The organism is Tsukamurella hominis (assembly GCF_965137015.1).
GTDB classification, from domain to species: Bacteria; Actinomycetota; Actinomycetes; order Mycobacteriales; family Mycobacteriaceae; genus Tsukamurella; species Tsukamurella hominis.
Genome location: NZ_CBCRZG010000002.1, coordinates 167,520 through 393,487 on the forward strand (window position 1 = coordinate 167,520; position 225,968 = coordinate 393,487).

Here is a 225,968-nt window from a genome sequence, read left to right on the forward strand (position 1 = left end):
TCGCCATCGCCGAGGAATGCCCAGACGTGCTGGTCGGAGGTGTCCTTGATGCCGCGGTCGTGCAGGTAGTGGTTGAACCGCGCCTGCTGGATGGCGTTCATCGGGCCCAGGCCCATCGACACCGTCGGGAACTCCCAGAAGTTCGACAGCAGCCGCGGGTGGGGGTAGGAGGGCAGGCCCTTGCCCTTGTCCTCGTGCGACTTCTCCTGGCGGAAGCCGTCCAAGCGCTCGGCGGGAATGCGGCCCTCGAGGAAGGCGCGGGCGTAGATGCCGGGAGAGGCGTGGCCCTGGATGAAGACCTGGTCACCGCCGCCGGGATGCTCCTTGCCACGGAAGAAGTGGTTGAAGCCCACCTCGTACAGCGACGCCGCGCCGGCGTAGGTGGAGATGTGGCCGCCGACGCCGACGCCGGGCCGCTGCGCGCGGTGCACCATGATCGCCGCGTTCCAGCGGATGTAGGCGCGGTAGCGGCGCTCGATCTCCTCGTCGCCCGGGAACCAGGGCTCGAGATCGGTGGGGATGGTGTTGACGTAGTCCGTCGACGTCAGCGACGGAATGGAGACGCGCTGTTCGCTGGCGCGCTCGAGCAGGCGCAGCATCAGGTAGCGGGCACGGGCGGGGCCGTGGGTCGCGATCAGGTCGTCGAAGGACTCGATCCACTCGCCGGTCTCGTCCGGGTCGATGTCCGGGAGATAGGACGCCACCCCCTCGCGGATCACGCGAACGCGGTCCGGGCGACCGTCGTTCGACGGTGCGGGTCCCTGTCCTGGGGCGGCTGCCGGGGTGGTGGCGATCGAGTCTGTCACTGGTGCTCCTCACGGGTCGCGAAGGCGGTGCGTAGGTCTGCGGTGTGTCGCAGATCCCATCCTGCCGCATTGGAAAGTTACTCGACAGTCGTATTCCGCGTCGTGGAATTCGGCAGGTCCGCCGCGCGAGTTCCGCGTACCCCGCTTGCGCGCAGGCGCAGGTGCCGTAAGTTGACACCGAACAGCTGTATGCGGGTGGCAACGGGCCGCCCGCGCTGACGCGAGGAGGCTCCCACCGGTGTCCACGAATGGGTCATTCGCCCAGAAGATGGGCCTGCAGCCCGGCAACATCGTGCAGGAGATCGGTTGGGACGAGGATACCGACGACGACCTGCGTCTCGCCATCGAGGAACTCACCGGCGCGGAGATGCTCGACGAGGACACCGATGAGGTGATCGACGTGGTCGTGCTGTGGTGGCGTGACGACGACGGGGACCTCGTCGACACCCTCATGGACGTCATCACCCCGCTCTCCGACGACGGCTACGTCTGGGTCCTCAGCCCCAAGACCGGCCAGCCGGGGCACGTGCAGCCCAGCGAGATCGCCGAGGCCGCACCGACCGCCGGGCTCACCCAGACCTCGTCGACCAACCTGGGCTCGTGGATCGGCTCGCGCCTCGTGCAGCCGAAGTCCGGCCGCGTGGCCAAGAGGTGACATCGCCCCAGCTCGACGGTCCGCTGCCGGTCGGGGCCGAGGCCCCGCCCTTCACGCTGCGCGATCAGAACAACCGCCCCGTCTCCCTGGAGTCGTACCGCGGCCGCAAGAACGTGCTGCTCGTGTTCTTCCCGCTGGCCTTCACCGGCACCTGCGAGAGCGAGTTGGGCGGGATCCGCGACTCCCTCCCGTCGTTCGAGAACGACGATGCCGCCGTGCTCGCCGTCTCCGTGGGCCCGCCGCCCACGCACAAGGTGTGGTCGGGCTCGCAGGGCTACCTGTTCCCGGTCCTCTCGGACTTCTGGCCGCACGGCGAGGTGGCGAACGCGTACGGCGTGCTCAACGGCAAGAACGGCTACCCGAACCGCGGGACCTTCGTCATCGACCGCGAGGGCGTGATCCGGTTCTCCGAGATGAACGAGCCCGGCGTGCCCCGCGATCAGTCGCTTTGGGAAGACGCCCTCGCTGCGCTATCTTCGACCGGCAAGCGCACATAGCTCAGTTGGTTAGAGTCCCGGTCTTACACACCGGTTGTCGGGGGTTCGAGTCCCTCTGTGCGCACCACCACCCGCTGTGAATCCCAGTGCGCCGATGGCGCTTGCCCGGTCGAACGCCCTCGTCAGCGCTATCGTCGCATCGTGACTGCGAAGAACGATCCGTCCCTGTTCGCGGACAACGCTCCCGGCTACGTGGCCGTCCGTCCTACCGACGTCGCGGCACAAGAGGTCTTCCCAGGGATTCACATCCAGGTCCTCTGGCGAGGCGACAACGGGGCGACGGCCGCCGTAGTTCGGATCGCCCCCGGCGCGAAGTGGGGCAAGGACGACGTGCACAGCCCGGGCCCCGAAGAGGTGTACGTCGTGTCGGGAGTCTTCAACGACGGTCAACGCGACTATCCGGAGGGAACCTTCATGCACGCCCCGGCCCGGTCCTGGCATGTTCCTCAATCGGAACAGGGGTGCACGTTGTTCGTCTTCTACCCGGAGGGCTAGATCCGGGATACCCCCTTCACCGGTCCCGGTAGGCCTCCAGGAGGCGCAGCCACACCTCGCTGATCGTGGGGTATGCGGGCACCGCGTGCCACAGTCGCGCGATCGGCACCTCTCCCACCACGGCGATCGTCGCCGCGTGCAGCAGTTCCGCGACCGCGGGCCCCACCAGCGTCATGCCGATCACCACGCCGCGGCCCTCGTCGACCACCATCCGCGCCCTGCCTTGGTAGCCGTCGGCGTACAGGGTCGCGCCGGCCACCCAACCGAGGTCGTAGTCGACCACCGCCACGTCGATTCCGGCCTTCCGCGCCTGCGCCTCCGTGACGCCGATGGCCGCGACCTCCGGCTCGGTGAAGATCACGTGCGGCACCGCGGTGTGGTCCGCCGTCGCGACGTGCGCGCCCCAAGGCGCGTCGTCCACCGCCGCTCCGCGCGCCCGGGCGGCGATCGCGTCGCCGACCGCCCGCGCCTGGTACTTGCCCTGGTGCGTGAGCAGGGCCCGATGGTTCACATCGCCCGCCGCGTACAGCCAGTCGAAGCCCTCGACCCGCAGCGTGTCGTCCACGGCGAGCCACGCCCCGGGCTCCAGTCCGACGGTCTCCAACCCCAGGTCGACGGTGCGCGGTGCGCGCCCGGTGGCCGCCAGCACCTCGTCGGCCACGACGGTCCGCCCGGCCGAGGTCTCGATCGTCACCTCGCCGTCCGCGCGGGTGACCCGGGTCGGGGATTCGCCGGTCACCACCTCCACGCCGAGCGCCCGCAGCCCGTCGCCCACCGCCTCGCCCGCGAAGGGCTCCAGCCCGGTGAGCAGCCCGCTGCGCGCGAGCAACGTCACCTGCGAGCCGAGAGACGCATAGGCCGTGGCCATTTCGACGGCGACCACGCCGCCGCCGATCACCGCGAGCCGGCGCGGAGCGGCCTTCGCGCTGGTGGCCTCGCGGCTGGTCCACGGGCGCGCGGCCCGCAGGCCGGGGATGTCCGGGACGGCCGCGTCGGTGCCGGGCGCGAGGACGACGGCGTGCTTCGCGGACAGGGTGGTCTCGGCGCCGTCGGGCCCGACGACGATGACGCTGCGCGGACCGGCGAGTCGCCCCTGGCCGCGGATCGTGGTGATGCCCGCGCCCTGTGCCCATCGCACCTGGCCCGCGTCGTCCCAGTTGCTGACCACGGCGTCCCGTCGGGCGAAGACTTCGGACGGATCGAGCGCCGCCTCGCCGGCGAGCGCTCCGCGGACGTGCTGCGCCTCGCGCAGCGCCTGCCCGGGGCGGAGCAGAGCCTTGGACGGCATGCACGCCCAGTACGAGCACTCGCCGCCGAACCTCTCGCTCTCCACCAGCGCGGCGGTGAGCCCGCCCCGCACCGCGCGGTCGGCCACGTTCTCGCCCACCGGCCCGCCGCCGATCACGACCACGTCGAATTCGTCCATGGCGCACCTCCTTCGATCACCGTACGTCCGCCGGTGGCGGGCCCGTGAAAAGGGGATGCGGACGGTCGAGGCCGGGGGATACGCTGGGGGTAACCGTGACAGGACCTGAGGAGGTGAGACCCGTGAACGTTTCACGCATGTGGGTGCTCCCTCCGTTCTCACGGTCGACCTAGGTGTCGCCACCAGGAGCGCCGCACGCAGGCATTCCTGGAAGGCATCACCATGAACGATTCTCCTCTCACTCTCGTGCGCGCCGAGGACGGCGACTGGCTCGCGATCGACGCCGAGGACCGCGTCATCGGCCGTGCCGGACCGTCACGACGGGCCGGATTCATCAGCGTCGACGCCTGGACCGCGGCGGCTTTCGACCTGCTCGCCGCAGCGCTCCTCGCCGAGCTGCCGCCACCGCTGTTCACCCTCGTGGCGGACGGCGACGATGAGTTGCTCGCCGCCTGGCGCCGGCACGGCTTCGCCCCGCGCCGGCGGGAGACGCTGTACCGGATCCCGCTCGACCCGCCGCCCGCCGTCACTCCGCCCGGGGTGTGGCGGGTCCGCTCCGCGCCCGGGGTCGCGCCCTTCCTGGCGGCGCAGGCCGATCCCGCCGACGGTGCCGCCGTCGCCGTGATCGAGCAGGCCGGCGGCATCGCGGTCGAGACCACCGTCGAGCTGGTGCGGGCATGACGAAGACCTCGCGCGGCATCGAGGCCGCCGGCACCGTCATCGAAGGGCTCCGCGCCGCCACCTTCCGGGTGGAGCTCGACAACGGTCACGTCGTCCTCGCGCACCTCAGCGGGAAGATCCGGAAGAACTACATCAAGATCGTCCCGCTCGACCGCGTGCTCGTGGAGATCAGTCCCTACGACCTCACCCGCGGCCGGATCGTCTTCCGGTACCGGAACTGACGGGCGGGGCCGGATCGGTCAGGAATCGAGAAGCATCCCGAAAGCGCAGCTCATAGCGTTGTCGGCATGACAACCTCGCTCACCACCCCGGTCCGGTCCCTCACCCTGGCGGCGGCCGACCCGGCCGCCGCCCAGGCCTTCTACGACGCCGCGTTCGGCCCCGACCCGCGGCTCCGATCCGCGCCCGCCGACGGCCCGTCCGACGGCTTCCGCGGCTTCGTGGTCTCCCTCGTCGTGGCGGAACCCGCTGTCGTCGACTCCTTCGTCGCGCCCGCCCTCGCGGCGGGCGCGACGGAGATCAAGCCCGCCCGGAAGTCCTTCTGGGGCTACGGCGTCGTCTTCCGTGCGCCCGACGGCACCGTCCGGAAGATCGCGTCTTCGTCGAAGAAGAACACCGGAGCGCCGCTGCGCACCATCGACGACATCGTGCTGCTCCTCGGCGTCGACGACGTCGCCGCCACCAAGGCCTTCTACACCGAGCGCGGGCTCACGGTCGCGAAGAGCTTCGGCCGCAAGTACGTCGAGTTCGACGCCGCGCCCGGCGCGGTGAAACTCGCGCTCTACGGGCGGAAGTCGGCGGCCAAGGACGCCGGGGTGCCGGCGGAGGGGAGCGGCTCGCACCGCCTTCGCATCGACGGTGCGCTCGGATCCCTCACCGACCCCGACGGCTTCGTCTGGCAGTGAATTCACCCGGGGACGACGGTGCCCTGGTGGAACCGGAGGAGTGGCCGCGGGGCGACAACCTCTCACAGCGACGAGTGCCGACTCGATCGGGCGTCGAGCCTCAGCCGGTACGTGACGAGGACGAGCGTCTCGCTCAGGTCGACGAACCGCCACTCGTCGGCAACGGGCGGTTCTGATCGCTCAGGGGATGCGGCGATCGACGCAGCGATGTCGTCGGCGGTCCACAGCCGTCCCGAGCGACCGATCTCGACGAAGTCGTCGTGGAGGTGCGAACGCACGAGGGCTGCGTCCCTGCGGACGTCCGGCAGGTGCAACTCGACCTCCAGCGACTGAATCAGGGCGTGCCGGTCCATGACCCGAGCGTATGGCGCGATCGTGCCTCGCACGACTCGACCGGTAGCGTCGAGCCCCGTGAACCGTTCCACCGAGCTCGCACTCGGCGTCCTCGCCGACGAGGTCTTCGGCGACCCGCGCCGGTACCACCCGGTCGCGGGCTTCGGCACCGTCGCGCAGGCGCTGGAGGCACGGATGTACGCGCCGTCGAAGCTGAGGGGCGCCGCCTACACCGCGATCCTCGTGGGCGGGGCCGCGGCGCTCGGATACACGCTGCGGAACGTGCCCGGCGCCACCGCCGTCGGTACCTGGGCGGTGGTCGGGGGAGCGGGCCTGCGGAAGGTCGGGTCCACCCTGGGCTCAGACCTGGAGCGCGGTGACCTCGACGGCGCGCGCACCCTGCTGCCCAGCCTGTGCGGGCGCGATCCGTCGGTGCTCGACACCGCGGGACTCGCCCGCGCGGCCACGGAGTCGGTCGCCGAGAACACCTCCGACGCGGCGGTCGCGCCGCTGTTCTGGGGCGCCGTCGCGGGCCTGCCCGGCCTGCTCGCGTACCGCGCGGCCAACACCCTCGATGCGATGGTCGGCTACCGCAACGACCGCTACGCCGACTTCGGCTGGGCGTCCGCGCGCCTCGACGACGCCCTGAACTACGTCCCCGCCCGGCTCGCGGGCGCGGTCACCGTCGCCCTCGCGCCGGCCGTGGGCGGGACACCGTCGGACGCGGCGCGGGCGTGGCGACGGGACGCGGCGAAGCACCCCAGCCCCAACGCCGGGGTGGCGGAAGCGACCGCCGCGGGCGCGCTGGGCCTGCAGCTGGGCGGGCGCACGCAGTACGCGCACGGCGTGGAACTGCGGCCCACCCTGGGCGACGGGCGGGCACCGGAGCCGCGCGACCTGGCACGGGCGGCGCGGCTGTCGCTGGCGGTCGAGCTGGGCGCCCTCGCCGCTACTGCCCTTTGCGTCCGTACCGGTCGGCGAGCCGCGCGGCGCGGGCGGCCTCGGGCGTGACCTCCGGCGTCGCCTCGTCCTCGGGTGCGTCCGCGGAGTCCGCGGTACCGGCGTCGAAGACGGCCTTGTCCTCGCGGCGCCGGCGCACCTCGGACCACACGAAGTAGCCGATCGCGAGCGGCGCCATGATGCCGAAGGCGAGCCACTGCAGGCCGTACGAGAGGTAGGGACCGGCGTCGAGCATCGGCAGCGGGATCGGGTCGAGGCCGCCCGGCTGGCCCTCGTCGAGGTTCAGGTAGCCGGGGGCGAACGTGACGCCCTGGGCCGGTCCGATCGCCGCGGGGTCGATGGCGAAGACCTGCAGGTAGCCGCCCTCCGTGCGGGGGCCGCGGGCGGGATCGGTCTTCTCCGGGGCGCGGACGCGGGCCTGGACCGTCACCGTGCCCGACGGTGGCGGCGCGAACTCCGGCACGACGCCGCCGGTGGGCGTCTGGACGAAGCCGCGATCGACGAGGTAGGTCGCGCCGTCGTTCGCGGCGAAGGGCACCAGCACCTCGTAGGCGGGCTTGCCGTCCTGATTCCGCAGGCGCGCGAGGGACTGCTTGTCGGCGAGGTACTGCCCGGTGAGCACCACCCGCCGCCACTCGGCGTCCTTGGGCACGTCGGCGCGGCCGCCGAGGACCTGCGCCGCGGGCACCGGGTCGGCGTTCACGGAATCGGCGATCTGCTGGTTGCGGTGGCTGGTCGACGAGTTCTTGCCCAGCTGCCACGGCGCGAGCACCGACCAGCACAGCGCCGTGAAGGCGATCGCCGCGATGGCGAGCGCGATCCACCGCGGTTGGAAGACGACCTTGATCCAGCTAGGCAAGGTTCGCTCGCGTCCACTCGATCAGGCCCGGCATCGCGTCCTCGACCTGCGACAGCGTCACCCGGAAGTCCTCGTGATCGCCGTAGTACGGATCCGGCACGCTCTCGTGTGCGGCGTCCGGGTCGAAACTGCGGAGCAGCCGGATCCGGTCGGCGGGGACGCCGCGCCGCCGCAGCGGCGCGACGTGGGAGCGATGCAGCGCGACGACCAGGTCGGCCGCGAGGTGGTCGTCCGTGAGCTCGGCGGCGGTGTGCTGCGTGGGGTACCCCGCTTCGGCGAGCACGTCCCGCGCGCGGCGGTCCGCGGCACCGCCCTCGTGCCAGCCGTCGGTGCCGGCGCTGGTGACCCGCACCGCCTCGGCCAGTCCGGCGTCGGCGACCGACTGCTCGTAGACGATCTTGGCGATCGGCGAACGGCAGATGTTGCCGGTGCACACGAAGGTGACATGCAGCGGAGTACTCACCCCTCCATCTTGCCCGAAACGGTGTGGACCAGGCCGCCGCACCCGATCGACGGTGACGGAGCGCATGCCGTTCGCGCCCGGCTATGAAATCGTGTCACTGGCGGTCACGATTTCATAGCGGGTGAGCGGGCGGCCTCGGCTCCAGATGGTCCCGGCGGATCTACGCTGACAGCCATGAAGCTGGCAGAGGTCATCGAGGTGCTCGATCAGGCGTATCCGCCCAGGCTCGCGGAGGGGTGGGACAGCGTCGGGCTCGTGTGCGGCGACCCGGAATCCGAGGTCACGCACGTCCTGGTCTGCGTGGACGTGACCGCGGACGTGGTGGACGCCGCGCTCGCCCGCGGCGCGCAGCTGGTGATCGCCCACCATCCGCTGCTGCTGCGCGGCGTGGACACCGTCGCGGCGAGCACGCCGAAGGGCGCGCTGATCCACCGCCTCATCCGCGGCGGCTGCGCGCTGTTCACCGCGCACACCAACGCCGACCGCGCCCGGGGCGGCGTCAACGACGCCCTCGCCGCGGCCCTCGGGCTGGAGGTGACCGACCCCGTCGAACACCTCGACGCGCCGCTCGCGCTCGACCGGTGGGGTGTCATGGTGCCGCCCGCCCACGCCGACGAGGTGCTCTCCGCGATGTTCGAGGCCGGGGCCGGAGAGGTCGGGGAGTACTCCGAGTGTGCCTGGCGGGTCGACGGTGTCGGCCAGTTCCGGCCCGGCGACAACGCGAATCCCGCGATCGGTGCCAACGGCGAGCTGACGACGGTCACCGAGACCCGGGCCGAGCTCGTGGCCGCCCGCGCCCGTCGCGCCGACGTCCTCGCGGCGCTGCGCACCGCACACCCGTACGAGGAGCCCGCCCACGACATCGTCGAGCTCGTCGGCGGCGAGCGGGAATGGGGTCTCGGCCGCGTCGGCGTGCTGCCCGAGCCGATGACCCTGGAGGCGTTCACCGCCCACGTCGCCTCGGCGCTCGGCGCGCCGGCGCGGGCGGCGGGCGATCCCGCCGCCGTGGTCCGCACCGTCGCCGTCTGCGGGGGAGCGGGGGACTCGCTGCTCGGCGCCGTCGCGCGCCTCGGCGTGGACGCCTACGTGACCGGGGACCTGCGGCACCACCCCGTCGACGAGCACCTGCGCGCCGGCGGGCCCGCCGTCGTGGACGCCGGGCACTGGGGCACCGAGTTCCCCTGGTGCGCCGCCGTCGCCGAGCTGCTGTGGCCCTACCTCGACGTCGCCGTGCACGACGCCCCCACGGATCCGTTCACGGTGCGGGCCGCGCCCGCACCGGATGCGTAGAGTGGCGCAGATGAACGCTGATCCGGCCGCCCAACGCATCCTGCTGGACCTCGCCGAGGTCGACGCGGAGATCTCCCGCCTGGCCCACCGCGCCACCCACTTGCCCGAGGACGCCGAGATCGCCGAGCTCGAAAAGCGCGCGACCACCGAGCGCGACGAATCGGTGCGGGTCTCGATCCTGGTCGAGGACCTGGACCGCGACATCAGCAAGCTGGAGAAGGAGGTCGAGCAGACCCGCCTCCGCGAGCAGAAGGACCGCGAACTGCTCGCGGCCGGGGCCGTTCCCGCCAAGCAGCTCACCGAGATCGAGCACGAGCTCCGCGGCCTCGAGCGGCGCCAGTCCGTCCTGGAGGACGAGGAACTCGAGCTCATGGAGAAGCGCGAGGCGGTCGAGCTCGATCAGCAGCGCGCCGAGGCCGTGGTGAATGCGACGAGCGACGAGATCGCCGCGGTGCGGCGGCGCCGCGAAGAGACCGTCAAGGACATCGAGGTCGCGAAGGCCCGTACGGCGACCACCCGCGAGGAGACCGTCGGAAAGCTCCCGGAGGACCTCTACGCCGAGTACGAGCGGTGCCGCAAGAACTCCGGTGCCGGCGCGGGGCTCCTGCAGGCCCGACGGTGCGGCGCCTGCCGCCTGGAGCTCGACCGGGGCTTCCTCGACGGCGTGAACCGCAAGCCCGCCGATCTCGTGGTGCACTGCGACGAGTGCGGCGCGATCCTGGTGCGGACCAACGAGTCCGGGCTGCCCCAGCCCAAGCCCGAGGAGTGACGGGAGCGCAGCGCGGGGGCTGGACCGCCTCCGCGCACGAACCCACCCGCGTGATCCTGTTGCGGCACGGGCAGACTCCGGCATCGGTGCGGCGGCTGTACTCCGGCCGCGGGAACCCGCCGCTCACCGACCTCGGCCGGGAGCAGGCCGCCGAGGCCGCGGAACTGCTGCGGCTCACGCCGATCGACGCCGTCCTCTCCTCGCCGCTCGACCGCGCGCGACAGACCGCCGACGCCGTGGCCGTCGGCCGGGGGCTCACCGTCGAGATCGAGGACGCCCTGATCGAGACGGACTTCGGTGCGTGGGAGGGGCTCTCGTTCGGCGAGGCCCGGGACCGTGACCCGGAGCTGCACGCCCGCTGGCTCGGCGACACCGCGGTGGCGGCGCCCGGCGGCGAGAGCTTCGACGAGGTGCACGGCCGCGTCGCGGCGCTGCTGGAGCGGGTCACCGCTGAGCACGCCGGCCGGACCGTGCTGCTGGTCTCGCACGTCACGCCGATCAAGACGGCGCTGCGGATCGCCCTCGACGTCGGCCCGCAGCTGCTCTACCGGTTGCACCTCGACCTCGCTTCGATCTCGATCGCCGACTTCTACCCCGACGGCGGCGCCTCCGTGCGGCAGGTCAACCGGACGGCGGGGCTCTGAGGCTCGGGTACTCTGTACCGCGCGGACGAGCTGACCGGGCGGCCGCGGTGTCGGGAACGGCTGGGTGACCAGTACGCCCGCGCCGAGGAAAGTCCGGACTCCACAGGGCAGGGTGGTTGCTAACGGCAACCCGGGGTGACCCGCGGGACAGTGCCACAGAGAACAGACCGCCCGGGCTCCGGCCCGGGTAAGGGTGAAACGGTGCGGTAAGAGCGCACCAGCGCGGCGGGTGACCGTCGCGGCTCGGTAAACCCCACCCGGAGCAAGGTCGAAGGCGCCACCTCACGGTGGCGCTGCGCGCGTGATCGAGGGCTGCTCGCCCGAGCGCGCGGGTGGACCGCTCGAGGCACCCGGTGACGGTGTGTCCAGATGGATGGTCGCCACCCCGGCGCAGCGATGCGGCGGGGGACAGGATCCGGCTTACACGTCAGCTCGTCCGCCCCGACGTTCCGCCGCACCGAGGCTTAACCTGGTCCGATGGACCTCTCCGTGCTGTCCTGCGGTCTCCGCGGCCACGTCACCTACGACCCCGACGAGGCGGATCTCCGCGCCCGGGTCCGGACGGACACCCCCGAGGGCGAGGCGTGGCGCTGCTTGCGCTGCGACGACTACGTGGTCGGCCCGCCGCACGGTTCCGGACCGGCCGCGCACGCACCGTCGGTTCCCCGGGGCCGGGCGCTGCGCGACGAGCTGATCATGCGCTTCCTCGCGGTCGAGAGGTTGCTGCGCGGGATCGTCTTCGCGGCCGCCGGCGTCGTCGTGTGGCAGTTCCGCGGCACCCACGAACACCTGCGCGAGGTGTTCCAATCCAAGCTGCCGGTGCTGAGTCAACTCGGCTTCAACGTGGCCGACTCGAGGATCGTGCAGACCGTGGACACGGCGCTGGGCCTGTCGAGTACGACGCTCGCCTGGATCGCCGTCGGCCTCGTGGCCTACGCCGCGATCGAGGTCGTCGAGGCGGTGGGGCTCTGGCTCGGCAAGCGCTGGGGCGAGTACTTCGCGGTGATCGCGACCTCCGCGTTCCTCCCGCTGGAGATCTACGAGATCACCGAGAAGGTGACCGCACTGCGCGCCGGCGCGCTGCTGGTCAACGTCGCCGCCGTCGCGTGGCTCGTGTGGAGCAAGCGCCTGTTCGGGGTCAACGGCGGCGCGGCGGCGTACCGCGCCGAGCGGGAGTCCGACAGTGTCCTGACGGTCCGCCGGGCCGGCGAGTAGCGTGCAGAGGTGACCGATTCGAGCGCCCGCGACGCCGTCATCGCCCTCCTGCAGAGCCTCCCCGAATCCACCGTCGACACCATCGCACCCGGCGCGATCGCCGCCGACGGGAAGACGCCCGTCCCCGAGATCGCCTGGGGCGACACCTTCGTCTACTCCACGCCGGACGGCGAGCCCGGCGTCATGCCGTACCTCACGGTCGTCACCAAGAACTACCCCGACGACGATCAGTCCGACCTGGACCGGCCCGGCGCCTTCCGGCTCAACGCCAACGTCGGGCGCGAGGCGTTCACCGAGCTGATCGGTTACCCGCCCGCGGAGCACGCCGCCCGCGCGGGCGAGTGGGACTACGCCGCCGACGGTGCCGTGATCCCGCACCCGCTGTACGCCAAGCTGGGGTGGGTCTCGGTGGTGAATCCGGCCACGGGCCCGGAGGTCGTCGCGCTCCTCGAACGGGCGCGCGCCCACGTACAAAAGCGATAGAAACTTGTCGGTGGTCCCCACTACCGTGTGATCCATGACACGCGGTGACAGCGGTGACTGGGCGATCGAAGCCATCGGCCTGGTGAAACGGTTCGGTGATTTCACGGCGGTGGACGGGGTGAGTTTCCAGGTCCCTCGGGGCTCCGTACTCGGCCTGCTGGGTCCCAACGGCGCGGGCAAGACCACCACGGTCCGCATGATGACCACGCTGTCGCCACCCACCGAGGGCACGGCCCGCATCGCGGGGTACGACGTGCGGGAGAACCCCATCGAGGTGCGCCGCAACATGGGCCTCACCGGCCAGGCCGCCACGGTGGACGAGATCCTCACCGGCCGCGAGAACCTCGCGATGATCGGCGGCCTCTACGGCATCCCGCGCGCCGCCCTCAAGCGCCGCGGTGCGGATCTGCTCGAACAGTTCTCGCTCACCGCGGCGGCCGACAAGCAGGTCAAGGCCTACTCGGGCGGCATGCGCCGCCGGCTCGACCTGGCCGTCAGCCTGCTCACGGCGCCGCCCGTGCTGTTCCTCGACGAGCCGACCACCGGTCTCGACCCGCGCGCTCGCTCCGAGTTGTGGGACGTGCTGCGCACGCTGGTGGCGAACGGCACCACACTGCTGCTCACCACGCAGTACCTCGAGGAGGCCGATCAACTGGCCGACGAGATCATCGTCATCGACAAGGGGCGGATCATCGCGCAGGGCACCCCGCTGCAGCTCAAGGAGCGCGCCGGTGCCGCCAGCCTGGTGCTGACGGTGTCCGACGCGGCCGACCTGCCTCGCGCCCGCGACATCCTGGCGCAGCTCGGCAGTGAGGTCTTCGTCGATGAGGGCGCGCGCCAGGTGAGCAGCCCCGCCAACGGGCTTGATGATCTGAACCGGGCCGGCGCGCTGCTGGGGGAGAGCGGCATCAAGGTCGATGATCTCGGCCTCTCCCGCCCCAGCCTCGACGACGTCTTCCTCTCCCTGACCGGGCACCGCACCGAAGCCGACGACAGCGCCGCCGAGGAGGCCTCCGCATGACCGCCACCACCGAGGCCGCCGGGGTGGGCGGCGTCGAGACGCATCAGACCACCCTCTGGCAGCAGTCCTGGATCATGGTTCGTCGCAGCATGATCCACACCAAGCGGATGCCCGAGATGCTCTCCGACGTGACGATCCAGCCGATCATGTTCACGGTGCTGTTCGCGTTCGTGTTCGGCTCCGCGATCCCCACCGAAGGCGTCTCCTACCGCGAGTACCTCCTGCCCGGCATCCTGGGGCAGACGATGGTCTTCACCTGTTTCGTGGTCGCCGGTGGGCTCACCACCGACCTCGAGAAGGGCGTCATCGACCGCTTCCGGTCGCTGCCGATCAGCCGCGCCTCCGTGCTCATCGGACGCAGCATCGCGAGCCTGCTGCACTCGTCGATCGGCATCGTCGTCATGTGCCTGACGGGCCTCGCGATCGGTTGGCGCATCCGGACGAACCCGGTGGACGCGGTGCTCGGCTTCGTCGTTCTCCTGGTGTTCGGCTTCGCCATGATCTGGTTCGGTATCCTCGTGGGCTGCATGATGCAGTCGATCGAGGCCGTGAACGGCTTCATGTTCGCCACCATGTTCCCGATCACCTTCCTCTCCAACGCCTTCGTCCCCACGGCGGGGATGGCGCCGTGGCTGCGGGCGATCGCGGAGTGGAATCCCGTCTCGTCGCTGGTCCAGGCCATGCGCGAGCTGTGGGGCAACGATCTGCCGCTGCGTGACGGGGCGCCGTGGTCGCTGCAGCACCCCGTGCTCGCCACCGTGATCTGGTCGATCGCGCTCACGGCCGTGTTCGCGCCCCTGGCCGTGCGCGCCTTCAACAAGCGCACCGTCGACTAGGCTCGGGCGGGTGATCGGAGATCCCCTGCCCCCGCGCATCACCGAGCCCGAGCGTCGTCGCGAGCTGCTGGACAGCGGCGCCATCTACACGGCGCAGCGTTCCGTGCGGGGCGACGCCGTCAGCCCCGATCGCCGCCTCAAGTTCGACGGGGTGGCCCGGTACCTGCAGGACACGGGGCAGGACCACCTGCGCCACGTCGACTACGAGGACATCCACCCGTACTGGGTGGTGCGGCGCACCGTCATCGAGATCATCGAGGGCGGCGAGCAGCCCGACATCCTCACCGTCGAGCGCTGGGGATCCAAGATGGGCTCGCGCTGGTGCAACGTGCGCATCGGCATCGACGGGCAGAAGGGCACCCGGATCGAGACCGAGGCCTTCTGGATCAACTTCAACATCGACACCCTCACCCCGTCGGCGCTGAGCGAGACGTTCCTCAGCACCTTCGGCGCCGCCGCCGAGCCGGGCGTGCTGCGCTGGAAGCAGTGGCTGGATCCGAAGCCGCATCCCGACGCCGTCGAGGTGCCCTTCCTGCTGCGCGCCGCCGACCTCGACATCATCCAGCACGTCAACAACGCCGTGTACTGGACGGCGCTCGAGGAGGTGCTCGCCACCTACCCGGACCTGCGGGAACGCCTGCCGCTGCGCGGCATCGTCGAGCACAACTCGGCGCTGCAGCTCGAGGACGAGCCGCGGCTGCTGGCGCACCGCGAGGGCGACGTCGTGCACGCCTGGCTGGTCGCCGGGGACCGCACCGCCGCGGCCATGAGCGTCGAGGCGTTGGCGGAGTAGGCGTGACCGGGATCCCGATGCGCGGCCCCGTCCCGTCCAGCGCGGTCGACTTCGGTTCCGTCCGCGCCGAGTTCGAACTCGTCGAGGACTTCCCGGCCGAGGTGCTGGCCGAGGCGCGGGCGAGCGCCGACCGGTTCGCCGAGGGCCGCGAGGACCGCCGCGACATCGAGTTCGTGACGATCGACCCGCCCGGGGCCAAGGACCTCGACCAGGCGGTGCACATCGCCGCCGAGGGCGACGGCTACCTGGTGCACTACGCGATCGCCGACGTCGGTGCACTCGTCGCGCCCGGTGGCCCGCTCGAGGCCGAGACCCGCCGGCGCGGCCAGACGATGTACCTCCCCGACGGTTCCGTGCCGCTGCATCCCCGGCCGCTGTCCGAGGGCGCCGGATCGCTCCTGCCGGAGCAGGACCGAGCGGCCGCGCTGTGGGAGATCCACCTGGACGCCGCGGGCGAGGTTACATCGGCGACCGTGCGCCGCGCCCTGGTCCGCTCCCGCGCGCAGCTCGACTACGCGGGCGTCCAGGCAGACTTCGACGCCGGCCGCGTCCATCCGAGCATCGCGCTGCTGCCGGAGGTCGGGAAGCTGCGCGCCGCGTGGGGCCGCGCGCACGGCGCCATCGACCTGCGGCTCCCGGCACAGGAGGCCGTCGAGGGGGGCGACGGCTGGACCGTCCGGATCGAGCCGCGCACCGACTTCGACGCCCACAACGCGCAGATCTCCCTGCTCACCGGCGTGTGCGCCGCCGACATCATGCTCCGCGCCGGGGTGGGCCTGCTCCGCACCCTCCCGGCCGCCCCCGAGGACGCCGTCGCCGACCTGCGGCGCACCGCCGCGGCGCTCGGGCAGGACTGGCCGCGGGACGTCCCCGTCGGCGACTTCCTCGCAGGCCTCGACGTGGCCACCCCGCCGGGCCTCGCCGTGATGACCGACGCCGCGCGGCTGCTGCGCGGCTCGGGTTACGCCGCCTTCGGCACCGCGGCGGCGCCGGAACCGCCCGCCGACCGCGGCCACGCCGGGGTCGGCGCGCCGTACGCCCACGTCACCGCGCCGCTGCGGCGCCTGGCCGACCGCTACGCCACCGAGGTGTGCATGGCCGCGTGCGCGGGCAGCCCGATCCCGGACTGGGCCCGCGGCGCGCTCGACGACGTCGCCGAGACGATGATCCGCACCAACACCCTGGCGAACAAGGTGGACCGGGCGTGCATCGACCTCACCGAGGCCGTGATCCTCGCGGGCCGAGTGGGGGAGGAGTTCTCCGCCGTCACGATGCGCGCCGACCAGGTGCTCCTCGACGAGCCCGCGGTCATCGCGCCGTGCACGGGCGGGCCGCCCGAGGGCCGCCGCGTCACGGTGCGGCTCGAGACCGCCGACGTTGCGTCCCGAAAGGTGTCCTTCGCGTACGAGAAGGCGCTAGCGTGAGGTCATGAGCCGTCGCCTCGTCCTCATCCCCGCGCTGGCAGCCCTGCTCGCGCCCCTGATCCCCGCTCTCGCGGCGCCGGCCACGGCGGCCCCGGAATGCGCCGACTACACCTTCATCGGCGCCGCGGGCTCCGGCGAGGGACACTCCGCCGGCGGACTCGGGGCCACCGTGAACTCCGCCGCACAGGCCTTCGCCGGCCGGGCCCGCGCCGCGGGCAAGACGGTGGCGATCCGGCCCATCTACTACCCGGCGGCGGCGGTGCCGACCCGAGTGGACCAGTTCGGCGGCTTCCTCGCCAGCATGAACACCGGCGCGGCGAACACCCAGGGCGACGTCGAGATCGTGCTCAAGGCCTGCCCGTCGACGAAGATCGTGCTGGCCGGGTACTCGCAGGGCGCGTCCGCGGTGCACCGGGCGCTGCAGCGGCTCGGCGACCGGAGGCAGATCACCGCGGCGGCCCTCATCGCGGACCCGGACCGGATCCCGAACGACACCACCCGCTACCTCGGCTCCGCGCCGCGCTCGCAGGGGATGGCGCAGGCCTCGGCGATGATCAGCGGCGCGAACCCCGCCCCGCTCGCTCCGCGCATCGGTGGCCGCACCCTGAGCATCTGTACGTCGGGCGACCCGGTGTGCCACTGGACCGGCGACCTCGCGAAGACGGTCCCCAACTCGCACGACTCGTACTCGGGAGCCGACATCGGCGGCCGGCTCGCGGGCATCGCCGGGCTCTGACGGCCGGCGAGGCCACCGGGGTCAGCGCAGGCCGCGCAGCATCCCTGGCAGGCTCGCGCGGGCCTGCGCCGCGCGCAGTTCCTCGACCGCGTCCAGTCGGCCCAGGCGGAAGGCGATCGCGGGATCGGTCGTCTCGGCGGCGAGGTCGGCCACGGCATCCCGCGCGATCGTCGCATCCTGGAACTCGCCGAGCCGCGTCTGCACCTTCGACAGCGCCTTCACCTCGGAGCGCAGATCGCCCCGCACCACGGGATCGACCACGGCGGAGGCGTAGCGCAGCCGCTTCGCGTGCTTGCGGATGGCGTGCACGTCGTGATCGGTGCACGCCGGATCGGCGAGCAGCACCATCGACTGCCGGGCGAAGGAGCGGATCCGCTTGTCCAGCAGCGGCGCCAGGCTCTTCAACGCCGGCTGATCCGCCCGCTCCCGCAGCGGCGGGTCGGCGATGAACGCGTCGATCGCGTCGAGCAACACGAAGTAGCGGTCCGAGTTCAGCGCGATGTCGACGCGGGTCCAGCCGCGCGCCTCGGCGGCGTGCTGCCGCTGCGCCAGGGCCGCGGCGGCCCCGCCCACCTCGCCGTCCGCATCGAACTCCGCGAAGCGCTGCGCCAGCACCTCGGCATCGCGCACGGCCCCCAGGATCGAGGCGAGCAGCTTGAGCTCCGAGCTCAGGGCGGCGCGGGCGGGCCCCTCGAAGAAGCCGGAGAACTCGGTGAGCACGCTCCGCAATTGCCGGGTGGCGACTCGCATCTGGTGCACGGAGTCGTCGCCGCGGGACCGCACCCGCGGGTCCTCGCGGAGCAGCTTGTCGCGGTACGCGGCGAGCGCCGCGGTCAGCAGGTGCCCGGCCGTGGCGTGCGCGATCTTCTTCGGCAGGTCGACGTGCCCGCGCGCCACCTCGGCGTCGATCGCGCGCGCCAGCTTCGACGCCGCGTCCGGCTCGGCGCCGCCCGCAGCCCGCAACGCCTTGTCGACGGTGATCGCGGTCTTCCGACCCAGCGAGGTGTCCGGCACCTCGAACTCCCACTCGCGCCACTGCTTCTCGGGCCCGTCGGGCAGGAGGGACACCGAGTGCACGTGGTCGTCGACGAATTCGCCGAGGAGCTCGCCGTCGACCGCGTGGCAGTAGGTGGTGTGCCGCTCGTTCTCGACGATGGCGATGGGGGCGAGGGCGCGCCCGCGCACGACGGCGCGGACGCGCTCCACCAGTTCCTCGGGCACGTCGGCGGACGCGCCCTCCGGCGCGTCCTCCTCGTCGCCCAGCGGCACCGTCACCTCGCGGCGGTCGGCACCGTCGGGCAGCTTGAGGTGCCATCCGTCGTCCTTGCCACCCGTACGGCGGCGCAGCGTGATCCGGTTCGCGGCGAGGTCCAGGGCGTCGGTGTCGTAGTACACCGCCACCAGGTGGAAGACCTCGTCGGTCGAGACGTGGTCGACGCCGGGTACGGCGGCCAGCGAGGGCGCCGCCGTCTCGGGGCCGACCTCGTACTTCGTCTCGATCTCACGCTGCTCGGCCATGCTTAGCCCTTCGCGAAGCGGTCGGTGGCCTCGATGAGCGCCGATCGGATGCCCGGCTCGAAGGCCGAGTGGCCGGCGTCGGGCACCATCACCAGGTCGGCGGTGGGCCAGGCGCGGTGCAGGTCCCACGCGCTGCGGGCGGGGCACACCACGTCGTAACGGCCCTGCACGATGGCGCCGGGGATGCCGGCGAGGCGGCCGATGTCCCGCAGCAGCTGCCCCTCGTCGAGGAAGCCGCCGTTGACGAAGTAGTGGTTCTCGATCTGCGCGAAGGGGATCGCGAACCGCGGGTCGTCCGCATCGGCCGAGCTCTCCGGCGTGTTGATGAGGTGGCTGGTGCTCCGTTCCCACTTCGACCACGCCTTGGCGGCGGCCAGCGCGACCTCCTGGTCGTCCGCGTGCAGGAGCCGGTGGTAGGCCGCGATCTTGTCGGCCGACGGTGCCCGGTCCGCCTCGTCCAGCGGGGCCAGGTAGTCCTCCCAGTTGTCCGGATAGATGTGGGAGGCGCCCTCGTTGTAGTACCAGTCCAGCTCGCTGCGACGCAGCAGGAAGATGCCGCGCAGCACCAGCTCCGTCACCCGCTCCGGGTGGTTCTGCGCGTACGCCAGGCCCAAGGTGGAGCCCCACGAGCCGCCGAAGACCTGCCAGCGGTCGATGCCGAGGTGCTCCCGGATCCGCTCGATGTCGGCGATGAGGTGCGCGGTGGTGTTCACCGCGAGCCGGTCGACGAGCGAATCACCCTCGCCCGACGGGGGATCGGCGATGTGCGGCCTGGACTGCCCACACCCGCGCTGGTCGAAGACGACGATGCGGTACGCCGTCGGGTCGAAGAACCGCCGGCAGTCGGGCGAGGTGCCGCCGCCGGGGCCGCCGTGGATGAACACCACGGGCTTGCCCTCGGGGTTGCCGCTCTGCTCGACGTACAGCAGCTGTCCGTCGCCGACGTCCAGCAGCTCGGTGCTGTAGGCCTCGATCTCGGGATAGAACTCTCGCATCAGAATCCGTGCTCCGGTCCGGGGAACTCGCCGGAGGCGACCTCCGCCACGTACTCCTGGGCGCCGCGCAGCAGCTCGTCGCCGATGTTCGCGTACTTCTTGACGAATCGCGCCGTGCGGCCGCGGTTGAGGCCGGAGAAGTCCTGCCACACCAGCACCTGACCGTCGCACTGGTTGCCTGCGCCGATCCCGATCGTCGGGATCGAGATCTCCTTCGTGACCTGCGCGGCCACGTCGGAGGGCACCATCTCCAGCACGACCGAGAAGGCACCGGCGGCGTCGACGGCCTTCGCGTCGAGGCGGATCTTGTGGGCCGCGTCGTCGCCCCGGCCCTGAACCCGGTTGCCGCCCAGCGAGTTCACCGACTGCGGGGTGAAGCCGATGTGCGCCATCACCGGGATGCCGCGGCGCTGCAGGAACTCGATGGTGGGCGCCATGTGCTCGCCGCCCTCGAGCTTGACCGCCTCGGCGCCGGCCTTCATCAGCGTCGCGGCGCTGCGGTAGGCCTGCTCGGGGGACTCCTCGTAGCTGGCGAACGGCATGTCCGCCACCACGAGCGCGTACTTCGTGCCGCGGCGCACCGCCGCGACCATCGCCGCCATCACGTCCAGCTCCATCGGCAGCGTGGAGTCGAACCCGTACACGGTGTTCGCTGCGCTGTCGCCGATCAGCAGGGCGGTGACGCCGGCCTCATCGAAGATCGATGCGGTCATGAAGTCGTAGCTGGTGAGCATCGCCCACTTCTCGCCGCGCTCCTTGAGCTCGGCCAGGTGGTGGATGCGCACCTTCTTGCGCGGGGGTTTCGCGGCGGTCGCACCGTCCGCGGCGGATCCGTTTCCGTACAACGGGGTCTCGCTCATCTCGTCACTCCATCTCAACAGTCCCAGCCGGAATCTCCGGTCCGGGCAGTCTCTAGGCCGGGTCGTGCCAGCGGTTCGTGATCGGCATCCGGCGGTCGCGGCCGAAGGCCTTGGTCGTGATCTTCGGGCCCAGCGGGTATTGGCGGCGCTTGTACTCGGCGCGGTCGACGAGGCGCGCGACCTTGCGGATGAGGTCCGGGTCGTAGCCGGCGCCGTTGTTCCCCTCCGCCGCGATCTCGGCGACGCCCTGGTCCTGCTCGACGTAGCGGCGCAGGATGTCGTCGAGGATCTCGTAGTCGGGCAGCGAGTCGCTGTCCTTCTGGCCGGGGCGCAGTTCCGCCGACGGCTCCTTCGTGATCGAGTTCTCGGGGATCGGCGGGGTCTCGCCGCGCTCGACGGCGACCTTGTTGCGCCACCGCGCCAGCTCCCAGACGAGCGACTTCTCCACGTCGCGGATGGGGGCGTAGGCGCCCACCGCGTCGCCGTAGATCGTCGAATAACCCACGGCCAGTTCGCTCTTGTTGCCCGTGGCGAGCACGAGGTGGCCGTCGAGGTTCGACAGCGACATCAGCGTCATCCCGCGGCAGCGGGCCTGGATGTTCTCCTCGGCCAGGCCGGACAGGTGCAACTGGCCGACGAAGGCCTCCACCATGTGCTCGATCGGCTCGAACCGGAAGTGGATCCCCATGCGCTGCGCCTGATCCGCGGCGTCGTCCTTCGAGTGGTCCGAGCTGTACTTCGAGGGCATGCCCACGCCGTACACGTTGTCGGCGCCCACCGCGTCGGCGGCGATCACCGCGACCAGCGCCGAGTCGATGCCGCCGGACATGCCCAGGCCGACGGTGCGCCCGCCCACCTTGTGGACGTAGTCCCGCGTGCCGGTGACCAGGGCCGCCCAGATCTGCGCGAGCTCGTCGAGCTCGGCCCAGGAGGTCGTGGGATCGGCCAGGACGGTGGGACGGGCCGGCAGGGACACCTCGGTCACGCTCCACCCGTCGACGGACGTCGCCCGCTCGCGGCCGAGCGGTGCGACGTCTGTGAACTGAGTGTGCTCCACGAACTGCGGACCGGCCGCGGGGGCGCCATCGGCGCCCAGGACGAACGAGTCACCGTCGAAGACGAGCTCGTCCTGCCCGCCGACCAGGTTGACGTAGATCACCGGGGCGCCGCCCTCGGCGACGCGTGCAGCGACGACGTCGCGGCGCTGCGCGGGCTTGCCGGCCTCGAACGGGCTGGCGTTGAGGCACAGCACCGCGTCGACGCCCAGCTCCGCGAGCCCGGCCACGGGACCGTCGGGCCACCAGACGTCCTCGCAGATCGCGAGGCCGAGCCGCACCCCGTCGACGTCAAGGACCACCAGCCGGTCGCCGGGGGTGAACCACCGCTTCTCGTCGAAGACGCCGTAGTTCGGCAGGAAGTGCTTGTCGTACCGCGCGACGAGCTCGCCGCCGTGCAGCACGCCCGCCGCGTTGCGGGCGCCGCCGGTGGGGTTGGTACTCGTCTCCGGCGCGTCCGGGTCGCGGTCGAGGAAACCGACCACCACGATGAGATCCCCGCAGCCGGCCGCGTCCAGGGACCGGGCCAGCTCGTGCACGGCCTCGCGGGAGTCGACGGCGAAGGACCGGCGCAGCAGCAGGTCCTCCACCGGGTAGCCCGTGAGGGCCATCTCGCCGAAGACGGCGACCTGCGCGCCGCGCTGCGCGGCGTCCCGGGCAGCGGCGGTGATCCGAGCGACATTCGCGTCCAGGTCACCCACGACGGGGTTGATCTGGCACGCCGCGACACGAAGGGGCGTCATGGCTCAACCCTAGCGTCCCCGGAACCGGGAGCGCCGCGTGGCAGGATCGGAAGGATGAAGGCAGGCAAGCCCCTCCTGACCGCGACCGCGGTCCTCGCCGCGGCGGTACTCGCGGGATGCTCGGTCCAGATCGGGGGGACCGCGGAACCGGCGGGCGGATCGTCCGCGCCGGGCAGCGCCACACCCACCCGGACGTCGGTCGCGGGCGTGCCCGCGAGCCTCGGGAAGTACTACGGCCAGAAGGTCGAGTGGGGCTCCTGCGCCGCGATCGCCAAGGCCGACGACATCACCGAGTACGACAAGACGAAACTCGAGTGCGGCCGGGTGACGGTGCCGATCGACTACGACGATCCGTCGGCGGGGGAGACGAAGCTCGCCGTCGCCCGGGTCAAGGCAACCGGGCAGCGGCGGGGTTCGCTGCTGATGAACCCCGGCGGCCCCGGCGGCTCCGGCGTGCAGCAGGTGGCCGGCAAGTCGATGGAGGCCGACAAGTTCGCGATCGCGCAGAGCTTCGACCTGGTCGGCTGGGACCCGCGCGGCGTCGGTGCCAGCTCGCCCGCGGTGAAGTGCTTCAGCGACCGGCAGCGCGACGAGAACCGCCTCTCCACCCTCGCCTTCGACAACTCCCCGGCGGGCATCACGAAGCAGGAGGCGTTCAACAAGTCCCAGGCGGACCTGTGCGCCGAGAAGATGGGGCAGACCTTCCTCGCCAACGTCGGCACCGCGCAGACCGTGCGCGACCTGGACGTGCTGCGCGCGGTCCTCGGCGACGAGAAGCTCACCTACCTCGGCTACAGCTACGGCACGTTCATCGGCGCCATCTACGCGGAGACCTTCCCCGAGCGGGTCCGGGCCATGGTGCTCGACGGTGCCGTCGACCCCGCGCTGGACCAGATCACCGCGAACGTGCAGCAGATGGCCGGCTTCCAGACGGTGTTCGACGACTGGGCGAAGGACTGCGCCAAGTACCCGACGTGCCCGGTCGGGACCGACCCGGCGCAGGCGACGGCGCGGTACCAGCAGTTGGTGCGCCCGCTCATCGACAAGACGGTGCGCGGCCAGGGCGGCCGGCAGCTCAGCTACAGCGACGCCACCACCGCCACCATCCAGGCCATGTACGCGAAGCAGCTGTGGGAGCCCCTGCGGCGGGCGCTCACCGGCCTGCAGCGCGGCGACGGCTCGCTGCTGCAGCGGATCGCCGACCTGTACCTCAACCGCGACGAGCTCGGCCGCTATTCGCCGATGATGGACGCCAACACCGCGATCAACTGCGTCGACGGCCCCGCCGTCACAGCGCCCGCGGACCTGGCCCGGCTCGACACCGAGATCCGCAAGGCCGCGCCCTTCCTCGACGACGGCCGCGGCACCGGCCGCGGCGCCAAGGGCACCTGCGCGTTCTGGGCGGCGGCTCCGACCCTCAAGCCGCACGAGGTGAACGCCGTCGGCGCGCCGAAGCTGGTCGTGGTCTCGACCACCCACGACCCGGCGACCCCGTACGAGAACGGGGTGAACCTGGCCGAGCAGCTTGGGGCCTCTTTGATCAGCTTCGAAGGCAGCCAGCACACCGTCTCGCTCGAGGGCAACGCCTGCGTCGACGACGCCGTGACCGCCTACCTGCGCGACCTCAAGACCCCGGCGGCGGGTCTCCGCTGTACGGCCTGATCAGTTCGCGGCGAGCACGCGGATCGCGAAGATCAGGGTGTCGCCCGGCTCGACGCCGGCCTTCGGCTCGCCCTTGGGGTAGCCGTCCGCCGCCGTGACCGCCGTGACCACCGTCGTGCCTGAACGCTGCCCGACGAGGGCCGCCCGGAAGCCGGGAACCACGTCGGGGAGGGCGATCTCGGCCGAGGTCGCGCGGCCGAAGGCGTCGTCGAAGACCGCCCCCGTGCGGCCGTTCACGCCCTGGTAGCAGACGGTGACTACCGATCGTTCAGTCAGCTCCGCGCCCGACCCGGGCTCCGCGACGACGGTCTGTGACCGGTCGACCCGGTACGGGGCGTCGACGGTGACCCGCGGTGCGGCGTGCTCCGTCGGTGGGACGACGACGGCCCGGCCGGTGACGCCGGTCAGGGTGACCGTCTTCGCGTCCGCGGCCGGCGCCGCGGCGGGGCAGGTGTCGATCGTGCCGGTCGCCCGGGACGGGGCGGGCGCCTCGGTCGACGCGCCGCACCCCGCGAGGGGGACGGCGCAGGCCGCCGCGGCGGCGACGGTGAGGCGCGCGAACGGTGCATCCACGCCCGGGACGCTACTCGGTATCCCCTTCGCAGGTGCGAATCGGCCGGAACCGAGGGGAGGCGTTCGGTGGCCTGCGGCCTTCTCGGGTTGTAACACGCAGTTAACACCTCCTCGCTTAGGGTCGAGCCATGGACCGGCAGCAGGAGTTCGTGCTTCGCACCATCGAGGAACGGGACATCCGCTTCGTGCGGCTGTGGTTCACCGACGTCCTCGGTTTCCTCAAGTCCGTGGCGATCGCGCCCGCGGAGCTCGAGGGCGCGTTCACGGAGGGGATCGGCTTCGACGGCAGCTCGATCGAGGGTTTCTCCCGGGTCTCGGAGGCGGACACCGTCGCCAAGCCCGACCCGTCGACCTTCCAGGTGCTGCCCTGGACCAGTGGAGACGGGGAGATGCACTCCGTCCGCATGTTCTGCGACATCGCGATGCCCGACGGGACGCCGTCCTGGGGCGACAGCCGGCACGTGCTGCGGCGCCAGCTCAACCGCGCCGCCGACCTCGGCTTCTCCTGCTACGTGCACCCGGAGATCGAGTTCTACCTCCTGAAGAAGGAGTCGGGCCCGCACGGCATGCCGATCCCCGCCGACAACGGCGGCTACTTCGACCAGGCCGTGCACGAGTCGGCGCCGAACTTCCGGCGCAAGGCGATCGAGGCCCTCGAGGCGATGGGCATCTCGGTCGAGTTCAGCCACCACGAGGCCGGCCCCGGCCAGCAGGAGATCGACCTGCGGTACGCGGACGCGCTCTCCATGGCCGACAACGTGATGACCTTCCGCTACCTGGTCAAGGAAGTCGCGATGACCGAGGGCGTGAAGGCCTCCTTCATGCCGAAGCCCTTCTCGGCCCACCCGGGCTCGGGCATGCACACCCACATGAGCCTCTTCGAGGGCGACTCCAACGCCTTCCACGATCCCGACGACGAGCTGCAGCTCTCCGCCACCGGCAAGGCGTTCATCGCGGGCATCCTGCACCACGCGCCGGAGATCTCCGCCGTCACCAATCAGTGGGTCAACTCCTACAAGCGCCTGGTGACGGGCGACGAGGCGCCGACCGCGGCCACCTGGGGCGCCGCCAACCGCTCCGCGATGGTCCGGGTGCCCCTGTACACGCCGAACAAGGCGAGCAGCCGCCGTATCGAGGTGCGCTCGCCCGATTCGGCCTGCAACCCGTACCTGGCCTTCGCGGTCCTGTGCGCGGCCGGGCTCGAGGGCATCAAGGGCGGCTACGAACTGCCCGAGGCCGCCGAGGACGACGTGCGGCAGATGACCGCGCGCGAGCGCCGCTCCATGGGCTTCAAGGACCTGCCCGCCAGCCTCGACGACGCCCTCGTGCTCATGGAGAAGAGCGAGCTGGTCGCGGAGACGCTGGGCGAGCACGTCTTCGAGTACTTCCTGCGCAACAAGTGGTCCGAGTGGAACGACTACCGCGCGGTGGTCACCCCGTTCGAGCTCGACCGCTTCCTCTCGCTGTAGGTAGGCCGACGGTGCCGCCGACGAACCGCGAGGTCCGCCGTCCCAGCGCGGGGCGCTTGGGGCTGCTCGACTCCACTGCGGAGGCGAACCTCGAATCCCTGGGATGGGCGAACGCCGAGAGCACCGACGTGCTGTGGGCGCTGTCCCGTTCCGCCGACCCGGACTGGACGCTGCGCGCGGTGGTGCGGCTGCGCGAGTCCGCGGGTGACGACTGGGCGGAGATCGACGGCCTGATCCGCGGCGACACCACGTTCCGCGGGCGGCTCTTCGGGCTGTTCGGCGCCTCCGACGCGCTGGGCGACCACCTCATCAGCCACCCGGCCTCGTGGCGGCTGCTGCGCGATACGGCGCCGCTGCGCTCGCGCGACGACCTGATCGCGGCGATGCTCGGCACCGTCGACGCGGTGAAGGTGCCGGGTCGCCGCGACGACGACCTGCTCTACCGCGCCGCCGTCACCGGCGGCGCCGCCATCGCCGCGCTGCGGGACGGCTACCGCGACCTGGTGATGGTGCTGGCCGCACGGGATCTCGCCGAGCTGGTGGAGAACGAGCCCACGCTGCCCTTCTCGCTGGTCGGCGCGCACCTCGCCGACCTCGCCGACGCCGCACTCACCGCGGCCCTCTCCGTCGCCGTGGCGACCGTGTACCCGGAGAGCGACCCGGAGGGCCGCCTCGCCGTGGTGGCGATGGGCAAATGCGGTGCGCGGGAATTGAACTACGTCTCCGACGTGGACGTGATCTTCGTGGCCGAGCCGGCCGACGGCGCCTCGGCCCGCCTCGCCGGCGAGATGATGCGGATCGGCTCCGCCGCCTTCTTCGACGTGGACGCCGCGCTCCGACCGGAGGGCAAGGCGGGCAGTCTCACGCGCACGCTGGACTCGCATGTGGCGTACTACAAGCGGTGGGCCAAGACCTGGGAGTTCCAGGCGCTCCTCAAGGCCAGGCCGCAGACCGGCGACCTGGCCCTGGGGCACGAATACCTGAGCGCGGTGAGCCCCATGGTGTGGGAGGCCGCCGAGCGCGAGGACTTCGTGCAGGACGTGCAGGAGATGCGCCGCCGCGTCGAGGAGAACATCGCCCCCGACCTCCGCGAGCGCGAGCTCAAGCTGGGGCGCGGCGGGCTGCGCGACGTCGAGTTCGCCGTCCAGCTCCTGCAACTGGTGCACGGCCGAACCGACGAGACGCTGCGCGAGCGGAGCACCGTCGACGCCCTCGAGGCGCTCACCGTGGGCGGCTACGTGGGCCGCGATGACGGCGCGAACTTCACCGCGTCGTACGAGTTCCTGCGCACGCTGGAGCACCGGCTGCAGCTGCGTCGCATGGAGCGCACGCATCTGCTCCCGCCGCCCGACCACGAGGAGGCGTGGCGCTGGCTCGCCCGCGCCGCCCATATCCGGCCCGACGGTGACCGGGACGCCGCCGGCGTCCTGCGGGCGGAGCTCAAGCGGCAGTCGGCGCGCGTGCGCAGACTGCACACCAAGCTCTTCTACCGGCCGCTGCTGGACTCGATCGCGAACCTCGACGCGGACGCGGTGAGTCTGAGCGACGACGCGATCGTCGCGCGACTGGCCGCGCTCGGCTTCCTCCAGCCACAGCACGCCCTGGCGCACCTCAAGGCGATGGCCGACTCCTCGCGGCGCGGCCGGATCCAGACCATCCTGCTGCCGACCCTGCTCGAATGGCTCAGCGAGACCCCGAATCCCGACGCCGGCTTGCTGAACTACCGCAAGCTCTCCGAGGAACTGCGCGACGTGGAGTGGTACTTGCGGGTGCTGCGCGACGAATCGGTGGTGGCGCAGCGGCTCATGACGGTGCTGGGATCGTCGACCTTCGTCGCGGAGCTGCTGGCCCGCTCGCCCGAGGTGATCCGGCTCTTCGCCGACGGCGCGGCGGGCCCGAAGCTCACGGAGCCCTCGCCCAAGTCGGTCTACGACGGGATGCTCGCGGCGGTGAGCCGGGCGCACCACCGCGACCGGGCGATCGCGGTGGCACGGGCCATGCGGCGCAGCGAGATCGCCCGCGTCGCCTCCGCGGACATCCTCGGCATGATGACGGTGCCCGAGGTGTGCGCCGCGCTGTCCTCGGTCTGGGGCGCGGCCCTCGACGCGGCGCTGGTCTCCGAGGTGGCGACGTCCGTGGTCGAGCGCGAGTCCAGCCGCAGCGCGTACCCGCCCGGCGCGCCTGCGCGGATCGCGGTCATCGGCATGGGCCGGCTCGGCGGGCACGAGATCGGTTACGGCTCCGACGCCGATGTGCTGTTCGTCTGCGTCCCCAACGAGGGCTACGAGGACTCGGACGCGGTCCGCTGGGCGAACCTGGTCGCCGATGCCGTGCGCACCCGGCTCGGCGCACCGTCGGTGGACCCCGGCCTGGAGGTCGATACCGGGCTGCGCCCCGAGGGACGCAACGGACCCGTCGTGCGGACCCTGGCCGCCTACCGGGCGTACTACCAGCAGTGGGCGCAGCCCTGGGAGGTGCAGGCGCTCCTGCGCGCCACCCACGTGGCCGGCGACGAGGACATCGCCCGCGAGTTCCTGCACATGGTGGACGAGACCCGCTACCCCGAGGGCGGCGTCTCGCCCGCGACGGTCAACGAGCTGCGGCGCATCAAGGCCCGCGTCGACTCCGAGCGACTGCCCCGCGGCGCGGACCCGGCGACGCACACCAAGCTGGGGCGCGGCGGCCTCTCCGACGTCGAGTGGACGGTGCAGCTGGAGCAGCTGCGGCACGCGAGCGCCGTTCCCGCGCTGCGCAACACCTCGACGCTCGAGTCGCTCGACGCGATCGAGGCGAACGAGCTGCTCCCCGCGAGCGACGTCGAGCTGCTGCGGGAGGCGTGGCTCACCGCCACCCGCGCCCGCAACGCCCTGTTCCTGGTGCGCGGCAAGCCCGTCGACCAGCTGCCGGGGCCCGGCGCGGTACTCTCCAACGTCGCGTACGTGGCCGGGTGGCGGGGCAGCTCGCTGGACTACCTCGACGACTATCTGCGCACCACCCGGCGCGGGCGCGCCGTCGTCGACCGGGTCTTCTGGGGCGAATAGCGCCGCAGCGGGCAGGATGGCCGCATGAGGATCTTCTTCCGGATGGCGGCGAGCATCGTCGGGACCGCGGCGCTGCTGGGTGCGGTCCTGGCGCTCGTGCTGCACTTCTGGCCCGGCACCGACAAGGTCACAGTGGCCGCCGCCGCGGTCTCGCCGGTGCTCTGGCTGGCATGCGTGGCGATCGCGGCGGTGTGCCTGCTGTACGTTCGCGCGCTGCTGCGCCTCGTGCTGGTGGCGGCCGTGGCTGCGGCGGGGGTCTGGGTGCAGGCGCCGCTGTGGCGGGGCGAGCCGGCGCCCGCCGGCCCGACGCTCACCGTGCTCAGCGCGAACATCCAGGTGGGTGCGGGCGACGCGGACGCGCTCGCGAAGCTGGTGCGGGAGAACCGCGTCGACGTGCTCGCCGTCCTCGAGGTGACGGACGACGCCGCCCGGCGGATCGCCGCGTCGAGCATCGCCGCCGACCTGCCGCACTCGATCGTCCGGCCGGCGGCGCTCGCCGACGGCACCGCGCTCTACAGCCGCCACCCGCTCAAGAGCACCGGCACCGTCCCCGGCTTCGTCATGAACGCGCTGACCGCCGTCGCCACCGTCCCCGGCCGCGGCGACGTGCAGTTGTTCGCGCTCCACCCGATGCCGCCCCTGGACCCCGAGACCTGGGACTCCGAGCTGCGCCGTATCGGCGCTCTGCTGCAGGGCGTCCCTGAGGGCCGTCCCGTCGTCGCCCTCGGCGACTACAACGCCACCTACGACCACGTGCGCTTCCGCAGCCTGCTGACGGGCGGCTACCGCGACGCGGGACAGCTCGCGGGCGCCGGGTGGCTGCCGACGTATCCGACGGACAAGACCTATCCGCCCGTGGTGGGGATCGACCACGTCCTCCTGCGGGGGCTCGGCGCCGCGGAGGTCAGCGGCCACGAGGTGCCCGGGGCGGATCACCGGGCGCTGCTCGCCCGGGTGGGCTGAGTTGCCGCCGGCCGGCGATCAGGCCACGGTCAGTTCCAGGCAGCTCTCCACACCGAACAGCCGCAGGGTGCGGCGTGCGCCCGCAGGGATCTCGTCGATGACGTCGGTCGTCGCGACGACGCGGGGCTCGGTCGCGCTGAGCGTCGCGCCGTGCCGCAGGAGGTCGACGGTGCCCGCCGCGCGGATGTTGCGCACCCAGTCGGTGTCCGGCCCGTAGGGCAGCGCGATGACGAGCGTGCCGCGGTCCGTCGCGAACGCGTCGACCGGCGTCTCGTAGGCCGTGCCGCTGCGCCGCCCGACGTGCCGCACCACGGTGCGGGTCGAGTCGGGTGATTCGGCGTCGTGGACGGCGCGCGGGTTCGTGAAGTCCCGGTTGAACCGACGCACGACGTCGAGGACCGGCCGGATCCGGAACCGGATGCCGGCGAGGATGACGGCGACGGCCGCGAGCGGGAGGAGCACGACGGCTCCGACGACGACTGACAGCACGCGCATGACGCCTCCTGGGATCGGGTGAACCCAGTCTGGCGGTGCGAGCGCCGCCGCACATCAGGGCGATCCCTGAATCCGCGGCTCGCGGGAGCCGCGTCCGCGCGGGCTACGAGGCGGAGAGGATCTTGATCGCGAAGATGATCGTGTCGCCAGCCTGGATCTGCCCGTCCGGCGTGCCCGACGGGTAGCCATCGGCCGAGGTGACGGCGACGCCCACGGCGGTGCCGACCTTCTGGCCCGCGATGGCCTTCTTGAAGCCGGGGATCACGCCGTCCAGCGAGAACGAGGCGGGCTTACCGCGGTCGTAGGTGCTGTCGAAGCGCTCCCCGGTGCGACCGTTCACACCGAGGTAGCAGACCGAGACCGTCGCGGTGTCGCCGACCACGGCACCGTCGCCGGGCGGGTTGAAGGCCTGGACGTGCGTCTGCTCGACGGAGAAGGGCTTCTCGACGGTGATCTGCGGGGACGCGGTGTCCGACGGTCCGGTGACCACGATGGAGCCGGTCTGCCCCTGGTAGGTCCAGTCGGGGGAGTTGGCGGTGCTCGGGGCGCCCGTGGGGCAGGCCGCGGAGGCCTCCGGCGTGCTGCAGGCGGTGAGGGACGCCGCCGCGAGGACGGCGGAGGCGACGACGAGGGTCGGGCGGGTGGCACGCATGGGATCGAACCTACCGTCTCGCCGGAGGTTCACAGCAAGGTCCCAGGCTCGGCTGAGCGGACAGGGGATGCACGTTGGGTAGCGTGTGGCAGTGGGAACGCGTGGGACGGTGGCGGAACTGACACGGATCGCCCGTCTCGACGGTGCCGCGCGCCGCGCCGTCGGTGCCGCGGAGCGGATGCTCGGCGGGCTCGGGCGCGGCGAGATCGTCTACCTCATCGGCGTCGCCGGGCATCCCAACCTGGGCGACGAACTGGTGCTGCGGATCTGGCTGCGGCGCCTCGCGCGGGTCCGGCCCACTGCCACCGTCGTGGTGGACGTCGCGCACGTCGGCGAGGCCGCGCTGTTGTTCGCCGGCGACCATCCCCGCGCGGTCTTCGTGGACACGCTGTGGCGGCTCGCCCGCGCCGCCGACGAGAACCCCGATCTGCAGTCGGGGACGGCCGCGCAGGACTGGGTCGCGGGTGCCGCGACCGATATGCGGATCGCGCCGGGGCTGGCGGAGGGCGTCGATCACCTGCTGCGCGCCTCCAGCATCCACGTCATCGGCGGCGGCTACGTGAACCGGCAGTGGCCCCAGTGGTTCCCGGTGATCTCGGCGGTCGCCGCCGTCACGGAGCGCACCGGGGCGGCCGCGTACGCCACCGGGCTCGGACTGCTCCCGCTGCCCGACGGTGCCGACCTCGACCGGTTCCTCGCGGACGCTGCGGCGTTCGCGGTGTTCGATGTGCGGGACCGCCCCTCCTACGCCGCGCTGCGCGGGGTGTCCGGCGCGTCGCTGACCGGTGACGACGTCTGGCTCGGGCTGGGCGCCGTCGCCGGACGGCCCGGCGCCGCACCGGGATTCGGCCGGGCGCCGACCGTTCCGGCGCGGCCCGGCGAGGTGGTGCTGTGCATGCAGGAGGACCTGTCCGAGGGCTTCGTCCGGGACGGCCTCTCCGGCGCCCCGGCCCTGGCCGCGCTCGCCCGCGACATGCTCGACGCCTGGGGCGTGCCCGGCGATCGCGTCACCGTGGTCGAGGGCATCCCCGGGCACGACTACACCGTCCCGAAGTTGTTGGGGGACAGGATCGACGGCGCGCGGATCATCCCGTTCCTCGACGTCTGGCGCGCGGGGCTGCCGGTCGGCGAGGGCCGCACCTGGATCAGCTCCCGGTTCCACCCGCACCTGCTCGCCGCCGCGGCGGGGGACAGTGGCGTCGCGGTGGTGCCCAAGCGGGAGTACTACGACATCAAGCACGGCTCGCTGGTGGACGCCGGGTCGCGGTGGACGGTTGTCGACGACGCCTCGCCGATCCCCGCCCGGCCCGACGCCGGAGGGTTCCCGGAGGCGGACCGTCGCGCCAATGTCGCGCGGAAGACCGCGCTGGCGGCGAGGTTGTATCCGCGGGTGCGGTGAGCGCTACGCCGGATCCGGCCGGGCGGAGCTGCGGCCGAGGTCCTTGGCGTCGTGCTGCCGGCTCATGTCCGCGGTGGGGATGACGAGCACCTCACCGTCCGGGAGCGTCGTGCTCACGCGCGGGCGGGCCGGGCCGGAACCGGCGCCGGAACGGTCCACCACGTCGTTCCCCTTGAGCTTGGTCTCGAACATCATCGCCTCCTGTTCTCCACCGACGTTACGCTCGGCGGCGTGCATTCGCCTCGACTGATTCTGATCAACGGCGCTCCCGGCTCGGGCAAGTCGTCGATCGCCGCTGCTCTTGCCGACGAGGACCCGGCGATGGTCGTGCTCGACGTCGACCGGCTGAAGCACGCCATGCCCGACTGGGACAAGGCCCCGATCGAGTCGGGGATCCGCGCCCGGGAGCAGGCCCTCGACGCCGCTGAGGTGCACCTGCGAGCGGGCCTCGACGTGGTGCTGGGGCAGTACCTCGCGCGGACGCCGTTCATCGAGGCACTGGAACGACTCGCGGGCCGATGCGGTGCACGCTTCGCGGAGATCGTCCTCGACCTGGACGCCGAGGAACTCGCGGCCAGACTGGAGGCGCGGGCGGCAGCCCCCGACCGCCCCGAGCACGCGGTCAACAATCGTCTGGTCGGCGCCGCGGACGCCGATGCGTTGGTGGCGTCGTTGGAACCGCTGCGCGCGTCGCGGCCGAACGCTGTCCGGATCGATGCATCGGGTTCGCTGCCCGTCACGGTCGCGCGCGTGCGCGACGCCCTGCCCGACGGGGGAGCACACCGTCGGGCCAGGAGGACGTGAAACGGCCCCGCACCCAGGAAGCAGGTGCGGGGCCGAATCAGATCGCGGCGCTACGGATCACACGTCGTAGTAGAGCTCGAACTCGTACGGGTGCGGGCGGAGGTTCACCGGGGCGATCTCCTTCTCGCGCTTGTAGGAGATCCACTCCTCGATGAGGTCCTCGGTGAAGACGGCGCCGGCGGTGAGGTACTCGTGGTCCTCCTCGAGGCGGTCGATCACGTCGGAGAGCTGCGTCGGGGCCTGCGGGATGCCCTTGGCCTCCTCGGGCGGCAGCTCGTAGAGGTCCTTGTCGACGGGGGCGTGCGGCTCGATCTTGTTCTTCACGCCGTCCAGGCCGGCCATCATCATGGCGGCGAAGGCCAGGTACGGGTTGCCCGAGGAGTCGGGGCAGCGGAACTCGATGCGCTTGGCCTTCGGGTTGTTGCCCGTGATCGGGATGCGCACGCACGCCGAGCGGTTGCGCTGGCTGTACACCAGGTTGATCGGGGCCTCGTAGCCCGGCACCAGGCGCTTGTACGAGTTGATCGTCGGGTTGGTGAAGGCGAGCAGCGACGGGGCGTGGTGCAGGATGCCGCCGATGTACCAGCGCGCGATGTCCGACAGACCGCCGTAGCCGGCCTCGTCGTAGAACAGCGGCTTGCCGTCCTTCCACAGCGACTGGTGGGCGTGCATACCCGAGCCGTTGTCACCGAAGAGCGGCTTCGGCATGAACGTGACGGTCTTGCCCTCCTGCCACGCGGTGTTCTTGACGATGTACTTGAACAGCTGGACGTCGTCGGCCGCGTGCAGCAGCGTGTCGAACTTGTAGTTGATCTCGGCCTGGCCGCCGGTGCCGACCTCGTGGTGGCCGCGCTCGAGCGTGAAGCCGGCGTTCTGGAGGTTGGTGGAGATCTTGTCACGCAGGTCCACGTAGTGGTCGTACGGCGCGACGGGGAAGTAGCCGCCCTTGTTGCGAACCTTGTAGCCGCGGTTCGGCGTGCCGTCCTCCTCGATGGCGCGACCGGTGTTCCAGGAGCCGGAGACCGAATCGACCTCGTAGAAGGAGCCGTTGATGCTCGAGTCGTAGGAGACCGAGTCGAAGATGTAGAACTCGGCCTCGGCGCCGAAGAAGCAGGTGTCGGCGATGCCGGTGCTGAGCAGGTACTCCTCGGCCTTGCGCGCGATGTTGCGCGGGTCGCGGGTGTACGCCTCACGGGTGAACGGGTCGTGGACGAAGAACGAGACGTTCATGGTCTTCGCCGCACGGAAGGGGTCGATGCGCGCCGTGGTGACGTCGGGCAGCAGCATCATGTCGGACTCGTCGATCGACTGGAAGCCGCGGATCGACGAGCCGTCGAACGCCAGGCCGTCCTCGAAGACGCTCTCGTCGAACGCCTCGGCGGGGATGCTGAAGTGCTGCATCGTGCCGGGAAGATCGCAGAAGCGGATGTCGACGTACTCGACGTTCTCCTTCTTCAGGTAGTCGAGAAGTTCCTCTTTGGTAGTGAACACCTGTTACTGGCTCCTTCGTCGTCCGGCGGTGACGGTCGCGGTCGTACCGTTTGCACCACCACCGAGGTTACGAGAATGAACGGTATGGACGAGGTGTTGCCCGAGAACTAACGCAATGTTTCATCGGTGTTACACATCGAGGAGCCGTCCGGGAGGCCGTCGAATCGGACCCCCACGTACCCTGGGTGCATGCGTCGAGAAACGGGATCATGGCTGTCCGGAGCGTCCGCGGCCCTGCCGGAGGGCGCCCACGGCGAGTACCGCGGGCAGGCCCTGGGCCTGCCGCGCGACGGTGCCGGGTCCGCCGCCGGATCGGGCCGTCGCGTCCTGGGGCTGTTCCTCGACTGGGTACCGTCCGCGCTGATCGCGGTGGCGATCGTCGGACCGAGCCGCGTCTTCGCGGGGGAGCCCACGGCCTTCGACACGCTCGCACTGGGCATCTGGTTCGCGGTGGGTGTGCTGTCGGTCACCCTGTTCGGGTTCACGCCCGGCCAGTACTTCGCAGGCCTGCGCGTCGCGCGGATCGAGAACCCGCAGATGCGGGTGGGCTTCGTCCGCGCGCTCGCACGCAACCTGCTCATCGTCTTCATCGTGCCGCCGCTCATCCAGGACGTCGACGGTCGCGGCATGCACGATCGTGCCACCGGCACGATCCTCGTCAAGGCTCGCTGAGGGCACGGGCCCGCTGCGGATACGGGCCCGCTGACGACTCAGGGCCCGCCGTAGCGGGCCCCGAGGGCGGAATCAGTTCGATCCGGTCTTGCGCCGGACGGTGCGCTGCACGCTGCGCATCTTCGCGCCCTGCGGCAGCGGCCCGCGCGGCATCTGCGCGCCGCCGGTGCGGGTGGAGAGCGCGGAGAGGCGGCCCTCCAGCTCGTCGATCTTCTTGCCGTTGATGTTCGACGGGAGCTTGTTCAGGGAGCGCTGCAGCTTGCGCAGCGGGACCTGCCCCTCCTCGTTGCCCACGGTGAACTCGTAGATCGGGGTCTGGCCCACGACGCGCGCCGTCTTCTTCTTCTCCTGCGCGAGCAGGCCCTTGATGCGGCCCTCGTTGCCCTCGGCCACGAGGATCACGCCGGGCTTGCCGATCACGCGGTGCACCGCGTCGGCGTGGGTGGTGCGCGCGACGGCCTGCGTCACGCGCCACGAACCGCGCATGTTGTCGAGCGCCCAGCCGGCCGCGCCGACCTGGCCCTCGTTCTTCGTGTACACGCTGCGCTCCAGGCGGCGGGTGAAGACGATGAACGCGCCGAGCGCGCCGACCAGCACGCCGAGGATGAGGAACATCCACCACGGCTGTTCGATGAGGACGCCGAGACCGATCGACAGCGCGATCGCGCCGACGAAGACGCCGACCATGATGGGAACCAGCGCCTTGTCTTCCTTGCGCTGCATCTGGAACGCCTGCCACATCTGCTTGCGGCGTTCCTTCGAAGCGGCCCGTCGTGCCCGCTTCGCCTCGGCCTTCTGCGCTTTGAGCTTGTCGGCCGCTGCCTTGTCCTGTGCCATGTCTCCCAGCTTAATGTTCTACTTCGCGGCGGCGGCCATGCGGCTCAGCACCGACGTCGCCTCCTGCGCCGCGTCACCCTCGGCGGTCAGGTGCGCCATGTTCTCCGGAATCGGGCGGCCGTGGTGCGCCATCGCCTTCGCGTAGAGCTTGCCCGCGCGGTACGACGAGCGCACCAGCGGTCCGGCCATGACGCCGGCGAAGCCCATCTCCTCGGCGGCCTGCGTGTGCTCGACGAACTCCTCGGGCTTGACCCACCGCTCCACGGGATGGTGCCGCGGCGACGGGCGCAGGTACTGGGTGATGGTGATGATGTCGCAGCCCGCGTCGTGCAGGTCGCGCATCGCCTCCGTGACCTCCTCGGGGGTCTCGCCCATGCCGAGGATCAGGTTCGACTTGGTGACCAGGCCGAAGTCGCGGGCCTGGCGGATCACGTCGAGCGACCGGTCGTAGCGGAACGCGGGACGGATCCGCTTGAAGATGCGCGGCACCGTTTCGAGGTTGTGGGCCAGCACCTCGGGGCGCGACTCGAAGACCTCGGCCAGCAGATCCGGCTTGGCGTGGAAGTCGGGGATGAGGTTCTCGACGCCCGTGTTGGGGTTGAGCTTGTGGATCTGGCGCACCGTCTCGGCGTACAGCCAGACGCCCTCGTCGGGCAGGTCGTCGCGGGCGACGCCGGTGATGGTGGAGTAGCGCAGGCCCATCGCCTGCACGGACTCGGCCACGCGCCGCGGCTCGTCGCGGTCCAGCTCCGCGGGTTTGCCCGTGTCGATCTGGCAGAAGTCGCAGCGCCGGGTGCATTGCTCGCCGCCGATGAGGAAGGTGGCCTCGCGATCCTCCCAGCACTCGTAGATGTTGGGGCAGCCCGCCTCCTCGCACACCGTGTGGAGGCCCTCACGCTTGACGAGGCCCTTGAGCTCGGTGAATTCAGGGCCCATCTTCGCGCGCGTGCGGATCCAGTTCGGCTTGCGCTCGATCGGGGTCTGTGCGTTACGGACCTCGAGGCGGAGTAGCTTGCGGGGGTTCTCCGGGGTACTCACTCGGTCCATGCTACGCCCGGTCCCGCGGCCCGACGGTGGCGCGGGTCACGCCTCGTCGCCCCTGATTGTTCGATCATCTAATCTGGCTCCGGCAGGAGGTGTGCAGATGGTGCAGGGGAGGACCCCGTGGGGCACGTTCGGCGTGCTCTACCTGGTGTTCTTCCTCATGGGCGCCGAGATGAACCTCGTCGCTCCGTTGCTGCCGGACATCGCGCGGGCCTTCTGCGCATCGACCGGCGCGGCGGGCAACGTCGTCACCGCCTACGTCCTCTGCTACGCCGTCACCGGGCCCCTCTTCGGCCGGCTCTCGGACCGGCTCGCGCGGCGGCACGCGATCGCCGCCGGGATGGCGGTCTTCGCCGTGGCGGACGTCCTCAGCTACCTCGCGCCGTCGCTGGAGCTGCTCGTCGCGGCCCGTGCGCTCTCCGGCCTCGGCGCGGCGCTGGGCGCACCGTCGATCTGGGCGTACCTCGCCGAGTACGCCGCGCCCGCGCAGCGCGGCCGGGCGATCTCGCTGGGCGCGGCCGCCTACGCGGGCGGCCAGGTCCTCGGCGTCCCGCTCGGGGCGCTCCTCGCGCACGGCCTCGGATGGCGCGCGCCGTACCTGTTGATCGGCGTGCCGATGCTGGCGGTGGCCGCGGTGACCGCCCTGCGCCTGCCGTCCGCGGGCCCGACCGCTGCCGGCCCCGATCGGGGCGGCCTGTTCGCGCCCTGGCGCGACCGCCGGATCGCGCTGGCCTTCTCCTCGTCCCTGCTGCTCCAGGCGGGACGGCTCGGTGCGTACACCTACGTGGGCGTGCTTCTCTCGCAGCGGTTCGGCTACGGCCTCACCGCGTTGGGCCTGATCGGCCTCGTGGTCGGGATCGGCTCGATGACGGGGTCCGTGGCGACGGGCGCGCTCGTCGACCGGCTGGCCCGGCGCGGCGTGCACCCCGCGTGGGTGCCCGCAGGCGCGGCGCTCGTCGTCGCGGCGGGGGTCGCCGTCGCCACGACCGCGACGGTCCCCGCGGTCGTGATCACGGCGATCGCGGTGTGGTGTGCGGGCGGCGGCGCCTTCTTCTCGGCGCAGCAGACCTACCTGTCGTCCGTGGACCCCGACAACCGCGCCGCCGTGCTCGGCTGGAACAACGCGTGCACCAACGCCGGGATCGCGGCGGGCACGTCGGTGCTGGGCGCCGTGGCGGTGGGCGGCCCGTGGTTCGCCGCCGCGGCCACGGGGTTCGCCCTGGCTGCCGCGCTCCTGTGCTTCGCCTCGGTCCGGCTCGGCGGCGCGGCGCCTCGAGCGACCCGCGACGCCCGCGACGCGCCCGTCACGGCTTCGACGGCCACCACACCCGGTCGCCGAGCGCGGTGATCGCCGCGGGAACGAACACGGTGCGGACCACCACGATGTCGATCAGCAGCCCGATTCCGATGGTCGAGCCGATCTGCAGCAGGTTGATCACGCTGCCGCTCATGAGCGCGAACATGGTGATCGCGAAGACCAGGCCGGCGGTGGTGATCACGCTGCCCGTGGTCCCGAACGCGCGGAGGACGCCGCGCACCGTCGAATCCCCGGCGGCCTCCTCGCGGATGCGGTCCGCGAACAGCATGCTGTAGTCCGCGCCCACCGCGACCAGGGCCATGAAGGCGATCGGCAGCACGGACCAGTCGACGGGGATCCCCAGCCCGTGCTGCCAGAGCAGGACCGACGCGCCCGCGGCGGCGGCGAACGACAGGACCACCGTGGCGACCATGAGCGCCGCCGCGATCACCGCGCGGAGCAGCACCAGCAGCACCAGGAAGACGCCGATCACCGCGACCAGCCCGAAGAGCAGGAAGTCGCGAAGCACCTGCTCGCGCATCTGCGCTGAGATCGAGGCCAGGCCGAAGCCGTCCATCGTCGCGGACTCGAGAACGGTGCCGTGCGCCGCCGCCCGCGCGGCGTCGGGGATCGACGCGGCGGTGTTCAGCGCCTCGTCGGAGTACGGGTTGATGCCCCACACCACCAGCATGCGGGCGGACCGGCCGTCGGGCGACAGGAGCACCCGCGAGCCGTCGACGAAGCGGTCCGACTGCAGCCCCTGCGCGGGCAGGTAGAAGCCGCGGCCCGGGCCGTCCGTGGTGCCGGCGCTGAGCCCGGTGAGGTAATCGGTGGCAGTGCCGAGGCCCTCCTGGAGGCGGCCCGTCATCTCCACCACCTGGTCTGTGCCGGTCTTGACCTGGCCCAGGCCCGTGCTGAGCTGGGACAGCCCGGTGGAGAGCTGGGTGACGCCCGCGGTGAGCTCCGCGAGCTGCCCCTTGACCTGCTCCGGGCTGAGCCCGCCGAGGCCCTGGAGGAGGCCCTGCAAGCGGGCGAGGGCGTCGTCGGCCTGGGCGAGGGCGGTCGCCGCGCGGTCCGTCGTCCCGGCGGGCAGGACGACGGTGGCCGCGCGCACCGCCGTCGAGGCCCGTCCCGACGTGGCGCGGTCGAGCTCCGCGAAGGCCCGGCGCGCCGCGGTGCAGTTCGCGTCGGCGGCGCAGGCGGGGGAGACGGGGCCGACCAGCGGGCCGAACACCTCGCCGATCCCGGCGTTCTGTCGCTGCGCGGTCCGCACCGCATCGGCGGCGGTGGTCAGGGTGGCCACGGCGCTGCGCAGGAGAGCGGTCGCGGCGTTCACGTCGACGGAGCCGCCGCTCGCGGTCGCCAGCGCCTGCTGGGCGGACGTCAGCGCGTCGAGCACGCCCGACGCCAGCCCGGTCACCCGCTGGGTGCCCGCGACGAGCTCGGGGACCCGACGGGATGCCTCACTCGCGCCCGCGTTGAGCTGGTCGACGCCGGAGGCCAGGGCCTTGAGCTGTGGCGAGGCCTCCTTGAGCTGGCGGTTCGCATCGCCGAGGCCGTTCGCCACCTGCTGCGTCTGATAGCCGACGGCCGACTCGGGGATCGGCTTCCCGTCCGGCCGGGTGATCGACCGGACATAGGCCACCTGCGGCAGGTTCGACACCCCGATCGCGATGGATTCGAGCGCGGCGAGGTCGTGCGTGTTGCGCATGTCGTGGTCGGCGCGGATGAGCAGGAACTCCGGCACCGCCTCGTTGACGCCCCAGTGCTTCACGACCGTCTCGTAGCCGTTGCGGGAGTCGGTGGCCCGCAGCTGCATCCGGTTCTCGTCGAAACCGATCACCATGCTCGGCAGCACCGCCGCGGCGGCGACCAGCACCACGAGCGCGGCGGCGGACAGCGGCACCGCGCGGCGCATCACCTTCGCGCCCGTGCGGCGCCAGCGCTTCTCCGTGCCGGGCCGCGGCTCGACCCAGCCGCGCGCGCCCAGGAAGCGCAGCAACGCGGGCGGCAGGGTGAGCGCGATGAGGCAGGTGACGATGATGGAGATCGTCGTGGGCAGGCCCGCGGTCACGAAGATGCCCACCTTGCAGAAGATCATGGCGCCGCTCGCCACGGCGATCGTGAGGGCGGACGCGACGATGATGCGTCCGACGCGGGTGGACGCGGCGACCGCGGCCTCGTCGGAGGGGGCTCCGGCGCGCCGCGCCTCGTGGTACCCGGCGACGGCGAAGATCGCGTAGTCGGTGGCCGCGCCCAGCACCATGGCCGTCATGATCGCGATGGAGAAGTTGGACACGGGGATCACCTCGTGCTCGCCCACCAGCGAGACGATGGGCCGCGCGACGGCGAGGGAGAGACCGATGGTCAGCAGCGGCACCATCGCCGCGCCGATCGACCGGTAGGTGACGAGCAGCAGCGCCATGATGAGCACCACCGAGACCGCGGTGATCACCAGCAGCGAGGCGTCGATCGCGGTGAACAGGTCCGACAGGGTCGGCGCGGTGCCCGTGAACTCCACGGTCGTGCCCGCCGGCGCAGGGATCGAGCGGATCGTCTCCCGGATCGCCTCGGTACTCGACTGCGCCCGGGTGGAACCGATGTCGCCCACCTCGGCGACGAGCAGGTTGATCGCCTTCCCATCGGGGCTCAGGCCCACTTCGCGCGCGGCAGGCTTGCCGAAGGTGTCGATCACGTAGGCGACGTGCTCCTTGTCGGCCTCGAGGGCCGTGGTGAGCGCGCGGTAGTACTGCTCCTGCTCGGGACCGATCTTCCCCTCGGCGGCGACGATGACGTTGCCCTGCGCCGTCGACGACGGGGTGCCGAACTCCTCGGCCATGGCGCGCAGGCCGTCGACACCGGGCAGGTCGCCCGGGATGAACGGCGCCGAGTGCTTGTGGACGGTGACCTCGAGCTGCGGCACCGCGACGTTGAGGACGCCGGCCAGTGCGACCCAGAACAGCAGGATCCAGGCGGCGTAGCGCACGCAGAGCCGGCCGAGCCGCGCGAAGAAGGGCTGCTTCGCTGCGGAATTACTATGGGCGTCGATCACGGTCACCTTCCGGTCCGCCGGAGGAGATCCGGCCGTGGTCCAAAAATCGAACTGGACTGATAGGTGTGAACCGTATCTCTATCGATGAGGCTCGCCTAGGGCCTGTCGGTGTGGGTTCCGCCGCAGAGCGGCAGGGGGAGTGACGTGGGTCACGACGACGGTGAGGTCGACCGCCCGCTACCCGGGCGGCCGGTCCGCGGTTCGGACACCGGGCGGCCGATGATGGCGGCGCTGGACCTGTTCGGCCGACGGTGGGCGCTGCGGATCGTGTGGGAGCTGCGCTTCGGGAGGTCGCGGTTCTCCGATCTGCGCAACGAGATCGAGGGCATCTCGTCGAGCACGCTCTCGCAGCGGCTCTCGGAACTCACGGCGGCACACATCGTGACGCAGACGTCCGACGGTGCCTACCGCCTCAGCTATCAGGGCAAGGCGCTGCTCATCGCCCTGGGACCCCTCGAACTGTGGGCCAAGACGTGGGCGAAGGGCGTCCGGGACGGCGTGGAGGAGGACCCGGCCGATCAGGCGTGATCGGCGGCGTGCAGGGTCTCGTCGGTGACGGGGAGGTCGCCGTCGAGCGCGCGCTGGACGGCGTCGACCACGGCGTCGCGCACCTCGCCGACGGTGACGTCGCGGCCCAGCTCGGAGCTCAGCGTGGTCACGCCCGCGTCGGGGATGCCGCAGGGGATGATCGCGTCGAAGCCGCCGAGCGTGTTGTCGCAGTTGAGGGCGAAGCCGTGCAGGGTCACGCCGCGCGCCACGCGGATGCCGATCGCGGCCACCTTGCGCTCGGGGCGCGCACCGTCGGCGGGGAACCAGACGCCCGAGCGGCCCTCGACCCGGCCGACCGCGAGGCCCAGCCCTCGGCAGACCTCGATGAGGGCCTGTTCGATCCGGCGGACGTAGTCGACGACGTCCATCGCGGAGCCCAGCTTGATGATCGGGTAGCCGACGAGCTGCCCGGGGCCGTGCCAGGTGATCTTGCCGCCGCGGTCCACGTCGATGACGGTGCTGCCGTCGGTCGGCAGGTCCTGCGGCTCGGTGCGCTTGCCCGCGGTGAACGTGGGCGGGTGCTCGAGGAGGAGCAGCCGGTCGCCGATGGCGCCGTCGGCGCGCTGGTTCGCGAGGTCGTGCTGGAGGTCGAAGGCCTCCTGGTAGCCGATGGTGCCGAGGTCCTCGACCAGGATCGGGGCGGAATCGGCGCGGGCGGAGCGTGCGGGCATGCCCTCGACGCTACGCCTCGTCCACCATCGCCGCGGCGAGTGCGGCGGGAAGTGTGGTGTGCGCGAACCGGAATCCACTCTCGTGGAGCACGCGCGGGACGGCGCGTTGGGACGTGAGCAGGCCCTCGTCGGCGATCTCGCCGACGGCGGTGCGCAACGCGATCCGGGGCACCACCCAGCGCGCGGGGCGGTGCACCTCGCGGCCCAGGGCCTCGCTGAAGGCCTGCTGCCGTACGGGCGCCGGCGCGACGACGTTGACGGGACCCGTGATCGTGCCGGCGAGCGCACCGTCGAGCACGTGCACGACCGCGCGGGCGGCGTCGTCGCGGGAGATCCACGACATCCACTGATGGCCGCTGCCCAGCCTCCCGCCCAACCCGAGCCGGTAGACGCGGCGCAGCACCGGGAGCAGGCCGCCGGCCGCGGACAGGACGTGCCCGAAACGCAGGTGCGCCACCGCGACCCCGGCGGTGCGGGCGGCGGCTGCGGCGGCCTCCCACTCGACGCAGAGGCTCGCGAGGAAACCCGCACCCGGCGGCGTGCCGTCCGGTCCGTCGAGGCACTCCGTCTCGCCCGCGTCGCCGTAGACGCCGATCGCGCTCGCGCCCAGGAACACCGGCACGCCGTCGCGCGCAGCGGCCTCCGCGAGCGCCGCGGCGGACTCGATGCGGGAGTCGCGCAGGTCCTGCTTGACCGCGCCCGTCCAGCGGCGGCCGGCGATGGGGGAGCCGTTCAGGACGATCACCGCGTCGAAGCCGGCCAGGTCCGGGACCTCGCCGCGCGCCGGGTCCCACGGGAGCCCGCGCGCGGCATCGCCCCGAACGAGCGGAACGACGGTGTCGCCCCGCCGCGTCAGCGCTCGCGACACCGCAGTGCCGATGAGCCCCGACGATCCGGCGAGGGCGACCCGTCGTTCCATGAGATCGGGTGGTTCCGGGTTTACAGGCCCAGATCCGCCTCGAACGCGCCCTCCTCGAGACGGTGCTTGACCGTCGTGAGGAAACGGCCCGCGTCGGCACCGTCGATGAGGCGGTGGTCGTAGGTCAGCGGGAGGAAGGCCATCGGGTGGATGCCGATGGACTCGGTGCCCGCGGCGTCCTTGACCACGACCGGGCGCTTGACGATCGCGCCGGTGCCCAGCATCGCCGCCTGCGGCGGGACCAGGATCGGCGTGTCGAAGAGCGCGCCCTCGCTGCCGATGTTGGTGATGGTGAACGTGCCACCGGACAGCTCATCGGGCTTGAGGCCGCTGTTGCGGGTGCGCTCCGCGAGGTCGACGATCGCGCGGGCCAGGCCGGCCAGCGACAGGTCGTCGGCGTTCTTGATCACCGGCGAGAGCAGGCCCTGCGGAGTATCGACGGCGATGCCCAGGTTCACCACACCGTGGTAGGTGATCTCCTTGAAATCGTCGCTGATCGACGCGTTGACGTTCGGGTGCACCTTGAGCGCCTCGATGACCGCCTTCGCGATGAAGGGCAGGTAGGTGAGGTTGACACCCTCGTTCGCCTTGAACGCGGCCTTGGCCTGCGCGCGCAGCGCCACGATCTTGGAGAAGTCGACCTCGAAGACCTGGGTGAGCTGCGCCGAACCCTGCAGCGACTCCCGGGTGACCTTCGCGGTGATCTGGCGGATGCGGTTGGTCTTCTGCGAGGTGCCGCGGAGCGCCGCCAGCTCGGGGCGGGCGCCCTTGGGGGCCGACGGTGCCGGAGCCGCGGCNGCCGCGGGGGCGGTCGCAGCGGCCGGAGCGGCGGGGGCCTTGGCGGCCTCGGCCGNNNCNGCNAGCACGNCCTGCTTGCGGATGCGGCCACCGACGCCGGTGCCCTTGACCGCGTTCAGGTCCACGTTGTTCTCCGCGGCCAGCTTGCGCACCAGCGGGGTCACGTACGGCGTCGAATCCGACGACGACGCGGCCGGGGCNGCNGGNGCGCNGGNGCCGACGATCGCGAGCACGCCGCCGACGGCGATGACGTCGTCCTCGTTCGCCTTGATCTCCAGCAGCGTGCCGGCGACGGGNGNCGGGATCTCGGTGTCGACCTTGTCGGTCGAGACCTCGAGCAGGGGCTCGTCGACGGTGATCGTGTCGCCCTCCTGCTTGAGCCACCGGGTGACGGTGCCTTCGGTGACGCTCTCGCCGAGTGCCGGCATCTGGACGGAGAAGGCCATTTCCTCTGACTCCTCAGGTTCGGTTATCTGCTGTGATACGAGCTGAACGCGGGTTTCGGCTGGTGGCCTCCACCGACACCTGACCCTACCCTCAGGGGTCGGATCCGCGCGGCGGTTGGGGGCTTACTCGCCGGTAACTCCCAGGGGGCGGGACGTCAGCCCCGCTGTGCGATGTCGCGGAGCACCGCGAGCATCGTGCGGACCGGGACGCCCGTACCACCCTTGGTGATGTAGCCGAAGGGACCGCCGGTGTTGAACGCCGGGCCCGCGACGTCGACGTGCGCCCACTGCACCCCGTCGGCCACGAACTCCTTGAGGTACACCCCGGCGGTGAGCATGCCGCCCCACCGGTTGGGGCTCACGTTCGCCAGATCCGCGACGCGCGAGTTGATGTCGGCGCGCAGCTCCTCCGGGAAGGGCATGGCCCACCCGTTCTCGCCGACGGAGCGGGAGAGCTCCGCGACGCGGTCGCGGAAGTCGTCGGTGCCCATGACGCCGGGCGTGCGGGTGCCGAGCGCGACCATCTGCGCGCCCGTCAGCGTCGCGGTGTCGATGAGGTAGTCGGGCCCGTCCTCGCAGGCGCGGACGATGGCGTCGGCCAGGATCAGGCGGCCCTCGGCGTCGGTGTTGATCACCTCGACGGTGATGCCGCCCTTCCCGGGGCCGGGGTACTGGGTGAGCACGTCGCCGGGGCGCTGCGCGGTGTGCGAGGGCATGTTCTCGGCCATCGGCACCGTCGCGGTCACGTCGACCGGCAGGCAGAGCTGCGCGGCCAGGATCACCGTGGCGATCACCGCCGCGGCGCCGCCCATGTCCGAGGTCATCTGCTCCATGCCCGCGGCCGGCTTGATCGAGATGCCGCCGGTGTCGAAGGTGATGCCCTTGCCGACCAGCGCGACGTGCTTGGCACCGTCGACCCCCGAGACGTGCCGCAGGCGCACCAGGCGCGGCGGGCGCGAGCTGCCCTTGCCGACGCCGACGATGCCGCCGTAGCCGTTGGCTTCGAGGTAGAGCTCGTCGAAGACCTCCACCTCCAGCCCGGCCGCGGTGCCGAGCCGTTGGGCGCGGTCGGCGAACTCGCCGGGGGAGAGGACGTTCGGCGGGGTGTTGACGAAGTCGCGGGCCAGCGCCACCGCGCCGGCCGTCAGGCGGGCCTGCTCGACGGTGCCGCGCGCCTCCTCGGCGAGCGCCTCGGACGCGGGGGCCGAGAACAGCGCGAGTGCGCCGAGCGTCGCCTTCTTCGGCGCGGAGGTGGTGCGGAACTCGGCGAACCGGTACGCGCCGAGGATCGCGCCCTCGACCGCTGCCGCCAGGTCGATCGACGAGAGCGTGGTGGCCGCCGCGGCGACGCCCTCGAGCGCGCGGGCGGCGACGCCGGCGGCGCGGCGCACGGCCTCCGGGGTCGCCGACGCCTCGGGGCCCAGGCCCACGCCCAGCACCGTCGCCGCGCCCAGGCCGGTCCCGGCCGGGGTGGCGATCCGTACGGTCTCGCCGGCCTTGCCCTCGGCGCCGAGGAGCGCGAGCGCCTCCGTGATCGGCCCGCGCGCGGCGTCGGGCACGCCGGCGTCGAGCGTGATAGCCCCGTCGTCCTCCGCGGAGTACACGCCCACGACGAGTGCGTCGGTCGCCGCCGCGAGATCGTCGGTCAGCGTGATGGCGGGTCCGGTGAACGGCGTGCTCAAGGGGTTTCCTCTCGTCGGGGCGGCGGGTGTGCTTGCCTGTACGGATGTTACGCCTGGGACTCTGGGGTGCGCCGCCGCCCGGGGCGGCCGGCTACGCGGCCGCGATGCCCGCACCCGTCGTCGCCCACCTGATGGAGGCGCTGGGGCGGGAGGGGTACCCGGTGGCGGCGTGGGCGGCGCGTGCGGGGATCCGCCCGGCTGATTCCGCGGTCGACCTCGAGCTCACCCATCCACAGGTCGTGCGGTTCCTGACCGAGGTGGTGCAGGCGCTGCCCGATCGTCCCCTCGGGTTCGAGGCGGGCGCCCGCCCGCTGCTGCAGTCCTTCGGGATGCTCGGCGTGGCGATGCAGACCGCCGATGATCTCGAGGGCGCCGTCGCCGTCGGCCTGCAGTACCACCAGGCGGCGGGCAGCCTGGTCGACTTCGACGTGGACGCCGACGGCGGCGCCCTCCGCCTCGCCGTGGTGCCGCGCTCCGCGGACCCGGACCTGCTGCCCTTCCTCTGCGAGGAGACCCTCCTCAGCGTCACGACGCTGCTGCGCTCCGCGCTCGGGGACGAGCGCTGGTCGCCCGTACTGGTCGAGCTGCCGTATCCGGCGCCGCCGTACGCCGCCGAGTATCCGCGCTCCTTCGGCTGCTCCGCGCGGTTCGACGCCCCGTCCGGGCGGATGACGGTGCCGCGAAGCCTGCTCGGCACGCCGCTGCCCCGACGCGAGCCGGCGGTGCACGCCGCCGCGCTGGCGGCTTGCCGCGCGCTCACCGGGACGCGGGCGGAGACGCGCGACCTCGACCACGTCTGGGCCGTCGAGCAGTTGCTCCGCTCCGACCTGCGCCGCCCGTTCACGATGGCCGGCGTCGCCCGACAGCTGAACACCACCGAGCGGACGCTGCGCCGGAACCTCACCGAGGCGGACGAGTCCTTCCGGTCGATCCACACCCGGGTCCGGCGCGAGCGCGCGGAGACTCTGCTGCGGACCACCGACCTGCCGGTGCGGTCCGTCGCCGCGGCGGTCGGCTTCGCCGACGCCCGCGACTTCCGGCGCGCCTTCGCGCAGTGGACCGGGAGCACTCCCGCCCAGGTCCGGGCCGCCGGGGAGATCCGGACGGGCGAGGGGGGATCTGCGGTCACGCCGAGCTGAGGGGGCACCTGCGCCCGTACGATCGGTGCTCATGACGGGAAACGGCACGGGAGAGACCACGACCGGAGCGGGCGCACTGGACCTGGCGGCGGCACCGTCGTCCCTCGACCGGGATTGGGAGATCGACCCGGCCGCGTACTGGGCCACCATCGACGCCACCACGCACGGCCTCGACGCGCCGATCCTCGCCGCGGACCTCGACGCCCTGCGCTCCAACGTGGCCGACATGCTGCGGCGCGCGGCCGGCAAGCCCATCCGCGTGGCGTCGAAGTCGATCCGCTCACGCCCCGTGCTCGACGCGCTGCTGCGCGTGCCGGGCTACGCGGGCGTACTCGCCTACGACGTGGCGGAGGCGCACTGGCTCGCCGCGGACGGGATCGATCACGACGGCGCCGCCCGCCCCGGCTGCACCGACGTGCTGGTCGCCTACCCGAGCGCGGACCTCGCCGCGATCGCCGCGCTGGCCGCCGACCCGGCCGCCGCGATGCGGGTGACCCTCATGATCGACGACGCCGAGCAGCTCGACCTCATCGACGCCGCGGTGCCGCCGAGCCGCCGCCCCGAACTGCGGGTCTGCATCGACGTCGACGCCTCGTACCACGCCCCCGCGCTGGGCGCGATCGGCGCGCGACGGTCCCCGATCCGCACCCGCGGCGAGGCCTCGGTCCTCGCGGCGACGGTGGCGGGCCGCAAGGGATTCCGCCTCGTCGGCGTGATGACCTACGACGCCCAGATCGCGGGCGTCGGCGACCTCAGCATCCGTCGACCCGGCGCCGGGACGCTGCTGCGGACCATGCAACGCGCTTCCTGGGACGAGCTGGTGACGCGCCGCCGGGAGATCCTCACGGACCTGCGTCGGATCGCCGACCTCGAGTTCGTCAACGGCGGCGGTACCGGCTCGCTGGAGCGCAACGCCGAGGACCCCAACGTCACCGACATCGCCGCGGGCAGCGGCCTGTACGGGCCGCACCTCTTCGACGGCTACTCCCATTTCCGTCCGGCGCCCGCGATGGGCTTCGGCCTGGCGGTGGTGCGCCGCCCCGCTCCGGACACGGTGACCTGCCACGGCGGCGGCTGGATCGCCTCCGGTGCCGCGGGCTCCGACCGCCTGCCGCGGCCCGTCTGGCCCGAGGGGCTGAAACTCACCGGCCGCGAGGGCGCGGGTGAGGTGCAGACGCCGCTCACCGGCGAACGGGCCGAACGGATCTCGCTCGGCGACCGGGTCTGGTTCCGGCACACCAAGGCCGGGGAGCCGGCCGAGCACGCCGACCACCTGGTCGTCGTATCCGACGGTGCCGTGCAGGCCACGGTCCCGACCTACCGCGGCGAGGGGAAGTGCTTCCTGTGAACAAGTGGATTCCGGGCCTGGACCAGTTGACCGGCACCGTCGGTGAGTGGCGCAACTGGGGGCGCACGGCCTCCGCGTTCCCGTCCTACGTCTCGCGGCCCGCGAAGATCGAGGACGTGGTGCGCACCGTCGAACGGGCCCGCGAGCGCGGCGGCACCGTCAAGGCGCTCGGCGCGGGGCACTCCTTCACCGCGATCTCCGCCCCGCGCGACGTGGCGCTGGCGCCCGACCATCAGGGCGGGCTCGTCACCGTCGACGTCGACGCCAAGCGGGTGACGCTGCGCGCCGGTACCCGGCTCTACGACGTGCCCGCGCTGCTCGAGCCCTACGGCTTGGCCATGCCGAACCTGGGCGACATCGACCGTCAGACCGTCGCCGGAGCGATCTCGACCGGCACGCACGGCACCGGGCTGGGGTTCGGCGGCATCGCCACCCAGGTGGTCGGGGCGACCCTCGTCTCCGGGACCGGGGAGGTGGTCACCGTCGGCGAGGACGACCCGCGCCTGCAGGCGATCGCCCTCGGGCTCGGCGCGCTGGGGATCCTGGTCGAGGTCACGCTGCAGTGCGTGGACCGGTTCGTGCTCGAGGCCACGGAGGCGCCGATGTCGCTGGCGGAGACGGTGGACGGCTTCGTCGAGCGGGTGCGCGGCGTGGACCATTTCGAGTTCTTCTGGTTCCCGGGGACCGACGGCACACTCACCAAGTCGCAGATCCGCCGTCCGGGGGACCACAAGCGCAAGCCGATCGGGACGGTGCGGCGGTTCGTCGACGACAAGGTGGTCGGCACCGGCGCGCTGATGGCCGTGTGCGAGGTGGGGCGCGCGGTCCCGTCGCTCACGCCCCGGCTGGTCTCGCTCGCCACGTCGATGCTCTCCGAGCACACCGAGATCGACTACTCCACCAACGTGCTCACCACCGATCGGTCCGTGCGCTTCCGCGAGACGGAATGGGCCGTGCCACTGGAGAACACGATGCCGGCGTTCGCCGCGCTCAAGGCGGCGACCGAGAAGCACGACTGGAACCTCACCTTCCCGATCGAGGTCCGCGTGGCCGCCGCCGACGACCTGATGCTCTCGACCGCCTCGGGCCGGCAGTCCGGGTACATCGCCGCGCACCGCTACATCCGCGACAGGCCCAGCGACTACTTCGCCGAGGTCGAGCGGATCATGATCGAGCACGGCGGCCGCCCGCACTGGGGCAAGATGCACACCCGCACCGCCGAGTTCTTCCGCGGCGCGTACCCCCGGTTCGACGAGTTCCTGGCCGTGCGCGACGAGCTCGACCCGGACCGCGTGTTCGCCAACGACTACCTGGACGCTGTACTCGGCCGCTGACTCGTGCATGATTTCCCGCCATGAAGACATTCGGCTGGACGCCGACCACTGACGGTGCGGGCGTGGTGGGGCCCGGTGAGCGGCTGAGCTGGCCCAAGACGTTGGGCATCGGCGTGCAGCACGTGGTGGCGATGTTCGGCTCCACGTTCCTGGTGCCGGTGCTCACCGGCTTCCCGCCCGCCACGACGCTGCTGTTCTCGGGCGTGGGCACCCTGCTGTTCCTGCTCATCACCGGCAACCGGCTGCCCAGCTACCTGGGGTCGAGCTTCGCGGTGATTTCGCCGATCACCGCGGCGACGGCCTCGCAGGGGATGGGGAGCGCGCTGGGCGGCATCGTCGCCGTGGGTGCGCTGCTGATCCTGGTCGGCGGCGTGGTGCACCTCGTGGGCACCACGTGGATCGAGAAGCTGATGCCGCCCGTCGTGACCGGCGCGATCGTCGCGCTGATCGGCCTCAACCTGGCGCCCGCGGCGAAGGCGAACTACGAGAAGGCCGCGGTCACGGCCACGATCACGCTGGTCTGCCTCATCCTGTCCCTCGCCCTCTTCAAGGGCATGCTCGGGCGGCTCGCGATCTTCACCTCGGTGCTCATCGGCTACGCGGTCGCGTGGTTCCGCGGCGAGATCGACTTCTCGAAGGTCTCCGCGGCGTTGTGGGTTGGCCTCCCGGAGTTCCACGCCCCGTCGTTCTCCTGGGCCGTGCTGCCGATGTTCCTGCCCGTGGTCCTCGTGCTCGTGGCCGAGAACGTCGGGCACGTGCGCTCCGTCGCGCAGATGACCGGCCAGGACTACGACCCGGTGATGGGCCGGGCGCTGGCCTCCGACGGCCTCGCGACGGTGCTCGCCGGCGCTGGCGGCGGCTCCGCCACCACGACCTACGCGGAGAACATCGGCGTCATGGCCGCGACCCGCGTCTACTCGACGGCCGCCTACTGGGTGGCCGGCATCGCCGCGATCCTGCTCGGCATGTCACCGAAGGTCGGCGCCGTGATCGCGTCGATCCCACCCGGCGTGCTCGGCGGCATCACGACGGCGCTGTACGGCCTCGTCGGCATCCTCGGCGTGCGGATCTGGGTGGAGGCGCGCGTCGACTTCAGCAAGCCCATCAACCAGCTCACCGCCGCGGTGCCGCTCATCATCGGCATCGCCGACTTCACCTGGTCCGTCGGTGAGGTCACCTTCACCGGCATCGCGCTCGGTTCCGTCGCCGCGATCGTGATCTACCAGGGAATGCGGCTGCTGGGCCGGTCCGGCAGCGCGGCCCTCGACTAGAGTGCCGGGCATGAGTGAGACGCTGATCGAAGGCCCCCTGAACGCCGTGCACACCGAGCTGGGGGCGGCGTTCGCGCCCTTCGGCGGCTGGTCGATGCCCGTCAAGTACGCGGGCACCGTCGGCGAGCACACCGCCGTCCGCGAGGCCGTGGGCATCTTCGATGTCAGCCACCTCGGCAAAGCCACCGTCGCCGGGCCCGGCGCCAAGGACTTCGTCAACCGCGTGCTCACCGCCGACCTCGGCAAGATCCACCCCGGCAAGGCGCAGTACACCCTGTGCACCAACGAATCCGGCGGTGTGATCGACGACCTCATCGTGTACTACGTCTCCGACGACGAGCTCTTCCTCGTGCCCAACGCCGCCAACACGGCCGCGGTGGTCGCGCACCTGCGCGAGCGTGCCCCCGAGGGCATCACGGTCACCGACCAGCACCGCGACTACGCCGTGCTCGCCGTACAGGGCCCGAAGTCGGCGGAGGTGCTGCAGGCCGTCGGGCTGCCCACCGAGATGGAGTACATGGCCTACGAGGACGCGGTGCTTTCCGGGCCGGCCGGCGTTCCTGTGCGCGTCTGCCGCACCGGCTACACCGGCGAGCACGGCTACGAGCTGATCCCCGCGTGGGGCGACGCCGAGACGGTCTTCCGCGCGCTGCTCCCGGAGATCACATCGCGCGGCGGCCAGCCCGCCGGCCTCGGCGCGCGCGACACCCTGCGCACCGAGATGGGCTACCCGCTGCACGGGCACGAGCTCACCGTCGACATCACGCCGGTCCAGGCCCGGGCGGGCTGGGCCGTCGGGTGGAAGAAGCCCGAGTTCGTCGGCCGCGAGGCCCTCCTGGCCGAGAAGGAGGCCGGTCCGGCGCGCAAGCTCTGGGGCCTGCGTGCCACCGGCAAGGGCGTGCTCCGCGCCGACCTCACGGTGCTCTCCGCCGACGGTGCGCCGATCGGCACCACCACGTCGGGCACCTTCAGCCCCAGCCTCAAGACCGGAATCGCGCTGGCGCTCATCGATTCCGAGGCGGGCGTCGAGAAGGGGACGCCGGTGAGCGTGGACGTGCGCGGCCGCGCCATCGAGTGCGAGGTGGTCCTTCCGCCGTTCGTCGAGGCGAACACCAAGTAGTCCCGCGGAGGCCCCGGAGAAATACTCGGGGTTCCTACTGATTGGTACGGCCCGCGCCCGCGCGCGCGGGTCGTAGAATCTTGTCCCATGACAACTGGCACGGCCTTCGCCCTCACCCGCAACGACCACCCCCGCTCTGCGGCTGAGCGCTCCGAGATCCTGGCGAACCCGGGATTCGGCAGGTACTTCACCGACCACATGATCTCGCTCCGCTGGAACGAGGCCGAGGGCTGGCACGCCCCCGAGGTGCTACCCTACGGGCCCATCCCGATGGAGCCGTCGGCGTCGGTGCTGCACTACGCGCAGGAGATCTTCGAGGGCCTCAAGGCCTACCGCCAGCCCGACGGTTCCGTCGCCACCTTCCGGCCCGAGGCCAACGCCGCGCGGTTCCAGCGCTCCGCCGAGCGGCTCGCCATCCCGCCGCTCCCCGAGGACGTCTTCGTGGAGTCGCTCAAGGAGCTCGTGGCAGTGGACGGCGAGTGGGTGCCCGCGGCCGGCGGCGAGGAGGCCCTGTACTTCCGGCCGTTCATCTTCGCCGACGAGGAGACCCTGGGCGTCAAGCCGTCGAACAGCTACCGCTTCCTGGTGATCGCCTCGCCCGCCGGCGCCTACTTCGCGGGCGGCGTGAAGCCCGTCTCCGTGTGGCTCTCGCGCGAGTACGTGCGCGCCGCGCCCGGCGGCACCGGTTTCGCCAAGTGCGGCGGCAACTACGCCGCCTCGCTCGTCGCGCAGGCCCAGGCCGCGCAGCAGGGCTGCGACCAGGTCGTGTGGCTCGACGCCATCGAGCACGAGGCGATCGAGGAGATGGGTGGCATGAACCTGTTCTTCGTCCTCGGCTCCGGTTCGAACGCGAAGATCGTCACGCCGGAGCTGTCCGGCTCGCTGCTCCCGGGCGTGACCCGCAGCTCGCTGCTCCAGCTCGCGCGCGACGCGGGCTTCGAGACCGAGGAGCGCCGCATCACCGTCGACGAGCTCAAGGAGGGCGTCGCCTCCGGCGCCATCACCGAGGTCTTCGCCTGCGGCACCGCGGCCGTCATCACGCCCGTCGGGCGGGTCAAGGGCGCGTCCGAGGACTTCACCATCGGCGACGGCGAGCCCGGCGAGATCACGATGGCCCTGCGCGAGACCCTCACCGGCATCCAGCGCGGCACCGTCCCCGACACCCACGGCTGGATGACCACCCTGAGCTGAGTGTCGTCCAACGACGCGCGCGGCCCGCACCGGATTCGGTGCGGGCCGCGCTCGTTCGAAATGTGGTGCGGCGTGCGGCCACACCATCTTTCGAAGCGTTCGGCGACCGGAGCTGCCGCCTTGAGAATCGCAGAACGTTCTGACGAGTGTGGGCGTGTGGCGGAGACGGGTGACAGATCAGTCGGTCCCGAACTGCTGCTCGAGTCGGCGCGGGAAGCCAGGACTGCAAGTGCCGAGCGCCGCTTCGATGTGGTCCTCCGCGTCCTCGTCGAAGCCGATGTATCGAGTTCCGCTGCACGTCTCCTCGTAAGTATCGAACGGCTTGGCCGTAAAGGTGGAGGTGATCGCCTCGACCCACGAGGCGAAGTCGGGAGCATAGATCTCGCGGAATTCAGCGTCGTGCGTGAAATCCATGATCTGACCGGGAAGGCTCGTCCATTTCTCGACGTCCAAGCGCGTGCGGGTGTGCTCGTCCCAGCGGGTCTCCTTGAGGAGGGCTTCACCGGACATGTCGATGCAGATGTTGTCGCCGGCGTGGTTGTCGAGGATAGGGAGGTAGTGCTCGCCCCACCACGCAGAGGTGATCCAGCTGGGGTCGGCCGCGCGTAGTTCCCGCATCATCGTGACGGTGTCGATGACTTCACGCGCGGTCATGAGGTCCTGGTTGTAGATCAGGCTGCCCGCCTCGACTGGCGCGCCGTCGGGACTGGGGCCGCGCCAGGCGAGGAAGTCGCGGTACAGCGGCGGAAGCGGGAGGCCGAAGACGCGCTCGAGCTCGTCGATGTCCTCGTCGGGCGAGCCCGGGCCGAGCGCGGCGTGATACTCGGGATATCCAGATGCCAATGCAGTATCTAGATTCGCGATCAGTGGATTCACGATCGCCAGGTTAGCGCGATCGGGTCAGTGCGTGACGTGGTGCGCCGAGTGGCCGACGGCGGCCTCCTCGTTCAGGGTGCGCATGAACTTCGCCTGACCCACGTCGCCGCGGCGGGCGGCGCGCTCGCGGCCGCCGGGGAGCTGGTTGAACACGGACTCGACCAGGTGGTACGGGATCCGGAGGGCCGGGTACCAGGGGAGGGTCGACGGGACGCCGAGCTCCTTCATGGCGCTCCGCCCCAGGTAGGCGGTCGCGATCGACAGGTGCTGCGAGCGGGCGATCCGGCGGCGCAGCCCGGTGAACTGTCCGTACTGCCACAGCATCGGGTCGTCGGCCATCGGCTGCGCGAGCGCTTTGCTCGTCTCGTCCGGGGTCGACAGTGCGCGCGAGGTCTGGAACAGGATCCGCAGGCTGTCGCGGAAGCTGTGCGGCAGGAAGTCGTCGTGCACGCCCATCAGCCGGCCGACGTACCGCGTCAGGTGCGCCGCCGCCTCGTACTCGCGCGGATTCGCGACGAGGCCGATACCCAGGCCGGTCGCGACGGGCGCGATGAGCGCGCCGACCAGCGTGGCCGCCATGTCCGTCTGATTGATCGGCAGGCCGTAGGTCTCGTAGTCCCAGTCGGGGAGCGCCGTGACGTGCCGGCGCACCATCGAGTGGATGAACCGGACGTGCAGCGTGGACCGGTAGCCCGGCCCGCCCGGGCGCAGCCCCTCGGGGACGATCACGTCGAGCGCCCACTGCGAGGTTTCCGCGAAGCGCTTGTTCGAGCCCTTCTCGAGCGCGCCCGTGCGCAGCAGGGTCTGGTTGAAGCCGGAGAAGAGGTAGCCGCCCATGAGGGCGACGTCGCGGGCGATCGAGAAGCCGTCCGCGCCGCCGCTGCGCATGAGCTGGCCGCCGAGCAGGATCTTGTCCCAATCGACCCAGTCCGGGGCGGTCTCCATGTCCTCGAAGAACTCCCGGAGCTCCGCCGGCGCCTCGGGCACCGATGCGATGCCCTCGTTCAGGGCACGGTCGAACATCGGCTTGCGGTCGTCGCGGTCCTGGTAGATCCAGTCGACGAGCTCGTCCATCGGTGCGTCGCCGACGGTGAGCAGCTCGCCGAACCGCCGGAACTCGGCGTCGGTGGGCTCGGGGAGGCGGAGGAACGCGCTCACCAGGCGGATCCCCGGCGGCACGCGCCGCGGACGTGCGGGGTGGCGTGCGGGGATGGGCCTCGGGGTGTCCACAGTCGTCACACCACTGTGTCTACTCCTGACAACGTCTGTTGTCGAGTCCCCGGCCGGCAGGTCCCAACGAATCAGCGGCGCCCCTTCCACTGCGCGTAGAGCTCGTCGAGCACCGGCTCGACGGCGTTGTAGATCAGCCAGGTATCGGGCGCGGCGTACATCGTGGCGGCCGCCGCGACCGCGGGGATCCGCTCGTAAGCCTTGAGGTAGGCGTCGTACTCCGCCTCGACGAACGCGCAGCCCTCGGTGGTGAAGAAGCTCGGGTCGAGCTGGCCGTCGAGGTACTCGTCCAGGTAGGCGCCCGGGGTGAGGGTGCGCTCGTCGAGCAGAGGAAGCGACTCGTCGGGCACCTCGCCGTCGACGCCGTGCTCCAGGTGCGTACCGCTCGCCAGCCCGCGGGCGCGGGCCCACGCGTAGAACATGCCGATGTGCGTGCCCGCGGCCTCCTCGGGCAGGCCCAGCTCGGCGATGGTGTCGGAGTGCCACCCGGCGTCGTCGTAGGTCATGTCGTGAGCCTCGCTCACTGGGCTTGGCGGGTGCTTGCGGTCCGGTTGTCAGGCGGCGCAGAGGCCGATCAGCGCGATCACCGCGGCCAGTTCGATCCCGAAACCCAGCACGTCGCCGCTCATTCCGTCGAACCGGTGCACGCAGTGCCGCATCGCGAGGGTCGCGACGAGCAGCCCCACCGCGACGGCGAGCGGCCCCTGCCACGGGCGCCCGGGCACCGCCGGGACGGCCGCGGTCAGGGCGACCGCGGCCCAGAAACCCTGTGTCGCCAGGCCCTGGGTGCCGGCCGTCAGCGCGCCGAAACCGTCGGGGTTCGACGGCGACCACCCGCGCCGGCAGCCGAACACCGCGGCCACCCGGGCGGCGCCCACGGCGACGCCGATCGCGAGCCACGCGCCGCGGTCCGCGAGCCCGCCCACGGCGGCGGAAGCTGCGATCAGCAGCAGCGCCAGTGCGGCGGCGCCGAACGGCCCGACGGTGCCCTGGCGCATGATCTCCCGCGCGCGCTCCGGCGATCCGTAGCTGCCGAGGCCGTCGACGCAGTCCGCGAAGCCGTCGAGGTGCATGCCGCGCGCCAGGAGCGCCCCGGCGCCGACGGCCAGGGCGCCGACGAGCACCGTCGGCAGGCCCGCGGCGTGGGCGAGCCAGGCGACAGCGGCCACGGCGGCGCCCACGAGCGCGCCGGCGAGGGGCACGAGGGCGATGATGCGGGCACCGTCGGACCGCGTGACCGGGCTCGGCTGCAGCGTGCCGGGCACGGGCAGCACCGTCATCCAGGCGATGGTCGCGAGCAGGTGTTTCACACCTGCGACACCCCGGCGGATTCGAAGGTGGCCATCTCGCCGAGCACGGCGACGGCGGAGCGCACCAGGGGCAGCGCGAGCGCCGCGCCGCTGCCCTCGCCGAGCCGCAGGCCGAGGTCGAGCAGGGGCTCGAGATCCAGGCGGTGCAGTGCGAGTGCGTGCGCGGGTTCGGGGCTCTTGTGCCCGGCGACCCACCAGCTCACCGCGCCGGGGGCGAGGTCGTTCGCGACCAGTGCGGCCGCCGTGACCACGACGCCGTCGAGGATCACCGGCGTGCGCCGCACCGCGGCCTGCGCCAGGAAGCCGGCCATCGCGGCCAGATCCGCCCCGGCGACGGTGCGCAGCAGCGCCTTCGGATTGCCGACGTGCGGGCGAGCGCGGTACATGCCGTCGCGGATCGCGGCGGCCTTGCGCATCCAGGCGTTGTCGTCGATGCCGGTGCCGCGGCCCACGACGAGTACCGGCTCGGTGTCGGTGAGCGCGCCCACCAGCACCGCGGCGGGCGTCGTGTTGCCGATGCCCATGTCGCCGACGATGAGCAGGTCGGCGCCGGAGTCGATCTCCTCGTCGGCGATCCGGCGGCCCGCCGCGATCGCGGCGATCGTCTCCTCGTCGGTGAGCGCGTCGGTCACGGCGATGTCGCCCGACGAGCGGCGGATCTTGTTGCGGCTCAGGTCCTCGCGGGTGTCGCCGGCGACGGCGATGTCCTCGACGCGGACCGTCGCGCCGGCCTGTGCGGCGAGCACGTTGATCGCGGCCCCGTCGGCGGCGAAGTTCGCCACCATCTGCGCCGTGACCTCTGGCGGGTACGCCGAGACGCCGCTCGCGGCCACCCCGTGGTCGCCGGCGAAGACCACGATGCGCGCGCGCTCGAACTGCTTCGGCGGGCACACGCCCTGGCACGCGGCGATCCACTCGCCGAGCTGCTCCAGGCGGCCCAGCGAGCCCGCCGGCTTGGTCAGCTCCAGCTGGCGGTCGCGGGCCTCGCGGCCGACGAACGGATCCGGCGGGGAGAGCTGCGGGAAGGCCAGCGGATCCGCGCCCGGCTCGAACGGCGGGAGCACGATCGGCGGTGCCGGCGGCACGTCCGGGACGGGCTTGACCAGGCTCGCGGCCGGCGCCGCCGGGGAGGGCGCACCGTCGAGCGGCACGGAGATCCCGGCGACGACGAGCTCAGCCCGGTCGGCGATCGCCGCGAGCCGGCCGTTGAGCGTGCCCAGCAGGTCCTGGAAGACGCGGCCGGCGTGAGTCTCGGGGACGAGCGACAGGCCCACCTCGGGACTGACGATGACCAGCTCGCCCGCGTAGGCCGCCGCGGCGGCGACGAGGCCGTCGAGATCGGGCTGCACGTTCTCGGGCGTCTCCCACCCCGCCACGTCGAGGCGTGCCGCGAGCCAGCCCCCCAGGTCGTCGACCAGCGTCGGGGCGGACCCCTCGGACAGGACCGCGCGGAGGTCCTGCGTCTCGACGGTGGACCACGACGACGGGCGTCGCTCGCGGTGCGCGGCCACGCGCGCGGCGAGGTCGGGGTCACCGTCGGGCCGCGGCGCCGTGGCGACGTACCGGACGAGTGCGCCGGACCCGGCGATCAGCTGCTCGGCGCGCGCGGACTTGCCCGAGCGGACCCCGCCGAGAACGAGGGTGAGCGCCACGGGCTAGACCGCGTCGCCCGGCTTGACCTGCGGCCGCGGGATGCGCATGCGTCGCAGCTGCGTGGAGCGCATGAAGGCGTACCAGCCGAGGCGGAAGCCCGTCTCGGTGGTGTCCGGCCAGCGCTCGCGGACGCGGTTGTTGACGCGGCGGCCGGTGAGGATGCCCTCGATCGCCATGACCGCGACCATCACCAGCAGGACGAGCATGGGGATGCCCGCGAGCTCCGGCCGGTTGACGGTGACGAACATGAAGACCATCACCGCGACCGCGAACGGGATGAACATCGTCGAGATGTGGCGCTTGGCATCGACCAGGTCGCGCACGTAGGCCTTGACGGGGCCCTTGTCGCGGACCGGCAGGTACCGCTCGTCGCCCTGCATCATGAGCTCGCGGCGCTCGTTGGCCTGCGTGCGACGATCCGCGGCGGCCGCCTTGCGCTCCTCCTTGCTCATGGAGTTGCGCAACTCCTTCTTCCGCGCGCGGGCCTCGGCCCGGGTCATCGGAGCGGGCGCGACGGGGCCGCGCTTGCGCCCCTGCGCCTCGCGGCGGCTGGGCGTGGGGCGGCCCTTGCCCGCCGTCTGCGCGGGCTTGGCGAGCGGTTCCGCAGCGGTCTCGTCGACGGTGTCGGCTGCCGCGGACTCCGCCGCCTCGGAGGTCGAGTCGTCGGCCTTCTGCCAGGGGAGTTTCACGCCGTCCAGCCTATTCGATCCCACCGGGTGCGCGACGACGCGGGTGATGGTGACTCCCGGGAATGCGGGGCGGGGGAGTACCGTTGAACCAGACACCGACGTGCGTCTGTGAGGAGAACCTATGACTACTGCTGAGAGCGAAACCACCGGTGTGGTGCTGACCGAGGCCGCTGCCTCGAAGGCGAAGGCGCTGCTGGACCAGGAGGGTCGTGACGATCTGGCCCTGCGTATCGAGGTGCAGCCCGGCGGATGCGCGGGCCTGCGGTACCAGCTGTACTTCGACGACCGGTCGCTCGACGGTGACGTGATGTCCGAGTTCGGCGGCGTCAAGCTGTCCGTCGACCGGATGAGCGTGCCGTTCCTGATCGGCGCGAAGATCGACTTCGTCGACTCGATCGAGAAGCAGGGTTTCACCATCGATAACCCGAACGCCACCGGCTCGTGCGCCTGCGGCGACTCGTTCAACTGACGCACGACTGACGCCCGCGAGGCGTCCGGAACCCTCTCGCGGTTAGGCTGACTGGATTCGTCCGTCGCCGACCACGGGAGGGTTTCGTCGTGTCGATCGCCGTTTCCGGTTCCATCGCCACCGATCATCTGATGCGTTTCGAGGGGAAGTTCTCCGAGCAACTGCTCGCCGAACACCTCGCGCACGTCTCGCTGAGCTTCCTGGTGGAGGAGCTCGTCCTGCAGCGCGGCGGGGTCGGTGCGAACATCAGCTTCGGCATGGCCCGGCTCGGCCGACGGCCCGTGCTCGTCGGTGCCGTGGGTGCCGATTTCGATGAGGGCTACCGCGCCTGGCTCGAGGACGCGGGCGTCGATACCCGCGCCGTCCGGGTCTCACAGACCGCGCACACCGCGCGCTTCCAGTGCACGACCGACTCCGAGATGGCGCAGATCGCGTCCTTCTACTCGGGCGCGATGGCCGAGTCGCGGGAGATCGCGATCGCCGACGTGGCCGCCACCGTCGGCGAGTTGGATCTCGTGGTGATCGGCGCGAACGATCCCGCGGCCATGACCCTGCACAGCGCGCAGTGCCGTGAGGCCGGGATCCCCTTCGCGGCGGACCCGTCGCAGCAGCTCGCGCGCCTGAACGGCGAGGAGGCTCGCGACCTGGTCGAGGGCGCCAAGTTCCTGTTCACGAACGAGTACGAGTGGAACTTGCTCCAGCAGAAGACCGGCGTGAGCGCGGAGCGGCTCACCGAGATGGTCCAGGTCCGGGTGACGACCCTCGCCGAGAAGGGCGCGGAGATCGTCGTCAACGGCGCCGAGGGCGTCGCGCAGCGAATCCACGTCGACGTGGTGCCCGATCGTGGTCGCGTCGACCCGACGGGTGTCGGCGACGCCTTCCGCGCGGGCTTCCTCGTGGGCCTCGATGCGGGGCTGTCGTACGAGCGCTCCGGCCAGCTCGGTTCGTACGTGGCGGTCAAGGTGCTCGAGACGGTGGGGCCGCAGGCGTGGGACTACGACGCCGAGGACGCCCGCGAGCGGCTGACCGAGGCCTACGGCGCCGAGGTCGCGGCCGAGATCCTGGCTGCGCTGTAGCTCACAATACTGATTACCGGCGAGTAACCTACGGTATCGTAGGTTCATGACGATCGCCGGTGTTCCCGAGGCCAAGCCGCGCCTGCGGGGCGTGATCCACCAGTTCGGCGCGCTCGGCGCCGCCGTCCTGGGCATCCCACTCGTGATCGCGGGCTTCCGCGAGAGCACCGCCGCGGGCCTCGCTCTGCTCGTCTACGCGATCACGGTGATCGGCGTGTTCGGGGTCAGCGCCGCGTACCACCGCGGGAAGTGGACCGACGCGCAGCGCATCTGGATGAAGCGCGCCGACCACTGCATGATCTTCGTCTTCATCGCCGGCAGCTACACGCCGATCGCCGTGCTCGCCCTGCCGTCCGGCGTCGCCCGCTGGGTGCTCGCCGTGGTCTGGGGCGGCGCGCTCGCCGGTGTCGCGCTCAAGCTGCTCTGGCCCCACGCCCCGCGCTGGGTGGGCGTGCCGCTGTACATCGCGCTCGGCTGGGTGGTCGTCGCCGTCGCCGGCGACCTGGTGCGCGGCGCCGGCTGGACCGCGTCGATCCTGCTCGCCATCGGCGGCGTGCTCTACAGCGGCGGAGCGGTCCTCTACGCCACCCGCTGGCCCAACCCCTGGCCCGGCGTCTTCGGGCACCACGAGTTCTTCCACGCCGCCACCGTGGTGGCGGCGCTCTGCCACTACGCCGCGATGTGGATCGCGCTGCTGCGCTGACGCCTAGAGGCGGACCGGGTAGACCGGCTCCTCGATGGCCGGGTGGATGCGGTCCTCGACGAAGATGCCGTGCCAGACCATGAACACCAGGACGGTCCAGAGCCGGCGGGAATGGTCGGTGCCGCCCGGCCAGCCCTCGGGCGCCTTGGCCTTGTGCTCGTCGAGCATGGCGAGCACAGCGCGACGGTCGATCCACTCGTCGGTCTGGGACTCCTCGATGACGTTCCGTGCCCAGTCGTAGAGCTCCGGGCCGGCCAGCCAGTGCCGCAGCGGCACGGGGAAGCCGAGCTTCTTCCGATGCAGCACGTGCGGAGGGATGATCTCCTCCAGCGCGCGGCGCAGCGCGTACTTCGACGTGCCACCGGCCAGCTTGAGGTCGGCGGGCAGGGTCTCCGCGACGCGGAAGACCTCCTTGTCCAGGAAGGGCACGCGCAGCTCGAGCGAGTTGGCCATCGTCATCTTGTCGGCCTTGACGAGGATGTCGCCGCGGAGCCAGGTGAACTGGTCCAGGTGCTGCATCCGCTCGACGGGGCCCCAGCCGCGGGTCTTGGCGTAGATCGGTGCGGTCACGTCGGTGTGCGTCCACTCCGGGCGGAAGTCGCGCAGCACGTAGTCCAGCTGGGCGTCGTTGAACGAACGCGCGTTGCCGTAGTACCGCTCCTCGAGCGGTAGCGAGCCGCGCTGCAGCAGCGACTTGCCGCGCTTGCCCTCGGGCATACGGTCGCCGATCCTCCCGGCGGTGCGTCGTGCCCACGCGGGCAGCTTGTCGAAGGGGGCGAGGGAGAGCGGCTCCTTGTAGATGGTGTAGCCGCCGAACAACTCGTCGGCGCCCTCGCCCGACAGCACGACCTTGACGTGCTTGCGGGCCTCGCGCGCGAGGTAGTAGAGGGGGACGAGCGACGGGTCTGCCACCGGATCGTCGAGGTACCAGACGATGGCCGGGATCGCGTCGCGGAACTCCTCGGGGGAGACGGTCTTGACCACGTGGCGGGCCCCGATCGCCTCGGCGGACTCCGCGGCCACGTCGACCTCGCTGTAGCCCTCGCGCTGGAAACCGGTGGTGATGGTGATCAGGTCGGGGTTGTGCTGGATCGCCAGCGCCGCGACGGCGGTCGAGTCGATGCCGCCGGAGAGGAAGGACCCGACGGTCACGTCGGCGCGCATGTGCATCTTCACCGAGTCGCGCAGCGCGTCGGCGATGTCGCGGTAGACGGCCTTCGCCTCGGCGGACTCCAGGCCGCCGGTGACGGGCTTCACGGGGAAGAGGGGCTCGAAGTAGCGCTGCGCGTCGACGGTGCCGCCGGGGGAGACGGTGGCGTAGCAGCCCGACTCGAGCCGGCGGATGCCCAGGTGCAACGACTCGGGCTCGGGCACGTACTGGAGCACGGTGTAGTGCTGCACGGCGCGGGCGTCGAGGCCCGGCTTCAGGCCCGCCTCGTCGGCCAGCGCGAGCACGGACTTCTTCTCCGACGAGAAGACGGTGCCCTTCGATCCGGTCGCGACGTACAGGGGCTTGATGCCGAACTGGTCGCGGGCGAGCGTCAGCTCCCGCTTCTCGGTGTCCCAGATCGCGAAGGCGAACATGCCCCGCAGCTCGGCCAGCACCCCGTCGATGCCCCAGTGGTGGAAGCCGGCGACGATCGCCTCGCCGTCGCCCTCGGTGCGGAACTCGGCGCCGAACTCGTCGGTCAGGCGCTGCCGCAGCTCGAGGTAGTTGTAGATCTCGCCGTTGAAGGTCAGCGCGTACCGGTCGGGGCTCTCGGGCGGGCCCCAGCGCAGCGGCTGATGGGCGTGCTCGATGTCGATGAACGCGAGGCGGTTGAAGCTCAGCGCCAGGTCGTCGTCGTGCCACGACCCGCCGAACTCGTCGGGGCCGCGGTGCCGCATGCACCGGCCGGCGGCGGTCACCGCGTCGACGACGTCGCCCGCGTGTCGATCGGCGGACAGGAATCCCAGGAGGCCACACACGGTTGACCAGTATGCCGGAACGGGGCCCTGCACCCGGAACGGCGCAGGCCCGTGCGCCGGGCACGCGAAACGACGCGCCATTTGCCGACCCCGCAACGTGTACCCCGTCCCGTTGGTCTACGCTGCGTAGTACAAGGGGAACGTGCAGCCCCGGCCGTGAGTTCCCGGACGGGGAGACGGTCCGGAACGGGCCCCGTAGCACTGACCGTGTTTCAGCAGGAAGGCGCGACATTGGCACCCGGAAGTAACGCCCACGGTGGGGCCGCGTCCTGGCGTAAGCGCCTGGTTCTGGCCGCCGGGCTCGTCGCTGGCATGTTCGCTCTGGCGGGCTGCTCGGCCGACGAGGTGATGCGTTTCGGTTGGCCCGAGGGTGTTACCCCCGAGGCCCGTGACATGACTGAGCTGTGGAGCTGGTCCGTCGTCGCCGCCCTCATCATGGGTGTGCTCGTCTGGGCCCTCACGTTCTGGACCATCACGTTCCACCGGCGCAAGGCGGACTCGCCCGATTTCCCCCGGCAGACCGCGTACAACGTGCCGCTGGAGCTGCTGTACACCGCGATCCCGTTCCTCATCATCGCCGTCCTCTTCTACTTCACCGTGGTCGTGCAGACCAAGGTCGAGAAGATCGAGGACAACCCGGGCGTGACCGTCGACGTCACCGCCTTCCAGTGGAACTGGCGTTTCGCGTACCGCGAGGTCACCCTCGACGGCAACAAGATCAAGCTCGAGCGGGAGAACCCGTACGGCAAGCAGCCCGACATCGCGAAGCTCAACGAAGAAGCCGAGAAGATGAAGGAGCACGGGCACGTCGAGGCGCAGCCCGAGCGCGGCCCGAACCACGGCCGCTTCCAGGAGATCCGCGACTACCTGAAGTTCAGCACCGTCGAGGTGCAGGGCTCGTCCGCCGAGATCCCCGTCCTGGTGCTGCCGACCGACACCCGCGTCCAGTTCGACCTGGCCTCGGCCGACGTCGTCCACTCGTTCTACGTCCCGCAGTTCGCCTTCAAGCGCGACGTGATGCCGAACCCGGTGCAGAACCACACCCAGAACAAGTTCCAGGTGTCCAGCATCGACCGGCCCGGCGCCTTCGTCGGCCGCTGCGCCGAGATGTGCGGCGACTACCACTCGATGATGAACTTCGAGATCCGCGCCGTGACGCCGGAGAACTTCAAGAAGTACATCGAGGCGCGTCAGGGCGGCAAGGACAACGTCGCCGCGCTGGAGTCGATCGGCGAGGTGGGCGTCTCCACGAGCACGTTCCCGTTCGACACCCGCCGCACCGGCCGCACCCCGTCGGGCAACAGCACCGCGCCCGTCAACGCAGAAGGAGCGAACTGACCCATGAAGGTCGAAGCGAAACTCTTCGAGTTCCTCACCGCGTTCTTCTTCCTCGCGGGAATCCTGTACACCGTCGCGACCGCGATCTGGGGCCCGGGCTACGGCTACGGCGCCGTGGAGTGGGTCGGCGTGACCGGCATGTTCCTCACGGGCGGCCTGACGCTGATCATCGGCACGTACTTCCGGTTCGTGTCCAACCGCGTCGACACCCGCCCCGAGGACTACGAGGACGCCGAGGTGTCCGACGGTGCCGGCGAGCTGGGCTTCTTCAGCCCGCACTCGTGGTGGCCCATCCTGCTCTCGGCCTCGGTCGCCGTGGTCGGCATCTCCGTCGCCCTCCAGCTCTACTGGCTCTGGTTCTTCGGCGGCCTGCTCGTCGTCGGCGCCGCGTGGGGCCTCGTCTTCGAGTACCACAAGGGTCCCGAGAAGCACTAGGACACGTTCTTTCAGCGACGCCCGCACCGGAGTTCACCGGGGCGGGCGTCGTTCTTTCGTCCACGTTCACCGCGGCGCCGCCCACGGGTCGTCTCGGCCTGATTGCATGCACGCATGACGCAGGCCAGAGCCGGGCTGTCCGTACGCAAGCTCACCGCCGACGAGGTGCGCGGCAGAGGCGGCACAGTCGCTCCGCCGAGGACCAAGTTCGACTTCGCCGAAGCGGAGCCCGACGCGTACGGTGCCGGGGCGTACGACACCGTCGGGCACACCGGCGTCGTCGACGCCCCCGAGCGCGCCTACCTGGCCGTGGACACCGTCGGCAGCCCGCGTACCTCCGAGGACTTCCGCGTGGCCGCCGAAGCCCTCTACGCGGCCGCCTACGGCGTCAAGGTGCGCAACAAGGCCCTCTACCGCCGCGGCACCCCCGGCGCCGACGAGGCCGCCCGCAGCGACTTCCGGATGCCCCCGCTCGAGCGGCTCCGCGGCGACGTGGCGCCGCAGGACACCGGCGCGGCCCGCTGGACGCTGCTGCTGCGCCGCCCCGCGTGGATCGACGAGGCCGAGGTGGGCGACGTGCTCGAACAGCTCGAGGCCAGCAAGGGGCTCAGTCTCGCCCGCGTGCACTGCCTGGACCTGCCGGCATCGTCGTACCTGCAGACCCGCGTCGACGGGCGGTGGTCGGCCGCCCTGACCCCCACCGCGAAGGCCTTCGCCGTGCAGCTGCGCGAGCGTGGCCTCACCGCCGTCGACGGCGCCTGGCACGAGGTCTGCCTCGGCGAGCCCGGCGCCCCGGTGGGGGAGAACAGCTACCTACTGCGCCTGCGCCTGGCCTGAGTCAGCGGCGCTCGCCGCCGCGGGCGCGCGTCCACGTCACGTCGTCCCGGCTGCGCCGCTCCCGCGCGACCCCGTAGGTGCGGGGGCGGTGGTGCGGGGGCGATGGTGCGGGCCCAGCTTCTCTGTGCCGGAGCCGCGTACGCGCCGCGTGCGCGGCTGGATCCCGCGCACACCACACGCGTGAGCGTCCGTGGCGCGTGCGCACAGGCGCGCCCGGTGCGCGGATACGCGCGTGGCGTGCGCAAGCTCGCGTGGTGTGCGCAGCAGTGGCGCAGGCGGACGGGATGGCGGACGCCGGCGGCGGACCGTCGGAACCGGAAACGACTGCGGCCCCTCCCCGGGTGGGGGAGGGGCCGCAGTGGCGTTGTCAGGACCTACTCGACGTCGATCTTGCCGCCGTTGTCCTGGACCTTCTTGAGGGCCTCGAGCGCCTTGACCTCGTTCGCGTGATCGCGAGCGGCGTTGTCGCGCTGCTCCTCGGGCGAGTCCGCCCGCAGGAACGAGCCCGTGCCGGGCTGGCCGGCGGCGCCGAGCTGGTTGGCCTTGGTCGGGACGACCGCGCCCTCGTAGGGGAGCGGCACGGCGTGGCCGTGGTCGTCGACGGGGCCGAGCGGCTGGTGGAGCTCGATGAACTCGCCGTTCGGGCGGCGCACGATGACGCCGGTCTCGATGCCGTGCTCCAGCACCGCGCGGTCGGCGCGCTGCAGGCCGATGCAGAACCGGTAGGTCAGCCAGTAGGCGACCGGCGGTGCCACGACCAGGCCGATGCGGCCGATCCACGTCATCGCGTTGAGCGAGATGTGGAACTTCAGCGCGATGACGTCGTTCACGCAGGAGAGCGTGAGCACGATGTAGAACGCGAGCGCCATGGCGCCGATCGCGGTGCGCACCGGCACGTCGCGAGGACGCTGCAGGATGTTGTGGTGCGCATCGTCGCCGGTGAGCTTCTTCTCGATCCACGGGTAGCCGATCATCAGGCCGATGATGACGCCGATGATGATCGCCACGAACGCGGCGCCCGGAACCGTGTGGCCCCAGATGTAGAGCTCCCACGCCGGCCACAGACGGGCCAGGCCGTCCGTCCACATCATGTAGACGTCGGGCTGCACGCCCGCGGAGACCTTCGCCGGGTCGTACGGGCCGATCGTCCACACCGGGTTGATCGTGAAGATGCCCGCCATGAGGGCGATGATGCCGAAGGTGGCGGCGAAGTAGGCGCCGGTCTTGACCGCGAAGACGGGGAGGATGCGGACACCCACCACGTTCTCCTCGGTGCGGCCGGGGCCCGCGAACTGGGTGTGCTTCTGGTACCAGACGAGGGCGAGGTGGCCCGCGATCAGCGCCAGGATGATGCCCGGGAACAGCAGGATGTGCAGCACGTACAGGCGCGGGATCAGCAGCTCGCCGGGGAAGTCCCCGCCGAACAGGGCCCAGTGGACCCAGGTGCCGACCACGGGGAGGCCGACGACGATGCCCGACATGGCGGCGCGGACGCCGGTGCCCGACAGCAGGTCGTCCGGGATCGAGTAGCCGAAGAAGCCCTCGAACATCGCGAGCAGCAGCAGCGCGCAGCCGATGACCCAGTTGGCCTCACGCGGGCGACGGAACGCGCCGGTGAAGAAGATGCGGGCCATGTGGATGATGATCGACGCGGCGAACATCAGGGCGGCCCAGTGGTGGATCTGGCGGACGAACAGGCCGCCGCGCACCTCGAACGAGATGTCCAGGGTGGTGGCGTAGGCGCGCGACATCGCGACGCCGTGCAGCGGCTCGTAGGCGCCCTCGTAGTGGACCTCCGACAGCGACGGGTCGAAGAACAGGGTGAGGTACACGCCCGACAGCAGCAGGATCACGAAGCTGTACAGCGCGATCTCGCCCAGCATGAACGACCAGTGCGTGGGGAAGACCTTGTTGATCTGGCGACGAATGCCGGGCGCGAAGTGGTACCGCGAATCCAGATCGTTGGCCTGGTGGCCGATCCGATCTCCGAGTGTGGTCATCAGTGCGTCGCCTCCCAGAAGGCCGGTCCGACCTGTTCGATGAAGTCGCCGTTGGCGACCATGTAGCCCTGCTCGTTGACCGAGATCGGCAGCTGCGCGAGGGCACGGGCGGCGGGACCGAAGACCGGCTTGCCGTACTCGAGCGCGTTGAACTGCGACTGGTGGCAGGGGCAGAGGATGCGGTTGGTCTGCTGCTCGTACAGCGACGTGGGGCAGCCGAAGTGGCTGCAGACCTTGGTGTAGGCCCAGTAGTCGCCGTAGTTGAAGCTCTCCTGGCCCTCACGCTTGATCGCGCGCACCGCGTCCTCGGGACGCAGGCGGATCAGCATGACGGGGTTGCGGATGCCCTTGAGGCCGTGGAGCAGCTTGAGCCGCGACTCCTCGGTCTCGCCGAAGCCGTCCGAGACGCGCCACGGGAAGACCGTCATCATGCCGCCGGCGTCGAGGTCCTCGGCGCGCACCAGCTTGACCTTGTAGGGGTCGCCCACGTCGTTGCGGAGGAACACGGGCTCGTGGTTGAGCTCGCTCGAGAAGTCGTTCTCGAGCGAGTTCCAGTACGGCGACCAGCCGGTGTGCCACAGCGGCGAGGCCTCGCGCTTGGCCCACGGGTTCTTGACCAGGCCGCCGATGAAGCCGGCCGCGGCACCGAGGCCGAGGACGCCGACACCGAATCCGGCCGAGGCCATGATCATCTTGCGGCGGGGGAGCGTGGAGGTCTCCAGCGCGTCCTTGAACAGCGCGGCCGTGGTGGCCTTGTCGACCTTGGACGAGCCGCCGGCGTCGTGCCGCTGCTGGACCGCGATCTCCTCGGGGATGAACTTCTTGGTGAACTGCACGGTGCCTGCGAAGACGCAGAGCAGCGACAGCCCGAAGGTGATGCCCAGCATCGGGGTGTACAGCGTGTACCACCAGTAGTGGGCGTCATCGATGCCCTGGTACTTCCACGGCCAGAAGAGGAAGACTCCGAGCAGCGCGGCGCCGAAGACGCCGGCCAGGGCGAACCACAGGGCGACGGTGCGCTCGGCGCGCTTCTCGGCGCGGGTGCCGGGGACGGGCCAGCGGGGCTCGCGGTAGACCAGCTCGACACCGTCGAGGTTGGTACCGAGCTTCACCAGCTCATCGTGGGACAGGTTGTCCAGTTCGTCGTCCGACGGGACGTTGTTCAACGGCTTGGCGGTCAATTCCTGCTCCCAACCCACATCGCGGCGCCGACGACGGCGATCATCCCGGTCACCCACATCACCATGCCCTCGGACGCGGTACCGAAACCGCCGAGGCCGTGGCCGCCGGGGGACTGGGTCTCGCCGACGTTCTTGATGAAGCCGATGATGTTCTTCTTCTCTTCAGGCGACAGTGCGCGGTCCGAGAACTTGGGCATGTTCTGCGGGCCGGTCAGCATCGCGGCGTAGATCTCCTGCTCGTTCGCGGGATCCAGCGGCGGCGCGAACTTGCCACCGGACAGGGCGCCGCCCCGGCCGGTGAAGTTGTGGCACGACGCGCAGTTGAGGCGGAAGAGCTCGGCGCCGGCGCCGAGGTTCTTGCCGCGCAGCGACTCCTGCGCGATGACGCGGTTGCCGTTCTCGTCGCGCTTGATCGAGCCGTCCGGGTTGTACTCCCACACGATCGACGGGCCGCCGCCGATCGACTGGATGTAGGCGCCCATGGCGTCGATCTGCTTCGCGTCGAACTTGGCGGGCTTGCGCACGATCTGCGACGAGTTGACCGTCGCGGGCATGCGGCCCGAGTGCACCTGGAAGTACACGGCCGAATCGCCGACACCGACGAGGCTCGGGCCGCGGTCCTTCACGCCCTCGAGGCTGGCGCCGTGGCAGCTGATGCACGAGGTCTCGTACAGTCGCTTGCCGGTCTCCACCTGCGCGGCGTCGAAATCGTCGGCGATCGCGACCTGCGGAGTGGGGCTGGCGATCGTGGCGACACCGCCGGCGGCGAGGAGGCCGCCGACCAGCAGCGCTGCGCTCGCGAACTTGCGGCGGAGCTTGCGCTGCTTCCGGGCCTTCTGTGCCGAGGCGACGGACGCGCGCCCGGCACCGTCGGGCTCGCCTCCCTCGCCGGCGGGCTCAAAGTTGGCTGAACTCATCTGCTATCCCTCTGTGATGGCGACTGAGATAAACGTCTTTAGCGAATGATGTAAATGACGGCGAAGAGGCCGATCCACACCACGTCGACGAAGTGCCAGTAGTAGCTGACGACGATCGCCGAGGTCGCCTGGGCGGGCGTGAACTTCGAGGCGCGGCTGCGGGCCAGGATGAAGACGAAGGCCACGAGGCCGCCCATCACGTGCAGGCCGTGGAAGCCGGTGGCCATGTAGAACACCGAGCCGTACACCGAAGAGCTGAGCGTGAGGCCCTCGCCGATCAGCGTGTTGTACTCGTGGAGCTGGCCCGCGATGAACGCGGCACCCATGATCAGCGAGATCAGGTACCAGATGCGGAACTTGAAGACGTCGCCCTTCTCCGCGGCGAAAACGCCCAGCTGGCAGGTGACCGACGAGGCGATCAGCACGATGGTCGGCGGCAGGGCCGCGGCCAGGCTGATGTTCGTGTCGGCGGGGGGCCATCCGTTCTCCCCAGCTCCGGCCCGCGCCACGAAGTACATGGCGAAGAGCCCGGCGAAGAACATGAGCTCGCTCGACAGCCAGACGATGGTCCCGACGCTGACCATGTTGGGCCGGTTGAGTGAGTGCACGCGCTGGGTGATGGCTGTAGCTGAGGTCGGTGCGGCGCTAGTCACCTCGCAAGTATGACCGGTCGTAGTATCGAATGCCTACCCGGGTCGCAGATTGGGCGCGTCGAATGTCACGGGCAGGCTGCGCGCCCTCCGCTCGTACACTCGAAACACCACGTCAACGGCCGGATCGGCATCGGCAGATAAGGCGAACCTTGCCCTACGACCTCAACGGCAGACCCGAGCAGCGGACCCGTTTGGGTCGGTTGCTCGGCCACCTGTCCACGCGCACCGTCGACGAGTTAACGCCCGGGCACCCCGGTTTGGTTCCCGTGGCGGAATCGGGCGACGACGCGGCCGCCTCGTCGTCGGTCCTCGACGCCTCCCCGGGCTTCGATCCCGAGGCGCAGAGCGTGCTGCGGCACGTCCTCGAGATCCCGGGCGGCGAGGTCGAGGAGGTGCTGCGCCTCGTCGGGCAGGACCGGTACGAGCGCGTGCCCGACGGTGCGCCGTCCCGCGACGGCCTGGAGACGGTGGCGGTGGCCCGGGTTCAGAAGGTCGACGCGCTGCACGTCTCGCAGGAGCGCTCGCGGATGGCGGGCGTCACCGCGCGGCACGGCGGGCGGGCCGTCCTGTGGCAGGTGCTCCAGATACCCGCTTGAACCACCCCATTACGCTGTGGCCATGGATTGGCCGACCGTTCTCACCGAGCTCACCTCCCAGCGCGACCTCAGCGCGGAGCAGGCGCGGTGGGCGATGTCCGAGATCATGAGCGACGGGGCGACCCCGTCGCAGATCTCCGCGTTCGGCGTCGCCATGAAGATGAAGGGCCCGTCGCCGGTCGAGGTGCGCGCGCTGGCCGACGTGATGCTCTCGCTCACGACCCCGGTGCCCTTCGACGCCCGCGCCGTCGACATCGTCGGCACCGGCGGCGACCGCTCGCACTCGGTCAACATCTCCACGATGAGCTCGATCGTCGTGGCCGCGGCCGGCGTCCCGGTGCTCAAGCACGGCAATCGGGCCGCCTCGTCGAAGTCGGGCGGCGCGGACTGCCTGGAGGCGCTCGGCGTCGCGATCGGGCTGAACGCCGACGGCGTCGCGCGCACCACCACCGAACTGGGCATCGGCTTCTGCCTCGCCTCCGTCTTCCACTCGGGCCTGCGCTTCGCCGGCGCCACCCGCAAGGAGATCGGCATCCCGACCGTCTTCAACGTGCTCGGCCCGCTGACGAACCCCGGCCGCCCCTCCGCCGGCCTCATCGGCTGCGCCTTCGCGGACCTCGCGCCCGTCGTGGCGCAGGCCTTCGCCGATCGCGGCGGCCAGGACCACGTGATCGTCGTCCGCGGCGACGACGGGCTCGACGAGCTGACCACCACGTCGACCTCCACCGTCTGGCGCGTGCAGGAGGACGGCGTGGGCGTCGAGTCCGTCGACCCCCGCGAGCTCGGGCTGGCCCGGGTCGCTATGGAGGACCTGCGGGGCGGCGACGCGACCGTCAACGCCGCGATCGCCCGGGCCTTCCTCGCCGGCGAGACCGGCCCGGTCCGCGACGCGGTGCTGCTCAACTCCGCCGGTGCCGTCGCCGCGTACGAGGGCCTGACCGCGGGGGAGCCCGTGCAGGACGCGCTCGCGGCGCACCTGCCGCGGGTCGCCGAGGCCGTCGACTCGGGCGCAGCCGCCGCGCTGCTCGACCGCTGGGTCGCGCTGTCGCAGGAGATCGCGGGCGCGTGAGCGAGTCGGGGCTGGACCGGATGCGCGCGGACGCCGCAGCCCGGGGTCTGACGGTGACCGTCCGCGAGCGCCCGGCCGCGCGGAGCCTGGAGGAGGCGGCGGCCCTCATGGAGCTGCCGCCGTCGCAGCTGGTGAAGTCGCTGGTCGTGCGCCGCGGCGAGGGCGATTACCTGTTCGCGCTGGTCCCCGGAGACCGGTCGATCGCGTGGCCCAAGCTGCGCGCCGTGGTCGGGGTGAACCGGCTGGCGATGCCGCCGGCCGACGAGGCGCTCGAGGCCACGGGGTACGAGCGCGGCACGATCACGCCCGTCGGGGCGCGGGGCGACTGGCCGGTGTACGTCGACGAGCGGATCGTCGGCGCGACGGTGGCGCTCGGCGCCGGCGCGCACGGCCACAGCGCGATCGTCGACGCGGACGCGCTCATCGCGGCGTACGGTGCGATCGTCGCCGACATCTCCGACTAGGGCCCGCGAACAGAACGCACAAAATTCCATTCCGTGGAATTCGGTGTTCCGCCCGCCTAATCTTGGCGGCGTGAGTAAGCGCACAGTCTCCCCACAGATCGCCCGTTCCTGGCTGCTCGTCCCGGCCTCCCATCCCGAGTCCTTCGCCGTGGCACAGGCCAGCGAGGCCGATGCCGTGATCATCGACCTCGAGGACGCAGTCGCCGCGAAGGACAAGGAGCAGGCGCGGGCGGACACCGTCGAATGGCTGTCGACCGGCCATCGCGCCTGGGTCCGCATCAACGACGCGGCGAGCGAGTACTGGAGCGCCGACTGCGCCGCGCTCAAGCAGTGCGCCGGGCTCGAGGGCGTCATGCTCGCGAAGTCCGAGGGCTCGAGCCACCTCGACGACACCGCGGATCGTCTCCCCGACGGCACGCCGATCCTCGCGCTCGTCGAGACCGCCCGCGGGATGCAGAACGTCGCACGGATCGCCTCGGCGCCGTCGACCTTCCGGATCGCCTTCGGCACGGGCGATTTCAAGCGGGACACCGCCGTCGGCGAGGATCCGATCGCCCTGGCCTACGCGCGCTCACAGCTGGTCATCGCGTCGCGCGCGGCCCGCCTGCCCGCGCCCATCGACGGGCCGACCCTGAACATCGCGCACCTGCCCACCGGGACAGCCCTGGCGAAGGAGATGGGCATGTCCGGGAAGCTGTGTCTCACCCCGGAGCACGCCGGCGTCATCAACAGCGGCCTCAGCCCGAGCGAGTCGGAGGTGGCCTGGGCGCACGGCTTCATCGACGCCTTCGAGAAGTCGGGCGGCAAGATCACCGACGGCTCCGACCTGCCGCGTCTGGCGCGGGCCCAGAAGATCGTGCAGCAGGCCGTCGACTTCGGCATCGAGGTCGAGGCCGCGGAGGTCAGCCACAGCGGCTACTGACCGCGCGGCCTACGCTCGGGACATGGGGTTGTTCGGGAGGAAGAAGTCGGTCGACGACCAGCCGGATCCGTACTTGGAGCTGCTGGCCATCCGGGACGCGGATCGTCTCCGGTCACTCACGCGGACCGTGTTGGCGGAGAACGGGTTCGAGGCGGAGGTCCGCGGCGATCACGTGGTGACCGCCGATGGCCGCACATTCGGGCTCGACAATCTCATGCGCAAGGTCCGCGGCGCCGGGCCCGCCGAGTGGGACGGTGTCGTCCGCGAGCACTTCTCCGCGATGCTCCGCCCGCCGGACGAGGAGCCGGACGAGGCGCAGATGCGCGAACGGATCATCGCGCGGCTGTGGGACGTGACCGCGACGGACGGTCGGATGAGTTTCGACTACGCCCTCGAATGGCAGTCCGGCGTGGCCGAGGTGCTCGCCGTCGACTACCCGGACCGGGTCAGCATCCTCAGCGACGGCTCCGTGCGGGAGATGGCGCCGCTCGGGCCCTGGTACGACCGGGCGCGGCGCAACCTGTGGCGCGAGCTCACCGAGACGGCCGAGATCCGCGTCGAGACCGTGGAGCACGACGGGCACCGATTCCAGTGCGCCCTCAGCGAATCCGTGTACACGGCCAGCGGCGCGGTGCTGCTGCCCGAACTGCTCCCGCGATGGGTGCCGGGCGTCGACCTGAGCGGCGGCGTGCTGTTCGCCGTGCCCTTCCGCAACCAGCTGGCGTTCGCGGCCTGCTCGAGCGCGGAGGCTGCGCTCGGCGGCCTCATGCTGCTGCCGGTGTTCGCCGCCAACGGCTACTCCGACGGGGTGGGACCGGTGTCGCCGAACGTCTACTACTGGCGCGACGGCACGGTGACGCAGATCAGCAGCATCGCCGACGACGCCCTGAACGTGACGCCGCCGCCGGAGCTGCTGGAGATCATCAACGGCGAGTGAGCGTCAGTTCCCGATGTCGAAGCCCGCGTCGACGTCCGCCGAGGCGTACTCGCGGAATGCGATGTGGGTGGAGGTGCTCGCGACGCCGTCGATGCGGTTGATCTTCTCCGTGACTACCTCGGCGATCTGATCGTGCTCGCGCACGCGCACCTTCGCGATGAGGTCGATGTCGCCGGCGCACGAGTACACCTCGGTGACGCCCTCGATGTTCGCGACGGCCTGCGCGGTCTCGGGGATGCGGTGCACGTCGGCGTTGATGAGGACGATCGCGGTGATCACTGCGGGGCCTTCCGGTCGATCTGGCGTTCACGCGGCGTGCGTGGCCTCCTCACTGTATTGCCTGGCGGGCCCGCGCGGATGCGCCGCCGCCGCGCGGGCGTCGCGGCCGGCCTCGGAGGCCCGCCCCGCCCACTCGAGCCAGCGCCCCGCGCCCGCCAGCGGCTCACCCCACATCCCCTGCACGTCGACGATGCGCGTCCCCGGCCGCAGCGCCCAGCGGCGCAGCAGCGCCGCCTCCTCCGGGCTGGCGCCGTGCAGGGTGTCGGCGGGGAAGAGGGCGTCGGGAACGTCCGGCGCGGCGAGGTCCCCGCACGCTTCGTACACGGACTCGGCGCCCGCACGCAGCCGGTCGAAGACGGGCATCGGCGGCACCCCGCGCGGAGCGACGCCGGCAGCGGCGAGGCGGCCGTGCCGCACGATCGAGAGCTCCCAGCCGCCGGCCCCGTCGGGGTGCGCGATCGACAGTTCGGGGACGTCCGCGAAGGCGACCAGCGCGTGCGAGCGGGCGACCGCGTCCACCAGTTGTGCGGTCCGGTCGCGCAGCCGGGCGGCGGACTCGAAGAACTCCCGCTCCGCGAGGGCGGCCAGGCGCGCCTCCAGCGCGTCGAAGACCTCCGACGAGCGTCCGGTGAGCGCGGCGGCCGCCCGCTCGGCCCGCGGCCGGTACACGGCCGCGGGCTCCGGCGCTGCGGCCGAGGCCCGGCACCCGCCGAGGGGGTGGGCACCGTCGGGGCCCAGGGCGCAGGAGTGGACGGCACCGGCCCGCAGCCGGGTGGTGCACGTGCGCAGGCCGCTCGCCTCGGCGAGCAGGTCCGCGAGATCCGCCGCGTCGGTGCGGGAGCGCACCGGGCCGATGCACGCGGCGCCCGCGGGCGCCGAGCGCTTCACTGCGAGCCGGGGGAAGGCCTCGGCGGTCAGACAGATCCACCAGCCGCGTTTCGGGTACTTCGACCGCCGGTTGTACGGGGGAGTGTGCGCGGCGATGAGCCGCAGTTCCCGCGCAGCGGCCTCGAGCGCATGCGCGCACTCCACATGGTCCACGCGCTCGGCGAGGCCCACCATCTCCTTGATCCGGCCCCGCGTCTCGCCGGCGGTGAAATAGCTGCGTACCCGGCGGTGCAGGTTCCCCGACGTGCCGACGTAGAGCACCTCGTTCCCCGGCCCTCGGAACAGGTACACGCCCGGCCGCTCCGGCAGCGGATCGGCGAGGTGGCGCTTCGCGCGCTGCTGGGGCGTGACCGACGGCAGGTGCCCGCGCAGCTCCCCGAGCGTGTGGATGCCGAGGTTGCCGACACGGCCGATCAGCCCGTGCAACACCTCGACGGTGGCCCGAGCGTCGTCGAGTGCTCGGTGGTTGGGCGTGGTCTCGGTGCGGAACAGGCGCGCGAGCTCGCTGAGCTTGACCGACGGTGCCTCGTCCCGCGTGAGCACCCGGCGCGCGAGCTGGACCGTGCACAGCGAGGCGGGCTTCGGCCACGGGGTGCCGGTCGCGGCCGCGGCGGCCTTGAGGAAGCCGAGGTCGAACCGGGCGTTGTGCGCGACCAGGACGGCGCCGTGCGCGAACTCGAGGAACGAGGGGAGGACGGATTCGATCCGCGGGGCGCCCGTGACCATCGCCGTGGTGATGCCGGTGAGGTGGGTGATGTGGGGGGAGATGCCGCAGCCGGGGTCGACGAGCGTCGCGAACTCGCCCAGGACCTCGCCGCCGCGGACTTTGACCGCGCCGATCTCGGTGATGGCGTCTCCACCCCTGGGGGAGCCGCCCGTGGTCTCCAGGTCGACCACCACGAAGGTCACCTCCCGCAGGGGCGGGTCGACGGTGCCCGTCTCGCAATCGTCCAGGCTGAGCTGCATGCCGCGACGGTAGAACACCCCACCGACAGGTTTCCGCCGACCGAACGCGCACTCGAAACTTGTCAGTGACCGGGCCTAGCGTCGCCGGCATCGAGACCCCGTCAACGAAGGGACGCGCCATGACGCTGCACGTCGACTGCTCCACCTGCCCCGCCAAGCCGCGCGCCTGCGGCGACTGCGCCGTGGGTTTCCTCCTCGGCCCGGTGGTCGTGGCCGCGCCGCCCGTGTCGGGTCCCGACGACGACTCGGTCACGGATCCGGGTCTGAGTGACGCAATCGCGGCGTTCGCGAACGAGGGAATGCTGCCCGGCCTCCGGGTGGTGCCTGACCAGGCGAAACAGGCGGGTTAGGATGCCTCTCAGGGGTGACTCGGGGTGGTTCCCCGGCGCGTCCGGCTAGACAGGCGCGTTTCCGTTTCGTAATCTTTCTGAGACCTTGCGGAGGAGCCCGGAGCGAAAACCGCCCCGTCTCCCGAGGTCACCGCCTAAGAGGCCGCAAGGCCTCGCCGGGGACCCACACGCGTTATCCGGGGTGAATCGCCGGAGGTCACGACCTCTGGGGTAGGGCATCTTCCTCGCCCGAACCCGTCAGCTAACTCGGTCGGCGGTCGGGAAGAAACTTAGGAGAATCGCTTCGTGGCGAAACACCGACTTCAGCCGCAGCCGAGCAAGGGTGCCACCGTCGCCCGCGGTGCGCTCGCAGCGGGCGCCGTGACCATCGGTACGCTCGCGGCCCCCACGGCCGCGTTCGCAGCGCCCGCCCCCGCTGCGCCGGCCCCGGTCGCGCCCAAGGCGAAGCCCGCCCCCGCGCCCGGCGTCAAGCCCGGGGTCACCGCAGGCAAGGCCAAGCCCGCCGCGAAGCCCGCGCAGACCGTCGCCTCCCGCAATACCACCGCGCGCCCCAACGTCGTGAGCGGCGTCGCGGTCGCCCCGAAGCCGGGCGTCACCACCGTCGCCGGCGCACAGCCGGGCGGCGCGAAGGCCAAGGTCGTGCAGGCCGCGCTGTCGCGCACCGGCCTGCCCTACTCGTACGGCTCCGCGGGCCCCAACTCGTTCGACTGCTCGGGCCTCGTCTACTGGTCCATGAAGCAGGCCGGCATCACCGTCCCGCGCGACAGCTACGGCCAGCTCGGCGGCGGCCGTTCGATCCCCATCTCCGACCTGCAGGCCGGCGACATCGTGATCTACAACGGTGGCAGCCACGCGGCTCTGTACATCGGCAACGGCAAGGTCGTGCACTCGGTGAACTACGGCATCCCGGTCAAGGTGAGCCCGCTCAACGAGATGTCGGTCTACTCCGCCCGTCGTTACTGACGTAACCTGGCAGTGATTGCGTTCGCAATCGTGCTCCAGCTTGGAAGGACCCGCTCGGCCGTGTCATCGACCTCCTCGTCCCGTTCGCTCGTGCTGCGCGGTTCTGCCGCGTCCGCCGTGGTCGCCCTCGTGGCCGGCTTGACCGTCACCGGCAGCGCGACCGCGGACCCCGACACCGCCGACGCCGCGCTCAAGCAGTACGAGGCGCTCTCGGAGCAGGCCTCCGGCACCAACGAGGCGGCGAAGGCCGCGCAGGAGGACGCCGAGAAGGCCACGGCCGCGAAGCGCGCGGCCGATGCCACCCTCGTGGCCGCGAAGCGCGAGGTCTCCGCCGTGGCGGCGCGCAAGGCGGCGCTGCAGCCTCAGATCGACGCGGTGGTCGTGGCCAACTACAAGGGCTCGCGCACCAACCGCACGTACGCACTGCTCGTCAGCGACTCGCCGCAGCAGATGCTCGACCAGATGTCGACGCTCGACTTCGTCAACCGCGACGTCGTCGCCACCGTCGACGCGTACAAGAAGTCGAAGGCCGCCGCCGATTCCGCGGCCACCCGTGCCGCCGAGGCCGCCAAGTCGGCCGAGGACACCCGCACGGAGGCCGAGCGCAAGGCCGCGGACCTCAAGCAGAAGAAGTCGCGGCTCGCACAGGAGATCGCCCGGATCAAGGCGATCTACGACCGGCTCACCGGCGCCCAGCGCCAGACGCTGATCGGCCCGCCCACGCCGTTCGACCCCAGCAAGGTTCCGCCGGGGAGCACCGCGGAGCTCGCCGCCGTCCGGGCGGCGCTCACCCGCGTCGGCAGCCCCTACGCCTGGGGCGGCACCGGGCCGGGCCAGTTCGACTGCTCGGGGCTCATGGTCTGGGCGTACCAGCAGTCCGGCAAGTCCCTGCCGCGCACCTCGCAGGCGCAGCTCAACGGCGGGCGCCCCGTCTCCCGCGGCGAGCTGCAGCCGGGCGACATCATCGTCTACTACTCCGCGGCCACGCACGTCGGCATGTACGTCGGCGACGGAAAGGTCGTGCACGCCTCCACCTTCGGCGTGCCGGTGCAGGTCGTCCCGATCGACGCCGCCGGTCCGTACAACTCGGCGGTCCGCTACTAAGACTTCCGCGGTGCGGGCGGCGCCCACGGGGCTACAGTGAGCCCATGTCCGCTTTCCTGCTGAATCCGCAAACGGCCGACTACGCGCACTTCGACGAGGAGACGCGGCGCCTGCTCCGAGCGACCGTCGACTTCTTCGAGTCGTACGGCAAGGAGCGCCTCCTGCAGGCGGACCTGAACGCCGAGTGGGTGACGGACTTCCTCGCCTTCGAGAAGCGCGAGAAGCTGTTCGCCACGTTCCTCACCCCCGCGGCCTACGCGGACGGGGACCCGAATCGCCGGTGGGACGGCGCGCGCAACGCCGCTCTCAGCGAGATCCTCGGCTTCTACGGCCTCTCGTACTGGTACGCCGAGCAGGTCACCATCCTCGGCCTGGGGCCGATCTGGATGAGCGCCAACGAGGAGGCCAAGCGCAAGGCCGCGCGACAGTTGGCCGACGGTGGCGTCATGGCCTTCGGCCTCTCGGAGCGCGCGCACGGCGCCGACGTCTACGACACCGACATGATCCTGACCCCCACGGGCGACGGCGGCTTCACCGCGTCCGGCACCAAGTACTACATCGGCAACGGCAACGTCGCCGGGATGGTCTCGGTGTTCGGCCGCCGCGCGGACGTGGAGGGCCCCGAGGGCTACGTCTTCTTCGCCGCGGACAGCGGCCACCCGGCGTACGAGCTGATCGACAACGTGGTGCACTCGCAGATGTTCGTGTCGACCTTCGCCCTGCACGACTACCCGGTGACCGCCGAGGACGTCCTGCACACCGGTCCCGATGCCTTCGCCGCCGCGCTGAACACCGTCAACGTCGGCAAGTTCAACCTGTGCCACGGCGCGATCGGCATCGGCGAGCACGCCTTCTACGAGGCGATCACCCACGCCAACAACAGGATCCTCTACGGGCATCCCGTCACCGACTTCAGCCACGTGCGCGCCAACTTCGTCGACGCCTACGCCCGGCTCGCCGCGATGAAGCTGTTCAGCGACCGCTCGGTGGACTACTTCCGCAGCGCCAGCCGCGAGGACCGCCGGTACCTGCTCTTCAACCCGATGACGAAGTCGAAGGTCACGTCAGAGGGGGAGAAGGTCGTGACCCTGCTGCTCGACGTGATCGCGGCGAAGGGCTACGAGAAGACCACGTACTTCCACCAGGCCAACCGGTACATCGGGTGGATGCCGCGGCTCGAGGGCACCGTGCACGTGAACGTGGCGCAGATCCTCAAGTACATGCCCAACTACCTGCTCAACCCCGCCGAGTACCCCGAGATCGGCACCCGCCTCGACGCCGCCGACGACGCCTTCTTCTTCGCGCAGGGCCCGCTGGGCGGCGCGAGCAAGGTGCCGTTCGCGGACTGGACGACCGCCTACGAGGCCGCCGCGGACGAGCCCAACGTCGCGATCTTCTACGAGCAGGCGAAGGCGCTGCGCGAGCTCCTGCTCACCGCGGCGCCCGATAAGGCGCAGGCCGAGGACCTCGACTTCGTCCTCAACGTCGGGCACCTGTTCTCCCTCGTCGTCTACGGGCAGCTGATCCTGGAGCAGGCGGCCCTCACGGGGCTCGACCGGAGCCTGCTCAGCCGCATCTTCGACGTGCAGATCCGCGACTTCTCCGCGTACGCGGTCGGGCTGTACGGCAAGCCCGGCGCGACGCCGGCGCAGCAGCAGTGGGCGCTCGACTCGGTGCGGCGTCCCGTCGCGGATCAGGCGACCTTCGACCGGGTGTGGGAGCAGGTCGCCGCGTACGACGGCGCCTACGAGATGCGCCCCTGAGCCGTATGGGGCAGAGCGCCCAGTACGGTTGACGCATGCCGCGCACGCTGCTGGTCACCAACGACTTCCCGCCCCGCCCCGGAGGCATCCAGACCTACCTCCAGGCCTTCGTCCGGCAGCTGCCCGCCGACGAGCTCGTGGTCTACGCCTCGCGCTGGCGCGGGAGCGAGGAGTACGACGCCGCACAGCCCTTCGAGGTGGTCCGCCACCCGACGACGCTGCTGATCCCGACCCCCGACGCGTTCTCCCGTGCCCGGGATCTGGTGCGCTCCCGCGACATCGAGACCGTGTGGTTCGGCGCCGCGGCCCCGCTCGCGCTCCTGGGCGCCCCGCTCAAGGACGCGGGCGCGCTGCGCACCGTCGCCTCCACCCACGGCCACGAGGTGGGCTGGTCGATGCTCCCGCCGTCGCGCGCCTGCCTGCGCCGGATCGGCGACACCACGGACGTGACGACGTACGTCAGCAAGTACACGCGCGGGCGGTTCGCCGCCGCGTTCGGCCCGCGTGCCGCGCTGGAGCACCTCCCGCCCGGCGTCGACACCGACGTCTTCCGGCCCGACGATGCCGCCCGCTCCGCCCTGCGCGCCCGCTACGGCCTCGGCGAGGACGAGCCCGTCGTGCTGTGCCTCTCGCGGCTCGTGCCGCGCAAGGGGCAGGACATGCTGATCCGCGCCCTGCCGCGCGTCCGGAAGCAGGTGCCCGGCGCCAAGCTGCTGATCGTGGGCGGCGGCCCCTACGCGGAGACGCTGCACACGCTCGCGCGGGAGACCGGCGTCGACGACCAGGTGATCTTCACGGGAACGGTCCCGTTCGACGAGCTCGCGGCGCATCACAACGTGGGCGACGTCTTCGCCATGCCGTGCCGCACCCGCGGCGCCGGCCTCGACGTGGAGGGGCTCGGCATCGTCTTCCTCGAGGCCTCCGCGACCGGGAAGCCCGTGGTGGCAGGCGATTCCGGCGGCGCGCCCGAGACCGTGTGGGAGGGCGAGTCGGGCCACGTCGTGCCCGGCCGCGACGTCGAGGCGATCGCCGACGCCGTCGCCGGCCTCCTCGCCGATCCCGACCGGGCCGCGACGATGGGCGCCCGCGGGCGCGAGCTGGTGGCCGAGCACTTCGACTGGCGCCGCCTCGGCCACCGCCTCCAGACCCTGCTCAACCCGTACTGATCCACCTCGGAACTGACCGCCGAGCGACCTTCGGTGTGATCCTGCGGCCGCGGACCGGCGTGTCGCCGCCGACATGCACCGAAGCTGCGCAGTCGCACCGTCGCCCCGAGAACAGAACCGCCGCACCGGGATCCGGCGCGGCGGTTCTGTGTTCGGGTGGAGGTTACTTCGCGTAGAGCTCGGCGATGTCGTCGGCGTACTTCTGCGAGACGACGTTCCGCTTGACCTTCATGGTCGGCGTCATCTCGCCCGTCTCCTCCGAGAAGTCCTCGGGCAGGATGCGCACCTTCTTGATGGCCTCGGCCTTGGAGACGGTCTCGTTGGCCGCTGCCACGGCCTTGTTGATCTCGGCCAGCAGGTCGGGATCGTTGCGCAGGTCGGTGACGGTGGCCGACTCAGGCTTGCCGTTCGCGGCCTTCCACTGCGGGAAGGCCTCCGGGTCGATGGTGACCAGTGCCGCGATGTACGGCTGCGCGTCGCCGACGACCATGGCCTGCGAGATCAGCGGGTTGCTGCGCAGCGCGTCCTCCAGGCCGGCGGGGGAGACGTTCTTGCCACCCGCGGTCACGATCAGCTCCTTCTTGCGGCCGGTGATCGACAGGTAGCCGTCGTCGTCGATCGAACCCAGGTCGCCCGTGTGGAACCAGCCGTCCTCGATCGCGGCCTTGGTGGCCTCCTCGTTGTGCCAGTAGCCGCGGAAGACGACGGAGCCCTTGAGCAGGATCTCGCCGTCCTCGGCGATCTTCGCGGCCTGGCCGGCCAGCGGCCGCCCCACGGTGCCGATCTTCTGCGCGCCCGCGACGTTCACGGTGATCGCCGCGGTGGTCTCGGTGAGGCCGTAGCCCTCCATCACGGTGACGCCCACGCCGCGGAAGAAGTGGCCGAGCCGCGCGCCCAGGGGAGCGCCGCCCGAGATCGCGACCTTGCAGTTCCCGCCGAGCGCGGCCTTGAGCTTGCCGTAGACAAGCTTGTCGAACAGGGTGTGCTTCGCCTTGAGGATCAGGCCGGCGCCTCCGGTGTCCTGCGCCTGGCTGTACTCGATCGCGGTCTGTACGGCGGCGTCGAAGATCTTGCCCTTGCCGCCGTCCACGGCGCTCTGCTGCGCGGAGGCGTAGACCTTCTCGAAGACGCGTGGGACCGAGAGGATCAGTGTGGGCTGGAAGACGGAGAACTGCGGCACCAGGTTCTTGGTGTCGTTGAAGTGGCCGACCAGCGCGCCGCCCTTGAAGCAGGCGATGTTCACGGCGCGCGCCAGCACGTGGGCGAGCGGCAGGAACATCACGTTCGAGCCGCCGCGGATCGCGTCGCCGAACGGCGAGCTGAGGATCGCCTCGGCCTCGCTCATGAGGTTGGAGTGGGTCAGCTCGCAGCCCTTGGGGCGGCCCGTGGTGCCGGAGGTGTAGATCAGCGTCGCGAGGTCCTCGGCCTTCACGTCGGCGCGGCCCGCGTGGACCTGGTCCTCGGTGATCTCCGCGCCCTCGGCGGTGAGCGTCGCGACGGCGCCCGGGTCGCCGTCGGCGGGGTCGATCTGCAGGACGCGCTGCACATTGTGCAGGCCCGTCAGCTCCGCGACCTCGGCGGCCTGCTTGGCGCCCTCGATGATCATGAGGACCGCGTCGGAATCCTCGAGGATCCAGTCGATCTGGCCCGACGAGCTGGTCTCGTAGACGGGCACGGTCACGGCGCCGACGGCCCAGATCGCGAAGTCGATGAGCGGCCACTCGTACCGGGTGGACGAGACCAGCGCGACGCGGTCGCCCGGCTTCACGCCCTGCGCCACGAGGCCCTTGGCGACGCCGAGGATCTCCTGCTCGTACTGCTTCGAGGTCACCGGCTCCCAGGTACCCGCGACCAGGCGCTTGATCCGGACGCTGTCCGGGTCCGTGCGGGCCACATCGAAGACGACGTCGACCGTGGAGGCCGAGGGGTCGATGGTGTAGTTGGCGGGAACGCTGATCTCGCGCACGAATCCTCCGGGTCGCAAACGGTGGTGTTGTGGTGAACCTTACACCGCTGCTCGGGGCGCGTTCCGGGCCCGAACCGACCCGGCACCGTCCGTCCCGCGGCCCGATGTGTGAAGCTTAGGAGGTGAGCACCATCCAAGTGGCCGACGTCGCGTTCGTCGCCGCCCACCCGAGTGCCGTGGCCGCCGCGATGGCGGGCGCGCAGCGGTGGCGCGGCTGGTTCCCCGACCTGCGGATGACCGTCACCGAGGACCGGGGCGATCTCGGGATCCGCTGGAAGGTCGACGGTCCCGTCACCGGGACGTCCGAGTTCTGGATCGAGCCGCATCTCGACGGGAGCCTGCTGCACTACTTCCTGCACGCCGAGCCGGCGGCGCCCATGACGCCGGAGCAGATCGTCGCCGACGTGCGCGAGCGCCGGGTCCGCGGGCACGACGTCATGTTCGACGTGAAGTTCACCGCCGAGAACGGCCGCGTCCTGGGCGGCCCGGCCGTCGGGGAGGTGGAGCGTGTCTGACGCGGAGCGCACCCGCGAATCCATCGTCATCGCGGCGCCGCCGGAGCGGATCATGGCGGCGATCTCCGCGTTCGACCGCTACCCCGAGTGGGTCTCCGCGGCGCGCGAGGTCACCGTCCTCGAGACCACCCAGGACGGGCAGCCCCGGCGCGTGCGGTTCGTGCTGGAGGAGGGCTTCCTCCGCGACACCTACGAGCTCGAGTACCGCTGGGCGCCCGGCGGCCGGTCCGTCGAGTGGGACCTCGCGGCGAGCACGCTGCAGAGCACCCAGCACGGCCGGTACGACCTCACCCCGACCGCCGACGGTGCCGGCACCACCGTGACGTACACCCTCGAGGTGACGCTGCAGATCCCGATGCTCGGGATGCTCCGCCGCAAGGCGGAGAAGGCGATCACCGACACCGCGCTCAAGGAGCTCAAGCGCCACGTCGAGGGCGAGTCGGCGGCGCAATCCTGATGTCCGGGGAGGGCACCGCGCCCCGTCTGCTGCTGGTGTCCGGCGCCGGGGGAGCGGGCCGGACCGTGCTGGCGACCGCCTTGGCGGCCCGCGCCGCCGGCCGCGGCCGCACGCTCCTGGTCACCGTGGGCCGGGTCGTCGATCCGCTCCTCGCCGACGGGACGGGGCCGTTCGACCACGTCCATCTCAATCCCGTCGAACTGCTCGCGCAGTGGTGGGCGGGCCTGTCCGCCACCGTCCGAGCCGGTCGCGGGCTCGCCGACGGTGCCGACGCCGGGGCGTCCGGGTTCGACCCCTTCGCGCTCGAGCCGCCCGAGCTGACGGGCCTCGCCGATGCCGAGCACGTCCTCGTGCTCCGCGCCGTCCGGGGGCACGTGGAGTCCGGCGCGTACCGCACCGTCGTCGTCGACGGGCCGGCCTTCGACGGCCTCGTCGCCCTTCTCACGGCTCCGTCGTCGCTGGCCGCCTACCTGGAGCGGGTGTGGCCGCGGCACGTCCGGCTCTCCGGACCGGCGGCCGGCCCCGCCGCGGGCGCGCTCGCCGCGCTGCTGCTCGCCGAGCCGCTCGCCGGGCTCGCCGACCAGCTGGCGGCGTTCGTCGCCGATCGGTCGGCGCTCGAGCTGGTGCACGTCGTCACCGGCGATCCCGGCCGCCCCGCTCGCGCCCGGGAGGAGCTGGCCGCGCTGGAGGTACTGGGGCTGCGCCCGGTGGCGCTCGTGCTCAACCGGTTGATCGCGGTCGACGACCGGTTCGCGCTGGACCTGCCGCACCCGGCGGTGCGGCTCGTCGGCTCCCGGGTGGCCGCACAGGACGATGCGCGCGAGGCCCTCGCGGAGGTGGCGACGGTGCTCGACCGCCCCGTCGTCGAGGCCGCCGAGGCGGTCGAGCCCGTCGTGACGCCGGCCGCCGCCGCCGCCGTGGAGTGGGACGCGGACGCGATCCTCGACGCCGCGCCCGCCGTCGTGCCCGTGCCGGAGGTGCGCGCGCTGGGCGGCGCGGGTCTCGACGCGCGGTACGAGTGGGCCGTCGCGCTGCCGATGGTCGACCCCGCGACGATCGGGCTGGGCCGCGTCGAGGAGGACGTCGTCGTCGAAGCCCAGGGTGTGCGGCGCCGGATCCGGCTACCGTCTGTGTTGCGCCGCTGCGTCGTTGCGGGCGCCACGTACGAGGAAGGGGACTTGCGCGTGACCTTCGTCCCCGATCCGGAGGTGTGGCCCCGTGGCTGATCCGACCCCCGATCCCTCCGAGGAGTTCCTCGCCTCCGCGGCCCGGCTGTTCGAGACCGCCCGCCCGTGGATCGCCGCGGCTCTCGCCGAGCACTCCGCGCACCCGGACGGCGAGCCCGGCGCGTGCCGGCTGTGCGCGCTCGGCGGAGCCGTGGGCCGGCACATCGAGCCCTTCGCCGCCGAGGCGTCGAAGTCCTTCGGCCAGTTCGCCGACGAGGTGCTGGCCGACCTGCTGCGGCTCGCCGAGGAACTGCTGGGCAGCGCGCGGATCGCCGCCGCGGCGGTGGCGGCGGACTACCTCGCCACCGTCGGGGGCGGGGCCCCGCCGGGCCCGCAGGAAGCCGCCGCGCCCGCGGAGCCGCCCGCGCCGTCCTCCCAGGCGAGCGGGTACGAGCGCATCGATGTCCGCCTGGCCCCCTCCGAGGAGGACCCCTCCGCATGACGCTGACGATCGGCATCGACATCGGCGGCACCTCGGTCCGCGCGGGGGTCGTGACGGACGACGGCACCGTCGTCGACACGGCGCGGGCGGAGACCCCGCGCAGCGCCCGCGCCCTCGAACGCTGCCTGGACCGCGTGGTCCAGGAGCTGTGCGTGGAGCACGACGTGAAGGCCGTGGGCCTCGCCGTCGCCGGCTTCCTGGACCCCGCGCGCCGGACGGTGGCGTTCGCGCCGCACCTGCCGTGGCGCGATGCGGCGGTGCCCGCCGAGATGACCGAGCGGATCGGCCTGCCGGTGGTCATGGAGCACGACGCGAACTCCGCGGCGTGGGCCGAGTTCGTCCACGGCCCGGCGCGGCAGTCGCGCGTCACGTGCGTCGTCGCGCTCGGCACCGGCATCGGCGCGGGCCTGCTCATCGACGGCGAGCTCTACCGCGGGGCCTACGGGGTGGCGCCGGAGCTCGGCCACCTGCAGGTGGTGCCCGACGGTCGGCCGTGCGAGTGCGGCAAGCGGGGGTGCTGGGAGCGCTACTGCAGCGGCACCGCGCTGGTGGAGACGGCGATCGACCTGATGGGCGGGCAGGGCTCGCGGGGCGTGCTGCTCGCGCGGGAGCTCGCGGACGACCCGGGCTCGCTGACGGGGCGCAAGGTCGCCGCCGCCGCGGAGGCCGGCGACCCCGTCGCGCAGGAGGCGGTCGGGGAGCTGGCCCGCTGGCTCGGCGTGGGCCTGGCGATGGTCAGCGACGTCTTCGACCCGGACCTCATCGTGCTCTCCGGCGGGGTGGGCGCCTCGTCTCGGCTGTTCCTCGACGACGCCCGGGACCACTACGCGCAGCAGCTCACCGGCGGCAGGTACCGCCGCAAGGCCCGCATCCGGGCGACGGAGCTGGGCGAGCGCGCCGGGATGCTCGGCGCCGCCGCGCTCGCGCGGGACGCGGTCCGCGGCTGATCGCGCGGCGCCGTCCGCGCCGCCTCGGTAGAGTGAGGCACAGCACGTCGGGTCGGGGATCAGGAGCTGGTCACATGTGGTGGATGGTCTTCAAATGGGTACTCATCGGACCGGTGCTGCGCCTGCTCGGGCGCCCGCGCGTGGTCGGCGTCGAGAACCTGCCGAAGGACGGGCCGGCGATCCTCGCGAGCAATCACCTCGCGGTCATGGACTCGTTCTTCCTGCCGCTCATGGTGCCCCGGCCCATCAAGTTCCTCGCGAAGAACGAGTACTTCACCGGTAAGGGCCCCAAGGGCGCCTTCAAGAAGTGGTTCTTCTCCTCCGTCGGCTGCATCCCGATCAAGCGCGGCAGCGCGAGCGCGGCCCAGGACGCCCTCGACGCCGGCGTCGGCGCGCTCCGGGACGGCCAGCTTCTCGGCCTCTACCCCGAGGGCACCCGCAGTCCCGACGGCCGGCTGTACAAGGGCAAGACGGGCATGGCCCGGATGGCGCTGGACACCGGCGCCCCGATCATCCCGGTCGCGATGGTGGACACCGAGAAGTTCAACCCGCCCGGTTCGACCCTGCCGCACCCGACGAAGGTGCAGATCCGCATCGGGAAGCCGCTGGACTTCTCCCGGTTCGAGGGCATGTCCGGCAACCGGTTCATCGAGCGGGCCATCACCGACGAGGTGATGTACGAGCTGATGAAGCTCTCCGGCCAGGCGTACGTGGACGTCTACGCGCAGGACGTGAAGGACGGCGTCGTCGTCCCGGGCGAGGAGCGCGAGGCCGGCGCCGCGTAGCCTGACTGCCCATGCGCTACTTCTATGACCTGGAATTCATTGAGGACGGCAGGGTCATAGACCTGGTCTCGATCGGCATCGTCGGCGAGGACGGGCGCGAGTTCTACGCGGTCTCCACCGAGTTCGACCCGGAGCGCGCCGGGCCGTGGGTGCGCGCCAACGTGCTGCCCAAGCTGCCGCCGCCCGCGAGCAAGTCGTGGCAGTCGCGCGCCGCGATCCGCGACGACGTGCTCGACTTCCTCACCGCGGGCCCCGGCGACATCGAGCTGTGGGCGTGGGTCGCCGCCTACGACCACGTCGCACTGTGCCAGCTGTGGGGGCCGATGACGGCGCTGCCGCGATCGATGCCGCGGTTCACCCGCGAGCTCAAGCAGCTGTGGGACGAGCGCGGCCGGCCGCACCTGCCCGCGGCGCCGTCCGACGCGCACGACGCGCTCGCCGACGCCCGGCACAACCTCGCCAAGTACCGGGCGATCATCGGCGGATAGACCCGGCGTAATCTTTCTCACGTGGCAGTGAACTGGACCGTCGACGTCCCCATCGATACCCTCCCCAAGCTCCCGGCCCTCCCGGGTGACCTGCGCGAGCGCCTCGACGACGCGCTGGCCAAGCCCGCGCTGCAGCAGCCGAGCTGGCCGCGGGAGCAGGCGGACGCGATGCGCACGGTGCTCGAGTCGGTGCCGCCGATCACCGTGCCGCCGGAGATCCAGTCGCTGCAGGACCAGCTGGCCGAGGTCGCGCTGGGCCGCGCCTTCCTGCTGCAGGGCGGCGACTGCGCCGAGACCTTCGTCGACAACACCGAGCCGCACATCGCCGCGAACATCCGCACCCTGCTGCAGATGGCCGTCGCGCTCACCTACGGCGCGTCCATGCCGGTGGTCAAGGTCGCCCGCATCGCCGGCCAGTACGCCAAGCCGCGCTCCTCGGACACCGACGCGCTCGGCCTGACCAGCTACCGCGGCGACATGGTCAACGGCTTCCCGCCGGAGGAGGCCGTCCGCAAGCACGACCCGTCGCGCCTGATCCGCGCCTACGCCAACGCGAGTGCGGCGATGAACCTGGTGCGCGCCGTGACCGGTTCCGGCATGGCCGACCTGCACAAGGTGCACGAGTGGAACCGTGAGTTCGTCGCGAACTCGCCTGCCGGCGCCCGGTACGAGGCGCTCGCCGCCGAGATCGACGGCGGCCTGCGGTTCATGGCCGCGTGCGGCGTGGAGGACCGGAACCTCAAGTCCGCCACCATCTTCTCCAGCCACGAGGCGCTGGTGCTCGACTACGAGCGCGGCCTGCTGCGCCTGGCCGACGACCCGGAGGACCCCGAGGCCCAGCAGGTGCTCTACAACCTGTCGGCGCACTTCCTCTGGGTCGGCGAGCGCACCCGCCAGCTCGACGGTGCCCACATCGCCCTGATGGAGCTGATCCAGAACCCGATCGGCGTGAAGATCGGCCCGACGACCACGCCCGAGCTGGCGGTCGAGTACGTCAAGAAGCTCGATCCGCACAACAAGCCGGGCCGGCTCACCCTGATCTCCCGCATGGGCAACGGCAACGTGCGCACCGCGCTGCCGCCCATCGTCGAGGCCGTCGAGGCGACGGGCCACAAGGTGATCTGGCAGTGCGACCCCATGCACGGCAACACCCACGAGTCCTCGACGGGCTACAAGACCCGCCACTTCGATCGCATCGTCGACGAGGTGCAGGGCTTCTTCGAGGTGCACCGCGCCATCGGCTCGCACCCGGGCGGCGTGCACGTGGAGCTCACGGGCGAGAACGTCACCGAGTGCCTGGGCGGCGCGCAGGACATCTCCGATGCCGACCTCGCCGGCCGCTACGAGACCGCCTGCGACCCGCGCCTGAACACCCAGCAGAGCCTGGAGCTGGCGTTCCTGGTCGCGGAGATGCTCCGCGGCTGATCACACGGCGTAGCGGAGTTCCCGGGCGGCGGCGCCGTCGGCCGGGACTCCGTCGCCGGCGCACGGCACGAGCGTGAGGGCGTCGCCCCGCGCGACGCCCATCCGGATGTCGGACAACTCCCGCTGCGACCACGGCTCGCGGCGGAAGAACATGTCGTCGAGGCCCTTGACGAACCACGACGCCGAGAACGCGAGGATGCCGACGACCTCGGCCACCCAGAGTGGGCCGAGGTGGAGCGGCAGCGTCGCGCCGGTGCGCGCCGCGAGCAGGCACAGCGCGCTGACGGCCACAATCGTCGCCGCGCACGCGAGGTGGAACCGCCACCCGGCCCGGTTGGACACCTGCGCGAGGAGGTTCCGGACCCGCCCGCTGCCCGGCGGGGCGATGGCCGGCCGTAGGAAGGGGTTCCTCCGGTCGTGCACCGCCGTGGTGACGCACATGAGCGCGAACATCGCGAACACCACGAGCGCGGCCATGGCGTGGACGAGGGCCGTCCTGTCCGCGCCGAAGGCGAGCTGGAGGGGCGTCGCCACCGGAGGCGCCGCGCCGGCGCCGCACTCGCCCGCGGGGATCGGGCCGGGCAGCCGGGTGGGGAACGCGGCGACGGCGATCGCCGCGACACCGGCGACGGTGCTCAGCGCGTTCGCGGCCGATCGCCGGTTGAGCTTGTAGGAGAACAGCAGGAACCCGACGATGCCGAGGCCGATGACGAAGATGTCCCGGGCCCCGGAGTGGTAGTAGACGCTGAGCGAATCGCGCACCCGCACGCAGTACTCGCCGGACGTGGCGAAGTCGACCGCGATGAGCGCGACCGGAAGCAGCAGCCCCACGGCGCCGCCGTAGAACCTGATGATGAGCAGTGACCGCACCGAGTTCGATTCCTCGATCGCCCGCCGGTCCTCCGCGGGCATCGTGTCCAGGGCACAGCTCCGGTGCGCGCCGCCGTTCGTCTCCGCCATCGCGACTCCCTCCGCCGTGCAGCACCGCAGGTGCGGTCGCCCGGAGGCTAACAAGGCCCCGCGCCGACCGCCCGGCTTCCCGATGAGGCGGGTCACGAATCGCCGGAATCCCCCGCCGCGCCACCGGCGTCCTGGGACCATGCCCCCATGGGTGCCTACGCCGACGAGTACCGCCGCAGCATGACCGATCCCGAGGGGTTCTGGGCCGAGCAGGCCGCCGCGATCGACTGGATCGTCCCGCCCACGAGGATCCTCGACGCCGCGGACGCGCCGCTGTACCGCTGGTTCCCGGACGCGGAGCTGAACACCTGCGTGAACGCCGTGGACCGGCACGTCGCCGCCGGGCGCGGCGACCAGCCGGCGGTGATCCACGACTCCGCGATCACGGGCGAGGTGCGCACGCTCACGTACGCGGAGCTGCTGGAGCGGGTCGCGAAGTTCGCGGGCGTGCTCGCCGGCCTCGGCGTGGGGAAGGGCGACCGGGTGGTGGTGTACCTGCCGATGATCACCGAGGCGGTGATCGCGATGCTCGCCTGCGCGCGGATCGGGGCGGTGCACTCGGTGGTCTTCGGCGGCTTCGCGGCGCCGGAACTGGCCGCGCGCCTGGACGATGCGCGGCCGAAGGCGATCGTCACCGCGTCGTGCGGGCTCGAGGGCAGCAAGGTGCTGCCGTACCTGCCGATCGTGCACGCGGCCATCGACGCGGCGACGGCGAAGCCGGACGCCGTGGTGGTGTGGCAGCGCCCGCAGCTGACGGCGGAACTGGGGCCGCGCGATCACGATTGGGCCGCGGCGGAGGCGGCGGCGCGGCCCGCCGACCCGGTCGCGGTGAAGGCGACGGACCCGCTGTACATCCTCTACACCTCCGGCACCACGGGAAAGCCCAAGGGCGTCGTGCGCGACAACGGCGGACACGCGGTGGCGCTGGCCTATTCGATGCGGGCGATCTACGACGCGCACCCGGGCGAGGTGTGGTGGACGGCGTCGGACGTGGGCTGGGTCGTGGGCCACAGCTACATCGTGTACGCGCCGCTGCTCATCGGCGCCACGACGGTGGTCTACGAGGGCAAGCCCGTCGGCACCCCCGACGCGGGCGCCTTCTGGCGGGTGATCGAGCGGCACGGCGTGCGCAACCTGTTCACCGCGCCGACGGCGCTGCGCGCCATCCGCAAGGAGGACCCGGACGCCGAATTCCTCACGCGCTCCGACATCTCCGGCCTCCGGACGCTGTTCATGGCGGGGGAGCGGCTGGACCCCGACACGTACGAGTGGGCGGCGGCGAAGCTGGGCGTGCCGGTGATCGACCACTGGTGGCAGACGGAGACGGGCTGGCCCATCGCCGCGAACCTGCGCGGCGTGGAGCCGATGCCGGTCAAGCCGGGCAGCGCCACCGTCCCGGTGCCCGGGTTCGGGGTGCGGATCGTCGACGACGCCGGGCGGGACGTGCCCGCCGGTGCCGAAGGCGCCGTGGTGATCTCGCTGCCGCTGCCGCCCGGGACACTGCCGACGCTGTGGGGCGCCGACCAGCGCTACATCGACTCGTACCTCTCGACGTTCCCCGGCAACTACCTCACCGGCGACGGCGGCTACCTCGACGACGACGGCTACCTCTTCGTCATGGGCCGCACCGACGACGTGATCAACGTGGCGGGCCACCGCCTCTCGACCGGTGCGCTGGAGGCGGCGATCGCCGGGCACCCGGCGGTCGCGGAGTGCGCGGTGATCGGTGTGGCCGACCAACTCAAGGGGCAGCTGCCGCGGGCGCTGGTGGCGCTCAAGGCCGGCGGCGACTGGGACCACGACGCGGTGCGCGCCGAGATCGTGCAGCAGGTGCGCGAGACGATCGGCGCCGTCGCCGCGCTCAAGGAGGTCGCGATCGTCGCTGCGCTGCCGAAGACGCGGTCGGGCAAGATCCTCCGCCGCAGCATGCGCGCCATCGCCGAGGGCCGCGACGAGGCCGTCCCGTCGACCATCGAGAACCCGGCGGTGCTCGACGACCTGCGGGGCGTACTCCGCGGGTGATGCCTCAACGCTGCAGCAGCGGCGCGCTGCGGTAACTCCACAGGCCGATCGTGCTCAGCGCGTCGCGGTAGATGCTGCGCAGTTCGTCCGCCGACGGCGTCGCCAGCTCGGCGAGCGGCTTGTCCACGGCCGCCACGGAACTCACCGTGAAGGTCGCGGGCAGGTTCTCGCGCGCCGCCAGGATCAGGTCGACGGTGCCGCGCCGCACGTGGCTCGCCGAGCTCACCACGATCGCGTGGTCGACGCGCTTCGTCGCGAGCACGTACGAGCTGTAGAGCGCGTTCTCGACGGTGGTGCGGGCGAAGTTCTCGTCCGTGATCCGCGCGGCGTCGACGCCGCGCTCCACGAGCCAGTTCTTCATCAGCGCGCCCTCGGTCTTCCCTGCCTGTTCCACGCCGCCGGTCACCACGATCGGCGCCGCGGGCAGGGCCCGGGCGACCTCGAGGGTCTTCTCCAGGCGCTGGATCAGCGGCGCGTCCATGGTGCCGTCCTTCTTCAGCGCGTAGCCGAGCACGACGATGCCGGTGTTCGGCGGCGCGCTCGCCGGGGTCGCGTCGGTGATCGGGGTGCGCACGGCACCGTCGATCGCGGCGAACAGCGCCTCCACCTCGGCGACCCGGTCCGGTGCGATCCGGCGCAGCTGCTCGACCTCCGCGGCCGAGCCGGCGGCGTCGCCGAGGAAGCGGCTCCACACCGCGAGGTAGGTGTGCGCGTCGTCGTCGTCCGGCGCGAAGGCCAGGACCTTGCGGTAGAGCTCCAGGGCGCCGGGGACGTTCTTCTGCGCGATCCGGGCCGACGCGGCGCTGAAGAGGAGGTCGGCGCGGTAGGGGGCGAGCGCGGAGGCTTCGAGCAACTTCTGCTCGACCACCGCCATGTTGTCGACGGTCTTGTCGGTGTTCCCCGCGGTGGACGTGCGGGTGGGGTTGTCGAAGGCGTCCTTCGCCTCCGCGAGCAGCGCGGCCACCTGGCTCGCGACCCCGCGGGCGGCGGCGGACGAGGACGCCGCCGAGGAGGTCGGCGCACCGTCGGAGGAGGTCGAGGTGCAGCCGGCGAGCGTGACGGCGCCGATCGCGGCGAGGGCCACCGCGCGGGTGAGGACGGAGGTCCGGTTCATGGCGCCCAGGCTAGCCCGCGTGCCGGGGCCCCGCCGGGGATCAGTCCGCGCGCTGCGCCAGCTTGAGCAGGCGGCCGAGCAGCTCGTCGCCGGCGAGTTCGGTCTCCGCGGCGTCGCGGTCGCGGGCGACCTCGGCGTCGTGCTCCCCGTGCACCTGCGTGTGCAGCTGCTCCATGCGCCGGTCCAACTGCTCGGCGACGGCCGCGGCCGCCGAGAGCTCGTCCTGCAGGTGGGCGGGGACGGCACCGTCGTACTTGTAGAAGATCTTGTGCTCCAGGCTGGCCCAGAAGTCCATGGCGATGGTGCGGATCTGCAGTTCGACGGGCACGTGCACGGGGCCGGTGGAGAGGAAGACGGGGATCTCGACGATCGCGTGGAGGCTCTTGTAGCCGTTGGCCTTCGGCTCCGCGATGTAGTCCTTGACCACGACGACGCGGACGTCGTCCTGCGCGGTAATGGTGTCCAGGATCCGGTAGGTGTCGGCGATGAAGCTGCACGTGATCCGGATGCCCGCGATGTCGGTGATCGCCTCGCGGATCAGCGGCAGCTCGGGCGCGATGCCGCGACGGGCCACCTTCTTGACGATGCTCTCGGGCTTCTTGATCCGCGAGGTGACGTGCTCGATCGGGTTGTACCGGTGCAGCTGCAGGAACTCCTCGCGGAGGATCGTCACCTTGGTGAGCACCTCCTTCACGGCGAACTGGTACTCCATGAGGAAGCGGGTCAGCTCGTCGCGCATGCGGCGCGCCTGCGCCAGGGTCGCGGCGTCGGGCACGAAGCCGGGCTCGAACGGCGCGGGGCTGCTCATCGACGGTCCCCGCGCCGTCACGGCAGGGCCGTGACGGTCACCGTCGAGCCCGCCTGCACCCTCGTGCCCCCGCCCGGGTCCTGCCAGATGACCTGCGACTTGTCGGAGGCGAAGATGCCGTTGACCTTGACCTGCAGGCCGGCGTCGCGCAGGACGGAGCGTGCCTGGCCCACGTTCATGCCGGTCACCGACGGGACCGTGACACGCGAGGCCATGGTGACGGTGACGCGCTTGTTCGCGGGGTCGACGCGGCCGCCCGCGGACGGGCTCGTCGAGGTGACCACCGAGCCCGACCCGGTCTCGCCCGTCAGTTCGGCGACGAGGCCCGCGCGCTGCAGCAGTTGCTGCGCCTCGGCAGCCGTCTTGCCGGTCACGTCGGGCACCGTCAGGGCGTTCGAGACGAGAAGCGTCACGCTGCCGCCCTTGTTCACCTGACCCGACGGGTCCGTGCCGAAGACCTTCCCGGCCTCGGTGCCGGAGTCGAACTGCTGCGTGGTCTCCTTGACCGTGAGGCCGGCCGAGCGCAGCAGCGTCGTCGCCTCCTCGGGGCTGCGGCCGCGCACGTCGGGGATGTCGACGGGCTCGTTGCCGGCGGAGGCGACCACGGTCACCGTCGCGCCGACGGAGACGCGGGTGCCCGGGGTGGGCGAGAGGCCGATGACGCCGCCCTGTGCGATGTCGCGGCTGAACTGCGCCGGGCCGCGTTTGGGCACGAGGCCGTTGTCACGCAGCTGCTTCTCCACGTTCTCCGGGCTGTCGCCGGGGCGGAACTGCGGGACCGTCGGCCGCCCGCGGGAGTACTCGATGGTGACGGTGCCGAACCGGCTGATCCGGCTGCCCGCGGACGGGTCGAGGCGGGTGATCGTGTCCTCGGTGATGTCGTTGCTGTAGGAGCCGGCCAGCTCCACGTCGAGGCCGGCGTCCTTGATGGTCCGCTCCGCGGTCGGGCGGTCCATGCCCGTCACGTTGGGCACCGTCGTGTACTGCCCGGACGCCAGCCACCAGCCGCCGAACGCGAGCAGCAGTGAGACGACGGCGATGAGCGCGACGATGATCCACGATTTCGCCCGGTTCTTCCGCGGCGGCGACCAGGGCTGCGCCGCGGTCTCGGGCGGCAGCGGCTCGTGCATGGTCTCGGCGCGGGTGTGCTGCACCGGGGTCGCCGGAACGGCGGGCTGCGCGAGGGTGGGCGCGGGCACCCCGGGGGCGGCGCCCGGCACCGCCTGGCCGGGCTGCGGGGAGCCGGGCAGGGGTTGCCCCGCGATGAGCGCGCCGGTCGGCTCGGCGGCCGCCGGGATCAGCGGCTCGCCGCGCTGCGCGTACATCGCGGCGGCGGCGCGCTGCTCGGCGCTGGACTGCGGCGCCGGCACCGTGAACGGCGGCAGGTCGAGGTCCTCGGCGATCGCGCTCAGCGCCTCGGCCATGGCGAAGCCGTCGGCGTAGCGGCGCGACGGATCGCGGTCGGTGGCGCGGGCGACGAACTCGTCGAACTCCGGCGGCACCCCGGCGATCGCGGCGCCGGGCCGCGGGACGTCGTTGTGCAGGCGCTGGTAGGCCAGCGAGATGGCGGTGTCGCCGGTGAAGGGCACCTGGCCGGTGAGCAGCTCGTAGACGAGGATGCCGCTCGAGTAGACGTCGGAACGCGCGTCGGCGTTGCCGGACTCCACCTGCTCGGGGGAGAGATAGGCGGCCGTGCCCAGGATCACGGACGAACTGGTCACGGACGCGGCCGCGATGGCGCGGACGAGGCCGAAATCGGCGACCTTGACCTCGCCGCCGTCGGAGATGAGCACGTTCTCCGGCTTCACGTCGCGGTGCACCAGGCCGGCGCGGTGCGCGGTGCCCAGCGCCGTGAGTACGGGGCCCATGACGGCCGCGACGGCGTGCGGCGGCATCGGGCCGCGCTCGCCCAGCAGTTCGCGCAGCGTGCCGCCGGTGACCAGTTCCATCACCAGGAAGGCGAGCTCACCGTCGACGCCCTGGTCGTAGACGGCCACGAGGCCGGGATCCTTGAGCTTGGCGACGGCGCGCGCCTCGAACTCGAACCGGGAGACGAACTGGGCATCGGCGGCGTACTTCGGGTCCATCACCTTGATCGCGATGGGCCGGTCGAGCCGCAGGTCGAGGCCCATGTAGACGGTGGACATGCCGCCGCGCGCGATCACCGCATCGATGCGGTAGCGGCCCTCGATGCGGGCACCGATCAGCCGGTCGCGCGGGGTGTTCACCTTCTCCGGGTCCTCTCGATGAGTGCGGGTGTCGACAGTTCAGCCTAGCGACCCCGGGGGTGGAAGGGCCGAATCCGCAGCCTCGGTACAGTGTGACGGTGAGCTCCGTCCCGTATCTCAGCGACGACCTGCTGCCCGAGGGCACTGCCACCTACAACCTGGCCACGGTGGCGAAGGGCCTCGGCGTGTCGCAGTCGAAGGTGCTGCAGCTCCTCCGCGACCGCCAGCTGATCGCCGTCCGGCGCGGCGGCGACTTCCACGTCCCGCGGCTGTTCTTCGGCGAGGTCGACGGGCGTTTCTCCATCGCCAAGCATTTCACCGGCCTGCTCAGCGTGCTCCGCGACGGCGGCTTCGACGAGGAGGAGATCCTGCGCTGGCTGTTCGAGCCGCAGGAGGACCTGGGGGAGTGCCCCGCCGAGCTCCTGCACACGGACTCCGCGCGCGAGATGATCCGTCGCGCGCAGTCGATGGCCTTCTAGCGACGCCGGATCCGACCGGCGCGGGCGCGGCGGATCTCTGCGTTCCCGAGGAACGAAGTCGAGTGCTCGTCCGCGCAGGGTATGCGGATGTTGCATACCCGGATATGTGCAGTTCAGAGTACGTTTCTGCTACGTGGGGTATGTCGATTTCGCATACCGTGCGTCGTCTAGGACAGGTGGTCGACGACAGCGCGGGCCTGCGATCGCAGGTCCGGCCGATTCAGGAGTTCGACTCGCCGGCCCCGGGACCACACCCGTACAGGAACGGCCTCGAACCCCTCGAGTCGCGGCCCCGTCACCAGGGCGACGGCGAGATCGGACTCGCCGGAGCGCAGCGCCGCGACCGGGTCGTCGACGATGACCTGGTGGATCTGCAGCTCGTGTTCCCGGTTCCATCGAGTGACCTTGCCCTCCAGATGGTCGGGTAGGCCGAGCTCGGCGGTACGGCTGATGGTGACGGACTGCTGCACGGTCCCGCTCAGCGCACTTAGCTCGTCGATGTCCGCGACGATCCGTTCGATGATCGCGAGCGCCGGGAGACCGGCCGGCGCCGGTGTGGCGCCGCCCGGCCCGCGCTCGAACAATGCGTACCCCAGCGTGCGTTCGGTCACGGCGACGTACCGCGTCACGGTGGATTGCGCGATCCCGTGCGCCCGTGCGGCCATGTTCATGCTGCGCGTCCGGGCCAGCGTCGCGACCACCCGGAACCGCTCGATATCCGACATGTCCGGACGGTAGCCCCGGGCACCGACACGTCGGGGAACGGCGTGTCGGGCGGGTGCGGCGATGCTCGGCGCTCGCGGGGCTGCGCGGAGGGCCTACGGTGCATCGCTCGGAGCGCCGAGCGATGCACGGTATGCCGAAACCGCATAGCTCCACGTCGTCGCGACACTCTGACCTGCGCATTCGTGGTATGCCGAAACTGCATAGCTCGTTCGACGCGACACGTCACCACTTCCGGCTGGGCAGGTCCGTTCCTACGCCTGCCGCCCGCTCTCGCGGAACGCGCGTCGACACCGCGGGTTCGAGGCCGAGCTTCGGCCGCACCTTGAGCGGGTCCGGGCCGAGCAGTGACCAGCCGGCCAGCGCGCCCAGAGCCACGGCCAGCGCGACGTTCCACAGCGAGTACAGGCCGATGGAGCCCGTGGGCATGAAGACCACCATGAGCCACACGGACAGGCCCGCGATGATCGCCAGGGTGCGGCGCGACCAGGTGAACGCGCCCGCGACCGCCAGCGGCCACGTGTAGTACCAGGGCAGCGAGGCGGGCGAGAGCACGCACACGGCCAGCAGGCCGAGCAGGATGCCCATCACGTTGCGCCGCTCGTTCTGCCGGAACCGCCACCACAGCACCACCAGGGTGATCGCCAGCAGTGCGATGCCCAGCGCGCGGGTCACCACCAGGATCGGCGCCAGGTGCAGGTCGGTGAACGGGGCGGCGAGGAAGGCGGTGATCTGCGCGAGCGCCGTCGGCAGGGTGATGTAGTTGATGATCTTGATCGAGCCCGCGAGCGCCGTCATCCACCCCAGCCCGACGCCGGCGATGACGGTGAACGCCGCGAAGAGCGCGACGAAGGCCCCCACCGAGGCCGCCAGCACCGTGCCGAAGGCCTTGGCGACCGATTCCTGCGGATCCGCCTCCCTTCGGTGATGGAACCAGATCCAGACCACGAAGGGCAGCGCGATCGCCGCGGTGCCCTTGACGGCGACGGCGGTCACGATCACCGCGACCCCGAACAGGTGCCGCCGGTCGAGGACGAGCGCGATGCCCGCCACCATGAGGCCCACCATGAGCGCCTCGTTGTGTACGCCGCCCACGAGGTGCACGATCACCAGCGGGTTGAGCACCGCGAACCACAGCGAGACGGCCGGCTTCGCGCCGAAGTGCCGGGCCAGCTTCGTCACGCCCCACACCGACAGCGCGATGCCCGGGAGCATGGCCAGCCGCAGCGCGATGACGCCGGCGAGCACGTTGTCGCCGCACAGCTGCGTGATCCACTTCGCGATGAGGATGAACAGCGGCCCGTAGGGCGCCGTGGTCGTGGTCCAGATGCCGCTCACGTCGTCGAGCAGGCCGTTCGGGTTCACCACGGGGCCGTCGACGTACGGGTCGAAGCCGTCGCGCAGGAGCGCGCCCTGCGCGAGGTACGAGTAGGCGTCGCGCGAGTACAGGGGCACCGCCACGATCAGGGGCGCGATCCACAGGGCGACGGTGCCCGCGACCTGCGGGAGCTCCAGTCGCCCGCCGAGTGCGGCGCGGCCCAGCCGGATCCACGCGACCACGAGCAGCGCGATCCCTGTCCAGAACAGGATCGAGCTCAGCACCAGGCCGTGGCCGAAGCGCAGCCACGACAGGTGCGCCGCCTCGAGCGTGGTGTCGTGCACGCGGATCGCGCCCGCGCCGAAGCTGCCCACGGTCGTCAGGACGGCGCCGACCAGCCCGAGCAGGGCGGGGCGACCGTCGCTGGACCGCAGGAAGGTGCTGTAGCCGCGCAGCGCGGACTGAACTGATCCGGACATCCCCGCCAGTCTAGTGAAGGCTCCGGCGTCAACCCGCGCTTCGGTCGCGGCTCAGCGCGCCCAACAGGTCCCAGGTGCGGCGTTGATCCTCCGGGCCGCCCAGATCGGTCTGCGTGGCGAAGATCTCGGTCGCGCCCGCGTCGACGTACCGGCGCAATCCGCGCGCGACGTGCTCCTCGTCGCCGATCAGCGCGAGCTCGATCGGATGCGCGATCCCCTCCGCCGCGAACACGGACCGGTACGACGGCACCGTCGCGTAGAAGTCGAGCGCCGGGCGCACCGCCTCGCGGACCCGGTCGGCCTCGTCGGTGACCACGACGACCACCCCGGCCACCACCCGCCTCGCCGCCCCGCCCGAGCCCCGGAGCAGCCCGGGCACGATGCGTTCGGCGAGGGTCCGCGGCCCTGTGAGGAACGGGATCGAGCCGTCCGCGAGTTCTCCGGCCGCCCGCAGTGACTGCTCGCCCAGCGCCGCCACGAGGAGACCGAAGCCGCCGCCGCCCGCGATCGCCGATGGTGCCGCGGTGCGGGCGACGATCCGCTCGCCGGCGCGGTCGACGACGCCCGTCGCGCGGTAGTCGTCGAGCACGGCGAGCGCCTCGCGCAGGTGGCCGATCGGACGGTCCACGCCGACACCGAAGGTCGGCCGGTCGCGATCGGGGCCGGCGACCCCGACCCCGAGCGTGAACCGCCCGTCGCTCGCGGCGTTCGCGGTCTGCGCCTGGCCGGCGAGCACGAGCGGGTGCCGCGGCCCCAGCGGCACCACCGAGGTGCCGACGCGCAGGCCCGGCACCTGCGCGCCCACGACCGCCGCAGCGGTGGTCGCGTCGTGATCCTGCCGCTGCCCGAACCACACCGCGGGCACGCCGAGATCATGCACGGTGCGCGCCTGGTCGACGAGGTCGTCGACGTGGTTCTCGGCCCGTGCGCGCTGCCACAGCGCGACGCCGACGTCGACGGGGAGTCTCGAGACCATGCCCGCAGCCTGCCCCGCGCGGCCGGGCCGCGCCAGGGTTCCGACCCCGGTGATCGTGGCGGCTACAGCCCTGCGTACACGGCGACCGGGCCGCCCTCCAGGACGTGCACGGCGACGGGGGTCTCGAAGATCTCGGTGAGGAGCTCGCCGGTCATGATCTCCGACGGTGCGCCCGACGCCGCGATGGTGCCGTTCTTCAGCGCCACGATGCGGTCCGAGTAGGCGGCCGCGAAGTTCAGGTCGTGGACCACCAGGATGATCGTCTTGCCCAGCTCATCGGCCGCGCGGCGCAGGCGCCGCATCATGCTCACCTGGTGGCGCATGTCGAGGTTGTTGAGCGGCTCGTCGAGCAGGATCACGTCGGTGTCCTGCGCCAGGGTCATCGCCACGTAGGCGCGCTGGCGCTGACCGCCCGAGAGCTCGTCGAGGAAGCGGTCCGAGAGCTCCGTCAGCCCCAGGAAGCCCAGGGCCTCGTCGACGTGCCGTACGTCCTCCGCCGTCATCCGGCCGCGGCTGTGCGGGAACCTGCCGAAGGCGACGAGGTCGCGCACCGTCAGGCGGGCGTTGACCCCGTTCTCCTGCCGGAGGATGGCGAGCTTGCGCGCCACCTCCGTCGGCTTCATGGTGCGGATGTCGGTGCCCTCGAGCAGCGCCGTCCCGGAGTCCGGCGTCAGCAGGCGGCCCAGGATGGTGAGCAGCGTCGACTTCCCGGCGCCGTTCGGCCCGACGAGGGCAGTCACGCCCCCGCGGGTGAACTCCCCGGAGACCGGACCCAGCACGACGGTCTCGGCGTACGTCTTGGTGAGGTCCGTGAACGCGATCGCGGGGATCGTCTCGGTCAGGTTCTGGGTGGTCACATCGTCCCCCTTCGGCGGAACAGCATGGCGAGGAACAGGATTCCGCCGACGAACTCGATGATCACCGTGAGCATCCCGTTGGCGTAGAAGATGTTGTGCAGGATGAACTGCCCGCCGGCGAGCAGGATCACGCCGAGCAGGAAGGCCATCGGCAGCGTCGCGCGGTGCCGCCAGTCGCCGGCCAGCTGATACGCGAGCGTCGCGATGATGAAGCCGAAGAACATCATCGGGCCGACGAGCGCGGTGCTGATCGAGACGAGGACGGCGATGAGGACCAGCGCCAGCGTGAGCTCGCGCTGGTGGTTCACGCCCAGGCCCATCGCGGGATCGCGGCCCAGCAGCAGCACGTCGAGCACGCGGCGCCGCCGCCAGACGATGACGCCCACCACGATGCAGGTGACACCGGCGATCGGCAGCAGGTCGGCATTCACCGCGGTGAGCCGGCCGTACAGCTTGATCGAGAGCGCGTCGAACTCGGTGGGGGAGAGCAGGCGCTGCAGGAACTCGGCGAAGGCGCGGAAGGCCAGGCCCAGCACGACGCCCGCGAGCAGCAGTAGGAACAGGCTCGCGAAGCGGCCCGAGAACAGCCAGCCGTAGAGCACGGCGGCGAACATCACCATGGCCGCAGTCTGGGCGACGAACTGCGGCACCGAATCCCCGTTGTCGACGAACTTGCCGCCCACGATGTACACGCCCACTGTCTGGATCAGCACGTACAGCGAGTCCAGCCCGATGATCTGCGGCGTGAGGATCCGGTTGTGCGTCACGGTGTGGAAGAGCACCGTCGACAGGGCGCCGCAGAAGGCGGCGATGAGGATGGCGGTCGCGGTGCGCAGGCGCCGCTCGAACGACAGCCCGAACTGGAAGTCCCAGCGCAGCACGTCGTCCGCGCCGGTGCGCATCAGCAGGTAGACGGCCAGGCACGCCGTGGCGAGCGTGGCGGCGATCGCCATCCGGGCGCGCCAGCCCACGCGGCTCGTACTCCCGGCCACCGCGGGAGCCGAGACGGCCTCAGAGAGCGACACGGTTCCTCCTCGTGAGCAGGATGGACAGGAACGTGACGGCGCCGACCACGCCCATGATCACGGACACGGGGATCTCCATGGGGCGCACCACGACCCGGCCGATGAGATCGCAGCCCACGATCAAAACAGTCGCGAGCACCGCCACCCAGGGGAGCCCGCTGCGCACGTCGTCGCCGCGCAGCGCGCTGATGATGTTCGGCACGACGAGGCCGAGGAACGGGATGAAGCCGACGACGACGCTGGTGACGCCGGAGGCCAGCGCGACCATGGTGACGCCGATGCCCATCGTGAGGCCGTACCGCAGGCCGAGCGAGGTCGCGACGTCCTTGCCGAGCCCGGCGATGGTGAAGTAGTTCGCGAGCAGGAAGGTCGCGACGGCGATGATGGCGACGGCCCATAGCGGCTCGTAGAAGCCGCGGACGATGTGCGCGAAACCGCCGGAGCGCCAGCTCACCACGGCCTGCAGCAGGTTGGCGCCGATCGCCAGGTAGGTGGTGATGGCGCTGACCACGGCGCCCAGCATGAGGCCGACGAGCGGCACGATCGCGGAGCGCCGGGCGCGGATCCGGGAGATGAAGCCGAGGAAGACGAGGGTACCCAGGAAGGCGGTCGCCGTGGCGGCGATCATCCGGACCATCGGCGAGGCACCGGGGATGTAGAGCATGCACAGCAGCACGCCCAGGCCCGCCCACTCGGCGGTGCCGGCGGTGGTCGGCTCGACGAACCGGTTCTGGGTGAGCCGCTGCATGATCACGCCGGAGAAGCTCATGGCGAGGCCCGCGAAGACCAGGGCCGCGGTGCGCGGGACGCGGGAGATGAAGAACATGCGCCACATCTCGTCGTCGCCGGCGAGGAGCCCGGCGAGGGTGATGTGGTACTCGCCGGTCATCAGCGAGGCGAACAGGAGCGCCACGCACGCGAGCGCGAGGAGGGGGAGCGTGACGCGCCCCAGGCGGGTCCCCGTCCGGGGACCCGCCTGGGGCGGTGCGTCGGTGTCGGTCGTCGTCACTTCTTCGCGGCGATGGCCTCGGCCAGCTTGGCGTAGTTCTCGCCGTAGTCCTGGATGCCTTCGCGGATGTAGAAGTCGTTGTCCAGGTAGAAGATCCGGTCCTTCTGCTGGAACTCCACGTTCGCGAACGCCTGCTGCGCCTTGAAGGTCTCGGCCGCGGTCTGCGGCTTGCTGCCGTCGGTCGGCGGGACGGCGGCGTCGCGGTCCATGACGATGACCCACTGCGGGTTCGCCTGCGCGATGGCCTCGGGCGTGAGGCCCGAGTTGGTGTGGTGGTCGCCGGCCTGGCCGCCGAAGACGTCCTTGAGGTTCAGCGGGGCGATGAAGGGCTGCATGCGCTTCGCGCCGTTGTCGATCTTGCCGCCGTTGACGATCGAGAGGAAGACGGACTGGCCGGTGGCCTGCGCCTTCGCCGCGTCGAGGCTCTTGTCGAAGTCGGCGACGATCTGCTTGGCCTGCTCGTCCTTGCCGAAGATCTTGCCCAGGGTGATCGTCGAATCGCGCATGGTCTCGACGCGGCCCTTGGGCGCGCCGTCCTCGGCGGCGATGTCGATGAACGCGGCGCCCGTCTTCTCGGCGATCTTCTTGATGTCGCCCTCGGCCTTGGCGAAGCGGTAGCCGCCGATGATGAGGTCCGGCTTGACGTCCTCGATGACGTCCAGCTTCGGCTCCGCGTGGGTGCCCGTGTCCTTGATGTCCGCGTTCGAGATCCAGTCGCCCAGGACGCTCTTGGCGAACAGGCCCTTGGGGATCGCGACGGGCGTGACGCCCATGGCCTTCACGGTCTCGGCGCTCGTGTTGTCGAGCACCACGACCCGCTTCGGGTTCTTGGGGACCTGCACCTCGCCCTTGTTGGTGCTGACGGTGATCTTCTCGCCGGCGGCGGGCTTCTCCTCGTCGGCGCTGGTGGTGGAGCAGCCGGCGAAGACGAGGCCGGTCGCCATCAGCGCGGCCGCGACGGGCGCGGCCTTGCGGAAGCGGGTGAACATGCGGGGTGACTCCTTCTCGTACTTGCTGCAAGACGGGCACCGTAAGCCATCAGTAAAGAGGCTTAGGTAAACGGAACCATACCCAGGGGTGGCTAGGTTTGCCTAACTCTGCTGATCGCGATCAGGCCGCGCGGTCCACCAGGACCGCCGCGAGCCCCGCCAGGACGGGCCGGGCACCATCGGCGATGGGCGCCTCCGCCAGGGCGGACGTGGCCCGGGCCGTGAGCTCCTCGACCCGCGCCTGCATGGCCGACGGTGCGCCCGTCTCGCGCAGGGCGGCACGGGCGCGCTCGACGCCCGCGTCATCGAGATCGGTGCCGACGAGACCTCGCAGCTCGGCCGCGGCGTCGCCGCCGGTCGCGAGAGCGTGCGCCAGCATCGGGGTGTGCTTGCCGGACCGCAGGTCATCGCCCGAGGGCTTGCCCGTGACGGCCGGGTCGCCGAAGGCGCCCAGCAGGTCGTCGCGGAGCTGGAACGCGACGCCCAGGTCGACGCCGATCTCCCGCAGCGCGGCGATCGTCGCATCGGACGCACCGGCGAGCGCCGCGCCCACGTGCAGCGGCCGCTCGACCGTGTACCCGGCCGTCTTGAACCGGACCACGCGCTCCGCGGCCTCCTCCGACTCGTCGCGGGAGGCCTCGCTCACGATGTCCAGCAGCTGGCCGCCCAGCACCTCGGTGCGCATGGCCGCCCACGCGCGCGCGGCCCGCAGGTAGCGCTCGGGGGCCAGCCCGGCGCCGAGGAACATGTCGTCCGCCCAGGCCAGCGCCAGGTCGCCGAGGAGGATCGCCGTCGCCTCGCCGAACTTCTCCGACGAGCCCGACCAGCCCCGCTCGGCGTGCAACTGCGCGAACTCGCGGTGCGTCGTCGGGAAGCCGCGCCGGGTGAGCGAGGCGTCGATGATGTCGTCGTGGATCAGGGCGCACGCCTGCACGAACTCCAGCGACGCGCACGCCCGGAGCGCGGCCCGGGCGACGTCCCCGTCGGCCTCGCCGCCGCCCGCCAACCACCCCGCCCAGGCGAACGCGGGCCTAATACGCTTACCGCCGCGCAAAACGAAGCGCTCCAGCCCCGACGTGGCCTCCACGAACACCGGACCGACGGGTTCGACCAGGTCGCGGCGCTCGTCGAGGAAGGATTCGAGGGCCGGCTGCACGGCCGCCGCGATGTCCGTCAGGGAGGTCTGGGGCGGGGCGACGGGCAGCGTCATACCTGGAAACCTATTCTTAAGAGCGTGAGTGAACAAAGCCGGACCGTACTCGACCGACTCGACGCCGTGCGCGCGAGCGGCCGAATGCCGTTCTCGGTGGAGTTCATGCCGCCGCGCGACGAAGAGGGCGAGGCCCGGCTGTGGCGCGCCGTCCGCACCTTCGAGCGGATGGACCCGGCGTTCGTCTCCATGACCTACGGCGCGGGCGGCTCGACGCGCGACCGCACCGTCCGCGTGACCGGCGAGATCGCGGAGACCACCACGCTGCTGCCGGTGGCCCACCTGACCGCTGTGAACCACAGCATCTCGGAGCTGCGCGCTCTCATGGGCTCGTACGCGGACCGCGACGTGCGCAACGTGCTCGTGCTTCGCGGCGACCCGCCCGGCGATCCGATGGGCAAGTGGGTGCGGCACCCCGAGGGGCTCAAGTACGCGAGCGAGGTCGTCGAGCTGGTGCGCGAGCTGGGCGATTTCCACGTGGGCGTGGCCGCCTTCCCGGAGGGGCACCACCGCTCGCCCGACCTGGACACCGACGTGCGGTACTTCGCGAACAAGCTCCGCGCCGGCGCCGATTACTCGATCACCCAGATGTTCTTCGATGTCGACGACTACCTGCGGCTGCGCGACGCCGTGGCGGCCGCCGATCCGGAGCAGGGCGCGAAGCCGCTGATCCCCGGGATCATGCCGATCACCTCGCTGAAGTCGGTGGTCCGCATGGCCGAGCTGTCGAACGCGAAGATCCCGGACGCGATGCGCGCCGAGCTGCGCGCCGCGGCGGGCGACGGGCCCGAGGAGGACCGCGCCGCCGTGCGCGCCGTGGGCATCGACATCGCGACCCGGATGGGGGAGCGGCTCATCGCCGAGGGCGCCCCGGCGCTGCACTTCTGCACCCTGAACTTCGCGAAGGCCACCTCCGAGGTGCTCGAGAACCTCGGGATGCTGCCGGTCGGCGTCTAGTCCCACGACGTTCGGTCATTCGTTGCAATGATCGTTCGGACGATTGACCGGACATCCGGGCGCTACACTCCGGACAGCGCTACCCCGCGTAGCCACACGGAGTCGACGCACCCGTGCTGCAGTCGGCGCTGATCGGGCAAGGTCCTCAGGATCCGCGGATGCGAAACCCTGTCATCCTCGTATGAGTGCGATGTCGGGCGCGGGCCGTGTCGCTGAAGGACGAACGATGACGATCGATTCCGCGGAGAAGCGCGCCGCCCGGACCCATGCCCGGCAGGAAGGTGTGTCGTACCGACACGCATTGGCGGCGGTGCGGGCGCGCCGTGCGGCGGACAGCATCGACGAGGTCACGAGACGCGTGATGATCGAGGCGATCGAGGGGTGCGGGATCCGCCACTGGGCGCGCACAACCTTCTGGGACGGGGTCGACGCAGCGACTCTCGTGGATCTGGGCGGCGAGGAGTATCGAGTCGACCTGGCCACCGTGCGACCGCTGGTGGCAGAGTTGATCGAGCGCGAGCCTGGGCTCGACGTTCGAGACATCGACGGCGACGTCGCCGACGGGTTGGTGCAGTCGGCGGTGTTCGGGCTGATCCTGTACCGGCCGCTCGTTCGGCACCGCCCGGGGACGGCGCGGTACGACGGCTGACCCGCGTGAGCCGTCAGCGGTTGAGCTTCTCCCGCAGCCACTGCGGCAGCTCGATGAGCGACTCGGGCTCGTCGGACTCCTGGCCCGGCTTGGGGCTGCGGTCGCGGCGCACGTAGGCGGCGCCGGCGACGATCGCGGCGGCGAGGAACGAGGTCAGGGCGGTGATCCACGCCCACTTCGTGAACGACGCGATCGAGGGGTCGGCGTACTCGGCCTCGGCGGTCAGCGCGGCGGAGGTGCCGGCGTTGAGTGTCCACGTCACCAGGTCGTCGGCCTCCTGCTGGCCGTTGGTGGCCGTCACCGGGCCGGGGAACTGCAGCGAGACGACGATGACGCCCGAGTTCGGGGCGAGCGACGACAGGTCGGCCGTGCCGGAGAGGATCACCGTGCCGCCGGTGCGCTGCACCCGCATCTTGATCGACGCCGCCGAGGTGTCGAAGGCCTGCGAGACCACGTCGCCGACCTGGTTGAACTGGCCGAAGGTGATGCTCTGGAAGATCATCTGCGTGCCGACTTTGCCGTTCGAGTCGTACGGCTTGACCTCCGCGAGGCCCTTCAGCTCGCCCGGCGCCGCGATCTGCGGGCCCTGCGGGTTGGCGGCCGGGGTCTGCGCGGCGACGATCTTGCCGGACATCCGGTCGCCCGGGCCGGGGCTCGAGCACGCCGCGGGGGCGGCGACCAGCAGCAGGACCGCCAGCGCCGCGAGCATCCTTCGGAGAATCACGACCGCCATCGTGCCAGGTGTCCCAGGTCGCGGGCGAGCAGCCGCGCCGCGATCCGTCCGCTCGATCCGTTCACACCGCCGCCCGGGTGCATCGACGCGCCCGCCAGCGCCAGGCCCGGCGCGCCCGGCACCCGGCCGCCCGCCAGCTCCGGGACCGGCCGGAACAGCAGCATGTTGTGCAGCGCCATCTCCACGTGCATGACGTTCCCGCCGAGCAGCCCGAGTTCGGACTCGAGGCTCGCCGGGGTCTGCACGAAGCGGCGCTCGATCGAGTCCGCGAAGCCGGGCGCCCAGCGCTGCGTCTCGGCGACGATCCGGTCGGCCTCCGCCTCTGCGACGGCGGCCCAGTCGGCGCCGCCGCTCAGTGCGTACGGGTACCACTGCGCCCACAGCGTGGTGTTGTGCCGCCCGTCCGGCGCGATGGACGGGTCGAGGCCCGAGAAGGTCATCGCCAGCACCGCCGGCCGACGGGGTGCGTCGCCCGCCAGCATGTCGCCGCGGGCGCGCGCGAGGTGGCCGCGGTCGGCGGTCAGCAGGCCCAGCCCGGACTGATCGGCGAGCGGAACCCCGTCGAAGGCGGGTGGCGCCGTCGTGCCGAGCCGCAGCACCATCCCCACGCCGGGGCCGACCTGGATGGTGCGGCGCCAGCCCGCGATCCGTCCGGCGTCGTAGCCGCCGCGCTCAAGGAGGCCGAGGGTGGTCAGCACGTGGCAGCCCGCGAGCACGGTGCGGGCCCGGACGGTCCGCGCACCGTCGGGCCCGCCGACGGTGACCTCCCACTCCGGGCCCGCGCGGCGCAGGGCGGTGACGGGCGCGCCCAGTGCGACGGTGCCCCCGTCGGACGTCAGGCGGGAGAGGAGGGCCGCGGTGAGCGCGCCGCTGCCGCCGACCGCCCGGCCCGGCGGGAGGGTGTGCATGAGGGCGGCGAAGCCGATCATGGGCGCGGTGCCGGGCTCGTTCATCGCGGGGCCGGACTGGGCGCCGAACCAGGCGAGCGCGGCCTTGAGCCGCTCGTCGTCGAAGTACTCGTCGAGCAGCTGGTCGCCCGAGGCGAGGTAGGTGCGCGACATCTGCGTGAGGCTCGCGCGCCCCTTCGTGGGCCAGAACGCGCGGCCGAGCCGCGGGGCGCTGGGGGAGGAGCCGAACGCGGCCATCGTGGCCCGCGCGCGGGGCGTCCACTCCGCGACGAACCGGCGGTACGCCGCCGCCTCCCGGGCGCCGCAGGCCGCGGCGATGGACGCGGCGGTGGCGTCGAGGTCCTGACGGAAGACGATCGGCGGGGCCTGCGTTCCGGGCGGGGTGGGGGCGAAGGCCCACGGGTCGCAGTCCAGGTAGCGCAGCCCGTGCGCCGCGAGGTCGAGCTCCTCCGCGATGCCGGTGTGCCGGAACATCAGGTGCGCCGACGAACCGCGGTCCACGCGGTAGCCCGGGAACCGTTCGACGGTGCTGACCGCCCCGCCCGGCACTGTATCGGCCTCGAAGACGGCCACGGACCGGCCCTGTGCCGCGAGGTACGCGGCGCCGACCAGCGCGTTGTGGCCGGACCCGACGACCGCGACGTCGACCTCGCGCGCGCTCACCGTGCCGGCGGCGGGGTGAAGGGCAGGTCGTGCCCCAGGACGGCGAACGGCCTCGGGTCACCGGAGAAGCGGAAGTCGCGGAGCACGTCGTAGAAGCCCGTGCGGCGGTAGAGGCGCCAGGCGCGGTTCTGCTCGGCGGCCACCTCGGGGGTGGAGAGCAGGACCCGCGGCTCGGGGCGGTCGGCGAGGAGCGCGCCCAGCAGGGCCGAGCCGACGCCGTGCCCCTGCGCCGCCGGGTGCACGTGCAGCTCGGTGAGCTCGAAGTAGTCGGCGGCCACCGCCTCGATCTGCGGTTGCGGCAGCCCGCGCCGGCCCAGTCCCACGCGGAGCTGGCGGTTCCACCACTGATCGCCGGCGCCGCTGTAGCCGTAGGCGATGCCCACCAGATGGTCGACGATGCGGCTGTCCTCGGTGCGGAGCGCCTGGACCGCGCCGAACGCGGCGTAGCCGGGCCGGTTCAGGTGCTCGCGCCACATCGGCAGGCGGTGCGACTCCGTCCCGGCGGGGTAGTCCATCGCGGCGACGTAGATCTGCAGGGCGGCGGGCAGCCACAGGGTGGCGTCCTGCGGGGACAGGGCGTGGATCCGTGGTTGCTGCGTCGGCACTGCGGTCACGGCTTCCTCTCCCTTGACGTCACGCACACTCACGCTATATTAGAAGTGATCGAATGATTGTTCGATCACGGACCATCGGATTGGTGCACACGTTCTGGCGCCAGGGCTTCGTCGCCGATCCCGGTCCGCCGGGCGGGGCTGGCGCGGAACGAGGGAAGCGTTACGTGTCAGTCCCGTCCGGTACAACTCGCGGTAACAGGGTGAGAAGGCCCACGGAGCAGGAGGAAGGTCATGGTCGAATCGAAGGCACGGATCGGTCACGTCGGTTCCGGTCGTCGCATGGGCGAGTCGGGCGCGGCGCGCATCCTCGATCGCGCGGACCAGTTCCTCGCCCGGGCCGGCGGTTCGCCCGCCCCGGCCGATCAGTACCGCGACATCTACCACGCCGCGCTGCGCGGCGCGGCCGCCCTGCTGGCCGAGCGGGAGACGGGCGTCCGGCGTCCCACGCGCAACGCCTGGCTGCGGCTCGCCAAGGCGGCCCCCGGCTACGCGGAGTGGGTCGCGTACTTCACGTCGGTCTCCGGCGTGGTGGCGGCGCTCGAGACCACGGCCCGCTCGGTGAGCGCCGAGGAGGTCGCGGTTCTCCACGGTCGCGTGCAGACCTTCCTGAATTCCGTCGAAGCGGATCTGTGCCGGGCTGCATGATTTCTCACAGCGAACGCTCATTCTTCGACGGATGGTGGTCGTGGGGTCGCAAGCCTCGTATCATGAAGGGAGGAGTTGGACCCCATGAGTGCTGAAGGAGGGGAACGTGCCACTCTCCGAGCACGAGCAGCGGATGCTCGACCAGATCGAGAGCGCGCTGTACGCCGAGGATCCGAAGTTCGCGTCGAACGTACGAGGCGGGCGGTTCGGCGGCGCGTCGGGTAAGCGCCGCGTCATCGCCGCGATCGGCTTCGCGGTCGGATTGATGCTGCTCATCGCCGGGATGCTGCTGGGCAAGGTCGAGTACACCGTGATCGTCGGCCTCATCGGCTTCCTGCTGATGTTCGGTTCCGTGATCTACGCGCTCTGGTCCGGGCCGGCCGCCAAGGGCCCCCGCGGCACCGTCGAGGAGGACGGATCCGTCCGTGCGCGGTCGGGTCGCGGCCGAGCCGCCCGCGCCTCCGGCCAGTCGTTCGTCTCCCGCATGGAAGAGCGCTTCCGCCGCCGCTTCCCCTGAGTTTCCAGCGCTGAGAAGCCGCCGACCTGATGGTCGGCGGCTTTTTCGTTGCGCTGTGAGCGAAATCGGCGGCCGAACCGCCGCGACGCGCGGCGAGACTCGGCGTCGCCGTGGTGCCGCGAACCGGTTGCGTCGTGTGCATGCCGTCGTCGCCTCCGCTGCCGCTGCCGCTGTCGGCTCCTCGGCGAGGGCAGGGCGCTCCCGCGAGCGTTTCTGTCTCGTCATGCCGTTGCAACGCGATGACAGGGCGGAAACGTTCGCGGGAGCGGGCGGGTGCAATCCGACGGGGGAGAGCGGGTGTCGTGCGTCGCCGGGTCACGCCGCCCTCCAGCTGCACCGCCGGCCCTGTTGCTAAGCCCCCCGCTGTGAATGCGTGGCTCAGCTCGACGGAGGGCCGGATTCGGTCTCGCGTGCATCTGAGCCGTGGATTCGCCGGAACGGCCTGCGCCGGACCGTCCCGTTGCCCGTTCCCCACTTCTCCCCACCGGGATTCCCCACTTCTCCCCACGGCCGGCCATCTCGGCGTCCGCCATGTCTCATGAGTCCCAACTGTCGCGCAGAACGCGCGTGATCGGGCAGGTGTGACGAAGTCCGCCACGCCGGGGCGCGCCGCGTCCCCCACTTCACGCCACGACTATGACCTGCGTGGATTCTGAGAATCCGCCGCGAAACGCGGCGTGATGTGGTTGAAAGTGGTGAATGGTGGGGTAATGTGGGGCGCACTGGAGAAAGACGCGCTAGTCTGAAGTCTCGATCCAGTGACAACCCCTCGGGGTAGGCGGGAGGTGGCCGTGATGTTCACGGGTACCTACACGCCGAAGCTCGATGACAAGGGACGGCTCACCCTCCCCGCGAAGTACCGCGAGGAACTGGCGGGTGGGCTGACGATCACGAAAGGACAGGATCGAAGCCTCACGGTGTACCCGAAGGCGGAGTTCGAGCGCATCGCCGAGAAGGCGGATGCCATCGAATGGACCGACCCCGCGGGACGCGCCTTCTACCGCAACTTCTTCGCCAGCTCGGACGATCAGCGTCCCGACTCCCAGGGTCGGATCTCGCTCTCGGCCGATCACCGTCGCTACGCAGGCCTGACCAAGGAATGCGTCGTCGTCGGATCGCGGAGGTTCCTGGAGATCTGGGACGCGGAGGCGTGGGAGCACTACCAGGCGCAGCACGAAGACGACTACGCACAGCCGCAGTCCGAGTCGCTCAAGGCGATCTTCTGACAACCGCGCTCTCGCGCGGCCCGGTCGAGGTGGACCGAGGCCTGCGCCCGAACCGGCCCTGACGTACTTCCCCAACGCCAGGTACGGGTCGGGCGGGGACCCCGCTCCATCCGCCAGAAACCATCGAACGCCATCGTGTGCCCTGGAGGAGTCATGTCCGACGAGTTCTTCGGTCACGTGCCGGTCCTCGCGAACCGCGTGCGTGAGCTCCTCGCCCCGGCCCTGCAGCACGACGGCGCCGTCTACGTCGACGCGACCCTCGGCGCCGGCGGGCATTCCGAGCTCATCCTCGAATCCTTCCCGCACGCTCGCGTCGTCGGCCTCGACCGTGACGCCGACGCACACGCCATCGCCCGCGATCGGCTCGCCCGGTTCGGCGACCGCTTCATCCCCGTCCACACCCGCTACGACGGGATGGCGGACGCCCTCGATGAACTAGGGCTCTCGCGGTCCGCGGGCGGCCCCGGCGTCGACGCGATCCTGTTCGACCTCGGCGTCTCGTCCATGCAGCTGGACCGGGCCGAGCGGGGCTTCGCCTACGCCGTCGACGCGCCGCTGGACATGCGGATGAACGCGGAGGACCCGCTCACCGCGGCCGACGTGCTCAACACCTACTCCCACGGCGACCTCGCGCGAATCCTGCAGCGCTACGGCGACGAGCGGTTCGCGGGCAAGATCGCCTCCGCCGTGCTCAAGGAGCGCGAGAAGGAGCCCTTCACCACCAGCGGCCGCCTCGTCGAGCTGCTCTACGCCACGATCCCCGCGCCCGCGCGCCGCACCGGCGGACATCCCGCCAAGCGCACCTTCCAGGCGCTGCGGATCGAGGTGAACGCCGAGCTCGCCTCCCTGGAGGCCGCGGTGCCGCAGGGGCTCGACGCGCTGGCAGCGGGTGGCCGCATCGTCTTCCTCAGCTATCAGTCGCTCGAGGACCGCATCGTCAAGGCGGCGCTCGCCGAACGCACCCGGTCCACCACCCCGGCGGGGCTGCCCGTCGAGCTGCCCGGGACCGGCGCGACCTTCGAACTGCTCACCCGCGGCGCCGAGCGCGCCACCGACGACGAGATCGCCGAGAACCAGCGGGCGGCGCCCGTGCGCATGCGCGCGGCCCGCCGCCTCGACACCCCCACCGACCGGACCCGCAGCACGAGGAGCGCGCGATGACCGCACCGAACGTGACCCAGGCACCGTCGACTCCGGACACCCGGACCCGGCGAGCGCCCGCGCGCCGCGACGACCGCGATACCTCGCGCCCCCGGTCGAGCTCGGCGCAGCGGGCGCTGGACCGGCGGCAGAAGCGCCTGGAGCAGCAGCGGGCTGTCCTCGACGCGGGCGGCACGCTGCGGGAGACCCCGGCCGAGCGTGCCCTGCGCAGGCACCGCGACGGTGCCGCCTCAGCGGGCCTCCGCGCGCGCCTGCCCCGGCCCGCCGTCATGGTGCGCCGGGTGCCCTTCGTGCTGGCGTTGATCGCGCTCGTCTGCGCCGGGCTGGGCCTGACCCTGTGGCTCTCGACCGGCAGCGCCGAGAACTCCTACGACCTCCGTAAGCGCGAGGCCGTGAACACCTCCCTTGCCGAGAAGAAGGCGGCTCTGGAGCGCGACGTGAAGTCGGGCGAGAGCGCCCCCGGCCTCGCCGAGCGCGCCACCGCCCTCGGCATGGTCCCCGCGGGCACTGTCCCGGTCCTGGTGGGCAAGGAGGGCGGCAAGGTCGCCGTGGTCGGCAAGCCCGCCCCTGCCACCGGCGTCGCGAAGCCCGCGCTCAACCCGCCTGCGCAGCGGACCGGCGATCCGAGCGGCGCCACGTCCGACGGGTCCGGCACGCCGGTCGCCGGGAATCCCGGGCCCGCACCGGCGGGCGGGGAACAATTGGTGACCATGAACCCCGGCAGCCCGACCGTCGTGAACGCGCCGACGCCCGCACCGTCGGCGGCCGCCCAGACCCAGAACCCGACGCCCGGGCAGACTCCGGCTCAGACCCCCGCCCCGAGCCCGGCCGCGCAGGCGCCGGCCCAGGGGACGGCCCGGTGACCCGCGCCCAGCGCCCGCCGACGAAGACGCGGCCCACTGCGCGTGCCGGCGCGCAGCGCGGGGCCGCGGCCCCCAAGGCGGCGGGCCACCAGTCCGCCCGCGCCCGGGTCAAGGGCGGCCGCGCCCCAGAGGTCTCCACCGCCTTCACCGGCCGCGTCCGCATCGGCGGCTGGGTGATCGTCGCGGTCTTCACCGTCATCGCGGTGTGGCTGGGTGTCGTCCAGTTCGTGCAGGCCCCGGGCCTGTCCGCGAAGGCCGAGAGCCAGCGCCAGGTCAAGGAGGTGCTGCCGGCCGTCCGCGGCTCGATCACCGACCGCACGGGGCAGCCGATCGCCTTCACCATGGAGGCCAAATCGCTGACCCTGCAGCCCGTCGCGGTGCGCAAGCAGATCCAGGAGAAGTACGACAAGGACGTCGAGCTGGTCAAGGAGGGCGGCGACGCCGCGAAGGGCGTCACGCCCGTCGGCGTCGACGATCGGCTGCAGCAGATCGCCAAGAAGATCGTCTCCGTCCTCGGCGACGCGGTGAACGAGCAGAAGCTGCTCGAGCAGATGCGCGGCAACGACACCTTCGTCTACCTGGCCCGCGGCGTCGACCCGGCCAAGGCTTCGGCGATCACCGACGAGTACTCCGAGGTCGGCGCCGAGCGGCAGTCGATCCGCAACTACCCCGGCGGCTCGCTGGCCGCGAACATCGTGGGCACCACCGGTTTCGAGGGGCAGGGCCTGATCGGGCTCGAGTCCTCGCTGGACTCGATCCTCGCCGGCACGGACGGCTCGCGCACGTACGACCGCGGCTCCGACGGCGCCGTCATCCCGGGCAGCACCCGCGACATCCACCCCGCCGCCAACGGCGCCCGCGTCGTCCTCACGCTCGACAACGACGTGCAGTTCTTCGTCCAGCAGGCCGTCGCGCAGGCGAAGGCTAAGTCGGGCGCCAAGAGCGTGCAGGCCGTCGTGCTCGACTCCAAGACCGGCCAGGTGATGGCGATGGGCGTCGACAACACCTTCAACCCGTCGCACGGGATGAACAATCAACCGGACTCGGCGCGCACCGGCAACCTCGCGGTGACCACGCCCTTCGAGCCGGGCTCCGTGAACAAGCTGATCACCGCGGTGGCCGCGATCGACGGCGGCAAGACCAAGCCCGACGAGGTGCTGCAGGTCCCGGGGCAGATCCGGATGGCCGGCGTCACCGTCAAGGACGCGTGGGCGCACGGCACCGAGCCGTACACCACCACCGGCGTCTTCGGAAAGTCCTCCAACGTCGGCACCCTGATGCTCGCGCAGCGCGTCGGCGAGGACGCCTTCGCCGACTACGTCGACCGCTTCGGCCTCGGCCGCTCCACCGGCGTCGGCCTGCCCGGCGAGTCCGGCGGCGCCGTGCCCGCCCGCAACCAGTGGTCGGGCGGCACCTTCGCCAACCTGCCGATCGGCCAGGGCCTGTCGATGACGGTGCTGCAGATGGCCGGCATGTACCAGGCCCTCGCCAACGACGGGGTCCGGATCCCGCCGCGCATCATCAAGGAGGTCGACGGTGCCGCGAACCCCGCTTCCGGCGCCGAGCCGGTCCGCGTGATGAGCTCCGAGACCGCCCGCACCGTGCTCGACATGTTCCGCGCCGCGCTGCAGCGCGACCCGATGGGCTACCAGCAGGGCACCGGCGCGCCCGGCGCGGTCGAGGGCTACCAGATCAGCGGCAAGACCGGCACCGCGCAGCAGGTCGACCCGGTGACCAAGGCCTACTCCAACTCGCTGTACAACATCACCTTCGCCGGCGTCGCGCCCACGAACGACCCGCGCTTCGTCATCGGCCTGATGATGGACGCGCCCACCCGCAGCTCCGACGGCACGGGCGGCCAGTCCGCGGCGCCGCTGTTCCACGACATCGCCTCGTTCCTGCTGCAGAAGTACGGCGTCCCGCTGTCGCCGCCGTCGAAGCCGCTGACGCTGGTGGCCGGTAAGTAGTTAACCGGCGGGTAGGATCTACCGGTGCCCGAATCGACTCTCACACGCCCCGCCCACCCCCGCGGAGCCACGCCGGCCGAGGTCGCGGCGCAGGTCCCGGGCGTCACCCTCGCGGGTGCCGACGCCGGGGACCTCCGGCTGACCGGGGCCACCGTCCGCGCCCAGGACGCGCGGCCCGGCGACCTGTTCTGCGCCGTGCCCGGCACCGCCACCCACGGCGCGCGGTTCGCCGCCGGCGCGCTCGAGGCCGGGGCCGTCGCGGTCCTCACCGATCCCGACGGTGCCGCGCTCCTCGCGGAGGACGGCCACGACGTCCCCGTGCTGCTGCACGACGACCCGCGCCGCGTCCTCGGCCCCGTCGCGGCCGTGGTCTACGGCGCACCGTCGACGCGGATGACGCTCGTCGGCATCACCGGCACCTCCGGCAAGACCACCACCAGCTACCTGGTCGAGGCGGCGCTCGCCGCGGGTGGCAACCCGACGGGCCTCATCGGCACCGTCGGTACCCGCATCGCCGGTATCGACGTCCCGACCACCCTCACCACGCCCGAGGGCTCCGCGCTGCAGGGGCTGTTCGCGTCCATGGTCGAGCGCGGCGTGACCGCCGCCGTGATGGAGGTCAGCTCGCACGCCCTCGCCCAGAACCGGGCGGGCGGCACCCGGTTCGCCGTCGGCGCCTTCACCAACCTCAGCCAGGACCACCTCGACTACCACCCGACGATGGAGGACTACTTCGCCGCGAAGTCGCTGCTCTTCCTCGGGCCGGGGGCCTGCGAGCGCGCCGTGATCTGCGTCGACGACGAGTGGGGCCACCGCATGGCCGAGCTGCGCCGCGCGTCCGGGCTGCCGCTGGTCACCGTCGCCACCACCGGTCCCGCCGACTGGACCGCGGGCGAGGTCGCCGCGTACTCGGACGGCACCCAGCGGTTCACCCTGAGCGGGCCCGACGGCCAGACCTTCTCCGCCGTGGTCGGCCTGCCCGGCGCCTACAACGTCGCGAACGCCGCGCTGGCGCTGGTCATCGCGCACGAGTCGGGCGTCCCTCTCGCCGACGCGGCCCGCGGCATCGGCGCCGTCGCCGTGCCCGGCCGGGTGCAGCGCATCGACCGCGGCCAGGACTTCCTCGCCGTCGTGGACTACGCCCACAAGCCGGCCGCGCTCGACGCGGTGATCGCGACGCTGCGCGGCCAGACCGCCGGCCGCATCGCCGTGGTCGTGGGCGCGGGCGGTGATCGCGACCGCGGCAAGCGCCCGCTCATGGGCGAGGCCGCCGCGAGCGCCGCCGAGCTCGTGATCGTCACCGACGACAATCCCCGCACCGAGGACCCCGCGGCGATCCGCGCCGCCGTGGTCGCGGGCGCGCGCGCCGTGACCGGCGGTGGCGAGGTCCGCGAGATCGGCGACCGCCGCGCCGCCATCGTCGAGGCCGTGAACTGGGCCCGCACCGGTGACGTCGTACTCGTCGCCGGCAAGGGGCACGAGGCCGGCCAGGAGATCAACGGCGTCAAGCACCCCTTCGACGACCGCGACGAGCTCGCGGCCGCCCTGGAGTCCCGCACCGCGGGGGAGGCGCGCGCATGATCGACCTGACCCTGCGCGAGGTCGCCGCGATCGTCGGCGGCACGCTGCACGACGTGCCCGATCCCGAGGCGAGGGTCACCGGCACCGTCGAATTCGACTCCCGCGAGATCGGCCCCGGCGGCCTGTTCCTCGCGCTGCCCGGCGCCCGCGTCGACGGCCACGCCTTCGCCGCGACGGCGATCGAGAAGGGCGCGGTCGCCGTGCTGGGTGCCCGGCCCGTGGGCGTCCCCGCGATCGTCGTGCCGGTCTCCGGCGAGACCGACAACCGCGTCATGGCGCTGGAGAACGACACCGACGGTGCGGGCGCCGCGGTGCTGGGGGCCCTGGGCGACCTGGCCGCGCACTGCACGAAGGCCCTCGCCGGCGACGGGCTGACCGTCGTGGGCGTCACCGGCTCGGCCGGCAAGACGTCGACGAAGGACCTCATCGCCGCCGTGCTGCGGCCGCTCGGTGAGACCGTCGCGCCGCCCGGCTCCTTCAACAACGAGATCGGCCACCCGTGGACCGCGCTGCGCGCCACGGCGTCGACGAAGTTCCTCGTCCTCGAGATGTCGGCCCGCGGCGAGGGCCACATCGCGGCCCTCGCGCGGGTCGCGCCGCCGCGCATCGGCGTCGAGCTCAACGTGGGCACCGCCCACCTGGGCGAGTTCGGCTCCCGCGAGGCCATCGCCCGCGCCAAGGGCGAGCTGGTCGAGGCGCTGCCGGCCGACGGGCTCGCGATCCTCAACGCCGACGACGCCGCGGTCGCCGCGATGGCCACCCGGACCGCCGCGCGCGTGGTGTTCTACGGCACCGGTGCGGCGGACGTCGCCGCCGACGACGTGCGCATCGACGCCCAGGCCCGGGCGTCCTTCACCCTGCGTACCCCGGCGGGCACCGCGCCGGTGGCGCTCAAGGTCCACGGCGAGCACCAGGTGCACAACGCATTGGCCGCCGCGGCGGTGGGGCTGGAGTGCGGCGCGACGGTCGCGCAGGTGGCCGAGGCGCTCTCGGGCGCCGGCGCCGCGTCGCCGCGCCGGATGGACGTCTTCACCACCGACGACGGCGTCACCGTGGTCAACGACACGTACAACGCGAACCCCGACGCCATGCGGGCCGCGCTCCGCAGCCTCGTGCTCATGTCCGAGCACGACGAGGCGGGGGAGCGGCTGCCCGGCCGCGACCGCCGCCGCACCTTCGCGGTGCTCGGCGAGATGGGCGAGCTGGGCGACGAGTCGATCGTCGAGCACGACCGCCTCGGCCGGTTCCTCGTGCGGCTCGACATCACCTCGACGATCTGCGTCGGCACCTCCCGCGCCGTGCACGCGCTGTGGCAGGGCGCCGTGATGGAGGGCTCGTGGGGCAGCGAGGCCGTGCGGGTCGACACCCGCGCGGAGGCCGTGGAGCGGCTGCGGGACGAGCTCCGGCCGGGCGACCTCGTTTTGGTCAAGGCGTCGAAGTCCGAGAAGATGTGGGAGGTCGCCGAGCATCTGGGCACGGCGAGCGCGGTCAACAACGAGAACGGGGAGTCACCGAAGTGATCCAGATCCTGTTCGCGGGCGGCATCTCGCTGGCCGTGGCGATCCTGCTCACGCCCGTCCTGATCCGGGTGTTCTCCCGCCAGGGCTTCGGTCAGGAGATCCGCGTCGAAGGGCCGCAGAGTCACCAGAAGAAGCGCGGCACCCCGTCGATGGGCGGCGTCGCGATCATCGTGGCCCTGTGGGCCGGCTACCTCGGCGCGCACCTGCTGGGCTGGAACTCCGGCCCCGGCCCCAGCGCGTCGGGCCTGCTGGTGCTCGGCCTCGCCACGTCGCTCGCGCTGGTGGGCTTCCTCGACGACTTCATCAAGGTGCGCAAGCAGCGCAACCTGGGCCTGAACAAGACCGCGAAGACCGTCGGCCAGACCGTCGCCGCCCTGATCTTCGGCGTGCTCGTCCTGCAGTTCCCCAACGCCGACGGGGTGCGCCCGGCCAGCGAGTTCCTCAGCTACACGCGCGACATCAACACCATCTCGATGGGCGCGATCGTCTTCGTGATCTTCTGCTGGTTCGTGGTCTCCGCCTGGTCGAACGCGGTGAACTTCACCGACGGCCTGGACGGCCTCGCGGCCGGCTCCATGGCGATGGTCCTCGGCAGCTACGTGCTCATCAGCTTCTGGCAGTTCCGCTACGCCTGCGAGACCAAGCAGGTCGCCGGCTGCTACGACGTGCGCGACCCGCTCGACCTGGCGCTCATCGCGGTCGCCGCGGGCGGTGCCTGCCTGGGCTTCCTCTGGTGGAACGCCGCGCCCGCGAAGATCTTCATGGGCGACACCGGCTCGCTGATGCTGGGCGGCCTGCTGGCCGGCCTGTCGATCACCACCCGCACCGAGCTGCTCGCCGTCGTGCTGGGCGCCCTGTTCGTGGCCGAGATGGTCTCCGTGGTCATCCAGATCGCGGTCTTCCGGTCGACGGGCCGCCGCGTCTTCCGGATGGCGCCCTTCCACCACCACTTCGAACTCTCCGGGTGGGCCGAAACCACGGTGATCATCCGATTCTGGTTGCTCACCGCGATCTCGTGCGGACTGGGCCTGGTGCTGTTCTACGCCGAGTTCCTCGGCTCCGGCGCGGTCGGCTAGATGGCGACGATCCCCGGCCCCGGCGCGCACGTCCTCGTCGCGGGCGGGGGTGTCACCGGCCCGGCCGTCGCCCGGGCCCTGCTCCGGCTCGGGGCCACGGTCACCGTCGCCGACGGCAAGCCCGCCGCGCGGGAGAAGATCGCGGGCGAGGTGCCGGGCATCGTCGTCGCCGATCTGGACGGGCACGACCCGTCCGGGTACGACCTCGTCGTGGTCGCGCCCGGGTTCCGCCCCACCGCCCCCGTCGTGGTGGCCGCCGAAGCCGCGGGCGTCGAGGTGATCGGCGACGTGGAGCTGGCCTGGCGGATCGACCGCGCCGGCGCCTTCGGCGCGCCGCGCGACTGGCTCGTGGTCACCGGCACCAACGGCAAGACCACCACCACCCAGATGCTCGAGGCGATCCTGCTGCACGCCGGCGTGCGCGCCGTCGCCTGCGGCAACATCGGCCGGCCCGTCATCGACGCGATCGGCGACGCCTCCGACCCGCGCGTGCTCGCCGTCGAGCTGTCGTCCTTCCAGCTGCACTGGGCCCCGTCGGTGCGCCCGCGCGCCGGGGTCGTGCTCAACGTCGCCGAGGACCACCTCGACTGGCACGGCTCGATGGCCGCGTACACCGCCGACAAGGCGCGCGCCCTCTCCGGCGAGATCGCCGTCATCGGCCTCGACGACCCCGTGGCCTCGGGCCTGCGCGGCGCGGTCACCGTCGGCTTCACCACGGGCGAGCCGGGGCCGGGGCAGTACGGCGTGCGCGGGGGCGTCCTGGTCGACGGTGCCGGCGCCCCCGTCCTGCCCGCCGACGCGGTCTCGCCGCCCGGGCCCGCCGGTATCGCCGACGCGCTGGCCGCGACCGCGCTCGCGGAGGCCGTCGGCGTGTCCGCCGTGCAGGCGGGGGAGTCCCTCGCCGCGTTCCGGGTGGGCGCGCACCGCGCCGAGCCCGTCACCACCGTGCGCGGCATCACCTACATCGACGATTCCAAGGCCACCAACCCGCACGCCGCGCTGAACTCGATCGAGGCGCACGAGCGCGTGGTGTGGGTCGCGGGAGGGCAACTCAAGGGCGCCGACGTCGGGCCGCTCGTGCAGCGGGTGGCGCCGCGGCTCGTCGGCGCGGTGCTGCTCGGACTCGATCGAGACGACATCGCGGATTCACTCGCGCGACACGCGCCCGATGTCCCCGTCGTTCGGGTGTCCGCGGGCGAACATAGTCCTGTGTCTCCTGTGACTAATGATGCGAATCGTTCTGTAGGGACGACTGGGGCTGACGATGTGCGAGTGTTCGGCGATGCTGATGCGGTGATGGCCGCGGTCGTCGCTGAGGCCTCCCGGATCGCCGAAGCCGCAGCCCACGACGGCGCCGCACCCGTCGTGCTGCTCGCGCCCGCCGCGGCTTCGCTCGACATGTTCACTTCGTACGGGCACCGCGGCGACGCCTTCGCCGCCTCCGCCCGCGCGCTCGGGGACGCCTCGTGAGCCGGGCCGGTAAGGCCGCCGACACGGACACCGATCTCGCCCCCGGCGGCGTCAACGCCCCCGAGAGCACCGAGTTCGACGCGCAGCCCCAGGAGACGGCCGCGTCGACGACGGGCTCCCGCGGTGCGGCCGCCGCGTCCGCCGCGCGCTCGGGCGCCGACGTCGCCCGCAACGGCGCCTCACTGCTGCGGGGCGGTGCCGTCGGGCTCGCGACGGCCCTGCGCCGCCCGCTCGCGTCCTTCCACCTGGTGCTGGGCCTCACCGCCGTGCTCACGGTGATGGGGCTGATCATGGTGCTCTCCGCGTCGTCCGTCGAGGACATCAGTGCCACGGGGTCGCCCTGGGGCAAGTTCACCAGCCAGCTGATCTACGTCACCCTCGGCGTGGTCGCGTTCATCCTCGCCCTGTACCTGCGCCCCGCGCTCCTGCGGCGGGTGGCGCTCGGCGGCGTGCTGGTGTCGATCGCGCTACTCGCGGCCGTGCTCGTGCCGGGCGTCGGCACGATGGTCGGCGGCGCGCGCCGCTGGATCGACGTGGGCGGATTCACCCTGCAGCCCTCGGAGATCGCGAAGGTCGCGCTCATCGTCTGGGGCGCGCACCTGCTCGCGGACCGGGGTCGCAAGGGCAATATCAAGGAGCTGCTGCTGCCGCTCGGCCCCGTCGTGGTGCTGATGGCGGCGCTGGTCGTCGCCGAGCCGAACCAGTCGACGGCCATGATCATCGTCTCGGTCGGCGCGATGCTGCTCTACTACGCCGGGCTGTCCTCGAAGCTCATCGCCTCACTGCTGGTGGTCTTCGCCCTGCTCGGCATCTTCTTCGCGCTCGCGGAGGGCTACCGTTCGGCTCGCGTGCAGGCCTGGCTCGGCCGGACCGACGACGCCCTCGGCGCCAACTACCAGTCGAACCAGGCGCGGTATTCGCTCGCCGACGGCGGCCTGTTCGGCGTGGGCCTGGGCAACTCGACGGCCAAGTGGAGCTACCTGCCCAACGCGCACAACGACTTCATCTTCGCGATCATCGGCGAGGAGCTCGGCTACCTCGGCGCGGGTGTGGTGATCCTCATGTTCGGCATCCTCACCTGGGTGGGCATGCGGATCGCGCGTCGCGTCGCCGACCCCTTCCTGCGGCTCATGGCCGCCTCGATCACCACGCTCATCGCACTGCAGGCGATCATCAACATGGGCTACGTCGTGGGCCTGCTGCCCGTGACCGGTATCCAGCTGCCGCTGCTCTCCGCGGGCGGCAACTCGGTGATCCTCGTGCTGTTCATGATGGGCCTGCTGGCGAACGCGGCCCGGCACGAGCCGGAGGCGATCGCGGCGCTGGCCGGCGGCCGCGAGGGCCGCGCAGGCCGCCTGCTGCGCCTGCCCAAGCCGCTCCCGTACATCCCGCCGCGGCCCGAGCGCCCCGCCGGCCGCGGGCCCGCCCCGCGGCAGGGACGCCCCGCGCCCGCGCGACGTGGGCCGGCGCAGCCCTCGCCGAAGGGGCGCACCGCGCCGGCGGCGCCGTCGCCGTACGATCGACACCCGTACGGTGACGAGAGCCTGGGCCGGCGCCGGGCACCTCGTCGGGACCTCCCGCCGATGCGGCCGCAGGGCCGCGGCGGGGATCCCTGGCGGGGCGAGCGCGCCGGACAGCAGCGGAACGTGCCGCAGCAGCGGCGCCGAGGACAGGAAAAGGGCAGACGGGCGTGGTGAGTTCTTCTCGAGCGGTTTCGGTGGTGGTCGCCGGCGGCGGCACCGCAGGACACATCGAACCCGCACTGGCGGTGGCCGACGCCGTCCGGGCCCTGCGCCCCGACGCCGAGGTCACCGCCCTCGGCACGCCGAAGGGACTCGAGGGCCGCCTCGTCCCGGAGCGCGGCTACCCGCTCGCGATGATCCCGCCCGTGCCGCTGCCGCGGAAGCCCGGCAAGGACCTGGCGAAGCTGCCCTTCACGCTCACCGGCGCGATCCGCCGCACCCGGAAGGTGCTCCGCGAGACGGGCGCCGACGTCGTCGTCGGCTTCGGCGGCTACGTCGCCCTCCCCGCGTACCTCGCCGCCCGCAGCATGGGCGTGCCCATCGTGATCCACGAGGCCAACGCCAGCGCGGGCGTCGCGAACAAGGTCGGCGCGAAGCTCGCCACCAAGGTCTTCGCCGCGGTCCCCGGTTCCGGCGTACCGGCCGAGGTCGTCGGCATACCCGTCCGCGCGTCCATCACCGGGCTCGACCGCGCCGCCCTGCGCGCCGAGGCCCGGGCCCACTTCGGGCTCCCCGCCGACGGGCCGGTCGTGCTCGTCTTCGGCGGCAGCCAGGGCGCGGTCCGGCTCAACGACGGTGTCGTCGGCGCCGCCCGGGACTTCGCCGACGCGGGGATCGGCGTGCTGCACGCGTACGGCCCCAAGAACTCCGTCGAGGTGGACGTGCCCGGCTACGTCGCCGTGCCCTACCTGTCGCGGATGGACCTCGCCTACGCCGCCGCTGATCTCGCCGTGTGCCGGTCGGGCGCGATGACGGTGGCCGAGGTCGCCGCCGTCGGCCTCCCGGCGGTCTACGTGCCGCTCGCGCACGGCAACGGCGAGCAGGCGCTCAACGCGCAGCCGGTCGTCGCGGCGGGCGGAGGACTGCTCGTCGACGACGCGGCCTTCACCCCGGACCTCGTGCGGGAGACGGTGATCCCGCTCGCGGGCGACGCCGAGCGGCTCGCCGCCATGAGCGCCGCGGCCGGCGGCACCGGGCACCGCGACGCGGCGGGCACCGTCGCCGGGGCGGCCCTGGCACTGGCACAGGAGAGGCGGACGCGGTGACCGAGTCGACGGGAGCGCTGCCCGAGCGGCTGCAGCGCGTGCACATGGTGGGCATCGGCGGCGCGGGCATGTCCGGCATCGCGCGGATCCTGCTGGCCCGCGGCGGCCAGGTGTCGGGCTCCGACGCCAAGGAGTCGCGCGGCGTCATCGCGCTGCGCGCCCGCGGCGCCCAGGTCCAGGTGGGGCACAGCCCCGAGGCGCTCGACCTGCTGCCCGGCGGCCCGACGGTGGTCGTGACCACCCACGCCGCCATCCCCAAGGACAATCCCGAGTTGGTCGAGGCGCAGCGGCGCGGCATCCCGGTGATCCTGCGGCCCGAGGTGCTCGCGGACCTCATGGACGGCTACCGCACCCTGCTGGTGAGCGGCACCCACGGCAAGACCTCCACCACGTCGATGGCGGTGGTGGGCCTGCAGCACTGCGGCGCCAACCCGTCGTTCGCCGTGGGCGGCGAGCTCAACGAGTCCGGCACGAACGCCTTCCACGGCACGGGGGACGTCTTCGTGGCCGAGGCCGACGAGTCCGACGGCTCGCTGCTGCAGTACGCGCCCGACGTGGTGGTGGTCACCAACGTCGAGGCCGATCACCTGGACTTCTTCGGCTCCGAGGAGAAGTACGTCGCCGTCTTCGACGCCTTCACAGAGCGGATCCGCCCGGGCGGCACCCTCGTCGTGTGCCTCGACGACCCCGGCTCGGCGGCGCTGGCGCAGCGCACCCACGCCGCCCTGCGGGCCCGCGGCGTGCGCGTCCTGGGCTACGGCGAGGGGGTCCACCGCGACCTCGCGCCCGACGTGACGCTGATCGCGGAGCTGCTGGACTACAAGCCCCGCGCCGAGGGCGGCATGCTCAAGGTCCGCTTCTCCGACGAGAACCGGAAGGTCACCGAGCGGGCGATCCTGCTCTCCGTGCCCGGGAAGCACATGGCGCTCAACGCCATCGCCGCGACGATCGCCGTCGTGAACACGGGCCAGCCGACCGCGAAGGTGATCGAGGGCATCGAGGCCTTCGGCGGTGTGCACCGCCGGTTCCAACTGCGCGGCACCGAACAGGGCGTGCGCGTCTTCGACGATTACGCGCACCATCCCACCGAGGTGCGCGCCGTGCTCACCGCCGCGGCAGAGATGGTCGCCAAGCAGGCCGAACCGGGCCGGGTGATCGTCGCCTTCCAGCCCCACCTGTACTCGCGGACGGAGCAGTTCGCCGCCGAGTTCGCCGAGGCGCTCAGCCTGGCCGACGAGGTCGTGGTGCTCGACGTCTACGGCGCGCGCGAGGCTCCGTTGCCGGGCGTCACCGGGGAACGGATCGCCGAGAAGGTGACCGCCTCCGTGCACTACGTGCCGAGCCAGGCCGACGTGGCCGGCGTGGTCGCCGGCCTCGCACGCCCGGGTGACGTGGTGATCACCATGGGCGCCGGCGACGTGACCATGCAGGGCCCGACGATCCTCAACACGCTGGCGCAGCGCGGCGCCGAGGCGGGCGCGTGAGCTCTCCCGCGACGCGCAGGCGCGTGCCGGGTCTGCGGCGTCTGCTGCTGGTCCTGCTCGCGCTCGCCGTGGTGGCGGGACTCGCTGCGGCGGCGTACTTCTCGCCCGTGCTGTCGGCGCGCGACGTGTCAGTGACGGGCGCGACCAACGCGCCCGCCGATCAGGTCGCGAAGGTCGTCGAGCCGCTCAAGGGGCGCCCGCTGCTGCAGATCACGCCCGGCCAGCGCGACGCCTACGCCGCACAGGTGGTGGCGGTGAGCCCGTGGATCGACCGCGCCACCGTCACCGTGTCGTACCCGTCGACGCTCGTCGTCGCGGTCACCGAGCGCGAGGTCGTGGCCTACGCCCAGCGCCCCGCCGGGACCGTGCTCGTGGACGCCAAGGGGGTGCCCTTCATCAAGGTGGGGGAGCCGCCCATCCTGACGCCCAAGCTCGTCGTCGACGATCCGAAGACCGACGACCCCGCGACGGCCGCGTCGATCGCGGTGCTCAAGTCGCTGCCGCCGGACCTGCACGGGCAGGTCGTCGAGATCGGGGCGGATTCGCCCGCCAACGTGCGCTTCGTGCTGCGCGACAAGCGGGTCGTGTACTGGGGCGACGACCAGCGGACGGCGGACAAGACCGCCGCGCTGCGCATGGTGCTGACCCGCCCCGGCAAGGAGTTCACCGTGATCAACCCGGACATGCCGACCACGCGCTGACGGGTGTTCTTCCCCTCACCGAGAACGTTTTTCCCGACACGCCCACGCGCTTGCAGGGCAAGCGGGGCACCGCCCTCTACCTTGGTTTCAGACCAGCTACTTGACATAACTTTAAGCCTTCTGTTGAGGTTTAGGGTTCGTCTCAGGAGCAACAGACTTCACATCAGGGGAAAGGCGAAACATGACCGCCGCGCACAACTACCTCGCCGTAATCAAGGTCGTCGGCATCGGCGGCGGCGGCGTCAACGCCGTGAACCGGATGATCGAACAGGGGCTCAAGGGCGTCGAGTTCATCGCGATCAACACCGACGCGCAGGCGCTCATCATGAGCGACGCCGACGTCAAGCTCGACGTGGGTCGCGACTCGACGCGCGGCCTCGGCGCCGGCGCCGATCCCGAGGTGGGCCGTAAGGCCGCCGAGGACGCCAAGGACGAGATCGAGGAGCTCCTCAAGGGCGCCGACATGGTCTTCGTCACCGCGGGCGAGGGCGGCGGCACGGGCACCGGCGGTGCGCCGGTCGTCGCGAGCATCGCCCGCAAGCTGGGCGCGCTCACCGTGGGCGTCGTGACCCGGCCGTTCACGTTCGAGGGCGCCCGTCGCGGCAAGCAGGCCGAGCAGGGCATCACTTCGCTGCGCGAGTCCTGCGACACGCTCATCGTGATCCCGAACGACCGCTTGCTGCAGCTGGGCGACGTGAGTGTCTCCGCGCTCGACGCGTTCAAGAGCGCCGACGAGGTGCTCCTCAACGGTGTCCAGGGCATCACCGACCTCATCACGACGCCGGGCCTGATCAACGTCGACTTCGCGGACGTCAAGAGCGTCATGTCCGGTGCGGGCAGCGCCCTCATGGGCATCGGCTCCGCGCGGGGCGAGGGGCGTGCGATCAAGGCGGCCGAGGCGGCGGTGAACTCGCCGCTGCTGGAGACCTCGATGGAGGGCGCGCACGGCGTGCTCATGTCCATCGCCGGCGGCAGCGACCTGGGCCTGTTCGAGATCAACGAGGCGGCCTCGCTGGTGCAGGGCGCCTCGCACGAGGATGCGAACATCATCTTCGGCACCGTGATCGACGACAACCTCGGTGACGAGGTGCGGATCACCGTCATCGCCGCGGGGTTCGACGGTGCCGCGCCCGCGCGTCGTCCGGTCACCCGCATCGGCGGCCAGCACACCGCCGTCGAGCAGCCCGCCGCGGAGCCCGAGGACGCGCGCCGGGGCAACCCCTTCGACAGCCGCCCGCCGCGGACGAACGACCCGTTCCCGGCGCGTTCGACCGGCCGGGAGACGCGCTCGGACGACGACTTCGACCTCGACGTCCCGTCGTTCCTGCAGAACCGCCGCTGAGGAATTCGACTCCGACGGCGCTCCCGGCTCCGCCGGGGGCGCCGTCCGTAGTCTTGTGCCATGACTGATCCCGCGAACGCTCCTGTCCCTGCGGCCCGTGTCCGGCGGGTGACCACCACCCGCGCGGGCGGCGTCTCGCAGGCCCCGTACGACACCTTCAATCTCGGCGATCACGTGGGCGACGACCCGGCGGCGGTCGCCGCGAACCGGCTCCGCCTCGAGCGGGAGATCGGCGTCGAACCGGGCCACGTGGTGTGGATGGAGCAGATCCACAGCCGCACGGTCACCGTCGTCGACGGTCCGCGCGCGGAGCCCGTGGAGGCGACCGACGCGCTCGTGACGACAGCGCCCGGCCTCGCCCTCGCCGTCCTCACCGCGGACTGCGTCCCGATCCTGCTCTCGGACGACGAGGCGGGCGTGCTGGCCGCGGTGCACGCGGGTCGCGTCGGTGCCAGGATCGGCATCGTGCCGGCCGTCGTCGCGGCGATGCGCGAGCTGGGCGCCCGGCCCGAGCGGATCGGCGCCTTCCTCGGACCCGCGGCGAGCGGCGCCAAGTACGAGGTGCCCGCCGCGATGGCGGCGGACGTTGAGAAGCACCTGCCGGGGAGCCGGTGCCGCACCGAGAAGGGCACCGACGGCCTCGACCTGCGCGCCGGCATCCGCCGCCAGCTGCAGGAACTCGGCGTCGCGGCCGTGGCGCAGGACCCGCGGTGCACCATCAGCGACCCCACCCTGTTCTCGCATCGACGGGGTGCGCCGACGGGGCGCCTGGCCTCGGTGATCTGGATCGACACGGCGAAATGACATCGATGGGATTCGTGCGCGTGTCGGAACCGCCATTCGCCCGTCTTCCCTACTAATCTCACTTCCATAACGACAGTCACAACCGTCACACCAGCCCATGCAGGCGCCGAGGAAGGGCAAAGATGAGCACTCTGCACAAGGTCAAGGCGTACTTCGGGATGGTTCCGCTGGATGCCTACGACGACGGATACGTCGACGAGGGCACCCCGCAGCCGCGCGGCCGCCGCAGCCTCGACGACGAGTTCGACGACTACCGCGGCGAGCGCGGTTACGCCTACGACGGCCGCCGCGCCGATGAGTACGACGCGTACGAGCCCGCCTACGCGGACGGCTACGACGCCCGGGGCGCGGCCTACGACGATCGCTACGACGCCGGCTTCGAGCGCGGCTACCGCGAGCCCGTCCGGGCCCCGCTGCCGCGTCTGGAGCCGCTGCGGGACGCCTCGCGCTCCGTCGCCCCGTCCACCCGTGGCGCGCTGGCGATGGACACGCGCGCCGACGTGCTCAGCCAGGAGAACCCGATGTCGCGCATCACCACCCTGCGTCCCACCTCGTACGAGGAGGCGCGCACGATCGGTGAGCGGTTCCGCGAGGGCATCCCCGTGATCATGGATCTGACCGCGATGGACAACGCCGACGCCAAGCGTCTCGTCGACTTCGCCGCCGGCCTGACCTTCGCGCTGCACGGCTCCTTCGATCGGATCACCACCAAGGTGTTCATGCTCGCGACCTCCGATGTGGACGTCACGGCGGAGGACCGGGCGCGGATCGCGGAGACCGGTTTCTACAACCGCTGACGCTTTCGGGCAGACTGGTACCCGTGCAAGCATTCTGGCTCGTCGTCTACACGCTCCTCTCGATCTTCTGGTTCCTCCTGATCGTCCGGCTCGTGGTCGAAGTGGTGAAGTCCTTCGCGCGGGAGTGGTTCCCGAAGGGGATCGTGGCACTGATCCTCGAAGGAGTGTTCACCGTCACTGATCCGCCGCTGAAGGCGCTGCGGAAGGTGCTGCCCTCGCCGCAGCTGGGGCCGATTCGCCTGGATCTGTCGTTCATCGTGCTGTTTCTGCTGGTCGCGATCGCGCAGCGGATCGTCGGCGGCCTGGCCGTCTAGGCCCGAATCGGCCCACTCCGGCGCGGAGAATCGGACATTTCATCGCGTGATTGTTGGGTGATGAGGAACAAACGGGTCTGGTGTGACAGGATGTGCACTAGTTACAGTGTTGGTCCGAGTGACTTGAGATCTGTCGAGCAGCCGAATTGAGGGGAAACGACCTATGAAGCTGACACCCGCCGACGTGCGGAACGTCGCGTTCAGCAAGCCGCCGATCGGCAAGCGCGGCTACAACGAGGACGAGGTGGATCAGTTCCTCGACCTGGTCGAGACCGAGCTCGCTCGGCTGATCGACGAGAACAACGATCTGCAGCAGCGCAACGCCGAACTCGAGCGCGAACTGGGCGAGGCTCGTGCCGGTGGCGGCGAGCAGCCGTCGGCCGACAGCACCGTCGCCTTCGCGTCGCCCACGCCGAACGCGCCTGCCGCGGCCGAGGCGGCTCCCGCCGCCGCGGCTGCGCCGGCGACGACCGAGGAGGCGCACGTGCGCGCCGCCAAGGTGCTCGGGCTCGCCCAGGAGACCGCCGACCGCCTCACGAACAACTCGCGGTCCGAGGCCGAGAAGCTCGTCTCGGACGCGCGGGCCCAGTCGGAGGCCATGGTCACCGATGCGCGGCAGAAGGCCGAGGCCATGGTGGCCGACGCCCGGCAGCGTTCGGACGCCCTGCTCGCCGACGCGCAGACCCGCTCGGAGAACCAGCTGCGCCGGGCGCAGGAGCGTTCCGATGCGCTGCAGGCCGAGGCCGAGACGAAGCACACCGAGATCATGACCACCATCAACCAGCAGCGCACGGTGCTGGAGGGTCGGATCGAGCAGCTCAAGACGTACGAGCGCGAGTACCGCACCCGCCTCAAGACGTACCTCGAGGGACAGCTCGAGGAGCTGCAGTCGCTGCGCAGCGCCGCCCCGGTCGATCACGGCCAGGGTCGCGGTGGCGACTTCAACGACCCCGGCAACGCCGCCGGCGGCAACCAGCAGTACAAGTAGCCGCTGGTACCAGCCGGTACTAGGGCGGAGTTCTCATGCTGCTAGCCGCACTGGGGGCGACGGTCATCGGGTTCATCCTGTTGATCGTCGCCCTGGTCACGTCCAATCTCTGGCTCGCGATCGCCTGCGTGGTGGTGTCAGTGATCGGCGTCGGCCTGCTGCTCGGCGACGTCCTCACCTACCGCCGCGGCGATCGCGACAAGGTCGACGGGGAGGCGCCGTGGCGCCCCGGCGACCGGGACGAGGACGCCGACGAGGACGAGGCGCCGTCGAGCCGGCCCGCCGCGGCGCCCGAGAGCGACGACGCCGCGGAGCCGGCGACGGAGCCCGTCGACGACGCGGCCCGCGAGGCCGGCACCGTCGGGCACGAGGAGTTCGGGCACCACGACGACGATGCGAACCCGACCACCCAGTTCGCGATGGGACCGCTCGGCGGTCCGACGGGGTGGGAGCACGAGTCGCCCGCAGACACGGACGACGACGCCACGCGCGGCCTGTTCGCGCCGGGGAAGTACGACCCGGACATGACCGACCAGATCCCGCAGATCCGGATCGATCAGGCCTGGGGCACGGAGTGGACCCCGCCCCAGGAGCCGGAGTCGGAAGATCCCGGCAAGAAATGACGTTGCACTGAGCGCTATCCTTGGTGACAGCACTGCGTTGATCCGGCCATCACCGGGGAGCATCCGGAAGAACGGTCCCGCCTGCGGGTCCCAGTAGAACCGGACGGGTGGGCCCGTCACAGCCCGGTTCAAGTGGCGCCGCCCCGGAACACGGGGAGGCGCAAGCGGGGTGGTACCGCGGAGTTCGGCCACAGGCCGGGCATCGTCCCCGTGCTGGTTGTCGACGGCACGAGGAGTACCCGTGAGTGAGAAGCGCCCCTATCCCCTGGTCGACATGACCCGCGACGACGACGGCCCCGCCAAGACGGGCACGCCGTCGTTCCCCGACCTCGAGGAGCGCGTTCTGGCCTATTGGGCCGAGAACGACACCTTCCGCCGGTCCATCGCGAACCGTGCCGAGGCCGACGAGTTCGTCTTCTACGACGGTCCGCCCTTCGCCAACGGCCTGCCGCACTACGGCCACCTGCTGACCGGGTACGTCAAGGACCTCGTCCCGCGCTATCAGACGATGCGCGGCAAGAAGGTCGACCGCCGCTTCGGCTGGGACACCCACGGCCTGCCCGCCGAGCTCGAGGCCGAGCGCCAGCTGGGGATCAAGGACAAGTCCGAGATCGAGACCATGGGCGTCGAGAAGTTCAACGACTACTGCCGCACCTCGGTGCTGCGGTACACGGAGGAGTGGCGTCAGTACGTCACCCGCCAGGCTCGCTGGGTGGACTTCGACAACGACTACAAGACGCTCGACCTGGACTTCATGGAGTCCGTCATGTGGGCGTTCAAGACCCTGCACGAGAAGGGCCTGATCTACCAGGGCTACCGCGTGCTGCCCTACTCCTGGTACGAGCAGACGCCGCTGTCGAACCAGGAGTCCAAGCTCGACGACGCCTACAAGATGCGGCAGGACCCGGCGGTGACCGTCGGGATGCCGCTCCGCACCAAGGGCACCCCGCTGGAGGCGCTCGACGGCGTCGAGGCCCTGATCTGGACCACCACGCCGTGGACGCTGCCGTCGAACCTCGCGATCGCCGTGCACCCGGATCTCGACTACGTGCACGTGACGGGCGCGGACGGCAAGGATTACCTGCTTGCCGAGGCGCGCTTGGGCCAGTACGCCCGCGAGCTGGGGGAGTCGCCGGAGATCAAGGGGCGGTACCAGGGCCGTGACCTCGAGTTCGCCGCCTACGAGCCGCCCTTCGACTTCTTCGCCGGCCACCCCAAGGCGCACGTGACGCTGCTCGCCGACTACGTGACCACCGATTCCGGTACCGGCGTGGTGCACCTCGCGCCGGCCTTCGGTGAGGAGGACATGGACCTCGCCACGGGCAAGTACGGCATCGAGGTCGTGCAGCCGCTGGACCCGGGCGGCAAGTTCACCTCCGCGGTGCCGCCGTACGAGGGCCTGCAGGTCTTCGACGCCAACCCGGTGATCGCCAAAGACCTCAAGGCCAAGGGGCGGCTGCTGCGCCACGAGACCATCGAGCACAGCTACCCGCACTCCTGGCGCTCCGGCCAGCCCCTGATCTACATGGCGGTGCCGTCGTGGTTCGTCGAGGTCACCAAGATCATCCCGCGCATGCTGGAGCTGAACCAGGACATCACCTGGAATCCCGCGCACATCCGCGACGGGCAGTTCGGCAAGTGGGTCGAGGGCGCGCGCGACTGGAACATCAGCCGCAACCGGTACTGGGGCGCCCCCATCCCGGTGTGGGTCTCCGACGATCCCGCGTACCCCCGCGTCGACGTCTACGGCTCGCTCGACGAGCTGGAGCGCGACTTCGGCGTGCGCCCGACGAACCTGCACCGCCCGTACATCGACGAGCTGACCCGGCCGAATCCCGATGACCCGACCGGGAAGTCGACGATGCACCGCGTTCCCGAGGTGCTGGACTGCTGGTTCGAGTCGGGCTCCATGCCCTTCGCGCAGGTCCACTACCCGTTCGAGAACCAGGAGTGGTTCGACAGCCACTTCCCGGGCGACTTCATCGTCGAGTACAACGGTCAGACCAAGGGTTGGTTCTACAACCTGCACGTGCTGGCGACGGCGCTGTTCGACAGCGCCGCCTTCCGCACGGTCGCGGCGCACGGCATCGTGCTCGGACACGACGGTCTGAAGATGTCGAAGTCGAAGCGGAACTACCCGGACGTCAACGAGGTCTTCAACCGCGACGGCTCCGACGCGATGCGCTGGTTCCTCATGGCCTCGCCCATCCTGCGCGGCGGCAACCTCGTGGTCACCGAGCAGGGCATCCGCGACGGCGTGCGGCAGACGCTGCTGCCGCTGTGGAACGCCTACTCGTTCCTGCAGCTGTATGCGGAGAAGCCGGCCGTGTGGCGCACCGACTCCGAGGACGTGCTGGACCGGTACATCCTCGCGAAGCTGGCGCAGACCCGCGACGCGATGACCGAGGCGCTCGACACCTGCAACATCGCCGACGCCTGCGAGGAGCTGCGGCTCTTCGTCGACGCGCTGACCAACTGGTACGTGCGCCGCTCGCGCGCGCGATTCTGGGACGGCGCGGACTCCGGCGCCTTCGACACCCTCTACACCGTGCTGGAGACCGTCTGCCGCCTCGCGGCGCCGCTGCTCCCCATGGCCACCGAGGCCATGTGGCGCGGCCTCACGGGCGGCGAGTCCGTGCACCTCACGGACTGGCCTTCGGAGACCGACCTGCCCGCGGATCCCGAGCTGGTCGCGGCGATGGACGAGGTCCGCGACGTCTGCTCCGTGGCGTCGTCGGTGCGCAAGGCGAACAAGCTGCGCGTGCGCCTGCCGCTGCACACCCTCACCGTCGCCGGGCCGGGCGCGGAGAAGCTCGCGCCCTTCGCGTCGATCATCGCCGACGAGGTGAACGTCCGCGACGTGCAGGTCTCGCCCGACGCCGATCAGTACGGGCGCGTCGAGATCGCCGTGAACGCGCGCGCCGCGGGCCCGCGCCTGGGCAAGGACGTGCAGACGGTGATCAAGGCCGTGAAGTCCGGCGACTACACCGTTGCCGACGGCGTCGTGACCGCCGCCGGCATCGCGCTGCAGGACGGCGAGTACACGCGCAAGCTGGTCGCCGCCGCACCCGACTCGACCGCGGAGCTGCCCGACGGTGCCGGGCTGGTGGTGCTCGACCTCTCCGTCGACGCCGAGCTCGAGGCCGAGGGCTGGGCCAAGGATCGGATCCGCGAGGTGCAGGAAGCGCGACGGTCCGCGGGTCTCGACGTGAGCGACCGGATCTCGCTGGTGCTCGACGTGCCCGCCGAGCACCGGGCGGCCGCGGAGGCGCACCGGGACCTCATCGCGGGCGAGGTGCTGGCCACGTCGCTCGAGTTCGCGGCCGTGCCCGACGGGGTGGAGCTGGGCGATGGTGTCCGAGGCCGACTCGCGAAGGTCTGAGCTGCGGAAACGCCTGTAGCCCACTGTAGCGATCTGCGCTACAGTGGGCGTATGGGCAGGGTGATCGCGCAACGCGAACTCCGGAACGACAACGCCGCGGTGATGAAGTCCGTCGAGGCGGGGGCGACCTTCGTGGTCACCCGCAACGGCACGCCGGTCGCCGAGCTGCGCCCCGTTGCCGCGGGGCGGCGGATGTTCGTGCGCCGGGCGGATCTGCGGAACGCGCTCGGCGCGGGCGTGCGGATCGATGCCGAGGCGTTCCGGGGCGATGTGGATTCCCTGGCCGACCAGGAGCCGTGGTGACCGCACCCGGCCTGCTCGACACGTCCGTAGTGATCGCGATGCCGGAGGTGATCGACGCGATGCCGGAGATCACCGCGATCGCGGCCATCACGGCGGCCGAGCTGGCCGCTGCGCCGCACCTCACATCGGACCCGATGGAGGCCGCGCGCCGGCAACTCCGGCTGCAGGAGGTGACCGCGGTGTTCGAGCCGATCCCGTTCGACGCCACTGCCGCAGCGAGCTACGGGCTGGTCGCCGCGGCCGTGTTCCGGCGCGGGCGAGCGCCTCGTCGCCGTCTCGCCGACCTGCTGGTCGCCGCGACCGCACACGCGCACGGGCTGGACGTGTACACGCGGAATCCGGACGACTTCGCGGGGCTCGACGATCTTATCCGCGTCGTCACGGTGTAGTCAGTGACCGACGACCGCAGCCACCGCTGGGTGCTCCACTTCGACATGGACGCCTTCTTCGCGTCCTGCGAGCAGCTGACCCGCCCCACCCTGCGCGGGCGCCCCGTGCTGGTGGGCGGGCTCGGCGGCCGCGGCGTGGTGGCGGGTTGCTCGTACGAGGCGCGGGTCTTCGGCGCGCGCTCCGCGATGCCGATGCACCAGGCGCGCCGGCTCGTCGGCGCGGGTGCGGTCGTGCTGCCGCCGCGCGGCGCGCTGTACGGCACCGTCAGCCGACGGGTCTTCGCGACGGTGCGTGGGCTCATCCCGGTCGTCGAGACGCTGTCCTTCGACGAGGCGTTCGGCGAGCCCGTCGAGCTGGCGGGGGCGTCCTCGTCGGAGGTGGTGGCCTTCGCGGAGGAGTTGCGCCGCCGGATCCGCGAGGAGACGGGGCTCGTCGCCTCCGTCGGCGCGGGGGCGGGGAAGCAGGCCGCGAAGATCGCGTCCGGGCTCGCGAAGCCCGACGGGGTGTCCGTCATCCCGCCCGCCGCACAGGCGTCGATGCTGTACCCGCTGCCGGTGCGCAAGCTGTGGGGGATCGGCCCGGTGGCGGGGGAGCGGCTGTCCCGCTTGGGGATCGACACCATCGGCCAGTTCGCCGCGATGAGCGAGGTCGAGGTGGTGTCGGTGCTCGGCGTCACGCTGGGGCCGGCGCTGCACCGGCTGGCCCGCGGCGAGGACGACCGGCCGGTGGCGGTGAACGGCGAGGCGAAGTCGATCAGCGCGGAGCACACCCTCGAGAGCGACGTGACCACGATGAACGCCCTGCGGCGGGAGATCGACCGGAGCGCCGAGCACGCGCTGCGGCGGCTGCGCCGGGACGGTCGGGGAGCGCGGACCGTCGTGCTCAAGCTCAAGCGGTCGGACATGTCCCTGCTCACTCGGTCCGCCACGCTGCCGACCGCCACCACCGACGCCGCCGTGCTCACCGCGACGGCACAGCGCCTCGCTCTCGACCCCGTGGAGGTCGGCGGCCTGCGGCTGGTCGGGGTCGGTTTCACGGGCCTCAGCAGCGTCGAGCAGTTCACGCTGTTCGGCGAGGTGGCCGACGAGGTCGCAACAGATTCCGGTGCCGCCGTCGCGCCCGAGCCCGACGTCGACGAGGCCGGGGCGGTCATCGGGTGGCGGCCCGGCATGGACGTCCGCCACCCCGAGTTCGGGCACGGCTGGGTGCAGGGCGCCGGCCACGGCGTACTGTCGGTGCGCTTCGAGACCCGCACCTCCGGTGCCGGCCGGATGCGCAGCTTCAAGGCCGACGACCCCGACCTCCGCGAAGCCGACCCGCTGGACTCCCTCGACTGGCCCGCCGAGCACCTGCGCACCGACGAGGACGACTAAGTCCTTCTCGCCGTCAGGCGGCGGCGCGCAGGTCGGCGGGCATCTGGCAGTTCCATGGCTCGTCAGCGTCGTGGTCGGCGAGGAGGGCTTCGAGGATCGGCGGGCCGTGGGGTCCATCGAGGATCGCGCCGATGTCGTCGTGGATCGTGCCGACGCACTCGCTGTGCTGGACGCGCAGTTCCTCGCTGCGCCACAGGTTCCGGAGCTCCGCGCAGCGAGCGCGCCACCGTTCGAGTGCCTGCCGGTAGAGCTCGTCGGCGTGGTGCTTGTGGTTCACCCGGTGCTCATGCGATGGGTCCGCGGTGCGTCGCCAGCCGGTGCGGCCTGCGTACTCGCCGCTGCGGACGGTGATCGTGTTCCATCCGCGCGGGTTCTCCGCCGGGTCGGGGACGACCTTGCCGTGGTGGGCGTCGCAGGCGAGCGTGAGCGCGGTGACGTCGGTGGCGCCGCCGTGGGACCACTCGGTGATGTGGTGGACCTGGCAGCGGGTGGCGGGCGCGTCGCATCCCGGTGCACTGCAGCCCTTCTCGGAGCCGTACAGCGCGATCCGCTGATCCGCGGACGCGAGGCGCTTCTCCCGGCCCAGGAACAGCGGCCGCGAGGCGAGGTCCAGCACGAGGACGTACTTCGGATTGGTGCCCATCATGCGTAGCGCGTCGGCGACCGGGAGCCTGCCGCCGGTGGCGGTGGTGGCGATGCCGGTTTCCGTCTCGAGCTGGTCGATGCCGAGCGTGATGATCGGTACACAGGGCACGCCGCGGTGCTGCCCGAGCCCGCCCGACGCGATGGCGAGCCCCAGCGCGGTCACCAGAGCGTCGTGGTTGCGTTGCGGCGTGGTGCGCCGGTCGCGCTCGGCGGCCGCCCGCACCGCGTTCTGATCCGCTAGGTCCACGGGATCGTCGGCGTCCGCGGGGTTGTTGACGCCGGGCCGGGCGAGCTTCTCCAGGATCGTGTCCAGTAGCGCGCGGCCCTCGGGGGAGAGGTCACCGTCGAGCGCCGTCATCAGATCGTCGTCCTGCTTGCCCACAGTGAGCCCGCGGGCGCGGTCGACGACATCGGAATGGGGTTCCGCCCCATCGGGATCGAGGTGTGCGAGCGCGCGGGCGCCGATGACGGCGAGGTCCTCCGGCGTGACGTCCGCGGCGGCGGTGACGAGCACGTCCTCGAGGATCGCGGCCTGGTCGGGGCGGATCGTCTTGCGACAGCTCGCGAAGACCCGCTCGATGGCGAGGGCGTGCCGGTCCGAGATCGCCCCCTCCTGCTGCGCCTCGGCGACGAGCGGGTACCGGGGCTCGGGGCACACGCCGTGCCCGTGCTGGGGAGCGCGGTCCCGCGCGCCGTGGATCCGATCCCGCGCCTCGCCGCCCGCTAGGCGGAGCCGCTGCACCAGCAGCTCCTTCATGCCGGTGTATCCCAGCTGACCCGGCAGGCCCTGCTCCACCGCGACCTGGGCGAGGAGATGCTGGCTGAAGGGCACCTTCCGAACCGCTGTCTCCAGCCGCTCCAACGAGGCGAGCACGTCCTGCGAATCGAGCATGACGGGGTCGGCCTGCGCGAGCCGCTCGGCCGCGTGTTCGAAGGAGGCGAGCGCATCGAGATACTCCGCTGCTGTGCAGGTAGAAGTGTTTATCTCGCCTCCTTGAACACCTCTATTCTACCTCAGTGTTCGATGGGTCTGCAACGATCATCGATAAGAAGTTCGATGCAACGGTGCGGTCGTCAAGGCGCGAGCACCACCGCGCGCAGCCGCTCGAGGTCGGCGAGCACCGTCGCGCAGTCCCGGGCGAAGTCGTCGTCGCTCGCGCCCAGCCGCCGCACCGTGAACAGCACCTCCGCGCCGTCCGGGTGCGCCAGCACGCGCAGGGGATTGTTCACGACGGTGCCGTCGGGCAGCGTCACGTCGTGATCGAGGACGCCGAACGGATTGTCCGGCGCGAACCGCACCCGCACCTCGCCCATCGGCGAGTCCGTCAGCAGGTCGGCACCGTCGATCCGCACCCCGGTCGCGAGCCCGGCCGCCCAGCGGATGAGATTCTGTGGATCGCGGGCGAACGCGTACACCTCCGCGGCGGGACGGGGGATCACGACGCTGATGTGGCGGGACTCCTCGGTCATTCCGCCACGCTACCGACGGGCGACGGGGCGCGGCTAGGGTGCGAGGGCGACGTGCGGCTCGGCGCGAACGGATACCGGTCAGGCAGGGAGAGACGATGACACCGATACTCGACGGGATCGTGGTCGCGGACTTCAGCCGCGTGCTGGCGGGCCCGCTCGCGACGGTGATGCTCGCGGACCTCGGCGCCGACGTGATCAAGCTCGAGCGTCCCGGCACCGGCGACGACACCCGGGCCTGGGGGCCGCCCTGGACGGAGCGCACCAGCGCCTACTTCGAGTCGGCGAACCGGTCCAAACGCAGCGTCGCGCTCGACCTCGACGATCCCGAGGACCGCGCCGCCGCCCGCGAACTGGCGCGCCGCGCCGACGTCCTCGTCGAGAACTTCCGCACCGGGGCGCTCGAGAAGAAGGGCTTCGGCTACGCGGAGCTCGCCGCGATCAACCCGCGCCTGATCTACTGCTCCGTCACCGGTTTCGGCTCGGACGCGGGCGCCGACCTGCCCGGCTACGACTTCCTCGTCCAGGCCGTCGGCGGGCTGATGAGCATCACGGGCGCGCCCGACGGCGACCCGATGAAGGTGGGCGTCGCCCTCGTGGACGTCCTCACCGCCAAGGACGCCGTCGCGGGCATCCTCGCCGCCCTCTACGAGCGGGAGCGTTCGGGGCTGGGGCAGCATGTCGAGGTGAATCTGCTCTCGTCCCTTCTCGGTTCGCTCGCCAACCAGGGCGCGAACTTCCTCGCGACGGACACCGTCCCGTCGCGGAGGGGCAACAGCCACCCGTCGATCGCCCCGTACGAGACCCTGCGGTGCCGCGACGGACTGATCGCCGTCGCGTGCGGCAACGACGGCCAGTTCGCCCGCCTCGCGGGCACCGTCGGCGCGCCGGAGCTGGCGGACGATCCGCGCTTCGCGACCAACCCGGACCGTGTGCGTCACCGCGCCGAGATGGTCGCGCTGCTCGAGGACCGCCTCGCGGCGCGGGACGCGGCGGAGTGGGCCCGCAGGCTCACGGAGGCGGGGGTGCCGGCCGGCACGGTCGGCGACGTCGCCTCGGGGTTCGCGCTCGCCGAACGCCTGGGCCTGCGCCCGCGCGTCGCCGTCGGCGACGGTGCGATGGACCAGGTGCGCAACCCGATCGGCTTCTCGCGCACCCCCGTCGCCGACTACCGCCGGCCCCCGGGCCTCGGCGAGCACACCGACGCGGTCCGCGCCGCGCTGAACGCGCCGCAGCAGCCCGACTGACGCGCCGTCAGTTCACGTCCGCGAACGCCTCGACGGCCTCGTTCCGGCCCGCCACGATCAACACGTCGCCGTCCTGGACGATCGTGTCGTAGTCGGCGTGCGTGAAGTCCTCGCCCGGATGCTTGATCGCCACCACGGTGATCCCGTACTTGTGCCGCACCCCGGAGTCCTTGAGCGCCTTCCCGACGATGCTGCGCGGCGCGTGCGCCTTGACCATCGCGTAGTCCTGCTCGAATTCCACGTAGTCGAGCATCTTCCCGCCCGTCACGAGATGCGCGACGCGCTCACCCATCTCGTGCTCGGGGAGCACCACGTGGTGCGCGCCCACCCGTTCCAGGATCCGGCGATGCTGGTGGCTCGTGGCCTTCGCCCAGATGTTGGGGACCCGGAACTCCGAGAGCAGCGAGGTGGTGAGGATCCCGGCCTCCAGGTCGGAGCCGATCGAGACCACCGCGTGCGCGAAGTCGGGCACGCCCAGCTGCTTGAGGGCCTCCTCGTCGGTGGAATCGGCGACGGCCGCGTAGGTCAGGTCGTCCGAGATGCGCTGCACGCGCCGCTCGTCCACGTCCAACCCGAGGACCTCCGCGCCCTGGGCGATGAGCTCGCGGGCCACCGACGCGCCGAACCGCCCGAGTCCGATGACGACGATGCGCATCCCGGTGCGCTTGAGTGACTTAGCCAACGATCGGACGCTCCTCCGGCAACTCGTAGCGGCGTTCGCGCTCGCGCAGGGCGAGGGCGGACGCCACGGTCACGGGGCCGAGTCGCCCCGCGAACATCAGGACCACCAGCAGTATCCGCCCCTCGACGGGCAGGTCGTCGGTGATCCCGGTACTCAGGCCCACCGTCGAGAACGCCGAAACCACCTCGAACAGCACCGCGTCGAGGTCGAAGTGCGTCATCTGCAGCAGCGTCAGAGTGCCGAGCATGACGGCGCCGACGCTCATGAGGGCCACGGTGATCGCCTGTCGCTGCACGTCCGCGGAGATGCGCCGGCCGAAGGCGTGCACCGTCGGCTCGCCGCGGACCTCCGCCCAGATGACGAACGCCAGGATCGCGAACGTCGTGACCTTGATCCCGCCGGCCACGCCGCCGCTGCCGCCGCCGATGAACATCAGCACGTCGGTGGTGAGCAGCGATGTCGGGTGCATCGCGCCGACGTCGATCGTGTTGAAGCCGGCCGTGCGCGGTGACACCCCGGCGAACGTGCCCGTGAGGATCTTGCCCGGCACGTCGCGCGGCCCCAGCGTCGCCGGATTCGACCACTCGAACGCGGTGATCAGCGCGACGCCCGCGACGAGCAGCGCGAAGTAGGTGACGAGCGTCAGCTTGGTGTGCAGCGACCAGCGCGTCAGCGCGACGTCGCGGTTCACGCGGCGGCGCATCGCCCGCGTCACCTCGTAGATCACGGGGAATCCGAGGCCGCCGATGATGATCGCCACCATGATCGGCACGACGATGCCCGGGTCCTCGGCGAACCGCGTCAGGCTGTCCGAGTAGAGGGCGATGCCCGCGTTGTTGTACGCCGTCACGGCGTGGAAGACGGCGAGATAGGCGGCGCGGCCGAGGGAGAGGTCGTAGCCCAGCGCGAACCGCGCGAACAGGAACAGGGCCGTCACCGCCTCGACCGCGAGGCTCATCCGGACCACGCCGAGCACCACGCGCTTGCTCTCGCCCAGCTCGAGGCTCTTGTTCTCCGCCTGCGCCAGGATCTGCAGCCGCAGCCCGATCCGGCGCGCCACCAGCAGCCCCAGCAGGGAGGCCAGCGAGATGATCCCGAGGCCGCCCACCTGCACCAGCACCATGATCACCACCTCGCCGAAGGTGGACCAGTGGGCCTCGGTGTCGACGACGACGAGTCCGTTCACACACACCGCCGAGGTGGCGGTGAACAGGGCCGTGCTCAGTCCGGTGCGCCGGCCGTCGGTCGCCGCGATCGGGAGCGACAGGAGCAGGGTGCCGATCACCGTCGCCAGGCCGAAGCCCAGAACGATCAGCCGTGCCGGCTGGGTGGGGCCGGCCATTCCGCGGGCCATGGGCCGAACCTACCGCGCCGCGGGACTACCGCCCGAGATACGCGCCGATCCACCGTGGGCCCACGCCGGCGGCCAGCAGGGCCAGCAGCACGATCCGCGCCTGGCCGGGCCGCAGCCGCCGAGAGAGTAGCGCCCCGGCGGCGACCAGGTCGGCCGCGCCGCCGCCCCCGCCGTACGCCGCGTCGACGGGGCCCGACGCGATCCGCGTGGAGACCACCACCACGACGCCCGCCTCCAACGCGCGCCGCACCGCGTCCGCCAGCGCGACCGTGGTGTTCCCGCTTCCGGTGCCCGCCAGCACGATCCCGCGCGCTCCGGCTGCGACCGCGGCGTCGACGAGGGCACCGTCGGCCCCCGGGTAGGAGGCCACGACGTCCACCCGGACATCGGCGATCGGCGCGGGTTTGGCCAGCAGCCGATGCGGCGCGGTGCCCTCCAGTTCGGCCACCGGCAGGCCGCCGGCGAAGGGCTGCGGCGCGACCGTGGAGACCTTCGCGAGGCCGCGCACCGTCTGCACCTGCCCGGCGAAGGAGAGCAGTACCCCGAGCCCCCGGTAGGCGGGGTCGGCGGCGACGGCGATCGCCTCCGCGAGGTTCGCGGGCCCGTCCGCGGCGGGAGAATCGGCGGGGTGCTGCGCGCCGGTGAAGACGACGGGCCGCGGGTCGGCGTGGGCGAGGTCCACCAGGAGCGAGGTCTCCTCCATCGTGTCCGTGCCGTGCGTCACCACGACGCCCGCCACGTCCGGATCGCCGAGGGCGTCCGCGACCGCGGCGCGGATCTCGTCCAGCTGGTCGAGCGTCAGCGCGGACGAGTCCGCCGAGGTCACGTCGCGGACCGTCACGCCGACCCCGGGGACGTCCCCGGCGGTCGCGACCAGCGCCGCGCCCGCGTCGGCGGGAACCGCGGCACCGGCGTCGTCGTGGCGGCTGGCGATGGTGCCGCCCGTGGCGAGCACGATCACTTCAGGCATGCGAAGCAGCATCGCATGCCGGGCGCGGGCTGCGGTGGCGCACCGCGCCGCGTTTGGCATAGTGGGGGCGGCGAAGCAGCGGCCGGACGGAGGTGACTTTCTCGATGCGCGCACGGGTCCTCATGGCCCCCGTCGCGGTACTCGTGGGCCTGGCCTGCGGTGCCTGCAGCGGGGAGAGCACCGAATCGCGGTCGAGCACCCCCTCTGCCGTCTCCGCCCAGGTGACGGAGGCGCCGTCGAGCACCCCGGACCGCGCGCCGTCGACGCAGCAGCTCGAGGAGATGCTCTCCCGGGCCGTCGACCCGAGGGTCCCGCTCGAGGAGAAGGTGCAGCTGGTGCAGGGCGCCACCACCGCCGACGGACCGCTGTTCGACGAGCTGGTCAAGCTGCGCAGCGACAATCCTCAGGTCAGCTGGCACATCGGCCGGCCGGTGCTGGAGCAACCGGGCCTGGCGAAGGCGCAGTTCTCGGTGCTCATGGGCGGCACGAACCAGCTCGCCTACGCGTCCCTCGCGTTCGACGAGGGCCGGTGGAAGCTGCAGCGCTCCTACGCCTGCCAGATGATCGTCCAGGTCGGGCGCGACTCGCCCTCCTGTCACTGACCGCGGGAACCGGGCTACTTCGGCCCGAACCGGTAGACGCTGCCGGTCTTCTGCGTGAGCTTCTTCGCCGGATCGTCGCCGACCAGGGTGCGACCGCCCTCCAACTGCACGCCGCCCTGGCCGAAGGCGCGCGCGGGATCGACCTCGACGGTGCCGTTCCCCTCGGAGGTGTAGCTCTCGATCGTCAGGGTGCTGCCGCTGCCCGGCACGCGGAAGACGGAGTCGTCGGGCGACTCGTCGACCTTCGCCGTGAGCTCGGGCCGCTCGGCGGTGCCGCCGAGCGTCACCTGCATGGTCTGGGTGAGGGTGCTGTCCGCGCGGATGGACCGCGTCACCGTCCAGGTGGCCCCGGGCGCGACCGGTTCGGCGGGCAGGGGGACGAGCCGCAGGAAGGTCTGCAACAGCGCCTGTTCGAACGCGGTCTGGGCCTCGGGGGAGACGCCGGGCGGCGCCGCGAGGGTGAACGAGCGCACCTCGCCGCTCGCGGCCAGCTTCACGCGGGCGACGGACCCGGCCTCCACCTCGAGCGCCTTCGTCGTGGCCGCGTCCGTGGACCGGGGTGCGTCGAAGAACAGGTGGACGTCGAGCGGGTCCGCGCAGGAAGGCTGCGCGACCAGCGGCAGCGTGACGTCGCGGTTACCGCCGGAGGGCTGCTCGCCGGCCACCTGGGAGACCTGCAGCGAGTTGGTGAACAGCGCGTACTCCGCCACCGCGGTCGGGCGGACCGTCAGCGCGCGGGGCGCGCCGGTACCGGGGGAGTCGAGCACGACCTTAGCCTGCGGGACGTCGACGGTGACCGCGTGCTCGGGCAGCACGGGCGGGGTCGTGGCGCAGCCGGCCGCCGCCGCAGGTGCCGCGACCGACTGCCGAGCGGGCACCGAGGACGAGGCGCCGGGACCGGTGGAGCCACCGTCCCCGCACCCCGCGAGGGCGGTGACGAGCACCACCGTCGACGCCGCCACCACCGGGACCAGCCGCAACCGCTTGCCATGCACACCGCCACCGTAGTGGATGATGGAGGCATGGATTCCCCCGCAACCGCACGGCCGAGCTGGTATCGGAACCCGCGCATCCTCCTGGCGGTGGTCGCGGTCGCGGTCTTCCTCATCGACCTGGCCGCGAAGACCACGGTGGTCCGGCACATGGAGTACGGCGAGAAGATCCCCGTGCTCGGCCCGTTCAGTCTGCTCTTCGTGAAGAACCCGGGCGCCGCGTTCTCGATGGCCACCGGTTACACCTGGGTGCTCACGCTGATCGCGGTGGGCGTCGTCGTCTGGATCGTGCGGATGGGCTCCAAGCTCACGTCGCTGCCGTGGGCGATCGGCCTCGGCCTGGTCCTCGGCGGTGCGCTGGGCAACCTCGCCGACCGGATCTTCCGCGCGCCCGGCGTCTTCCGCGGGCACGTCATCGACTTCTTCTCCGTCGGCGACTGGTTCCCCGTCTTCAACACGGCCGACAGCGCGATCAGCGTCGCCGCCGTGCTGCTCGTCGCGCTCACCCTGTTCGGGCGCGACCCCTACGAGGGCTTCGGCGAGAAGCGCACGCGCGCACCGGAGAAGGCCACGGCCGAGGAGACCCGCACCACCGGATCGGAGGCGACCGATGCGTGAATCGCGCACCATGCCCGTGCCCGACGGGCTCGACGGCATGCGGGTCGACGCGGGGGTCGCCCGCCTGCTGGGGCTGTCGCGGACCGTCGTCTCCGAGCTGGCGGCGGAGGGCTCCGTCACGCTCGACGGGGTCGCGGTCGGCAAGTCCGACAAGCTGCACGCCGGGGCGCTCCTCGACGTGACGCTGCCCGAGCCCGCGCGGCCGCTGGAGATCGTCGCCGAGCCCGTGCCCGGGATGAACATCCTCTACTCCGACGCCGACATCGTGGTCGTCGACAAGCCCGTGGGCGTCGCGGCGCACGCCTCCGTCGGCTGGACCGGTCCGACGGTGATCGGCGGCCTCGCCGCCGCCGGCTTCCGCATCTCCACCTCGGGTGCGGCCGAGCGGCAGGGCATCGTGCACCGCCTCGACGTCGGCACCTCCGGCGTCATGGCCGTCGCCGTCTCCGAGCGCGCCTACACCGTGCTCAAGCGGGCCTTCAAACAGCGCACCGTCGACAAGCGGTACCACGCGCTCGTGCAGGGCCACCCCGATCCGATGTCCGGCACCATCGACGCCCCGATCGGCCGGCACCGCAGCTCCGACTGGAAGTTCGCGGTCACCAAGGACGGCAAGCCGTCGATCACGCACTACGACACGATCGAGGCATTCCAGGCGGCGACGCTGCTGGACGTGCACCTCGAGACGGGGCGCACGCACCAGATCCGCGTGCACTTCGCGGCCCTGCACCACCCGTGCTGCGGCGACCAGACCTACGGCTCCGACCCCGTGCTCGCGAAGAAGCTGGGCCTCGACCGGCAGTGGCTGCACGCCCGCACCCTCGGGTTCACGCACCCCACGCAGGGGGAGTACGTGGAGTTCACCTCGCCCTACCCCGACGATCTGCAGCACGCCCTGGACGTCCTGCGGGACGCGTGAGCCGGACCCTCGCAGGCTGGGCCGCCCTGCTCGCCGTCGCCCTCGGCCTGGCGTTCTGGCTCGGCTCGGCGACGCCGGTGCGGGTCGCGCGGTCCGACGGTGACCGGCTCGGCCCGCAGGCCGGCCAGGCCGTCGCCGAGTACCTCGGCGATGCGCGCGCCTCCCTGGCCGCGGCGCCCGCGGGGGAGCGGCGCTGGGCGCTGATCTCCCCGGCGACGGAGTGGACGCCCGACGAGGTGTGGACCCGCGCCGCGGGCCTGGACCGCGTGGGCCGCGTGCTGGTCCGGGTGCGCATCCCCGGTGTCCAGACCCCCATGGCGACGGTGCCGCCCGGCCAGAGCATCGAGGGCGTGCGGGCCGTGAACGAGCTGGCCGCCCTCGCGATGCCCGGGCTCGTCGCCCCCGGAGCGCGGGGCGACGCCATCGCGCGCGTCACCGCGTCCCGGCTCCGCGCCGGCCGGCCCGCGGTGGTGGGCGTGGTGGTGTGGGGCACGGGCGACGCGCTCCGCGCGGTGTCCGGCCGGCCCGGGGTGCGGTCAGTCCAGGTCCTCCCGCGCGACGGTGCCCGGTTCGGCGTCTCCGCGCTGCTCCCGTCCTCGACGGTGACCGCCGCCCCCGGCCCCGACGACCGCCCGGTGCCCCGCGCCTGAGACCTCGTCGGCCGCGTCGGTACTCGGTACCGTGGTGGGATGACATCGCGGGGGCGGGGTTTCGTCGGTTCGGCGCTGCTGATGGCACTGCTGCCGCTCCTGACGGGCTGCATCGACGACGGACCCACGCTGCATCCGGCCGACGAGGACGACATCCGGTCCATGACGGAGGCATGGACGGGTGTGTCACTTCCGGAGCGACTCACTCTGGTCGACGGCGAGTACGTCTCCGACTTCCTCGATCCGTCGCTCTCGGCGACGTTCGATGCAGCGCAAGAGGACGTCGACGAATTCGTCGCAGCGCTCGGCGTGCGGACGGTTCGTGAGTTCGTCGCCGACTGCCGCGTCCCGCAGGGGCCGATCGTCTTCACCGAGGCTCCTGGAAGCCCTCGAATCGTGGGTTCGCCCCCCGGTGTCGTCGTGCCCGCCGACACCGACGGACCGTCGCGGATCGCCTCCCTGGTCGCCCTGGTCGGAACCGGCGACATCGAACGGTGCCGCGACGTCGTCCGTGTCGACGCGCGTCCGAGAGGGGCCTTCGTCGCGGTCACGACCCAGGCGCGTGAGGACGGGGCGAGCAGGTTCCTCCTCTCCGTCGTGACGACCTGACGAGACGAGAGGTATCTCATGATGTGAGAAAGCTCTCCGCGATCGCGCAATGAATCCGCGTCATCGCGAACTAGCGTCGAAGGCATGGGAACCGTGCATCGCAGCAGTGGATTCATCGCCCTTCCGGCGCGTGCGCTGTGGGACGTCCTCCTCGACCTGGACCGCCTGCCGCAGTGGCAGCCCTTCGTCACCTCGGCACCGCTGCGCGACCCCGTCGCCCTCGGCGCCCGCGTGGATTGGGTGCCGGAGCTGCGCGCGGCGTGGGTCCATCGCCGGTTCGCGGATCCCGCCCGTGTGACCGAGTTCGCGCCGGAACGCGCCCTCGCGCTCACGCAGGAGGAGCCCGCGGGGACCACCGTCCTGCGCTGGGCGCTGCATCCGGTCGAGGGCGGCACCCTCGTCGAGCAGACCGTGACCTCCGACGGCGCGTCCGGGCCGTTCTTCGACCGTCTCGTCGCCCGGCGGTTCGCCGCGGACGCCGACACCGCGCTCGCCCGGCTCGCGCTGCTCGCGGGCCCGCCCCGCGCCGCGGAACCGCTCAACGTGGTCATCGCGGGCGGTACCGGCGCGCTGGGCCGGCGGGTCGCGGCGGATCTCGTCCGGCGCGGGCACGGCGTCACGATCCTCACCCGCTCGATCCGCGACGACCTGCCGTACCGCCAGGTCACGTGGGACGGGAGCACTGTCGGGGCGTGGGAAGCGGTGCTCGACGCGCCGAACACCGCGGTGATCAACCTGGCCGGGAAACTGGTCGACTGCCGGCCCACCGCGGCGAACGTCGCCGCGCTCACTGCGAGCAGAGTGGACGCGACCCGCGCGCTCGTCGCGGCGGCCCGCGGCAAGGGCGTTCGTCGCTGGGTGCAGGCGAGCACGACGGCCATCTGGAGCGACGCGGGGGAGCGGTGGTGCACCGAGGACACTCCGTTGCCCGACCCGGGGCTCCCTCAGATGACGGGCGTCGCCCGTCCGTGGGAGGAGTCCGCCGCCGACGCCGAAACCGACCACCTGACCGTGCTGCGCACGTCCATCGTGCTCGACACCGACTCGCCCGCGATGGCGAAGATGGTCGGCGTCACCAGGGCCTTCCTCGGCGGCCGCCTGGGCAGCGGCAGGCAGTGGTTCAGCTGGATCCACCGGGACGACTGGCTGGCGGTCGTCCGCGCGGCACTAGGGATCGAGCCGGGCGTCGACCTGCCCGATGGGGTGGTGGTCGCGGCCGCGCCGCACCCCGTGCGCAACGCCGACCTGATGGGTGCGCTGCGCCGGCACCTGCACCGGCCGCCCGCGCCGCCGACACCCGCGCCGGTGCTGGCGCTCGGCGCCATCGGGATGCGCAGCGACCCGGCGCTCGGCCTCACGGGGCGGCACGCCACGTCGACGGTGCTGCCGGCCGCGGGCTTCGCGTTCGCGCACCCGGACCTCGACGGCGCCCTGGCCGATCTCCTCGACTGACGGGCGCGCCCGCAATCGACCGATTCTCCCGGGGCGAACGGAAAATCAATTGTGAGTGGGCGCTCACTTCTGTAGTCTCGAACTCGTGCCCGCGGCTAATGAAACCCGAACCCGCGCGCCGCACCTGCCGCCCGACGAGCGGCGCGCGGCGCTGATCGCCGCCACGCGGGACGCGTTGCTCGAGCACGGCGCCGTGCCCACGACCAAGCAGATCGCCGCCGCCGCGGGGGTCGCGGAGGGCACCATCTTCCGGGTCTTCGATTCCAAGGAGGATCTCCTCGACGCGGTCATGGCCGAGTCCTTCGACCCCGCGCCGCTCCTCGCCGAGATCGACGCCATCGACCCGGCTCTCCCACTGCGGGCGCGGCTCTACCGGTTCACCGAGCTCGTCCAGGCGCGGTTCCAGCGGATTTTCGGGCTCATGGACGCGCTCGGCCTCGTCGCCCCGCCCCACGTGCGCGACCCGGGCGCGCACCGTCGGGCGAAGGACGGCGGCCCCGCGCTCGTGACCCGCCTCCGCGGCGTGATCGGCGACGACGCCGACCGGCTCTCGGTCCCCCCGGAGGAGGCGATCCACCTCCTGCGCCTGCTCACCTTCTCCGGCAGTCACCCCCACATCAGCGACGGGCACGTCCTGTCGCCGCAGCGCATCGTCGACGTCCTGCTCGACGGCATCTCAGCCCAGCCCACGACTCCCTCCGCGGGAAGGAACAGCCCCCAGTGACCCTTCTCAGACTGATCGCCGAGCACCTGCGGCCCTACCGGCCGTGGCTGCTCGCCGTGGCCGCCTTCCAACTCGTCAGCGTCGTCGCCAATCTGGTCCTGCCCAGCATCAACGCCAAGATCATCGACCTCGGCGTCACGCCGGGCGACACCGGCTACATCTGGCGGATGGGCGGGATCATGCTGGCCATCACGCTGTTCCAGGTGATCGCCGCCGGTGGAGCCACCTACTTCGCGGCCCGCAGCGCGATGGCCTTCGGTCGCGACACCCGCCGGTCCCTGTTCGGGCGGGTCCGCACCTTCTCCGGCCGCGAGGTCTCCGGCTTCGGTGCCGCCTCGCTGATCACCCGCACCACCAACGACGTGCAGCAGGTGCAGCTGCTCGTTCTGATGACGCTGTCGATGATGATCCAGGCGCCGTTCATGGCGGTCGGCGGCGTCGTCATGGCGCTGCGCGAGGAGCCCGGGCTCGCCTGGCTCATGGTGGTCGCGGTACCCGTCCTCGGCGCGGTGCTGGGCGTGGTGATCGCCAAGATGATCCCCGGCTTCCGGGTGGTGCAGACGCGGCTCGATGCGGTCAATCAGGTGCTCCGCGAACAGCTCACGGGCGTCCGGGTCATCCGTGCGTTCGTCCGCGAGCCCGTCGAGCGCGAGCGGTTCGACGGTGCCAACACCGCCCTCACGAACGCCTCCGTCCGCGTGATGCGGCTGATGGCCGTCATGTTCCCGTGGGTGATGTTGGTGCTCAACCTCTCCACGGTCGCGGTCTGGTGGTTCGGTGCGCACCTCATCGCCGACGGCTCGGCCCAGATCGGCTCCGTCACCGCCTACATGCAGTACATGATGCAGATCCTCATGTCGGTGATGATGGCGACCTTCATGGTGATGATGGTGCCGCGCGCCTCCGTCGCCGCCGAGCGCATCACGGAGGTGCTCACCACGACGTCCACCGTCGCGCCGCCGGAACACCCCGACCCGCTCCCCGCGATCACCGGCACCGTCGAGCTCGACGACGTCACGATGTGCTACCCCGGCGCCGCGAAACCGGTGCTGCAGAACGTGAACCTGACGGCCCGCCCGGGGGAGACGGTCGCGATCATCGGGTCCACCGGCTCCGGGAAGTCGACGCTGATCAACCTGCTCGCGCGCCTCTTCGACGCCACCGCCGGCGCCGTCCGCTACGACGGCGTCGACGTCAAGGACCTGCGCGCCGACGCCCTCTGGGGGCACGTCGGGCTGGTGCCGCAGCGTGGCTACCTGTTCAGCGGCACCGTCGCGAGCAACCTGCGCTTCGGCAACCCGGACGCGACCGACGACGAGCTCGCCGAGGCACTGCGCATCGCGCAGGCCGACGACTTCGTCGCCGAGATCGGCGGCCTCGACGCCCCGATCGCCCAGGGCGGCACCAACGTCTCGGGCGGGCAGCGGCAGCGGCTCGCGATCGCCCGCGCCCTCGTCGCCAAACCCGCGGTCTACCTCTTCGACGACAGCTTCTCCGCACTCGACCTCGCGACCGACGCGAAACTGCGTGCGGCGCTGCGGCCCTACACACGGGAGGCGACCGTCTTCATCGTCGGACAGCGCATATCGACGATCGCCGGCGCCGACCAGATCATCGTTCTCGAGGACGGCGAGGTGGTCGGCCACGGCACGCACGCCGAACTCCTCGAGACCTGTCCCACCTACCAGGAGATCGCCGGCAGCCAGGCGACGGCGGGGAGTGCAGCATGACCGGACCGGGAGCACGGGCGTCCGCCGCCGCGACGGCGGGCTCGCCCGCGCAGAAGCCGATGACCTTCTGGCCCTCGTTGAAACGGCTGCTGGGCCGGCTGCGGGAGCAGCGCTCGGCGATGGCCGCGGCGGTGCTGCTGTCGGTCGGCTCGGTCACCGCCGCGGTGATCGCGCCGAAGGTGATCGGCAGCGCGGTCGACGCGATCTACGACGGCTTCCGCTCGCAGCTGCAGCACGGGCCGGGCATCGACTTCCACCGCGTCGGCACGATCCTCGCCTGGGTGATCGGGCTGTTCGTGGCGAGCGCGGTGCTGCAGTACGCGCAGGGCTTCCTGCTCAACGGCGCGGTGCAGCGGGTCATGTACTCGCTGCGCCGCGAGGTCGAGGAGAAGCTGAACCGGCTGCCGCTGAGCTACTTCGACAAGCAGCCCCGCGGCGAGCTGCTCTCCCGCGTCACGAACGACATCGACAACCTGGGGCAGTCGCTGACGCAGGCGCTGAGCCAGCTCATCGTCTCGGCGTTCACCGTGGTCGGGGTGCTGATCATGATGCTCGTCGTCTCGCCGCTGCTGACCGCCGTCGCGGTCGTCGTGATCCCGCTCATCGTGATCTTCGCGGGGCAGATCATGAAGCGCAGCCAGAAGCACTTCGTGGCGCAATGGAAGTCGACGGGCTCCCTCAACGCGCAGGTGGAGGAGGCCTTCACCGGCCACGACCTGGTCACCGTCTACGGCCGCGGCGACGCACTGCAGGAGCGGTTCGCGGTGGAGAACGACGCGCTGATGAACGCCAGCTACAAGGCGCAGTTCCTCTCCGGCCTCGTCATGCCGATCAGTATGTTCGTCGGCAACCTGCAGTACGTCGCCGTGTGCGTCGTCGGCGGGCTGCGGGTGGCCGCGGGCGGCATGAGCCTCGGCGACGTGATCGCCTTCATCCAGTACTCGCGGCAGTTCACCCAGCCCGTCACGCAGATGGCCTCGATGGTGAACATGCTGCAGTCGGGCGTCGCCTCCGCCGAGCGCGTCTTCGCCATCCTCGACGCCGACGAGCAGACCGCGGAGCGCACGGGCTCCCTGCCGGAGCCCACCCGGGGCCGCGTCGCCTTCGAGGACGTCTCCTTCGGGTACAAGCCGGACGAGCCGCTCATCGAGGGCCTGAACCTGGTCGCCGAGCCCGGCCGCACCGTCGCCGTCGTCGGCCACACCGGCGCGGGCAAGACCACCCTGGTGAACCTCATCATGCGGTTCTACGAGCTCAGCGGCGGTCGGATCACCATCGACGGGGTCGACATCGCCGAAGTCGAGCGCGCGGACCTGCGCCGCCGGATGGGCATGGTGCTGCAGGACACGTGGCTGTTCGAGGGCACGATCATGGAGAACATCCGGTACGGCCGCCTCGACGCCACCGACGAGGAGGTCTACGCCGCGGCGCGCGCCACCTTCGTCGACCGCTTCGCGCACTCGCTGCCCGACGGCTACGACACCGTGCTCGACGACGAGTCCGGCAGCGTCTCCGCGGGCGAGCGCCAGCTCATCACCATCGCGCGGGCCTTCCTCGCCGAGCCGGCGATCCTCATCCTCGACGAGGCGACCAGCTCGGTGGACACCCGCACCGAGGTGCTGCTGCAGCGGGCGATGCACGCGCTGCGTGCGGACCGGACCAGCTTCGTCATCGCGCACCGCCTGTCGACCATCCGCGACGCCGACGTCATCGTCGTGATGGACCACGGGCGGATCGTCGAGCAGGGCTCGCACGACGAGCTGCTCGCGGCCGGCGGCCACTACGCCGGCCTGTACCGCGCCCAGTTCGAGGGCGTCGAGATCTGACGCGCGCGTCCGCGACGCGCTCGCCACCGGGGCGACGGTCCGCGGCCGGGTTACGCTGGTGTTCGACGGAACGGACGATATGGGGCAGAAGCGACGGACATGAGTGACGAACTCGCACCCGGGACGGTGATCGGCGGGTATCGGATCGAGCGGCGCCTCGGCTCCGGCGGCATGGGCTCCGTCTACCTGGCCAAGCACCCGGAGCTGCCCCGGTACGACGCGCTCAAGGTGCTGGGCGTCGGTTACTCGGGCGACGAGGCCTTCCGCAAGCGCTTCCTGCGCGAGGCGGAGCTCGCCGCGCGCCTCGACCACCCGAACGTGGTCACCATCTACAACCGCGGCACCGAGGGCGCCCGGCTGTGGATCGCCATGCAGTACGTCCAGGGTGACGACTGCTCGGTGCTGCTCAAGCGCAGCCCGGGCGGGCTGGACCCCGCGGTCGCCGTGGAGATCATCGGCCAGATCGGCCGGGGGTTGGATCGCGCGCACCGCGCCGGCCTGCTCCACCGCGACATCAAGCCCGCCAACATCCTCGTCGCCGCCGTCGACGACGAGGACGACGGCGACGAGCGGCGCGCCCTGCTCACCGACTTCGGCGTGGCCAAGGGCGGCGAGGACACCTCGCAGCTCACGGCCGTCGGCACCGTCCTCGCGACGCTCGCCTACGCCTCACCGGAGCAACTCTGCGGCGAGGACCTCGACCCGCGCTCGGACCAGTACTCGCTGGCCGCGACGTTCTTCCACCTGGTCACCGGCAAGGTGCCCTACACGGGCGCGAGCACCGACGCGGTGATCGACGCGCACTTCAACGCGCCGCCGCCGCGGATCTCGCAGATCAGGCAGGGAGTGCCGCCCGCCGTGGACGCCGTGGTCGCGCGGGGCCTCGCCAAGACCCCGGCGGAGCGTTTCGCGACGTGCAAGGAGTTCGCGACCGCGCTCAAGTCCGCGCTGACGGCCCCCGTCGGCCGGTCCGCGCCGCGCCCGGTGCCGCGGCCCACGCCGCCCGGCTACGTGCCCGGTCCCGGGCATCCGTCCGGCCCGCAGGCCCCCGCCACCGCGGGGCGCCCGTCCCTCCCCGTGCAGCGGACCGTCGCGCCCGGCATCCGGGGGCAGGCCAACCGGCCGAGTTACCCGACGGCGCGGCCCCCGCAGCCGGCCGCCCCGAAGCCCGCCGCGCCGCAGCCGCTGTACGGGGCGGGCGCGGGGGCGCAGTCCGGCGCGATGCCGCGGCCGCCGGCACCGCACGCGCAGCCCGCGAAGGCCTCGGCTCCGGGCGGCATGTCGCCCGCCGTGTTGGTGCTGGTGGGGGTGGCGGTAGCCGCGTTACTGGTGTTGATCCTGGTCATCGCCTTCGGCTGATGATCCGCGGGACGTGTCGGTGGAGGGGCCTACACTGCCTAATGACAGCGATGAGATTCTTCACCGGAGGTGAGTAGCCCATGACGTCCGCCGCCGGCTCGTTCGTCCATCTGCACAACCACACCGAGTACTCGATGCTCGACGGTGCGGCCAAGGTCGATCCGTTGTTCGCGGAGGCGAAGCGGCTGGGGATGACCGCGGTGGGCATGTCCGACCACGGCAACATGTTCGGCGCCTCGGACTTCTACAACACCGCGGTCAAGTACGACATCAAGCCGATCATCGGCATCGAGGCGTACATCGCGCCGGAGTCCCGGTTCAACACCAAGCGCGTCCGCTGGGGCGATCCGTCGCAGAAGGGCGACGACGTCTCGGGTTCGGGTGCGTACACCCACATGACCATGGTCGCGGAGAACGCGACCGGGCTCCGGAACCTGTTCAAGCTCAGCTCGCTGGCCTCGATCGAGGGCCAACTGGGCAAGTGGTCCCGCATGGACGCGGAGATCATCGCCGAGCACGCCGAGGGCATCATCGCGACCACGGGCTGCCCGTCGGGCGAGGTGCAGACCAGGCTGCGGCTGGGGCACGACCAGGAGGCGCTGGAGGCTGCAGCGAAGTGGCAGGAGATCTTCGGCAAGGAGAACTTCTACCTCGAGCTGATGGACCACGGCATCGACATCGAGCGCCGGGTCCGCGAGGGGCTGCTCGACATCGGCCGCAAGCTGGGGATCAAGCCGCTCGCCACGAACGACTGCCACTACGTCACCAAGGACAAGGCGGAATCGCACGGCGCGCTGCTGTGCATCCAGACGGGCAAGACCCTGTCGGATCCCACCCGCTTCCAGTTCGACGGTGACGGCTACTACCTGAAGTCGGCGCAGGAGATGCGCGAGCTGTGGGATTCGCAGGTGCCCGGCGCCTGCGATTCGACGGTCGAGATCGGTGAGCGCGTCCAGTCCTACAAGGAGGTCTGGGAGCACAAGGACCGGATGCCGCGGTTCCCAGTGCCCGAGAACCACACGCAGGAGTCCTTCCTCGAGTCCGAGGTCATGGACGGCCTCAACCGCCGCTTCCCCGACGGCCCGCCGGCGGACTACGTCGAGCGCGCCAAGTACGAGCTGTCGGTCATCAACGAGATGGGCTTCCCGGCCTACTTCCTGGTGGTCGGTGACCTCATCGCGCACGCGCACGAGGTCGGCATCCGCGTCGGCCCCGGCCGTGGCTCCGCGGCCGGCTCGCTGGTGGCGTGGGCGCTGGGCATCACCAACATCGACCCGATCCCGCACGGCCTGCTGTTCGAGCGGTTCCTCAACCCCGAGCGCGTGTCGATGCCCGATATCGATATCGACTTCGACGATCGTCGCCGCGGGGAAATGATCACCTACGCCTCGGAGAAGTGGGGCTCGGACAAGGTGGCCCAGGTCATCACGTTCGGCACCATCAAGACGAAGGCCGCCATCAAGGACTCGGCCCGCGTCATCTACGGCCAACCCGGCTACTCCATCGCCGACCGCATCACCAAGGCGCTCCCGCCGCCCATCATGGCCAAGGACATCTCGGTCAAGGGCATCACGGACCCGGCGCACGAGCGGTACAAGGAGGCCGTCGAGGTCCGGCAGCTCATCGAGACCGACCCGGACGTCAAGAAGATCTACGACATGGCGCTCGGGCTCGAGGGCCTGATCCGCAACGCCGGCGTGCACGCCTGCGCGGTGATCATGTCCTGTGATCCGCTGACCGACGCGATCCCCGTGTGGAAGCGCGCGCAGGACGGCGCGATCATCACCGGCTGGGACTACCCGTCGTGCGAGGCCATCGGCCTGCTGAAGATGGACTTCCTCGGCCTGCGCAACCTCACCGTCATCGGTGACGCGCTGGAGAACATCAAGCACAACCGTGGCATCGACCTGAACATGGACGAGCTGCCACTCGACGACGAGACCACGTACCAGCTACTGCAGCGGGGCAACACGCTCGGCGTCTTCCAGCTCGACGGTGGCCCGATGCGGGATCTGCTGCGCCGCATGCAGCCCACCAAGTTCGAGGACATCGTGGCCGTCGGCGCGCTCTACCGCCCCGGCCCGATGGGCATGAACGCGCACAACGACTACGCGGATCGCAAGAACGGTCGGCAGCAGGTCAAACCGATCCACCCGGAGCTCGAGGAGCCGCTCAAGGAGATCCTCGCGGACACGTTCGGCCTGATCGTGTACCAGGAGCAGATCATGCACATCGCGCAGAAGGTCGCCGGGTACAGCCTCGGCCAGGCCGACATCCTGCGGCGCGCGATGGGTAAGAAGAAGAAGGAAGTCCTGGACGAGGCCTACGGCGGCTTCCAGCAGGGCATGCTCGACAACGGATTCTCGCAGGCCGCCATCACCGCGCTGTGGGAGACGGTGCTGCCCTTCGCCGGCTACGCGTTCAACAAGTCGCACGCCGCCGCGTACGGCCTGGTCTCGTACTGGACGGCGTACCTCAAGGCGAACTACCCGGCCGAGTACATGGCCGCACTGCTCACCTCCGTCGGCGACGACAAGGACAAGGCCGCCATCTACCTCGGCGACTGCCGCCGCCTCGGCATCACCGTCCTCCCGCCGGACGTCAACGAGTCCTTCCACGCCTTCACCTCGGTCGGTGAGGACATCCGCTTCGGCATGGGCTCGGTCCGCAACGTCGGCGAGGGCGTCGTCGCGTCGATCGTGAACACGCGCAAGGAGAAGGGGAATTTCACCTCCTTCTCGGACTACCTCGGCAAGATCGAGGTCGCGGCCTGCTCCAAGAAGGTCACGGAATCCCTCATCAAGGCGGGCGGTTTCGATTCGCTGGAGCACCCGCGCAAGGGCCTGTTCCTGGTGCACAGCGACGCCATCGAGTCGGTGCTGTCCACGAAGAAGGCCGAGGCCGTCGGCCAGTTCGACCTGTTCGGCTCCATGGGCGAGGAGGAGGGGGCCGCCGGCCCCATCGACGACGTCTTCACCATCAAGGTGCCCGAGGAGGAGTGGGACGGCAAGCACAAGCTCGCCCTCGAGCGCGAGATGCTCGGCCTGTACGTCTCCGCGCATCCGCTCGACGGCGTCGAGCACGTGATCGCCGCGCAGACCGACACCCCGATCCCCGCGATCGTCGAGGGCGACGTCAAGGACGGCACGCAGGTCACGGTCGGCGGCATCCTGCAGTCGGTGAACCGGCGCGTGAACAAGAACGGCGCCCCGTTCGCGTCGGCGCAGCTCGAGGATCTCTCCGGTGGTATCGAGGTCTTCTTCTTCCCGCAGGCCTACGCCGCGTACGGCGCCGAGGTGGTCGAGGACGCGGTGGTGCTCATCAAGGCGCGCGTGAACTTCCGCGACGACAAGGTCACGTTGATCGCGAACGACATCGCGCCCATCGACCTCTCCCAGATCGGGGTCGCGAAGCCGTTGTCGCTCACGATGCAGACGCGGGTGTGCACGCAGGACAAGGTCTCCGCGCTCAAGCAGGTGCTGCAGCGCCACCCCGGCGTCTCCGACGTGCACGTCAAGCTCGTCAGCGGCGACAAGGCCACCACCCTGCGCCTCGACGACACCCTCCGGGTGAACCCGTCGTCGTCGCTCATGGGCGACCTGAAGGCGCTTCTCGGGCCGAACTGCCTGGCCTGAGCCCGCTCAGACGCCGGCCTCGGCGCCGAAGATCCGCTGGAACAGGTCCTCTCCGTGGCTGGTCGACAGGGGCCGGCCGGGCAGTATCCGGAAGGTGCGGTCGCCGGAGTCGAGGCGTTCGGCGCGGAGGAAGGCGTGCCGCGGGTCGTCCGCGTCGGCGAGTCCGCGCGCGAGCTCGTACATGTGGGTCACGTAGACGACCGTGATCCCGCAGTCCCGCATCGTCTCGACGATCTGCCGAGCCAGCGCCGCCCCCTCACGCTCGTTCGTCGACGCGAGCGACTCGTTGCACAGCAGCAGCGCGCCGGGGCGGATCACGTCGGCGATGGCACTCATCCTGCCCAACTCCTCCTCCAACCGGCCCGCGGTGTCGCCGCCGTCGCGCTCCTCGCCGCCGAAGTGCGTGAACACCTGCGGGTGGACGGGGCCGCGGTACGCCCGCGCGGGCACCGGCATGCCGCAGCGCAGCATGAGCTGCGCCGTGCCGATGCTGCGCAGCAGCGTGGTCTTCCCGCCGTGGTTCGCGCCGGTGATCATCGTGACCGAGGCTTCCTCGGTGTCGATGTCGTTGCCGACCACGGGGGCCCGCGACTGAAGGGCGAGCGCGGGGAGGTAAAGGCCCCGACATGCCAGGCCGCGCTCCGTCGGCTCCGGGAGGCACCAGGGCGCGCCGCGCTCGTCGAGGGCGGCGAGGAGGTTCATGACGGCGCGGTAGAAGCCCAGCTCGTCGGCGATGGTTCGGAAGTACGCGGCGACGTGTTCCGCGGCCTGCGCGACGGCGTCCGCCGCGGTCCGGATGCCGCGGCCCGCCAGCACCGTCAGGGCCTCCGCGGCGGCCGGGTCGTCGATGTCCAGGTCGATCGCCCCGTCGCGCCCGCGCAGCCGTCGCCATCCCGTGCGGTCCGGGTGCCGCAGAACGTGGTCCGTCCCGTGCGCTCCTGCACCCAGCCGCACGCTGATCAGTTCGCCCTTCGCGAACCGGAGCCCCTCGAGGTGCTCCCGCACCGTCGCGAGGTAGGCGTCGTCGAGGTCGGTGGCGATGCACGAGAAGAACGTGTCGAAGCCTGCCGAGGAGAAGCCGCCGCGCCACCGGTCGCAGGCCGCGCGCAGCTCGGTGAAGGCCTCGAGGAACATGTCCAGCACGTCGAGAGACCGGTAGAGGACCTTGTCGGGTGTGGCGCGGGTGAACAGTCCGAAGTAGTTGTGCCGCTCCCGCTCGACCGCCTGCGCCGCGATCCGCCGTAGGTCGTCGACCGCGTCGGGATGGGCGAGGCAGTCCCGCAGGATCTCGTGCCGGTAGCGGATGTCGTCGGCGGAGGCGACGTCGCCGAGCAGCACCGTCTCCGCGACCCGGTACAGCGCGTCGTCTCCGGCCGCCATCGCCGGGAGCAGGCGATCCAGCCCCAGGTTCCGGCGCAGCTCCTCGGATCGTGGGGGAGCGGCCGAGGCGTCGCCCAGGTCCCGGTCGCGGTACAGCAGGCGCGTCCTCACGACGCGATCCTCCGGCGCAGGGTCTCGGCGTCGAGGCCGTGGCGGCGGGCGAGCGCGGCGGCGTGGGCGAGGCCCTGCGGACGGCCCCGGCGCACCCGGAATGTGCGGGCGGACGGCTCACCGGGGACGTCGGCGGTCATGCTCACGACCCCGTCGCCGAGCAGGGCGATCTCGTCGACGAAGGTGACGTAGACGCACCGCACACCGCTGTCCACGAGCCTGCGGACGACGGCGGAACCGAGGCGGGCGCCGTCCTCCACGGATGTGGACGCGAAGGTCTCGTTCATCACCACGACGCTGTGTCCCGTTGCCGCGGTCAGGATCTCGCGCATGCCGGCGATGTCGGCCTCGAGTCGGCCGCGCCGGTCATCCGCGGACTCGGGGCGCTCGAACTGTGTGAACAGCGCGTCGAAGAGTCCGATCTCCACGGCGGTCCCCGGAACGGGGAGGCCGAGAGCCGCCAGCTGATGGATCTGGCCGAAGGCTCGGGCGAGTGCGGTCTTGCCGCCGTGGTTGGGGCCCGTCACCACCAGCACGCGCTCGTCGGCGCCGAGCCGGAGGTCGTTGCCGACGACGGGCGTTCCGCGGCGGTGCAGGTCCATCGCCATCGCGAGGTCGACGGTGCCGCGCGCGTCGAGGACGGGATCGTCGGCGATGGTCGGGAGCGTGAACGGCAGTCCTGCGGCCTCCAGGCGGGCGACGAGGTCCAGGTAGCCGAGGTACCAGCGGATCTCGATGTCGGCCGCGGTCACGACGGGGTCGCCGTAGCCGGCGTGCCGCTCCCGGAACCGGGCGAGCGCGGCGAACGCCTCGGGGAACAGGGCGGTGACGTCCGTGAGGATCGCGGCCTCGACCCCGTCGAGTCCGGGGCGGACGGGGGCGTCCTCCGCGCGACGGGTGACACCGTCGACCCGGAACCGCTCGAAGACCGCGGCGACCTCGGCGCCGTAGTCCGGTTCGCCGTGATAGCGGCCCACGCGGACGTCGGACTTCTTGATCCGGACGGTGTACTCGACCGCATCCATCAGCGCCGTGACCTCAGCCGCATCACGCTCGAGCCCCCGATGTTCGGGAGAGTTCGACAGCGCGTCGAGGTGGGCCAGCAGGTCGCGCACCGCGGCGGGCGGGTCCGCCGGCTCGGCGAGGGCCGCGCGGAGGTCGGCGACGGCGGCGAGGTAGCGGCGGGCGCCGTCGAGCGCCCAGGCGTCGCGCTCGGGGCGCAGGCGCAGGCGCTCGGCGTTCGACGCGGCCTCGCGCATCCCGGCCATCGTCGCGCAGAACTGGCGCAGCGCTGTGGTGAGGCGCGCGTCCCGGCGCAGCACCCGGCACACGTCCTGCCGATATCGCGCGGCGGCCACCGTCGGGGCCGGGGCGCGGAACAGGGGCGCGATGTCCGGGTCGTGCGCCGCGGCCTCGGCGATGATGCGGTCCAACCCCAGATCGGCGAAGTACGCGGGGTCCCGGACGGGGGCCTCGACGGCGGGCGCGCCCAGGAGGGAGGGGGAGTCCACGGCGCACCTCCGCTCTCGTCCGTGTCGTCACGGGCAGACCGGCGGGTGTGGCGGCGGTGCCTCACGAGGTCCGCCGGTTCTCCGACCGTACGTCCGCCGGGAAGGCGAGGGCAAGGGCGCTTCGGGTGGCGTCAGGCCTCGGCCATAGCGGCGAGGGTGCGCCGGGTGGCGCCGTCGGCGGGCAGCATCGTCTCGATGGCGATCTCGTCGAGCGTGACGTCGCGGGGCGCCCCGAAGACGGTCACTGTGTACAGCAGGGACAGCACTCCGGCCTCGGTGGCCACGCGCAGCGGGATCACGATGTCATCCGCTGGCGGCGGTGGCACGGGGGTGGTGTCCTCGGGGACCGGGTAGGTTTCCAGCTCCGCGATCAACGCAGCGAGCTCCTGGTCCGCTGTGCGGTCCAGCTGTCGTCGGGCGCGACGGAGTGCGTTGGCCCGCCAGTGGTGCGGAGCGATGAGGCTCCCCGCGAGACCGTCGGGGTGCAGCGTCGCGCGCAGCATGTTGAGCGGCGGCCCCGCGACTGCCGGCGGGACCGGGTCCAGGAACCTCCGCATCGCGGTGTTGGCGTCGACGACGTTCCACCGGACGTCGATCGCGACGGCCGGGTAGGGCTCGTGCGCCCGGAGCAGCGCCGACAGGGCCTCGGCCGCCGCGCCGAGCTCCCGCCACGGTCGTTCGGCGTGCACGGGGGCGAACCCGGCCGCGACGTAGAGGCCGTTGCGCTCCCGCAGCGGGATCTCGAGCTCCTCCGCCAGCCGCTCGATCATCGACCGGCTCGGTAGGGCGCGGCCGGTCTCGAGACAGCTCAGATGTCGGGTCGACACACCGGCGGCCAGGGCCACGTCGAGCTGGGACCGCCGGCGCCGCTCCCGCCATCGCCGCAGCCTCGAACCGATGCTCATCCCGGTGCCGTCCACGGCTCCAGGCTCGCACCGTCCGCGCGCCGCGTCCATGACCCGAGAGGTCATGGACGCGCGACGGTCCGTGGGGCCACGGTGGTGCCACGGCCGCCGACCGTGCGGCCGGACGAGAGGACGGGAATCATGTTCCTGATCGAGATAGCCCATCCGGCAGGCGCGTTCGGCGACGACGATCGCGGCCTCTTGGCGGACCGGATCCTGGACCCACTGCTCGGCGCGGGCCATGCGCCGGAGGAGACGATGATGCGCGCGGCCCTCGCGACGCACATTGCGTTCCACGAACTGGAGGGTTGGCGCACCGGTGGAGGTCCGCCTGCGCCGGGCGCGGCCCCACCGGTGATCGTCACCGTGACGGTCCCCGAGGAGTGGCGCGAGGACGGCGGCGCCCGGCACTTCATCGGCATCGTGCGCGCGGCGGTGCGGCGCCTCGATCGCGAGCGGGGCTGGGAGCGTGACCTCGGGACATTGTGGGTGCGGGTCGACGGCGTGCCCGATGGTTGCATCGGGCTCGACGGTAAGCCGGCCTCCGCGGCCGACGTCCTGGACTTCATCACGGAGGTGTATCGGGCGTCGGTGACGGAGGGACGGACTCCCGAGATTCCGGACGGCAAGCTGCTCGACCCGACGTGCGGGATGTTCGTCACCGACGGGCCCGATGCGATCGTGCTGGAGCACGACGGGGTCCGGGTGGGGTTCTGTGCCAGGGGTTGCCAGGAGGCCTACGCCCGGGAGCACCGCTTGACGGAGCGCTGAGGGGCCGTCAGGCGCGGCGATGGACGACGCGCGCGGCCCACCACACGGCGACGCCGGCGCCGGTGGCGGCGAGCACGGCGGGCGCGAAGGAGGTGGCGCCGGTGGCCAGGGTGAGCACTGCACCGAGGGCCAGGACCAGCAGCGCGGCGACCAGCGCCTCGGCCTTGTAGCGGGGCCACGCGACACCGAAAACGTCGACGGTGGACCGCGGTGCGGTGGCACGGCGGTCGGAAGTCGAGGATGCGGCGACGGCGGTCATGGTGTTCACCATACCCTGTGACCGAGATTTCGGCCACCCGAACTCACGGTCCGGCGGGTCGGTCTGGGATGATGGGACGCGTGTTGCGCTGGATCACCGCAGGAGAATCGCACGGCCCCGCCCTCGTGGCCCTCATGGAGGGCATGGTCGCGGGCGTCGAGGTCACGTCGTCGGACATCGCCGCCCAGTTGGCGCGGCGACGCCTCGGCTACGGCCGTGGTGCGCGCATGAAGTTCGAGGCCGACAAGGTCACCATCCTCGGCGGCGTCCGGCACGGCCGCACGCAGGCGGGGCCCGTCGCCATCGAGATCGGCAACACCGAGTGGCCCAAGTGGGAGCAGGTCATGTCGGCCGATCCGGTCGACCAGGAGCTGCTCGACGGGATGGCCCGCAACGCGCCGCTCACCCGGCCGCGCCCCGGTCACGCCGACTACTCGGGCATGCTCAAGTACGGCTTCGACGACGCCCGCCCCGTCCTCGAGCGCGCCAGCGCGCGGGAGACGGCCGCCCGCGTCGCCGCGGGCACCGTCGCCCGGAACTTCCTGCGCCAGGCCTTCGGCGCCGAGGTAGTCAGCCACGTCATCTCCATCGGCGCGTCCGAGCCCTACGTCGGGCCGACCCCGTCGGGCGACGATCTCGACCGGATCGACGCCTCGCCCGTGCGGGCCTTCGACGAGGCCGCGGAGCAGTCGATGATCGCCGAGATCGAGGCGGCGAAGAAGGACGGCGACACCCTCGGCGGCGTCGTCGAGGTCGTGGTCACGGGCCTGCCGGTGGGCATCGGTTCCGTCGCGTCCGGGGAGAGCCGCCTCGACGCGCGCCTCGCGGCCGCGCTCATGGGCATCCAGGCGATCAAGGGCGTCGAGGTCGGCGACGGCTTCGAGACCGCCCGCCGCCGCGGCAGTGCCGCACACGACGAGATGCTGCCCGACCGGGGCGGCGTGCTCCGCTCGACCAACCGCGCGGGCGGTATCGAGGGCGGCATGACCAACGGCGAGGAGCTGCGCGTGCGCGCGGCGATGAAGCCGATCTCCACGGTCCCGCGCGCGCTCCGCACCATCGACATGCAGACCGGCACCGAGGCCGTGGCGATCCATCAGCGCAGCGACGTCTGCGCCGTGCCCGCCGCCGGCGTCGTGGCCGAGGCCATGGTGGCGCTGGTCGTGGCGCAGGCGGCGCTCGAGAAGTTCGGCGGCGACAGCCTCGCCGAGACCCGCAGCAACTTCGAGCGGTACTCCGAGCAGGTGGCGGCGCGGTTGCAGCGGGTGACGCCCGAGGCGATCTGATGGGCACCGCGCCCGGCCACGAGCCGGGGCCCGCGGCGATCCTGATCGGCCCGCCGGGGGCGGGGAAGACGACCATCGGCCGTCGGCTCGCGCGCGCCCTGCGCGTGGAGTTCCTCGACGTCGACGAGGAGATCGAGCGTCGCGAGGGCCGCTCCATCCCGCAGATCTTCGCCGGCGACGGCGAGCCCGCCTTCCGGGCCATCGAGGAGCACGTCGTCGCCGACGTGGTCGCGCACCATCCCGGCGTCGTCTCCCTCGGCGGCGGCGCGGTGCTCTCCGAGACGACCCGCAGCCTGCTGCGCCGGCACCAGGTGGTCTACCTCGAGCTGACCGAGGAGGAGGGGATCCGCCGCACCGTGAACCCGGCCGCGTCGAACCGCCCGCTCCTGAAGGGCGACGACCCCGCCGCGGCGTACCGCGCGCTCATGGCGCGGCGCACGCCGATCTACCGTGAACTCGCGACGATCCGCGTCTCCACCGTGGGGCGCGCGCCGTCGTCCGTCGTCCGGCAGGTGCAGCGGCGCCTCAAGGACACCGCACCCGGGCGGGAGCGCCGCGGCCCCTGGCCGAAGCTGCCCGCCGTCCTCCGCACGTCCGCCAAGAATCGATCGGAGTAGTAGATGAGCGAGAACCCGGTGAAGGTCCGCGTCGACGCGGGCAGCCCCTACGACGTGGTGATCGGCCGTGGGCTGCTCGACGAGACCGTCGCGGCCGCCGGCGAGGCGACCAAGGCCGCGATCTTCTACCAGCCGACCCTCGCCGAGACCGCCGAGGCGCTGCGGCAGGCCCTGGCGGACAAGGGGATCGACGCGCACCGCATCGAGCTGCCCGACGCCGAGGCCGGCAAGGACCTCCAGGTCGCCGGGTTCTGCTGGGAGGTGCTCGGCCGCATCGGCCTCAGCCGCCAGGACGTGATCTACAGCCTCGGCGGCGGCGCCGCGACCGACGTCACCGGCTTCGTGGCGGCCACCTGGATGCGCGGCGTGCCCGTCGTGCACATCCCCACCACACTGCTCGCGATGGTCGACGCGGCCGTCGGCGGCAAGACCGGCATCAACACCGACGCCGGCAAGAACCTGGTCGGCTCGTTCCACGAGCCGCGCTCCGTGATCGTCGACCTGGTGACGCTGGAGACGGTGCCGCGCAACGAGATCGTCGCGGGCATGGCCGAGGTCATCAAGACCGGCTTCATCGCCGACCCGGTGATCCTCGAGCTCATCGAGAAGGATCCGCAGGCCGCGCTCGACCCCACGGGCGACGTGCTGCCGGAGCTGGTCCGCCGTTCCATCGAGGTGAAGGCGGAGGTCGTCTCCGCCGACCTCAAAGAATCCTCGCTGCGCGAGATCCTCAACTACGGCCACACCCTGGCGCACGCGCTGGAGCGCCGCGAGCGCTACCGCTGGCGCCATGGCGCCGCCGTGTCCGTCGGCCTGATCTACGCCGCCGAGCTCGGCCGCCTCGCCGGCCGCCTCGACGACGAGACCGCCGATCGGCACCGTCGCGTCCTCGAATCCGTGGGCCTGCCCACGAGCTACGACGCCGACGCCTTCGGCCAACTCCTCGAGTACATGGGCAAGGACAAGAAGAATCGCGCCGGCATGCTCCGGTTCGTCGTCCTCGACGGCCTGGCCCGGCCCGGCCGGCTCGAAGCCCCGGACCCGTCGCTCCTCGTAGCGGCCTACTCCGCCGTCGCCAAGGAGGGAACCCAGCCCACCGGCGCCGTCCTGCTCTGAGCCGTCACAGCCCGAGCAGGTCCGCGGTGCGCTCGAGGGTGTAGTCGAACAGTGCGTCCGCGGGCTCGAAGGTGTTCGCGAACTGACCGAACAGCTCGAAGCTCACGGCGCCGAAGAGCTGGGTCCAGGCGAGTACGCCGAGCGCGAGCTGCCCCGGCTCGGCGTCCGGGGCCACGACGTCGGCCGCGGCGCGCAGCTGACCGTCGAGCCCGCCCGACGGTGCCGGTGCACCCGCGTGCCCGCACGCCGCGATGCGGGCGAAGGTGCCCGACGTGCGGACCGCGGCGGCGGTGGTCTCCGCCGGCGCGTGATAGCCGGGCACCGGCGAGCCGTAGAGCAGCGTGTACTCGTGCGGGTTCGCCCGAGCCCAGTCGCGGACGGCGTGCCCGGCCGCGCGCCATCGCTCCCGTGGCCCGTCGGCGCTCGCGTCCGCCGCCTCGACCGCGTCCGCGAGCGCGGTGTAGGCCTCCGTGATCAGGGCGGTGAGCAGCGCGTCGCGGCTGGGGAAGTAGCGGTAGACGGCCGACGAGGCCAGGCCCAGGTCACGGGCGACGGCGCGCAGCGACAACGCCGCGGCGCCGACGTCGCGGAGCTGGTCCCGCGCGCTGCGGGTGATCTCGGCGGTGAGTTCGGCGCGGGCGCGCTCGCGGGCGGTCAGGGAGGCGTTCACCCTTCGATCATTGCACTGATCCGAAACGAGAGCACCGCTCTTGACAACGGCGCGTCGAAGACGGAGCATGGAAACGAAACGAGAGCAGTGCTCACACTTTGGAGGACCCCATGACCGCACCCGCTTCCGGCCACGTCCGCCCCGGCCGCACCGCCACCGCCTTCAACAGCACCGTCGCCTGGCTCGCCCGCCGCGGAATCTCCCTCTACGGCAGCCGGGAACTGGCGGTCCGCGGCCGGACCTCGGGGGAGTGGCGCACCGTCCCGGTCAACGTCCTCACGGTCGGCGGTGCGGACCACCTCGTCGCGGCCCGCGGCGTCACCCAGTGGGTGCGGAACATGCGCGCCGCGGGCGCGGGCGAGCTCCGGCTCGGGCGCACCGTCGAACCGTTCACCGCGACCGAGATCACGGATCCGGACGCCAAGGTGCCCGTGCTGCGCGCCTACCTGCGCACGTGGGCCTGGGAGGTGGGCGCCTTCTTCCCCGGCCTCTCGGCCGACAGTTCCGACGACGAGCTCGCCGCCGCCGCGGGCCGCTACCCGGTGTTCGCGATCCGCCGTCTCTGAGACGACCCCGGCGGCGCGCCCGCCCAGCTAGGGTGGCCGCGTGGCGCTGGTGGGCAGGGACGACGAGCGTGCGCGGATCGACCGGCTGCTCGCCGGGGCGCGCGCCGACCGCGGCGGCGCCCTCGTCGTGCGCGGCGAACCGGGCATCGGCAAGACCGCCCTCCTCGATCATGCGGTGGGTGTCGCATCCGGTGCCGGCATGCGGGTCGTCCGCGGGGCGGGCATCGAGTCCGATTCCGAACTCGCACACGGCGGCCTGCACCAACTCCTCCATCCGCACCTGGATCGCCTCGACGGGCTGCCCGCTCCGCAGGCGGCCGCCCTGCGGACCGCGTTCGGCTTCGCCGAGGGCGGAGCTCCGCACCGCTTCCTGGTCTCGGCGGGCGTGCTGGCGCTGCTCGCCGACCTCGCCGATGACGTGCCCCTGCTGTGCGTGGTCGACGACCTGCAATGGCTCGATCGCGGATCGGCGGAAGCACTGCAGTTCGCGGCACGCCGGCTCACCGCGGATCCGGTCGTCCTCCTGTTCGCGGTGCGCGAGACGTCGATGCCCTTCGCCACCCCCGGCATCGAGACCCTGCACCTCAACGGCCTCGACGAGCACGCGGCGGCCCGCGTCCTGGATACACATGCCCCGGGGATCGACGGTGCCCTCCGCGCCCGTGTGCTCGAGGAATCGGCGGGCAATCCGCTCGCACTCATCGAACTCGGCGCGGTGCCGCGGTCGGCCGAGGGCGTACCCTCGGACACGGTCGGACCCGTGGGTGCTTTGGCGGCGCCGCTGCGCGTGCAGGACGCCTTCCGCGGGCAGATCGCGGCGCTGCCCGAGCCCACGCGCCGCGCCCTGCTGGTGGCCGCCGCGGACTCCGCCGCCCCGCTCGCGACGATCGTGCGCGCCGTCGAGGATCTCGGTGGTGCGGTCGCGGACCTCGCGCCGGCGGAGCGCGCCGGGCTGATCGGGCTCGGGGACCGCGTCGCCTTCCGGCATCCGCTGGTGCGGTCCGCCGCGTACCGGGGCGAGCCCCTGCCGCACCGGCTCGAGGCGCACCGGGCGCTCGCGCGCTGCTGCGTGGCGGATCCGGACCGGCGCGCGTGGCACCTCGCCGCGGGCACCCCGACGCCGTCCGAGGCGGTCGCCGTCGAGCTCGACGGGGTCGCGGAGCGCGCCCGCGACCGCGGTGGGGCCATGGCGGTCTCGATCGCGTACGACCGTGCCGCGCGGCTCAGCGAGGACGGCGAACGCAGGGCGGCGCGGGTCGCGCTGGCGGCGCAGGCCGCCTACGACGGCGGACGGCCCGACCGCGCGCAGCGGCTCGCCGCGGAGGCCCTGTCGCTCAGCGGCGACCCGGGGGTCCGCGCCGACGCGGTCTACGTCCTCGGGGCGGTCGCCTACGAGCGCGACTCTCCGCGCGCCGACGCCGAGCTGACCCTCGAAGCGGCCGCGTCGACGAAGGACGAAGATCCCGAGCGGACCGCGCTGGCCCTGTACGAGGCGGGGCACGCCGCTCGGCACGGCGCGGCGGGGGACCTGCTCAGCCGAGTGGCCGCCATGCTGGACGCCTTCGCGCCGCCCGCCGATTGGGTGGTCGTGATCGACGCGATCCGGGGATGGGCCGACCTCGCCGACGGTCGGCCGGGACCGGCCGCCGCCCGCATGCGTCGCCTGGCGGCGGACGCGGACGCCCCGCTGACCCATACGATCACGGCCGCGATCAGTGGACTGCTCACCGCGCGCGAGGACGAGGTCGTCTGCACGGTCGGCGACATGCTGGATGCGGCGCGGGCGGGTGGCGCGCTCGGGTGGGTGCCGTACTGCCTGGGCGTCCAGGCGGTCGCCCGCCTGCTCCGCGGGGACTTCGCCGACGCCCGCGCCTGCGTCACCGAGGGCGCAGAGATCAGCGAGGAGCTCGAGAACCGGACGGAGCTCCTCGCGCACCGCTCGCTCGAGGTGTGGCTCCTCGCGGCAGCCGGCGAGCAGGATGCGTGCCGCGCCCTCGCGGAGCGGACGCTGCCCGAGGCGCGGGCCCGGCACCGAGTCGACGCCGAGATCGGGGCGTGGGGCATCGGCATGCTGGATCTCGCCGCGGCCCGGTACGCGGAGGCGCTGATCGCGCTGGAGCCGGTGTGCACCGGCCCGGCCCGGCGCGACGTGCTGTTGCGGGCCGTTCCCGACCTGGTGGAGGCGGCCGTCCGCGGCGGCGCGCCGGAGCGGGCTGCCGCGCCGCTCGACGAGTTCGTCCAGTGGGCCGGGGTCGTAGACCGGCCCGTGACGAACGGACTGGTGCTCCGGTGCCGGGCCCTGCTCGCCTCCGACGACGAGGCCGAGGGCCTGTACCTCGGCGCGCTGCGGCTCCACGAGCAGGCGGCGGGCGGGTACGACCTGGCCCGCACGCGACTGGCCCACGGGGAGTGGCTGCGCCGCCGCCGGCGACGGACCGAGGCGCGGGCACAACTGGGGGCGGCACTCGCGGGATTCGAGGACATCGGCGCGGCGCTGTGGGCGGAGCGGGCCCGGACCGAGCTGACCGCCCTGGGCGACCCCGGGACGGTGGGCAGGCGCGGCGCCGGCCCCCTCAACCGGCTCACGCCGCAGGAACTGCAGGTGGTGCGGCTCGCCGCCGCGGGCAGCACCAACAAGGAGATCGCGGCGCAGCTCTTCCTCAGCCCCCGCACCGTGGGCTACCACCTGTACAACGCCTACCCGAAGCTCGGCGTCGCCGCCCGTGGCGACCTGGCCGGCATCGTCGCGCACGAGGACGGCCCCGTCGGCCCGCAGCCGGAACCCGGTCATCGTGACTGATCCGTGATGCTCCGGTCGTTCGTAGCGTTCTCGGTAGGGCATTCGCCCGGACCGGAACACCACGACCAAGGAGCGATCATGACCCAGTACTTCCTCAGCCTCCCGCACGACTCCGCGGAGGAGACGACGATGGCCGACATCGATCCCGCCGAGCTGGAGGCGCTCTTCGCCGAGGTGGGCGCCTTCAACGACGAACTCCAGGCGACCGGCGCGTTCGTGTTCGCCGGCGGCCTGCAGCCGCCGTCGACCGCGACCACCGTGGACGCCTCGGGCGACGCTCCGGTGTTCACCCCGGGCCCGTTCGTGGAGGCGCCCGAGTACCTCGGCGGCTTCTGGGTGGTCGAGGCCGACAACGACGACGACGCGATCGAGTGGGCCAAGAAGGCCTCGCGCGCCCTCGGCAGCCGGGTGGAGGTGCGTGCGCTGCAGGAGGCTCCGGCATGACCGGTGCCGGCGCGCGTCCGCCGGTACATTCGACGTCGTGAGCGAGACCAGGACCATCGATCAGTCCAGCGGCGTGCTGGAGGTGCACACCGGCGTGGCCGGGCGGTCGGCCCGGCTGGGCCACCGCCTGGTGCTCGCGCCGACGGCGTGGCGGGCGGCCATCGAGGTCGACGGCGAGCAGCCGGTCTCGCTGTTCGTCACCGTGGACGCGGCCTCCTTGGAGGTCGTCTCCGGCGAGGGCGGGCTCACCCCCCTGACCTCGCCGGAGCGGGCGGTCGCCACCGCCAACGCGCATCGCTCGCTCAAGGTCAAGGCGAACCCGACGATCGAGTACCGGTCCGCGGCGATCGAGGCCTCGGAGAACGGCTTCCGCGTGCGCGGGGAGCTGACGATCGGCGGCACCACCCGTCCGTGCGACTTCGCCCTCGCGTACGAGGAGGCCGAGCCGGCTCCCGCGCTGGCCACGGCCGTCCCGGTGCGGCAGACGGACTTCGGGATCAAGCCCTTCTCGCTCATGATGGGCACCCTCCAGGTGGCCGACGAGGTCACGGTCGTCGCGCGCGCGACGGTCTGACGCCGCGGAACGGTACGACGACGCGGGACGGTACGACGCCGCGCGGCGGCACGCGAACCCCGCGCCGCGATACCGTGGCAGGATGCCGCAGACGACGACCGACCACGCCCGCCGGCGCGACACCCTCCGCGCCGCGCTCGCGAGCCACGACCCCGCCCTCGACGCCCTGCTCGTCACCGATCTCGACAACGTGCGCTACCTCGCGGGCTTCACCGGCTCGAACGGCGCGCTGCTCGTGGCCGCGGATCCCGCCGCCGACGCCATCGCCACCGACGGCCGCTACCTCACCCAGGTCGCGGAGCAGTCCGGCGACCTGCGCGCGATCATCGAGCGCGACGTCGCGAAGGCCCTGCTCGCCCAGGCGTCCGGCACCGTCGGCTTCGAGGCGACGGCCCTGAGCTACGCCGACCACGCCCGGCTCGCGCCGGAGGCGCGCCTGGTGCCGACGACCCGGCTCGTCGAGAAGCTCCGCGAGGTCAAGGACGACGGCGAGATCGACCTGCTTCGGCGGGCCTGCGCGATCAGCGATCAGGCGCTCGCCGCGCTGGTGCAGGAGGGCGCGATCCGGCCCGGAGCCACGGAGGCGCAGGTCGCCCGGCGCCTCGAGAACCTGATGTACGAGTTCGGCGCGGAGGCCGTCGCCTTCGAGACCATCGCCGCCGCCGGGCCGAACTCGGCGATCCCGCACCACCGGCCCACCGACGCGGTGCTCGCGGCCGGCGACTTCGTCAAGATCGACTTCGGCGCGCGGTTCCGCGGTTACCACGCGGACGAGACGCGGACCTTCGTCCTCGGCGCGCCGGCGGCCTGGCAGCAGGAGATCTACGACGTGGTCCGAGCGGCGCAGACCGCCGGGCGGGAGGCCCTCGTGCCCGGCGCCGACGTCCGCGCGATCGACGGTGCGGCGCGCGCGGTGATCGAGGCCGCGGGCTACGGCGAGCAGTTCCTGCACGGCCTCGGCCACGGCGTCGGTGTGCAGATCCACGAAGCCCCGACGCTGGGCAAACTCGGCAGCGGTACACTGTCCGACGGTGCTGTGGTCACCGTGGAGCCGGGTGTGTACCTCCCGGGTCGTGGTGGAGTCCGCATCGAGGACACCCTCGTGGTCCGTGCGGACGGACCGGAACTGCTGACGCGCACCACCAAAGACTTGATCGCACTCTAGGAGAATCGACACAACGTGGCATCGACTGCTGATTTCAAGAACGGCCTGGTCCTCAACCAGGAGGGCCAGCTGTGGCAGATCATCGAGTTCCAGCACGTGAAGCCGGGCAAGGGGCCCGCCTTCGTGCGGACGAAGCTGAAGAACGTCGTGTCGGGCAAGACCGTCGACAAGACCTTCAACGCGGGCGTCAAGGTCGAGGTCGCCACCGTCGACCGGCGTGACTTCGACTACCTGTACCACGACGGCTCGGACTACGTGTTCATGGACGCCGAGACCTACGACCAGATCAACCTGGACGACGCCAAGGTGGGCGACGGCGCGAAGTTCCTGCTCGAGAGCATGCGCGTGCAGATCTCGATGCACGAGGGCGAGGCGCTCTTCGTCGAGCTGCCCCTGTCGGCCGAATACGTCGTGCAGCACACCGACCCGGGCCTGCAGGGCGATCGCTCCACCGGCGGCACCAAGCCCGCCACCCTGGAGACCGGCGCCGAGATCAACGTCCCGCTGTTCATCAACACCGGCGACAAGCTCAAGGTCGACACCCGTGACGGCGGCTACCTGGGGCGCGTGAACTCCTAAGTGCCCGAGCAGTCTGACAACCGGCGCCCGAAGAAGTCGGGCGCCCGACACCGGGCGCGCAAGCGCGCCGTCGACCTGCTGTTCGAGGCGGAGGCCCGCGGGCTCACCGATCTCGACGGCCTGCTCGCGGAGCGGCGGCAGCTCGCCGCCGACGACGCCTCCGTCGCCCCGGTGTCCGAGTACACCGCCACGCTGGTCACCGGCGTCGGCCTCGACGGCGACCAGGTCGATTCGGTGATCTCCTCCCACCTCGCGGGCTGGACGCTCACGCGCCTGCCCGCCGTGGACCGGGCGATCCTGCGGATCGCCGTCTGGGAGCTGTTCAACGCCGTCGACGTGCCTCCCGCCGTCGTGGTCGACGAGGCCGTCGAGCTCGCCAAGGAGCTCTCGACGGACGATTCGCCGACCTACCTCAACGGGGTGCTCGGCAAGGTCGCGGCGCTCGCGCCGCAGGTCCGGGCCGCAGCCGCCGCCCAGCCGGCCGACCGCACGGAGTAACCGCTCAGCTCTTGAGGCGCTCCGCGAGGGCGCGGGCGTTGCGCAGCGCGAGGGCCTGCACCACCCCGATGGGGTGCACGCCGCTCGCGGTCGGCAGGGCCGAGGCGTCGGCGATCACCACGTTCGGCACGTCCCACAACGCGCCCTCCGGGTTCGCCGCGCCGCGTCGCTCCGAGGACGCCATCCGGACGGTGCTCATCGGGTCCTGCGCGCCGAGCGCGATCTCGCCGACGCCGTACCCGGCCGCGTGGGAGTGCTCCAGGAACCGCTCGACGGGGCGGTCGCCCGGGACGTGATCGCCCCCGCGCTGCTGGCCGGTGAAGATCCGCCGCGCCCCGGCGGCCTCGAGGATCCGGACCGCGGTGTCCACGCCGGTCCGCAGGTTCGTCCGGTCGGCCTCCGCCAGGTCGTACCGCACGGACGGCTCGCCGGAGGCGTCCATCACCACCTCGCCGGCGCCCCGGTCGCGCAGCACCACCCGCACGATCGACAGGTGCGGGAACTGCCGCATCACGTTGAGGTGCTCGACGGGGTTGCGCCAGGGGACGAAGCTCGCGGCCAGCGCGGGGGTGAGCGGCGCGGTCTCGTAGCGCACGCCGAAGCCCTTGCCGTCGAGGTTCGCGTGCGCATCGCTGAACCGGGTCGACGGCGCTCCGAGCCACGGGTCGACGCTCTCGCCGAACAGCCCGACGGCGGTGGCGGTGGGGTGCAGGTGCAGGTGTTTGCCCACGTGCTGACCGCCGATGCCCGAGCGGGAGAGCAACGCCGGCGTCTCGAAGGCGCCGGCGGCCACCACGACCGCGCTGCAGCGCACCGTGAGCCACGAGCCGCCCGAGGTCCGCGCGATCACCGTGCGGGCGCGCCCGCCCTGCGTCTCGATCGACCGCGCCTGCGCGCCGGTCACGATCCGGGCGCCCTTCTTCTCGGCGTCACGCAGCCAGGTCCGGCCGGCGTCCTGCTTGGCCGCGACCCGGCTCGACGGGCCCCAGCGGCCCTCGGACTCGAAGTCGTCCGCGAGGCTCACGGGCCGCACGGACAGGTCGAGCGCGCGGCAGCCCTTCTCCAGGATCACGTCGCGAGCCGAGGGGGTGCCCGCGCCGTCGGAGACACCCGAGCGCTGCCACACCTCCGCGAGGGCGGCGTCCAGGGAGGCGCCGGTCTCGATGCCCCGCGCCGCCCAGTCGGCGCGGACCTCCTCCGGCGGGAGGAAGTAGCCGCCGTGCGAGACGGTCGTGCCCCCGCCGAGGCAGCGCGAGGTGAGCAGGTAGGACTGCGCGTTCTCGGTCCAGAACGGTCCCGGCGCGTACAGCTGGTCGAGGTTGTCGAGGTCGGAGTCGCCCACCTCGGTGGGGGAGACGTAGTCGCCGCGCTCGAGGACCAGCACGTCGAGCCCGGCCTCGGCGAGCGCCGCAGCGGCCACCGCGCCGCCCGCGCCCGATCCGATCACCACCACGTCGCACGCGGTCGACGCGTCGATCTCGTAGCGCGCGGGGGAGAGCGGACGCTGCGCGCGCAGGGCCCGGGCGCGCGGCTTCTTCATCGGCGCCTGCCGCGGATAGCCGATCGCGGCCATCAGCTCGGAGCCCGGGCCGTGGTCGCCGTCGGCCCCGCCCGCCGCGTAGTACGCGAGCAGCGCGATGTTGCGCAGGCGCTTGAACAGCATCCGCTTCTGCACGAACCGCGACCGCGACAGATCGATGAGGACGCGCTCGCGCTCGGCGGCCGAGAGATCGGCGAAGCGCTGCCCGCGCGTGCCCAGCACAGTGGTGCAGAACACCCGGTTGTCGAAGAGTGACAGGGACTGCGCGAGCGTGATGCCGTCGCTGTCGCGCGGGCTGCGGTCGGCATAGGAAACCGCCAGGTCACCGGCCCGCAGGTCGCTCGCCGAGGGGATGGCGACCCCGTCTCCGGGGGCGAAGGAATCGACGATGGCGGACAGCGTCGTGCGTTGCCTGGTCGACAATTCCATGACCTGAACGTACTGGTATGCTTCGTCTTGCATCAAGGCATCCTTTTCAGTCCGTCCAGAGAGGCGGAGCGAGCCGTCCGGAGAGGCGGAGAAGGAGGTCACGTGGCTCGGGAACTCATGTCCGCGGCCGATGTCACCCGAACGGTGGCTCGGATCGCGCATCAGATCATCGAGAAGACGGCCTTAGACACCAGGGCCGCGGGTGATGAATCGCATCCCCGCGTTGTCATCTTCGGCATCCCTACGCGCGGTGCGGTTCTCGCCGCCCGGCTGGCTGCCGACATCGAGGAGTTCTCCGGCGTGGCGGTGCCCGTCGGCCACCTCGACATCACTCTCTACCGCGACGATCTGCGGCACAAGCCGCACCGTCCGCTCGAGCGCACCACGGTGCCGCCGCAGGGGGTCGACGGTGCGCTGGTCATCCTCGTCGACGACGTCCTGTTCTCGGGCCGGACGGTGCGCGCCGCGCTCGACTCCCTGCGCGACATCGGGCGCCCCGCCGCGGTCCAGCTCGCGGTCCTCGTCGACCGCGGCCACCGGCAGCTGCCGATCCGCGCCGACTACGTGGGCAAGAACATCCCCACCTCCCGCCAGGAGGACGTGCAGGTGCGGCTGCAGGAGAAGGACGGCGAGGACGCCGTGGTGATCTCCGAGCTGCCGGACCCGGAGACGAAGGAGGGCGCGTCGTGACCAAGCACCTGCTCTCCGCGGCGGACCTGAGCCGCGCCGAGGCCGAGGAGATCCTCGACGAGGCGGACCGGCTGCAGCAGGCGCTCATGGGCCGTGAGGTCAAGAAGCTGCCCACGCTGCGCGGCCGCACCGTGATGACGGTCTTCTACGAGAACTCCACGCGCACCCGCGTCTCCTTCGAGGTGGCGGGCAAATGGATGAGCGCCGACGTGATCAACGTCTCCGCGTCCGGCAGTTCCGTCGCCAAGGGCGAGTCGCTGCGCGACACCGCGCTCACCCTGCACGCGGCGGGCGCCGACGCGCTGATCGTCCGGCACCCGGCCTCCGGTGCGGCGCAACAGATCGCCGCGTGGACGAACTCGGCCGCCGCGCTCGACGGCCTCCCCGGCCCGGTCGTCATCAACGCCGGTGACGGCATGCACGAGCACCCGACCCAGGCCCTGCTCGACGCGCTCACCCTGCGCCAGCGGCTCGGCGGCCTCGAGGGCCGCCGCGTCGCCATCGTCGGCGACGTGCTGCACAGCCGCGTCGCCCGGTCCAACGCGCTCCTGCTGTCGACGCTCGGCGCCGAGGTCGTGCTCGTCGCGCCGCGCACCCTCCTGCCGGTGGGCGTGGAGACCTGGCCGGTCACCGTCGCCGACTCGCTCGAGGCCGAGCTGCCCGGCGCCGACGCCGTGATGATGCTGCGCGTGCAGGCCGAGCGGATGAACGGAGGCTTCTTCCCCAGCGAGCGCGAGTACTCCGTGCGCTTCGGCCTCAACCCCCAGCGCGCCGCCCTGCTGCCCGACCACGCCGTCGTGCTGCACCCCGGGCCGATGCTGCGCGGCATGGAGATCGGCTACTCGGTGGCCGACTCCGCGCAGGCCGCGATCCTGCAGCAGGTCAACAACGGCGTGCACGTCCGCATGGCGGTGCTCTTCCACCTTCTGGCCAAAGAAGGGGGTGCGGTATGACGACCGCTCATCCCGGCACTGCCCACTACTCGCGGGATGGAGGATCTCCCGAATGAGCCTGCTGCTCACCGACGTCCGCCCCTACGGCGAGGGCGATCCCGTCGACGTCGCGATCGCCGGCGGCGAGATCACCGCCATCGGAACATCTCTCGCGCCGGCCGCAGGCGCCGAGGTCATCGACGGCGGCGGGAAGGTCCTGCTGCCCGGCTTCGTCGACCTGCACACGCATCTGCGCGAGCCCGGTCGTGAGGACACCGAGACCATCGAGTCCGGTTCCGCCGCCGCCGCGCTCGGCGGCTACACCGCCGTGTTCGCCATGGCGAACACGAGCCCGGTCGCCGACTCGGCCGTGGTCACCGACCACGTGTACCGCCGCGGGCAGGAGGTCGGCCTCGTCGACGTGCACCCCGTCGGCGCCGTCACCGTCGGCCTGAAGGGCGAGAAGCTCGCCGAGATGGGCATGATGGCAGCCGGCCCCGGACGGGTGCGGGTGTTCTCCGATGACGGTGTCTGCGTGTCGGATCCGCTGCTCATGCGCCGCGCGCTGGAGTACTCGGCGTCGCTGGGCGTGGTCATCGCGCAGCACGCCGAGGAGCCGCGCCTGACCAAGGGGGCCGTGGCGCACGAGGGCCCCGAGGCGGCGCGCCTCGGCCTCACCGGGTGGCCGCGCGCCGCCGAGGAGGCGATCGTCGCCCGCGACGCGCTGCTGGCCCGCGACGCCGGTGCGCGCGTGCACATCTGCCACGCCTCCACGGCGGGCACCGTCGAGCTCCTGACGTGGGCCAAGGAGCAGGGCATCGCGATCACCGCCGAGGTGACCCCGCACCACCTGCTGCTCGACGACTCGCGGCTGCAGACCTACGACGCGGTGAACCGGGTGAACCCGCCGCTGCGCGAGGCGTCCGACGTGGCCGCGCTGCGGAAGGCGCTGCGGGACGGCGTGATCGACTGCGTCGCCACCGATCACGCGCCGCACGCCGACCAGGACAAGTGCTGCGAGTTCGCCGCCGCCCGCCCCGGCATGCTGGGACTGGAGACGGCGCTGGCGATCGTCGCGCAGGTCTCCGTCGAGCCCGGCGACCTGAGCTGGCGCGACGTGGCGCGGGTGATGAGCGAGAAGCCCGCACAGATCGCGCGCCTGGACGACCACGGCCGGCCGATCGGCGTGGGCGAGCCCGCGAACCTGACGCTCGTCGACCCCGACCTGGGGTGGACGGTCCGCGCGGACGAGCTCGCGAGCCGCTCGCGCAACACCCCGTTCGCCGAGCTGAGCTTCCGGGCCAAGCCCGTGCTCACCGTGCTCCGCGGCCGGGTCACCGCCCGCGACGGGGTGGCCGCGCAGCCGGGGACCGGGGTGCGGGCGTGAGCGTCAGCGACTTCGCCACGCTGCTGCTCGTGCTCGTGGTGCTCGCCGGCCTGTTCTCACTGATGGCACTGGGCTGGCGCCGCCGCGGGCAGCGCCAGGCCGCGTCGGTGGGCGAGATCCCCAGCACCCCGGAGCAGCTCAGCGAGCTGGTCTTCGGCCCGGTGTCCGGCGTGTACGTCGGCAGCACCGTTGCGCCGCACTGGCAGGACCGGGTGGCGGTGGGGGACTGGGGCTACCGGGCCACGGTGAACCTGAGCCGCTACGCCGACGGCTACCTGATGGAGCGCGGCCGCGGCAATCCGATGTGGATCGCCGACGAGCACCTGGTGGAGGTGCGGCGCGCCTCCAAGCTGGCCGGCAAGGTCATGCCCGGCGACGGACTGCTGGTGTTCCGGTGGGAGCTGCCCACCGGCACCGTCGTGGACACGGGCTTCCGCGCCGACGACAAGACGACGTATCGAAAACTGATGGACGTGAGGGAAAGTTAGATGGCTGCCGACAACAAAGCACTGCTGGTCCTGGAGGACGGAACCGTGCACCGCGGAGTCGAGTTCGGCGCCGTCGGGCAGACCCTCGGCGAGGCCGTCTTCTGCACCGCGATGACCGGCTACCAGGAGACGCTGACCGACCCGTCGTACGCGCGACAGATCGTGGTGGCCACGGCCCCGCAGATCGGCAACACCGGCTGGAACGACGAGGACGACGAGTCGCGCGGCGACAAGATCTGGGTCGCCGGCTACGCCGTGCGCAACCCCACCCGCCGGGTGAGCAACTGGCGCGCCAGCGGCACCCTCGAGGGCGAGCTGGTGGACCAGGGCGTCGTCGGCATCGCCGGCATCGACACGCGCGCGCTGGTGCGCCGCCTCCGCGACCACGGATCCATGCGCGCCGGCGTCTTCTCCGGCGAGGCGCTCGCCTCCGAGGCCGAGCTGCTCGACCGGGTGCGGGAGCAGCCGTCCATGAAGGGGCAGAACCTGATCGGCGAGGTCTCGACCACCGAGTCCTACACGATCGAGCCCGACGGCGACGTCCGCTTCACCGTCGTCGCCGTCGACCTCGGCATCAAGACCAACACCCCGCGCATGTTCGCCGAGCGCGGCATGCGGGTGCACGTGGTGCCCTCCACGATCACGCTCGACGAGGTGCGGTCCTTCAACCCGGACGGCTTCTTCCTCTCCAACGGCCCCGGCGACCCCGCCACGGCCGCGCACGAGGTGGAGCTCACCCGCGGCGTCCTGGACGCCGGCCTGCCGCTGTTCGGCATCTGCCTCGGCAACCAGCTCCTGGGCCGCGCCTTCGGCCTCGAGACCTACAAGATGAAGTTCGGCCACCGCGGCATCAACATCCCGGTGGTGGAGCACACCACCGGCCGGATCTCGATCACCGCGCAGAACCACGGTTTCGCCCTCGAGGGCGAGCGCGGCGCCGAGTTCGACACCCCGTTCGGCCGCGGCCGCGTCAGCCACGTGTGCGCCAACGACGGGGTCGTGGAGGGCGTCGAGCTGCTCGACGGGCGCGCCTTCTCCGTCCAGTACCACCCGGAGGCAGCGGCGGGTCCGCACGACGCCGCCTACCTCTTCGACAAGTTCGCCACCGTTATGGGAGAGAAGTAATGCCGCGCCGCACAGACATCCAGCACGTCCTGGTGATCGGCTCGGGCCCGATCGTGATCGGCCAGGCCTGCGAGTTCGACTACTCGGGCACCCAGGCCTGCCGCGTGCTGCGCGCCGAGGGCCTGCGCGTCTCGCTGGTGAACTCGAACCCGGCGACGATCATGACGGACCCCGAGTTCGCGGACGCCACCTACATCGAGCCCATCACGCCGGAGTACATCGAGAAGGTCATCATCGCCGAGCGCGACAAGGGCTTCCCGATCGACGCGGTGCTCGCCACCCTCGGCGGTCAGACCGCGCTCAACGCCGCCGTCGGCCTGCACGAGCAGGGCATCCTCGACAAGTACGGCATCAGCCTCATCGGCGCCGACTTCGACGCCATCCAGCGCGGCGAGGACCGGCAGAAGTTCAAGGACATCGTCGCCAAGATCGGCGGCGAGTCCGCCCGGTCCAAGGTCTGTTTCACCCTGGACGAGTGCAAGGAGACGGTCGCCGACCTCGGGTACCCGGTCGTCGTGCGGCCCTCCTTCACCATGGGCGGCCTCGGCTCCGGCATGGCCTACGACGAGGCCGACCTGATCCGCATCGCCGGCGCGGGCCTCGCCGCCTCGCCGACCGCGAACGTGCTCATCGAGGAGTCGATCCTCGGCTGGAAGGAGTACGAGCTCGAGCTCATGCGCGACGGCCGCGACAACGTGGTGGTCGTCTGCTCCATCGAGAACGTCGACCCCGTCGGCGTGCACACCGGCGACTCGGTGACGGTGGCGCCGGCCATGACCCTCACCGACCGCGAGTACCAGATCATGCGCGACCAGTCGATCGCGATCCTCCGCGAGGTGGGCGTCGACACCGGCGGCTGCAACATCCAGTTCGCGCAGGACCCGCGCGACGGCCGACTGGTCACCATCGAGATGAACCCGCGCGTCTCGCGCTCGTCCGCGCTGGCGTCCAAGGCCACCGGCTTCCCGATCGCCAAGATCGCCGCGAAGCTCGCCGTGGGCTACACGCTGGACGAGATCCTCAACGACATCACCGGCGAGACCCCCGCGTGCTTCGAGCCGACGCTCGACTACGTCGTGGTCAAGGCGCCGCGCTTCGCCTTCGAGAAGTTCCCCGGCGCCGACGACACGCTCACCACCACGATGAAGTCCGTGGGCGAGGCCATGAGCCTGGGCCGCAGCTTCGCCGAGGCCTTCGGCAAGGTCATGCGCTCGCTGGAGACCAAGCGCCACGGCTTCTGGACGGGCTCGCCCGTCGAGGGGGCTCTGGATGAACTCCTCGAGGAGATCAAGACTCCGAAGGACGGCCGGTTCTACCTGATCGGCCGCGCCTTCGAGCTGGGCGCCACCGTGGAGCAGGTCTTCGACGCCACCGCGATCGACCCCTGGTTCCTCGAGGAGATCAAGGCCGTCATCGACCTCGGTGCGGACGTCCGCGACGGCGACCTCACGCCCGACCTGGTGCGGCTGGCCAAGACCCACGGCTTCTCCGACCTGCAGATCGCCGAGCTGCGGGGCATGAGCGAGGACGAGGTCCGCGCCTTCCGCCACGAGCACGGCGTGCGGCCGGTCTACAAGACCGTCGACACCTGCGCCGCCGAGTTCGAGGCGAAGACCCCGTACCACTACAGCAGCTACGAGCTCGACCCTTCGGCGACCACCGAGGTGGCCCCGCAGACGGAGCGGCCCAAGGTGCTCATCCTCGGCTCGGGCCCGAACCGCATCGGCCAGGGCATCGAGTTCGACTACTCGTGCGTCCACGCCGCGCTCACGCTGAGCGAGGCCGGCTACGAGACCGTGATGATCAACTGCAACCCGGAGACGGTCTCCACCGACTACGACACCGCGGACCGCCTGTACTTCGAGCCGCTGACCTTCGAGGACGTCCTCGAGGTGTACCACTCGGAGCAGCGCTCCGGCGAGGGCGGCCCGGGCGTCGTCGGCGTCATCGTGCAGCTCGGCGGGCAGACGCCGCTCGGCCTGGCCGCGCGCCTCAAGGCCGCGGGCCTGCCGATCGTCGGCACCTCGCCCGAGGCGATCGACCTCGCGGAGGACCGCGGCGAGTTCGGCCGCGTGCTCACCGAGGCGGGCCTGCCGGCGCCGAAGTTCGGCACCGCCACCACCGCCGACGGTGCCCGCGACGTCGCGGCCGGCATCGGCTACCCCGTGCTCGTGCGCCCCTCGTACGTGCTCGGCGGCCGCGGCATGGAGATCGTCTACGACGAGCAGGCGCTCCTCGACTACATCTCCCGCGCCACGGAGCTCGCCCCCGACCGCCCCGTTCTGGTGGACCGGTTCCTGGAGGACGCCGTCGAGATCGACGTCGACGCCCTGTGCGACGCCACCGGCGAGGTCTTCATCGGCGGCATCATGGAGCACATCGAGGAGGCCGGCATCCACTCCGGCGACTCGGCGTGCACCCTGCCGCCCACCACGCTGGGCCGCGCCGACATCGACGCGGTGCGCGCCGCCACCGAGGCCCTCGCGCGCGGTATCGGCGTCCACGGCCTGATGAACGTGCAGTACGCCCTGAAGGACGACGTGCTCTACGTCCTCGAGGCCAACCCCCGCGCCTCGCGCACCGTGCCCTTCGTCTCGAAGGCCACCGCGGTGCAGCTGGCGAAGGCCTGCGCGCGCGTCATGCTCGGCCAGACGATCGCCGAGCTGCGCGAGCAGCAGATCCTGCCCGCGCAGGGCGACGGCTCGCAGATGCCGATCGATGCGCCGGTCTCCGTCAAGGAGGCCGTGCTGCCGTTCAACCGCTTCCGGCGCGCGGACGGCACCGGCGTCGACTCGCTGCTCTCGCCCGAGATGAAGTCCACCGGCGAGGTGATGGGCGTCGACCGAGACTTCGGCACCGCCTTCGCCAAGTCGCAGACGGCGATCAGCGGCTCGCTGCCCGCCACCGGCAACGTCTTCGTCTCGGTCGCGAACAAGGACAAGCGTGCGCTGATCTTCCCGATCAAGCGCCTCGCCGACCTCGGCTTCTCCATCCTCGCCACGGAGGGCACCGCGGACGTGCTGCGGCGCAACGGCGTCCAGGTGGAGACCGTGCTCAAGCACTCCGACGTGATCCCCGAGGGCGAGCAGTCCATCGTCGAGAAGATCAAGGCCGGCGACGTGGGCCTGATCATCAACACCCCCTACGGCAACGCCGGGCCGCGCGTCGACGGCTACGAGATCCGCACCGCCGCGGTGCAGGCCTCCGTGCCGTGCGTGACCACGGTGCAGGGCGCCTCGGCCGCCGTCCAGGGCATCGAGGCCGCGCTGCGCGGCGGCATCGGCGTCAAGAGCCTGCAGGACATGCACGCGGCGCTGGTGAACCGGTGACCTTCGCCGCGCGCGTCACCACCGCCGCCTCCGCCCGGGGGCGGCTGGTGGTGGGGATCGATCCGCACCCGCCGCTGCTCGCCGCGTGGGGCCTGTCCGACGACGCCGCCGGCGTGCGGGCCTTTGGCCTGCGCTGCGCCGAGGCCTTCGCAGGAGAGGTCGGCTTCGTCAAGCCGCAGGTCGCCTTCTTCGAGCAGTTCGGCGCCGCCGGCATGCTCGCGCTGGAGGAGGTCATGGCCGCGTGCCGCGAGGCCGGTGCCGTGGTGATCGCCGACGCGAAACGCGGCGACATCGGCTCCACCATGGCGGGCTACGCGCGCGCCTGGCTCGGCGACTCGCCGCTGTCGGCCGACGCGGTGACCCTCTCGCCGTACCTCGGCTACGGCTCGCTGCGGCCCGCGATCGACGCGGCCCGCGCCGCCGGGCGCGGCGTCTTCGTCCTCGCGCGCACCTCCAACCCCGAGGGGGCGCAGGTGCAGGCCGACGGCGTCGGGCAGCGCATCGTCGACGATGCGCGGGCCGACAACGCCGACGGTGCCGGCACCGTCGGCCTCGTCGTCGGGGCGACCCGCGAGCACGGGCTCGACCTCGACGGCCTGAACGCGCCGATCCTCGCGCCCGGGCTGGGCGCGCAGGGCGCGACCCCGGCGGACCTCGCGGCGATCTTCGGCCCGGGCGCGACGGTGCTACCCAACTCGTCGCGGCAGGTGCTCGGCGCGGGCCCGGACGCGGCCGCGCTGCGGTCCGCGGCGTTGACGGTGCGCGACGAGGTCGAGCGCGCCCTCGGCTGATCGGCGTCCCGGCGGATCCCGTCCTGGCCCGATCGCGTCCTCGCCCGATCGGCCGGGGCTATCGTCGACGGGGTGAACGTCGATGTGACACCGCTCCCCGGCATCGGAGTGCGCAAGGACTTCGAGCTCGCCACCGGCCGGCGCGTCGGAGTGGTGGCGCACCGCGACGGCACCGTCGAACTGTTCCTCTCGGAACGCGACGATCCCGACGCGAGCGCCGCCCAGGTGCCCCTGTCCGGCGAGGAGGCCGGCGTCCTCGCGAACCTCCTGGGCGCGCCGCAGCTGGTCAACCAGTTGCGCGCCGACCAGCGCGACCTCGAGGGCATCAACACCCGGCAGTTGCCGATCCTCGCCGGCTCGCCCTACGACGGCCGGACGCTGGGGGAGACCCAGATGCGGACCCGGACGAAGGTCTCGCTCGTGGCGGTCATGCGGGCGGGCGAGGTGCAGCCCTCGCCCGGCCCCGAGTTCGTCTTCACCGCGGGGGATCTGCTCGTCGTCGTCGGGACGGCCGAGGGGCTCGAGGCCGCCGCGCAGATCCTGACGCACGGGTGACCCTCCACCTCGACGAGAACACGGTCGCGCTGATCGAGCTCGGCGCAGTCTTCTTCGTGCTGGGCTTCCTCGGCCGCGCCGCCACCAAGGTGGGCGTCTCGCCGATCCCGCTGTACCTGATCGGCGGCCTGGCCTTCGGCGTCGGCGGCGTGATCCCGCTCGGCGAGGCCTCGGACTTCAGTCGCACCGCCGGCGAGATCGGCGTGATCCTCCTGCTCCTCATGCTCGGCCTCGAGTACACCGCGGCCGAGCTCACCACGGGGCTGCGGCAGTCCTGGCTGGCAGGCGTGCTCGACATCGTGCTCAACGCCACCCCGGGCGCGATCGTGGCGCTGGCGCTCGGCTGGGGGGCGACGGGGGCGCTCGTGCTCGCGGGCGTCACCTACATCTCGTCGTCGGGCATCGCCGCGAAGGTCCTCAGCGACCTGGGCCGGCTCGGCAACCGCGAGACGCCCGTCGTGCTCTCGGTGCTGGTGTTCGAAGACCTGGCGATGGCGGTGTACCTGCCGATCCTCACCGCGGTGCTGGCCGGGATCGGGATCATGGGCGAGATCTCCGCGGTGACGATCGCGGTCGTCGTGGTCACCGTGGTGCTGATCTCCGCGGTCAAATACGGGCACCGCGTCTCGGCGCTGGTCTACAGCGACGACCGCGAGGTCTTCCTGCTCAAGCTCATCGGCGCCGCGCTGCTGGTGGCGGGCGTGGCGTCGGCGCTGCAGGTCTCGGCCGCGGTCGGCGCCTTCCTGCTCGGGATCGCGATCTCCGGGTCGATCGCGCACGAGGCGACCCGCCTGCTCGAGCCGCTGCGCGACCTCTTCGCGGCGCTGTTCTTCGTGGTCTTCGGCCTGAACACCGACCCGCGCGCCATCCCGCCCGTTCTCGGCTGGGCGGTGCTGCTGGCCGTGATCACCGCGGCCACCAAGCTCGCGACCGGCTGGTGGGCGGCGCGGCGGGTCGGGGTCAAGCGGATGGGCCGGGCCCGGGCGGGCGCGGCCCTCGTTGCGCGCGGGGAGTTCTCCATCGTCATCGCCGGCCTCGCCGTCGCCGCCGGCGCGGTGGACGGCCGCCTTGCGGCGCTGGCGACGACGTACGTCCTGATCATGGCCGTCGTGGGGCCGATCCTCGCCCGCGTCGTCGAGCCCGCGGTCCGGGCGGGGGAGCGCGCGGTGCGACGGGTGCGCTCCGGCCCCACGCCGTCGGCGGGCTGAACGCCGCGGATCGTCCCGGAGACGAGCGGGAACGGGCCGCCGACACGCCCGGGCCCGTCGCGAACTCCAGCTATTTTCGCAGGTCACATGAGTTTCACCCGTCACATCGGCGAGTTGCTTCTGGTGCGGTCCTACCGTTCTGAAAGCATTGTGGTGCAACGGTTCTCGATTGCAATGCACATCATGTGCAGTGGTGCGCGCCGCCGGGCTCCGGGGACGCCTACATCACCGCCAAACCGCAGGTGAGAGGGGGGTGGGGTTCCCATCCCGAGCGAATCGTGGGTACCGTCGCAGGAGTCGCAAGTTCGCGGCAAAGACCTAAGTACATCGAAGACGGAGGAATCGTGGCCCTTCCCCAGTTGACCGACGAGCAGCGCGCCGCTGCTCTGGAGAAGGCAGCTGCCGCTCGTCGTGCACGCGCCGAGCTGAAGAACCGGCTGAAGAGCGGCGGCACCACCCTGCAGCAGGTGCTGAAGGACGCGGAGACCGATGAGGTTCTCGGCAAGATGAAGGTCTCGGCACTGCTCGAGGCGCTTCCCAAGGTGGGCAAGGTCAAGGCTCAGGAGCTGATGACCGAGCTCGAGATCGCCCCCACCCGCCGCGTGCGCGGTCTGGGCGACCGGCAGCGCAAGGCGCTGCTCGAGAAGTTCTCCGCCTGACACGTAGTGTCCGGAGAAGTTCCCGCGGGCCGGAGGGGCCGACTGGTTGTACTGGTCGGCCCCTCCGCCGTCGGTAAGTCGTCTGTGGTCGGCAAGCTCCGCTCGGAGGTTCCCGACCTGTTCTTCTCGGTGTCCGCCACCACGCGCGATCCGCGCCCCGGTGAGGTGGACGGCCGGGACTACCACTTCGTCGGTGACGGTGGCTTCGACCGCCTGATCGCCGACGGTGCGCTCCTCGAGTGGGCGGAGATCCACGGGGGGCTGCAGCGGTCGGGGACGCCCGCGCAGCCCGTGTACGAGGCGCTCGAGGCCGGACGGCCGGTGCTGGTCGAGGTGGATCTCGCCGGGGCGGCCAGTGTGAAGGAGGCGCTGCCGGAGGCGGTCACCGTCTTCCTGAGCCCGCCGAGCTGGGAGGAGCTGGAGCGCCGGCTGCGCGGCCGGGGCACCGAGAGCGCCGAGAAGATCGAGCGCCGGCTCGAGACCGCGCGGGCCGAGATGGCCACGCGGGACGACTACGACGCGGTGGTCGTGAACGACGACTTGGACCGCGCCGTGTCGGATTTGGTATCCTTGCTGGTCGGCGCCGGCGACCCGACGGCCTAGCCCTGCCGCCTTGCGGGCGTAGACTGGGCGGACCAGCGATAATCGTGAAGTTTGTGACGTAGGAGAAGCGTGAGCACCACCACTGAGACCGTGTACGACCAGCCGCTCGGCATCACCAACCCGCCGATCGACGAGCTGCTCGAGCGCACCTCCTCGAAGTACGCCCTGGTGATCTACGCGGCCAAGCGCGCGCGCCAGATCAACGACTACTACAACAGCCTGTCCGACGGCATCCTCGAGTACGTCGGCCCGCTCGTCGAGCCGGGCCTGCACGAGAAGCCGCTGTCGATCGCCATGCGCGAGATCCACGAGGATCTCCTGGAGCACACCGAGGGCGAGTAGAGCTGACGCGCCCATGATCATCGTCGGCGTCGGCGGCGGTATCGCCGCCTACAAGGCGTGCGCTCTGGTCCGGCACTTCACCGAACGCGGGCACGAGGTGCGGGTGATCCCCACCGAGTCCGCGCTCAAGTTCGTCGGTGCCGCGACCTTCGAGGCGCTGTCGGGAAACCCCGTCCAGACGGGCGTCTTCGAGTCGATCCCCGAGGTGCCGCACGTGCGCCTCGGGCAGTCGGCCGACCTCGTCGTGATCGCTCCGGCGACCGCCGACCTGATGGCCCGCGCCGCCCAGGGGCGGGCCGACGACCTGCTGACGGGCACCCTCCTCACGGCCCGGTGCCCGGTCGTCTTCGCCCCGGCGATGCACACCGAGATGTGGGAGCACCCCGCGACCCGGGCCAACGTCGCGACCCTGCGCGAGCGCGGCGCCGTCGTCATCGAGCCCGCCTCGGGCCGGCTCACCGGGAAGGACACCGGCGCCGGCCGGCTGCCCGAGCCCGACGAGATCGGGGCCCTCGCGGACGTCCTCCTCGAGCACCCCGGGGCGCTGAACCGCGACCTCGAGGGCCGGAAGGTCGTCGTCTCCGCCGGCGGGACCAAGGAGGCGCTCGACCCGGTCCGCTACCTCACCAACCGCAGCTCCGGGAAGCAGGGCTACGCCCTCGCCCGGCTCGCCGCTCAGCGGGGCGCGCAGGTGACCCTCGTCGCCGGGAACACCGTCGGCCTGGCCGATCCGTCGGCCGTCGACGTGGTGCGCATCGCCTCCGCCCTCGAGCTGCAGGCCGCGATGGCCGAGCACGCCGCCGACGCCGACCTGGTGATCATGGCGGCGGCGGTCGCCGACTACCGGCCCGCCGAGGTCGCCACCACCAAGCTCAAGAAGGGCGCCGACGGCAAGAGCGAGGCCCTCGAATCGATCACGATGATCGAAAACCCCGACGTGCTCGCCGGGCTCGTCGCCGCGCGCCGTGAGGGCGCCCTGCGCTCCGACGCGGTCATCGTGGGCTTCGCCGCCGAGACGGGGGATGCCAACGGCTCCGTCCTCGACTACGGGCGGGCCAAGCTGCGCCGCAAGGGCTGCGACCTGTTGGTGCTCAACGCGGTCGGCGACGGCCGGGCCTTCGAGGTCGACGAGAACTCCGGCTGGCTGCTCGGCGCGGACGGCGGCGAGACCGCCCTGCCCCTCGGGTCGAAGGCCGCCATGGCGGCGCGCATACTGGATGCCGCGGTCTCCCGGGTCCCGGCCGCCCGCTAGTATTTCCAATCGCAAACATCATCGAGAGGACGTCCGAAGTGGTTTCCGGTTTCGCCAGTTCCGCCCACCGCCTGTTCACCAGCGAGTCGGTCACCGAGGGTCACCCGGACAAGATCTGTGACGCGATCTCGGACTCGATCCTCGACGCCCTCCTCGCGGAGGACCCGACCTCGCGCGTGGCGGTCGAGACCCTCGTCACCACCGGCCAGGTCCATGTCGCCGGCGAGGTGACCACCTCCGCTTACGCGGACATCCCGCACATCGTGCGCGACAAGGTGCTCGAGATCGGCTACGACAGCTCCGCCAAGGGCTTCGACGGCAATTCCTGCGGCGTGAACATCGCGATCGGCGCGCAGAGCCCCGAGATCGCGCAGGGCGTCGACCGGGCCTACGAGCACCGCGTCGACGGCGGCGAAGACGAGATCGACGCCCAGGGCGCCGGCGACCAGGGCCTCATGTTCGGCTACGCCTGCTCGGACACCCCGGAGTTGATGCCGCTGCCGATCTCGCTGGCGCACCGCCTCTCGCGCCGCCTCACCGAGGTGCGCAAGAACGGCACCCTGCCCTACCTGCGCCCGGACGGCAAGACCCAGGTCACCATCGAGTACGCGGGGGAGCAGCCCGTCCGCCTCGACACCGTGGTCATCTCCAGCCAGCACGCCGCCGACATCGACATCGACGGCATGCTCGCCCCCGACCTGCGCACCCACGTCCTGAACACCGTGATCGCCGACCTGAACCTGCCCAGCCTCGACACCTCCGAGGTGCGGCTGCTGGTGAACCCGACGGGCAAGTTCGTGCTCGGCGGGCCGATGGGCGACGCGGGCCTGACGGGCCGCAAGATCATCGTGGACACCTACGGCGGCATGGCCCGCCACGGCGGCGGTGCCTTCTCGGGCAAGGATCCGTCGAAGGTGGACCGCTCGGCCGCGTACGCGATGCGCTGGGTCGCGAAGAACGCCGTCGCCGCGGGCCTCGCGGAGCGGATCGAGGTGCAGGTCGCGTACGCCATCGGCAAGGCGGCGCCCGTCGGCCTGTTCGTCGAGACCTTCGGCACCGAGCAGCTCGATCCGATGAAGATCCAGCAGGCGATCGCTCAGGTCTTCGACCTGCGGCCGCGCGCCATCATCAACGACCTCGATCTGCTCCGGCCGATCTACGCGCCCACCGCGGCGTACGGGCACTTCGGGCGCACCGACATCGACCTGCCGTGGGAGCGCACCGACCGCGTGGACGCCCTGCGCTCCGCGGCCGGCCTCTGACACCCGCCCCGACCGGTGTGACCGCACCCGGCCCCGCCGAGGCCGCGCAAGCGGCCGTCGAACTCCCGATCGCGCGCGTCCTGCCCCTGCTGCAGGTCAGCCACCTCGATCGGGAGTTCGACTATCTGGTGCCGCCCGAGCTGGACGAGCAGGCCCGCCCCGGAGTGCGGGTCCGCGTCCGGTTCTCCGGGCGCCTCGTCGACGGCTACCTCCTCGAGCGGCTTCCGCGCTCCGAGCACGAGGGAAGGCTCGCCCCGCTGCAGCGCGTCGTCTCCCCGCTGCCGGTCCTCACCCCGCCGGTCCTGCGGCTCGTCACCGAGGTCGCGGCGCGCTACGCCGGAACCCGGGCCGACGTGCTGCGGCTCGCGATCCCGCCGCGGCACGCGCGCGTCGAGAAGGCGCTGCTGGAGCAGGCGCCCGCCGAGCCCACCCCACCGGAGTCGCCCCCGGCGGCGCTCGCCGAGTACACCCACGGCGTCCAGTTCGCGGCGGCGGCCGTCGCGGGCAAGTCGCCGCGCGCGGTCTGGCAGGCCCTCCCGGGCGAGGACTGGGCGGCGCGCCTGGCCGAGCTCGCCGCCACCGTCGTCGCGGCCGGCCGCACGGCGCTCCTCATCGTCCCCGACCAGGCCGATCTCGACCGGCTCGCCGCGGCGTGCGCCCACCTCGACCCCGCGGTGCTGGCAGCGGGCCTGGGGCCCTCGGCCCGGTACCGGCGGTGGCTCCTCGCGCTGCTCGGCCGCGCCCGCGTCGTGATCGGCACCCGCAGCGCCGCGTTCGCGCCGCTGCCCGATCTCGGACTGGTCGCGCTGTGGGACGACGGCGACGAGTCCTTCGTGGAGCCGCGCGCCCCGTACCCGCACACGCGGGAGGTGCTCGCCCTGCGCGCGCACCAGGAGGGCGCGGCGCTGGTCATCGGCGGTTTCGCCCGCACCCCCGAATCCCAGGCCCTCGTCGAGGCGGGGTGGGCCGCGGAGATCGCGGCGCCCCGCGAGCTGGTCCGCAGCCGCTCGCCGCGCATCTCCGGGACCGCGGACTCGGACGTCGCGCTGGCCCGCGACCCGCTCGCGCGCTCGGCCAGGCTCCCCGCCGCGGCCTTCGCCGCCGCGCGGGAGGCGTTGGACGCCGAGCGACCCGTGCTCGTCCAGGTGCCGCGGCGCGGGTACGCGCCCGCGCTGTCGTGCGAGCGCTGCCGCACCCCGGCCCGGTGCCGCCGCTGTCACGGCCCGCTCGAGCAGGCCGGCGGCGGCGTCCTCCGCTGCCGGTGGTGCGCGCAGGACGATCCCGGATACCGCTGCCCGGCCTGCGGTGGGACATCGATGCGCGCGGTGATCGTCGGCGCGATGCGCACCGCTGAGGAGCTGGGCCGCGCCTTCCCCGGGGCGGCCGTCACCGTCTCGGGCGGCGAGACGGTGCACGCCGAGGCGCCGGCGGGCCGACGGATCGTGGTCGCCACGCCCGGCGCGGAGCCGCTGGTCGACGGTGGATACGGCGCGGCGCTGCTGCTCGACGGCTGGCTGCTGCTCGGCCGGGCGGACCTGCGCGCCGCGGAGGAGACCTTCCGGCGGTGGATGAACGCGGCCGCCCTGGTCGCCGCCGATGGCGCCGTGGTCTGCGGCGCCGACGCCGGGATCCGTGCGGTGCAGGCGCTGATCCGCTGGGACGCGGCCGGTTTCGCCGCGGCGGAGCTCGCCGAACGGGCCGAGGTGGGGTTTCCGCCTGCCACCCATCTGGCCGCGCTCGACGGTGCCGAGACCGACATCCGGGCGGTCGCGGACGCCGCGGACCTCCCCGACGGCGCCGAGGTTCTCGGCCCCGTCGACCTGCCGCCCGGCGTGCGGATCCCCGGCGCCCCCGACGAGGGCCCGCCGCCGCAGCGGCTCCTGGTGCGCGTCGCGCGGCGCGACGGGCGCGCCCTGGCGCGGGCGCTGTTCCTGGCGCAGGTGGGCCGCAGCCTGCGGCGCGAGGGAAGCCCCGTGCGCATCCAGATCGACCCGCTGCGGATCGGCTAGTCGCCGGTCAGCGTTGCGGCAGCCGGGCCTCGACGGCGCCGATCGACAGCTCGATCATGTAGTCGAACTCGGCGTCGGCGTCGAACCGGGCGAGGTCGGCGGCGACGGACTCCACGGCCGGCAGGCCGCACGCGGCGAGTCCCGCCCGGCGCCGCTCGATAGCCGCGGCGTCCGTCACTCCGAAGGTCGGGGCCGCCTCGAACTCGCGGAGCAGCGTGCCGATCAGCGCGGCCAGCTGCGCCCGCATGAGGTGCACGGCCTCGGCGGGCTCGAACCCCGCCGTGAGCAACACATCCAGGATGGACTGCGTGGGCGCCAGGGCGGCCACCGACTGCACCTGCCGGGTCAGCACGAGCGTTGCGGCCCGGGGGTGGGCCTGCGCGGCGGTGCGGAAGGCGCGGGCCACGCCCTCGAGGTCGGCGCGCAGATCACCGGTGGGCTCGTGCACGACGATCGAGCGGAGCAGGTGCTCGGTGACCGCGTCGAGCAGATCGTCCTTGTCGCGGACATGGTTGTAGAGGCTCTTCGCGTCCACCGACAGGTGCCGCGCGATCGCGCGCATGCCGACCTCGGCCACGCCGTCGCGGTCGATCAGCGCGAGCGCCGCCTCGACGACCGCGGTGCGCGACAGTTTCGGCGCACCGAGGGCGGGGCGCCCCCGTCGGGGCCGCGGTGTGGTCATGAACCCCATCATCCCCTACATTCGGCACCCGAAATTATCCACACTGTGGGTAATATGGCGAGATGATCGCCCACACGTCCCGCTTCGTCATGCCGCCCGCGTCCGTCCTCCGGGCGCGCGAGAAGCTGGTGCTCGACCACTTCCACGACGAGGTGCGCCAGGACTGGGACGCGACCCTGGCGACCTTCCCGCATCCGCACTACGAGCTCGTCGCGCAGATGATCGTGCACGACGGCGACGACGAGGTACGCGGCTACTACGCGGACACCCGGGTCGCCTTCCCCGACCAGGATCACGAGCTCATCGCGCTGCGGCACAGCGTGGACGCCGTGATCGTCGAGTTCTGGCTGCTCGGGACCCATCGCGGGCCGCTCGGCGCGATCCCGCCCACCGGGAGCCGCCACCGCACGCGGATGACGGCGTACTTCGTCTTCGACGAGGAGGAGCGCCTCGTCGCCGAGCGGATCTACTTCGACCAGCTGACCATCCTGCGGCAGCTCATCGGAGGCCTGAACCTGCGCAGCCCGAAGGGTCTGCTGACTCTCGGGCGGGTCCTGGTCGGCGCCCTCCGGATGCAGAGCGGCGCGCCGGATCCGAGGCTCACGCGGACCGCGCCGCCCCGGCTGGACGACTGACCGCTCCGGTCACTCCTCCTCGTCGGCCGCAGTGGCCTCGATCAGCTCGTCCGCCGTCGCCGCCTCGGGGTCCGGGCGCGGCTCGTCGGCGGACTCCGGTTCGGCGACGGGTTCGACGGGGCCCGAGGCGGACTCGGGTGCGGCGGCCGGTTCGATGATGCCCGGCGACTCGACCGGGGTGCCCACCTCACGCGGCGAGTTTCCGGAGTCGATGGTCGCGGTCGTGGGCTTCTCCGGCTCCTCCTCGGCGGCGGCGATTCCGGCGCCCGAGAAGGTGATGGCTGCGGCGGCGACGATTGCTGCGAGAGTGCGCATGTCGATGTCCTGGTGTCGGCTGCGGTGGCTGGCGACCGTTCCTTCATCGCGCGACCGACCCTACGCCGGTCGACGGCGACGCGCAGGGGAGGTTCTAATCTCGAAGCCGTGACGACGACGGGGTGGCGGGCCGGATGGGCGAAGACGGACATCACGGGGGAGCCCTGGGGCGTGGGGCTGATGGGCTACGGCATGCCCGGCCAGCGCGGCCGCGGCCTGCTCACCCGGCAGTGGGCCCGCGCCTTCGTCATCGCCACGCCCTCGCACCGGGTGGCCTACGTGGTCGCCGACATCGGGATGTTCTTCCAGGCCGCCGTCGATGAGATCACCGATCGACTGGCCGCCGCGACCGCCGGCCGGCTGTCGGCCGAGAACGTCGTGCTCACCGCCACCCATACCCACTGCGGCCCCGGCGGCCACGGCCGCCACCGCCTCTACAACATCACCACCCTCGGGCAGCACCGCCGTACCTTCCAGCGCCTCGTCGACGGGGTCGTCCGCGCCGTCCTCGACGCCGAGGCCGCCCTCGCACCGACCGAGCTGTCGCTCGCCCGCGGGGAGCTGCACGACGCCTCCGTCAACCGCAGTGCGAGCTCCTTCGACCGCAATCCGGACCACGACCGGCTGCCCGGCCGCATCGACCCCGCGGTCACCCTGCTCCGCTACGAGCGCGACGGTGAGCTCCGCGCCGCGATCGACTGGTTCGCCGTGCACTGCACGTCGATGGGCAACGGCAACCGCCTCATCAGCTCCGACAACAAGGGCTGGGCCGCGGCCGCCTGGGAGGCCGCCGAACGCACGGATCGTCCCGACTTCGTCGCCGCCTTCGCGCAGACCAACTCCGGCGACATGTCGCCCAACCTCGGCGGCGCCGCCGGCCACGGCCCCACGGACGACGAGCGGGACAACACCGCCGAGATCGGCCGGCGGCAGCTCGGCGCGGCCCGGCGCCTCGCCGACGGCCCCGGCCGGCCGCTGACGCCCGTGGTCGACCACCGTCTCACCCACGTCGACTTCGGCGCGGCGCTGACGACGACGGGGCCCACCGGACGGGCCGTGCTCGGCGCCGCCTTCGCGGCCGGGACCACCGACGGGATCGGATCGCCGGCGTTCCATCAGGGGCTCGGCAACCGCATCGGCGCGATCAGCCGGGCGCTGTACCGACGCCGCCCGGTGCTCGCGGCGCAGCAGGCGCCGAAGGAGATGTTCCTGCCCGCCGGCGCGCTCGGTTGGGTGCAGGAGGTACTCCCGGTGCAGCTGATCCGGCTGGGGGAGCTGCACCTGCTCTGCCTGCCGGTCGAGGTCACCGTCATGGCGGGTCGCCGGCTGCGCGCGGCGGTCGCCGCCGCGGCCGGCATCGACGCGGGCGACGTGCTGATCCAGGGCTACGCGAACGGTTACGCGCACTACCTCACCACGCCCGAGGAGTACGACGCGCAGCGGTACGAGGCCGGGAGCACCGTCTTCGGGCGCAATGAGCTCGCCGCCTTCACGGAGGCCGCGCAGCGTCTCGCCGCCGACCTCGCCGCGGGGCGCCCCTCCGAACCGGGCACGCCCGCGCCGCGGCAGCGCGCCGGGCGGTTCGGGTCACCGTCGGGATCGACGGTGCTGAGCCGTCCCCGCTCGGTCCGGGTGGCCTCCGTGCGGACGCCGGACGCCGATGGCCGGCTCGCCGTCGACTTCGACTGCCCGCACCCGAACCGGGTGATCCCCGACAGCTACGCGCGGGTGGAGCGGCGCGACGGGGACCGCTGGGTGCCCGTCGCCGACGACGACGCGCCGTCGACCGAGATCGTTTGGCGGCGACGGGGGGCGGCGTTCACCGCGACGGTCGTCGTCGACCTCGGTGGAGTGCCCGGCGAGTACCGGGTCGGCTACGCCGAGGCCGTGCCGGGCCGGTACGTGTGGGCCGTCGTCCGGGTCCCCCAGCCGCTCTCGGCGTCCGCTCAGAGGTGCGCGAGTGCCCGGACGGGGTCCTCGACGTAGTCGGCGAACAGCCGGAGGAAGCCGCCCGCCTCGCCGCCATCGCACACGCGGTGATCGAAGGCGAGCGAGACCTGGGCGACCTTGCGGACGACGATCGCACCGTCGACCACCCATGGCCGGTCGATGATCCGCCCGATCCCGAGGACCGCGGCCTCGGGGTGGTTGATGATCGGCGCGGAGCCGTCGACGCCGAAGACGCCGTAGTTGTTGAGCGTGAACGTGCCTCCCGTGAGCCGGGCGGGCGGCAGCGCGCCGTCCCGCGCGAGCGCGGTGGTCTCGGCCAGCCGCCGTGCGAGCTCGACCGTGGTCAGGCTGTCGGCGTCCGCGATCACCGGCACGACGAGGCCCCGCGGCGTCTGCGCCGCGATCCCGAGGTGCACCCGACCGTGCTGGACGATCTGCCGGCGATCGACGTCGACGGAGGAGTTGAGTTGGGGGAACCGCCGCAGCGCGGCGACGGTCAGCCGCGCGAGCAGCGCGAGCAGGCTCACCCGCTCCGCGTCCGGGAGGGTCGCGTTCATCGCGGCCCGCGCCGCGAGGAGCTCCGTGGCGTCGACGTCGACCCACGTGGTGGCCTCGGGGATCTCACGCCGGCTCGTGGTCAGCTTGTCCGCCACGGCCTTCCGGATGCCGTTGAGCGGGATCCGGACGTCGCTCCTGCCCGCGACCGGTTGCTCCGGCACGGACGGGGCCGTCCGAGCGGCGAGCGCCGCGTCGACGTCCGCGCGGCGGATGACGCCGCCCACTCCCGAGGGGCGCACCGTCGACAGGTCCAGCCCGCGCTCGCGGGCGAGGTCGCGGACCACCGGGGAGATGACACGGGTAACGGACGGCGCAGCCTGCTCGTGGTCCGGAGCGGGCGCGGCCGTCTGCTTCGGGGCCGCCGGCTTCGGGGCCGCGGCGCGTCGCCGCCGGGCGGGCCTGTCGGCGCTCGTCCCGTAGCCGATGAGCACGTTCCCGGACGGGCCGTCGGCGGGCGGACCGTCTATCGGCGGCCCATCGAGGGGCGGCGCGGCGGTGGTCGTGGCGTTCGGCACGCCGACCGAGATGAGCGGTTCGCCGACGCGCAGCGTCTCGCCCGGCGCGCCGTGGAGCGCGGTCACAGTGCCCGCGAACGGGACCGGCACCTCGACCGCCGCCTTGGCGGTCTCCACCTCGACGACCACCTGGTCGACGGTCACGGTGTCGCCGACGCCGACGCGCCAGGACAGGATGTCGGCCTCGGTCAGGCCCTCGCCGAGGTCGGGGAGCAGGAACACCTGGTCGCTCATGCGGTCACCGCCCAGCGCGCGTCGACGCGATCGTCCCACTGCAGCCGGTCGACGGTGTCCAGGATCCGGTCCACGCCGGGCAGGTGCAGTCGCTCGAGCTTCGGTGGGGGATAGGGGATGTCGAGGCCGCTCACCCGCAGTACGGGCGCGTGCAGATGGTGGAAGCAGCGCTCCTGCACGCGGGCCGCGATCTCGGCGCCGACGCCGGCGAAGCCCTGCGCCTCCTGCACCACCACGCACCGGCCCGTGCGCCGCACCGAGGCCGCCACCGTCTCGTCGTCGAACGGGACGAGCGTGCGCAGGTCGACCACCTCGAGCGAGATCCCGTCCTCGGCCGCGGCCGCCGCGGCGTCGAGGGCGACGCCGACCGACGGTCCGTAGGCCACGAGCGTGGCGTCCGTGCCCGCGCGGCGGACGACGGCCCGCCCCATCGGCGCCCCGACTGTCAGATCGGCCTCCGCGGAGGCGAAGTAGAGGCGCTTGGGTTCGAGGAGGACGACGGGATCGGGATCGTCGATCGCGCGCCGCAGCAGGGTGTACGCGTCGTCGACGGTGGCGGGGGCCGCGACCTTCAACCCGGGCGTGTGGACGTAGTAGGCCTCGCTCGAATCGCAGTGGTGCTCCACGCCGCCGATGCCCCCGGCGTAGGGCACGCGGATCACCATCGGCACCGCGAGCGCCCCGCGGGTGCGATTGCGGAGCTTGGCGACGTGGGAGACGATCTGCTCGAACGCGGGGTACGCGAAGGCGTCGAACTGCATCTCGACCACGGGCTTGAAGCCCGCCATGGTCATGCCGACGGCGAAGCCGACGATGCCCGACTCGGCGAGCGGCGTGTCGAAGCAGCGGTCGGCCCCGAACTCGCGGGTCAGGCCGTCGGTGACGCGGAAGACGCCGCCGAGCGTGCCGACGTCCTCGCCGAAGACGACCACGTCGGGGTCCGCGGCGAGCGCGTCGCGCAGCGCGGTGTTCAGGGCCTGGGCCATGGTGTGTCGCGGCACCTCTCAGTCCTCCTCGGTCGCCGCGGCGGCGGCGAGTTCGGCCTCGACCTGCGCCTGCTGCTCGCGCAGCTGCGGGGTGGGCTCGGCGTACACGTACCGGAACAGGTCGGCGGGGTCGACGGGGCGGTCGGCGTTCATCCGGGCGCGCAGGTCGGCCGCTGCGGCCTCGGCCTCGTCGGCGATCGTGGCGACGACGGCGTCGTCGATCCGACCCCGCGCCCGGAGGTGGGTCTCCAGTCGGGTGATCGGGTCGCGACGGATCCATTCCTCGACCTCCTCGGACGTGCGGTAGCGGGTCGCGTCGTCGGCGTTGGTGTGCGCGTCGATCCGGTAGGTGTGCGCCTCGACGATCACCGGCCCGTTGCCGGACCGGACGAAGTGGGCGGCCTCCTGCATCACGCCGAGCATGGCGATCGGGTCGTTGCCGTCGACCTGTTCGGAGCCGATGCCGTACCCGACGCCCTTGTGCGCCAGGCTCGGCGCCGCGGTCTGCCGGGAGAGCGGCACGCTGATCGCGAAGCCGTTGTTCTGCACCAGGAAGATCACGGGCGCGTGGAAGACGGCGGCGAAGTTGAGTGCCTCGTGGAAGTCGCCCTCGCTGGTGCCGCCGTCGCCGCACAGCGCGAGCGCGATGGTGTCGGTGCCCCGCAGGTGCTCGCCGTGGGCCACGCCCGCCGCGTGCAGCAGCTGGGTGGCGAGCGGGGTGCACTGCGGCGCGGTGCGCAGGGCCGCGGGGTCGTAGCCGCAGTGCCAGTCGCCGGCGAGCAGGGTGAGCACCTGCACCGGGTCCACGCCGCGGGCGGCGAGCGCGACGGAGTCGCGGTACGTCGGGAACATCCAGTCCGTCGGGCGCAGGCACATCGCCGCGGCGATCTGGCACGCGTCCTGGCCGTGCGAGGACGGGTAGACCGCGAGCCGGCCCTGCTTCGTCAGCGCGGTGGCCTGCGCGTCGAACCGCCTGCCCAGCACCATGAGCCGGTACATCTCGACCAGGCGGTCGTCGTCGGGATGGGGGTAGCGGGCGTGCGAGTCGGTGAGCTCGCCCGCCTCGTCGAGGTACTGCACGGGCGTGTCGGCCGGAAGGAACTTCCGGTACGTCGGCTCGCCCGCGAGGTCACTGGTGGTGGTCACGTCGTCCTCCTGGTCCGGCTGCTCGTCGAGCCTCGCAGCCCGCGGACGGTATTCCCGCAGAACCGACGAGTAGCGAGACGATCGTCGTAGAGTCAAGCTCAATCAGATCAGTTCATCTGACATGGACGCGCGATACGGGACGGAGCTGGACAGATGGCGGACGGTACCGAGCACCCCGCTCTGGATGATTTCGACCGGCGGATCCTGCGGGTGCTGGCGGAGGACGGCCGCATCTCGATGCGCGCGCTCGCCGAGCGGGTGCACGTCTCGCGGGCCAACGCCTACGTGCGCGTCGAGCGCCTGGAGCGCAGCGGGGTGATCCGCGGCTACGCGGCCCGGGTGGACCACGAGCGGGCCGGCTTCGGCACCTCGGCGTACATCGGGCTGTCGATCCGCCAGGACGCGTGGAAGGGCGTCGCCGAGCACCTGCGAGCGCTGCCCTACGTGGAGCACTTCGCCCTGGTCGGCGGCGATTTCGACGTGGTGCTCCTCGTGCGGACGCCGGACAACGCCGCCCTGCGCGACGTGGTGCTCGTCAGTCTGCAGGCGCTGGAGGGCGTGCGGTCCACCCGCACGTGGCTGATCTTCGACGAGGCCGACGGCCCGGGCGCGCTCGGCCCGGGCACCGTCGGATAGCGCGAACGACCCGGCCACCCTGGGCCGGGTCGTTCGCCGCGCGTGCTGCGGGCTAGACGACGCCGAGCGCGAGCATCGCGTTCGCGACGCGGATGAAGCCGGCGATGTTCGCGCCGGTCACGTAGTCGCCGGGGCTGCCGTACTCGTCGGCGGTCTCCAGGCAGCGGTCGTGGATGCCCCGCATGATGTCGGCGAGCCGGTCCTCGGTGTAGTCGAAGGACCAGGAGTCGCGGGAGGCGTTCTGCTGCATCTCCAGCGCGCTCGTGGCGACGCCGCCGGCGTTGGCCGCTTTGCCCGGCGCGAAGGAGACCTTCGCCTCGGCGAAGAGCTTCACGGCCTCCGGGGTGCACGGCATGTTGGCGCCCTCGGCGACGAAGTTGGTGCCGTTCTTGATGAGCCGGTCGGCGGCGTCGCCGTCGAGCTCGTTCTGGGTGGCGCAGGGGAGCGCGATGTCGCACGGCACGTCCCAGACGGACCCGCCGGGAACGAAGATCGCGCCGCGCTCGGCCGCGTAGACGTCGATCCGCGCGCGGCGGCGCTCCTTGACGTCCTTGAGCAACTCCAGGTCGATGCCCTTCTCGTCCACCACGTAGCCCGACGAATCGGAGCACGCGATGACGGTGCCGCCCAGCTGCTCGACCTTCTCCGTCGCGTACACGGCCACGTTGCCGGAGCCGGAGACCACGACCCGCTTGCCCTCGAAGGAGTCGCCCTGCGTCTTGAGCATCTCGTTGAGGAAGAACACCGCGCCGTAGCCGGTGGCCTCGGTGCGCACCTGCGAGCCGCCCCAGGTGAGGCCCTTGCCGGTGAGGACGCCCGACTCGTAGCGGTTGGTGATCCGCTTGTACTGGCCGAACAGGTAGCCGATCTCGCGGCCGCCCACACCGATGTCGCCCGCGGGAACGTCGGTGTACTCGCCGATGTGGCGGTAGAGCTCCGTCATGAAGGACTGACAGAACCGCATGATCTCGCCGTCGCTGCGGCCCTTGGGGTCGAAGTCCGAGCCGCCCTTGCCACCGCCGATCGGCAGGCCGGTCAGCGAGTTCTTGAAGATCTGCTCGAAGCCGAGGAACTTCACGATGCCCAGGTACACCGACGGGTGGAACCGCAGGCCGCCCTTGAAGGGGCCGAGCGCGGAGTTGAACTCGACGCGGAAGCCGCGGTTGAGCTGCACGTTGCCGTTGTCGTCCTGCCACGGCACGCGGAAGATGATCTGGCGCTCCGGCTCGCAGAGGCGGCGGATGACGGCCGCGTCGACGTACTCGGGGTGCTTGCTGACCACGGGCGCGAGCGAATCGAGGACCTCTTTCGCGGCCTGGTGGAACTCGGTCTCCCCGGGGTTCCGCCGGAGGACCTCGTCGTACAGCGTCCCCAGCGTGCCCTCAACGTGCGCCATTGCACAGTCCCTTCTGTCCGTAATGACCGTCAGGGGCACAGTACGGTGTAAGCAATTGCAGCAGGCTCGCGCCCTGCGCCCGGCGGGACCGCGGTCCCGCCGCCGTCACCCGCGCGGCCGGAACTCGTCGACGTAGCCCAGGATCGCCTTCTGCACGACGGGCCAGTACCGGTTCTGGGACTGCGACGGCTGGTAAATGTTGTGGCCCGCGCCGGGTAGCAGCACCGTCTCGCCGCGGCCGCCCTTGGCCTTCAGCGCGGCGACGAAGGCCTCGCAGCCGGCGGGCCGGACGATGCGGTCCGCGGTGCCGTTGAAGCACGTCACCGGGACCTTGGGATTGATGTTCTGGATCGGGTCCGCGACGGCGAACTGCTGCGGGAACTCGTCCGGCAGGCCCAGGAAGAGCCGGGTGTTGACGTTGCCGTCGGCGACCGCGCGGCGCATGTCGAGGACGCCGCCCATCGAGACGACCGCGGCGGGCGTCACCGCCGGCACGCTGCCCATCGCCCCGGGCGTGAGCATCGAGCGCGCGGACGCCCACACGGCGAGCTGACCGCCTGCGGAGTGCCCGGCGACGACGACGTCGTTCAGGTCCAGGTTCGGCGCGTACTGCGCCTTCACCGCCTGCAGGAAGTCGATCGCCGCGGCGGTGTCGGTGAGCGTGGTGGGGTAGCCGCCGCCGGCGCCGATCCGTCGGTACTCGACGTTCCACACCGCGACCCCGTGGCTGACCAGCGACCGCGCCATCTCCGACATCGATCCCGCCGCCGAGGGCGTGCGCCAGCCGCCGCCGTGCAGGAGCACCACGACGGGGATCTGCGCGGGCAGCTGGATCGTGGTGCGGGCGCTGAGCGGGCCGCCCGACGGGTTCTGCTGGAGCGCCGGATTGGCGGGCAGGTACAGCTCGCCGTAGTTCTGCTCGGGATCCGGGACCCCGTCCGGGACGGGGTAGACGATGCGCTGCGGCTGCGTGACCGGGAACTTCCCGACCAGCGAGGCCGGGTTCATCGGGGGGTAGGACGCCGAGGGGGACGCCGGTGCCGACGACGAAGGAGCACCCCTGCCACCCGTGACGGTGGTGGTGCACCCCGTGCCGAAGAGCACGGAAAGGCAGACGACGGCGCCGATCAGCGGCCGCCGGGCGCGCGCGAACTGCACGTCGACCCTCTCTCGCCCGGCGGGGCGGTTCATGGCGTTTCCGTCCGGAATCCTAAGGCAACCCTGGCTCGAACTGCTAGTGCGGGCGCGCCGCTGTGACAGGTGCCGCTGCCCCGTGTTCGGTCCGGGCTGGATAATGGGGGGATGAGTGTGCTCCCCGTTCGCATCTATCCGGACCCCGTCCTCCGCACCCCCGCGGACGAGGTGACGGTCTTCGACGCCGATCTCGCGCGGCTGGTGGACGACATGATCGACACGATGCACCACCACAACGGCGCCGGCCTGGCGGCGCCGCAGGTGGGAGTGAGCAAGCGGGTGTTCGTGTACGGCTGTGGCGGCCGCGAGGGCCACCTGATCAACCCGGTGTGGCGTGCCGTCGGCGACGAGATGCAGACCGCGGCCGAGGGCTGCCTGTCCATCCCGGAGGTGCGCGGCGAGTGCACCCGGCACATGAACGTCGTGGCCGAGGGCGTCGACGTCACGGGCGCCCCCGTCACCCTCGAGGCCACCGAGATCCTGGCCCGCTGCGTCCAGCACGAGAGCGACCACCTCGACGGGGTGCTCTATCTGAGCCGTCTCGACCCCGAGGAGCGCAAGGCCGTGATGCGGGTGATCCGCAGCTCCCCGTGGTTCACCGACCCGGCCGCCACCCTGGCCGCCGGTGCCGGTGGCGCGGGCGGACGCGCCTGATGCGGCTGCTGTTCGCGGGCACCCCCGAGCCCGCCGTCCCGGCGCTGCGCGCCCTCCTCGCCTCGGAGCACGAGGTCGTGGGCGTGCTGACGCGCCCCGACGCCCGCTCGGGCCGCGGCCGCGGCGTCCGGCGCTCGCCCGTCGGCCAGGTGGCCGACGAGGCCGGGATCCCCGTGTTGACCCCCGCGACTCTGCGGGATCCGGAGGCCCGGGCGGCGATCGTCGACCTGGCGCCGGACTGCTGCCCGGTCGTCGCCTACGGCGGGATGATCCCGCCCGATCTCCTGGACGTCCCCGTCCACGGGTGGATCAACCTGCACTTCTCGCTGCTCCCCGCGTGGCGGGGCGCGGCCCCGGTGCAGGCCGCGCTGGAGGCCGGCGACGAGGTCACCGGCGCGTCCACCTTCCGCATCGAGGCGGGCCTCGACACCGGCCCGGTGTTCGGCGTGCTCACCGAGCGGATCCGGCCCGACGACACCGCGACGGTGCTGCTCGACCGGCTCGCCGAGCACGGCGCCGAGCTGCTGACGCGCACCGTCGACGGGGTGGAGGCCGGCGCGCTGCAGGCCCAGCCCCAGTCCGCCGACGGCGTCTCGCACGCGCCGAAGGTCACCGTCGACGCCGCCCGGGTGCGTTTCGACCTGCCCGCCGGCGCCGTGGACCGGCACATCCGCGCCATGACCGACGCGCCGGGCGCGTGGGTGCCACTGGGCGAGGCGCGGCTCAAGCTCGGGCCCGCCGTCGTCGATGCCGACGCCGAACGCCTGGCCCCGGGCGAGCTGCGGGTCACCAAGCGCGACGTCCACGTGGGCACCGCCACCGCGCCCCTGCGGCTCGGCACCGTCCAGCCGCCCGGCAAGAAGCCCATGCCCGCCGCCGACTGGGCGCGCGGCGCCCGGGTCGAGTCCGGCACGATCCTCGGAGGCGACCAGTGACCGATCCCGCGCGCAGCGCCGCGCTCGAGACTCTCGCCGCCGTCCGCGAGCGGGGCGCCTACGCCAACCTCGTGCTGCCCGGCCTGCTCCGGGACAAGCGGCTCAAGGGCCGCGACGCGGCCTTCGCCACCGAGCTCACCTACGGCACCTGCCGCGCCCAGGGCCTCCTCGACGCGGTGATCGAGAACGCGTCCGGGCGTCCGGTCGCCGACATCGACGGGCCCGTGCTCGACGCGCTGCGCCTGGGCGTCTATCAGCTGCTGCGCACCCGGGTGGGGGCGCACGCCGCCGTCTCCGAGACCGTGGACGCCGTGAAGGCGACCGCCGGCCGCGGCGCCTCCGGTTTCGCCAATGCGGTCTTGCGGAAGGTGTCCAAGGACGACGAGGACACCTGGGTCTCCCGCGTGGCCCCGCCCGCCGCGGACGACCTGCTCGGGCACCTGGCCATGCAGTACGCGCACCCGCGGTGGATCGCCGAGGCGTTCTGGGAGTCGCTGCGCGCCAACGGCATCAACTCGATGGGGCAGCTGCAGGCGCTACTCGCCTCCGACGATTCCAGGCCGCCCGTGCACCTCGTCGCGCGACCGGGGGAGATCTCCGCCGAGGAGCTGGCGCTCATCGTCGAGGGGGAGACCGGCCGGCTCTCGCCCTACGCGGTGTACCTGCCCGGCGGCGATCCCGGCGCATTGGACCCCGTCCGCGACGGCCTCGCCGGCGTGCAGGACGAGGGTTCGCAGCTGGTGGCCCGGGCGGCGGCGGTCGCGCCGCTCGAGGGGCCCGACGGTGGCCGCTGGCTCGACCTGTGCGCCGGGCCGGGCGGGAAGGCCGCGCTGCTCGGCTCGCTCGCCGCGATCGACGACGCCCGCGTCGACGCCGTCGAACCCGCCGAGCACCGGGCTGAGCTGGTGCGCAAGGCGGTCAAGGGGCTGCCCGTGGATGTGCATGTGGCCGACGGCCGCGCGTCGGGGCTGGAGCCGGGCTACGACCGGGTTCTGGTCGACGCCCCGTGTTCGGGCATCGGCGCCCTACGCCGGCGGCCCGAGGCGCGCTGGCGCAAGCAGCCCTCCGACGTCGCGGACCTGACGGTTCTGCAGCGCGAGCTGCTCACCGCCGCCGCGGAACTCGCCCGCCCGGGCGGCGTGGTGCTCTACGCGACCTGCTCTCCGCACGTCGCCGAGACGCTCGGCATCGTCGGCGACGAGGAGCTGTTGGCGGCCGCCGGGCTGGAGCGGATCGACACCCGCCCGCTGGTCCCGGAGACCGACCTCCCGCTCGGCGACGGCCCGCACGTCCAGCTCTGGCCCCACCTCCACGGCACCGACGGCATGTTCTTCCAGGCCCTCCGCAAGCGCCCCTAATCCGATTGAACGACGTTCTGGAGACTATGACCTGCGGTTTTGCTCTCCGGAACGTCGTTCAATCGGTGGATCTTCGGGAGTTTGAGGGGCGGGTTCGTAGGCGACGGTCCGCTCCAGCCCCGCGCCCGTAGCTCGCGGGCGACGCGGTCGAGGAACGCCGCTCGGCCGCTGAGGAGCATCGGTGAGGTGACGCGGATGATGATCCATTTCTGGTCGGTGATGGCGTTCCAGCGGGCGATGTCGATGCGTTGTTGCTCTGTCGAGCGGTGGTAGTCGCCGTCGTACTCGATGGCGATGCGGTACTTGCCGGAACCGAGGTCGACGTGAAAGGGCGTACCGGGGACCGGTTGCTGCGGCCGGAAGAAGTCGAGGCCAGATCGATGAACGACGAGGCGTGAGTAGGTCTCCCAAGGGGACTGCGCGCGATTGCTGGCCTCGGCGATGACGTCGCGTACTCGATTCGCCCCGTACAGACCGGGGTGCGTGTCGAGATAGGCGAGAATGGCGGCCTTCGTGGTCAGGGACCTGCCGAGCCGATCGACGCGGATGAACTGATCCACCCCCGCGATCTTCTCGTCACCCTCGGCGAAGCGCGCCACGTCGACGGCGGTGCGAACGATCGATGTGGCGACGTGTCCGGACACGGTGACGACGTCCTCGACCGGGAGGTGACCGCAGCGCATCACCACGCCGTGTCGCCTCCCCTGCGCGGGAAGCCAGATCTCCGGTCTGTGGCCGGCGGCGTACTCGACACCGTGCAGAGCCGCAGCGCTCCAGCAGACGAACACGAGATCGGGGTAGGCGGACTCGAGTGCCTCGAGAACGTCGTCGTTAGACGGCGTCGCAGCGCCATCGTGGCGAATGCCGTGGATGACGGGGGTCGATTCCTGCCGGAGCGCATGCTCGGTCCGCCCGCCGAGGAGTTCCCGCCTGCGTCCCATCACATCAATTGGACGCACCAGCCCTGCGATCGGATCCCTACGAGACCAATTGAACGACGTTCTGGAGAGTCCGACCTGCGGTTTTACTCTCCAGAACGTCGTTCAATTGGGGAGGGGGTCAGCCCTTGAGGACGCCGCCCTTGGTGAATTCCTGGGCGCCGTTCTTGACGTCGCCCTTCGGGTAGCCCATGCCGAAGGCGCCGCCGCCCTTGACCCACTGGTCCTTGATCTTGCCGGACACGACGTGCGCGCCGTACTCGGGCGACCAGACGATCGAGCCGTTCTGGAAGTCGTTGTAAGCGCCCGCGACCGACCCTGCGGTGGGGCCGCCGACGGACAGCTCGCTCATCAGCGGGAAGCCCAGCTTGCCGGTGGGGCCGCCCTGCTTGAGGTAGAAGTCGCGGATCGCACCGGAAACGCCGGCCGCCTTGCCGCCGTTGACCTTCGGGTTCCAGTAGATCGTGCCGTTGGTGAACTCCTGCACCTTCGACCCGCCGGCGATGTCCTTCTCGACGCCGAGGGGCTGGCCGTACTTCTTCTGGCCGCCGTCCTTGGTGAAGGTGTCGTTGATCGCTCCGGTGACCGCGAACTTCAGCGGCTCGTCGGGCTTGGTGTCGGCGGCGGGCGTGGTGGCCGCGGCCTGGCCGGCGAGGAGCTGGCCGAGGAGCTTCTGCGCGTTCGGATCGCTGCCGAACATCTTCACCAGCGTCGCCACGTCGGTGGTGGGCAGCTGCCCGGTCGCGAGGATCTGCTGCACGCCGGGGATCTTCGCCAGCTCGGTGAGCGCGGGCTGCGCGGAAGCCGGCACGGCGTTCGCGGTGGAGACCAGCGGGGTGCCGGCCGCAGCGGGCGTCGCCGCGGGGGCGGCAGCTGCCGGTGCCGCAGCGGCAGCTGCCGCCGGGGCGGCGGGCGCTGCCGCAGCCGGAGCGGCCGGTGCAGGGGCGACGGGGACCGCGGGCACGGCGGGCGCCGCGGGATCTGCCATCGCGGGGGCCGCGGCAACGAGTGCAGCCGCGGCGACCGCCACGAACGTGGTCAAGGTGGTGCGTGCGATCCGCATGACGACCTCTCAACAATCGACGACACGAGAGTTACCCGTGTGATTAGTTGTGCTGATGTTACTAGAGTGACAAATGAAACACAACGACGTCGCGGTCCGCGCCCGTGAATCCGCGGCCGAACGGCCTCACGACCCCGAACCCGGCCTCGTGTGTGCGCAGGAACGCGGATTCGCAGACGTAGAATCCGACGCATGTCTTCGCCGATGATCGCGCCGTCCATCCTGTCCGCCGACTTCGCCCGACTCGGGGCAGAAGTGGAGGCCGTGGGCGGACCGGAGGGCGCCGATTGGGTGCACGTCGACGTCATGGACAACCACTTCGTCCCGAACCTCACCCTCGGGCTGCCCGTGGTCGAGAGCCTGCTCAAGGCGACGACGATCCCGCTCGACTGCCACCTGATGATCGACGACCCGGGCCGCTGGGCGCCCCCGTACGCCGAGGCCGGCGCCTCCAACGTCACCTTCCACGCCGAGGCCACCGACGACCCGGTCGCCGTCGCCAAGGACATCCGCGCCGCGGGTGGCAAGGCGGGCCTCGCGATCAAGCCCGGCACCGCCTTCGAGCCCTACATCGAGATCCTCAAGAGCTTCGACACGCTGCTGGTCATGAGCGTCGAGCCCGGCTTCGGCGGGCAGTCCTTCATCGCCGACGTGCTGGAGAAGGCGCGTGCCGCCCGCCGCCTCGTCGACGCGGGCGAGCTCCGCCTGCTCGTGGAGATCGATGGCGGCATCAACGCCGACACCATCGAGCAGGCCGCCGCCGCGGGCGTCGACTGCTTCGTGGCGGGCTCCGCCGTCTACAACGCTGCGGACCCCGCCGAGGCGCTGCGCAAGCTCCGCGCCCAGGCCGCCGCCGTCCCGCGCTGACGGTGGACCTGCAGGCCGCGCTCGCGCTGGCCGTCGAGGAATCGGCGGCCGCCCGCGGGATCAGCACCCCCAACCCGCCCGTCGGCGCCGTGATCCTCGCAGCCGACGGCACCGTCGCCGGACGGGGCCGCACCGCCCCCGCCGGCGGGCCGCACGCCGAAGTCGTCGCCCTGGCGGAGGCCGGCGAGGCCGCGCGCGGCGGAACCGCCGTCGTGACCCTCGAGCCGTGCGATCACACCGGCCGCACCGGGCCCTGCACGCAGGCCCTCATCGCAGCCGGGGTCGCGCGCGTCGCCTACGCCGCCGCCGACCCGAACCCGCTCGCCGCCGGGGGAGCCCAGACTCTGCGCGCGGCCGGGGTGGAGGTGGAGCACCTCGCCGTCGAACCGTGGCCGCTCACCGAGTGGCTGTTCCGGCAGCGGCACGGCCGCCCGATGGTCACCGTCAAGCTGGCGGCCACCGTCGACGGCCGGATCGCCGCCCCGGACGGCACCAGCCAGTGGATCACCGGACCCGCCGCGCGACGGCGCGCGCACGCCGAACGGGCTCAGCTCGACGCGATCATCGTGGGCACCGGCACCGTCCTCGCCGACGACCCGGCGCTCACCGCCCGCGACGCCGACGGCGAGCCGCTGGCGCACCAGCCGACCCGGATCGTCCTGGGGGAGCGGGAGATCCCCGCCGGCGCGAAGGTACTCGCCGGTCCCGGGGACGCGCGCGTCGTCCGCAGCCGCGATCCGCGCGCCGCGCTCGACGCCGCCGGCGACGCCGTGCACGTCCAGGTCGAGGGCGGCGCGACGGTGATCGGCGCCTTCGTCGCCGCCGGCCTCGTCGACCGCGTCCAGGCCTACATCGCCCCCGTGCTGCTCGGCGCCGGGCTGCCCGCCCTGACGGTGCCCGGCGTGGGCACCCTGACCGACGCGACGCGGCTGCGCCTGGACACCGTCGAGCGCCTCGGCGACGACGTGCTGGTCACCCTGTTGCGTTCTGCGTGAGCCCAACACTTGGGGCCGCGGCCGGTGAGTGCTACCTTCGGAAGCGGAAGTTCTCAGGGCGGGGTGCGATTCCCCACCGGCGGTGATGGACTCCGGGCGATCCCGGCGTTCGAGCCCGCGAGCGCCCCACCGCGAGGTGGGGGTCAGCAGATTCCGGTGCGATCCCGGAGCCGACGGTCATAGTCCGGATGAAAGAGAACTACGCGGGCGTACCCCGCGTCGTCGTGCCGCCCTGAGGCCGAAGTGGCAGGAGCGGCGGATGTTCACCGGCATCGTCGAAGAGTTGGGCGTGATCACCGCCCGCGAGGACCTCCCGGATGCGGCCCGTTTCACGGTCCAGGGCGATCTCGTCACCTCCGATGCGAAACACGGCGATTCGATCGCGGTCAACGGTGTCTGCCTCACGGTCGTCACCGTCGAGGGCGGCGCCTTCACCGCCGACGTCATGGAGGAGTCCCTCCGCCGCAGCTCGCTGAGCAAGCTCGGCCCGGGCGACCGGGTCAACCTTGAGCGCGCCGCCGCCGTCAACTCCCGGCTCGGCGGCCACATCGTGCAGGGCCACGTCGACGGCACCGGTCACGTCCTGAGCCTCAGCCCGTCCGAGCACTGGACCGTCGTGCGGCTCGCCCTCCCGGAGCAGCTGGCCCGGTACGTCGTCGAGAAGGGCTCCATCACCATCGACGGGGTCTCGCTCACCGTCTCCGCGCTCGGGCAGGGGGTGACCGGCGACGACGCGCAGCACTGGTTCGAGGTCTCGCTCATCCCCACCACGCTGGAGCTCACCAACCTCGGCGGGGCCGAGCCCGGCACCGTCGTCAACCTCGAAGTGGACATCGTCGCGAAGTACGTCGAGCGCCTGACCGGATTCGCCGGGCGCGAGGAGGAGAAGTAGCCATGACGAGAATGGATTCGATCGAGCGCGCCATCGCGGACATCGCCGCCGGCAAGGCCGTCGTCGTGGTCGACGACGAGGACCGGGAGAACGAGGGCGACCTGATCTTCGCCGCCGAGAAGGCGACGCCCGAGCTGGTGGCCTTCATGGTCCGCTACACCTCCGGGTACCTGTGCGTGCCGCTCGACGGCGCCACCTGCGACAAGCTGGGCCTGCCGCCCATGTACTCGACCAACCAGGACAAGCACGGCACCGCCTACACGGTCACCGTCGACGCCAAGGAGGGCGTGGGCACCGGCATCTCCGCCGCCGACCGCGCCACCACCATGCTCAAGCTCGCCGACCCGAGCTCGACGGTCGACGACTTCACCCGGCCCGGCCACGTCGTGCCGCTGCGCGCCAAGGACGGCGGCGTGCTGCGCCGCCCCGGCCACACCGAGGCCGCCGTCGACCTCGCCACCCTGGCCGGGCTCGCCCCCGCCGGCGTCATCTGCGAGATCGTCTCGGAGAAGGACCCGGGCGGCATGGCGAAGTCCGACGAGCTGCGCGTCTTCGCCGACGAGCACGGCCTCGCCATGATCTCCATCGCCGACATGATCGCCTGGCGCCGCAAGAACGAGAAGCACGTCGTGCAGGTCGCCTCCGCGCGCATCCCCACCCGCTACGGCGACTTCCAGGCCGTCGGTTACACCTCGATCCACGACGACGTCGAGCACGTCGCGCTGGTCAAGGGCGACGTCACCGCCGACGACGGTGCCGACGTCCTGGTCCGCGTGCACAGCGAGTGCCTCACCGGCGACGTCTTCGGCTCGCTGCGCTGCGACTGCGGCCCCCAGCTGGACGCCGCCATGGAGATGGTGGCCCAGGAGGGCCGCGGCGTCGTGCTCTACATGCGCGGGCACGAGGGCCGCGGCATCGGCCTCATGCACAAGCTGCAGGCCTACCAGCTGCAGGACGGGGGCGCCGACACCGTCGACGCGAACCTCCAGCTCGGCCTGCCCGCCGACGCCCGCGACTACGGCCTCGGCGCGCAGATCCTCGTCGATCTCGGCATCACGTCGATGCGCCTGCTCACCAACAACCCGGCCAAGCGCGTCGGCCTCGACGGCTACGGCCTGCAGATCACCGAGCGGGTCGCGATGCCCCTGCGCGCCAACGCCGAGAACATCCACTATCTGCGCACCAAGCGCGACCGCATGGGCCACGACCTGCGCGACCTCGACCACTTCGACCAGGGAGGTACCGCGTGAGCGGCGCTGGAATCCCCGACATCGCGCTCGACGGTGCCGCCGACCTGCGGCTGGCGATCGTCGCGTCCCGCTGGCACGACACCGTCTGCGAGGCGCTCCTGGCGGGCGCGCTCCGGACGGCGGAGTCCGCGGGCGTGCGGCACGTCACCGTCGAGCGGGTGGCGGGCGCCGTCGAGCTGCCGGTCGTCGCGCAGGAGCTGGTGAAGAACCACGACGCGGTCGTGGCGCTCGGCGTCGTGATCCGTGGCGGCACCCCGCACTTCGAGTACGTCTGCGATGCGCTCACCGCGGGCCTGCTGCGCGTCTCGCTCGACGCCGGCGTCCCCGTCGGCAACGGCGTCCTCACCACGAACACGGAGGCCGAGGCCCTCGACCGCGCGGGCCTGCCCGGCTCGGCCGAGGACAAGGGTGAGCAGGCCGCGTCCGCGGCCCTCGACACCGCGCTCACGCTGCGCAAGCTGCGGGCGGTCCGATGAGCCGCATCGCCCTGGTCCAGGCCACCTGGCACCGGAACATCGTCGACCGGGCCCGCGACGGCTTCATCGAGGAGTGGCAGCGCCTCGGCCACGACGGTGCCGAGGTCGACGTCTTCGAGGTGCCCGGCGCCTATGAGATCCCGCTCACCGCGAAGCGGCTCGCCACCACGGGGCGCTACGCGGCCGTCGTGGCCGCCGGGCTGGTCGTGGACGGCGGAATCTACCGGCACGAGTTCGTGGCGACCGCCGTCATCGACGGACTGATGCGCGTGCAGCTCGACACCGACGTCCCCGTCTTCTCGGTGGTGCTGACCCCGCATCACTTCCACGAGCACGACGAGCACACGGCCTACTTCGAGCGGCACTTCGTGGGCAAGGGGGCCGAGGCCGCCCGCGCCGTCGACTCCACGCTGACGGTGCACGCCGCGCTGCCGACCGCGTAGCCACCCGCCGCGGTCGACGGCCCGCTGTCCGCTTTCCGTAGAATGGCGCCCGTGATGACCGACGCGACCACGCAGCCCGTGCTCGAAGTGACCCCGCGCAAGATCAAGATCTACGCCTGGTCCTTCGCCGTGGTGCTGGTCCTGGGCCACGCCTTCGTCGCCTGGCTGCTCAAGGCCGGCGGCGACTCGGGGATCGCCTTCAAGACCGGCGATCAGGCGGGCATGGTGGGCATCGGGATCATCCTGGCCTGCGGCGCGCTGCTCTTCGCCCGCCCCCGGCTGCGCCTCGGCCCCGACGGGGTGACGGTGCGGAACCTACTCAACGAGAACACCTACCCGTGGGACGTCGTCGAGGGCTTCTCGTTCCCCGAGGGCGCGCAGTTCGCGCACCTCGAGCTGCCGCGCGACGAGTTCGTCGCGATCTGGGCCATCCAGGCGCGCGACGGCGAACTCGCGGTGCAGTCCTTGGATCGCGCCCGCGAGGTCGCCGCCGTCTACCAGCGCTGAGCCGCTACTTGATCGTGCCGCCGCGGCCGTGCAGGATCGTCATCAGCTGCGTGAGCTGACCCTCCTGCGCCGCCGTTCGCGCGAAGCTCGTCAGGTTGAGCAGCGGGTTGAAGCGCTTGCGGGCGATGCCCTTGGCGTACGTGAATTCGCGCAGGCCGTCCGGGCCGTGGATGCGGCCGAAGCCCGACTCGCCGACGCCGCCGAAGGGCAGGTTCGGCACGCCGGCGAACGTGATGATGCCGTTCACGGCCGCCATCCCGGAGCGGATCCGGTCCGCCAGCTCCATGCCGCGGGCCTTGGAGAAGACCGTCGCCGCGAGGCCGTACTTCGTGGCGTTCGCGAGCTCGACCGCCTCGTCCATGGTGTCCACCTTGGCGACCGTCACCGTCGGGCCGAAGGTCTCCTGCGTGACCGCGATCGAGTCCTCGGGCACGTCGACGAGCACCGTCGGCTGGACGAAGCGCTCGCCGACCGCGTCGGCGCCGCCGACGAGGGCGCGGCCGCCGCGGGCGAGGGCGTCCTCGATGTGCGACTTGATGATCGCCAGCTGGCTCGGCATGGTGATCGGGCCGATCTTGGAGTCCTCGGAGTCGTTCGCCGTGACCTCGCGGGCCTTGGCGACGAGCTTCTCCAGGAACGGGTCGTAGACGTCCTTGTGCACGTAGACGCGCTCCACGCCGACACAGGTCTGGCCGGCGTTGGCGAAGGCGCCCCAGGCCGCGGCGTCGGCGGCGGCGTCGAGGTCGGCGTCGCGGTCCACGAGGAAGGCGTCCTTGCCGCCGGCCTCGATCACCACCGGCGTCAGCGTCTCCGCGCACGCGGCCATGACCTTCTTGCCGGTGTTGGTGGAGCCGGTGAAGGCCACCTTGTTCACGCCCGAGGTACACAGCGCGTTGCCGGTCTCGCCGAGGCCCGTGACGGCCTGCAGGACGGGGCGGCCGACGGCCTCCTCGAACGTGCGGGCCAGCCACACGCCGACGCCGGGCGTGTACTCCGAGGGCTTGAAGACCACGGCGTTGCCGGCGGCGAGGGCGTAGGCGATCGAGCCCATCGGGGTGAAGACGGGATAGTTCCACGGGCCGATGACGCCGACGACGCCGAGCGGGTGGTAGCGCACCGTCGCCGACTGGTTCGCCATGACCAGGCCCGAGCCGACGCGCCGCGGCCCGAGGACCTTCTTCGCGTGGTTGGCGGCGTAGGCCAGGTGGTCGATGCCGAGGGCGGCCTCGAGCAGGGCGTCGCCGTGCGGCTTGCCCGTCTCGTCGTGCACGATCTGCGCCAGCTGGTTGATCCGCCGGGTGATCACGCCCTTCCACGTGTTGAGGGCCTGCTTGCGGCCCTCGAAGCCGATCTCCTGCCACCAGTCGGCCTGCTCGCGGGCCCGCGCCACGACGGCGTGCACGTGGTCGGCGGAGTGGATCGGGTACGTCTCGACCACGTCGCCCGTGCGGGGGTTGAGGGAGTCGAAGGTCTTCGTGTTCGCTGCGGTCATGCTGACTTCCTGATCTCGTCGGCCGCCTTCTCGGCGATCATGATGGTGGGGGCGTTCGTGTTGCCGCGCGTGATCATCGGCATCACCGAGGCGTCGACCACGCGCAGTCCCTCGGTGCCGCGGACGCGCAGGTGCGGGTCCACCACGGAGTCCTCGCCGGACCCCATCGCGCAGGTGCCCACCGGATGGAACAGGGTCTGGGCGTAGGTCCGGATGAGGGCGAGGAAGTCGTCGTCCGACGGGTCCTCGGGCACGTGCCAGGGCTTGCCCAGGTTGCGCGCGAGCGGCCCCTGGCGGCACAGCTCGAATCCGGCGCGCGTGCCCGCGAGGAGGGCCTCGAGGTCGGCCTGCTGGTCGAAGTAGTTCGGCTCCAGCGACGGGTGCCAATCGGGATTGGCCGAGCGCAGCCGCACCTGCCCGCGGCTGGCGACGTTGACCAGCGTGGGGCCGCAGATGAATCCGCGCTTCGTCGGCTCGTGCAGCATGTTGTCGTAGAAGCCCGATCCCATGACGTGGTACTGCAGATCCGGGTGCTCGAGGTCGTCGCGGGAGCGGAAGAAGCCGCCCGCCTCACCGCCGTTCGAGGCCAGCGGGCCGGTGCCGAGCAGCTTCCAGCGCAGGAGGTTCTGCAGGTTCTGCGCCTCCATGAGGTCGCTCGCGCCGTGGGTGTCGAAGATGATCGGCACGATCGGGTGATCGTGCAGGTTGGCGCCCACGCCGGCGAGGGGGACCCGGGTGTCGATGCCGAACTCGGCCAGGTGCTCGGCCGGGCCGATCCCCGAGAGCATCAGCAGCTGCGGCGAGTTGATCGCGCCGCCGGACAGGATCACCTCGCGGCGCGCCTTCGCGGTGTGCTCCGCGGCCTGCTGCTTGAAGGTCACGCCCGTCGCGCGGGCACCGTCGAACTCGATACGCCGGGCGGTGGCGCCCAGCGCGACCGTGAGGTTCGGGCGCGAGCGGGCGGGTTCGATGTAGGCCTTGTCGGTCGACCAGCGCCGGCCTCCCTTGCAGGTGACCTGGTACAGGCCGGCGCCGTCCTGGGTGGCGCCGTTGAAGTCGTCGTTCCGTTTCAGCCCGGAGCTGACGGCGCTGTCCACCCACGCGTTGACCAGCGGGTGCGTGTACACCCGGTCCTCGACGTTGAGCGGGCCGCGGGTGCCGTGGAAGTCGTCGCGGCGGGCGGCGTTGCCCTCGGCCTTCTTGAAGTAGGGGAGCACGTCGTCGTACGACCATCCGGTGGCGCCGTACTCCGATTCCCAGGCGTCGAAGTCCGCGCGGTTGCCGCGGATGTAGATCATCGCGTTCATCGACGAGCAGCCGCCGAGCGCCTTCATGCGCGGCCAGTACGTCGGCCGGTCGTCGAGGTGCTTCTGCGGGGTGGTGGTGTAGTTCCAGTCCCACTTCGTCTTGAACAGCGCGGAGAAGGCGAGCGGGATGTGGATCTCGTCCGCATCCGCCTCGCCGCCGGCCTCGAGGAGCAGGACGGAGACGCCCGGATCCTCCGACAGGCGCGCCGCCATGACGGCGCCCGCGCTGCCGGCCCCCACCACGATGTAGTCGTACTCGTCCGCCGGCAAGCCCGCTCCTCGCGTCGTTCCAGTGCTTGGTGACGAAGTTACTCGCAAGTCTCGTGGGCGTGAAGGGATTGGACAGGTTCGACGGTGCCCTCAGGTCACCCTCAGGCGACGGCGGGGGCGAGGCGCTTGATCATCGGGGTCAGGGCCACGACGACCAGGCCGATGGCGATGGCGGTGCCGCCCAGGATCAGGAAGTACGGCGCCTCGTCGTCCTGGTCGTAGAACGTCGCCAGGCGACCGGCCAGGGCCGTGCCGAGGCTGATGGACAGGAAGTTCAGGGCCACCATCTGCGCGGCGAAGGCGCGCGGCGCGAGCTTGGTGGAGACGCTGAGGCCGACGGGGGAGATGCACAGCTCGGCGAGCGCGAAGATCAGCATGATCCCGAGCAGGCCGATCAGCGGCGCCGTGTTCACGCCCGCGGGCATGAGCAGGAAGGCCAGGAAGGCGACGCCGATGCCCATGGTGCCGATGGCGAACTTGATCGGCGTGCTCGGCTGCCGCGTGCCGAGCTTCGTCCAGAGCGCCGCGAAGACGGGCGCGAAGATCAGGATGTAGACCGGATCGACGGACTGGATCCAGGAGGCGGGGAACTCCCAGCCGCCGAGGGTGCGGTCGAGGCGCTCGTCGGCGTAGACCGCGACGAACGTGAACATCTGCTGGAACAGCGCCCAGAAGGCGACCTGGGAGAGGAAGAGGGGGATGAAGGCCTTGACGCCGTTGCGTTCGGCATCGTCGACCCGGTTGCTGCGGAGGAGGAAGACGAAGTAGGCGAGGGAGATCGCGGCGACGGTGATGATCACGGCGTCCACCAGGTTCTTCGCGGTGATCACGCCGGCCAGGATGAGGCCCACGACGATCGCGATCGCGACCACGGCGCCTGTGGCGACGCGCTGGATGTCGGTGCGCGAGGCGGGGTTCGGCACCTCCTGGCTGATCCGGGGGAGCATCTTGCGGGTGAGCCCGTACTGGAGGAGGCCGAGCGCCATGCCGACCGCGGCCAGGCCGAAGCCCCAGTGGAAGCCGACGTTGTCCTGCAGGTAGCCGGTGAGCAGGGGACCGATGAAGGCGCCCAGGTTGACGCCCATGTAGAAGAGCGAGAAGCCGGCGTCGCGGCGGGTGTCACCCGCCGGGTAGAGATCGCCGACGACCTTGGTGGCGTTGCCCTTCACACCGCCCGAGCCGACGGCGACGAACACCAGGCCGATCGCGACACCGGTCGCTCCGGGGATGGCCGCGAGGGCGATGTGCCCGGCCATCACGAGGCACGCGGAGTAGAAGAGGGTGCGCTCGGCGCCGAGCAGGCGGTCGGAGACCCAGGCGCCCGCGATGGTCGAGAGGTAGACGAATCCGCCGTAGGCGCCGACGATTCCGAGCGAGGTGGTCTTGTCGAAGCCGAGGCCGCCCTCGGACGCCGAGTAGTACAGGTAGTACGCGAGGATCGCCTGCATCCCGTAGAACGAGAAGCGCTCCCACATCTCGACGCCGAACAGGTTCACCAGCGGCCAGGGATGTCCGAAGAAGCGGGTGTCGGGTTTGTAACCGGGGGTGGTGGTCATTTGTCGATGTAACCATGCCCGGGGCGCCCGGCGTGGCAGCTCAGCGCAGGAGTCGCTCCGCCTCCGGCTGGTACGCGTGCTCGGCCCACTCGCGCGGCGTGGTGCCGTACTGCAGGTCGACGACGGTGCGGTCGGCCCCGGCGTCGAGGAGGGCGCGGATCAGGTCGAGGTCGCCCGCCCAGGCGGCGTGGTGCAGCGGCGTCGCGCCCTCGCCGTCCCTCGCGTTCGGGTCGTCGGGGACGGTCGGGACGGTGACGGTGACCCCCGCGACGTCGATGCCGTGCTCGGCGAGGAGGTTCAGGCGCGCGGCGAAGCCGTGCTGCGCGGCCCAATCGACCTGGCGGCGCCACACCTGCGCGCGGTTCTCCGTCTCGGCACCGGCACGCGTCTCCCATGGACTCGGCCCGGCGTCGGCAAGGCCGTGCGCGAAGAGCAGTTCGAGGTGCGCGTCGTCGGGCCGGAACATCCGGTTGTAGAGCGTCTGCTGGTCGGCGGGGTGCGCTCCGCGGTCCAGCAGGAGGGTGGCCAGTTCCTGGGCGCGGGGGTGCCGCGGCTCGCGGCCGGCGCCCTGTTCGCCCTCGCCGAAGACTCCGGTGAGGGCGGTGAACGGGGTGGGCAGGCCGGAGTGCAGGAAGCCGGTGTTCGCGTCGGCGCCTCCGTCGAGGAGCAGCGTCGCGGCGTCGAGCGAGCGATCGATCGCCGAGTCGATCGGGAGGCGCGAATAGCAGAGGTAGCTGAGGGGGTGCCAGCCGAAGGGGCCGCCCGGGGCGGCCGCCAGGGAGGGATCGGCACGCAGATGTGCGGCTACCGCATCGGCGTCGCGCGCCGCCGACGCCGCCCAGACAGAGCGCTCGACGGTGCCGGGGTCGCTCGCGAGCAGGGTCGCGGCGTCGTCCCAGCGGGGCGGCGCGTCCGAGGGGCCGTAGCGCAGGCAGGCCAGCGAGCAGAAGAGGTCCGCGGGGGCGAGGGCGGCCTCGTCCACCGCGCACGGATCCACGGTGAGGTCGGCGTTCGACGCGGCGGGGGAGCCGCTGCGTGCCGGTCCGGTCATCGGTGCCTCTCGTCGCGGTCAGCGCAGCAGGTTGGTGCGGGTCACCTGCTCGCGGAGGAAGTGGAACTGGGCGTCGAGGCTGGCCTGCAGGTCGCGCAGCTCGTCCGCGTGGTTCTGGAAGCGCAGCGCGTCGGCCTCGTTGCCGACGGCGTCCCGGTACAGCTGGTCCAGCAGCTCGCGGTGGGCGCTGCTGTTGGTGCGGTCCAGGATCTGCAGGTCGCCGAGGAGTCGTTCGACGGGGCGGAGTTCACCCAGGTACTCGGCGAGGGCCGCCACGTGGTCGCGGAGGGCGTCCTCGGCCATCCGCGCGGCGTGGGTGAACTCGTCGATGTGCTGGGCCAGTGCGGGCGTCGCCGGCGTGGCGCCCGAGGGTCGCGGGGTATCGGTGCGCATGCGCCACACGCGGTGGGCGCGGTGGCTGATGTCCTGCAGCGTGGCGTCGAGATTGATCCGGACGCGGTGCTGATCCAGGAGCGGGTTGTTCCACGCCGGGGAGCGGCGGATCTCCTCGGTGAGCAGCACCGCGACGCCGAGGAGCCGGGTCTCCACCCGGGTGGTCCCGGGCTCGGCCTCGGGATTCCACGCGGGGGTGCGCTCGGCGCGGAACGGCCAGGGATTCGCGGCGAGACGTGCCTGCTCGCGCTCGGCGAGCCCCCGACGATGCTTGTTGACACGCCAACCGTGAACGCCGACCACTCCCACCAGAGCGAGTAGCAGCACGAGGAAGGCGCCGACGCCGACTGTCGCGATCGCATCGCTGACCAGGAAGGCGCCGACGAGCATCGTGATCGCGACGACAGCGCCCTTCCTGATCTGGGGCGGCGGCCCGTCCTGCAGATGCGCCAGGTAGCCGGGGCTGTTGCTCGCGGTGAACCGCCGATAGGCGTCGTCGATGGCCGTCGCGCGCAGGTTCTGCAGATACTGCGCGGCGTCGTGCGCTGCGGCCTGCGCCTGCTCCCGCCCTACCGGGACCGCGCCCGCCGCCGTGGTCACCCGGTGGGCGATCTCCTGGGGCACCGTCTCCGCCATCTCGAACCTCCTCCAGAGCCCTACCTCGAATGTACCGAGTGATCAGGACTGAGCGCCGCCACGCATGTGCCACAGCTCCGAGAGCTCGTGGGGCGTCCAGTCGGGCCAATGGCCGGCGCCGATGGGCATTCCCTGGAAGAACTCGGCGACGATGGCGGGGCCGGTCCGTCGTGAGTTGTCGTAGAACGTGGCGCTGGTCGCCGATTCGACTGCCACGGCCACCAACGACCACAGCCGACGGTGCCGTTCGCGGATCTTGTCTTCGGGAACCGCGTGGCCCCCGGCGATGACGCGATGGGCCACGCGCTGCACGGACAGGTCCACGGGAACCATTACGACGTGCAGATTCACGTCGTAGTCGCGATCCAGCGCGGATCGGATCAGGTCGATCTTCGACGGGTGCGAGAACACGGTCTCGGCGATGAACGACCTCCCCGATTCGAGCAAGCGCTCGCGGGTGGCCGCAGCGATGCGCGCCGCTTCGTACGAGTGGGCCTCGGCAGAGTCCGGCCATCGTGCCTTGGCGATGACGTCCGCGTTGACGAAGGGCAATTGAGGGGCGCGGGGCTGAAGCACGAGCTCGACGAACGTCGACTTCCCCGCGCCGTTAGGCCCGATCACCAGCTCGACTTGGCTCACCGGCGTGGGGCGTCCTCGATGAGTCGTTCGGTGCCGTCCGGGTGGTATTCGACCATCCGCCCGTCGTCGTCGAGGGCGACCGTCACGATGCCGCGCTCGGCGAGGACGGCGCCGAAGTCGATCTCAGCCAGGCTTTCCCGGATCCCGACCTTGAGCTCGGCGTTGAAAGCGCGCGACTCCGCCTCGTCCAGGGCGTCCGGCGACAGTGTTCCCGCGAGCGCCGCCTCCACGCGGCTGCGCGCCGTGGTGTGGTGAGCGGAGACGTTCCGGCCGACACGTGCCCAGTAATTGATCTGTTCGGCGATCGAGCGACCTTCCGCGGCGGCCTCGACGCGGGCGTCCTCGAACACGTCGTCGGCGATGCGGGTGGGGTGCGGCATGGCGACTCCTTCGCTCGTTCTGGCACTGCGACCAGTGTGTAGCATCATGCTACGCCGTGAACGGCGGCGACGACGGGGACGATGTCCCGGTCGCCGCCGCGCGACGACCGGGACACATCGACTACGTCAGGGCGACCGTCGCGCCGCCGGAGAACATCGAGTCGTGCAGCTCGATGGTGGTGGGCTCGGCGTCCTTGGGCATGTCGAAGACGACCTTGACCTGCACCGTGTTGCCGGGGTTGATGTTGTCCCACACCGGCACGTCGGAGTCGCCGAGCGCGATCTGCGCCATGGAGTCCGACTCGAACGAGCGGCCCTGCGCGTCCTTGACCTTCTGCGACGACGGGCTGAAGTCCTGCGGCTTGGTGCCGATGTTCTTCACCGTCATCGCGACGACCACGAACTGGCCCTGAGCCTTCTTCGCGAGGTACGGGTTGTCGCCCACCTCGGCGAGCCCGGTCTGCACGCCGGTGACGACGAACTCGAACTTTCCATCGCGGACGGGCGTGTTCAGGCCCACTGCCTTCGGGTCCGACTTCGCGGGCGCGGCAGTGCCGGCCGTGGTGCCGCCGGCGGCGGTCGCCTCGTCCTTGTCGCCGCCGCCAGTGGCGACGGAGACGATCACCAGGAAGGCGATCACCGCGAGGACGATCCACGGCCACTTGCGCTTCTTCTTGGCCGGGGGAGCGGGCGGGGCGCCGTAGGGCGCGGGCTGGCCGGCGTACGGCTGACCGGGCTGCTCGGGTTGGCCGGGTTGCAGCGGGAAGGGCTGCTGAGACATGACGAATCCTCGATTCTTGGGATCAGTGAAGTCGACGTGAGGCGGGAAGTGCCCTACGTCGTGAGTGGAGCCCTCGGCTCCGGTGGATCAGGCCGACGGTGCGCAGAACGCGCCCGTCAGAAGTGTTGACTGTTAGTTCAAGTCAGAATGCTTGTGCGTGCGGCCATTTCATCCTCCCCAGGACCTGATGGCGGAAGCATCGCACCGACCACTGACAAGTTTTCAAGCCTCGGATCGGGACCAATTGCAAACGACCTCAGAGGATCATCGTCTGCTGAATGCGTTCGTACATCAGAAGGACTCCAAGTGCGTTATCGCCGTCTATCCTCCGGTGCCGATCGCACGTGCACGACCCCCAGAACTGGTCGTGCCATGTATTGCCCTCGATCAGGATCGCGCCGCCCGTCGCCACCAAGCTACGGGCGAGCGAGACGTCGTCGAACTTGGCGGCCAGAACGTCGGCCATGACGTCGAACCGGATGCGGTCCCAGTCTTCGACCAGTGCGACCGAGCGGCCGATCAGCTTCGCCTCCGCGGGCGTCGGTTCCGTCCGGGTTCGCTCGATGGCGCGCTCGTCAGTGGTCCTCGCGGACATGAAAGCGTGTTCGGGCCGTGGGGAAATCACGACCCGGAACCTCGCCCGTGCCGGGTAGAAGTTCGAGAGGAAGTAGTGGTCCCCGCGGAACGAGTCGATGACTCGCATGGCTCAGCCCTCCTGTCCGCAGAGCGCTTCGGGACAGCCGTGCCAGGTGTTGACGGCCTCGACGATCGCCCGTGCTGCGATGGGGCGCGGATACGCCGCCGCGACCCGCGACGAACTTCGTGATCGACCGCTCGACGTGGTCATCGAAGAACCGGCATGTCTCAATCAGATGCAGTTCTTCGGCGACCACATCGAGCACGTCGCGATGCGGAACGAAATCGTCCGAAAACCAACTCTCCACCTCGGACACAGTGAGTGCACACGCCTGATCGCCGCATTCGCACGGATACAGCGGCAGCGAAACCTCGGGAATCGTAATCGTAGTCATTGTTTATCCTTTCTCCTGTGTGTTGAAGAACTTCTCGGCGAGGTATTCGTTCGGCCGGAAGTAGAGCGAATCGGGGCCGGTCAGGTACGCGACGATGTCCAGTTCGCCCGACGGCGTCAGGTGGTACGTGACCGGTGTGACGGAGCCCGGGCCGTCGCGGTAGAGCGAATCGACGACGTTGGCGAACGAGTTCACCTGGCCGAGGAGCTCGTCCGCGTCGACGGGCGGAGCGGCCAGCAGATCACGCGTCGGCGCGGCGATGAGGAAGCCGTGCTCCGCCGGATCGAGCTTCGTGTTCAGGAAGTCAGCCGCGTACAGGAGGCGGGACGGTGCGAAGAAGTCGTCGAACTCGAACGACGCGATCCGGTTGGCGGAACCGCTGCTCTGGAGTGCGGAGAAGTGAGGTGCCGGCACGGGAAGGTGCGCGAGGTTCTCCAGGGCGATCCGGTAGACGTCGGTGATCGGACCGATGTGCTCGATCGTCTCCGCGTTCGCGAGCTCCGAGACGTGTGTCGGGTAGTCGGCGGCGAAGATCAGATCGAACCCCGGCAGGATCTGGCGCACGGGGTACTCACCTGCGGTCTCGGGCCGATCGAACGACCGGACCAGGCGCGGAAAGATGTTCTGGGCAGTCACCTCGACCTCCGCGACCGATCGGAGCCGGTCCATGTCGGTCAGCCACTTGTCGACTTCGGCCGGCCACTGCTCCGGCTCGACGTTCGCCACGTGGGAAGCCAGGTTTGCCAGGCCGTACACCGCCCCGTCGATGAGGTAGGCGTCGTGGTTGTGTGGCGCGCAGCTCAGGTCCCGCGCAGTGCAGATGTTCTCGACGATCGAGCGCAGCTCGAACGTCTGCGTGCGGGTCAAAGGCTCAAGGGTGGCGATGTCGGTCATCGGTCTCTCCTCGGTGATCGTGATGTGCCGAACCCGGTTGAGACCAGCCGATCAGGATGCACGGACCGACTGACAAGTTTTCGCGGCAACGGCCGGCCGACGAAACGTG

At 71.7% G+C, this 225,968-nt stretch carries 216 protein-coding genes, 1 tRNA gene, 1 other RNA gene, 4 pseudogenes and 2 riboswitches (1 of these 224 only partly in view); of the genes and pseudogenes, 137 read left to right on the top strand and 85 right to left on the bottom strand.

The features are described 5' to 3' along the window. Positions 1-806, bottom strand: partial view of a pyruvate dehydrogenase (acetyl-transferring), homodimeric type gene (gene aceE / locus ACM9LD_RS03375; RefSeq protein ID WP_415675371.1) — the beginning only. The gene continues 2,005 nt to the left of window position 1, outside the view; only the first 806 of its 2,811 coding nucleotides appear in the window; the start codon lies at positions 804-806; its stop codon lies beyond the left edge, outside the window. Between the two features lie 268 nt (positions 807-1,074). Between aceE and ACM9LD_RS03380 the strand changes: the two genes are divergently transcribed. The 4 genes from ACM9LD_RS03380 (at position 1,075) to ACM9LD_RS03395 (ending at position 2,453) form a co-directional block, all read left to right on the top strand. Continuing rightward, complete coding sequence (locus tag ACM9LD_RS03380; protein ID WP_415675594.1) at positions 1,075-1,461, top strand: DUF3052 domain-containing protein; 387 nt, start codon at positions 1,075-1,077, stop codon at positions 1,459-1,461. Next, complete coding sequence (locus tag ACM9LD_RS03385; RefSeq protein WP_415675372.1) at positions 1,458-1,958, top strand: peroxiredoxin; 501 nt, start codon at positions 1,458-1,460, stop codon at positions 1,956-1,958. The genes ACM9LD_RS03380 and ACM9LD_RS03385 overlap by 4 nt, the downstream gene beginning before the upstream one ends. After that, positions 1,949-2,025, top strand: a tRNA-Val gene (locus ACM9LD_RS03390). Before ACM9LD_RS03385 ends, ACM9LD_RS03390 begins: the two co-directional genes overlap by 10 nt. 71 nt (positions 2,026-2,096) lie before the next feature. Further along, on the top strand, positions 2,097-2,453 hold the full coding sequence (locus ACM9LD_RS03395) for a cupin domain-containing protein (protein WP_415675595.1): 357 nt from the start codon (positions 2,097-2,099) through the stop codon (positions 2,451-2,453). A gap of 16 nt (positions 2,454-2,469) precedes the next feature. Here ACM9LD_RS03395 and ACM9LD_RS03400 read toward each other — a convergent pair whose 3' ends face one another. Further along, entirely contained in the window at positions 2,470-3,879 is a 1,410-nt protein-coding gene (locus ACM9LD_RS03400; RefSeq protein ID WP_415675373.1) for a dihydrolipoyl dehydrogenase family protein, read from the bottom strand. Positions 3,880-4,101: 222 nt separating this feature from the next. Between ACM9LD_RS03400 and ACM9LD_RS03405 the strand changes: the two genes are divergently transcribed. The 3 genes from ACM9LD_RS03405 to ACM9LD_RS03415 all read left to right on the top strand — a co-directional run bounded on the left by ACM9LD_RS03405 (position 4,102) and on the right by ACM9LD_RS03415 (position 5,465). Further along, a complete protein-coding gene (locus ACM9LD_RS03405) occupies positions 4,102-4,560 on the top strand; it encodes a hypothetical protein (protein ID WP_415675374.1) in 459 nt (152 codons plus the stop codon). Beyond that, on the top strand, positions 4,557-4,781 hold the full coding sequence (gene infA / locus ACM9LD_RS03410) for a translation initiation factor IF-1 (RefSeq protein WP_415675375.1): 225 nt from the start codon (positions 4,557-4,559) through the stop codon (positions 4,779-4,781). Before ACM9LD_RS03405 ends, infA begins: the two co-directional genes overlap by 4 nt. 66 nt (positions 4,782-4,847) lie before the next feature. After that, positions 4,848-5,465 carry a VOC family protein gene (locus ACM9LD_RS03415; protein ID WP_415675376.1) on the top strand — a complete coding sequence of 206 codons (618 nt, stop codon included), beginning with the start codon at positions 4,848-4,850 and terminating at the stop codon, positions 5,463-5,465. Positions 5,466-5,527: 62 nt separating this feature from the next. Here the strand turns inward: ACM9LD_RS03415 and ACM9LD_RS03420 are convergent, their stop codons facing one another. Then, positions 5,528-5,818: a DUF4440 domain-containing protein gene (locus tag ACM9LD_RS03420; protein WP_415675377.1), complete on the bottom strand. Its 291-nt coding sequence runs from the start codon at positions 5,816-5,818 to the stop codon at positions 5,528-5,530. Here ACM9LD_RS03420 and ACM9LD_RS03425 point away from each other — a divergent pair. After that, positions 5,817-6,809, top strand: a complete 993-nt coding sequence (locus tag ACM9LD_RS03425; RefSeq protein WP_415675378.1) for a cobalamin biosynthesis protein — start codon at positions 5,817-5,819, stop codon at positions 6,807-6,809. The genes ACM9LD_RS03420 and ACM9LD_RS03425 overlap by 2 nt on opposite strands. On the opposite strand, the gene ACM9LD_RS03430 is transcribed toward ACM9LD_RS03425, so the two are convergent. Together ACM9LD_RS03430 and ACM9LD_RS03435 are read right to left on the bottom strand one after the other, a co-directional pair. Next, on the bottom strand, positions 6,748-7,617 hold the full coding sequence (locus ACM9LD_RS03430) for an SURF1 family cytochrome oxidase biogenesis protein (RefSeq protein WP_386111572.1): 870 nt from the start codon (positions 7,615-7,617) through the stop codon (positions 6,748-6,750). The two genes, ACM9LD_RS03425 and ACM9LD_RS03430, sit on opposite strands and share 62 nt — an antisense overlap. Beyond that, the gene (locus tag ACM9LD_RS03435) at positions 7,610-8,080 is read right to left on the bottom strand and encodes a low molecular weight protein-tyrosine-phosphatase (RefSeq protein ID WP_415675379.1); all 471 of its coding nucleotides are present in this window, start codon (positions 8,078-8,080) and stop codon (positions 7,610-7,612) included. The genes ACM9LD_RS03430 and ACM9LD_RS03435 overlap by 8 nt, the downstream gene beginning before the upstream one ends. A 174-nt stretch (positions 8,081-8,254) precedes the next feature. Here ACM9LD_RS03435 and ACM9LD_RS03440 point away from each other — a divergent pair, with 174 nt between their 5' ends. The 11 genes from ACM9LD_RS03440 (at position 8,255) to ACM9LD_RS03490 (ending at position 17,291) form a co-directional block, all read left to right on the top strand. After that, positions 8,255-9,370, top strand: a complete 1,116-nt coding sequence (locus tag ACM9LD_RS03440) for a Nif3-like dinuclear metal center hexameric protein (protein WP_415675380.1) — start codon at positions 8,255-8,257, stop codon at positions 9,368-9,370. Between the two features lie 10 nt (positions 9,371-9,380). After that, positions 9,381-10,139, top strand: coding sequence for a zinc ribbon domain-containing protein (locus ACM9LD_RS03445; RefSeq protein WP_415675381.1), 759 nt, complete (start codon positions 9,381-9,383; stop codon positions 10,137-10,139). Further along, complete coding sequence (locus tag ACM9LD_RS03450; protein WP_415675382.1) at positions 10,136-10,783, top strand: histidine phosphatase family protein; 648 nt, start codon at positions 10,136-10,138, stop codon at positions 10,781-10,783. Before ACM9LD_RS03445 ends, ACM9LD_RS03450 begins: the two co-directional genes overlap by 4 nt. Before the next feature lie 26 nt (positions 10,784-10,809). Next, an RNA gene (rnpB, locus tag ACM9LD_RS03455) (RNase P RNA component class A) lies at positions 10,810-11,222 on the top strand. Between the two features lie 38 nt (positions 11,223-11,260). Continuing rightward, positions 11,261-11,998: a DUF2127 domain-containing protein gene (locus ACM9LD_RS03460; RefSeq protein ID WP_415675383.1), complete on the top strand. Its 738-nt coding sequence runs from the start codon at positions 11,261-11,263 to the stop codon at positions 11,996-11,998. 9 nt (positions 11,999-12,007) lie between these two features. After that, entirely contained in the window at positions 12,008-12,481 is a 474-nt protein-coding gene (locus ACM9LD_RS03465; RefSeq protein WP_415675384.1) for a DUF6194 family protein, read from the top strand. A 34-nt stretch (positions 12,482-12,515) separates the two neighbouring features. Beyond that, a complete protein-coding gene (locus ACM9LD_RS03470; protein WP_415675385.1) occupies positions 12,516-13,502 on the top strand; it encodes an ATP-binding cassette domain-containing protein in 987 nt (328 codons plus the stop codon). Continuing rightward, the gene (locus ACM9LD_RS03475; RefSeq protein WP_415675386.1) at positions 13,499-14,338 is read left to right on the top strand and encodes an ABC transporter permease; all 840 of its coding nucleotides are present in this window, start codon (positions 13,499-13,501) and stop codon (positions 14,336-14,338) included. Before ACM9LD_RS03470 ends, ACM9LD_RS03475 begins: the two co-directional genes overlap by 4 nt. A gap of 10 nt (positions 14,339-14,348) precedes the next feature. Continuing rightward, positions 14,349-15,131 (top strand): acyl-[acyl-carrier-protein] thioesterase, encoded by a 783-nt coding sequence (locus tag ACM9LD_RS03480; protein ID WP_415675387.1) that lies wholly within the window; start codon positions 14,349-14,351, stop codon positions 15,129-15,131. Positions 15,132-15,148: 17 nt separating this feature from the next. Next, positions 15,149-16,555: an RNB domain-containing ribonuclease gene (locus ACM9LD_RS03485; RefSeq protein ID WP_415675596.1), complete on the top strand. Its 1,407-nt coding sequence runs from the start codon at positions 15,149-15,151 to the stop codon at positions 16,553-16,555. Positions 16,556-16,559: 4 nt separating this feature from the next. Beyond that, positions 16,560-17,291 carry a cutinase family protein gene (locus ACM9LD_RS03490; RefSeq protein WP_415675388.1) on the top strand — a complete coding sequence of 244 codons (732 nt, stop codon included), beginning with the start codon at positions 16,560-16,562 and terminating at the stop codon, positions 17,289-17,291. Between the two features lie 21 nt (positions 17,292-17,312). On the opposite strand, the gene ACM9LD_RS03495 is transcribed toward ACM9LD_RS03490, so the two are convergent. The 4 genes from ACM9LD_RS03495 to ACM9LD_RS03510 are packed head-to-tail and all read right to left on the bottom strand — an operon-like array spanning position 17,313 to position 22,462. Then, positions 17,313-18,809 carry a CYTH and CHAD domain-containing protein gene (locus ACM9LD_RS03495; RefSeq protein WP_415675389.1) on the bottom strand — a complete coding sequence of 499 codons (1,497 nt, stop codon included), beginning with the start codon at positions 18,807-18,809 and terminating at the stop codon, positions 17,313-17,315. 2 nt (positions 18,810-18,811) lie between these two features. Further along, positions 18,812-19,804 (bottom strand): prolyl aminopeptidase, encoded by a 993-nt coding sequence (gene pip, locus ACM9LD_RS03500; RefSeq protein ID WP_415675390.1) that lies wholly within the window; start codon positions 19,802-19,804, stop codon positions 18,812-18,814. After that, positions 19,804-20,664, bottom strand: coding sequence for a 3-methyl-2-oxobutanoate hydroxymethyltransferase (gene panB / locus ACM9LD_RS03505; protein WP_415675391.1), 861 nt, complete (start codon positions 20,662-20,664; stop codon positions 19,804-19,806). The genes pip and panB overlap by 1 nt, the downstream gene beginning before the upstream one ends. Positions 20,665-20,716: 52 nt before the next feature. Then, positions 20,717-22,462 carry an NAD+ synthase gene (locus ACM9LD_RS03510; protein WP_415675392.1) on the bottom strand — a complete coding sequence of 582 codons (1,746 nt, stop codon included), beginning with the start codon at positions 22,460-22,462 and terminating at the stop codon, positions 20,717-20,719. 54 nt (positions 22,463-22,516) lie between these two features. On the opposite strand from ACM9LD_RS03510, the gene ACM9LD_RS03515 reads away from it, so the two are divergent. Beyond that, entirely contained in the window at positions 22,517-24,124 is a 1,608-nt protein-coding gene (locus ACM9LD_RS03515) for an alpha/beta hydrolase (RefSeq protein WP_415675393.1), read from the top strand. On the opposite strand, the gene ACM9LD_RS03520 is transcribed toward ACM9LD_RS03515, so the two are convergent. Then, the gene (locus ACM9LD_RS03520; protein WP_415675394.1) at positions 24,125-24,697 is read right to left on the bottom strand and encodes an FKBP-type peptidyl-prolyl cis-trans isomerase; all 573 of its coding nucleotides are present in this window, start codon (positions 24,695-24,697) and stop codon (positions 24,125-24,127) included. Positions 24,698-24,825: 128 nt separating this feature from the next. Between ACM9LD_RS03520 and glnA (ACM9LD_RS03525) the strand changes: the two genes are divergently transcribed. The 3 genes from glnA (ACM9LD_RS03525) to ACM9LD_RS03535 are packed head-to-tail and all read left to right on the top strand — an operon-like array spanning position 24,826 to position 30,170. Continuing rightward, entirely contained in the window at positions 24,826-26,166 is a 1,341-nt protein-coding gene (gene glnA, locus ACM9LD_RS03525; RefSeq protein ID WP_415675395.1) for a type I glutamate--ammonia ligase, read from the top strand. A gap of 11 nt (positions 26,167-26,177) precedes the next feature. Further along, entirely contained in the window at positions 26,178-29,207 is a 3,030-nt protein-coding gene (locus tag ACM9LD_RS03530) for a bifunctional [glutamine synthetase] adenylyltransferase/[glutamine synthetase]-adenylyl-L-tyrosine phosphorylase (protein ID WP_415675396.1), read from the top strand. Between the two features lie 24 nt (positions 29,208-29,231). Next, a complete protein-coding gene (locus ACM9LD_RS03535; protein WP_415675397.1) occupies positions 29,232-30,170 on the top strand; it encodes an endonuclease/exonuclease/phosphatase family protein in 939 nt (312 codons plus the stop codon). 18 nt (positions 30,171-30,188) lie between these two features. Here ACM9LD_RS03535 and ACM9LD_RS03540 read toward each other — a convergent pair whose 3' ends face one another. Both ACM9LD_RS03540 and ACM9LD_RS03545 read right to left on the bottom strand, forming a co-directional pair. Then, positions 30,189-30,665 carry a nitroreductase family deazaflavin-dependent oxidoreductase gene (locus tag ACM9LD_RS03540; protein WP_415675398.1) on the bottom strand — a complete coding sequence of 159 codons (477 nt, stop codon included), beginning with the start codon at positions 30,663-30,665 and terminating at the stop codon, positions 30,189-30,191. 103 nt (positions 30,666-30,768) lie between these two features. Continuing rightward, positions 30,769-31,317, bottom strand: coding sequence for an FKBP-type peptidyl-prolyl cis-trans isomerase (locus ACM9LD_RS03545; RefSeq protein ID WP_415675399.1), 549 nt, complete (start codon positions 31,315-31,317; stop codon positions 30,769-30,771). 109 nt (positions 31,318-31,426) lie between these two features. On the opposite strand from ACM9LD_RS03545, the gene ACM9LD_RS03550 reads away from it, so the two are divergent. Beyond that, positions 31,427-32,716 (top strand): polysaccharide pyruvyl transferase family protein, encoded by a 1,290-nt coding sequence (locus ACM9LD_RS03550; protein ID WP_415675400.1) that lies wholly within the window; start codon positions 31,427-31,429, stop codon positions 32,714-32,716. Positions 32,717-32,719: 3 nt separating this feature from the next. Here the strand turns inward: ACM9LD_RS03550 and ACM9LD_RS03555 are convergent, their stop codons facing one another. After that, complete coding sequence (locus ACM9LD_RS03555; protein WP_415675401.1) at positions 32,720-32,908, bottom strand: hypothetical protein; 189 nt, start codon at positions 32,906-32,908, stop codon at positions 32,720-32,722. A 39-nt stretch (positions 32,909-32,947) separates the two neighbouring features. Here ACM9LD_RS03555 and ACM9LD_RS03560 point away from each other — a divergent pair, with 39 nt between their 5' ends. Further along, positions 32,948-33,520, top strand: coding sequence for a P-loop nucleotide/nucleoside kinase family protein (locus ACM9LD_RS03560; protein ID WP_415675402.1), 573 nt, complete (start codon positions 32,948-32,950; stop codon positions 33,518-33,520). A 57-nt stretch (positions 33,521-33,577) separates the two neighbouring features. On the opposite strand, the gene glnA (ACM9LD_RS03565) is transcribed toward ACM9LD_RS03560, so the two are convergent. Further along, on the bottom strand, positions 33,578-35,011 hold the full coding sequence (gene glnA / locus ACM9LD_RS03565) for a type I glutamate--ammonia ligase (RefSeq protein WP_415675403.1): 1,434 nt from the start codon (positions 35,009-35,011) through the stop codon (positions 33,578-33,580). Between the two features lie 189 nt (positions 35,012-35,200). Between glnA (ACM9LD_RS03565) and ACM9LD_RS03570 the strand changes: the two genes are divergently transcribed. Beyond that, positions 35,201-35,683: an RDD family protein gene (locus ACM9LD_RS03570; protein ID WP_259144330.1), complete on the top strand. Its 483-nt coding sequence runs from the start codon at positions 35,201-35,203 to the stop codon at positions 35,681-35,683. Between the two features lie 72 nt (positions 35,684-35,755). On the opposite strand, the gene ACM9LD_RS03575 is transcribed toward ACM9LD_RS03570, so the two are convergent. After that, the gene (locus ACM9LD_RS03575; RefSeq protein WP_415675404.1) at positions 35,756-36,520 is read right to left on the bottom strand and encodes a DUF4191 domain-containing protein; all 765 of its coding nucleotides are present in this window, start codon (positions 36,518-36,520) and stop codon (positions 35,756-35,758) included. 18 nt (positions 36,521-36,538) lie between these two features. Beyond that, entirely contained in the window at positions 36,539-37,567 is a 1,029-nt protein-coding gene (lipA, locus tag ACM9LD_RS03580) for a lipoyl synthase (protein WP_415675405.1), read from the bottom strand. Positions 37,568-37,664: 97 nt separating this feature from the next. On the opposite strand from lipA, the gene ACM9LD_RS03585 reads away from it, so the two are divergent. Next, entirely contained in the window at positions 37,665-38,912 is a 1,248-nt protein-coding gene (locus tag ACM9LD_RS03585) for an MFS transporter (RefSeq protein WP_415675406.1), read from the top strand. Here ACM9LD_RS03585 and ACM9LD_RS03590 read toward each other — a convergent pair. Continuing rightward, on the bottom strand, positions 38,869-41,919 hold the full coding sequence (locus tag ACM9LD_RS03590) for an MMPL family transporter (RefSeq protein ID WP_415675407.1): 3,051 nt from the start codon (positions 41,917-41,919) through the stop codon (positions 38,869-38,871). The two genes, ACM9LD_RS03585 and ACM9LD_RS03590, sit on opposite strands and share 44 nt — an antisense overlap. Positions 41,920-42,057: 138 nt before the next feature. Between ACM9LD_RS03590 and ACM9LD_RS03595 the strand changes: the two genes are divergently transcribed. Further along, positions 42,058-42,441 (top strand): winged helix-turn-helix transcriptional regulator, encoded by a 384-nt coding sequence (locus ACM9LD_RS03595; protein ID WP_415675408.1) that lies wholly within the window; start codon positions 42,058-42,060, stop codon positions 42,439-42,441. Here ACM9LD_RS03595 and lipB read toward each other — a convergent pair. The 8 genes and pseudogenes from lipB to ACM9LD_RS03635 form a co-directional block, all read right to left on the bottom strand. Beyond that, complete coding sequence (gene lipB, locus ACM9LD_RS03600) at positions 42,432-43,133, bottom strand: lipoyl(octanoyl) transferase LipB (RefSeq protein WP_415675409.1); 702 nt, start codon at positions 43,131-43,133, stop codon at positions 42,432-42,434. The two genes, ACM9LD_RS03595 and lipB, sit on opposite strands and share 10 nt — an antisense overlap. Before the next feature lie 10 nt (positions 43,134-43,143). Beyond that, entirely contained in the window at positions 43,144-44,052 is a 909-nt protein-coding gene (locus tag ACM9LD_RS03605) for a TIGR01777 family oxidoreductase (RefSeq protein WP_415675410.1), read from the bottom strand. 20 nt (positions 44,053-44,072) lie between these two features. Further along, positions 44,073-44,849, bottom strand: a 777-nt coding sequence (gene sucB / locus ACM9LD_RS03610; protein WP_415675411.1) for a 2-oxoglutarate dehydrogenase, E2 component, dihydrolipoamide succinyltransferase, incomplete at its 5' end; no start/stop codon positions are given. Between the two features lies 1 nt (position 44,850). Then, positions 44,851-44,905, bottom strand: a pseudogene (locus tag ACM9LD_RS03615) (hypothetical protein); the annotation flags it as partial. 15 nt (positions 44,906-44,920) lie between these two features. After that, positions 44,921-45,053 (bottom strand): annotated as a pseudogene (locus ACM9LD_RS03620) (E3 binding domain-containing protein); the annotation flags it as partial. 12 nt (positions 45,054-45,065) lie between these two features. Continuing rightward, a pseudogene (locus ACM9LD_RS03625) lies at positions 45,066-45,146 on the bottom strand (hypothetical protein); the annotation flags it as partial. 3 nt (positions 45,147-45,149) lie between these two features. Further along, positions 45,150-45,287 (bottom strand): annotated as a pseudogene (locus tag ACM9LD_RS03630) (biotin/lipoyl-containing protein); the annotation flags it as partial. A gap of 164 nt (positions 45,288-45,451) precedes the next feature. Continuing rightward, the gene (locus ACM9LD_RS03635) at positions 45,452-46,978 is read right to left on the bottom strand and encodes a leucyl aminopeptidase (RefSeq protein ID WP_415675412.1); all 1,527 of its coding nucleotides are present in this window, start codon (positions 46,976-46,978) and stop codon (positions 45,452-45,454) included. A gap of 44 nt (positions 46,979-47,022) precedes the next feature. Here ACM9LD_RS03635 and ACM9LD_RS03640 point away from each other — a divergent pair, with 44 nt between their 5' ends. From ACM9LD_RS03640 to ACM9LD_RS03665, 6 genes are all read left to right on the top strand, one after another. Then, on the top strand, positions 47,023-48,117 hold the full coding sequence (locus ACM9LD_RS03640) for an AraC family transcriptional regulator (protein ID WP_415675413.1): 1,095 nt from the start codon (positions 47,023-47,025) through the stop codon (positions 48,115-48,117). Positions 48,118-48,148: 31 nt separating this feature from the next. Further along, positions 48,149-49,465: an alanine racemase gene (locus tag ACM9LD_RS03645; protein WP_415675414.1), complete on the top strand. Its 1,317-nt coding sequence runs from the start codon at positions 48,149-48,151 to the stop codon at positions 49,463-49,465. Continuing rightward, positions 49,462-50,799, top strand: coding sequence for a D-arabinono-1,4-lactone oxidase (locus ACM9LD_RS03650; RefSeq protein ID WP_415675415.1), 1,338 nt, complete (start codon positions 49,462-49,464; stop codon positions 50,797-50,799). Before ACM9LD_RS03645 ends, ACM9LD_RS03650 begins: the two co-directional genes overlap by 4 nt. 20 nt (positions 50,800-50,819) lie before the next feature. After that, positions 50,820-52,070 carry a uracil-xanthine permease family protein gene (locus ACM9LD_RS03655; protein WP_415675416.1) on the top strand — a complete coding sequence of 417 codons (1,251 nt, stop codon included), beginning with the start codon at positions 50,820-50,822 and terminating at the stop codon, positions 52,068-52,070. Positions 52,071-52,080: 10 nt separating this feature from the next. Further along, positions 52,081-53,190, top strand: a complete 1,110-nt coding sequence (gene gcvT, locus ACM9LD_RS03660) for a glycine cleavage system aminomethyltransferase GcvT (protein WP_415675417.1) — start codon at positions 52,081-52,083, stop codon at positions 53,188-53,190. An 87-nt stretch (positions 53,191-53,277) separates the two neighbouring features. Next, positions 53,278-54,381, top strand: coding sequence for a branched-chain amino acid aminotransferase (locus tag ACM9LD_RS03665; protein ID WP_415675418.1), 1,104 nt, complete (start codon positions 53,278-53,280; stop codon positions 54,379-54,381). A 177-nt stretch (positions 54,382-54,558) separates the two neighbouring features. On the opposite strand, the gene ACM9LD_RS03670 is transcribed toward ACM9LD_RS03665, so the two are convergent. The 6 genes from ACM9LD_RS03670 to ACM9LD_RS03695 form a co-directional block, all read right to left on the bottom strand. Next, positions 54,559-55,257, bottom strand: a complete 699-nt coding sequence (locus tag ACM9LD_RS03670; protein WP_415675419.1) for an SMI1/KNR4 family protein — start codon at positions 55,255-55,257, stop codon at positions 54,559-54,561. Positions 55,258-55,281: 24 nt separating this feature from the next. Beyond that, positions 55,282-56,415: an oxygenase MpaB family protein gene (locus ACM9LD_RS03675; RefSeq protein WP_415675420.1), complete on the bottom strand. Its 1,134-nt coding sequence runs from the start codon at positions 56,413-56,415 to the stop codon at positions 55,282-55,284. 143 nt (positions 56,416-56,558) lie between these two features. Beyond that, positions 56,559-56,993 (bottom strand): DUF7832 domain-containing protein, encoded by a 435-nt coding sequence (locus ACM9LD_RS03680; protein ID WP_415675421.1) that lies wholly within the window; start codon positions 56,991-56,993, stop codon positions 56,559-56,561. A gap of 48 nt (positions 56,994-57,041) precedes the next feature. Further along, positions 57,042-57,797: an adenosylcobinamide-GDP ribazoletransferase gene (locus ACM9LD_RS03685; RefSeq protein WP_415675422.1), complete on the bottom strand. Its 756-nt coding sequence runs from the start codon at positions 57,795-57,797 to the stop codon at positions 57,042-57,044. Beyond that, the gene (gene cobT / locus ACM9LD_RS03690; RefSeq protein ID WP_415675423.1) at positions 57,794-59,449 is read right to left on the bottom strand and encodes a nicotinate-nucleotide--dimethylbenzimidazole phosphoribosyltransferase; all 1,656 of its coding nucleotides are present in this window, start codon (positions 59,447-59,449) and stop codon (positions 57,794-57,796) included. Before cobT ends, ACM9LD_RS03685 begins: the two co-directional genes overlap by 4 nt. Before the next feature lie 3 nt (positions 59,450-59,452). Continuing rightward, a complete protein-coding gene (locus tag ACM9LD_RS03695; RefSeq protein ID WP_415675424.1) occupies positions 59,453-60,139 on the bottom strand; it encodes a DUF3043 domain-containing protein in 687 nt (228 codons plus the stop codon). A gap of 121 nt (positions 60,140-60,260) precedes the next feature. On the opposite strand from ACM9LD_RS03695, the gene ACM9LD_RS03700 reads away from it, so the two are divergent. From ACM9LD_RS03700 to trhA, 3 genes are all read left to right on the top strand, one after another. Beyond that, the gene (locus tag ACM9LD_RS03700) at positions 60,261-60,608 is read left to right on the top strand and encodes a HesB/IscA family protein (protein ID WP_068521070.1); all 348 of its coding nucleotides are present in this window, start codon (positions 60,261-60,263) and stop codon (positions 60,606-60,608) included. Positions 60,609-60,697: 89 nt separating this feature from the next. Further along, positions 60,698-61,684 carry a carbohydrate kinase family protein gene (locus tag ACM9LD_RS03705; protein WP_415675425.1) on the top strand — a complete coding sequence of 329 codons (987 nt, stop codon included), beginning with the start codon at positions 60,698-60,700 and terminating at the stop codon, positions 61,682-61,684. 46 nt (positions 61,685-61,730) lie between these two features. After that, positions 61,731-62,387, top strand: coding sequence for a PAQR family membrane homeostasis protein TrhA (gene trhA / locus ACM9LD_RS03710; RefSeq protein ID WP_415675426.1), 657 nt, complete (start codon positions 61,731-61,733; stop codon positions 62,385-62,387). 3 nt (positions 62,388-62,390) lie between these two features. On the opposite strand, the gene asnB is transcribed toward trhA, so the two are convergent. Next, entirely contained in the window at positions 62,391-64,355 is a 1,965-nt protein-coding gene (gene asnB, locus ACM9LD_RS03715) for an asparagine synthase (glutamine-hydrolyzing) (RefSeq protein ID WP_415675427.1), read from the bottom strand. A 207-nt stretch (positions 64,356-64,562) separates the two neighbouring features. Here asnB and ctaC point away from each other — a divergent pair, with 207 nt between their 5' ends. From ctaC to ACM9LD_RS03730, 3 genes are all read left to right on the top strand, one after another. Further along, positions 64,563-65,693 (top strand): aa3-type cytochrome oxidase subunit II, encoded by a 1,131-nt coding sequence (ctaC, locus tag ACM9LD_RS03720; protein WP_462933949.1) that lies wholly within the window; start codon positions 64,563-64,565, stop codon positions 65,691-65,693. Between the two features lie 3 nt (positions 65,694-65,696). After that, a complete protein-coding gene (locus tag ACM9LD_RS03725; protein ID WP_068521058.1) occupies positions 65,697-66,128 on the top strand; it encodes a cytochrome c oxidase subunit 4 in 432 nt (143 codons plus the stop codon). A 114-nt stretch (positions 66,129-66,242) separates the two neighbouring features. Continuing rightward, positions 66,243-66,965: a hypothetical protein gene (locus ACM9LD_RS03730; protein ID WP_415675429.1), complete on the top strand. Its 723-nt coding sequence runs from the start codon at positions 66,243-66,245 to the stop codon at positions 66,963-66,965. Between the two features lie 374 nt (positions 66,966-67,339). On the opposite strand, the gene qcrB is transcribed toward ACM9LD_RS03730, so the two are convergent. Genes qcrB through ctaE form a run of 4 tightly spaced genes read right to left on the bottom strand, consistent with a single transcriptional unit; the run spans position 67,340 to position 71,716 of the window. Beyond that, positions 67,340-68,965, bottom strand: coding sequence for a cytochrome bc1 complex cytochrome b subunit (qcrB, locus tag ACM9LD_RS03735; protein WP_415675430.1), 1,626 nt, complete (start codon positions 68,963-68,965; stop codon positions 67,340-67,342). Beyond that, a complete protein-coding gene (gene qcrA / locus ACM9LD_RS03740) occupies positions 68,965-70,146 on the bottom strand; it encodes a cytochrome bc1 complex Rieske iron-sulfur subunit (RefSeq protein WP_415675431.1) in 1,182 nt (393 codons plus the stop codon). The genes qcrB and qcrA overlap by 1 nt, the downstream gene beginning before the upstream one ends. Then, a complete protein-coding gene (qcrC, locus tag ACM9LD_RS03745; RefSeq protein ID WP_415675432.1) occupies positions 70,143-71,063 on the bottom strand; it encodes a cytochrome bc1 complex diheme cytochrome c subunit in 921 nt (306 codons plus the stop codon). Before qcrC ends, qcrA begins: the two co-directional genes overlap by 4 nt. Positions 71,064-71,101: 38 nt before the next feature. Further along, positions 71,102-71,716, bottom strand: coding sequence for an aa3-type cytochrome oxidase subunit III (ctaE, locus tag ACM9LD_RS03750; RefSeq protein WP_415675433.1), 615 nt, complete (start codon positions 71,714-71,716; stop codon positions 71,102-71,104). Positions 71,717-71,982: 266 nt separating this feature from the next. On the opposite strand from ctaE, the gene ACM9LD_RS03755 reads away from it, so the two are divergent. The 5 genes from ACM9LD_RS03755 (at position 71,983) to ACM9LD_RS03775 (ending at position 75,704) form a co-directional block, all read left to right on the top strand. Further along, on the top strand, positions 71,983-72,312 hold the full coding sequence (locus ACM9LD_RS03755) for a hypothetical protein (RefSeq protein WP_415675434.1): 330 nt from the start codon (positions 71,983-71,985) through the stop codon (positions 72,310-72,312). Positions 72,313-72,334: 22 nt separating this feature from the next. Next, positions 72,335-73,381 carry an anthranilate phosphoribosyltransferase gene (gene trpD, locus ACM9LD_RS03760; protein WP_415675435.1) on the top strand — a complete coding sequence of 349 codons (1,047 nt, stop codon included), beginning with the start codon at positions 72,335-72,337 and terminating at the stop codon, positions 73,379-73,381. Further along, positions 73,378-73,845, top strand: coding sequence for an aminoacyl-tRNA deacylase (locus ACM9LD_RS03765; RefSeq protein ID WP_415675436.1), 468 nt, complete (start codon positions 73,378-73,380; stop codon positions 73,843-73,845). The genes trpD and ACM9LD_RS03765 overlap by 4 nt, the downstream gene beginning before the upstream one ends. 70 nt (positions 73,846-73,915) lie before the next feature. After that, positions 73,916-74,767 (top strand): HpcH/HpaI aldolase/citrate lyase family protein, encoded by an 852-nt coding sequence (locus ACM9LD_RS03770; RefSeq protein WP_068521038.1) that lies wholly within the window; start codon positions 73,916-73,918, stop codon positions 74,765-74,767. A gap of 22 nt (positions 74,768-74,789) precedes the next feature. Further along, complete coding sequence (locus tag ACM9LD_RS03775) at positions 74,790-75,704, top strand: hypothetical protein (RefSeq protein WP_415675437.1); 915 nt, start codon at positions 74,790-74,792, stop codon at positions 75,702-75,704. Between the two features lie 3 nt (positions 75,705-75,707). Here the strand turns inward: ACM9LD_RS03775 and ACM9LD_RS03780 are convergent, their stop codons facing one another. Together ACM9LD_RS03780 and ACM9LD_RS03785 are read right to left on the bottom strand one after the other, a co-directional pair. Further along, a complete protein-coding gene (locus ACM9LD_RS03780; RefSeq protein ID WP_068521033.1) occupies positions 75,708-75,983 on the bottom strand; it encodes an Lrp/AsnC family transcriptional regulator in 276 nt (91 codons plus the stop codon). Between the two features lie 27 nt (positions 75,984-76,010). After that, positions 76,011-77,837, bottom strand: coding sequence for a DEDD exonuclease domain-containing protein (locus ACM9LD_RS03785; RefSeq protein WP_415675438.1), 1,827 nt, complete (start codon positions 77,835-77,837; stop codon positions 76,011-76,013). Positions 77,838-77,956: 119 nt separating this feature from the next. Here ACM9LD_RS03785 and ACM9LD_RS03790 point away from each other — a divergent pair, with 119 nt between their 5' ends. From ACM9LD_RS03790 to ACM9LD_RS03810, 5 genes are all read left to right on the top strand, one after another. Further along, the gene (locus tag ACM9LD_RS03790) at positions 77,957-78,187 is read left to right on the top strand and encodes a hypothetical protein (protein ID WP_415675439.1); all 231 of its coding nucleotides are present in this window, start codon (positions 77,957-77,959) and stop codon (positions 78,185-78,187) included. A gap of 121 nt (positions 78,188-78,308) precedes the next feature. After that, positions 78,309-78,458: riboswitch (cyclic di-AMP (ydaO/yuaA leader) on the top strand. A 14-nt stretch (positions 78,459-78,472) separates the two neighbouring features. After that, positions 78,473-79,150 carry a C40 family peptidase gene (locus ACM9LD_RS03795; RefSeq protein ID WP_415675440.1) on the top strand — a complete coding sequence of 226 codons (678 nt, stop codon included), beginning with the start codon at positions 78,473-78,475 and terminating at the stop codon, positions 79,148-79,150. A gap of 90 nt (positions 79,151-79,240) precedes the next feature. Beyond that, positions 79,241-80,254, top strand: a complete 1,014-nt coding sequence (locus tag ACM9LD_RS03800) for an NlpC/P60 family protein (protein ID WP_415675441.1) — start codon at positions 79,241-79,243, stop codon at positions 80,252-80,254. A gap of 44 nt (positions 80,255-80,298) precedes the next feature. Further along, positions 80,299-82,017, top strand: a complete 1,719-nt coding sequence (locus ACM9LD_RS03805) for an acyl-CoA dehydrogenase family protein (protein ID WP_415675442.1) — start codon at positions 80,299-80,301, stop codon at positions 82,015-82,017. Between the two features lie 35 nt (positions 82,018-82,052). Next, complete coding sequence (locus tag ACM9LD_RS03810) at positions 82,053-83,183, top strand: glycosyltransferase family 4 protein (RefSeq protein WP_415675443.1); 1,131 nt, start codon at positions 82,053-82,055, stop codon at positions 83,181-83,183. 163 nt (positions 83,184-83,346) lie between these two features. On the opposite strand, the gene ACM9LD_RS03815 is transcribed toward ACM9LD_RS03810, so the two are convergent. Next, positions 83,347-85,149 carry an AMP-dependent synthetase/ligase gene (locus ACM9LD_RS03815; protein WP_415675444.1) on the bottom strand — a complete coding sequence of 601 codons (1,803 nt, stop codon included), beginning with the start codon at positions 85,147-85,149 and terminating at the stop codon, positions 83,347-83,349. Between the two features lie 122 nt (positions 85,150-85,271). Between ACM9LD_RS03815 and ACM9LD_RS03820 the strand changes: the two genes are divergently transcribed. The 8 genes from ACM9LD_RS03820 to ACM9LD_RS03855 all read left to right on the top strand — a co-directional run bounded on the left by ACM9LD_RS03820 (position 85,272) and on the right by ACM9LD_RS03855 (position 91,434). Continuing rightward, positions 85,272-85,664 carry a hypothetical protein gene (locus ACM9LD_RS03820; protein ID WP_415675445.1) on the top strand — a complete coding sequence of 131 codons (393 nt, stop codon included), beginning with the start codon at positions 85,272-85,274 and terminating at the stop codon, positions 85,662-85,664. Then, positions 85,657-86,121 carry an SRPBCC family protein gene (locus tag ACM9LD_RS03825; RefSeq protein ID WP_336671384.1) on the top strand — a complete coding sequence of 155 codons (465 nt, stop codon included), beginning with the start codon at positions 85,657-85,659 and terminating at the stop codon, positions 86,119-86,121. The genes ACM9LD_RS03820 and ACM9LD_RS03825 overlap by 8 nt, the downstream gene beginning before the upstream one ends. Beyond that, positions 86,121-87,347 (top strand): ArsA family ATPase, encoded by a 1,227-nt coding sequence (locus tag ACM9LD_RS03830; RefSeq protein ID WP_415675446.1) that lies wholly within the window; start codon positions 86,121-86,123, stop codon positions 87,345-87,347. Before ACM9LD_RS03825 ends, ACM9LD_RS03830 begins: the two co-directional genes overlap by 1 nt. Then, complete coding sequence (locus ACM9LD_RS03835; protein WP_415675447.1) at positions 87,340-87,789, top strand: hypothetical protein; 450 nt, start codon at positions 87,340-87,342, stop codon at positions 87,787-87,789. The genes ACM9LD_RS03830 and ACM9LD_RS03835 overlap by 8 nt, the downstream gene beginning before the upstream one ends. Then, a complete protein-coding gene (locus ACM9LD_RS03840) occupies positions 87,786-88,736 on the top strand; it encodes an ROK family protein (RefSeq protein ID WP_415675448.1) in 951 nt (316 codons plus the stop codon). The genes ACM9LD_RS03835 and ACM9LD_RS03840 overlap by 4 nt, the downstream gene beginning before the upstream one ends. A 74-nt stretch (positions 88,737-88,810) precedes the next feature. Further along, entirely contained in the window at positions 88,811-89,521 is a 711-nt protein-coding gene (locus ACM9LD_RS03845; RefSeq protein ID WP_415675449.1) for a lysophospholipid acyltransferase family protein, read from the top strand. Positions 89,522-89,532: 11 nt separating this feature from the next. Next, positions 89,533-90,009: a polyadenylate-specific 3'-exoribonuclease AS gene (locus tag ACM9LD_RS03850; protein WP_415675450.1), complete on the top strand. Its 477-nt coding sequence runs from the start codon at positions 89,533-89,535 to the stop codon at positions 90,007-90,009. 27 nt (positions 90,010-90,036) lie between these two features. Further along, positions 90,037-91,434 carry a class II 3-deoxy-7-phosphoheptulonate synthase gene (locus ACM9LD_RS03855; protein ID WP_336671560.1) on the top strand — a complete coding sequence of 466 codons (1,398 nt, stop codon included), beginning with the start codon at positions 90,037-90,039 and terminating at the stop codon, positions 91,432-91,434. Here ACM9LD_RS03855 and ACM9LD_RS03860 read toward each other — a convergent pair whose 3' ends face one another. Then, positions 91,435-92,394: a DUF998 domain-containing protein gene (locus tag ACM9LD_RS03860; RefSeq protein ID WP_415675451.1), complete on the bottom strand. Its 960-nt coding sequence runs from the start codon at positions 92,392-92,394 to the stop codon at positions 91,435-91,437. Positions 92,395-92,541: 147 nt separating this feature from the next. On the opposite strand from ACM9LD_RS03860, the gene ACM9LD_RS03865 reads away from it, so the two are divergent. Further along, the gene (locus ACM9LD_RS03865) at positions 92,542-94,416 is read left to right on the top strand and encodes an acetate--CoA ligase (RefSeq protein WP_415675452.1); all 1,875 of its coding nucleotides are present in this window, start codon (positions 92,542-92,544) and stop codon (positions 94,414-94,416) included. A 4-nt stretch (positions 94,417-94,420) separates the two neighbouring features. Here the strand turns inward: ACM9LD_RS03865 and ACM9LD_RS03870 are convergent, their stop codons facing one another. The 3 genes from ACM9LD_RS03870 to pknB are packed head-to-tail and all read right to left on the bottom strand — an operon-like array spanning position 94,421 to position 98,566. After that, complete coding sequence (locus ACM9LD_RS03870; RefSeq protein ID WP_415675453.1) at positions 94,421-95,530, bottom strand: ElyC/SanA/YdcF family protein; 1,110 nt, start codon at positions 95,528-95,530, stop codon at positions 94,421-94,423. Positions 95,531-95,570: 40 nt separating this feature from the next. Beyond that, on the bottom strand, positions 95,571-96,338 hold the full coding sequence (locus ACM9LD_RS03875) for a GTP pyrophosphokinase (RefSeq protein ID WP_415675454.1): 768 nt from the start codon (positions 96,336-96,338) through the stop codon (positions 95,571-95,573). A gap of 17 nt (positions 96,339-96,355) precedes the next feature. Next, positions 96,356-98,566 carry a Stk1 family PASTA domain-containing Ser/Thr kinase gene (gene pknB / locus ACM9LD_RS03880; RefSeq protein ID WP_415675455.1) on the bottom strand — a complete coding sequence of 737 codons (2,211 nt, stop codon included), beginning with the start codon at positions 98,564-98,566 and terminating at the stop codon, positions 96,356-96,358. Positions 98,567-98,664: 98 nt separating this feature from the next. On the opposite strand from pknB, the gene ACM9LD_RS03885 reads away from it, so the two are divergent. After that, the gene (locus ACM9LD_RS03885; RefSeq protein WP_415675456.1) at positions 98,665-99,045 is read left to right on the top strand and encodes an Rv2175c family DNA-binding protein; all 381 of its coding nucleotides are present in this window, start codon (positions 98,665-98,667) and stop codon (positions 99,043-99,045) included. 167 nt (positions 99,046-99,212) lie between these two features. On the opposite strand, the gene ACM9LD_RS03890 is transcribed toward ACM9LD_RS03885, so the two are convergent. The 8 genes from ACM9LD_RS03890 to ACM9LD_RS03925 form a co-directional block, all read right to left on the bottom strand. After that, positions 99,213-99,770: a LysR family transcriptional regulator gene (locus tag ACM9LD_RS03890; protein ID WP_415675457.1), complete on the bottom strand. Its 558-nt coding sequence runs from the start codon at positions 99,768-99,770 to the stop codon at positions 99,213-99,215. Positions 99,771-99,993: 223 nt separating this feature from the next. Then, the gene (locus ACM9LD_RS03895; protein ID WP_415675458.1) at positions 99,994-101,565 is read right to left on the bottom strand and encodes an alpha-(1->6)-mannopyranosyltransferase A; all 1,572 of its coding nucleotides are present in this window, start codon (positions 101,563-101,565) and stop codon (positions 99,994-99,996) included. Positions 101,566-101,593: 28 nt separating this feature from the next. After that, positions 101,594-102,541 carry a TIGR03564 family F420-dependent LLM class oxidoreductase gene (locus ACM9LD_RS03900; protein WP_415675459.1) on the bottom strand — a complete coding sequence of 316 codons (948 nt, stop codon included), beginning with the start codon at positions 102,539-102,541 and terminating at the stop codon, positions 101,594-101,596. A gap of 62 nt (positions 102,542-102,603) precedes the next feature. Continuing rightward, complete coding sequence (locus ACM9LD_RS03905; protein ID WP_415675460.1) at positions 102,604-103,398, bottom strand: iron ABC transporter ATP-binding protein; 795 nt, start codon at positions 103,396-103,398, stop codon at positions 102,604-102,606. After that, positions 103,395-104,423, bottom strand: a complete 1,029-nt coding sequence (locus ACM9LD_RS03910; RefSeq protein ID WP_415675461.1) for an iron chelate uptake ABC transporter family permease subunit — start codon at positions 104,421-104,423, stop codon at positions 103,395-103,397. Before ACM9LD_RS03910 ends, ACM9LD_RS03905 begins: the two co-directional genes overlap by 4 nt. Further along, positions 104,410-105,375 (bottom strand): ABC transporter permease, encoded by a 966-nt coding sequence (locus ACM9LD_RS03915; protein WP_415675597.1) that lies wholly within the window; start codon positions 105,373-105,375, stop codon positions 104,410-104,412. The genes ACM9LD_RS03910 and ACM9LD_RS03915 overlap by 14 nt, the downstream gene beginning before the upstream one ends. 53 nt (positions 105,376-105,428) lie before the next feature. Continuing rightward, positions 105,429-106,421 carry an ABC transporter substrate-binding protein gene (locus ACM9LD_RS03920; protein WP_415675462.1) on the bottom strand — a complete coding sequence of 331 codons (993 nt, stop codon included), beginning with the start codon at positions 106,419-106,421 and terminating at the stop codon, positions 105,429-105,431. Positions 106,422-106,542: 121 nt separating this feature from the next. Then, the gene (locus ACM9LD_RS03925) at positions 106,543-107,631 is read right to left on the bottom strand and encodes a polyprenyl synthetase family protein (protein ID WP_415675463.1); all 1,089 of its coding nucleotides are present in this window, start codon (positions 107,629-107,631) and stop codon (positions 106,543-106,545) included. Positions 107,632-107,655: 24 nt separating this feature from the next. Between ACM9LD_RS03925 and metF the strand changes: the two genes are divergently transcribed. Beyond that, entirely contained in the window at positions 107,656-108,588 is a 933-nt protein-coding gene (gene metF / locus ACM9LD_RS03930) for a methylenetetrahydrofolate reductase [NAD(P)H] (protein WP_415675464.1), read from the top strand. Between the two features lie 226 nt (positions 108,589-108,814). Continuing rightward, positions 108,815-109,237 carry a hypothetical protein gene (locus ACM9LD_RS03935; RefSeq protein ID WP_415675465.1) on the top strand — a complete coding sequence of 141 codons (423 nt, stop codon included), beginning with the start codon at positions 108,815-108,817 and terminating at the stop codon, positions 109,235-109,237. A 13-nt stretch (positions 109,238-109,250) separates the two neighbouring features. On the opposite strand, the gene ACM9LD_RS03940 is transcribed toward ACM9LD_RS03935, so the two are convergent. The 3 genes from ACM9LD_RS03940 to ACM9LD_RS03950 are packed head-to-tail and all read right to left on the bottom strand — an operon-like array spanning position 109,251 to position 112,155. Then, the gene (locus ACM9LD_RS03940) at positions 109,251-109,961 is read right to left on the bottom strand and encodes an LppM family (lipo)protein (RefSeq protein WP_415675466.1); all 711 of its coding nucleotides are present in this window, start codon (positions 109,959-109,961) and stop codon (positions 109,251-109,253) included. Further along, on the bottom strand, positions 109,958-111,541 hold the full coding sequence (locus ACM9LD_RS03945) for a phytoene desaturase family protein (protein ID WP_415675467.1): 1,584 nt from the start codon (positions 111,539-111,541) through the stop codon (positions 109,958-109,960). The genes ACM9LD_RS03940 and ACM9LD_RS03945 overlap by 4 nt, the downstream gene beginning before the upstream one ends. Continuing rightward, positions 111,538-112,155: a GNAT family N-acetyltransferase gene (locus ACM9LD_RS03950; RefSeq protein WP_415675468.1), complete on the bottom strand. Its 618-nt coding sequence runs from the start codon at positions 112,153-112,155 to the stop codon at positions 111,538-111,540. Before ACM9LD_RS03950 ends, ACM9LD_RS03945 begins: the two co-directional genes overlap by 4 nt. Positions 112,156-112,386: 231 nt before the next feature. Here ACM9LD_RS03950 and ACM9LD_RS03955 point away from each other — a divergent pair, with 231 nt between their 5' ends. From ACM9LD_RS03955 to ACM9LD_RS04070, 24 genes are all read left to right on the top strand, one after another. After that, positions 112,387-112,800 (top strand): SAV_6107 family HEPN domain-containing protein, encoded by a 414-nt coding sequence (locus tag ACM9LD_RS03955; protein WP_415675469.1) that lies wholly within the window; start codon positions 112,387-112,389, stop codon positions 112,798-112,800. A 106-nt stretch (positions 112,801-112,906) separates the two neighbouring features. After that, a complete protein-coding gene (locus ACM9LD_RS03960) occupies positions 112,907-113,317 on the top strand; it encodes a DUF3040 domain-containing protein (protein WP_415675470.1) in 411 nt (136 codons plus the stop codon). Positions 113,318-114,111: 794 nt separating this feature from the next. Further along, positions 114,112-114,543 carry a division/cell wall cluster transcriptional repressor MraZ gene (gene mraZ / locus ACM9LD_RS03965; RefSeq protein WP_068523171.1) on the top strand — a complete coding sequence of 144 codons (432 nt, stop codon included), beginning with the start codon at positions 114,112-114,114 and terminating at the stop codon, positions 114,541-114,543. A gap of 153 nt (positions 114,544-114,696) precedes the next feature. Then, on the top strand, positions 114,697-115,704 hold the full coding sequence (gene rsmH / locus ACM9LD_RS03970) for a 16S rRNA (cytosine(1402)-N(4))-methyltransferase RsmH (RefSeq protein ID WP_415675471.1): 1,008 nt from the start codon (positions 114,697-114,699) through the stop codon (positions 115,702-115,704). After that, on the top strand, positions 115,701-116,567 hold the full coding sequence (gene ftsL, locus ACM9LD_RS03975) for a cell division protein FtsL (RefSeq protein WP_415675472.1): 867 nt from the start codon (positions 115,701-115,703) through the stop codon (positions 116,565-116,567). The genes rsmH and ftsL overlap by 4 nt, the downstream gene beginning before the upstream one ends. Then, on the top strand, positions 116,564-118,534 hold the full coding sequence (locus ACM9LD_RS03980; RefSeq protein WP_415675473.1) for a peptidoglycan D,D-transpeptidase FtsI family protein: 1,971 nt from the start codon (positions 116,564-116,566) through the stop codon (positions 118,532-118,534). The genes ftsL and ACM9LD_RS03980 overlap by 4 nt, the downstream gene beginning before the upstream one ends. 24 nt (positions 118,535-118,558) lie before the next feature. Beyond that, positions 118,559-120,115, top strand: coding sequence for a UDP-N-acetylmuramoyl-L-alanyl-D-glutamate--2,6-diaminopimelate ligase (locus tag ACM9LD_RS03985; RefSeq protein WP_415675474.1), 1,557 nt, complete (start codon positions 118,559-118,561; stop codon positions 120,113-120,115). Then, complete coding sequence (locus ACM9LD_RS03990) at positions 120,112-121,635, top strand: UDP-N-acetylmuramoyl-tripeptide--D-alanyl-D-alanine ligase (RefSeq protein WP_415675475.1); 1,524 nt, start codon at positions 120,112-120,114, stop codon at positions 121,633-121,635. The genes ACM9LD_RS03985 and ACM9LD_RS03990 overlap by 4 nt, the downstream gene beginning before the upstream one ends. Beyond that, a complete protein-coding gene (gene mraY / locus ACM9LD_RS03995; protein WP_415675476.1) occupies positions 121,632-122,711 on the top strand; it encodes a phospho-N-acetylmuramoyl-pentapeptide-transferase in 1,080 nt (359 codons plus the stop codon). Before ACM9LD_RS03990 ends, mraY begins: the two co-directional genes overlap by 4 nt. Beyond that, positions 122,712-124,181, top strand: a complete 1,470-nt coding sequence (murD, locus tag ACM9LD_RS04000; RefSeq protein ID WP_415675477.1) for a UDP-N-acetylmuramoyl-L-alanine--D-glutamate ligase — start codon at positions 122,712-122,714, stop codon at positions 124,179-124,181. Next, positions 124,178-125,878: a putative lipid II flippase FtsW gene (gene ftsW / locus ACM9LD_RS04005; RefSeq protein WP_415675478.1), complete on the top strand. Its 1,701-nt coding sequence runs from the start codon at positions 124,178-124,180 to the stop codon at positions 125,876-125,878. Before murD ends, ftsW begins: the two co-directional genes overlap by 4 nt. Continuing rightward, positions 125,872-126,969 (top strand): undecaprenyldiphospho-muramoylpentapeptide beta-N-acetylglucosaminyltransferase, encoded by a 1,098-nt coding sequence (gene murG / locus ACM9LD_RS04010; protein ID WP_415675479.1) that lies wholly within the window; start codon positions 125,872-125,874, stop codon positions 126,967-126,969. Before ftsW ends, murG begins: the two co-directional genes overlap by 7 nt. Positions 126,970-127,013: 44 nt before the next feature. Next, on the top strand, positions 127,014-128,453 hold the full coding sequence (gene murC, locus ACM9LD_RS04015; RefSeq protein WP_415675598.1) for a UDP-N-acetylmuramate--L-alanine ligase: 1,440 nt from the start codon (positions 127,014-127,016) through the stop codon (positions 128,451-128,453). Further along, the gene (locus ACM9LD_RS04020; RefSeq protein ID WP_415675480.1) at positions 128,450-129,154 is read left to right on the top strand and encodes a cell division protein FtsQ/DivIB; all 705 of its coding nucleotides are present in this window, start codon (positions 128,450-128,452) and stop codon (positions 129,152-129,154) included. The genes murC and ACM9LD_RS04020 overlap by 4 nt, the downstream gene beginning before the upstream one ends. 181 nt (positions 129,155-129,335) lie before the next feature. Further along, positions 129,336-130,496 carry a cell division protein FtsZ gene (gene ftsZ / locus ACM9LD_RS04025; RefSeq protein WP_415675481.1) on the top strand — a complete coding sequence of 387 codons (1,161 nt, stop codon included), beginning with the start codon at positions 129,336-129,338 and terminating at the stop codon, positions 130,494-130,496. A 60-nt stretch (positions 130,497-130,556) separates the two neighbouring features. Beyond that, complete coding sequence (gene pgeF / locus ACM9LD_RS04030) at positions 130,557-131,300, top strand: peptidoglycan editing factor PgeF (protein ID WP_415675482.1); 744 nt, start codon at positions 130,557-130,559, stop codon at positions 131,298-131,300. 122 nt (positions 131,301-131,422) lie between these two features. Beyond that, positions 131,423-132,097, top strand: a complete 675-nt coding sequence (locus ACM9LD_RS04035) for a cell division protein SepF (protein WP_415675483.1) — start codon at positions 131,423-131,425, stop codon at positions 132,095-132,097. 23 nt (positions 132,098-132,120) lie between these two features. Further along, positions 132,121-132,411 (top strand): YggT family protein, encoded by a 291-nt coding sequence (locus ACM9LD_RS04040; protein WP_068520949.1) that lies wholly within the window; start codon positions 132,121-132,123, stop codon positions 132,409-132,411. A gap of 163 nt (positions 132,412-132,574) precedes the next feature. Next, the gene (gene wag31 / locus ACM9LD_RS04045; protein WP_415675484.1) at positions 132,575-133,399 is read left to right on the top strand and encodes a DivIVA-like cell division protein Wag31; all 825 of its coding nucleotides are present in this window, start codon (positions 132,575-132,577) and stop codon (positions 133,397-133,399) included. A gap of 35 nt (positions 133,400-133,434) precedes the next feature. Beyond that, positions 133,435-134,022: a hypothetical protein gene (locus ACM9LD_RS04050; RefSeq protein WP_415675485.1), complete on the top strand. Its 588-nt coding sequence runs from the start codon at positions 133,435-133,437 to the stop codon at positions 134,020-134,022. Between the two features lie 274 nt (positions 134,023-134,296). Beyond that, positions 134,297-137,404, top strand: a complete 3,108-nt coding sequence (gene ileS / locus ACM9LD_RS04055) for an isoleucine--tRNA ligase (protein ID WP_415675599.1) — start codon at positions 134,297-134,299, stop codon at positions 137,402-137,404. A gap of 51 nt (positions 137,405-137,455) precedes the next feature. Next, positions 137,456-137,707, top strand: coding sequence for a type II toxin-antitoxin system Phd/YefM family antitoxin (locus ACM9LD_RS04060; protein WP_415675486.1), 252 nt, complete (start codon positions 137,456-137,458; stop codon positions 137,705-137,707). Next, entirely contained in the window at positions 137,704-138,096 is a 393-nt protein-coding gene (locus tag ACM9LD_RS04065) for a PIN domain-containing protein (RefSeq protein WP_415675487.1), read from the top strand. The genes ACM9LD_RS04060 and ACM9LD_RS04065 overlap by 4 nt, the downstream gene beginning before the upstream one ends. A 3-nt stretch (positions 138,097-138,099) precedes the next feature. Continuing rightward, positions 138,100-139,470 (top strand): DNA polymerase IV, encoded by a 1,371-nt coding sequence (locus ACM9LD_RS04070; RefSeq protein WP_462933950.1) that lies wholly within the window; start codon positions 138,100-138,102, stop codon positions 139,468-139,470. Positions 139,471-139,483: 13 nt separating this feature from the next. On the opposite strand, the gene ACM9LD_RS04075 is transcribed toward ACM9LD_RS04070, so the two are convergent. Together ACM9LD_RS04075 and ACM9LD_RS04080 are read right to left on the bottom strand one after the other, a co-directional pair. Continuing rightward, complete coding sequence (locus ACM9LD_RS04075; protein ID WP_415675488.1) at positions 139,484-141,007, bottom strand: HNH endonuclease signature motif containing protein; 1,524 nt, start codon at positions 141,005-141,007, stop codon at positions 139,484-139,486. A 182-nt stretch (positions 141,008-141,189) separates the two neighbouring features. Continuing rightward, the gene (locus ACM9LD_RS04080; protein ID WP_415675489.1) at positions 141,190-141,585 is read right to left on the bottom strand and encodes an SRPBCC family protein; all 396 of its coding nucleotides are present in this window, start codon (positions 141,583-141,585) and stop codon (positions 141,190-141,192) included. 95 nt (positions 141,586-141,680) lie between these two features. Between ACM9LD_RS04080 and ACM9LD_RS04085 the strand changes: the two genes are divergently transcribed. Continuing rightward, a complete protein-coding gene (locus ACM9LD_RS04085) occupies positions 141,681-142,829 on the top strand; it encodes a CaiB/BaiF CoA transferase family protein (RefSeq protein ID WP_415675490.1) in 1,149 nt (382 codons plus the stop codon). A 7-nt stretch (positions 142,830-142,836) separates the two neighbouring features. Here the strand turns inward: ACM9LD_RS04085 and ACM9LD_RS04090 are convergent, their stop codons facing one another. Genes ACM9LD_RS04090 through ACM9LD_RS04100 form a run of 3 tightly spaced genes read right to left on the bottom strand, consistent with a single transcriptional unit; the run spans position 142,837 to position 145,835 of the window. Then, positions 142,837-143,484: a potassium channel family protein gene (locus ACM9LD_RS04090; protein WP_415675601.1), complete on the bottom strand. Its 648-nt coding sequence runs from the start codon at positions 143,482-143,484 to the stop codon at positions 142,837-142,839. 19 nt (positions 143,485-143,503) lie between these two features. Beyond that, positions 143,504-144,865: a TrkH family potassium uptake protein gene (locus ACM9LD_RS04095; protein ID WP_415675491.1), complete on the bottom strand. Its 1,362-nt coding sequence runs from the start codon at positions 144,863-144,865 to the stop codon at positions 143,504-143,506. 25 nt (positions 144,866-144,890) lie between these two features. Further along, entirely contained in the window at positions 144,891-145,835 is a 945-nt protein-coding gene (locus ACM9LD_RS04100) for an asparaginase (protein WP_415675492.1), read from the bottom strand. A gap of 104 nt (positions 145,836-145,939) precedes the next feature. On the opposite strand from ACM9LD_RS04100, the gene ACM9LD_RS04105 reads away from it, so the two are divergent. After that, the gene (locus ACM9LD_RS04105) at positions 145,940-146,437 is read left to right on the top strand and encodes a WKL family lipoprotein (RefSeq protein WP_415675493.1); all 498 of its coding nucleotides are present in this window, start codon (positions 145,940-145,942) and stop codon (positions 146,435-146,437) included. A 14-nt stretch (positions 146,438-146,451) separates the two neighbouring features. On the opposite strand, the gene ACM9LD_RS04110 is transcribed toward ACM9LD_RS04105, so the two are convergent. Further along, positions 146,452-147,432, bottom strand: coding sequence for a hypothetical protein (locus tag ACM9LD_RS04110; protein WP_415675494.1), 981 nt, complete (start codon positions 147,430-147,432; stop codon positions 146,452-146,454). Positions 147,433-147,459: 27 nt separating this feature from the next. Between ACM9LD_RS04110 and lspA the strand changes: the two genes are divergently transcribed. The 10 genes from lspA to dnaE all read left to right on the top strand — a co-directional run bounded on the left by lspA (position 147,460) and on the right by dnaE (position 160,951). Next, positions 147,460-148,047 carry a signal peptidase II gene (gene lspA / locus ACM9LD_RS04115; protein WP_415675495.1) on the top strand — a complete coding sequence of 196 codons (588 nt, stop codon included), beginning with the start codon at positions 147,460-147,462 and terminating at the stop codon, positions 148,045-148,047. Continuing rightward, positions 148,040-148,966, top strand: coding sequence for an RluA family pseudouridine synthase (locus ACM9LD_RS04120; protein ID WP_415675496.1), 927 nt, complete (start codon positions 148,040-148,042; stop codon positions 148,964-148,966). Before lspA ends, ACM9LD_RS04120 begins: the two co-directional genes overlap by 8 nt. After that, on the top strand, positions 148,963-149,616 hold the full coding sequence (locus tag ACM9LD_RS04125) for a hypothetical protein (protein WP_415675497.1): 654 nt from the start codon (positions 148,963-148,965) through the stop codon (positions 149,614-149,616). Before ACM9LD_RS04120 ends, ACM9LD_RS04125 begins: the two co-directional genes overlap by 4 nt. A 39-nt stretch (positions 149,617-149,655) precedes the next feature. Then, positions 149,656-150,225 carry a hypothetical protein gene (locus ACM9LD_RS04130; protein ID WP_415675498.1) on the top strand — a complete coding sequence of 190 codons (570 nt, stop codon included), beginning with the start codon at positions 149,656-149,658 and terminating at the stop codon, positions 150,223-150,225. Positions 150,226-150,309: 84 nt separating this feature from the next. Beyond that, positions 150,310-151,677, top strand: coding sequence for a DUF1731 domain-containing protein (locus ACM9LD_RS04135; RefSeq protein WP_415675499.1), 1,368 nt, complete (start codon positions 150,310-150,312; stop codon positions 151,675-151,677). Between the two features lie 85 nt (positions 151,678-151,762). Continuing rightward, positions 151,763-152,401 carry a TetR/AcrR family transcriptional regulator gene (locus ACM9LD_RS04140; RefSeq protein WP_415675500.1) on the top strand — a complete coding sequence of 213 codons (639 nt, stop codon included), beginning with the start codon at positions 151,763-151,765 and terminating at the stop codon, positions 152,399-152,401. After that, positions 152,398-154,131 carry an ABC transporter ATP-binding protein gene (locus tag ACM9LD_RS04145; RefSeq protein WP_415675501.1) on the top strand — a complete coding sequence of 578 codons (1,734 nt, stop codon included), beginning with the start codon at positions 152,398-152,400 and terminating at the stop codon, positions 154,129-154,131. The genes ACM9LD_RS04140 and ACM9LD_RS04145 overlap by 4 nt, the downstream gene beginning before the upstream one ends. Beyond that, positions 154,128-155,957: an ABC transporter ATP-binding protein gene (locus ACM9LD_RS04150; RefSeq protein ID WP_415675502.1), complete on the top strand. Its 1,830-nt coding sequence runs from the start codon at positions 154,128-154,130 to the stop codon at positions 155,955-155,957. The genes ACM9LD_RS04145 and ACM9LD_RS04150 overlap by 4 nt, the downstream gene beginning before the upstream one ends. Before the next feature lie 99 nt (positions 155,958-156,056). Further along, positions 156,057-157,316, top strand: a complete 1,260-nt coding sequence (locus ACM9LD_RS04155; RefSeq protein WP_415675503.1) for a serine/threonine-protein kinase — start codon at positions 156,057-156,059, stop codon at positions 157,314-157,316. An 80-nt stretch (positions 157,317-157,396) separates the two neighbouring features. Continuing rightward, the gene (gene dnaE, locus ACM9LD_RS04160; RefSeq protein WP_415675504.1) at positions 157,397-160,951 is read left to right on the top strand and encodes a DNA polymerase III subunit alpha; all 3,555 of its coding nucleotides are present in this window, start codon (positions 157,397-157,399) and stop codon (positions 160,949-160,951) included. A gap of 6 nt (positions 160,952-160,957) precedes the next feature. Here the strand turns inward: dnaE and ACM9LD_RS04165 are convergent, their stop codons facing one another. The 3 genes from ACM9LD_RS04165 to ACM9LD_RS04175 form a co-directional block, all read right to left on the bottom strand. Then, complete coding sequence (locus ACM9LD_RS04165; RefSeq protein ID WP_415675505.1) at positions 160,958-162,442, bottom strand: MutS-related protein; 1,485 nt, start codon at positions 162,440-162,442, stop codon at positions 160,958-160,960. Then, positions 162,439-163,953, bottom strand: coding sequence for a MutS-related protein (locus ACM9LD_RS04170; RefSeq protein WP_415675506.1), 1,515 nt, complete (start codon positions 163,951-163,953; stop codon positions 162,439-162,441). The genes ACM9LD_RS04165 and ACM9LD_RS04170 overlap by 4 nt, the downstream gene beginning before the upstream one ends. A 131-nt stretch (positions 163,954-164,084) precedes the next feature. After that, entirely contained in the window at positions 164,085-164,924 is an 840-nt protein-coding gene (locus ACM9LD_RS04175) for an MmyB family transcriptional regulator (protein ID WP_415675507.1), read from the bottom strand. Between the two features lie 75 nt (positions 164,925-164,999). Between ACM9LD_RS04175 and ACM9LD_RS04180 the strand changes: the two genes are divergently transcribed. After that, a complete protein-coding gene (locus tag ACM9LD_RS04180) occupies positions 165,000-165,629 on the top strand; it encodes a hypothetical protein (protein ID WP_415675508.1) in 630 nt (209 codons plus the stop codon). Positions 165,630-165,636: 7 nt separating this feature from the next. On the opposite strand, the gene ACM9LD_RS04185 is transcribed toward ACM9LD_RS04180, so the two are convergent. Further along, on the bottom strand, positions 165,637-165,888 hold the full coding sequence (locus ACM9LD_RS04185) for a hypothetical protein (protein WP_415675509.1): 252 nt from the start codon (positions 165,886-165,888) through the stop codon (positions 165,637-165,639). 80 nt (positions 165,889-165,968) lie between these two features. On the opposite strand from ACM9LD_RS04185, the gene aroC reads away from it, so the two are divergent. From aroC to aroB, 3 genes are read left to right on the top strand one after another with little or no spacing between them, the layout of a single operon-like run. Beyond that, positions 165,969-167,174, top strand: a complete 1,206-nt coding sequence (aroC, locus tag ACM9LD_RS04190) for a chorismate synthase (RefSeq protein WP_415675510.1) — start codon at positions 165,969-165,971, stop codon at positions 167,172-167,174. Further along, positions 167,174-167,791: a shikimate kinase gene (locus tag ACM9LD_RS04195; protein WP_415675511.1), complete on the top strand. Its 618-nt coding sequence runs from the start codon at positions 167,174-167,176 to the stop codon at positions 167,789-167,791. The genes aroC and ACM9LD_RS04195 overlap by 1 nt, the downstream gene beginning before the upstream one ends. A gap of 3 nt (positions 167,792-167,794) precedes the next feature. Next, the gene (aroB, locus tag ACM9LD_RS04200) at positions 167,795-168,907 is read left to right on the top strand and encodes a 3-dehydroquinate synthase (protein WP_415675512.1); all 1,113 of its coding nucleotides are present in this window, start codon (positions 167,795-167,797) and stop codon (positions 168,905-168,907) included. A gap of 4 nt (positions 168,908-168,911) precedes the next feature. Here aroB and ACM9LD_RS04205 read toward each other — a convergent pair whose 3' ends face one another. Then, on the bottom strand, positions 168,912-169,577 hold the full coding sequence (locus tag ACM9LD_RS04205) for a TetR/AcrR family transcriptional regulator (protein ID WP_415675513.1): 666 nt from the start codon (positions 169,575-169,577) through the stop codon (positions 168,912-168,914). A gap of 110 nt (positions 169,578-169,687) precedes the next feature. Between ACM9LD_RS04205 and ACM9LD_RS04210 the strand changes: the two genes are divergently transcribed. The 7 genes from ACM9LD_RS04210 (at position 169,688) to nusB (ending at position 176,203) form a co-directional block, all read left to right on the top strand. Then, positions 169,688-170,143: a nitroreductase/quinone reductase family protein gene (locus ACM9LD_RS04210; protein WP_415675514.1), complete on the top strand. Its 456-nt coding sequence runs from the start codon at positions 169,688-169,690 to the stop codon at positions 170,141-170,143. A 40-nt stretch (positions 170,144-170,183) separates the two neighbouring features. Then, positions 170,184-172,943, top strand: a complete 2,760-nt coding sequence (locus tag ACM9LD_RS04215) for a helix-turn-helix transcriptional regulator (RefSeq protein WP_415675515.1) — start codon at positions 170,184-170,186, stop codon at positions 172,941-172,943. A gap of 78 nt (positions 172,944-173,021) precedes the next feature. Continuing rightward, positions 173,022-173,387 (top strand): YciI family protein, encoded by a 366-nt coding sequence (locus ACM9LD_RS04220; RefSeq protein ID WP_415675516.1) that lies wholly within the window; start codon positions 173,022-173,024, stop codon positions 173,385-173,387. Positions 173,388-173,424: 37 nt separating this feature from the next. Then, on the top strand, positions 173,425-173,961 hold the full coding sequence (locus tag ACM9LD_RS04225; RefSeq protein ID WP_415675517.1) for a YceI family protein: 537 nt from the start codon (positions 173,425-173,427) through the stop codon (positions 173,959-173,961). A gap of 82 nt (positions 173,962-174,043) precedes the next feature. Next, positions 174,044-175,126, top strand: a complete 1,083-nt coding sequence (locus tag ACM9LD_RS04230; RefSeq protein ID WP_415675518.1) for a M24 family metallopeptidase — start codon at positions 174,044-174,046, stop codon at positions 175,124-175,126. A 15-nt stretch (positions 175,127-175,141) separates the two neighbouring features. After that, positions 175,142-175,705: an elongation factor P gene (gene efp / locus ACM9LD_RS04235; protein WP_224646583.1), complete on the top strand. Its 564-nt coding sequence runs from the start codon at positions 175,142-175,144 to the stop codon at positions 175,703-175,705. Continuing rightward, entirely contained in the window at positions 175,706-176,203 is a 498-nt protein-coding gene (nusB, locus tag ACM9LD_RS04240) for a transcription antitermination factor NusB (protein WP_415675519.1), read from the top strand. A gap of 4 nt (positions 176,204-176,207) precedes the next feature. Here the strand turns inward: nusB and ACM9LD_RS04245 are convergent, their stop codons facing one another. Further along, on the bottom strand, positions 176,208-178,205 hold the full coding sequence (locus tag ACM9LD_RS04245) for an FAD-dependent oxidoreductase (protein WP_415675520.1): 1,998 nt from the start codon (positions 178,203-178,205) through the stop codon (positions 176,208-176,210). 69 nt (positions 178,206-178,274) lie between these two features. Between ACM9LD_RS04245 and pyrR the strand changes: the two genes are divergently transcribed. From pyrR to ACM9LD_RS04320, 15 genes are all read left to right on the top strand, one after another. Beyond that, positions 178,275-178,862, top strand: coding sequence for a bifunctional pyr operon transcriptional regulator/uracil phosphoribosyltransferase PyrR (gene pyrR, locus ACM9LD_RS04250; RefSeq protein ID WP_074850698.1), 588 nt, complete (start codon positions 178,275-178,277; stop codon positions 178,860-178,862). After that, positions 178,859-179,815: an aspartate carbamoyltransferase catalytic subunit gene (locus tag ACM9LD_RS04255; protein ID WP_415675521.1), complete on the top strand. Its 957-nt coding sequence runs from the start codon at positions 178,859-178,861 to the stop codon at positions 179,813-179,815. The genes pyrR and ACM9LD_RS04255 overlap by 4 nt, the downstream gene beginning before the upstream one ends. 52 nt (positions 179,816-179,867) lie before the next feature. After that, positions 179,868-181,181, top strand: coding sequence for a dihydroorotase (locus ACM9LD_RS04260; RefSeq protein WP_415675522.1), 1,314 nt, complete (start codon positions 179,868-179,870; stop codon positions 181,179-181,181). Then, entirely contained in the window at positions 181,178-181,669 is a 492-nt protein-coding gene (locus ACM9LD_RS04265; RefSeq protein WP_082791149.1) for a PH-like domain-containing protein, read from the top strand. The genes ACM9LD_RS04260 and ACM9LD_RS04265 overlap by 4 nt, the downstream gene beginning before the upstream one ends. Further along, positions 181,670-182,794, top strand: a complete 1,125-nt coding sequence (carA, locus tag ACM9LD_RS04270; protein WP_415675523.1) for a glutamine-hydrolyzing carbamoyl-phosphate synthase small subunit — start codon at positions 181,670-181,672, stop codon at positions 182,792-182,794. Further along, on the top strand, positions 182,794-186,123 hold the full coding sequence (gene carB / locus ACM9LD_RS04275; protein ID WP_415675524.1) for a carbamoyl-phosphate synthase large subunit: 3,330 nt from the start codon (positions 182,794-182,796) through the stop codon (positions 186,121-186,123). Before carA ends, carB begins: the two co-directional genes overlap by 1 nt. Further along, positions 186,120-186,914 carry an orotidine-5'-phosphate decarboxylase gene (gene pyrF / locus ACM9LD_RS04280; RefSeq protein ID WP_415675525.1) on the top strand — a complete coding sequence of 265 codons (795 nt, stop codon included), beginning with the start codon at positions 186,120-186,122 and terminating at the stop codon, positions 186,912-186,914. Before carB ends, pyrF begins: the two co-directional genes overlap by 4 nt. A gap of 72 nt (positions 186,915-186,986) precedes the next feature. Beyond that, positions 186,987-187,469: a cation:proton antiporter regulatory subunit gene (locus tag ACM9LD_RS04285; protein ID WP_415675526.1), complete on the top strand. Its 483-nt coding sequence runs from the start codon at positions 186,987-186,989 to the stop codon at positions 187,467-187,469. Continuing rightward, entirely contained in the window at positions 187,466-188,677 is a 1,212-nt protein-coding gene (locus ACM9LD_RS04290; RefSeq protein WP_415675527.1) for a cation:proton antiporter, read from the top strand. Before ACM9LD_RS04285 ends, ACM9LD_RS04290 begins: the two co-directional genes overlap by 4 nt. Before the next feature lie 344 nt (positions 188,678-189,021). Continuing rightward, positions 189,022-189,336 carry an integration host factor, actinobacterial type gene (gene mihF, locus ACM9LD_RS04295; protein ID WP_068520860.1) on the top strand — a complete coding sequence of 105 codons (315 nt, stop codon included), beginning with the start codon at positions 189,022-189,024 and terminating at the stop codon, positions 189,334-189,336. Positions 189,337-189,342: 6 nt separating this feature from the next. After that, on the top strand, positions 189,343-189,939 hold the full coding sequence (gene gmk / locus ACM9LD_RS04300; protein WP_415675528.1) for a guanylate kinase: 597 nt from the start codon (positions 189,343-189,345) through the stop codon (positions 189,937-189,939). Between the two features lie 69 nt (positions 189,940-190,008). Then, a complete protein-coding gene (gene rpoZ / locus ACM9LD_RS04305; RefSeq protein WP_068520856.1) occupies positions 190,009-190,281 on the top strand; it encodes a DNA-directed RNA polymerase subunit omega in 273 nt (90 codons plus the stop codon). A gap of 13 nt (positions 190,282-190,294) precedes the next feature. Next, positions 190,295-191,533, top strand: coding sequence for a bifunctional phosphopantothenoylcysteine decarboxylase/phosphopantothenate--cysteine ligase CoaBC (gene coaBC / locus ACM9LD_RS04310; protein WP_415675529.1), 1,239 nt, complete (start codon positions 190,295-190,297; stop codon positions 191,531-191,533). A 38-nt stretch (positions 191,534-191,571) separates the two neighbouring features. Continuing rightward, positions 191,572-192,795, top strand: a complete 1,224-nt coding sequence (gene metK, locus ACM9LD_RS04315) for a methionine adenosyltransferase (protein ID WP_415675530.1) — start codon at positions 191,572-191,574, stop codon at positions 192,793-192,795. 17 nt (positions 192,796-192,812) lie between these two features. Continuing rightward, entirely contained in the window at positions 192,813-194,804 is a 1,992-nt protein-coding gene (locus ACM9LD_RS04320; protein WP_415675531.1) for a primosomal protein N', read from the top strand. A 7-nt stretch (positions 194,805-194,811) separates the two neighbouring features. Here the strand turns inward: ACM9LD_RS04320 and ACM9LD_RS04325 are convergent, their stop codons facing one another. Beyond that, positions 194,812-195,486 (bottom strand): TetR/AcrR family transcriptional regulator, encoded by a 675-nt coding sequence (locus ACM9LD_RS04325; protein WP_415675532.1) that lies wholly within the window; start codon positions 195,484-195,486, stop codon positions 194,812-194,814. 62 nt (positions 195,487-195,548) lie between these two features. On the opposite strand from ACM9LD_RS04325, the gene ACM9LD_RS04330 reads away from it, so the two are divergent. Further along, positions 195,549-196,121 carry an ester cyclase gene (locus ACM9LD_RS04330; protein ID WP_415675533.1) on the top strand — a complete coding sequence of 191 codons (573 nt, stop codon included), beginning with the start codon at positions 195,549-195,551 and terminating at the stop codon, positions 196,119-196,121. 9 nt (positions 196,122-196,130) lie between these two features. On the opposite strand, the gene ACM9LD_RS04335 is transcribed toward ACM9LD_RS04330, so the two are convergent. Then, on the bottom strand, positions 196,131-196,436 hold the full coding sequence (locus ACM9LD_RS04335) for a hypothetical protein (protein ID WP_415675534.1): 306 nt from the start codon (positions 196,434-196,436) through the stop codon (positions 196,131-196,133). Between the two features lie 108 nt (positions 196,437-196,544). On the opposite strand from ACM9LD_RS04335, the gene ACM9LD_RS04340 reads away from it, so the two are divergent. Beyond that, positions 196,545-198,422: a neutral/alkaline non-lysosomal ceramidase N-terminal domain-containing protein gene (locus ACM9LD_RS04340; protein ID WP_415675535.1), complete on the top strand. Its 1,878-nt coding sequence runs from the start codon at positions 196,545-196,547 to the stop codon at positions 198,420-198,422. On the opposite strand, the gene ACM9LD_RS04345 is transcribed toward ACM9LD_RS04340, so the two are convergent. Genes ACM9LD_RS04345 through pdhA form a run of 3 tightly spaced genes read right to left on the bottom strand, consistent with a single transcriptional unit; the run spans position 198,383 to position 201,825 of the window. After that, positions 198,383-199,693, bottom strand: coding sequence for a dihydrolipoamide acetyltransferase family protein (locus tag ACM9LD_RS04345; RefSeq protein ID WP_415675536.1), 1,311 nt, complete (start codon positions 199,691-199,693; stop codon positions 198,383-198,385). The genes ACM9LD_RS04340 and ACM9LD_RS04345 overlap by 40 nt on opposite strands. Next, positions 199,690-200,694 carry an alpha-ketoacid dehydrogenase subunit beta gene (locus ACM9LD_RS04350; protein WP_336671334.1) on the bottom strand — a complete coding sequence of 335 codons (1,005 nt, stop codon included), beginning with the start codon at positions 200,692-200,694 and terminating at the stop codon, positions 199,690-199,692. Before ACM9LD_RS04350 ends, ACM9LD_RS04345 begins: the two co-directional genes overlap by 4 nt. A 3-nt stretch (positions 200,695-200,697) precedes the next feature. Then, a complete protein-coding gene (gene pdhA / locus ACM9LD_RS04355; protein ID WP_415675537.1) occupies positions 200,698-201,825 on the bottom strand; it encodes a pyruvate dehydrogenase (acetyl-transferring) E1 component subunit alpha in 1,128 nt (375 codons plus the stop codon). Positions 201,826-201,978: 153 nt separating this feature from the next. Between pdhA and ACM9LD_RS04360 the strand changes: the two genes are divergently transcribed. Beyond that, the gene (locus ACM9LD_RS04360) at positions 201,979-202,461 is read left to right on the top strand and encodes an Lrp/AsnC family transcriptional regulator (protein ID WP_415675538.1); all 483 of its coding nucleotides are present in this window, start codon (positions 201,979-201,981) and stop codon (positions 202,459-202,461) included. Positions 202,462-202,513: 52 nt separating this feature from the next. Here ACM9LD_RS04360 and gdhA read toward each other — a convergent pair whose 3' ends face one another. Beyond that, positions 202,514-203,857: an NADP-specific glutamate dehydrogenase gene (gene gdhA, locus ACM9LD_RS04365; RefSeq protein ID WP_224646718.1), complete on the bottom strand. Its 1,344-nt coding sequence runs from the start codon at positions 203,855-203,857 to the stop codon at positions 202,514-202,516. Positions 203,858-203,962: 105 nt separating this feature from the next. After that, positions 203,963-205,048, bottom strand: coding sequence for an alpha/beta hydrolase family protein (locus tag ACM9LD_RS04370; RefSeq protein WP_415675539.1), 1,086 nt, complete (start codon positions 205,046-205,048; stop codon positions 203,963-203,965). A gap of 111 nt (positions 205,049-205,159) precedes the next feature. On the opposite strand from ACM9LD_RS04370, the gene def reads away from it, so the two are divergent. The 3 genes from def to ACM9LD_RS04385 are packed head-to-tail and all read left to right on the top strand — an operon-like array spanning position 205,160 to position 207,998. After that, positions 205,160-205,705: a peptide deformylase gene (gene def, locus ACM9LD_RS04375; RefSeq protein ID WP_415675540.1), complete on the top strand. Its 546-nt coding sequence runs from the start codon at positions 205,160-205,162 to the stop codon at positions 205,703-205,705. Next, complete coding sequence (locus tag ACM9LD_RS04380) at positions 205,705-206,640, top strand: methionyl-tRNA formyltransferase (protein WP_415675541.1); 936 nt, start codon at positions 205,705-205,707, stop codon at positions 206,638-206,640. The genes def and ACM9LD_RS04380 overlap by 1 nt, the downstream gene beginning before the upstream one ends. Beyond that, positions 206,586-207,998, top strand: a complete 1,413-nt coding sequence (locus ACM9LD_RS04385) for an RsmB/NOP family class I SAM-dependent RNA methyltransferase (RefSeq protein WP_415675602.1) — start codon at positions 206,586-206,588, stop codon at positions 207,996-207,998. Before ACM9LD_RS04380 ends, ACM9LD_RS04385 begins: the two co-directional genes overlap by 55 nt. Here ACM9LD_RS04385 and ACM9LD_RS04390 read toward each other — a convergent pair. Both ACM9LD_RS04390 and ACM9LD_RS04395 read right to left on the bottom strand, forming a co-directional pair. Then, on the bottom strand, positions 207,995-208,939 hold the full coding sequence (locus ACM9LD_RS04390; RefSeq protein ID WP_415675542.1) for an endonuclease domain-containing protein: 945 nt from the start codon (positions 208,937-208,939) through the stop codon (positions 207,995-207,997). The genes ACM9LD_RS04385 and ACM9LD_RS04390 overlap by 4 nt on opposite strands. A 118-nt stretch (positions 208,940-209,057) precedes the next feature. Continuing rightward, positions 209,058-209,999 carry an LGFP repeat-containing protein gene (locus ACM9LD_RS04395; RefSeq protein WP_415675543.1) on the bottom strand — a complete coding sequence of 314 codons (942 nt, stop codon included), beginning with the start codon at positions 209,997-209,999 and terminating at the stop codon, positions 209,058-209,060. Between the two features lie 192 nt (positions 210,000-210,191). Between ACM9LD_RS04395 and rpe the strand changes: the two genes are divergently transcribed. From rpe to ACM9LD_RS04430, 7 genes are all read left to right on the top strand, one after another. Next, positions 210,192-210,866 carry a ribulose-phosphate 3-epimerase gene (gene rpe / locus ACM9LD_RS04400; RefSeq protein ID WP_415675544.1) on the top strand — a complete coding sequence of 225 codons (675 nt, stop codon included), beginning with the start codon at positions 210,192-210,194 and terminating at the stop codon, positions 210,864-210,866. A 2-nt stretch (positions 210,867-210,868) separates the two neighbouring features. Continuing rightward, positions 210,869-211,861: a bifunctional diaminohydroxyphosphoribosylaminopyrimidine deaminase/5-amino-6-(5-phosphoribosylamino)uracil reductase RibD gene (ribD, locus tag ACM9LD_RS04405; RefSeq protein WP_415675545.1), complete on the top strand. Its 993-nt coding sequence runs from the start codon at positions 210,869-210,871 to the stop codon at positions 211,859-211,861. Between the two features lie 45 nt (positions 211,862-211,906). After that, positions 211,907-212,065: riboswitch (FMN riboswitch) on the top strand. A gap of 55 nt (positions 212,066-212,120) precedes the next feature. Next, positions 212,121-212,753, top strand: coding sequence for a riboflavin synthase (locus ACM9LD_RS04410; RefSeq protein WP_114515028.1), 633 nt, complete (start codon positions 212,121-212,123; stop codon positions 212,751-212,753). 2 nt (positions 212,754-212,755) lie between these two features. Further along, a complete protein-coding gene (locus ACM9LD_RS04415; protein ID WP_415675546.1) occupies positions 212,756-214,003 on the top strand; it encodes a bifunctional 3,4-dihydroxy-2-butanone-4-phosphate synthase/GTP cyclohydrolase II in 1,248 nt (415 codons plus the stop codon). After that, the gene (gene ribH, locus ACM9LD_RS04420; protein ID WP_415675547.1) at positions 214,000-214,479 is read left to right on the top strand and encodes a 6,7-dimethyl-8-ribityllumazine synthase; all 480 of its coding nucleotides are present in this window, start codon (positions 214,000-214,002) and stop codon (positions 214,477-214,479) included. The genes ACM9LD_RS04415 and ribH overlap by 4 nt, the downstream gene beginning before the upstream one ends. Next, positions 214,476-214,922 carry a 6,7-dimethyl-8-ribityllumazine synthase gene (locus tag ACM9LD_RS04425; protein ID WP_415675548.1) on the top strand — a complete coding sequence of 149 codons (447 nt, stop codon included), beginning with the start codon at positions 214,476-214,478 and terminating at the stop codon, positions 214,920-214,922. The genes ribH and ACM9LD_RS04425 overlap by 4 nt, the downstream gene beginning before the upstream one ends. 54 nt (positions 214,923-214,976) lie before the next feature. Further along, entirely contained in the window at positions 214,977-215,429 is a 453-nt protein-coding gene (locus ACM9LD_RS04430) for a PH domain-containing protein (RefSeq protein WP_415675549.1), read from the top strand. Between the two features lie 4 nt (positions 215,430-215,433). Here the strand turns inward: ACM9LD_RS04430 and ACM9LD_RS04435 are convergent, their stop codons facing one another. The 10 genes from ACM9LD_RS04435 to ACM9LD_RS04480 form a co-directional block, all read right to left on the bottom strand. After that, the gene (locus ACM9LD_RS04435) at positions 215,434-216,921 is read right to left on the bottom strand and encodes an aldehyde dehydrogenase family protein (RefSeq protein WP_415675550.1); all 1,488 of its coding nucleotides are present in this window, start codon (positions 216,919-216,921) and stop codon (positions 215,434-215,436) included. Continuing rightward, a complete protein-coding gene (locus tag ACM9LD_RS04440) occupies positions 216,918-218,498 on the bottom strand; it encodes a GMC family oxidoreductase (protein WP_415675551.1) in 1,581 nt (526 codons plus the stop codon). Before ACM9LD_RS04440 ends, ACM9LD_RS04435 begins: the two co-directional genes overlap by 4 nt. Positions 218,499-218,599: 101 nt before the next feature. Next, positions 218,600-220,054 (bottom strand): peptide MFS transporter, encoded by a 1,455-nt coding sequence (locus ACM9LD_RS04445; RefSeq protein ID WP_415675552.1) that lies wholly within the window; start codon positions 220,052-220,054, stop codon positions 218,600-218,602. Positions 220,055-220,094: 40 nt separating this feature from the next. Beyond that, the gene (locus ACM9LD_RS04450) at positions 220,095-221,105 is read right to left on the bottom strand and encodes an ankyrin repeat domain-containing protein (RefSeq protein ID WP_415675553.1); all 1,011 of its coding nucleotides are present in this window, start codon (positions 221,103-221,105) and stop codon (positions 220,095-220,097) included. An 18-nt stretch (positions 221,106-221,123) separates the two neighbouring features. Further along, a complete protein-coding gene (locus tag ACM9LD_RS04455; protein WP_415675554.1) occupies positions 221,124-222,134 on the bottom strand; it encodes a hypothetical protein in 1,011 nt (336 codons plus the stop codon). A 42-nt stretch (positions 222,135-222,176) separates the two neighbouring features. After that, positions 222,177-222,773 carry a zeta toxin family protein gene (locus tag ACM9LD_RS04460; RefSeq protein ID WP_415675555.1) on the bottom strand — a complete coding sequence of 199 codons (597 nt, stop codon included), beginning with the start codon at positions 222,771-222,773 and terminating at the stop codon, positions 222,177-222,179. Then, positions 222,770-223,153, bottom strand: a complete 384-nt coding sequence (locus tag ACM9LD_RS04465; protein WP_415675556.1) for a TA system antitoxin ParD family protein — start codon at positions 223,151-223,153, stop codon at positions 222,770-222,772. Before ACM9LD_RS04465 ends, ACM9LD_RS04460 begins: the two co-directional genes overlap by 4 nt. Before the next feature lie 121 nt (positions 223,154-223,274). Continuing rightward, positions 223,275-223,934 (bottom strand): DUF4352 domain-containing protein, encoded by a 660-nt coding sequence (locus ACM9LD_RS04470; RefSeq protein WP_415675557.1) that lies wholly within the window; start codon positions 223,932-223,934, stop codon positions 223,275-223,277. A gap of 256 nt (positions 223,935-224,190) precedes the next feature. Continuing rightward, positions 224,191-224,637 (bottom strand): NADAR family protein, encoded by a 447-nt coding sequence (locus ACM9LD_RS04475; protein ID WP_415675558.1) that lies wholly within the window; start codon positions 224,635-224,637, stop codon positions 224,191-224,193. Positions 224,638-224,968: 331 nt separating this feature from the next. Next, positions 224,969-225,859, bottom strand: coding sequence for a hypothetical protein (locus ACM9LD_RS04480; protein ID WP_415675559.1), 891 nt, complete (start codon positions 225,857-225,859; stop codon positions 224,969-224,971). Positions 225,860-225,968: the final 109 nt, after the last annotated feature.

What these genes read in the sequence shown, in the direction of transcription:
- ACM9LD_RS03380 (WP_415675594.1), top strand. Translation starts at nt 1,075, where the DNA reads ATGGGCCTGCAGCCCGGCAACATCGTGCAGGAGATCGGTTGGGACGAG.
- ACM9LD_RS03400 (WP_415675373.1), bottom strand. Translation starts at nt 3,879, where the DNA reads ATGGACGAATTCGACGTGGTCGTGATCGGCGGCGGGCCGGTGGGCGAG.
- ACM9LD_RS03405 (WP_415675374.1), top strand. Translation starts at nt 4,102, where the DNA reads ATGAACGATTCTCCTCTCACTCTCGTGCGCGCCGAGGACGGCGACTGG.
- infA (WP_415675375.1), top strand. Translation starts at nt 4,557, where the DNA reads ATGACGAAGACCTCGCGCGGCATCGAGGCCGCCGGCACCGTCATCGAA.
- ACM9LD_RS03415 (WP_415675376.1), top strand. Translation starts at nt 4,848, where the DNA reads ATGACAACCTCGCTCACCACCCCGGTCCGGTCCCTCACCCTGGCGGCG.
- ACM9LD_RS03425 (WP_415675378.1), top strand. Translation starts at nt 5,817, where the DNA reads ATGACCCGAGCGTATGGCGCGATCGTGCCTCGCACGACTCGACCGGTA.
- ACM9LD_RS03420 (WP_415675377.1), bottom strand. Translation starts at nt 5,818, where the DNA reads ATGGACCGGCACGCCCTGATTCAGTCGCTGGAGGTCGAGTTGCACCTG.
- ACM9LD_RS03440 (WP_415675380.1), top strand. Translation starts at nt 8,255, where the DNA reads ATGAAGCTGGCAGAGGTCATCGAGGTGCTCGATCAGGCGTATCCGCCC.
- ACM9LD_RS03445 (WP_415675381.1), top strand. Translation starts at nt 9,381, where the DNA reads ATGAACGCTGATCCGGCCGCCCAACGCATCCTGCTGGACCTCGCCGAG.
- ACM9LD_RS03460 (WP_415675383.1), top strand. Translation starts at nt 11,261, where the DNA reads ATGGACCTCTCCGTGCTGTCCTGCGGTCTCCGCGGCCACGTCACCTAC.
- ACM9LD_RS03470 (WP_415675385.1), top strand. Translation starts at nt 12,516, where the DNA reads ATGACACGCGGTGACAGCGGTGACTGGGCGATCGAAGCCATCGGCCTG.
- ACM9LD_RS03475 (WP_415675386.1), top strand. Translation starts at nt 13,499, where the DNA reads ATGACCGCCACCACCGAGGCCGCCGGGGTGGGCGGCGTCGAGACGCAT.
- ACM9LD_RS03485 (WP_415675596.1), top strand. Translation starts at nt 15,149, where the DNA reads ATGCGCGGCCCCGTCCCGTCCAGCGCGGTCGACTTCGGTTCCGTCCGC.
- ACM9LD_RS03490 (WP_415675388.1), top strand. Translation starts at nt 16,560, where the DNA reads ATGAGCCGTCGCCTCGTCCTCATCCCCGCGCTGGCAGCCCTGCTCGCG.
- ACM9LD_RS03495 (WP_415675389.1), bottom strand. Translation starts at nt 18,809, where the DNA reads ATGGCCGAGCAGCGTGAGATCGAGACGAAGTACGAGGTCGGCCCCGAG.
- pip (WP_415675390.1), bottom strand. Translation starts at nt 19,804, where the DNA reads ATGCGAGAGTTCTATCCCGAGATCGAGGCCTACAGCACCGAGCTGCTG.
- panB (WP_415675391.1), bottom strand. Translation starts at nt 20,664, where the DNA reads ATGAGCGAGACCCCGTTGTACGGAAACGGATCCGCCGCGGACGGTGCG.
- ACM9LD_RS03510 (WP_415675392.1), bottom strand. Translation starts at nt 22,462, where the DNA reads ATGACGCCCCTTCGTGTCGCGGCGTGCCAGATCAACCCCGTCGTGGGT.
- ACM9LD_RS03515 (WP_415675393.1), top strand. Translation starts at nt 22,517, where the DNA reads ATGAAGGCAGGCAAGCCCCTCCTGACCGCGACCGCGGTCCTCGCCGCG.
- glnA (WP_415675395.1), top strand. Translation starts at nt 24,826, where the DNA reads ATGGACCGGCAGCAGGAGTTCGTGCTTCGCACCATCGAGGAACGGGAC.
- ACM9LD_RS03535 (WP_415675397.1), top strand. Translation starts at nt 29,232, where the DNA reads ATGAGGATCTTCTTCCGGATGGCGGCGAGCATCGTCGGGACCGCGGCG.
- ACM9LD_RS03540 (WP_415675398.1), bottom strand. Translation starts at nt 30,665, where the DNA reads ATGCGCGTGCTGTCAGTCGTCGTCGGAGCCGTCGTGCTCCTCCCGCTC.
- ACM9LD_RS03545 (WP_415675399.1), bottom strand. Translation starts at nt 31,317, where the DNA reads ATGCGTGCCACCCGCCCGACCCTCGTCGTCGCCTCCGCCGTCCTCGCG.
- ACM9LD_RS03555 (WP_415675401.1), bottom strand. Translation starts at nt 32,908, where the DNA reads ATGTTCGAGACCAAGCTCAAGGGGAACGACGTGGTGGACCGTTCCGGC.
- ACM9LD_RS03570 (WP_259144330.1), top strand. Translation starts at nt 35,201, where the DNA reads ATGCGTCGAGAAACGGGATCATGGCTGTCCGGAGCGTCCGCGGCCCTG.
- ACM9LD_RS03575 (WP_415675404.1), bottom strand. Translation starts at nt 36,520, where the DNA reads ATGGCACAGGACAAGGCAGCGGCCGACAAGCTCAAAGCGCAGAAGGCC.
- lipA (WP_415675405.1), bottom strand. Translation starts at nt 37,567, where the DNA reads ATGGACCGAGTGAGTACCCCGGAGAACCCCCGCAAGCTACTCCGCCTC.
- ACM9LD_RS03585 (WP_415675406.1), top strand. Translation starts at nt 37,665, where the DNA reads ATGGTGCAGGGGAGGACCCCGTGGGGCACGTTCGGCGTGCTCTACCTG.
- lipB (WP_415675409.1), bottom strand. Translation starts at nt 43,133, where the DNA reads ATGCCCGCACGCTCCGCCCGCGCCGATTCCGCCCCGATCCTGGTCGAG.
- ACM9LD_RS03605 (WP_415675410.1), bottom strand. Translation starts at nt 44,052, where the DNA reads ATGGAACGACGGGTCGCCCTCGCCGGATCGTCGGGGCTCATCGGCACT.
- ACM9LD_RS03640 (WP_415675413.1), top strand. Translation starts at nt 47,023, where the DNA reads ATGTTACGCCTGGGACTCTGGGGTGCGCCGCCGCCCGGGGCGGCCGGC.
- ACM9LD_RS03645 (WP_415675414.1), top strand. Translation starts at nt 48,149, where the DNA reads ATGACGGGAAACGGCACGGGAGAGACCACGACCGGAGCGGGCGCACTG.
- ACM9LD_RS03655 (WP_415675416.1), top strand. Translation starts at nt 50,820, where the DNA reads ATGAAGACATTCGGCTGGACGCCGACCACTGACGGTGCGGGCGTGGTG.
- gcvT (WP_415675417.1), top strand. Translation starts at nt 52,081, where the DNA reads ATGAGTGAGACGCTGATCGAAGGCCCCCTGAACGCCGTGCACACCGAG.
- ACM9LD_RS03665 (WP_415675418.1), top strand. Translation starts at nt 53,278, where the DNA reads ATGACAACTGGCACGGCCTTCGCCCTCACCCGCAACGACCACCCCCGC.
- ACM9LD_RS03680 (WP_415675421.1), bottom strand. Translation starts at nt 56,993, where the DNA reads ATGACCTACGACGACGCCGGGTGGCACTCCGACACCATCGCCGAGCTG.
- ACM9LD_RS03700 (WP_068521070.1), top strand. Translation starts at nt 60,261, where the DNA reads ATGACTACTGCTGAGAGCGAAACCACCGGTGTGGTGCTGACCGAGGCC.
- trhA (WP_415675426.1), top strand. Translation starts at nt 61,731, where the DNA reads ATGACGATCGCCGGTGTTCCCGAGGCCAAGCCGCGCCTGCGGGGCGTG.
- ACM9LD_RS03725 (WP_068521058.1), top strand. Translation starts at nt 65,697, where the DNA reads ATGAAGGTCGAAGCGAAACTCTTCGAGTTCCTCACCGCGTTCTTCTTC.
- ACM9LD_RS03730 (WP_415675429.1), top strand. Translation starts at nt 66,243, where the DNA reads ATGACGCAGGCCAGAGCCGGGCTGTCCGTACGCAAGCTCACCGCCGAC.
- qcrB (WP_415675430.1), bottom strand. Translation starts at nt 68,965, where the DNA reads ATGACCACACTCGGAGATCGGATCGGCCACCAGGCCAACGATCTGGAT.
- qcrC (WP_415675432.1), bottom strand. Translation starts at nt 71,063, where the DNA reads ATGAGTTCAGCCAACTTTGAGCCCGCCGGCGAGGGAGGCGAGCCCGAC.
- trpD (WP_415675435.1), top strand. Translation starts at nt 72,335, where the DNA reads ATGGATTGGCCGACCGTTCTCACCGAGCTCACCTCCCAGCGCGACCTC.
- ACM9LD_RS03775 (WP_415675437.1), top strand. Translation starts at nt 74,790, where the DNA reads ATGGGGTTGTTCGGGAGGAAGAAGTCGGTCGACGACCAGCCGGATCCG.
- ACM9LD_RS03785 (WP_415675438.1), bottom strand. Translation starts at nt 77,837, where the DNA reads ATGCAGCTCAGCCTGGACGATTGCGAGACGGGCACCGTCGACCCGCCC.
- ACM9LD_RS03790 (WP_415675439.1), top strand. Translation starts at nt 77,957, where the DNA reads ATGACGCTGCACGTCGACTGCTCCACCTGCCCCGCCAAGCCGCGCGCC.
- ACM9LD_RS03805 (WP_415675442.1), top strand. Translation starts at nt 80,299, where the DNA reads ATGTCCGCTTTCCTGCTGAATCCGCAAACGGCCGACTACGCGCACTTC.
- ACM9LD_RS03810 (WP_415675443.1), top strand. Translation starts at nt 82,053, where the DNA reads ATGCCGCGCACGCTGCTGGTCACCAACGACTTCCCGCCCCGCCCCGGA.
- ACM9LD_RS03830 (WP_415675446.1), top strand. Translation starts at nt 86,121, where the DNA reads ATGTCCGGGGAGGGCACCGCGCCCCGTCTGCTGCTGGTGTCCGGCGCC.
- ACM9LD_RS03840 (WP_415675448.1), top strand. Translation starts at nt 87,786, where the DNA reads ATGACGCTGACGATCGGCATCGACATCGGCGGCACCTCGGTCCGCGCG.
- ACM9LD_RS03845 (WP_415675449.1), top strand. Translation starts at nt 88,811, where the DNA reads ATGTGGTGGATGGTCTTCAAATGGGTACTCATCGGACCGGTGCTGCGC.
- ACM9LD_RS03850 (WP_415675450.1), top strand. Translation starts at nt 89,533, where the DNA reads ATGCGCTACTTCTATGACCTGGAATTCATTGAGGACGGCAGGGTCATA.
- ACM9LD_RS03860 (WP_415675451.1), bottom strand. Translation starts at nt 92,394, where the DNA reads ATGGCGGAGACGAACGGCGGCGCGCACCGGAGCTGTGCCCTGGACACG.
- ACM9LD_RS03865 (WP_415675452.1), top strand. Translation starts at nt 92,542, where the DNA reads ATGGGTGCCTACGCCGACGAGTACCGCCGCAGCATGACCGATCCCGAG.
- ACM9LD_RS03870 (WP_415675453.1), bottom strand. Translation starts at nt 95,530, where the DNA reads ATGAACCGGACCTCCGTCCTCACCCGCGCGGTGGCCCTCGCCGCGATC.
- ACM9LD_RS03875 (WP_415675454.1), bottom strand. Translation starts at nt 96,338, where the DNA reads ATGAGCAGCCCCGCGCCGTTCGAGCCCGGCTTCGTGCCCGACGCCGCG.
- ACM9LD_RS03890 (WP_415675457.1), bottom strand. Translation starts at nt 99,770, where the DNA reads ATGTCGGATATCGAGCGGTTCCGGGTGGTCGCGACGCTGGCCCGGACG.
- ACM9LD_RS03895 (WP_415675458.1), bottom strand. Translation starts at nt 101,565, where the DNA reads ATGTCCGGATCAGTTCAGTCCGCGCTGCGCGGCTACAGCACCTTCCTG.
- ACM9LD_RS03900 (WP_415675459.1), bottom strand. Translation starts at nt 102,541, where the DNA reads ATGGTCTCGAGACTCCCCGTCGACGTCGGCGTCGCGCTGTGGCAGCGC.
- ACM9LD_RS03920 (WP_415675462.1), bottom strand. Translation starts at nt 106,421, where the DNA reads ATGTTCACCCGCTTCCGCAAGGCCGCGCCCGTCGCGGCCGCGCTGATG.
- ACM9LD_RS03925 (WP_415675463.1), bottom strand. Translation starts at nt 107,631, where the DNA reads ATGACGCTGCCCGTCGCCCCGCCCCAGACCTCCCTGACGGACATCGCG.
- ACM9LD_RS03935 (WP_415675465.1), top strand. Translation starts at nt 108,815, where the DNA reads ATGACGATCGATTCCGCGGAGAAGCGCGCCGCCCGGACCCATGCCCGG.
- ACM9LD_RS03955 (WP_415675469.1), top strand. Translation starts at nt 112,387, where the DNA reads ATGGTCGAATCGAAGGCACGGATCGGTCACGTCGGTTCCGGTCGTCGC.
- mraZ (WP_068523171.1), top strand. Translation starts at nt 114,112, where the DNA reads ATGTTCACGGGTACCTACACGCCGAAGCTCGATGACAAGGGACGGCTC.
- rsmH (WP_415675471.1), top strand. Translation starts at nt 114,697, where the DNA reads ATGTCCGACGAGTTCTTCGGTCACGTGCCGGTCCTCGCGAACCGCGTG.
- ftsL (WP_415675472.1), top strand. Translation starts at nt 115,701, where the DNA reads ATGACCGCACCGAACGTGACCCAGGCACCGTCGACTCCGGACACCCGG.
- ACM9LD_RS03990 (WP_415675475.1), top strand. Translation starts at nt 120,112, where the DNA reads ATGATCGACCTGACCCTGCGCGAGGTCGCCGCGATCGTCGGCGGCACG.
- murD (WP_415675477.1), top strand. Translation starts at nt 122,712, where the DNA reads ATGGCGACGATCCCCGGCCCCGGCGCGCACGTCCTCGTCGCGGGCGGG.
- murC (WP_415675598.1), top strand. Translation starts at nt 127,014, where the DNA reads ATGGTGGGCATCGGCGGCGCGGGCATGTCCGGCATCGCGCGGATCCTG.
- ftsZ (WP_415675481.1), top strand. Translation starts at nt 129,336, where the DNA reads ATGACCGCCGCGCACAACTACCTCGCCGTAATCAAGGTCGTCGGCATC.
- pgeF (WP_415675482.1), top strand. Translation starts at nt 130,557, where the DNA reads ATGACTGATCCCGCGAACGCTCCTGTCCCTGCGGCCCGTGTCCGGCGG.
- ACM9LD_RS04035 (WP_415675483.1), top strand. Translation starts at nt 131,423, where the DNA reads ATGAGCACTCTGCACAAGGTCAAGGCGTACTTCGGGATGGTTCCGCTG.
- wag31 (WP_415675484.1), top strand. Translation starts at nt 132,575, where the DNA reads ATGAAGCTGACACCCGCCGACGTGCGGAACGTCGCGTTCAGCAAGCCG.
- ACM9LD_RS04050 (WP_415675485.1), top strand. Translation starts at nt 133,435, where the DNA reads ATGCTGCTAGCCGCACTGGGGGCGACGGTCATCGGGTTCATCCTGTTG.
- ileS (WP_415675599.1), top strand. Translation starts at nt 134,297, where the DNA reads ATGACCCGCGACGACGACGGCCCCGCCAAGACGGGCACGCCGTCGTTC.
- ACM9LD_RS04060 (WP_415675486.1), top strand. Translation starts at nt 137,456, where the DNA reads ATGGGCAGGGTGATCGCGCAACGCGAACTCCGGAACGACAACGCCGCG.
- ACM9LD_RS04075 (WP_415675488.1), bottom strand. Translation starts at nt 141,007, where the DNA reads ATGCTCGATTCGCAGGACGTGCTCGCCTCGTTGGAGCGGCTGGAGACA.
- ACM9LD_RS04080 (WP_415675489.1), bottom strand. Translation starts at nt 141,585, where the DNA reads ATGACCGAGGAGTCCCGCCACATCAGCGTCGTGATCCCCCGTCCCGCC.
- ACM9LD_RS04085 (WP_415675490.1), top strand. Translation starts at nt 141,681, where the DNA reads ATGACACCGATACTCGACGGGATCGTGGTCGCGGACTTCAGCCGCGTG.
- ACM9LD_RS04090 (WP_415675601.1), bottom strand. Translation starts at nt 143,484, where the DNA reads ATGCGCATCGTCGTCATCGGACTCGGGCGGTTCGGCGCGTCGGTGGCC.
- ACM9LD_RS04095 (WP_415675491.1), bottom strand. Translation starts at nt 144,865, where the DNA reads ATGGCCCGCGGAATGGCCGGCCCCACCCAGCCGGCACGGCTGATCGTT.
- ACM9LD_RS04100 (WP_415675492.1), bottom strand. Translation starts at nt 145,835, where the DNA reads ATGCCTGAAGTGATCGTGCTCGCCACGGGCGGCACCATCGCCAGCCGC.
- ACM9LD_RS04105 (WP_415675493.1), top strand. Translation starts at nt 145,940, where the DNA reads ATGCGCGCACGGGTCCTCATGGCCCCCGTCGCGGTACTCGTGGGCCTG.
- lspA (WP_415675495.1), top strand. Translation starts at nt 147,460, where the DNA reads ATGGATTCCCCCGCAACCGCACGGCCGAGCTGGTATCGGAACCCGCGC.
- ACM9LD_RS04120 (WP_415675496.1), top strand. Translation starts at nt 148,040, where the DNA reads ATGCGTGAATCGCGCACCATGCCCGTGCCCGACGGGCTCGACGGCATG.
- ACM9LD_RS04130 (WP_415675498.1), top strand. Translation starts at nt 149,656, where the DNA reads ATGACATCGCGGGGGCGGGGTTTCGTCGGTTCGGCGCTGCTGATGGCA.
- ACM9LD_RS04135 (WP_415675499.1), top strand. Translation starts at nt 150,310, where the DNA reads ATGGGAACCGTGCATCGCAGCAGTGGATTCATCGCCCTTCCGGCGCGT.
- ACM9LD_RS04150 (WP_415675502.1), top strand. Translation starts at nt 154,128, where the DNA reads ATGACCGGACCGGGAGCACGGGCGTCCGCCGCCGCGACGGCGGGCTCG.
- ACM9LD_RS04155 (WP_415675503.1), top strand. Translation starts at nt 156,057, where the DNA reads ATGAGTGACGAACTCGCACCCGGGACGGTGATCGGCGGGTATCGGATC.
- dnaE (WP_415675504.1), top strand. Translation starts at nt 157,397, where the DNA reads ATGACGTCCGCCGCCGGCTCGTTCGTCCATCTGCACAACCACACCGAG.
- ACM9LD_RS04175 (WP_415675507.1), bottom strand. Translation starts at nt 164,924, where the DNA reads ATGACCTCTCGGGTCATGGACGCGGCGCGCGGACGGTGCGAGCCTGGA.
- ACM9LD_RS04180 (WP_415675508.1), top strand. Translation starts at nt 165,000, where the DNA reads ATGTTCCTGATCGAGATAGCCCATCCGGCAGGCGCGTTCGGCGACGAC.
- ACM9LD_RS04185 (WP_415675509.1), bottom strand. Translation starts at nt 165,888, where the DNA reads ATGACCGCCGTCGCCGCATCCTCGACTTCCGACCGCCGTGCCACCGCA.
- ACM9LD_RS04195 (WP_415675511.1), top strand. Translation starts at nt 167,174, where the DNA reads ATGGGCACCGCGCCCGGCCACGAGCCGGGGCCCGCGGCGATCCTGATC.
- aroB (WP_415675512.1), top strand. Translation starts at nt 167,795, where the DNA reads ATGAGCGAGAACCCGGTGAAGGTCCGCGTCGACGCGGGCAGCCCCTAC.
- ACM9LD_RS04210 (WP_415675514.1), top strand. Translation starts at nt 169,688, where the DNA reads ATGACCGCACCCGCTTCCGGCCACGTCCGCCCCGGCCGCACCGCCACC.
- ACM9LD_RS04220 (WP_415675516.1), top strand. Translation starts at nt 173,022, where the DNA reads ATGACCCAGTACTTCCTCAGCCTCCCGCACGACTCCGCGGAGGAGACG.
- ACM9LD_RS04230 (WP_415675518.1), top strand. Translation starts at nt 174,044, where the DNA reads ATGCCGCAGACGACGACCGACCACGCCCGCCGGCGCGACACCCTCCGC.
- ACM9LD_RS04245 (WP_415675520.1), bottom strand. Translation starts at nt 178,205, where the DNA reads ATGCAAGACGAAGCATACCAGTACGTTCAGGTCATGGAATTGTCGACC.
- ACM9LD_RS04260 (WP_415675522.1), top strand. Translation starts at nt 179,868, where the DNA reads ATGAGCCTGCTGCTCACCGACGTCCGCCCCTACGGCGAGGGCGATCCC.
- carA (WP_415675523.1), top strand. Translation starts at nt 181,670, where the DNA reads ATGGCTGCCGACAACAAAGCACTGCTGGTCCTGGAGGACGGAACCGTG.
- carB (WP_415675524.1), top strand. Translation starts at nt 182,794, where the DNA reads ATGCCGCGCCGCACAGACATCCAGCACGTCCTGGTGATCGGCTCGGGC.
- coaBC (WP_415675529.1), top strand. Translation starts at nt 190,295, where the DNA reads ATGATCATCGTCGGCGTCGGCGGCGGTATCGCCGCCTACAAGGCGTGC.
- ACM9LD_RS04325 (WP_415675532.1), bottom strand. Translation starts at nt 195,486, where the DNA reads ATGACCACACCGCGGCCCCGACGGGGGCGCCCCGCCCTCGGTGCGCCG.
- ACM9LD_RS04330 (WP_415675533.1), top strand. Translation starts at nt 195,549, where the DNA reads ATGATCGCCCACACGTCCCGCTTCGTCATGCCGCCCGCGTCCGTCCTC.
- ACM9LD_RS04335 (WP_415675534.1), bottom strand. Translation starts at nt 196,436, where the DNA reads ATGCGCACTCTCGCAGCAATCGTCGCCGCCGCAGCCATCACCTTCTCG.
- ACM9LD_RS04345 (WP_415675536.1), bottom strand. Translation starts at nt 199,693, where the DNA reads ATGAGCGACCAGGTGTTCCTGCTCCCCGACCTCGGCGAGGGCCTGACC.
- ACM9LD_RS04360 (WP_415675538.1), top strand. Translation starts at nt 201,979, where the DNA reads ATGGCGGACGGTACCGAGCACCCCGCTCTGGATGATTTCGACCGGCGG.
- gdhA (WP_224646718.1), bottom strand. Translation starts at nt 203,857, where the DNA reads ATGGCGCACGTTGAGGGCACGCTGGGGACGCTGTACGACGAGGTCCTC.
- ACM9LD_RS04370 (WP_415675539.1), bottom strand. Translation starts at nt 205,048, where the DNA reads ATGAACCGCCCCGCCGGGCGAGAGAGGGTCGACGTGCAGTTCGCGCGC.
- def (WP_415675540.1), top strand. Translation starts at nt 205,160, where the DNA reads ATGAGTGTGCTCCCCGTTCGCATCTATCCGGACCCCGTCCTCCGCACC.
- ACM9LD_RS04380 (WP_415675541.1), top strand. Translation starts at nt 205,705, where the DNA reads ATGCGGCTGCTGTTCGCGGGCACCCCCGAGCCCGCCGTCCCGGCGCTG.
- ACM9LD_RS04390 (WP_415675542.1), bottom strand. Translation starts at nt 208,939, where the DNA reads ATGGGACGCAGGCGGGAACTCCTCGGCGGGCGGACCGAGCATGCGCTC.
- ACM9LD_RS04395 (WP_415675543.1), bottom strand. Translation starts at nt 209,999, where the DNA reads ATGCGGATCGCACGCACCACCTTGACCACGTTCGTGGCGGTCGCCGCG.
- rpe (WP_415675544.1), top strand. Translation starts at nt 210,192, where the DNA reads ATGTCTTCGCCGATGATCGCGCCGTCCATCCTGTCCGCCGACTTCGCC.
- ACM9LD_RS04410 (WP_114515028.1), top strand. Translation starts at nt 212,121, where the DNA reads ATGTTCACCGGCATCGTCGAAGAGTTGGGCGTGATCACCGCCCGCGAG.
- ACM9LD_RS04415 (WP_415675546.1), top strand. Translation starts at nt 212,756, where the DNA reads ATGACGAGAATGGATTCGATCGAGCGCGCCATCGCGGACATCGCCGCC.
- ACM9LD_RS04425 (WP_415675548.1), top strand. Translation starts at nt 214,476, where the DNA reads ATGAGCCGCATCGCCCTGGTCCAGGCCACCTGGCACCGGAACATCGTC.
- ACM9LD_RS04430 (WP_415675549.1), top strand. Translation starts at nt 214,977, where the DNA reads ATGACCGACGCGACCACGCAGCCCGTGCTCGAAGTGACCCCGCGCAAG.
- ACM9LD_RS04435 (WP_415675550.1), bottom strand. Translation starts at nt 216,921, where the DNA reads ATGACCGCAGCGAACACGAAGACCTTCGACTCCCTCAACCCCCGCACG.
- ACM9LD_RS04445 (WP_415675552.1), bottom strand. Translation starts at nt 220,054, where the DNA reads ATGACCACCACCCCCGGTTACAAACCCGACACCCGCTTCTTCGGACAT.
- ACM9LD_RS04450 (WP_415675553.1), bottom strand. Translation starts at nt 221,105, where the DNA reads ATGACCGGACCGGCACGCAGCGGCTCCCCCGCCGCGTCGAACGCCGAC.
- ACM9LD_RS04455 (WP_415675554.1), bottom strand. Translation starts at nt 222,134, where the DNA reads ATGGCGGAGACGGTGCCCCAGGAGATCGCCCACCGGGTGACCACGGCG.
- ACM9LD_RS04465 (WP_415675556.1), bottom strand. Translation starts at nt 223,153, where the DNA reads ATGCCGCACCCCACCCGCATCGCCGACGACGTGTTCGAGGACGCCCGC.
- ACM9LD_RS04470 (WP_415675557.1), bottom strand. Translation starts at nt 223,934, where the DNA reads ATGTCTCAGCAGCCCTTCCCGCTGCAACCCGGCCAACCCGAGCAGCCC.
- ACM9LD_RS04475 (WP_415675558.1), bottom strand. Translation starts at nt 224,637, where the DNA reads ATGCGAGTCATCGACTCGTTCCGCGGGGACCACTACTTCCTCTCGAAC.
- ACM9LD_RS04480 (WP_415675559.1), bottom strand. Translation starts at nt 225,859, where the DNA reads ATGACCGACATCGCCACCCTTGAGCCTTTGACCCGCACGCAGACGTTC.